Origin of the sequence: Streptomyces sp. NPDC087428 (assembly GCF_044744085.1) — a bacterium.
GTDB lineage: Bacteria > Actinomycetota > Actinomycetes > Streptomycetales > Streptomycetaceae > Streptomyces.
In genome coordinates, this window is record NZ_JBIUXR010000015.1 from 1 (window position 1) to 230,686 (window position 230,686).

Annotated in this window: 192 protein-coding genes, 5 tRNA genes, 3 pseudogenes and 1 riboswitch (1 of these 201 cut by a window edge); of the genes and pseudogenes, 64 read left to right on the forward strand and 136 right to left on the reverse strand. The window is 71.2% G+C overall.

Annotated elements, in window-relative coordinates; genetic code table 11:
* Positions 1-263 precede the first annotated feature (263 nt).
* The 3 genes from ACIO3R_RS29190 to thyX form a co-directional block, all read right to left on the reverse strand.
* Entirely contained in the window at positions 264-1,949 is a 1,686-nt protein-coding gene (locus ACIO3R_RS29190) for a ribonuclease J (protein WP_363025246.1), read from the reverse strand.
* Between the two features lie 131 nt (positions 1,950-2,080).
* Positions 2,081-2,980 carry a 4-hydroxy-tetrahydrodipicolinate synthase gene (gene dapA, locus ACIO3R_RS29195; RefSeq protein WP_385353450.1) on the reverse strand — a complete coding sequence of 300 codons (900 nt, stop codon included), beginning with the start codon at positions 2,978-2,980 and terminating at the stop codon, positions 2,081-2,083.
* A 152-nt stretch (positions 2,981-3,132) separates the two neighbouring features.
* Positions 3,133-3,870: an FAD-dependent thymidylate synthase gene (thyX, locus tag ACIO3R_RS29200; protein ID WP_363077864.1), complete on the reverse strand. Its 738-nt coding sequence runs from the start codon at positions 3,868-3,870 to the stop codon at positions 3,133-3,135.
* Between the two features lie 186 nt (positions 3,871-4,056).
* On the opposite strand from thyX, the gene ACIO3R_RS29205 reads away from it, so the two are divergent.
* On the forward strand, positions 4,057-4,296 hold the full coding sequence (locus tag ACIO3R_RS29205; RefSeq protein WP_402109996.1) for a hypothetical protein: 240 nt from the start codon (positions 4,057-4,059) through the stop codon (positions 4,294-4,296).
* Between the two features lie 94 nt (positions 4,297-4,390).
* Positions 4,391-4,942: a hypothetical protein gene (locus ACIO3R_RS29210; protein WP_402109999.1), complete on the forward strand. Its 552-nt coding sequence runs from the start codon at positions 4,391-4,393 to the stop codon at positions 4,940-4,942.
* 131 nt (positions 4,943-5,073) lie between these two features.
* Here the strand turns inward: ACIO3R_RS29210 and ACIO3R_RS29215 are convergent, their stop codons facing one another.
* The 6 genes from ACIO3R_RS29215 to eccD all read right to left on the reverse strand — a co-directional run bounded on the left by ACIO3R_RS29215 (position 5,074) and on the right by eccD (position 12,156).
* Complete coding sequence (locus ACIO3R_RS29215; protein WP_385033430.1) at positions 5,074-5,541, reverse strand: hypothetical protein; 468 nt, start codon at positions 5,539-5,541, stop codon at positions 5,074-5,076.
* 14 nt (positions 5,542-5,555) lie between these two features.
* On the reverse strand, positions 5,556-6,308 hold the full coding sequence (gene dapB, locus ACIO3R_RS29220; RefSeq protein WP_385033433.1) for a 4-hydroxy-tetrahydrodipicolinate reductase: 753 nt from the start codon (positions 6,306-6,308) through the stop codon (positions 5,556-5,558).
* Between the two features lie 37 nt (positions 6,309-6,345).
* Positions 6,346-7,725 (reverse strand): pitrilysin family protein, encoded by a 1,380-nt coding sequence (locus tag ACIO3R_RS29225; protein WP_363025233.1) that lies wholly within the window; start codon positions 7,723-7,725, stop codon positions 6,346-6,348.
* Positions 7,722-9,938, reverse strand: a complete 2,217-nt coding sequence (locus ACIO3R_RS29230) for a polyribonucleotide nucleotidyltransferase (protein WP_363025263.1) — start codon at positions 9,936-9,938, stop codon at positions 7,722-7,724. Before ACIO3R_RS29230 ends, ACIO3R_RS29225 begins: the two co-directional genes overlap by 4 nt.
* Before the next feature lie 269 nt (positions 9,939-10,207).
* Positions 10,208-10,498: a 30S ribosomal protein S15 gene (gene rpsO, locus ACIO3R_RS29235; RefSeq protein ID WP_018551846.1), complete on the reverse strand. Its 291-nt coding sequence runs from the start codon at positions 10,496-10,498 to the stop codon at positions 10,208-10,210.
* A gap of 176 nt (positions 10,499-10,674) precedes the next feature.
* Positions 10,675-12,156 carry a type VII secretion integral membrane protein EccD gene (eccD, locus tag ACIO3R_RS29240; protein WP_402110003.1) on the reverse strand — a complete coding sequence of 494 codons (1,482 nt, stop codon included), beginning with the start codon at positions 12,154-12,156 and terminating at the stop codon, positions 10,675-10,677.
* A gap of 189 nt (positions 12,157-12,345) precedes the next feature.
* Here eccD and eccCa point away from each other — a divergent pair, with 189 nt between their 5' ends.
* Positions 12,346-16,299 carry a type VII secretion protein EccCa gene (gene eccCa, locus ACIO3R_RS29245; RefSeq protein ID WP_402110005.1) on the forward strand — a complete coding sequence of 1,318 codons (3,954 nt, stop codon included), beginning with the start codon at positions 12,346-12,348 and terminating at the stop codon, positions 16,297-16,299.
* Positions 16,300-16,424: 125 nt separating this feature from the next.
* Positions 16,425-16,658, forward strand: a complete 234-nt coding sequence (locus tag ACIO3R_RS29250; protein WP_123462661.1) for a DUF397 domain-containing protein — start codon at positions 16,425-16,427, stop codon at positions 16,656-16,658.
* 131 nt (positions 16,659-16,789) lie between these two features.
* On the opposite strand, the gene ACIO3R_RS29255 is transcribed toward ACIO3R_RS29250, so the two are convergent.
* The 4 genes from ACIO3R_RS29255 to eccB all read right to left on the reverse strand — a co-directional run bounded on the left by ACIO3R_RS29255 (position 16,790) and on the right by eccB (position 20,483).
* The gene (locus ACIO3R_RS29255) at positions 16,790-17,095 is read right to left on the reverse strand and encodes a WXG100 family type VII secretion target (RefSeq protein WP_385353434.1); all 306 of its coding nucleotides are present in this window, start codon (positions 17,093-17,095) and stop codon (positions 16,790-16,792) included.
* 47 nt (positions 17,096-17,142) lie between these two features.
* A complete protein-coding gene (locus ACIO3R_RS29260) occupies positions 17,143-17,493 on the reverse strand; it encodes a hypothetical protein (RefSeq protein ID WP_385033445.1) in 351 nt (116 codons plus the stop codon).
* Between the two features lie 171 nt (positions 17,494-17,664).
* Positions 17,665-18,891, reverse strand: a complete 1,227-nt coding sequence (gene mycP, locus ACIO3R_RS29265) for a type VII secretion-associated serine protease mycosin (RefSeq protein WP_402110010.1) — start codon at positions 18,889-18,891, stop codon at positions 17,665-17,667.
* Positions 18,892-18,932: 41 nt separating this feature from the next.
* A complete protein-coding gene (gene eccB / locus ACIO3R_RS29270; protein ID WP_402110013.1) occupies positions 18,933-20,483 on the reverse strand; it encodes a type VII secretion protein EccB in 1,551 nt (516 codons plus the stop codon).
* Positions 20,484-20,700: 217 nt separating this feature from the next.
* Between eccB and eccE the strand changes: the two genes are divergently transcribed.
* From eccE to ACIO3R_RS29310, 8 genes are all read left to right on the forward strand, one after another.
* A complete protein-coding gene (gene eccE / locus ACIO3R_RS29275) occupies positions 20,701-22,008 on the forward strand; it encodes a type VII secretion protein EccE (protein ID WP_402110016.1) in 1,308 nt (435 codons plus the stop codon).
* A complete protein-coding gene (locus tag ACIO3R_RS29280; protein WP_402110019.1) occupies positions 22,008-22,730 on the forward strand; it encodes a hypothetical protein in 723 nt (240 codons plus the stop codon). The genes eccE and ACIO3R_RS29280 overlap by 1 nt, the downstream gene beginning before the upstream one ends.
* Before the next feature lie 317 nt (positions 22,731-23,047).
* Positions 23,048-26,143 (forward strand): SCO5717 family growth-regulating ATPase, encoded by a 3,096-nt coding sequence (locus ACIO3R_RS29285; RefSeq protein ID WP_402110021.1) that lies wholly within the window; start codon positions 23,048-23,050, stop codon positions 26,141-26,143.
* A gap of 197 nt (positions 26,144-26,340) precedes the next feature.
* A complete protein-coding gene (locus ACIO3R_RS29290) occupies positions 26,341-28,224 on the forward strand; it encodes an ABC transporter substrate-binding protein (protein ID WP_402110023.1) in 1,884 nt (627 codons plus the stop codon).
* A 120-nt stretch (positions 28,225-28,344) separates the two neighbouring features.
* The gene (locus ACIO3R_RS29295; protein WP_385353420.1) at positions 28,345-29,427 is read left to right on the forward strand and encodes an ABC transporter permease; all 1,083 of its coding nucleotides are present in this window, start codon (positions 28,345-28,347) and stop codon (positions 29,425-29,427) included.
* Positions 29,424-30,392 carry an ABC transporter permease gene (locus ACIO3R_RS29300; RefSeq protein WP_402110025.1) on the forward strand — a complete coding sequence of 323 codons (969 nt, stop codon included), beginning with the start codon at positions 29,424-29,426 and terminating at the stop codon, positions 30,390-30,392. The genes ACIO3R_RS29295 and ACIO3R_RS29300 overlap by 4 nt, the downstream gene beginning before the upstream one ends.
* Positions 30,389-31,417: an ABC transporter ATP-binding protein gene (locus ACIO3R_RS29305; protein ID WP_402110027.1), complete on the forward strand. Its 1,029-nt coding sequence runs from the start codon at positions 30,389-30,391 to the stop codon at positions 31,415-31,417. The genes ACIO3R_RS29300 and ACIO3R_RS29305 overlap by 4 nt, the downstream gene beginning before the upstream one ends.
* Positions 31,414-32,409 (forward strand): ABC transporter ATP-binding protein, encoded by a 996-nt coding sequence (locus ACIO3R_RS29310; protein WP_385353416.1) that lies wholly within the window; start codon positions 31,414-31,416, stop codon positions 32,407-32,409. Before ACIO3R_RS29305 ends, ACIO3R_RS29310 begins: the two co-directional genes overlap by 4 nt.
* 51 nt (positions 32,410-32,460) lie before the next feature.
* Here ACIO3R_RS29310 and ACIO3R_RS29315 read toward each other — a convergent pair whose 3' ends face one another.
* From ACIO3R_RS29315 to rimP, 10 genes are all read right to left on the reverse strand, one after another.
* Positions 32,461-33,570, reverse strand: a complete 1,110-nt coding sequence (locus ACIO3R_RS29315) for an XdhC family protein (RefSeq protein ID WP_385033474.1) — start codon at positions 33,568-33,570, stop codon at positions 32,461-32,463.
* A gap of 144 nt (positions 33,571-33,714) precedes the next feature.
* Entirely contained in the window at positions 33,715-34,668 is a 954-nt protein-coding gene (locus ACIO3R_RS29320) for a bifunctional riboflavin kinase/FAD synthetase (protein ID WP_385033477.1), read from the reverse strand.
* Positions 34,669-34,711: 43 nt separating this feature from the next.
* Positions 34,712-38,500: a trypsin-like peptidase domain-containing protein gene (locus tag ACIO3R_RS29325; protein ID WP_402110029.1), complete on the reverse strand. Its 3,789-nt coding sequence runs from the start codon at positions 38,498-38,500 to the stop codon at positions 34,712-34,714.
* A gap of 265 nt (positions 38,501-38,765) precedes the next feature.
* Positions 38,766-39,662, reverse strand: a complete 897-nt coding sequence (gene truB / locus ACIO3R_RS29330; protein ID WP_402110031.1) for a tRNA pseudouridine(55) synthase TruB — start codon at positions 39,660-39,662, stop codon at positions 38,766-38,768.
* Positions 39,659-40,111: a 30S ribosome-binding factor RbfA gene (gene rbfA, locus ACIO3R_RS29335; protein ID WP_363025204.1), complete on the reverse strand. Its 453-nt coding sequence runs from the start codon at positions 40,109-40,111 to the stop codon at positions 39,659-39,661. Before rbfA ends, truB begins: the two co-directional genes overlap by 4 nt.
* Positions 40,112-40,131: 20 nt before the next feature.
* Complete coding sequence (locus tag ACIO3R_RS29340; protein ID WP_073739168.1) at positions 40,132-40,428, reverse strand: DUF503 domain-containing protein; 297 nt, start codon at positions 40,426-40,428, stop codon at positions 40,132-40,134.
* A 137-nt stretch (positions 40,429-40,565) separates the two neighbouring features.
* A complete protein-coding gene (infB, locus tag ACIO3R_RS29345) occupies positions 40,566-43,724 on the reverse strand; it encodes a translation initiation factor IF-2 (protein ID WP_385040704.1) in 3,159 nt (1,052 codons plus the stop codon).
* Between the two features lie 154 nt (positions 43,725-43,878).
* Entirely contained in the window at positions 43,879-44,157 is a 279-nt protein-coding gene (locus tag ACIO3R_RS29350) for a YlxR family protein (RefSeq protein ID WP_072489326.1), read from the reverse strand.
* A gap of 160 nt (positions 44,158-44,317) precedes the next feature.
* Positions 44,318-45,358: a transcription termination factor NusA gene (nusA, locus tag ACIO3R_RS29355; RefSeq protein WP_123462619.1), complete on the reverse strand. Its 1,041-nt coding sequence runs from the start codon at positions 45,356-45,358 to the stop codon at positions 44,318-44,320.
* Positions 45,359-45,360: 2 nt separating this feature from the next.
* A complete protein-coding gene (gene rimP / locus ACIO3R_RS29360) occupies positions 45,361-45,858 on the reverse strand; it encodes a ribosome maturation factor RimP (RefSeq protein ID WP_385040700.1) in 498 nt (165 codons plus the stop codon).
* Positions 45,859-46,035: 177 nt separating this feature from the next.
* On the opposite strand from rimP, the gene ACIO3R_RS29365 reads away from it, so the two are divergent.
* Genes ACIO3R_RS29365 through ACIO3R_RS29375 form a run of 3 tightly spaced genes read left to right on the forward strand, consistent with a single transcriptional unit; the run spans position 46,036 to position 48,049 of the window.
* Positions 46,036-46,578: a hypothetical protein gene (locus tag ACIO3R_RS29365; protein WP_402110033.1), complete on the forward strand. Its 543-nt coding sequence runs from the start codon at positions 46,036-46,038 to the stop codon at positions 46,576-46,578.
* Entirely contained in the window at positions 46,575-47,087 is a 513-nt protein-coding gene (locus tag ACIO3R_RS29370; protein ID WP_385040694.1) for a ferritin-like domain-containing protein, read from the forward strand. The genes ACIO3R_RS29365 and ACIO3R_RS29370 overlap by 4 nt, the downstream gene beginning before the upstream one ends.
* A gap of 29 nt (positions 47,088-47,116) precedes the next feature.
* Entirely contained in the window at positions 47,117-48,049 is a 933-nt protein-coding gene (locus ACIO3R_RS29375) for an aminoglycoside phosphotransferase family protein (RefSeq protein ID WP_385040691.1), read from the forward strand.
* Positions 48,050-48,120: 71 nt separating this feature from the next.
* Here ACIO3R_RS29375 and ACIO3R_RS29380 read toward each other — a convergent pair whose 3' ends face one another.
* The 13 genes from ACIO3R_RS29380 to ACIO3R_RS29440 form a co-directional block, all read right to left on the reverse strand.
* The gene (locus tag ACIO3R_RS29380) at positions 48,121-49,821 is read right to left on the reverse strand and encodes a proline--tRNA ligase (RefSeq protein ID WP_385037383.1); all 1,701 of its coding nucleotides are present in this window, start codon (positions 49,819-49,821) and stop codon (positions 48,121-48,123) included.
* A 73-nt stretch (positions 49,822-49,894) separates the two neighbouring features.
* The gene (locus ACIO3R_RS29385) at positions 49,895-50,470 is read right to left on the reverse strand and encodes a GNAT family N-acetyltransferase (RefSeq protein WP_385037386.1); all 576 of its coding nucleotides are present in this window, start codon (positions 50,468-50,470) and stop codon (positions 49,895-49,897) included.
* A gap of 74 nt (positions 50,471-50,544) precedes the next feature.
* The gene (locus ACIO3R_RS29390; RefSeq protein WP_385037421.1) at positions 50,545-51,387 is read right to left on the reverse strand and encodes a GNAT family N-acetyltransferase; all 843 of its coding nucleotides are present in this window, start codon (positions 51,385-51,387) and stop codon (positions 50,545-50,547) included.
* 190 nt (positions 51,388-51,577) lie between these two features.
* The gene (gene ispG, locus ACIO3R_RS29395) at positions 51,578-52,732 is read right to left on the reverse strand and encodes a flavodoxin-dependent (E)-4-hydroxy-3-methylbut-2-enyl-diphosphate synthase (protein WP_363070228.1); all 1,155 of its coding nucleotides are present in this window, start codon (positions 52,730-52,732) and stop codon (positions 51,578-51,580) included.
* A 184-nt stretch (positions 52,733-52,916) separates the two neighbouring features.
* Positions 52,917-54,227, reverse strand: a complete 1,311-nt coding sequence (locus tag ACIO3R_RS29400) for a M50 family metallopeptidase (protein ID WP_402110036.1) — start codon at positions 54,225-54,227, stop codon at positions 52,917-52,919.
* Positions 54,224-55,477, reverse strand: coding sequence for a 1-deoxy-D-xylulose-5-phosphate reductoisomerase (gene dxr / locus ACIO3R_RS29405; protein WP_385353394.1), 1,254 nt, complete (start codon positions 55,475-55,477; stop codon positions 54,224-54,226). Before dxr ends, ACIO3R_RS29400 begins: the two co-directional genes overlap by 4 nt.
* Before the next feature lie 84 nt (positions 55,478-55,561).
* Complete coding sequence (locus ACIO3R_RS29410) at positions 55,562-56,329, reverse strand: hypothetical protein (protein ID WP_385037395.1); 768 nt, start codon at positions 56,327-56,329, stop codon at positions 55,562-55,564.
* 105 nt (positions 56,330-56,434) lie between these two features.
* On the reverse strand, positions 56,435-56,929 hold the full coding sequence (locus tag ACIO3R_RS29415; protein WP_385037398.1) for a nucleotidyltransferase domain-containing protein: 495 nt from the start codon (positions 56,927-56,929) through the stop codon (positions 56,435-56,437).
* A gap of 10 nt (positions 56,930-56,939) precedes the next feature.
* On the reverse strand, positions 56,940-58,235 hold the full coding sequence (gene aroA, locus ACIO3R_RS29420; RefSeq protein WP_402110038.1) for a 3-phosphoshikimate 1-carboxyvinyltransferase: 1,296 nt from the start codon (positions 58,233-58,235) through the stop codon (positions 56,940-56,942).
* A gap of 85 nt (positions 58,236-58,320) precedes the next feature.
* Entirely contained in the window at positions 58,321-60,282 is a 1,962-nt protein-coding gene (locus ACIO3R_RS29425; protein WP_402110040.1) for an acyl-CoA dehydrogenase family protein, read from the reverse strand.
* Positions 60,283-60,484: 202 nt separating this feature from the next.
* A complete protein-coding gene (locus ACIO3R_RS29430; RefSeq protein WP_385037407.1) occupies positions 60,485-61,930 on the reverse strand; it encodes an aldehyde dehydrogenase family protein in 1,446 nt (481 codons plus the stop codon).
* Between the two features lie 148 nt (positions 61,931-62,078).
* Positions 62,079-63,641, reverse strand: coding sequence for a PucR family transcriptional regulator (locus ACIO3R_RS29435; protein WP_385037410.1), 1,563 nt, complete (start codon positions 63,639-63,641; stop codon positions 62,079-62,081).
* Between the two features lie 132 nt (positions 63,642-63,773).
* Positions 63,774-66,224 (reverse strand): ATP/GTP-binding protein, encoded by a 2,451-nt coding sequence (locus ACIO3R_RS29440; protein WP_385037413.1) that lies wholly within the window; start codon positions 66,222-66,224, stop codon positions 63,774-63,776.
* Between the two features lie 245 nt (positions 66,225-66,469).
* On the opposite strand from ACIO3R_RS29440, the gene gabT reads away from it, so the two are divergent.
* Positions 66,470-67,810, forward strand: a complete 1,341-nt coding sequence (gene gabT, locus ACIO3R_RS29445) for a 4-aminobutyrate--2-oxoglutarate transaminase (RefSeq protein WP_385037416.1) — start codon at positions 66,470-66,472, stop codon at positions 67,808-67,810.
* A gap of 149 nt (positions 67,811-67,959) precedes the next feature.
* A complete protein-coding gene (locus ACIO3R_RS29450; protein ID WP_402110043.1) occupies positions 67,960-68,775 on the forward strand; it encodes a phosphatase PAP2 family protein in 816 nt (271 codons plus the stop codon).
* On the opposite strand, the gene ACIO3R_RS29455 is transcribed toward ACIO3R_RS29450, so the two are convergent.
* From ACIO3R_RS29455 to ACIO3R_RS29490, 8 genes are all read right to left on the reverse strand, one after another.
* Positions 68,726-70,555 carry a chitinase gene (locus ACIO3R_RS29455; RefSeq protein ID WP_402110045.1) on the reverse strand — a complete coding sequence of 610 codons (1,830 nt, stop codon included), beginning with the start codon at positions 70,553-70,555 and terminating at the stop codon, positions 68,726-68,728. The two genes, ACIO3R_RS29450 and ACIO3R_RS29455, sit on opposite strands and share 50 nt — an antisense overlap.
* An 84-nt stretch (positions 70,556-70,639) precedes the next feature.
* Entirely contained in the window at positions 70,640-71,098 is a 459-nt protein-coding gene (locus ACIO3R_RS29460; RefSeq protein WP_385038038.1) for a hypothetical protein, read from the reverse strand.
* A 157-nt stretch (positions 71,099-71,255) separates the two neighbouring features.
* Complete coding sequence (locus tag ACIO3R_RS29465; protein WP_385038035.1) at positions 71,256-72,671, reverse strand: NAD(P)/FAD-dependent oxidoreductase; 1,416 nt, start codon at positions 72,669-72,671, stop codon at positions 71,256-71,258.
* 22 nt (positions 72,672-72,693) lie between these two features.
* On the reverse strand, positions 72,694-73,497 hold the full coding sequence (locus ACIO3R_RS29470) for an ABC transporter permease (protein ID WP_363025160.1): 804 nt from the start codon (positions 73,495-73,497) through the stop codon (positions 72,694-72,696).
* Positions 73,497-74,423 carry an ABC transporter permease gene (locus tag ACIO3R_RS29475; protein WP_402110048.1) on the reverse strand — a complete coding sequence of 309 codons (927 nt, stop codon included), beginning with the start codon at positions 74,421-74,423 and terminating at the stop codon, positions 73,497-73,499. Before ACIO3R_RS29475 ends, ACIO3R_RS29470 begins: the two co-directional genes overlap by 1 nt.
* Positions 74,420-75,568, reverse strand: coding sequence for an ABC transporter ATP-binding protein (locus ACIO3R_RS29480; protein WP_385038031.1), 1,149 nt, complete (start codon positions 75,566-75,568; stop codon positions 74,420-74,422). Before ACIO3R_RS29480 ends, ACIO3R_RS29475 begins: the two co-directional genes overlap by 4 nt.
* A 53-nt stretch (positions 75,569-75,621) precedes the next feature.
* Positions 75,622-76,872 (reverse strand): PotD/PotF family extracellular solute-binding protein, encoded by a 1,251-nt coding sequence (locus ACIO3R_RS29485; protein WP_385038028.1) that lies wholly within the window; start codon positions 76,870-76,872, stop codon positions 75,622-75,624.
* A 43-nt stretch (positions 76,873-76,915) separates the two neighbouring features.
* Positions 76,916-78,430 (reverse strand): gamma-aminobutyraldehyde dehydrogenase, encoded by a 1,515-nt coding sequence (locus ACIO3R_RS29490; protein ID WP_402110050.1) that lies wholly within the window; start codon positions 78,428-78,430, stop codon positions 76,916-76,918.
* Between the two features lie 206 nt (positions 78,431-78,636).
* Between ACIO3R_RS29490 and ACIO3R_RS29495 the strand changes: the two genes are divergently transcribed.
* Complete coding sequence (locus ACIO3R_RS29495) at positions 78,637-79,209, forward strand: NADAR family protein (RefSeq protein ID WP_402110052.1); 573 nt, start codon at positions 78,637-78,639, stop codon at positions 79,207-79,209.
* A gap of 122 nt (positions 79,210-79,331) precedes the next feature.
* Here the strand turns inward: ACIO3R_RS29495 and ACIO3R_RS29500 are convergent, their stop codons facing one another.
* Positions 79,332-80,180: a DUF4190 domain-containing protein gene (locus tag ACIO3R_RS29500; protein ID WP_402110053.1), complete on the reverse strand. Its 849-nt coding sequence runs from the start codon at positions 80,178-80,180 to the stop codon at positions 79,332-79,334.
* A 124-nt stretch (positions 80,181-80,304) separates the two neighbouring features.
* Between ACIO3R_RS29500 and ACIO3R_RS29505 the strand changes: the two genes are divergently transcribed.
* The 6 genes from ACIO3R_RS29505 (at position 80,305) to ACIO3R_RS29530 (ending at position 86,135) form a co-directional block, all read left to right on the forward strand.
* Positions 80,305-81,339: an adenosine deaminase gene (locus ACIO3R_RS29505; RefSeq protein ID WP_402110055.1), complete on the forward strand. Its 1,035-nt coding sequence runs from the start codon at positions 80,305-80,307 to the stop codon at positions 81,337-81,339.
* Between the two features lie 24 nt (positions 81,340-81,363).
* Positions 81,364-82,068 carry a glycerophosphodiester phosphodiesterase gene (locus tag ACIO3R_RS29510; RefSeq protein WP_385040101.1) on the forward strand — a complete coding sequence of 235 codons (705 nt, stop codon included), beginning with the start codon at positions 81,364-81,366 and terminating at the stop codon, positions 82,066-82,068.
* A 64-nt stretch (positions 82,069-82,132) separates the two neighbouring features.
* Positions 82,133-82,939, forward strand: a complete 807-nt coding sequence (locus tag ACIO3R_RS29515) for an SAM-dependent methyltransferase (protein ID WP_385040104.1) — start codon at positions 82,133-82,135, stop codon at positions 82,937-82,939.
* A gap of 103 nt (positions 82,940-83,042) precedes the next feature.
* Positions 83,043-84,137, forward strand: a complete 1,095-nt coding sequence (locus ACIO3R_RS29520) for a sensor histidine kinase (RefSeq protein ID WP_385040116.1) — start codon at positions 83,043-83,045, stop codon at positions 84,135-84,137.
* Positions 84,134-84,826: a response regulator gene (locus ACIO3R_RS29525; RefSeq protein ID WP_385040107.1), complete on the forward strand. Its 693-nt coding sequence runs from the start codon at positions 84,134-84,136 to the stop codon at positions 84,824-84,826. Before ACIO3R_RS29520 ends, ACIO3R_RS29525 begins: the two co-directional genes overlap by 4 nt.
* A 109-nt stretch (positions 84,827-84,935) precedes the next feature.
* Positions 84,936-86,135, forward strand: a complete 1,200-nt coding sequence (locus tag ACIO3R_RS29530) for a serine hydrolase domain-containing protein (protein WP_402110056.1) — start codon at positions 84,936-84,938, stop codon at positions 86,133-86,135.
* Between the two features lie 77 nt (positions 86,136-86,212).
* Here ACIO3R_RS29530 and ACIO3R_RS29535 read toward each other — a convergent pair whose 3' ends face one another.
* From ACIO3R_RS29535 to ACIO3R_RS29550, 4 genes are all read right to left on the reverse strand, one after another.
* Positions 86,213-88,135, reverse strand: a complete 1,923-nt coding sequence (locus tag ACIO3R_RS29535; RefSeq protein ID WP_402110057.1) for a glycosyl hydrolase family 28-related protein — start codon at positions 88,133-88,135, stop codon at positions 86,213-86,215.
* Positions 88,136-88,201: 66 nt separating this feature from the next.
* The gene (locus tag ACIO3R_RS29540) at positions 88,202-89,965 is read right to left on the reverse strand and encodes a glycosyl hydrolase family 28-related protein (protein ID WP_402110059.1); all 1,764 of its coding nucleotides are present in this window, start codon (positions 89,963-89,965) and stop codon (positions 88,202-88,204) included.
* A gap of 292 nt (positions 89,966-90,257) precedes the next feature.
* Complete coding sequence (locus ACIO3R_RS29545; RefSeq protein WP_385040122.1) at positions 90,258-91,421, reverse strand: spermidine/putrescine ABC transporter substrate-binding protein; 1,164 nt, start codon at positions 91,419-91,421, stop codon at positions 90,258-90,260.
* 184 nt (positions 91,422-91,605) lie between these two features.
* Positions 91,606-93,045 (reverse strand): gamma-aminobutyraldehyde dehydrogenase, encoded by a 1,440-nt coding sequence (locus ACIO3R_RS29550; protein WP_401294760.1) that lies wholly within the window; start codon positions 93,043-93,045, stop codon positions 91,606-91,608.
* A gap of 163 nt (positions 93,046-93,208) precedes the next feature.
* Between ACIO3R_RS29550 and ACIO3R_RS29555 the strand changes: the two genes are divergently transcribed.
* The 5 genes and pseudogenes from ACIO3R_RS29555 (at position 93,209) to ACIO3R_RS29575 (ending at position 98,422) form a co-directional block, all read left to right on the forward strand.
* Positions 93,209-93,715, forward strand: a complete 507-nt coding sequence (locus ACIO3R_RS29555; protein WP_385038507.1) for an Lrp/AsnC family transcriptional regulator — start codon at positions 93,209-93,211, stop codon at positions 93,713-93,715.
* Positions 93,700-95,079: an aspartate aminotransferase family protein gene (locus tag ACIO3R_RS29560; RefSeq protein ID WP_385038504.1), complete on the forward strand. Its 1,380-nt coding sequence runs from the start codon at positions 93,700-93,702 to the stop codon at positions 95,077-95,079. The genes ACIO3R_RS29555 and ACIO3R_RS29560 overlap by 16 nt, the downstream gene beginning before the upstream one ends.
* A 256-nt stretch (positions 95,080-95,335) precedes the next feature.
* Positions 95,336-96,073 carry an ABC transporter ATP-binding protein gene (locus ACIO3R_RS29565; RefSeq protein ID WP_402110062.1) on the forward strand — a complete coding sequence of 246 codons (738 nt, stop codon included), beginning with the start codon at positions 95,336-95,338 and terminating at the stop codon, positions 96,071-96,073.
* A complete protein-coding gene (locus tag ACIO3R_RS29570; RefSeq protein ID WP_402110063.1) occupies positions 96,055-97,239 on the forward strand; it encodes a hypothetical protein in 1,185 nt (394 codons plus the stop codon). The genes ACIO3R_RS29565 and ACIO3R_RS29570 overlap by 19 nt, the downstream gene beginning before the upstream one ends.
* Positions 97,240-97,302: 63 nt before the next feature.
* Positions 97,303-98,422 (forward strand): annotated as a pseudogene (locus tag ACIO3R_RS29575) (LOG family protein).
* Positions 98,423-98,516: 94 nt separating this feature from the next.
* Here ACIO3R_RS29575 and ACIO3R_RS29580 read toward each other — a convergent pair.
* Positions 98,517-99,731, reverse strand: coding sequence for a glycosyltransferase 87 family protein (locus ACIO3R_RS29580; RefSeq protein ID WP_402110064.1), 1,215 nt, complete (start codon positions 99,729-99,731; stop codon positions 98,517-98,519).
* Positions 99,732-99,874: 143 nt separating this feature from the next.
* Here ACIO3R_RS29580 and ACIO3R_RS29585 point away from each other — a divergent pair, with 143 nt between their 5' ends.
* Together ACIO3R_RS29585 and ACIO3R_RS29590 are read left to right on the forward strand one after the other, a co-directional pair.
* Positions 99,875-101,095: a sensor histidine kinase gene (locus tag ACIO3R_RS29585; RefSeq protein WP_402110065.1), complete on the forward strand. Its 1,221-nt coding sequence runs from the start codon at positions 99,875-99,877 to the stop codon at positions 101,093-101,095.
* Complete coding sequence (locus tag ACIO3R_RS29590) at positions 101,089-101,805, forward strand: response regulator (protein ID WP_402110066.1); 717 nt, start codon at positions 101,089-101,091, stop codon at positions 101,803-101,805. The genes ACIO3R_RS29585 and ACIO3R_RS29590 overlap by 7 nt, the downstream gene beginning before the upstream one ends.
* Before the next feature lie 13 nt (positions 101,806-101,818).
* Here the strand turns inward: ACIO3R_RS29590 and ACIO3R_RS29595 are convergent, their stop codons facing one another.
* From ACIO3R_RS29595 to ACIO3R_RS29615, 5 genes are all read right to left on the reverse strand, one after another.
* Positions 101,819-102,844 (reverse strand): ABC transporter ATP-binding protein, encoded by a 1,026-nt coding sequence (locus ACIO3R_RS29595; RefSeq protein ID WP_402110067.1) that lies wholly within the window; start codon positions 102,842-102,844, stop codon positions 101,819-101,821.
* A 2-nt stretch (positions 102,845-102,846) separates the two neighbouring features.
* Positions 102,847-104,460, reverse strand: coding sequence for an ABC transporter permease (locus tag ACIO3R_RS29600; RefSeq protein WP_402110156.1), 1,614 nt, complete (start codon positions 104,458-104,460; stop codon positions 102,847-102,849).
* A gap of 86 nt (positions 104,461-104,546) precedes the next feature.
* Positions 104,547-105,650: a thiamine ABC transporter substrate binding subunit gene (locus ACIO3R_RS29605; RefSeq protein ID WP_402110068.1), complete on the reverse strand. Its 1,104-nt coding sequence runs from the start codon at positions 105,648-105,650 to the stop codon at positions 104,547-104,549.
* An 82-nt stretch (positions 105,651-105,732) separates the two neighbouring features.
* A riboswitch (TPP riboswitch) is annotated at positions 105,733-105,849 on the reverse strand.
* Between the two features lie 41 nt (positions 105,850-105,890).
* Positions 105,891-106,997, reverse strand: a complete 1,107-nt coding sequence (gene rlmN, locus ACIO3R_RS29610) for a 23S rRNA (adenine(2503)-C(2))-methyltransferase RlmN (RefSeq protein ID WP_385038484.1) — start codon at positions 106,995-106,997, stop codon at positions 105,891-105,893.
* A gap of 72 nt (positions 106,998-107,069) precedes the next feature.
* Positions 107,070-107,351 carry a hypothetical protein gene (locus ACIO3R_RS29615; protein ID WP_402110069.1) on the reverse strand — a complete coding sequence of 94 codons (282 nt, stop codon included), beginning with the start codon at positions 107,349-107,351 and terminating at the stop codon, positions 107,070-107,072.
* Between the two features lie 429 nt (positions 107,352-107,780).
* Between ACIO3R_RS29615 and ACIO3R_RS29620 the strand changes: the two genes are divergently transcribed.
* A complete protein-coding gene (locus ACIO3R_RS29620) occupies positions 107,781-108,308 on the forward strand; it encodes a hypothetical protein (protein ID WP_402110071.1) in 528 nt (175 codons plus the stop codon).
* Positions 108,309-108,379: 71 nt separating this feature from the next.
* On the opposite strand, the gene ACIO3R_RS29625 is transcribed toward ACIO3R_RS29620, so the two are convergent.
* From ACIO3R_RS29625 to rpsB, 5 genes are all read right to left on the reverse strand, one after another.
* Positions 108,380-109,465, reverse strand: coding sequence for a phosphatidate cytidylyltransferase (locus ACIO3R_RS29625; RefSeq protein ID WP_385036147.1), 1,086 nt, complete (start codon positions 109,463-109,465; stop codon positions 108,380-108,382).
* A complete protein-coding gene (gene frr, locus ACIO3R_RS29630) occupies positions 109,465-110,022 on the reverse strand; it encodes a ribosome recycling factor (RefSeq protein WP_362966856.1) in 558 nt (185 codons plus the stop codon). Before frr ends, ACIO3R_RS29625 begins: the two co-directional genes overlap by 1 nt.
* Positions 110,023-110,190: 168 nt before the next feature.
* On the reverse strand, positions 110,191-110,967 hold the full coding sequence (gene pyrH / locus ACIO3R_RS29635) for a UMP kinase (RefSeq protein WP_385036148.1): 777 nt from the start codon (positions 110,965-110,967) through the stop codon (positions 110,191-110,193).
* Between the two features lie 158 nt (positions 110,968-111,125).
* Positions 111,126-111,962, reverse strand: a complete 837-nt coding sequence (gene tsf, locus ACIO3R_RS29640; RefSeq protein ID WP_363025112.1) for a translation elongation factor Ts — start codon at positions 111,960-111,962, stop codon at positions 111,126-111,128.
* A gap of 99 nt (positions 111,963-112,061) precedes the next feature.
* On the reverse strand, positions 112,062-113,012 hold the full coding sequence (rpsB, locus tag ACIO3R_RS29645; RefSeq protein ID WP_073739114.1) for a 30S ribosomal protein S2: 951 nt from the start codon (positions 113,010-113,012) through the stop codon (positions 112,062-112,064).
* A 399-nt stretch (positions 113,013-113,411) separates the two neighbouring features.
* On the opposite strand from rpsB, the pseudogene ACIO3R_RS29650 reads away from it, so the two are divergent.
* Positions 113,412-113,942 (forward strand): annotated as a pseudogene (locus tag ACIO3R_RS29650) (murein hydrolase activator EnvC family protein); the annotation flags it as partial.
* Between the two features lie 98 nt (positions 113,943-114,040).
* On the opposite strand, the gene ACIO3R_RS29655 reads toward ACIO3R_RS29650, so the two are convergent.
* The 18 genes from ACIO3R_RS29655 to ACIO3R_RS29740 form a co-directional block, all read right to left on the reverse strand.
* Positions 114,041-114,616 carry a helix-turn-helix domain-containing protein gene (locus ACIO3R_RS29655; protein ID WP_363025253.1) on the reverse strand — a complete coding sequence of 192 codons (576 nt, stop codon included), beginning with the start codon at positions 114,614-114,616 and terminating at the stop codon, positions 114,041-114,043.
* Positions 114,617-114,758: 142 nt separating this feature from the next.
* Positions 114,759-115,595 (reverse strand): RNA polymerase sigma factor WhiG, encoded by an 837-nt coding sequence (whiG, locus tag ACIO3R_RS29660; protein WP_123461958.1) that lies wholly within the window; start codon positions 115,593-115,595, stop codon positions 114,759-114,761.
* Positions 115,596-115,879: 284 nt separating this feature from the next.
* Positions 115,880-117,175: a DNA-processing protein DprA gene (gene dprA, locus ACIO3R_RS29665; protein WP_402110072.1), complete on the reverse strand. Its 1,296-nt coding sequence runs from the start codon at positions 117,173-117,175 to the stop codon at positions 115,880-115,882.
* On the reverse strand, positions 117,172-118,797 hold the full coding sequence (locus tag ACIO3R_RS29670) for a YifB family Mg chelatase-like AAA ATPase (RefSeq protein ID WP_385036149.1): 1,626 nt from the start codon (positions 118,795-118,797) through the stop codon (positions 117,172-117,174). The genes dprA and ACIO3R_RS29670 overlap by 4 nt, the downstream gene beginning before the upstream one ends.
* The gene (locus ACIO3R_RS29675; RefSeq protein WP_385036150.1) at positions 118,797-119,156 is read right to left on the reverse strand and encodes a YraN family protein; all 360 of its coding nucleotides are present in this window, start codon (positions 119,154-119,156) and stop codon (positions 118,797-118,799) included. Before ACIO3R_RS29675 ends, ACIO3R_RS29670 begins: the two co-directional genes overlap by 1 nt.
* 84 nt (positions 119,157-119,240) lie before the next feature.
* Positions 119,241-119,549 (reverse strand): DUF2469 domain-containing protein, encoded by a 309-nt coding sequence (locus ACIO3R_RS29680; protein ID WP_003965949.1) that lies wholly within the window; start codon positions 119,547-119,549, stop codon positions 119,241-119,243.
* A 63-nt stretch (positions 119,550-119,612) separates the two neighbouring features.
* The gene (locus tag ACIO3R_RS29685) at positions 119,613-120,101 is read right to left on the reverse strand and encodes an NUDIX hydrolase (RefSeq protein WP_402110074.1); all 489 of its coding nucleotides are present in this window, start codon (positions 120,099-120,101) and stop codon (positions 119,613-119,615) included.
* Positions 120,091-120,831: a signal peptidase I gene (lepB, locus tag ACIO3R_RS29690; RefSeq protein WP_402110076.1), complete on the reverse strand. Its 741-nt coding sequence runs from the start codon at positions 120,829-120,831 to the stop codon at positions 120,091-120,093. Before lepB (ACIO3R_RS29690) ends, ACIO3R_RS29685 begins: the two co-directional genes overlap by 11 nt.
* A 49-nt stretch (positions 120,832-120,880) precedes the next feature.
* Entirely contained in the window at positions 120,881-121,795 is a 915-nt protein-coding gene (lepB, locus tag ACIO3R_RS29695) for a signal peptidase I (RefSeq protein ID WP_385348351.1), read from the reverse strand.
* 200 nt (positions 121,796-121,995) lie between these two features.
* Positions 121,996-122,895: a signal peptidase I gene (gene lepB, locus ACIO3R_RS29700; protein ID WP_402110158.1), complete on the reverse strand. Its 900-nt coding sequence runs from the start codon at positions 122,893-122,895 to the stop codon at positions 121,996-121,998.
* A complete protein-coding gene (lepB, locus tag ACIO3R_RS29705) occupies positions 122,792-123,868 on the reverse strand; it encodes a signal peptidase I (RefSeq protein WP_385036154.1) in 1,077 nt (358 codons plus the stop codon). The genes lepB (ACIO3R_RS29700) and lepB (ACIO3R_RS29705) overlap by 104 nt, the downstream gene beginning before the upstream one ends.
* Positions 123,861-124,631: a signal peptidase I gene (lepB, locus tag ACIO3R_RS29710; protein WP_385036155.1), complete on the reverse strand. Its 771-nt coding sequence runs from the start codon at positions 124,629-124,631 to the stop codon at positions 123,861-123,863. The genes lepB (ACIO3R_RS29705) and lepB (ACIO3R_RS29710) overlap by 8 nt, the downstream gene beginning before the upstream one ends.
* Positions 124,632-124,676: 45 nt before the next feature.
* The gene (rplS, locus tag ACIO3R_RS29715; RefSeq protein ID WP_363025086.1) at positions 124,677-125,027 is read right to left on the reverse strand and encodes a 50S ribosomal protein L19; all 351 of its coding nucleotides are present in this window, start codon (positions 125,025-125,027) and stop codon (positions 124,677-124,679) included.
* A gap of 127 nt (positions 125,028-125,154) precedes the next feature.
* The gene (trmD, locus tag ACIO3R_RS29720) at positions 125,155-125,976 is read right to left on the reverse strand and encodes a tRNA (guanosine(37)-N1)-methyltransferase TrmD (protein ID WP_385036156.1); all 822 of its coding nucleotides are present in this window, start codon (positions 125,974-125,976) and stop codon (positions 125,155-125,157) included.
* The gene (gene rimM / locus ACIO3R_RS29725; protein WP_402110078.1) at positions 125,976-126,650 is read right to left on the reverse strand and encodes a ribosome maturation factor RimM; all 675 of its coding nucleotides are present in this window, start codon (positions 126,648-126,650) and stop codon (positions 125,976-125,978) included. Before rimM ends, trmD begins: the two co-directional genes overlap by 1 nt.
* Before the next feature lie 79 nt (positions 126,651-126,729).
* A complete protein-coding gene (locus ACIO3R_RS29730; RefSeq protein ID WP_024492228.1) occupies positions 126,730-126,969 on the reverse strand; it encodes an RNA-binding protein in 240 nt (79 codons plus the stop codon).
* A 2-nt stretch (positions 126,970-126,971) separates the two neighbouring features.
* Positions 126,972-127,415 (reverse strand): 30S ribosomal protein S16, encoded by a 444-nt coding sequence (gene rpsP, locus ACIO3R_RS29735; RefSeq protein ID WP_363025080.1) that lies wholly within the window; start codon positions 127,413-127,415, stop codon positions 126,972-126,974.
* A 156-nt stretch (positions 127,416-127,571) separates the two neighbouring features.
* A complete protein-coding gene (locus tag ACIO3R_RS29740) occupies positions 127,572-128,165 on the reverse strand; it encodes a hypothetical protein (RefSeq protein WP_148021155.1) in 594 nt (197 codons plus the stop codon).
* 525 nt (positions 128,166-128,690) lie between these two features.
* Here ACIO3R_RS29740 and ACIO3R_RS29745 point away from each other — a divergent pair.
* The gene (locus tag ACIO3R_RS29745) at positions 128,691-129,539 is read left to right on the forward strand and encodes a methyltransferase domain-containing protein (protein WP_402110080.1); all 849 of its coding nucleotides are present in this window, start codon (positions 128,691-128,693) and stop codon (positions 129,537-129,539) included.
* A 59-nt stretch (positions 129,540-129,598) separates the two neighbouring features.
* Here ACIO3R_RS29745 and ftsH read toward each other — a convergent pair whose 3' ends face one another.
* The 6 genes from ftsH to ACIO3R_RS29775 form a co-directional block, all read right to left on the reverse strand.
* Positions 129,599-131,521: an ATP-dependent zinc metalloprotease FtsH gene (gene ftsH, locus ACIO3R_RS29750; protein ID WP_385036159.1), complete on the reverse strand. Its 1,923-nt coding sequence runs from the start codon at positions 131,519-131,521 to the stop codon at positions 129,599-129,601.
* A 172-nt stretch (positions 131,522-131,693) separates the two neighbouring features.
* The gene (gene ffh, locus ACIO3R_RS29755) at positions 131,694-133,244 is read right to left on the reverse strand and encodes a signal recognition particle protein (RefSeq protein ID WP_385036160.1); all 1,551 of its coding nucleotides are present in this window, start codon (positions 133,242-133,244) and stop codon (positions 131,694-131,696) included.
* 132 nt (positions 133,245-133,376) lie between these two features.
* On the reverse strand, positions 133,377-135,830 hold the full coding sequence (locus ACIO3R_RS29760) for a [protein-PII] uridylyltransferase (protein ID WP_402110083.1): 2,454 nt from the start codon (positions 135,828-135,830) through the stop codon (positions 133,377-133,379).
* A 31-nt stretch (positions 135,831-135,861) separates the two neighbouring features.
* Entirely contained in the window at positions 135,862-136,200 is a 339-nt protein-coding gene (locus ACIO3R_RS29765; protein ID WP_069170469.1) for a P-II family nitrogen regulator, read from the reverse strand.
* Complete coding sequence (locus tag ACIO3R_RS29770) at positions 136,197-137,549, reverse strand: ammonium transporter (RefSeq protein ID WP_385038905.1); 1,353 nt, start codon at positions 137,547-137,549, stop codon at positions 136,197-136,199. The genes ACIO3R_RS29765 and ACIO3R_RS29770 overlap by 4 nt, the downstream gene beginning before the upstream one ends.
* Positions 137,550-137,906: 357 nt before the next feature.
* The gene (locus ACIO3R_RS29775; protein WP_385038908.1) at positions 137,907-139,385 is read right to left on the reverse strand and encodes a hypothetical protein; all 1,479 of its coding nucleotides are present in this window, start codon (positions 139,383-139,385) and stop codon (positions 137,907-137,909) included.
* A gap of 427 nt (positions 139,386-139,812) precedes the next feature.
* On the opposite strand from ACIO3R_RS29775, the gene ACIO3R_RS29780 reads away from it, so the two are divergent.
* Positions 139,813-140,472, forward strand: coding sequence for a bifunctional DNA primase/polymerase (locus tag ACIO3R_RS29780; RefSeq protein ID WP_385038911.1), 660 nt, complete (start codon positions 139,813-139,815; stop codon positions 140,470-140,472).
* Positions 140,473-140,583: 111 nt separating this feature from the next.
* On the opposite strand, the gene ftsY is transcribed toward ACIO3R_RS29780, so the two are convergent.
* Positions 140,584-141,780, reverse strand: coding sequence for a signal recognition particle-docking protein FtsY (gene ftsY, locus ACIO3R_RS29785; RefSeq protein WP_385038914.1), 1,197 nt, complete (start codon positions 141,778-141,780; stop codon positions 140,584-140,586).
* Between the two features lie 267 nt (positions 141,781-142,047).
* Here ftsY and ACIO3R_RS29790 point away from each other — a divergent pair, with 267 nt between their 5' ends.
* Complete coding sequence (locus ACIO3R_RS29790; protein WP_385348320.1) at positions 142,048-143,013, forward strand: LLM class flavin-dependent oxidoreductase; 966 nt, start codon at positions 142,048-142,050, stop codon at positions 143,011-143,013.
* A 38-nt stretch (positions 143,014-143,051) separates the two neighbouring features.
* Here the strand turns inward: ACIO3R_RS29790 and ACIO3R_RS29795 are convergent, their stop codons facing one another.
* The 4 genes from ACIO3R_RS29795 to ACIO3R_RS29810 form a co-directional block, all read right to left on the reverse strand.
* Entirely contained in the window at positions 143,052-144,470 is a 1,419-nt protein-coding gene (locus ACIO3R_RS29795) for a sugar porter family MFS transporter (RefSeq protein WP_385038920.1), read from the reverse strand.
* A 217-nt stretch (positions 144,471-144,687) separates the two neighbouring features.
* A complete protein-coding gene (locus ACIO3R_RS29800; RefSeq protein WP_402110087.1) occupies positions 144,688-148,413 on the reverse strand; it encodes an AAA family ATPase in 3,726 nt (1,241 codons plus the stop codon).
* Positions 148,414-148,772: 359 nt separating this feature from the next.
* A complete protein-coding gene (locus ACIO3R_RS29805) occupies positions 148,773-148,985 on the reverse strand; it encodes a hypothetical protein (RefSeq protein ID WP_385038925.1) in 213 nt (70 codons plus the stop codon).
* A gap of 438 nt (positions 148,986-149,423) precedes the next feature.
* Positions 149,424-149,705: an acylphosphatase gene (locus tag ACIO3R_RS29810; protein ID WP_189545860.1), complete on the reverse strand. Its 282-nt coding sequence runs from the start codon at positions 149,703-149,705 to the stop codon at positions 149,424-149,426.
* A 145-nt stretch (positions 149,706-149,850) separates the two neighbouring features.
* On the opposite strand from ACIO3R_RS29810, the gene ACIO3R_RS29815 reads away from it, so the two are divergent.
* Together ACIO3R_RS29815 and ACIO3R_RS29820 are read left to right on the forward strand one after the other, a co-directional pair.
* Positions 149,851-150,798, forward strand: a complete 948-nt coding sequence (locus ACIO3R_RS29815) for a CAP domain-containing protein (RefSeq protein WP_402110089.1) — start codon at positions 149,851-149,853, stop codon at positions 150,796-150,798.
* Between the two features lie 109 nt (positions 150,799-150,907).
* Positions 150,908-151,318 carry a winged helix-turn-helix transcriptional regulator gene (locus ACIO3R_RS29820; protein WP_402110091.1) on the forward strand — a complete coding sequence of 137 codons (411 nt, stop codon included), beginning with the start codon at positions 150,908-150,910 and terminating at the stop codon, positions 151,316-151,318.
* 107 nt (positions 151,319-151,425) lie between these two features.
* Here ACIO3R_RS29820 and mutM read toward each other — a convergent pair whose 3' ends face one another.
* From mutM to recG, 8 genes are all read right to left on the reverse strand, one after another.
* On the reverse strand, positions 151,426-152,286 hold the full coding sequence (mutM, locus tag ACIO3R_RS29825; protein WP_385034550.1) for a bifunctional DNA-formamidopyrimidine glycosylase/DNA-(apurinic or apyrimidinic site) lyase: 861 nt from the start codon (positions 152,284-152,286) through the stop codon (positions 151,426-151,428).
* A 101-nt stretch (positions 152,287-152,387) separates the two neighbouring features.
* Positions 152,388-153,215 carry a ribonuclease III gene (gene rnc, locus ACIO3R_RS29830; protein ID WP_363025051.1) on the reverse strand — a complete coding sequence of 276 codons (828 nt, stop codon included), beginning with the start codon at positions 153,213-153,215 and terminating at the stop codon, positions 152,388-152,390.
* 19 nt (positions 153,216-153,234) lie between these two features.
* A complete protein-coding gene (rpmF, locus tag ACIO3R_RS29835; RefSeq protein ID WP_003965982.1) occupies positions 153,235-153,408 on the reverse strand; it encodes a 50S ribosomal protein L32 in 174 nt (57 codons plus the stop codon).
* 2 nt (positions 153,409-153,410) lie between these two features.
* Positions 153,411-154,019: a YceD family protein gene (locus ACIO3R_RS29840; protein ID WP_385034594.1), complete on the reverse strand. Its 609-nt coding sequence runs from the start codon at positions 154,017-154,019 to the stop codon at positions 153,411-153,413.
* A gap of 224 nt (positions 154,020-154,243) precedes the next feature.
* Positions 154,244-155,329 carry a cell division initiation protein gene (locus tag ACIO3R_RS29845; protein WP_385034553.1) on the reverse strand — a complete coding sequence of 362 codons (1,086 nt, stop codon included), beginning with the start codon at positions 155,327-155,329 and terminating at the stop codon, positions 154,244-154,246.
* Between the two features lie 98 nt (positions 155,330-155,427).
* On the reverse strand, positions 155,428-155,907 hold the full coding sequence (gene coaD / locus ACIO3R_RS29850) for a pantetheine-phosphate adenylyltransferase (protein ID WP_385034596.1): 480 nt from the start codon (positions 155,905-155,907) through the stop codon (positions 155,428-155,430).
* Positions 155,908-155,933: 26 nt separating this feature from the next.
* Complete coding sequence (gene rsmD, locus ACIO3R_RS29855; RefSeq protein ID WP_385034555.1) at positions 155,934-156,518, reverse strand: 16S rRNA (guanine(966)-N(2))-methyltransferase RsmD; 585 nt, start codon at positions 156,516-156,518, stop codon at positions 155,934-155,936.
* A 110-nt stretch (positions 156,519-156,628) separates the two neighbouring features.
* Positions 156,629-158,854: an ATP-dependent DNA helicase RecG gene (gene recG, locus ACIO3R_RS29860; protein ID WP_385348305.1), complete on the reverse strand. Its 2,226-nt coding sequence runs from the start codon at positions 158,852-158,854 to the stop codon at positions 156,629-156,631.
* A 230-nt stretch (positions 158,855-159,084) separates the two neighbouring features.
* On the opposite strand from recG, the gene ACIO3R_RS29865 reads away from it, so the two are divergent.
* A complete protein-coding gene (locus ACIO3R_RS29865; protein WP_385034559.1) occupies positions 159,085-160,962 on the forward strand; it encodes an HSP90 family protein in 1,878 nt (625 codons plus the stop codon).
* Positions 160,959-163,904 carry a tetratricopeptide repeat protein gene (locus ACIO3R_RS29870; RefSeq protein WP_402110095.1) on the forward strand — a complete coding sequence of 982 codons (2,946 nt, stop codon included), beginning with the start codon at positions 160,959-160,961 and terminating at the stop codon, positions 163,902-163,904. The genes ACIO3R_RS29865 and ACIO3R_RS29870 overlap by 4 nt, the downstream gene beginning before the upstream one ends.
* Positions 163,905-163,955: 51 nt before the next feature.
* Here ACIO3R_RS29870 and ACIO3R_RS29875 read toward each other — a convergent pair whose 3' ends face one another.
* Positions 163,956-165,596 (reverse strand): DAK2 domain-containing protein, encoded by a 1,641-nt coding sequence (locus tag ACIO3R_RS29875; RefSeq protein ID WP_402110161.1) that lies wholly within the window; start codon positions 165,594-165,596, stop codon positions 163,956-163,958.
* A 258-nt stretch (positions 165,597-165,854) separates the two neighbouring features.
* Here ACIO3R_RS29875 and rpmB point away from each other — a divergent pair, with 258 nt between their 5' ends.
* Positions 165,855-166,040: a 50S ribosomal protein L28 gene (rpmB, locus tag ACIO3R_RS29880; protein WP_003965989.1), complete on the forward strand. Its 186-nt coding sequence runs from the start codon at positions 165,855-165,857 to the stop codon at positions 166,038-166,040.
* 84 nt (positions 166,041-166,124) lie between these two features.
* Here rpmB and thiD read toward each other — a convergent pair whose 3' ends face one another.
* Both thiD and ACIO3R_RS29890 read right to left on the reverse strand, forming a co-directional pair.
* Complete coding sequence (gene thiD, locus ACIO3R_RS29885; RefSeq protein WP_385034563.1) at positions 166,125-166,934, reverse strand: bifunctional hydroxymethylpyrimidine kinase/phosphomethylpyrimidine kinase; 810 nt, start codon at positions 166,932-166,934, stop codon at positions 166,125-166,127.
* Positions 166,935-166,944: 10 nt separating this feature from the next.
* Positions 166,945-167,916 carry a thiamine-phosphate kinase gene (locus ACIO3R_RS29890; RefSeq protein WP_123461888.1) on the reverse strand — a complete coding sequence of 324 codons (972 nt, stop codon included), beginning with the start codon at positions 167,914-167,916 and terminating at the stop codon, positions 166,945-166,947.
* A gap of 320 nt (positions 167,917-168,236) precedes the next feature.
* Between ACIO3R_RS29890 and ACIO3R_RS29895 the strand changes: the two genes are divergently transcribed.
* On the forward strand, positions 168,237-168,470 hold the full coding sequence (locus tag ACIO3R_RS29895) for an Lrp/AsnC family transcriptional regulator (protein ID WP_385034566.1): 234 nt from the start codon (positions 168,237-168,239) through the stop codon (positions 168,468-168,470).
* A 20-nt stretch (positions 168,471-168,490) separates the two neighbouring features.
* The gene (locus ACIO3R_RS29900; RefSeq protein WP_385034568.1) at positions 168,491-168,976 is read left to right on the forward strand and encodes a DUF3515 domain-containing protein; all 486 of its coding nucleotides are present in this window, start codon (positions 168,491-168,493) and stop codon (positions 168,974-168,976) included.
* Between the two features lie 47 nt (positions 168,977-169,023).
* Here the strand turns inward: ACIO3R_RS29900 and ACIO3R_RS29905 are convergent, their stop codons facing one another.
* The 3 genes from ACIO3R_RS29905 to ACIO3R_RS29915 all read right to left on the reverse strand — a co-directional run bounded on the left by ACIO3R_RS29905 (position 169,024) and on the right by ACIO3R_RS29915 (position 172,036).
* Positions 169,024-170,181: a D-alanine--D-alanine ligase family protein gene (locus tag ACIO3R_RS29905; RefSeq protein WP_385034570.1), complete on the reverse strand. Its 1,158-nt coding sequence runs from the start codon at positions 170,179-170,181 to the stop codon at positions 169,024-169,026.
* Between the two features lie 95 nt (positions 170,182-170,276).
* On the reverse strand, positions 170,277-171,287 hold the full coding sequence (locus ACIO3R_RS29910) for an NAD(P)H-dependent glycerol-3-phosphate dehydrogenase (protein ID WP_385034571.1): 1,011 nt from the start codon (positions 171,285-171,287) through the stop codon (positions 170,277-170,279).
* A complete protein-coding gene (locus ACIO3R_RS29915) occupies positions 171,284-172,036 on the reverse strand; it encodes a lysophospholipid acyltransferase family protein (protein WP_385034573.1) in 753 nt (250 codons plus the stop codon). Before ACIO3R_RS29915 ends, ACIO3R_RS29910 begins: the two co-directional genes overlap by 4 nt.
* Positions 172,037-172,195: 159 nt before the next feature.
* On the opposite strand from ACIO3R_RS29915, the gene cofC reads away from it, so the two are divergent.
* Both cofC and ACIO3R_RS29925 read left to right on the forward strand, forming a co-directional pair.
* A complete protein-coding gene (cofC, locus tag ACIO3R_RS29920) occupies positions 172,196-172,879 on the forward strand; it encodes a 2-phospho-L-lactate guanylyltransferase (RefSeq protein WP_385034575.1) in 684 nt (227 codons plus the stop codon).
* A gap of 10 nt (positions 172,880-172,889) precedes the next feature.
* Entirely contained in the window at positions 172,890-173,093 is a 204-nt protein-coding gene (locus tag ACIO3R_RS29925; RefSeq protein WP_362963580.1) for a hypothetical protein, read from the forward strand.
* 117 nt (positions 173,094-173,210) lie between these two features.
* Here the strand turns inward: ACIO3R_RS29925 and ACIO3R_RS29930 are convergent, their stop codons facing one another.
* From ACIO3R_RS29930 to leuC, 4 genes are all read right to left on the reverse strand, one after another.
* Positions 173,211-173,885 (reverse strand): HU family DNA-binding protein, encoded by a 675-nt coding sequence (locus ACIO3R_RS29930; RefSeq protein WP_385034577.1) that lies wholly within the window; start codon positions 173,883-173,885, stop codon positions 173,211-173,213.
* Positions 173,886-174,028: 143 nt separating this feature from the next.
* The gene (locus ACIO3R_RS29935) at positions 174,029-174,256 is read right to left on the reverse strand and encodes a hypothetical protein (protein WP_123461880.1); all 228 of its coding nucleotides are present in this window, start codon (positions 174,254-174,256) and stop codon (positions 174,029-174,031) included.
* A 104-nt stretch (positions 174,257-174,360) separates the two neighbouring features.
* Entirely contained in the window at positions 174,361-174,954 is a 594-nt protein-coding gene (gene leuD, locus ACIO3R_RS29940) for a 3-isopropylmalate dehydratase small subunit (protein WP_385034580.1), read from the reverse strand.
* 5 nt (positions 174,955-174,959) lie between these two features.
* Positions 174,960-176,423, reverse strand: coding sequence for a 3-isopropylmalate dehydratase large subunit (gene leuC / locus ACIO3R_RS29945; RefSeq protein WP_385034582.1), 1,464 nt, complete (start codon positions 176,421-176,423; stop codon positions 174,960-174,962).
* A 174-nt stretch (positions 176,424-176,597) separates the two neighbouring features.
* On the opposite strand from leuC, the gene ndgR reads away from it, so the two are divergent.
* Complete coding sequence (ndgR, locus tag ACIO3R_RS29950; RefSeq protein ID WP_024490257.1) at positions 176,598-177,314, forward strand: IclR family transcriptional regulator NdgR; 717 nt, start codon at positions 176,598-176,600, stop codon at positions 177,312-177,314.
* Between the two features lie 204 nt (positions 177,315-177,518).
* On the opposite strand, the gene ACIO3R_RS29955 is transcribed toward ndgR, so the two are convergent.
* The 10 genes from ACIO3R_RS29955 to ACIO3R_RS30000 form a co-directional block, all read right to left on the reverse strand.
* Positions 177,519-177,591 (reverse strand) — tRNA-Glu (locus tag ACIO3R_RS29955).
* 27 nt (positions 177,592-177,618) lie between these two features.
* A tRNA-Gln gene (locus ACIO3R_RS29960) sits at positions 177,619-177,690 on the reverse strand.
* 12 nt (positions 177,691-177,702) lie between these two features.
* A tRNA-Glu gene (locus tag ACIO3R_RS29965) sits at positions 177,703-177,775 on the reverse strand.
* A 60-nt stretch (positions 177,776-177,835) separates the two neighbouring features.
* Positions 177,836-177,908 (reverse strand) — tRNA-Glu (locus ACIO3R_RS29970).
* A gap of 33 nt (positions 177,909-177,941) precedes the next feature.
* A tRNA-Gln gene (locus ACIO3R_RS29975) sits at positions 177,942-178,013 on the reverse strand.
* 85 nt (positions 178,014-178,098) lie between these two features.
* Positions 178,099-178,818 carry an HAD family hydrolase gene (locus ACIO3R_RS29980; RefSeq protein ID WP_402110100.1) on the reverse strand — a complete coding sequence of 240 codons (720 nt, stop codon included), beginning with the start codon at positions 178,816-178,818 and terminating at the stop codon, positions 178,099-178,101.
* Positions 178,819-178,961: 143 nt separating this feature from the next.
* The gene (mgtE, locus tag ACIO3R_RS29985; RefSeq protein WP_385034586.1) at positions 178,962-180,329 is read right to left on the reverse strand and encodes a magnesium transporter; all 1,368 of its coding nucleotides are present in this window, start codon (positions 180,327-180,329) and stop codon (positions 178,962-178,964) included.
* 266 nt (positions 180,330-180,595) lie between these two features.
* Complete coding sequence (gene gltX, locus ACIO3R_RS29990) at positions 180,596-182,068, reverse strand: glutamate--tRNA ligase (RefSeq protein WP_402110102.1); 1,473 nt, start codon at positions 182,066-182,068, stop codon at positions 180,596-180,598.
* The gene (locus tag ACIO3R_RS29995; protein ID WP_123461875.1) at positions 182,061-182,837 is read right to left on the reverse strand and encodes a fumarylacetoacetate hydrolase family protein; all 777 of its coding nucleotides are present in this window, start codon (positions 182,835-182,837) and stop codon (positions 182,061-182,063) included. Before ACIO3R_RS29995 ends, gltX begins: the two co-directional genes overlap by 8 nt.
* Before the next feature lie 82 nt (positions 182,838-182,919).
* The gene (locus ACIO3R_RS30000) at positions 182,920-183,111 is read right to left on the reverse strand and encodes a hypothetical protein (protein WP_385034590.1); all 192 of its coding nucleotides are present in this window, start codon (positions 183,109-183,111) and stop codon (positions 182,920-182,922) included.
* Between the two features lie 586 nt (positions 183,112-183,697).
* Here ACIO3R_RS30000 and ACIO3R_RS30005 point away from each other — a divergent pair.
* The 8 genes from ACIO3R_RS30005 (at position 183,698) to ACIO3R_RS30040 (ending at position 194,376) form a co-directional block, all read left to right on the forward strand.
* Entirely contained in the window at positions 183,698-187,513 is a 3,816-nt protein-coding gene (locus ACIO3R_RS30005) for a nitrate- and nitrite sensing domain-containing protein (protein WP_402110104.1), read from the forward strand.
* Positions 187,514-187,522: 9 nt separating this feature from the next.
* Entirely contained in the window at positions 187,523-187,936 is a 414-nt protein-coding gene (locus tag ACIO3R_RS30010; protein WP_024495006.1) for a roadblock/LC7 domain-containing protein, read from the forward strand.
* A 133-nt stretch (positions 187,937-188,069) separates the two neighbouring features.
* Positions 188,070-188,477 carry a DUF742 domain-containing protein gene (locus ACIO3R_RS30015; protein WP_073738726.1) on the forward strand — a complete coding sequence of 136 codons (408 nt, stop codon included), beginning with the start codon at positions 188,070-188,072 and terminating at the stop codon, positions 188,475-188,477.
* The gene (locus ACIO3R_RS30020; protein WP_073738725.1) at positions 188,458-189,039 is read left to right on the forward strand and encodes an ATP/GTP-binding protein; all 582 of its coding nucleotides are present in this window, start codon (positions 188,458-188,460) and stop codon (positions 189,037-189,039) included. Before ACIO3R_RS30015 ends, ACIO3R_RS30020 begins: the two co-directional genes overlap by 20 nt.
* A gap of 347 nt (positions 189,040-189,386) precedes the next feature.
* Positions 189,387-192,611, forward strand: a complete 3,225-nt coding sequence (locus tag ACIO3R_RS30025) for a nitrate- and nitrite sensing domain-containing protein (RefSeq protein WP_402110106.1) — start codon at positions 189,387-189,389, stop codon at positions 192,609-192,611.
* A gap of 10 nt (positions 192,612-192,621) precedes the next feature.
* The gene (locus ACIO3R_RS30030) at positions 192,622-193,035 is read left to right on the forward strand and encodes a roadblock/LC7 domain-containing protein (protein WP_037779127.1); all 414 of its coding nucleotides are present in this window, start codon (positions 192,622-192,624) and stop codon (positions 193,033-193,035) included.
* 89 nt (positions 193,036-193,124) lie between these two features.
* Positions 193,125-193,814: a DUF742 domain-containing protein gene (locus tag ACIO3R_RS30035; RefSeq protein WP_385030340.1), complete on the forward strand. Its 690-nt coding sequence runs from the start codon at positions 193,125-193,127 to the stop codon at positions 193,812-193,814.
* On the forward strand, positions 193,795-194,376 hold the full coding sequence (locus ACIO3R_RS30040) for an ATP/GTP-binding protein (RefSeq protein ID WP_123461870.1): 582 nt from the start codon (positions 193,795-193,797) through the stop codon (positions 194,374-194,376). The genes ACIO3R_RS30035 and ACIO3R_RS30040 overlap by 20 nt, the downstream gene beginning before the upstream one ends.
* Before the next feature lie 117 nt (positions 194,377-194,493).
* On the opposite strand, the gene ACIO3R_RS30045 is transcribed toward ACIO3R_RS30040, so the two are convergent.
* From ACIO3R_RS30045 to ACIO3R_RS30060, 4 genes are all read right to left on the reverse strand, one after another.
* A complete protein-coding gene (locus ACIO3R_RS30045) occupies positions 194,494-196,875 on the reverse strand; it encodes an Ig domain-containing protein (protein WP_402110108.1) in 2,382 nt (793 codons plus the stop codon).
* A 131-nt stretch (positions 196,876-197,006) separates the two neighbouring features.
* Positions 197,007-197,834 (reverse strand): carbohydrate ABC transporter permease, encoded by an 828-nt coding sequence (locus ACIO3R_RS30050; RefSeq protein ID WP_385030333.1) that lies wholly within the window; start codon positions 197,832-197,834, stop codon positions 197,007-197,009.
* Positions 197,831-198,640, reverse strand: coding sequence for a carbohydrate ABC transporter permease (locus ACIO3R_RS30055; RefSeq protein ID WP_402110163.1), 810 nt, complete (start codon positions 198,638-198,640; stop codon positions 197,831-197,833). The genes ACIO3R_RS30050 and ACIO3R_RS30055 overlap by 4 nt, the downstream gene beginning before the upstream one ends.
* Positions 198,641-198,825: 185 nt before the next feature.
* Positions 198,826-200,109 (reverse strand): ABC transporter substrate-binding protein, encoded by a 1,284-nt coding sequence (locus ACIO3R_RS30060; RefSeq protein WP_402110110.1) that lies wholly within the window; start codon positions 200,107-200,109, stop codon positions 198,826-198,828.
* 115 nt (positions 200,110-200,224) lie between these two features.
* On the opposite strand from ACIO3R_RS30060, the gene ACIO3R_RS30065 reads away from it, so the two are divergent.
* On the forward strand, positions 200,225-201,445 hold the full coding sequence (locus ACIO3R_RS30065; RefSeq protein WP_385030327.1) for an ROK family protein: 1,221 nt from the start codon (positions 200,225-200,227) through the stop codon (positions 201,443-201,445).
* 35 nt (positions 201,446-201,480) lie between these two features.
* Positions 201,481-203,634 (forward strand): alpha-galactosidase, encoded by a 2,154-nt coding sequence (locus ACIO3R_RS30070; protein ID WP_402110111.1) that lies wholly within the window; start codon positions 201,481-201,483, stop codon positions 203,632-203,634.
* A 93-nt stretch (positions 203,635-203,727) separates the two neighbouring features.
* Here ACIO3R_RS30070 and ACIO3R_RS30075 read toward each other — a convergent pair whose 3' ends face one another.
* The 9 genes and pseudogenes from ACIO3R_RS30075 to ACIO3R_RS30115 all read right to left on the reverse strand — a co-directional run bounded on the left by ACIO3R_RS30075 (position 203,728) and on the right by ACIO3R_RS30115 (position 219,624).
* Positions 203,728-203,931, reverse strand: coding sequence for an acyl-CoA carboxylase subunit epsilon (locus ACIO3R_RS30075; protein WP_362965348.1), 204 nt, complete (start codon positions 203,929-203,931; stop codon positions 203,728-203,730).
* 65 nt (positions 203,932-203,996) lie between these two features.
* Entirely contained in the window at positions 203,997-205,580 is a 1,584-nt protein-coding gene (locus ACIO3R_RS30080; RefSeq protein ID WP_362965350.1) for an acyl-CoA carboxylase subunit beta, read from the reverse strand.
* Between the two features lie 153 nt (positions 205,581-205,733).
* Positions 205,734-206,981 (reverse strand): carbohydrate ABC transporter substrate-binding protein, encoded by a 1,248-nt coding sequence (locus ACIO3R_RS30085; protein WP_402110113.1) that lies wholly within the window; start codon positions 206,979-206,981, stop codon positions 205,734-205,736.
* Entirely contained in the window at positions 206,978-207,994 is a 1,017-nt protein-coding gene (locus ACIO3R_RS30090) for a hypothetical protein (protein ID WP_385030321.1), read from the reverse strand. Before ACIO3R_RS30090 ends, ACIO3R_RS30085 begins: the two co-directional genes overlap by 4 nt.
* A complete protein-coding gene (locus tag ACIO3R_RS30095) occupies positions 207,994-209,424 on the reverse strand; it encodes a hypothetical protein (RefSeq protein ID WP_402110115.1) in 1,431 nt (476 codons plus the stop codon). Before ACIO3R_RS30095 ends, ACIO3R_RS30090 begins: the two co-directional genes overlap by 1 nt.
* 41 nt (positions 209,425-209,465) lie before the next feature.
* Positions 209,466-211,763, reverse strand: a complete 2,298-nt coding sequence (locus ACIO3R_RS30100) for a tetratricopeptide repeat protein (protein ID WP_402110117.1) — start codon at positions 211,761-211,763, stop codon at positions 209,466-209,468.
* Positions 211,760-213,151, reverse strand: a complete 1,392-nt coding sequence (locus tag ACIO3R_RS30105) for a trypsin-like peptidase domain-containing protein (RefSeq protein WP_402110165.1) — start codon at positions 213,149-213,151, stop codon at positions 211,760-211,762. The genes ACIO3R_RS30100 and ACIO3R_RS30105 overlap by 4 nt, the downstream gene beginning before the upstream one ends.
* Positions 213,152-213,238: 87 nt before the next feature.
* Positions 213,239-215,565, reverse strand: a pseudogene (locus tag ACIO3R_RS30110) (polysaccharide lyase 8 family protein).
* A 189-nt stretch (positions 215,566-215,754) separates the two neighbouring features.
* Positions 215,755-219,624: an endo-alpha-N-acetylgalactosaminidase family protein gene (locus ACIO3R_RS30115; RefSeq protein WP_402110119.1), complete on the reverse strand. Its 3,870-nt coding sequence runs from the start codon at positions 219,622-219,624 to the stop codon at positions 215,755-215,757.
* Between the two features lie 407 nt (positions 219,625-220,031).
* Here ACIO3R_RS30115 and ACIO3R_RS30120 point away from each other — a divergent pair, with 407 nt between their 5' ends.
* Positions 220,032-221,261 (forward strand): glycoside hydrolase family 64 protein, encoded by a 1,230-nt coding sequence (locus ACIO3R_RS30120; protein WP_385030309.1) that lies wholly within the window; start codon positions 220,032-220,034, stop codon positions 221,259-221,261.
* Positions 221,262-221,367: 106 nt separating this feature from the next.
* Here the strand turns inward: ACIO3R_RS30120 and ACIO3R_RS30125 are convergent, their stop codons facing one another.
* Positions 221,368-221,781 (reverse strand): hypothetical protein, encoded by a 414-nt coding sequence (locus ACIO3R_RS30125; protein WP_402110120.1) that lies wholly within the window; start codon positions 221,779-221,781, stop codon positions 221,368-221,370.
* A gap of 262 nt (positions 221,782-222,043) precedes the next feature.
* On the opposite strand from ACIO3R_RS30125, the gene ACIO3R_RS30130 reads away from it, so the two are divergent.
* Positions 222,044-222,691, forward strand: a complete 648-nt coding sequence (locus tag ACIO3R_RS30130; protein WP_385030303.1) for a peptidoglycan-binding protein — start codon at positions 222,044-222,046, stop codon at positions 222,689-222,691.
* Positions 222,692-222,776: 85 nt separating this feature from the next.
* On the opposite strand, the gene ACIO3R_RS30135 is transcribed toward ACIO3R_RS30130, so the two are convergent.
* Positions 222,777-223,298 carry a hypothetical protein gene (locus ACIO3R_RS30135; RefSeq protein WP_363030139.1) on the reverse strand — a complete coding sequence of 174 codons (522 nt, stop codon included), beginning with the start codon at positions 223,296-223,298 and terminating at the stop codon, positions 222,777-222,779.
* 225 nt (positions 223,299-223,523) lie between these two features.
* Between ACIO3R_RS30135 and ACIO3R_RS30140 the strand changes: the two genes are divergently transcribed.
* The 5 genes from ACIO3R_RS30140 to ACIO3R_RS30160 all read left to right on the forward strand — a co-directional run bounded on the left by ACIO3R_RS30140 (position 223,524) and on the right by ACIO3R_RS30160 (position 226,828).
* Positions 223,524-224,144: a YceI family protein gene (locus tag ACIO3R_RS30140; RefSeq protein WP_385030300.1), complete on the forward strand. Its 621-nt coding sequence runs from the start codon at positions 223,524-223,526 to the stop codon at positions 224,142-224,144.
* Positions 224,145-224,295: 151 nt separating this feature from the next.
* Entirely contained in the window at positions 224,296-224,541 is a 246-nt protein-coding gene (locus ACIO3R_RS30145; RefSeq protein WP_250967425.1) for a helix-turn-helix transcriptional regulator, read from the forward strand.
* On the forward strand, positions 224,538-225,080 hold the full coding sequence (locus tag ACIO3R_RS30150) for a hypothetical protein (protein ID WP_402110123.1): 543 nt from the start codon (positions 224,538-224,540) through the stop codon (positions 225,078-225,080). Before ACIO3R_RS30145 ends, ACIO3R_RS30150 begins: the two co-directional genes overlap by 4 nt.
* A gap of 699 nt (positions 225,081-225,779) precedes the next feature.
* The gene (locus ACIO3R_RS30155) at positions 225,780-226,451 is read left to right on the forward strand and encodes a hypothetical protein (protein ID WP_385039466.1); all 672 of its coding nucleotides are present in this window, start codon (positions 225,780-225,782) and stop codon (positions 226,449-226,451) included.
* On the forward strand, positions 226,448-226,828 hold the full coding sequence (locus tag ACIO3R_RS30160; RefSeq protein WP_385039463.1) for a GntR family transcriptional regulator: 381 nt from the start codon (positions 226,448-226,450) through the stop codon (positions 226,826-226,828). Before ACIO3R_RS30155 ends, ACIO3R_RS30160 begins: the two co-directional genes overlap by 4 nt.
* A 305-nt stretch (positions 226,829-227,133) precedes the next feature.
* Here the strand turns inward: ACIO3R_RS30160 and ACIO3R_RS30165 are convergent, their stop codons facing one another.
* From ACIO3R_RS30165 to ACIO3R_RS30180, 4 genes are all read right to left on the reverse strand, one after another.
* Positions 227,134-227,493 (reverse strand): hypothetical protein, encoded by a 360-nt coding sequence (locus tag ACIO3R_RS30165; protein ID WP_385039460.1) that lies wholly within the window; start codon positions 227,491-227,493, stop codon positions 227,134-227,136.
* A gap of 86 nt (positions 227,494-227,579) precedes the next feature.
* A complete protein-coding gene (locus ACIO3R_RS30170) occupies positions 227,580-228,143 on the reverse strand; it encodes a DinB family protein (protein WP_402110125.1) in 564 nt (187 codons plus the stop codon).
* 156 nt (positions 228,144-228,299) lie between these two features.
* Positions 228,300-228,929, reverse strand: coding sequence for an SAM-dependent methyltransferase (locus ACIO3R_RS30175; RefSeq protein ID WP_402110127.1), 630 nt, complete (start codon positions 228,927-228,929; stop codon positions 228,300-228,302).
* A complete protein-coding gene (locus ACIO3R_RS30180) occupies positions 228,926-229,963 on the reverse strand; it encodes an NAD(P)/FAD-dependent oxidoreductase (RefSeq protein WP_402110166.1) in 1,038 nt (345 codons plus the stop codon). Before ACIO3R_RS30180 ends, ACIO3R_RS30175 begins: the two co-directional genes overlap by 4 nt.
* A gap of 238 nt (positions 229,964-230,201) precedes the next feature.
* Here ACIO3R_RS30180 and ACIO3R_RS30185 point away from each other — a divergent pair, with 238 nt between their 5' ends.
* Positions 230,202-230,686, forward strand: partial view of an FAD-dependent oxidoreductase gene (locus ACIO3R_RS30185; RefSeq protein WP_402110129.1) — the beginning only. The gene runs 640 nt beyond the window's last position; the window shows 485 of its 1,125 coding nt (coding positions 1-485); it begins with the start codon at positions 230,202-230,204; the stop codon falls past the right edge of the window.

The window sequence follows — 230,686 nt, forward strand, 5'->3', positions numbered from 1 at the left end:
TTCCAGCGGTTCCAACCTTACCAGACTCAATTTCGTTCCGTTTCCGGTTCGAATTTGATTTCCGGTGGCCGTTGAAGTGGCCTTGCCTTTCGGCTAATCCGACTTTATCAGAACTTCTGAGTCGGATTTCTCCTCCCCTGCGGGAGGCTCGCTGCGCACGAGTGCGCGCGGTGCTTCCCGGTGAGGCGGAGACGTAAACGTACTGGAGCGGGGCTCCCCGATGCAAATCGGGGGCCCCGCTCCGGAGTTCGCGCCTGTCGGGGTCAGACCTCGACGACGACGGGAAGGATCATCGGGCGCCGGCGGTAGGTGTCGGAGACCCACTTGCCCACCGTGCGGCGGACCAGCTGCTGGAGCTGGTGGGGCTCCATCACGCCGTCCTGGGCCGACTTGTTGAGTGCGTCCTGCACCTTCGGTACGACCGCGCTGAATGCCGAGTCGTCGATACCGGAGCCACGGGCCTGGATGTGGGGGCCGCCCACGATCTTGCCGGAGGAGCTGTCGACCACGATGAAGACGGAGATGATCCCCTCGTCACCGAGGATGCGGCGGTCCTTGAGGGAGGTCTCGGTGACGTCGCCGACCGAGAGGCCGTCCACGTACACATAGCCCGCCTGGACCTTGCCGACGATCTTGGCCTTGCCGTCGATCAGGTCGACGACCACGCCGTCCTCGGCGATGACGATGTGGTCCTTCGGCACGCCGGTGAGGGCGCCCAGTTCGGCGTTGGCCCTGAGGTGGCGCCATTCGCCGTGGACCGGCATCAGGTTCTTCGGCTTGCAGATGTTGTAGAAGTACAGCAGCTCGCCGGCCGAGGCGTGGCCCGAGACGTGGACCTTGGCGTTGCCCTTGTGGATGACGTTGGCACCCCAGCGGGTCAGGCCGTTGATCACGCGGTAGACCGCGTTCTCGTTGCCGGGGATCAGCGACGACGCCAGGATGACCGTGTCGCCCTGGACGATACGGATCTGGTGGTCGCGGTTGGCCATCCGGGACAGGGCTGCCATCGGCTCGCCCTGCGAACCCGTGCAGACCAGCACGACCTCGTCGTCCGGCAGGTCGTCGAGGGTCTTGACGTCGACGACCAGACCCGCGGGAACCTTCAGATAACCCAGGTCACGGGCGATGCCCATGTTCCGGACCATCGACCGGCCGACGAAGGCGACCCTGCGGCCGTACTCGTGGGCCGCGTCGAGGATCTGCTGGATGCGGTGCACGTGGCTGGCGAAGCTCGCCACGATGATCCGCTTCTGGGCATTGGCGAAGACCGTGCGCAGGACGTTCGAGATGTCCCGCTCGGGCGGTACGAAGCCGGGCACCTCCGCGTTGGTCGAGTCGGAGAGCAGCAGGTCGATGCCCTCCTCGCTCAGCCGCGCGAAGGCGTGCAGGTCCGTGAGGCGGCCGTCCAGCGGAAGCTGGTCCATCTTGAAGTCGCCGGTGGCGACGGCCATGCCCGCGGGAGTGCGGATGGCGACCGCGAGGGCGTCCGGGATGGAGTGGTTGACCGCGATGAACTCGCAGTCGAAGACGCCGATGCGCTCGCGCTGGCCCTCCGTGACCTCAAGGGTGTACGGACGGATGCGGTGCTCCTGGAGCTTCGCCTCGATGAGCGCGAGGGTCAGCTTGGAGCCGATCAGCGGGATGTCCGGCTTCAGACGCAGCAGATACGGGACACCACCGATGTGGTCCTCGTGTCCGTGCGTGAGGACGATGCCCTCGATGTCGTCGAGACGGTCCCGGATCGTCGTGAAGTCCGGAAGGATCAGGTCGATTCCGGGCTGCTCCTCCTCGGGGAAGAGGACGCCGCAGTCGACGATGAGCAGGCGGCCGCCGTACTCGAAGACCGTCATGTTGCGGCCGATTTCACCGAGGCCGCCGAGCGGGGTGACCCGCAGGCCGCCCTTCGGGAGCTTCGGCGGGGTGCCGAGTTCAGGATGCGGATGACTCAAAAGACTCTCCTTACCACACGCGCCACGTACCGCTTGGGCACGTGGCGCGCATGTCATTCGTGCACTTGCTGTTGTCTTGGGTGTTGCCCTCTTGCGAGTGTTCTTCGCGTATTCAGTTGTGAAGTCTGTGCTTAAAGCTGTACCCCGCCGGCGGCGAGATCGATCTTGAGCTGCGCCGTTTCGTGTGCGGAGAGTTCCACCAGGGGGAGCCGCAGCGGGCCCGCGGGGAGGCCCTGGAGGGTCAGCGCGGCCTTGGTGGTGATGACGCCCTGGGTGCGGAACATGCCGGTGAAGACGGGGAGGAGCTTCTGGTGGATCTCCGTGGCCTTCTGGACGTCGCCGCCGAGGAAGGCCTCCAGGAGGGCCCGCAGGTCGGGGGTGACGACATGGCCCACGACGGAGACCAGGCCGACCGCGCCGACCGAGAGCAGCGGGAGGTTCAGCATGTCGTCGCCCGAGTACCAGGCGAGGCCCGACTGGGCGATGGCCCAGCTGGCGCGGCCGAGGTCACCCTTGGCGTCCTTGTTGGCCACGATGCGCGGGTGCTCCGCGAGCCGCACGAGCGTCTCTGTGTCGATCGGCACACCGCTGCGGCCCGGAATGTCGTACAGCATCACCGGCAGACCGGTGGTGTCCGCGATCGCCGTGAAGTGCCGCAGCAGGCCCTCCTGCGGCGGCTTGTTGTAGTAGGGCGTCACCGCGAGGAGACCGTGGGCGCCGCTTCGCTCGGCCGTGCGGGCGAGCTCGACGCTGTGGCGGGTGTCGTTCGTCCCGATGCCGGCGACGACGTGCGCCCGGTCTCCCACTGCTTCCAGGACAGCCCTTACGAGCTGGTCTTTCTCCACGTCGCTGGTGGTCGGGGACTCGCCGGTGGTGCCGTTGATGATCAGGCCGTCGTTGCCTGCGTCCACCAGATGGGTGGCGAGCCGCTGGGCGCCGTCGAGGTCGAGAGCGCCGTCCGCCGTGAAGGGCGTGACCATAGCGGTGAGGACCCGCCCGAAGGGGGTCTGCGGAGTGGAGATCGGAGCCATGGGTAACACGCTACTCGTTGCTCGACGCCGGGTGTTCCCTCGGGGGGACAAGCAATAGGAGCCCGGCACTGCCTGCTCGGGGGTTCAAGCAGTGCCGGGTCCGTTTGATCAGCCTAGATGAACTTCACGAAACGCCGCAATACGGACACCGCCTATGGGGCTACTCGTCCATTTTTGTTGAAGGCTGCATGGGTGAGCGGCATGAGCCCCGCCCAGTGCGCCTCCATCTGCTCCCCGACCATCTCGATCTCGCGCTGCGGGAAGGACGGAACCTTCGCCAGCTCGTGCTGGGTGCGCAGGCCGAGGAAGTGCATCAGCGAGCGGGCGTTGCACGTGGCGTACATCGAGGAGAACAGGCCGACCGGGAGGACCGCGCGGGCCACCTCACGGGCCACGCCCGCGGCGAGCATCTCCTGGTAGGCGTCGTACGCCTGGCGGTACGAGTCCTCCATGACGCGGCCGGTGAGCTCCTGCTGCGCCTCGGTGCCCTCGACGAACTCGTACTTGCCGGGACGGCCCTGCTGGACGAGCTTGCGGGACTCCCCCGGTACGTAGAAGACCGGTTCCAGCTCCCTGTAGCGGCCCGATTCCTCGTTGTACGACCAGCCGACGCGGTGCCGCATGAACTCGCGGAAGACGAAGATCGGGGCGCTGATGAAGAAGGTCATCGAGTTGTGCTCGAACGGGCTTCCGTGCCGGTCCCGCATCAAGTAGTTGATGAGCCCCTTGGAGCGCTCAGGATCCTTGGTGACCTCCTCCAGGGACTGCTCACCGGCCGTGGAGACACGGGCGGCGAAGAGCACATCGGAGTCGCCGGCGGCATGTTTCACCAGGTCAACGGTGACATCGCTGCGGAAGCTGGGCTTTGCGGGCTCGGGGGTCTCGGTCACCGGCGGGGTCCTTCCAATGGCGTCGCTCGGGCGGCGCCCACTCTACGGGCCGCCACTGACAACGCGGTCGGCACCGGCCTTTCGAGGATTCTTTCGACCAATTCGGCGATTCGGGGCACCGATCGGGCTCGCCGCGCGTCTGACTCAATAGCACCACCCGAAACAGAGTTCAAGGAGAGTTACCTCATGTTCCGCCGGCGTGAAGCCGTCCCGTTCTCGTTCGTGGCCGAGGCCGACCGATTCCGCAGCAACGTCACACCGCCTCCCCGCGAGCGCACCACCCTCTCCCAACTGGCGGCCCGCAGCCTCGTCGGGTTCGCCGTGATCGCCGGCCTCGCCGGATCACTGCTGCTCGGCCTTCCCGCCCTGGCCTCCGATCAGTCGCCTTCGCACAGCCAGCAGAGCGAGGCGGCACCGGGGCACTGACTCGTACGGGCCCCCTGGGGTGGTACGGGCGGCCACCCCCTCGGTAGCCTCACCGGGCACAGCAATCGAGCGTGCTTGTGAGTGAGGATCAGTCGTGCCCCTGCCCTTCCTGACGGCCGACCGCGCGTTTGACGCGAGCGCTGAGGATGTCGCGCTGCCGTTCGACGACCACGACAGCTGGCGGCGGCCCTACCGCCCCGGACCGTGGCGGGTCGCGGCCGCGGCCACCCTGCTGCTGCTCGCCTCGTTCGTCCTGTTCGCGGGGATGATCATCGCGTTCGCCGGGGCCCTGCCCGGAGCGGGCGCGTGTCTCGCGCTCGCCCTCGCGGTGATCATCTGCGCCCTGCGGATGCTGAGGATCGGCGCCTGGGTGAGCCGGCACGGCGTGCGCCGCGTCGGGTTCTTCCGGACGACGACCGTGCCGTGGAACCGCGCCAGCGCGGTGCGTACGGTGCAGCAGCCGGTGAGGTGGCTCGGGTTCCCCCGGACGGTTCAGGGTCAGGCCCTGATCGTCGTCCGCAGGGGTGGCGACGCGGTGCCGCCGCTGCTCACGGACTCCAACGCGGACTTCCTGACGCGGGGCGAGGCGTTCGACCGGGCCGCCGACACGATTGAGGCATGGGGGGACGAGTACCGGCAGCAGTAGGGCCTCGGTGCCCTGCCGCCCGGCGACCGGGGGTGTCCCCTCAGTCGCCGGGCGGCTTTTCTGTGTCCTCGATCGCCGGACGGCTCGATATGGTCCTCAGCCGTCGGACGGGCTTCAGTGCCCGCTGGGCCTCAGGTGCTCGTGCCGCTTGAGGCGCCCGCAGGGCGGCTGTGCAGGGCGATGGCCCGTTGCATGGACTTGCGGGCCCGCGGGGTGTCCCTGGCGTCCTGGTAGGCGACAGCCAGCCGGAACCAGCAGCGCCAGTCGTCCGGCGTGTCCTCCGTCTCCGCCTGCCGGCGGACGAACGCCGCGTCGGCGGAGTCGCGGTCGATACGGCCGCTCGGGGTCCGGGCCAGGTCGTCGACCGGCAGACCGCCCTCGGCGTCGAGTTCGGCGGCCAGGGCGTTGGCCCGCCGGACGAACTGGGTGTTCTTCCAGAGGAACCAGATGCCGATCAGCGGCAGGATCAGCACCGCGACCCCGAAGGTCACCGTCAGCAGCGTGCCGTGCCGGATGAGCAGGACGCCACGGCTGCCGGCCAGGACGAAGTAGAAGACCAGGACGGCAGCGGTGACGGTGTACGTGATCTTTGCGCGCATGGCGGTGGGCTCAGTCAGTTCAGGTCGAGGAAGTTTTCCAGGCCGAACGTGAGGCCCGGAGCGGTCGGCACGCGGCGTGCGCCGAGCAGGATGCCCGGCATGAAGCTGCTGTGGTGCAGCGAGTCGTGCCGGAGGGTGAGGGTCTCGCCCTCGCTCCCGAGCAGCACCTCCTGGTGGGCCAGCAGACCGCGGAGCCGGACCGAGTGGACCGGGATCCCGTCGACGTCCGCACCACGGGCCCCGTCCAGGGCCGTCGTGGTGGCGTCCGGCTGGGGTGCGCTGCCCGCCTCGCGGCGGGCAGCGGCGATGAGCTGGGCGGTGCGGGCCGCGGTGCCGGAGGGCGCGTCGGCCTTGTTCGGGTGGTGGAGCTCGATGACCTCGACCGACTCGAAGTAGCGTGCGGCCTGCTGGGCGAACCTCATGGTGAGGACCGCGCCGATGGAGAAGTTCGGTGCGATGAGCACACCGGTCTCCGGCGAGCCGGAGAGCCAGGTGTTCAGCTGCGCGAGCCGTTCGTCGGTCCAGCCGGTGGTGCCCACCACCGCGTGGATGCCGTGCCGGACGGAGAAGTCGAGGTTCTCCATCACCGACGCCGGGGTGGTGAGCTCGACGACGACCTGGGTGCCGGTGTCCACGAGGGTCTCCAGCTTGTCGCCGCGGCCGAGTGCGGCCACCAGCTCCAGGTCGTCGGCGGCCTCGACGGCTCGTACCGCCTCGGAGCCGATACGGCCCCCGGCACCGAGAACGGCTACGCGCAGCTTGCTCATGCTTACTTCTTTCGGGTCAGGAGTGGGACGACAGGCCTCAGGCGACCGACTCGTGCAGCCGGTCCGCCTGTTTGTCCTTGAGCGGGCCGATGACCGAGAGTGAGGGGCGGTGTCCGAGGACCTCGCCCGCCACCGACCGGACGTCGTCCGGGGTGACCTGCGCGATGCGGGCCAGCATGTCGTCGACCGACATCTGCTCGCCCCAGCACAGTTCGCTCTTGCCGATGCGGTTCATCAGCGCGCCGGTGTCCTCCAGCCCGAGGACCGTGGACCCGGCGAGCTGGCCGATGGCGCGGCTGATCTCCTCGTCGTCCAGTCCGTCCGACGCGACACGGTCGAGCTCGTCGCGGCAGATCTTCAGGACGTCGTGGACCTGGCTGGGCCGGCAGCCCGCGTACACACCGAAGAGTCCGCAGTCCGCGAAGCCCGAGGTGTACGAGTAGACGCTGTAGGCGAGGCCGCGCTTCTCCCGTACCTCCTGGAAGAGGCGGGAGCTCATTCCGCCGCCGAGGGCGGTGTTGAGGACGCCGAGCGCCCAGCGGCGCTCGTCCGTGCGGGCCAGTCCCGGCATACCGAGGACGACGTGGGCCTGCTCGGTCTTGCGGTTCAGGAGCTCGACCCGGCCCGCGGTGCGCAGCGTGCGGGAGCCCGCGCGGGGCGCCACCGGGGTGGCGTCGGTGCGGGAGAGCGCTCCGGCCCGCTCGAAGGCCTTGCGGACCTGGCGTACGACCGTGGCGTGGTCGACGTTGCCGGCGGCGGCGACGACGAGGTGCGTGGGGTCGTAGTGCTTCTTGTAGAAGCGGGCGATCTGGCCGCGGCTCAGCGCGTTGACCGTGTCGACCGTGCCGAGGACCGGGCGGCCCAGGGGGGTGTCGCCGAGCATGGTGTGCGCGAACAGGTCGTGCACGCAGTCGCCCGGGTCGTCCTCCGTCATCGCGATCTCCTCAAGGATGACGCCGCGTTCGGCGTCGACGTCCTCGGGGGCGATCAGCGAGCCGGTCAGCATGTCGCAGACGACATCGATGGCCAGCGGCAGGTCCGTGTCGAGGACCCGCGCGTAGTAGCAGGTGTACTCCTTCGCCGTGAAGGCGTTCATCTCTCCGCCGACCGCGTCGATGGCGGAGGAGATGTCCAGGGCGCTGCGCTTGTCGGTGCCCTTGAAGAGGAGGTGTTCGAGGTAGTGCGTCGCGCCGTTCAGGGCCGGGGTCTCGTCGCGTGATCCGACGTTGGCCCAGATCCCGAAGGTGGCGGAGCGTACGGAGGGCAGGGTCTCGGTGACGATGCGCAGGCCGCCGGGGAGGACCGTGCGGCGGACCGTGCCGATGCCGTTGCTGCCCTTGAGAAGCGTTTGGGTACGGGCGACGGCCCGCGCCTCCGAGGAGGTGCGGGCCGTCGTCACGGAACTACGGGACGTCACTTGGCGGCGTCGTCCTTCTTCTCGTCAGCCTCTTCACCCTCGACGACCGGGATCAGCGAGAGCTTGCCGCGGGAGTCGATCTCGGCGATCTCGACCTGGACCTTGGCACCGACGCCGAGCACGTCCTCGACGTTCTCCACGCGCTTGCCACCGGCGAGCTTGCGGATCTGCGAGATGTGCAGCAGGCCGTCCTTGCCGGGCATCAGGGAGACGAACGCACCGAAGGTGGTGGTCTTGACGACCGTACCCAGGTAGCGCTCACCGACCTCCGGCATGGTCGGGTTGGCGATCGCGTTGATCGTGGCGCGCGCGGCCTCGGCCTGCGAGCCCTGCTGGGCACCGATGTAGATGGTGCCGTCGTCCTCGATCGTGATGTCGGCGCCGGTGTCCTCCTGGATCTGGTTGATCATCTTGCCCTTCGGGCCGATGACCTCACCGATCTTGTCCACCGGGATCTTGACGGTGATGATCCGCGGGGCGTTGGGGGACATCTCGTCCGGGACGTCGATGGCCTCGTTCATCACATCGAGGATGTGGAGGCGGGCGTCACGGGCCTGCTTCAGCGCGGCGGCCAGGACCGAGGCGGGGATGCCGTCGAGCTTGGTGTCGAGCTGGAGCGCGGTCACGAACTGCTTCGTGCCGGCGACCTTGAAGTCCATGTCGCCGAACGCGTCCTCCGCACCGAGGATGTCGGTGAGGGCGACGTAGTGGGTCTTGCCGTCGATCTCCTGCGAGATCAGGCCCATGGCGATACCGGCGACGGCGGCCTTGAGGGGCACACCGGCGTTCAGCAGCGACATGGTGGAGGCGCAGACCGAGCCCATGGACGTCGAGCCGTTGGAGCCCAGCGCCTCGGAGACCTGGCGGATCGCGTAGGGGAAGTCCTCGCGCGACGGCAGCACCGGCACGATGGCGCGCTCGGCGAGCGCACCGTGGCCGATCTCGCGGCGCTTGGGCGAGCCCACGCGGCCGGTCTCACCGACGGAGTACGGCGGGAAGTTGTAGTTGTGCATGTAGCGCTTGCGGGTCACCGGGGAGAGGGTGTCCAGCTGCTGCTCCATGCGGAGCATGTTGAGGGTGGTGACACCCAGGATCTGGGTCTCGCCACGCTCGAAGAGCGCCGAGCCGTGCACGCGCGGGATGGCCTCGACCTCGGCGGCGAGCGTACGGATGTCCGTGACGCCGCGGCCGTCGATGCGGACCTTGTCCTTGATGACGCGCTCGCGGACCAGCTTCTTGGTCAGCGCGCGGTAGGCGCCGGAGATCTCCTTCTCGCGGCCCTCGAAGGCCGGGAGGAGCTTCTCGCCCGCGATCTCCTTGATGCGGTCGAGCTCCGCCTCGCGCTCCTGCTTGCCGGCGATGGTGAGCGCCTTGGCGAGCTCGGTGCTGACGGCCTTGCTGAGCGCCTCCAGGACGTCGTCCTGGTAGTCGAGGAAGACCGGGAACTCGCCGGTGGGCTTGGCGGCCTTGGCGGCGAGGTCCGACTGGGCCTTGCAGAGCGCCTTGATGAAGGGCTTCGCGGCCTCGAGACCGGCGGCGACGACCTCTTCGGTCGGGGCCTCGGCACCGTCCTGGACGAGCTGGATGGTCTTCTCGGTGGCCTCGGCCTCGACCATCATGATCGCGACGTCGCCGTCCTCCAGGACGCGACCGGCGACGACCATGTCGAAGACGGCGTCCTCGAGCTCGGTGTGCGTCGGGAAGGCGACCCACTGGCCCTTGATCAGGGCGACGCGGGTGGCGCCGATGGGGCCGGAGAAGGGCAGGCCCGCCAGGATCGTGGAAGCGGAGGCGGCGTTGATCGCGACCACGTCGTACAGGTGGTCGGGGTTGAGCGCCATGATCGTCTCGACGATCTGGATCTCGTTGCGCAGGCCCTTCTTGAAGGAGGGGCGCAGCGGGCGGTCGATCAGGCGGCAGGTGAGGATCGCGTCCTCGGAGGGGCGGCCCTCCCGGCGGAAGAACGAGCCGGGGATCTTGCCTGCGGCGTACTGCCGCTCCTCGACGTCCACCGTGAGGGGGAAGAAGTCGAGCTGGTCCTTGGGCCGCTTGGAAGCGGTGGTGGCCGACAGCACCATGGTGTCGTCGTCCAGGTACGCGACGGCGGAGCCGGCGGCCTGCTTGGCCAGGCGGCCCGTCTCGAAGCGGATGGTGCGGGTGCCGAAGGTTCCGTTGTCAATAACGGCCTCGGCGTAGTGGGTCTCGTTCTCCACTAGTGTTTTCTCCATACTCGTCGTCTTTCGTCCTGTCGCCCGTGTGGCGGAGGACGGTGCGGAGAGGCGCACCGTGTGTGCGGGGCCGGTCTTCGATCGAAGCTCCCGGGCGTTGTCCCGGGGGCCACTACCGAGGACCGGCGGCGGCCGTGGGCGCCTCTCCTCGTCTGGTGTTGTACGTCCAGGTTACTGAGCTTGACCCCAGTCCCGCACGTACGGCAAAGGGAGCGGCCCCCTTGAGGTGGGCACCGCTCCCTTTCACAGCGTCTTTACTTGGCGCCGCCGGCCGCGCCACGGCGGATGCCGAGGCGGTCGACGAGCGCACGGAAGCGCTGGATGTCCTTCTTGGCCAGGTACTGCAGAAGGCGGCGACGCTGGCCGACCAGGATCAGCAGACCACGACGGGAGTGGTGGTCGTGCTTGTGCGTCTTGAGGTGCTCGGTCAGGTCCGAGATGCGGCGGGAGAGCATGGCCACCTGAACCTCGGGGGAACCGGTGTCGCCCTCCTTCTGCGCGAACTCGGTCATGATCTGCTTCTTCGTAGCGGCGTCGAGCGGCACGCGGTACTCCTCTAGGTGTTCGATGCGCCCACGAGTGCCCCTGGTCTTGATCTCAGGGGAGCTTGAGTGACTCGGGAGCGAAGGTCCGATGAGCGCAGCTCCCAGAACGAACCGGGAACGCGTACACAAACGGCCACAGCCAGACTACCAGCCGTTCTGAGCGCCTCCGACGGGCCTCACCCGGTGAGGGCCCGGGCCCTGGCGAAGACGTCGAGGACCGCCAGGCAGAGCGGGACGAGGGAGAGCAGGAGCGCGCTCTCGGCCAGGTCCAGGAGCCGGCCCCAGAACGGGGAGAGGCCCTTGCGCGGTACGACCAGGGCGACGGCGGTGAGCAGGGCGGCGCCGGCGGCGACGGCGGCGGAGAGCCCCATCGTACGGAGGTCGAGGGAGCCGCGGTCGCCGTACCGGGTCAGCTCGTCCAGCAGATCGGCGGGCGGGTTCAGCGCGAGGCCGAGGACCGGCAGGGCGACCGCGCCGGTGCCCGCCGCCAGCAGGCAGACGATCTGCGAGGTGTAGCGGAAGAGCCGGGCGCGCAGCAGCAGCGCGAGTCCCGCCGCCAGGGCGAGCAGCCGGCCCCAGGTGCCGTCGGAGAACCCGAGTACGGCGGCGGCCGCGACGACGACGGCCGCGCATCCGCCGACGAGGCCGAGCAGCAGCTCGTGGCCGCGGCGGGCCCGGTCCGCGATGCCGTCCGCGTCGACGGGCGGGCCCGGGGTGACCGGCCCGGCGTCCGGGAGGCCGGAGTGGTCCCCGTAGCCGCCCGGGGCGGAGCGCGGCGCGGCGTATCCGATGGGCAGCCGGGCGAAGCGGGCGGAGAGGCCGGGCAGGAAGGCGACGAGTCCGAGGCCGACCGGGGCGCAGACGGCGGCGGTCCGGGTGGCGGAGGTCTCGGTGAGTATCGCGACGAAGGCGGCCAGGGTGCCGGCGGTGGCGAGGAGGGTCGTCGCGACGAACGGGGCGTCGCCGCTCGGGATCAGGGCGACCAGGACGACGGAGGCGATCAGTACGGCGACGCAGCCGAGCAGGAACTGCAGTCTGCCGGGGCCCTGGCCGGTGTCCGGTCCGATGACGCCGGAGCCGGCGAGGAGGACGAGGGGCAGTGCGCCGAGGCCGGCCGCTACTGCGGCGGCGCGGTCCGCGTAGACCCGGGCGCGTACGCTCGCGAAGGCGGTGAGGAGTACTCCCGCGGCGCCGGCGACGACGGCGGGCAGTCCGTGCGTGTCGTGGTGGACCGGGTCGGCGGACCAGAGGACGAAGCCGAGCAGGACGAACAGCGTGACGGCGCCTGCCAGGCCGGCGCCGCGCAGCAGGTCGTCGCTCCAGAGGTGGCGGTCGCGGCTGACGGCCGAGGCGACGGCGTCGGAGACGTCGTCGAACACGGCGGGCGGCAGGGAGTGGGCGAAGGGGCGCAGCAGCAGGAGTTCGCCGTCGAGGACGTGCTGGGCGGCGAGGGTCAGGGCGCCGTCGAGGACCGTGCCGTCACGGCGTACGAGGTGGTGTCCGGTGGGGGTACCGGCCGCCTGGGGCCGGCCGGTGAGGCGGAGGATCTCCGGGTAGATGTCGGCGACGGCGATGTCGTGGGGCAGCGCGACGTCGATCCGGCTGTCGGGCGCCACGACAGTGACACGGCAGAAGCCGGTCGCCGCAGTCGTACTCACGTGTCTGGTCCCCCCCGTTTCGCGGTTGCGCACCGTGCGCGCGCCACCCTACCGGGAGGGGGGAAAGGGCCCTCGGCACGTAGGATCACCGTCGCGCGGAGGCCAGTCCGCGAGCTGAGGCAGCCACGGGGGCGCCGGTGCGGATCCACCCGGCCCCTCGCCCGTCCGCACTGAGGGATTGATGTTCCGGTGAGCCAGATCGTCGTGAAGCGACCGCCGCGGTCCCTGCCGCCGGAAGTCCCCACGGACGAGTTGATGTTGACGGCCCCTCCCGAACTGCCGCGCGGGCGGCAGGAGGGTGTGTGGATGCAGCTCCTGCCGGTGCTGGGCATGGGCTCCTGCGTGGTCTTCTTCTTCTCGCCGCAGGCTCCCCCGTTCATGCGGGTGATGGGTGTGCTGATGCTGGTGGCGACCGTCGGGCTCGCCGTCGCGCAGCTGGTGCGTCACCGCCGGGGTTCGCAGGGGCAGTTGGCGGATGTCCGGCGTGACTACCTCAAGTACCTGGCGAGGACGCGGCTCGTGGTGCGTGAGACCGCGCGGGCCCAGCGGGACGCGCGGTTGTATCTGCAGCCCGCTCCCGAGCAGCTGTGGTCGGTGGTCGCGGAGGGCGGCCGGGTGTGGGAACGGCGGATCGGCGACGAGGACTTCGGCGAGGTGCGGTTCGGGCTCGGGAGGCAGCGGCTGGCGACGCCGCTGTCGGCGCCGGACACCGTTCCGGCGGATGAGCTGGAGCCGCTGTGCGCGGACGCGATGCGGCGGTTCCTGGCGGTGCACGGCTCGTTGGACGGGCTGCCGATGGCCGTCTCGCTGCGGGAGCACTGCCGTGTGACGGTCTCCGGTCTGCCGGAGTCGGCGCAGTCCGTGGCACGGGCGGTGGTGGCCCAGCTGGTGACGCTGCACTCCCCCGAGGACCTGGTGGTCGCGGTGGTGGCGGGAACCGGTGCGGTGGCGCGCTGGGAGTGGACGAAGTGGCTGCCGCACGTGCAGGTGCCCGGTCAGGTCGACGGGGCCGGTTCGAAGCGGCTGTTCGGGACCGGCCCGGGCGAGGTCGAGCTGTTGCTGGCGCCCCGGCTGGAGGGACGGGCGCGGTTCGGCCGGGAGGCCCGGCCGCTGCTGGACCGGCCGCATGTGGTGGTGGTCCTGGACGGTGTCGCGGTGCCGCCGGACTCGCTGTTCGCCGCGGCCGGGGGTCTTCAGGGCGTGACGGTCGTCGAGGTGGTGCCGGGCGGGCTGCCCGGCAGGCCGCGCGAGGGTCTGTCCGTGGTGGCGCGGCCCGGTCTGCTGCGGCTGGGGTCCGGTGCGGGGCCCGCGTCCGAGGGCGTGCCGGACGGCATCTCGCTGCCGGCGGCCGAGGCGCTGGCCCGGCAGCTGGCGCCGCTCAGGATGGGCGGGGGCGACGCCGAGGAACCGCTGCTGGACGAACTGGACTTCACCGATCTGCTGGAGCTGGGCGACGCGGGTTCGGTCGACGCGGCGCGCGGCCGGTGGCCGCGGCCTGCCTCCGAGCGGCTGCGGGTGCCGATCGGGGTCGGCGAGGACGGTCTGCCGGTGATGCTGGACCTCAAGGAGTCGGCGCAGGACGGCATGGGGCCGCACGGGCTCTGTGTCGGCGCGACGGGTTCCGGGAAGTCGGAGCTGTTGCGGACGCTGGTGCTGGGGCTCGCGGTCACGCACCCCTCGGAGACGCTGAACTTCGTGCTCGCGGACTTCAAGGGCGGTGCGACGTTCGCCGGTATGTCGCGGCTGCCGCACGTGGCCGCGGTCATCACCAATCTGGCCGACGACCTGACGCTGGTCGACCGGATGGGCGACGCGATCCGCGGTGAGCTGCGGCGGCGTCAGGAGCTGCTGCGCTCGGCGGGCAACTACCCGGGCGTCCACGCGTACGAGCGGGCGCGGGCGGCGGGTGCGGAGCTGGAGCCGCTGGCCTCGCTGGTCCTGGTCATCGACGAGTTCTCCGAACTGCTCACGGCGAAGCCGGACTTCATCGACATGTTCGTCCAGATCGGCCGGATCGGCCGTTCGCTGGGGGTGCATCTGCTGCTGGCCTCGCAGCGGCTGGAGGAGGGAAGGCTGCGGGGCCTGGAGACGTACCTCTCGTACCGGATCGGGCTGCGGACGTTCTCCGCAGAGGAGTCGCGCACGGCGCTGGGTGTGCCGGACGCCTACCACCTGCCGTCCGTGCCCGGCTCCGGCTGCCTCAGGACGGGTACGGACGGGGTGACGCGGTTCAAGGCGGCGTACGTGTCGGGGGCGTACCGCCCCGGTGGTCCCGCTCTGCCCCCGGGTCCGCTTCCGGCCGAGCGGCGGGCCGCGGTGTTCAGCGCGCTGCCGGTGCCGGCGGAGTACGCGGCGCCTGACCCGGCGCCCGCGCCGGCTGCCGCCGGGGACCCCGCGCTCGCGGAGACCGTCCTCGATGTGATCGTGCGGCGGCTGGAGGGGCAGGGGCCGCCCGCCCACCAGGTGTGGCTGCCGCCGCTGGACCGGGCGCCGACGCTGGACGAGCTGCTGCCGGGGCTCGCGGCGGGCGGAGGGCGCGGGTTCACCCCTGCGGAGTACGGCCGGTCCGGCACGCTGAGCGTCCCTCTCGGTCTCGTCGACAAGCCGTTCGAGCAGCGGCGCGAGGTGCTGCGCCTGGACTTCTCCGGCGCCGCCGGGCACCTGATGGTGGTCGGCGGTCCGCGGTCCGGCAAGTCGACGCTGCTGCGTACGCTGATCGCGTCGTTCGCGCTCACCCACACCCCGGACGAAGTGCAGTTCTACGGAATCGACTTCGGTGGCGGCGGCCTCGCCCCACTGGCGGATCTGCCGCATGTCGGGGGGATGGCCGCGCGGCTGGACCCGGAGCGGGTACGGCGTACGGTCGCCGAGGTGGCGGGGGTGCTGGCCGGGCGCGAGGAGTTCTTCCGCGCCCACTCGATCGACTCCGTCGCCACCTACCGGCGCAGGCGCGCACTCGGTGAGCTGCCCGGCGAGGCCTGGGGCGACGTCTTCCTGGTCATCGACGGCTGGAGCGGGCTGCGGACCGAGCACGAGGGGCTGGAGCAGGTCGTCACCGACATCGCGGCGCGCGGTCTCGGCTACGGCGTCCATGTCGTTCTCTCGGCCGCCCGTTACATGGAGGTACGGGCCGCGCTCAAGGACCAGATCCTCGGGCGGCTCGAACTGCGGCTCGGCGATGTCATGGACTCCGAGTTCGACCGCGGGGTCGCCGCCCGGGTTCCGGCCGGGGTGCCCGGCCGTGGCCAGGTGGCGGAGAAGCTCCACTTCATGGGTGCGCTGCCGCGGGTCGACTCCGTGTCCGGCGCGGCGGATCTGGCCGACGGCACGGCCGCGTTGACCGCGGCGGTGCGGGCCGGCTGGACGGGTGCGCCGGCCCCGGCCGTACGGCTGCTGCCGCGCAGGCTGCCCGCGGAGCAGTTGCCGAAGGGGTTCGAGTTCCCGGACCGGGGCATCGCGATCGGTATCGGCGAGACGGATCTGGAGCCGGTGTTCGTCGACTTCGACACCGACCCCTTCTTCCTGGTCTTCGGCGAGAGCGAGTCGGGCAAGTCCAACCTGCTGCGCCTGATCGCGAAGCAGATCGCGGAGCGCTACTCCCCCGACGAGGCCAGGTTCGTCGTCGGTGACTACCGGCGGTCGCTGCTGGGCGCGCTGCCGGAGAGCCATCTGCTGGAGTACGCGCCGACGGCGAGCGAGCTGCGGACGCACATGGAGGCGCTGGCCGGTGTGTTCGCGCGCAGGCAGCCCCCGGCGGACGTCACTCCGCAGCAGTTGCGCGACCGCAGCTGGTGGACCGGTCCGCGGATCTTCGTCCTCGTCGACGACTACGACCTGGTGGCGACGGGCGCGGGCAGTCCGCTGGCCCCGCTGGCGGAGTACCTGCCCTTCGCCCGGGACACCGGGGTGCGCTTCGTCATCGCACGCGGTTCGGCGGGGGCCTCGCGCTCCATGTACGAGACGTTCATGCAGCGGATCAAGGAGCTGGGCGCACAGGGAGTCGTGCTGTCCGGCGATCCGGCCGAGGGCGACCTGATCGGGGCGGTACGAGGACGTCCGATGCCGCCGGGACGCGGGTACCTCGCCACCCGGCGCCGGGGGAACCCGCTGGTGCAGACCGGACGGCTGCCGGAGCGGGGCTGACGCGGTGCGGTGCTTGAGAGCACAGAACCGTGCCGCGCGCTGCGGAATGACGGACCGGATCCCTCGTCGGCACGGGCCCTGTACCGTGCCGTGCAGAGCCACCGTACGGAGAGGAACCCTTGACGATGGGCACGCAGGCGGAGAAGGACGAGCTGTACGCACTCGACATCTCGGGGGTGGAATGGCTGAGTGCGCCCGGTACCGAGGAGGCCGAGGAGCGCGTCGAGATCGCGCATCTGCCGGGCGGGGCAGTGGCGATGAGGTCCTCGCTGGATCCGGAGACCGTGCTGCGGTACACCGAGGCCGAGTGGCGCGCCTTCGTACTGGGCGCCCGGGACGGCGAGTTCGACCTCACATAGCGGAGCAGAGCGGCGGGACGGCCGGGCAGCGGTGACCCGGCTCGCCGTCTCCGTCGCCGTACGCGCAATGGGCACGTTCGGGTGAACGTGCCCATTGCCGTGTGTGCCTGGGGTGTCCGCGCGATCGGTGGTCAGTACGCCTCGGTGAACAGCCGGGAGGACTTGAGGTCCGTGGACCGGTAGTGGTCCTTGCCGGACTCGACGATCCTGGCCACCTGCTCCAGGCGCCTCCTCATGTCGTCCGCCCTGCCCCGGTACTTGTTCTGGAGCGTCACGTACGCGCTGTGCGCCTCACCGTCCCAGGTGTCGGTGACGACCTTGAGCGCGGTGTCCATCTCTTCGAGGTCGTGGCAGATGTTCCGCGACACCGCGCGGATGCGGTTGGCCATCTCCTGGACGCTCTCGTACCTGACCTTGGTGTGCGGGTCGTGGCCCATCCGACTTCTCCTGCGTGCTCGCTGTGGCTGGTGTGGGGTGGCGCGGTTCAGAGGCCGTTCAGCCCCGAGGCGGTGGCCGCAGCGGCCGGTTCCCGCACCGAGCCGAAGGCCGCGCGGACCTCCTCGTCGTTGGCGTTGCTGAGGTTCTTGGTGGTGGCCACGGCGTGGTGGAGCACGGTGAGGAGGCGGCGGATCCCGTCGTGGTCCTCGTTGATCACGAGCTGCGCGGAGGTGAACCCCGAGGCGCCGGCGCCGGTCCATCCCGCACCGGCCGTGGCGAGGATGTCGGCCAGTTCCCTGGACTGCCTGGACACCGCCTCGGCCGTGTTGATGATCTTGTTCTTGGCCTGGACGATCGGATCGTCGGCAAGTCCGAAACCGCCCGCGGGGCTGGTCATCCGGAGGTCCTGTCTCTCGGTTCGCAGACCTGTCCGCCGAGCGCGGCCAGGTGGCCGGTACGTGAAGCCCCGCACCGGCCCGGCCATTTCACCATCTCTGCCCGACTGCGGCTTTTGCGCGCCGGGCCGTCTTGACGTGCGTTGACGCACCCTTGTGCGCCCTGCCGTTCCTTACCGGGCGCGCGGGCCCCGCCGCCGCCGGACGTCGCGGAGAACCGTCGCGGTGCCGGCCACCACCGCGACGAGTACGGCCGCGGTCGCCAGCGCGTAGGCCGCGTACCGCTTGCTCCGCTCCTGCGGGGTCTCCGACATCGACAGGTGCGCGGGTTCGGGGGCCTGGGCCCTGGCGGGCGGCGGGTCCGGGTGGGGCGCGTCCTGCGGGGCGTCGTCGCCGGACAGGGCGCGCACCGGGTCGACGACGCCCCAGCCGACGAAGTCGTCGTGCCCGTTGACGGGGCGCTCGGCGGTCTGCTCGATCCGGGCGACGATCTGCCCCGCCGTCCAGGACGGGTACTTGGCGCGCATCAGGGCGGCGACCCCGGTGACGTAGGGCGCGGAGAAGCTGGTGCCGTTGTCGGTGCACTGGCCGTTGCCGGGGACGGTGGAGACGATGTCGACGCCGGGTGCGGCGACCCCGACGAACTCCCCCGCCTGGGAGAAGGGGGCGCGTTCGTTGTTGCGGTCGGACGCGGCGACCGCGAGGACGCCGTCGAAGGCGGCGGGGTAGGTGCGCCTGGGCCGGCCGTCCATGCCGTCGTTGCCCGCGGAGGCGACCACCACGATGTCCCTGCGGACCGCCCTGGCCACGGCCCGGCCCAGCACGGAGTCCTCGGTCAGCGGCCGGGTGGTGTCCTGGGAGATGTTGATGACCCCGGCCCCCTTCGCGATCGCGTGGTCGATCGCGGCGGCCATCGTGGTGTCCTTTCCGCTGTTCCGCTCGTCGTTCTGGCGGATCGGGATGATGGTGGCCTCGGGGGCCAGGCCGACGAATCCGGTGCCGCTGCGGGGGCGGGCGGCGATGATGCCGGCCACCTTGGTGCCGTGGCCGACCTGGTCGACGGTGCCGTCAGTGCCGCCACCGTGCAGGAGATCGACGCCCGCGGAGGCGTCCACGGCCGAGGTGAGCTGCGGGTTGGTGTCGTCCACCCCGGTGTCGATGACGGCGACGCGCACGCCCTTGCCCCTGGTGTCCTGCCACAGCTCGTCCAGGAGTACGCGCTGGAGCGGCCAGGGGCGGCCCTCGAACTGCTTCTTCATCGGGAAGGTGCACACACCGCCGCCGTCTATGCGCAGGTCGCCGGCGCCCTGGGCGGCGTACGCGGCCGGCGGCCCCGCGAGTGCGGCCCCGGCGGCTGCCAGGGCGGCGGTCAGCAGAACGTACTTCCGGTACGGCGTCATCTTCTCCCCGTGCCTGTTTCGTTGCCGCTCGCCCAGGCCGGTCAGGAACCCTGGGGCCGGCGGGCGCTGTTGGTGTCGAGCCGGGGGCCCCTGGACAGGAAGTCCGACCACTCGATCGGGACGAGGGCGGGTGTCACCTTCCCGTATCCGAGCCGGATCTGCGCCTCGCCGGGTTCGGGGCGGCCGTCCGGCCTGTTCGCCGCGTCGCCGGTGCCGACGCCGGAGCGCTCGGTGTCGCTGTCGCCGTTCGCCTGAACCGCGTACCGCAGTCCGGTGTCGGTCACCAGGAAGAGTGATCCGTCCGGGCTGGTCTGCCGGCCCCGGACCTGGGTGTAGAGGAGTCCGCTGCCCGGAGTGACGTACGTGCTCGTGCCGCCGGACCCGACGGACGCGGGGTACGAGGTGCCCGCCCAGGTGCTCAGCGTCGTCGTGCCGCTGCCGTCCGTCTCGCGCAGCACATTGCAGACGGTGTCGCGGCCGGAGCTTCCGGCACCGGTGGTGTTGACCCGGTCGGCCCGGTGCGCCGGCCAGTGAGCGGCCTGGCCGGTGAAGGGGGCGGGGGCGGGCACGAAGTCCTGGAGGCCGACGGCGCGGGCCTCGCCGTCCAGGTCGAGGGCGGCAGTCTGCGGGGAGTTGATGAGCAGCCAGGCGGTGAACTCGGAGACCGGCCGGACCTCCCCGCCGAGGACGACGTAGTACGCGGTGCCCTCCCCGTTCCTGGTCCGCAGCACCGTGCCGATCCGGTTCTCCCGCACGGAGAGCCTTCCTTCGACGTGCGCCGGGGCGCCGGCGTTTCCGGGGATCCGGGGGAAGACGATCGGGCTGCCGTCGTGCAGGGTGGCCAGCCAGTCGTCGGTGACGGGCTGCGGCCGGGCGCTGCCGACGAGGGCACTGGTCAGATGGCCGAGGTCGGCGGCGGTCTCGTCGATGCGGTACTTGGTGCCGCGGGCGTCGACGAGGTAGCGGGTCCGGTCCTGGCCCCTGACGTAGAGCGTCTGGCCGCCGGTGAGCCTGTTCGCGCCCTCCACCAGCCCGTTGTCCCGTCCGGCGAGGACGAAGGCGGCCTTCTGCACGGTGTTGCCCTTGCCGCCCGGCTGCACGCACACGGCCCAGCGCTTCGCGGTCCCCGCGTCCTCGGCCTCCGGCAGCCGGTCGGGGGCGTACGGAATGCCGAGGACCGGTCCGCGCGGGGGCTTTCCCGCGTCGAGGACGTCGTCGGCGACCTGGACGACGCCGTAACTCCGCGGGGTGAGCAGCAGCCTGGCCGACGCGAGGTTCAGTACGGGGTGCAGGAGGGTCTTCCCGGCCTTGCCGCGGCCGGTGGTGAGCACCACGTAGCGGGTGGTCGACTTCTTGCCGACGATCACGTTGGTGCCGGGCCGGTCCCAGTCCGTGGGGGCGGTCGGCCTGAACATGCCGACGGCGCCGAAGCCCGCGAGGATCAGTGCCCCGGCGACCGTGCTCGGCAGGACGGCGCGCAGCGGGTGCGGGGCGCCCTCGTCGGAGCCGTTCGGTGAGGGCCGGAGGAAGGCCGCCACCGTGCGCCTCTTCGCGAATGTGTACGCGTTGAGCTCGTCCCGCCGCGATCCCATGAGTCCGTCCGTCCCCCGCGCTCTCCCCGCGCGGCTCCGTGAGCGCCCGCGCCCCCAAGCCCCGCACCGGGCCTCCGACCCGCCTGACCGGCCCCTACTATGCCTGCCGCCGGTGGGGGGCCGCGGGCCGGGTAGGCTGATCCAGCCGCCGGAACGGTCGGCGGAAGAGGCGTGGCACGGGTCGAGTTGGGCCCGGACGGACGGGGGGAATGCCGCGATGACGGCTTCCGCGACGCGGACACCACGGGCCGGGAACGCCCCGCCCCCCGAGGCCCCCGGGCCCGGCGGTTCCGCCGGTGCTCCCGTCCGTCGCGGACCGGCCGGCGCACGGCCGGGCGGACGAGCCGGACAGTTCGGACCGTTCCGATTGCAACAGCTCGTGCTGGTCGAGATCGCCGCAGCGCTGCTGCTGTGCGCCTGGGTCGCCGGTCCCCTGCTGCTGGCCCCCGCCGTCGTGGTGGCCGCGGCGCTGGTGCTGCTGGCCGTCGTGCGCAGGCGCCGCCGTTCGCTTCCCGAGTGGCTGCGTACCGTTCTCGCGCTGCGCGCCCGTACCCGCAGGGCCGCGTCGACCGCGGTGCCCCCGGGCACCGGGCCGGGGATCGCGCCGGCGGTCGAGTGCGAACCGGCGCTGCGCACCTGCTCGTTCAGCGACCGCGACCGGCGGCCGGTCGGCATGATCGGCGACGGTACGTATCTGACAGCCGTACTCCGGATCGAGCCGGACGACACCGCGCTGCGCCCCGACCGGTCCGCGCGGCCACTGCCGCTGCTGCTCGTCAAGGACGCGCTCGACGTCGACGGCATCCGGCTGGAGTCGGCGCAGGTCGTGCAGCACACCCAGCCGGCTCCCGCCCCGCGGCTGCCGGAACAGTCGGTCGCGGCACGCAACTACGCGCCTCTCCAGGCACTGACCGGGTCCCCGGCGGTCCGCATCACCTGGATCGCGCTGAAGCTGGACCCGGAGCTCTGCCCGGAGGCCGTACGGGCGAGGGGCGGCGGGCTCACCGGTGCGCAGAAGTGCCTGGTGCGCACGGTCGACCAGCTGTCCAGCAGACTGGCGGGGGCGGGGTTCGGCGCGACGGTGCTGACGGAGCAGGAACTCCACTCGGCGATCGCCACCTCCGCGTGCGCCGGGGCGCGGGCCAACCGGCCCGCAACGCCCGTCCGCCGCACCCTGGAGACCTCGCGCACCTGGCGCTGCGACGACCGGCAGCACACCACGTACTGGGTGCGCCGCTGGCCGCGGTTCGGCGCGGGCGGTGCGCCGATGCCGCAGCTCGTCGCGCTGCTCACCTCGGTCCCGGCGCTGGCCACGACCTTCAGCCTCACGCTGGGACGCGGCGACCGCCAGGAGGTCCCGATCGCCGGGCACATCCGGATCACCGGCCGCGACGAGGAGGAACTGCGCTCCGCCCGAAATGAGTTGGAGCGCACCGCACGCGGGGTGAAGGCGTCACTGGTGCGGCTCGACCGCGAACAGGTGCCCGGTGTCCTCGCCACACTTCCGCTCGGGGGTACCCGCTGATGTCCGTGATCGCACGCCGCCGCGGCCGGCTCGGCTTCGGGCCGGCCGGTCCGCGCCGGGTCCGGCACACCGTCCGCCTCGACCAACTGGCGTCACTGGCACTGCCGGTCGGCGACGACGGCGTGGTGATCGGTGTGGACGGTGAGGGGCGCCCCGCCGTGATCGGCATCAACCGGCCCACCGCGTACGACATCACGCTGATCGGCGGGGTGTGGACGGCGCAGGTGCTCGCGCTGCGGGCGGCGGCGACCGGCGCCCGGATCGTGGTCGAGACCGGGCGGGCCCAGGCCTGGACGAAGCTGGCGCAGGCCGCGGGCGGCGCTCCGCCGTGCATCTCGCTGCACGAGGTGGGGCGGGTGCCCGCGCAGGGCGCCTCGGCCGGCTCGCCGGTCGTCCTGATACGGGACTGTGGCATGAAACCACCGCGGGGGCGGGTGGTGTCCGGTCCGTGGCAGTCGACGGTGACGCTGCTGCCGTATCTGAGCCCGGTGGCGCCCGGGTTGATGGAGAAGTCGTCACTGGTCGGCGTTCAGCGGGTGTCCCCCGACGAGGCCGAGCGGATCGGGCACCTCATGCGTCTGCCGCCCGGCGAGACCCGCACCCTGTCCACCCTCAAGGACGGGGTCACCCTCTGGTGCGCGCGCCGGGACCGGCGGTTCGTGAGCACCGAGGCGACCGATGCCGAATCGGGACTGCTGGGCAGCGCACGCCGGGTGGACTGAGGACGCGGCGAGACGTGTGTGAAATGTTCAGGTTTCCCCGCGCAGATGCGCATGTTTGACCGCTTTCCGCTTCACTCCCCGCCGTACTCAGTCCACTTGGGGGCAGTACGTGACGTACAGGACGTCGGCCGCGGTGCCGTACGGCCTGCCGTACCCGGCCCTGTGGCGATTAGGGTGGGTCCGGACGCGGCAGAAGAACCTGCGGGCAGGCAATGCGCGTCCCAGGGGGAGAGCAGGGCGGTTCGCACCAGGTCCTGTCCGGACGGTCGCCCCCACCCACCACGGCACAAGGGTGCTCGACCACACCAGGAGGCAAAGTGAACGGCGATCGGGACGAAATGCGCGGGAGCTGGGACAAGCCCGTAGACGAGTCGACCGACGCGGAGCCCGCCGAGATGACGGGTGAGTTCACCATCGACTACACCCCGCCCGCCTGGTACACACAGAACACGCCGGGCGACTCCTCGGGCGGCGCCGGAACACACCTGGCCCCGCCCCCGCCGCCCAACGGCGCACCGGTGTCCGCACCCGGCCTGCCGGCCGGCGGCGGTTTCGAGCCCAGCTGGACCCCGGCCCCGCCCGCCCCGGCGCCCGGTCCCCCGGCGCCGCAGGTCCCACCGGCCGCCGCCGGGTCCTCCTACCCCGCGCCGGAAGCGGCGGACGCGCGTGGCGCCGCCGATCCCTTCGGGAGCGGTGATGTGGAGAGCGGCGCGACCATGCGGTTCTCGTCCGCCGCGCTGAAGCGGGAGATCGCCGAGCGCGAGTCGGCCGCGGAGCGCGAGGCCGGGAGCGGAGACGGCAGCGGGAGCGGTGGGGCCGCCGACGCCGCATCGGCGGCCGATGCCCGTGCCCATACGGCCGACGCGGACGCGGCTGACGCCGGCACGGGCGCTGACGCCGGGCAGGACCTGACCACCGGGGAGAGCGGCGGGAGCGACTCGGTGCCGTCCCACTCGACTCCGTTCGATTCGGTGGCGTCGGACTCGGTACCGTCCGATTCCGGACCCAGCGACTCGGTCCCGTCCGACTCGGTCCCGTCCGACTCGGTCCCGTCCGATTCGGTCCCGTCCGATTCGGTCCGGTCCGACTCGGTCCCGTCCGACTCTGTTCCGTCTGATTCGGTTCCGTCGTCCGACGCCGCGTCGGCGGAGTCCGACGAGGTCGCCGACGACGCCGCGGCCGAGGCGACGGACAGCGCCGACTCCGGCAGCACCCCGCAGGCCGACGAGCCCGCCGACTCCGTGCCCTCGGACGCCATCGCGGACGCGGCACCCCCGGCACCGTCCGCCGCCGCACCGCAGGAAGCCGCACCCGCACCCTGGACTCCGGCGCCGCCGCAGGGCGGACTGCCGCCGCTGCCGCCCTCCTTCCAGCCCGCCGCCCCCCAGCCGGCCGCGCCCCAGCCGGCGTCGCAGTGGCCGGGACCGCCCCCGGCGAACCGGACACCGGGCGGTGGCTACGGGTTCCCGCAGACCCCGGCGGCCCCGTCGGCCCCGGCGCCCCAGGCCCCGCAGCCTCCCGCGTTCCCGCAGCAGCCCCAGCCGCCCGCACCCGCGCCGCAGGCGGGATACGGCTTCCCCCCGCAGGCCCCGGCGCCCCAGCAGGCCCTGCCCGGGGCCCCGCTCCCTGCGCAGAACCCGCAGCAACCCGCGCCTCATGCCCCGCAGCCACCTCAGGCACCACACGCTCCTCAGCCACCGCAGCAGCCTCAGGCACCGCACGCACCTCAGCAGCCCCAGGCACCGCAGTGGCCCGCGCAGCAGCCGGGCGCGGCGCTGCCTCCGCCCGGAGCTCAGCCGCAGCCGCAGGGTGGTTACGGCTTCCCGCAGGGCGACCTGCCGTCGGCCGGGAGCGCCCCGAACCTGCCCGCGCAGATCGCCCCGCACCAACCGCAACCGCAGCCGCAGCCGCAGCCGCCGCACCAGCAGCAGTACCAGCCCCAGCCGCCGCAGCAGCAACTCCCGCCGCAGGCGCCGCCCGTGGACCCGCGCGCCGGAGCCGCCTGGCCCAACCCCGTCGCACACGACCAGCGCGAGCGTGCGGTGCAGGGCGCCCCGCTGGGATACACGGCCGCCGTCGAGCTCTCGTCCGACCGGCTGGTCCGGGGCAAGCAGAAGGCGAAGAGCAGCCGCGGGCCGTCCGCCGCCTCCCGCTTCAGGCTCGGCGGCAAGAAGGACGAGATCGAGCGTCAGCGCAAGCTCGAACTGATCCGCACCCCGGTCCTCTCGTGCTACCGGATCGCGGTGATCAGCCTGAAGGGCGGCGTGGGCAAGACCACGACGACCACCGCGCTCGGCTCCACCCTGGCCACCGAACGGCAGGACAAGATCCTCGCCATCGACGCCAACCCGGACGCCGGCACGCTGGGCCGCCGGGTCCGCCGGGAGACCGGGGCGACCATCCGCGATCTGGTCCACGCGATCCCGCACCTCAACTCGTACATGGACATCCGGCGGTTCACCTCGCAGGCACCCTCCGGTCTGGAGATCATCGCCAACGACGTGGACCCGGCCGTCTCGACCGCGTTCAACGACGAGGACTACCGGCGCGCGATCGAGGTGCTGGGCAAGCAGTACCCGATCATCCTCACCGACTCCGGGACCGGTCTCCTCTACAGCGCGATGCGCGGTGTGCTGGACCTCGCCGACCAGCTGATCATCATCTCCACGCCTTCGGTCGACGGTGCGTCGAGCGCCTCCACCACGCTGGACTGGCTGTCGGCGCACGGCTATGCCGATCTGGTGCAGCGGTCCCTCACCGTGATCTCCGGGGTCCGCGAGACCGGAAAGATGATCAAGGTCGACGACATCGTGCAGCACTTCGAGACGCGCTGCCGCGGCGTGGTCGTCGTACCGTTCGACGAGCACCTGTCGGCCGGCGCCGAGGTCGACCTCGACATGATGCGGCCGAAGACGCGGGACGCGTACTTCCACCTCTCGGCCCTCGTCGCGGAGGACTTCGCACGCGCCCAGCAGCAGCAGGGGCTGTGGACGGCGGACGGCAGCAGCCAGCCGCCGCAGTACGCCCCGCCCATGCCCGGACAGCAGCAGATGCCCGGCAGCCAGATCCCGGCACAGCAGCCCTACGCGCCCCAACAGCCCTACGCACCTCAGCAGCCGGGCCAGCCGTACCCGCCCCAGCAGCCGTACGGGGGGCAGCAGCAGCCTTATCCCCCGCAGCCGGGCCCCGGCGCCGGGCAGGGCTGGCAGCAGTCGCCGCCCTCGCAGGCCCGGTCGGCCGCGGACCCGGCCGGTCCGCCGCAGCAACAGCAACAGCAACAGCAACAGCAGCCGCAGTACGGCGGACAGCCTGGTCAGCCGGGGCAGCCCGCCCATCCTGAACTGCAGGGACCCGTCCCGCCGGCGGGGTGGCAGCAGCAGCCTCCGCAGCCGCCGCCAGCGCCTCAGCAGTAAGGCGTCAGAGGTCTGAACCAATGAGGGTCCGCATCGCCTCCGCGATGCGGACCCTCTGCGCATTCCCGCAGCCCACACGCCGTTTCGATGACCGTTGACGCGACTCGACCACCGCTGATAAACCTTCGCTTCACCAGCTGGCGATCCACAGATCAACCCGCCTTCTCCGTGCGAGTCCTGACGCGAGGTCCCTGACCATGGTCGAAATAGTTCCACCACCCGCCGCCCAGCCACGCTCACGTCTGCGTATCCTCCTGGCGTCCGGAGCCGCTGCCCTCGGGCTCGCGGCCGCGTCCGTCGTCCCGGGGGTACCCCTCGGAGCCGCCGCGCCCCAGCAGGCGCAGGCCGCCGACAGCGGCAAGTCGACCCTGACCGTCGCCGTCGCCCAGAGCGTCGACTCGCTGAGCCCGTTCCTCGCCCAGAAGCTGATGAGCACCAGCCTCTCCCGGCTCATGTACGACTTCCTGACGAACTACGACGCCAAGGACAACCACGCGATCCCGGGGCTCGCCACCAAGTGGGAGCCGTCCCCGGACAAGCTGACGTGGACGTACACCATCCGGGACGACTCCAAGTGGTCCGACGGTCAGCAGGCCACCGCAGAGGACGCGGCCTGGACGTTCAACAAGATCATGACCGACGACGGCGCGGCCCAGGCCAACGGCAGCTTCGTCACCAACTTCAAGAAGGTGACGGCTCCCAGCCCCACGAAGCTGGTCATCGAGCTGAAGGAGCCGCAGGCCACCATGGCCGCGCTCGATGTCCCGATCGTCCCCAAGCACGTCTGGGACAAGGTCGGGGACTTCTCGAAGTTCAACAACGACACGAAGTTCCCGGTCGTGGGCAACGGGCCCTTCATCCTGACCGACTACAAGGTCGACCAGTATGCGAAGCTCAAGGCCAACAAGGACTTCTGGCGCGGTTCGCCCAAGTTCGAAGAGGTGGTCTTCAAGACCTACAAGGACCAGGACGCCGCGGTCGCCGCGCTCCGCAAGGGTGAGGTCTCCTTCGTCGCCGGCTCGCCCGCGCTGACCCCCGCCCAGGCCGCCTCGCTCAAGGGCGAGAAGAACGTCAAGGTCAACGAGGGTCCGGGCCGCCGGTTCTTCGCGCTGGCGACCAACCCCGGCGCGCAGACCAAGGACGGCAAGAAGTTCGGCAACGGCAACAAGGCCCTGCTCGACCTGAAGGTCCGCCAGGCGCTCTTCCTCTCCATCGACCGCGAGACGCTCATCGACAAGGTCTTCCAGGGCCATGCCGTCAACGGCGCGGGCTACATCCCGCCGCGCTTCCCCGCGTACAAGTGGGAGCCGTCCCCGAGCCAGAGCCTGAGCTACGACCCGGCGAAGGCCGCCAAGCTCCTGGACCAGGCGGGTTACCGGCTCAAGGGTGACCAGCGCGTCGGCAAGGACGGCAAGGACGGCAAGCCTCTCGACCTGCGCATCCTCTGCCACGCCACGGACCCGAACGACAAGGCGATCGGCAAGTACCTCAAGGAGTGGTGGGGCAAGCTCGGCATCGGCCTCAAGGTCGACTGCCTCGACGACGTCTCCGTGCCCTGGTACGCCGGTGAGTACGACCTCGCCTTCGACGGCTGGTCCGTCAACCCCGACCCGGACTTCGTCCTCGGCATCCACACCTGCGCCGCCCTGCCGGCCAAGGCCAAGGAGAGCGCGTCCACGGACAACTTCATCTGCGACAAGACGTACGACGAGCTCTACAAGAAGCAGCTCGCCGAGTACGACCCGGCCAAGCGGGCGGACATCGTCAAGCAGATGCAGTCCTGGCTCTACGACTCCGGGTACATGAACGTCATCGCGTACCCGAACGCGGTCGAGGCCTACCGCACCGACCAGATCAAGTCGATCACGACCATGCCCGAGGCGGCCGGCAACATCTACGGCCAGGACGGGTACTGGAGCTGGTGGTCGGCCGTACCGGCGGGCAGCGCCTCCTCGGACAGTGACAGCGGTTCCGGTTCCACCGGGATCGTCATCGGCATCGTGGTGGTCGTCGTAGTCCTCGCGGGTGGCGGATTCCTCCTCATGAGGCGCCGTCGCACCACCGCGGACGACCGCGAGTAGTTCCATGGACCGCGGGCGTTTTTCCGCGGACGGGATGAGAGAGAGCGGCGGCGGGGCCCCGAGCAGTCCGGCCCCGCCGGCCGGTCCCTCTAAGCGCAGCACGAGTAACGAGAGTTCCCCATGACAGCTGACAGCACTCCGGCGCTCGTGAAACAGGCGGATGCGGATACGGACGGCCCGGCTCCGGCCGGTCCGACGGCCGCCCGCGGCCCACGGGCGCGCAACACCAAGGCCTACCTCAGGTACGTGGCCGCCAAGATCGCCGGCGCGGTCGTCTCACTGTTCGCCGTGCTGGTCACCAGCTTCTTCCTCTTCCGGCTCATCCCCAGCGACCCGGTGAAGCAGATGACGGGCGGCCGCCGCGTCTCGGCCGAGCAGCTCCAGTCGCTGCGTCATCAGTTCGGCCTCGACCAGCCGATGTGGCAGCAGTTCACCACCTACGTGGGCGACGCGCTCACCGGCGACTTCGGCACCTCGTTCCAGTTCCACGCCCCGGTGATGGACAAGATCGTCGAGGCGCTTCCGGCGACGCTGCTGCTCACCGGCACGGCGTACGTCCTCTACAGCGCGCTCGGCATCTGGCTGGGCACCCGTACCGCCTGGCGCAACGGCTCCACGAGCGACCGGTTCAACACCGCGCTCGCGCTCACGCTCTACTCGGTGCCGTCGTTCTGGCTCGGGCTGCTCCTGATCATCGTCTTCTCGGTGGGCGTCGGACCGATTCCCGGCATGTTCCCGACCGGCGGTCTGGAGTCGGGCAACGAGACCGGCTTCGCGTACGTCCTCGACGTCGCGCACCACATGGTGCTCCCGGTGATCACGCTGGTCGCGGTCGGCTACGCGCAGACGCTCCTGGTGATGCGCTCCTCGCTGCTCGACGAGATGGGCAGCGACTACCTGACGACGGCCCGTGCGAAGGGGCTGCGCGACGACGCGGTGCGCCGCAAGCACGCCGTGCCCAACGCGATGCTGCCGACGTTCACGCTGATGTTCGTCAACCTGGGGCATGTGGTCGCCGGACAGATCCTGGTCGAGACCGTGTTCTCCTGGCCCGGTCTGGGCGGCCTCTTCTACCAGGGGCTCAGCGTCCCCGACCTGCCACTCGTCCAAGGGCTGTTCTTCGTCTTCGCCACCGCGGTGATCCTGGCGAACACCCTCGCCGATCTGCTGTATCCGCTGCTCGATCCCCGGGTGGGCCGATGACGACCGAATCCATGCCGGCCTCCACCCCGGAGGCCGAGAAGCCCACGCCGGAGGGACCCGGGACCGCGGCGGCCAAGAGCCCGCGCGCACTGGCACGGGCCCGCAAGCGCCGGTCCATGGCCCGCTTCTGGCGCGAGTACCGCAAGCACCCTGGCGGCCTGTGGGGGCTGGCCGGGCTGATCCTGATCGGGCTGATCGCCCTGTTCGCGCCGGTCCTGGTCGGCGCCGACTCGCAGAGCGTCACCTCCGCCCCGGGCGGTGCGCTGGAGACTCCGAGCGGTGCGTTCCCGCTCGGCACCGACCAGTTCGGACGCAGCGTGCTCGCGCTGCTGGTGTGGGGCGCGCGCGTCTCGCTCACGGTGGGGCTGCTCGCCGCCTTCCTGTGCGTCGCCATCGGTACGGTCGTCGGCATCCTCGCGGGCCACTTCCGCGGCTGGTACTCGACGGTCCTGATGCGGGTCACCGACTGGTTCCTGGTGATGCCGACCCTGGTCCTGGCCATCGCGCTGGCCACCGTGATGGACCGCTCCCTGTGGACGGTCATCATCGCGATCGGCGTCACCACCTGGCCGACGACGGCCCGCCTGGTGCGCGCGCAGACGCTCGCCGTGGAGTCCCGCCCCTACATCGAGCGGGCCCGTGCGCTGGGCGGCGGTCACGGGCACATCATGACCCGGCACGTCCTGCCGAACGTGATGCCGCTGGTGCTCGCCCAGACCACGCTGGTGATCTCCAGCGCGATCCTGACCGAAGCCACCCTGGCCTTCCTCGGCCTCGGCGACCCGACCATCACCTCCTGGGGCGGCATGCTCCAGGACGCCCGCGAGGCCGGCGCCGTGAGCTCGGGCGACTGGTGGTACCTGGCGCCGCCCGGTATCGCCATCGCCCTGGTGGCGCTGGCGTTCACGCTGTGCGGCCGCGCCATCGAGTCCGTCCTCAATCCCAAGCTGGGGGTGGCCCGTTGAACACGACCGACGTCCACAAGACGCCGCTGCTCCAGGTACGCGATCTGACGGTGACGTACGCCGGCGGGGCCCAGGCGGTCCGCGGGGTGAACCTGGAGGTCGACGCGGGCCAGAAGCTCGGCATCGCCGGGGAGTCCGGCTGCGGGAAGTCGACGCTGGCGCTCGCGCTGCTGCGTCTGCTGCCGGCCGGCACGAAGGTCTCCGGCGAGATCCTGCTGAACGGTGAGGACGTCCTCACCATGAAGTGGGGCCAGGTCCGGGCGGTGCGCTGGGCCGGTGCCTCGATCGTCTTCCAGGGCGCGATGCACTCGCTCAACGCGGTGCACCGCATCGGGGACCAGATCGCCGAGCCGATCGTGCTGCACGGCGGGACGTCCCAGGCCGCCGCGCGCAAGCGGGCCGGCGAGCTGCTGGAACAGGTGGGACTGCCCGCCGCCCGTGCGGACGCCTATCCGCACGAGCTCTCCGGCGGACAGCGCCAGCGCGTGATGATCGCGATGGCGCTCGCCTGCGATCCGGGGCTGATCATCGCCGACGAGCCGACGACGGCCCTCGATGTGATGATCCAGGCCCAGATCCTGCGTCTGATCGAGCAGTTGGTCTCCGAGCAGGGCCTCGGGCTGATCATGATCAGCCACGACCTGGCGGTGCTCTCGGACACCTGCGACCGGCTCGCGGTGATGTACGCGGGACGGGTCGTCGAACAGGGCCCCGCGTCCGAGGTCTACGAGAACGCGACCCACCCGTACAGCAAGGCCCTGTCGGGCGCCTTCCCGCGCATCGGGGACCCGGCGTCCCGGTTCGCCCCGCGCGGGCTGCCGGGCGATCCGCCCGACCCGTCGGCGCTGCCGGCCGGCTGCACGTTCCACCCGCGCTGCCCGGTGGCCCTGGACTCCTGCACCACGCGGGACCAGGAGCTGCGGGACTCCGGGCCCGGACGGCAGGCCGCCTGTGTGCTGGTGGGCCCGGAAGGGGCGACCGCCCCGGCCCTGCCGGGCGCCGAGGAAGCAAGGAGCACCACATGACCACCACCACGGATCTGCTCAGCGCGCAGGCGCTCCAGGTCACCTTTCCCGGCCGGCACGGCGCAGACCCGGCGCGGGCCGTCGACGGGGTCGACCTCGACATCAGGCCGGGCGAGATCGTCGCCCTGGTCGGCGAGTCCGGGTGCGGCAAGACGACGCTGGCCCGTTCGCTGCTGGGCCTGGTCCCGCCGACCTCCGGCCGGATCACCTTCGGCGGCAAGCCGCTCGACTACGGCAACCGTGCGCTGAAGGCGTACCGCAAGCGGGTCCAGCTGGTGCTCCAGGACCCCAGCGGCTCGCTGAACCCGCGCCACACGGTGTACGACGCGGTGGCGGAGGGCCTGCGGATCCACCGGTACGGCGGCGACGAACGGGAGGCGGTGACCGGCGCCCTGTCCCGGGCGGGGCTGCGGCCCCCGGAGCGGTTCTTCCTGCGCTACCCGCACGAGCTGTCGGGCGGCCAGCGCCAGCGCGTCGTGATCGCGGGCGCCCTGGTGCTGGAGCCGGAACTCATCGTGGCCGACGAGCCGGTGGCCTCGCTGGACGCCTCGGTGCGCGGCGAGATCCTGGCACTGCTGCTGCGGCTGCGGGACGAACTGGGCCTGTCCGCGCTGGTCGTCACGCACGATCTCGGTCTGGCGTGGAACATCGCGGACCGGGTGGCGGTGATGTACCTCGGCCGGATCGTGGAGACCGGTGACGTCGAGCAGATCCTCACGGCTCCGCGGCACCCGTACACCCAGGCACTGCTGTCGGTGCTGCCGGAGGCGGAGGGTGATCCGGTGGTACTGACCGGTGAGCCGCCGGACCCGTCGAAGGTGCCGTCCGGCTGCCGCTTCCATGTGCGCTGCCAGGTTCTGGCCTCCGGCGAGGCGGAGCGGGCGGGCGTCGCGGACGCGTGCCGCACGAAGGATCTGCCGGTGCTGGCGGGGGGCGGCGAGACGCAGGTGGCGTGCCACTGGGCCAACGCCGCGGCGGAGACGCCGGCCTAGTCGTTCGCCGGGCGGTGGGGGTGGGACCGGAGCCCCGGTCTCACCCCACCGCTACTCCCGCTGCTGGTGGTGGATCGCGCCCGTCAGTTCGCCGAGCGGCCGCCCCGTGCCGCCCCAGCGGTGCTGGATGATCTCCGCGGCGATCGAGACCGCCGTCTCCTCCGGGGTACGGGCGCCGAGGTCGAGGCCCACGGGCGAGGCGAGCCGGACCAGGTCCGACTCGGCCACTCCCTCCTCGCGCAGCCGGGCGATCCGGTCGAGATGGGTACGCCGGCTCCCCATCACACCGATGTACGCGGCCGGTGTGCGCAACGCGGCGACCAGCAGCGGGACGTCGAACTTCGGATCGTGCGTCAGGACGCAGAGGACCGTGCGCCCGTCGATCTCCGTGTCCGACAGATAGGTGTGCGGCCAGGCGCAGACGACCTCGTCGGCGGTGGGAAACCGCTCACGGGTCGCGAAGGCCGGGCGGGCGTCGCAGACGGTGACCCGGTACCCGAGGAACGAACCGATGCGGGCGGTCGCGGCGGCGTGGTCGATGGCGCCGAAGACCAGCATCCGGGGCGGTGGCGCGTACGTCTGGACGAAGACGGACACGTCCTGCATCCGGCGCTGCCCGCGTGTCCCGTACCACTGACGGCCGGTCGCCCCCTGGGCGAGCAGGCCCAGGGCGTCATCGGTGACGGCCGCGTCGAGCCCCTCGTTGCCGAGCGAGCCCTGTGCGCCGCCGGCCCGGACCACCAGCCGGGCACCGGCCGCCGCGGCGCCCGGCAGGACGGTGGCCACGGCGACGGGTTCGCCGCCCGCGATCGAGTCCGTGACGCCCCTGAGCCATGCGCGGTCGGCGGCCGCGGCGAACGGCACGACCAGGACGTCGATCGTCCCGCCGCAGGTCAGCCCGACACCGAACGCGTCGTCGTCGCTGATCCCGTACGACTGGAGCTGCGGGCTGCCGGAGGCGAGCACCTCGCCGGCCAGCTCGTACACCGCACCCTCGACGCAGCCGCCGGACACGCTGCCCGCCACCGCTCCGTCGGCGGTCACCGCCATCACCGCGCCGGGGTCCCGCGGCGCGCTGCCCCGGACGGAGACGACCGTCGCCAGGGCGAAGGGGGTGCCGGCCCCGTCCCAGGCACGCAGCTCGGGGAGCAGTTCACGCACGGTACGGACCTCCTCGGCCCGGCACACCCGGCCAGGTGCGCCCCACCCTAGGCGAGCCGCCGGGCCGGACCCCCGAGCGCTGCCGCTGGTCCGCGCGGTCCCGCCGCATGGACGCAGGGGGCCCCGACCCGCCGAACGGGCGGGTCAGTCCCCGTCGTACGCGGAGATCAGCTCGCTGCAGCGCTTCACATCGGCGGCCATCGCCACGAGGAGCTCGTCGATCGAGTCGAACTTCAGCATCCCCCGTACGTAGGCGAGGAAGTCCACGGAGACGTGCAGCCCGTACAGATCGAGGCCGACCCGGTCGATCGCGTACGCCTCCACCGTGCGCTCGGTGGCGTCGAACTGCGGGTTCGTGCCGACCGAGATGGCGGCGGGCATCGCCTCGCCGTTCACGTTCAGCCAGCCCGCGTACACCCCGTCTGCGGGGATCGCGGTGTGCGGCAGGGTCTCGACGTTCGCGGTGGGGAAGCCGAGCTCGCGTCCGCGCTGCGCACCGCGGACGACGATGCCCTCGACGCGGTGCGGGCGGCCCAGGATCTCGGCGGCGCCGGTCAGGTCGCCCTCGGCGACCAGGCGCCGGGTGAGGGTGGAGGAGAACGGCTCGCCGCCGCCCGCCTCGCCGCGCACCCGCAGATCGATGACCTCGACCCGGTAGTCGTACGTGCCGCCGAACTCGGTGAGCAGCCGCACGTTCCCCGCGGCCTTGTGGCCGAAGCGGAAGTTGGGGCCCTCGATGACCAGCTGCGCATGGAGCTTGTCGACGAGCACCTTCACGATGAAGTCGGCCGGGGAGAGCTTCGAGAACTCGGTGGTGAACGGCAGGATCAGGAGCGCGTCCACGCCGAGGCCGGCCATCAGCTCGGCGCGGCGGTGGTGCGGGGCGAGCAGCGGCGGATGGCTGCCGGGCCGGACGACCTCGCTGGGGTGCGGGTCGAAGGTCACGACGACCGACGGAACGCCCAGCTCGCGGGCCCGCTCGACGGCCCGGCCGATGATCAGCTGGTGTCCGCGGTGCACCCCGTCGTAGGACCCGATGGTGACGACGCTGCGTCCCCAGTCCTGGGGGATGTCCTCCAAGCCACGCCAGCGCTGCACTCTGACCGCTCCTCGCCCGAACCTGTGTACGTGGGTTTGTCTCTTACGCAGGTCTAAGACTGCCATGCTCACGCCCTGCGGCCTGCATCGGCATGGGGATCGGGGTAGCTGGGACACCCCCGAGAGCCTCTACGGTGCGCCGGGCGCCGGGGCCGATGACCGCTGCCCACTCCTGGGGGGCGTCCGTCAGCCAGTCGGTGACCAGGGCGGCGAATCCGGGCACGTCACGGGCCAGTTCGACCAGTCGGCGGTCGAACTGGCCGGCCCCTTCCGGGGTGCGGACGAGCAGCGTCCCGGTGCGGTGGACCAGGGCCCTGGTGCGGGCGCTGCCGCGCCCGGCGCTGCCGGCCGCCGCGGCCCGCAGCAGCGCGTCGAGCACGATCGGGTCCCGGTGGGCGCCGCTCTGCTCGAAGTCCAGCAGCACTTCCAGCAGCTCGTCCCTGAGCGGCTGGGAGGCCGGGCTGCCGGGGGAGGCCAGCACCCCGGCGAGCGCGCCGCGGACCGGCGCGGTCGCGGGCCGGTCCCGGAGCAGCCCGGTCAGCAGGGGGAGCAGCAGGGCGCGGGCGGCGGGCCCGTGCTCCAGCCTGCGGTCGAGGTAGGCCGCGGCGTGCACCGTGTCCTCTGGGTGGCTGTCGACGTACGCCCGTACGAGCCCGGCGGCGTGCAGGGCGAGCGCGGGGGCGTCGATCCCGGCGAGGGCGCGCAGCACATCGCCCGCGCTGTCCCCGGACCGCACGAGCCGGTCGCGGTACGCGGTCAGCACCGGCTCGGGGTGTGTGGGCAGCGCGACGGCGAGCGCGGCCGGGGACAGCCGGGGGCCGCCCGCGGCGAAGACGCGGAGGGCCTGCGGCAGGTAGCGGTCCCTGGTCCCCGGATCGGCGATGAGCCGGGTGAGCGCCGGGCCGTGCAGATCGGTGTCTCCGGGGCGGGCCAGCAGGGCGAGGGCGGAGCGGCGGAGCAGTTCGCGGTCGGCGTCGCGGGTGAGGTTCGGTGCGACGACCGCTCCGTACGAGGCGGCCGCGATCCGCCGGGCCCGGCGGTCGTCGTCGCGGGACCACCGCTCGACGGCCCGGCACAGCGCGGAGGGTTCGTCCTCGGCCAGCGCGGCGAGCAGTTCCCCGGCGCGGGGGTGGTCGGTCGAGACGAGCGCGTCGGTCAGATCGTCCACGGCGAGATCGCGGCGGGCGTACAGGAGTGCCTGCGCGGCCGCCGCGACGGTCGGGCGCATCGCCACTCCCTCTTCGGCGGCGAGCGGCTGCTCGTCGGTGAACCAGGCGCACAGGAGCGGCTGGAGGGTACGTGGGTGGGCGGCGAGCCGCCGCGCCACGGCGTCCAGGAAGCGCCCGCCGTCGGTGTCGCCCTCGCGCGGGGGTCCGTCGGCGGGGACGAGCCGGCGGAACAGGTCCATCCGGTCCGCCTCCGGCAGCCGCAGCCGCCGCCAGAACCACGGGCCGAACTCGGCGTACACCCCCTGCGCACCGGACCCGCCCGCCTCGGCCGAGCTGCGGACGACGCGCCCGGTGAGCAGCCGGAGCACTCCGAGATGCGGTCGGGCGTCGGGCACCCGCAGCAGTGTCCCGGCGAGCAGATGCGCGGCCCACCAGCGGGCGTCGGGGGGCGGGCAGTCACTGCCGGTGGAGAGCGGCCCCGCGGAGGCGGGGCCGGGGTCCGTGCCCGAATCGGTGCCCGAGGCCGTGCGCGGACCGGCGGCGGCGCGCGCATCGGTGCCGGAGGCCGTACGCGGGCCGGCGGCGGCCGCCCGCTCCGTCGGCAGCCGGTCCAGCGCCTCGATCAGGTCGGCCAGCCGGTGGGCCAGCGCGGCGGGGCCCTGGCGGCGGCCCAGGAGCAGCAGCGCCTGGATCACGGGGCCGATCCGATGGCGCGGCACCGGGAGGGTCCGCGGCTCCGCGTCCTCGGCTCCCCCGACGCCGGCGGGAACGGGAGCGGGCGTGCTGTCGGGCCCGTCGGCGCCGGCCGGGCGGCGGGGGTGCGGAACCCGGCCGCCGCTCTCCCCCGTGGCGGCGCCCGGGGCGTGCCAGCGGTGCACCAGGGCCCGCAGTGCGGCGTCCACGTCCAGATGCGCGCCCTGGATCCAGTCACCCAGCTCCTCGTGGGCGAAGCGGTAGCCCGCTCCCGCCGGGACGAGCAGCCCCTCGGTGAGCACGGCGGACGCCCAGCCGGTGCGCCACGGGAAGACGTGCTCGAACGCGGACCGGTCCAGCTCCCCCTGGCCCGGCCCCAGACAGCGCCGGGCCGCCTCGTGGACCTGCCCCGCCACCTGCGCCGCCAGCCGCCGTACCACCGTGCCCCTCGGTGCCGGGCGGCGCTCGGCGGCGATCCGGACCGCGATGCGCAGGCACATCAGGTCCAGGTGCGCGCCGAACACCTCCTCCGTACCGGGCCGCCCAGGCGTGTCCGGGGGCAGGGCCGCGCGTACCTCCGCCAGCAGCCGCAGGGTGAGCGGGTGGCGGTCGTGGCCGGCGGCGAGCGCGTCGGGCGGGAGCGCGTACCGCTGCCGGGCCAGCTCGGTCTGGCCCACGGTGAGGTCGTCGATGCGCAGGGCGGACGGCAGCCGCCTGGCGGGCGTGGCCGGGCGGTGCAGCGCCCCGGGCGGACAGAGCGCGCCGGCGGTCTCCCAGTGCTCGGGGCGGCAGGCGACGACAAGCCGCGCCCCGCTCGAACGCAGCCAGCCGACCGTGCCCGCGCTCCACCGGGCCAGCCGGTGCGCCAGGACGGGCGGCATCTCCTCCGGACCGTCCAGCAGGACGAGGAGGGGGCTGCCGGAGTCCGCTGCCAGCCGGGCCACCCGCTCCGGGGTGGCGGCTCCCATGTCGCCGAGGGCTCCGGCGGCGGTGACGATGCGTCCGGCCTGCCGGAGCGTGCGGGCGATCGCGTCGGCCACGGAGGTGTCGTCGGCCAGCAGATCGGCGCCGCGCAGCCACAGGGTGAGCGCGGGCACCGGGCCGCGGGCCCGGCGGGCGGCGAGCGCGGCGAGTTCGGTGGTGCGGCCCGTGCCCGGCTCTCCGACGAGGCCCAGCACCACCGCGGTCTCCCCGGTGGCCGCCGCCGGACCGGCAGCGGCGAACGCGCTGAACTCCGCGGTGGCTTCGGGCCGTTCCACCGGGTCGGGGCAGGCGCCCGGCCCGCCCGCAGAGCCGACGGACATGGCGGTCAGCTGGAGGGCACCGGCGAGGTTCAGGTCCCGGCCGTAGCCGGGGACGCTCATGGCGTTGCGCAGCAGCAGGGCGCCCAGCGGTCCCCCGTCGCCCGCCCCGGCCAGCGGCACCGCGCATCCGGCGGCGGCGTGCCCGGCGCGCAGGGCGGTGCCGAGAACCGCGATGACCGCGCCGGTGTCCGGGTCCAGGACCGGCCCGCCCACCGCGGCGCCGCCGAGCAGGAGCGCATCGCGGCCGTCCGTGCCGAGGGCGAGTTCCAGCGCCCGGCCGATCCGGTGGGTGGCGCCGCCCGCGGTGTACGTCACCAGGGCCGGGCCCAGGACGCGGGCCTCGCGCCAGCCGTGCGCCGCGATCGTCACATACGTACCGGCCTCGATCCGCTCGCGTTCCGCGATCGGCAGCGGCTGCGCGCCCAGCGCGTCCGGTCCGCCGGTGGGCACGAGCGCGAGGTCCAGCTCGGGCAGGGCGGTGATGTCATCGGCCTCGACGCGGCAACTGCGTCCGTCCGCGCCGTGCAGGACGAGGTGTGTCACCCCGTCGACCGCTTCGTGGCTGGTCACGACCGTGCCCCGGTCGTCGGCGACGAATCCGGTCCCCCTCGGCCGGCCGGCCGGATCGCACAGTCGTACCAGCGTCGCCCGGTCCCCGCATCCCATGATCCGACGTTAGGTCGGCCGTGATCGACACGGAGCGATCAGAACGAAAGCGCCCCCGTTCGCACCCCTGATTCACTCCGAGCGCCTGCCCGTTGGGGTGAATCAGGAGCGTTCGCCGGACAGAAGCAAATGCAGGAAACAACGCGTCGTGGAGCGGGCGACAAACCCTGCCCGCTCCACGACGCGATGCCATGCCATGCCATGCCACGTCAAGCGATGTGAACGTCCGAGGCGCTCAGCCGAAGACGGCGAGGCTGAGAGGCGCTCAGCCGAAGACGGCGAGGCTCTTGGCCTTGCCCTTCTGCTCCTCGACGAGGACCAGGAACCGTCCGTCGGGTCCGAAGACCGCGACCGGCCCCGGCGGGTACGCGGGCATGTCCAGCCGCATCCCGTTGAGCAGCAGCTTGGCCCGCTTCTCGTCGACGTCCCAGCGCGGGAAGGCCGAGGCGGCGGCCTCGGCCACCGGCATCACGACCAGCTCTTCCTGGTGCTGGTCCAGCGTCCTCGCCCCGTCGAGGCCGTACGGGCCGACCCGGGTGCGCCGCAGCGCGGTGAGGTGCCCGCCCACGCCGAGTCCGGCGCCGAGGTCGCGGGCGATGGCCCGGATGTACGTACCGGAGGAGCAGACCACCGAGACGACCAGGTCGACCACTGGGGTGCCGTCCTCGGCGACGGCCTCGCGGACGTCGTAGACGTTGAAGGACGAGATGGTCACCGGCCGGGCCGGGATCTCGAACTCCTCGCCGCCGCGCACCCGCGCGTAGGACCGCTTGCCGTCGATCTTGATGGCGCTGACCTTGGACGGCACCTGCATGATGGCGCCGGTCAGTTCGGCGACCCCCGCGTCGATGCCCTCGCGCGTCACTCCGGAGGCGTCGGTGGACGAGATGATCTCGCCTTCGGCGTCGTCCGTGACGGTGTCCTGGCCGAGCCGGATCGTGCCGAGGTACTCCTTCTCGGTGAGCGCGAGATGGCCGAGGAGCTTGGTGGCCCGCTCCACGCCGAGCACGAGAACGCCCGTGGCCATCGGGTCCAGCGTGCCGGCATGGCCGACGCGGCGGGTCCTGGCGATGCCGCGCATCTTGGCGACGACGTCGTGCGAAGTGAAGCCGGACGGCTTGTCGACGATGACAAGGCCGTCCGGCGTTTTGTTCTGCGTCATGCGGAAGGGGAGTCCTCGTCGGTCTCGTCCTCCGGCTTGCGGTACGGGTCGGCGTCGCCGGCGTACGTGGCGCCCGAGGACGCCTCCCGCACCTTGGCGTCCGAGGCCCGTGCCCGGTCGAGGAGGGTCTCGATCGCCTTGGCGTTCTCGGGCAGCGCGTCCGCCATGAAGGCGAGCGTGGGGGTGAACTTCGTCCCCGCCGCCGCACCGACCGCCGAGCGCAGGATGCCCTTGGCGCTCTCCAGGCCGGCTGCCGCGCTCGCCCGGTCCTCGTCGTCGCCGTAGACCGTGTAGAAGACCGTGGCCTCCCGCAGGTCGCCGGTGACGCGGGTGTCCGTGATGGTCACGTGCGTACCCAGGCGCGGGTCCTTGATTCCGCGCTGCAGTTTCTCGGCGACCACCTCCTGGATGAGGTCCGCCAGCTTCTTAGCCCGCGCGTTGTCGGCCACTGGTCCGTCTCCGTTCCTACTCAATCGTCTTCGTCGCTGTGCAGCCGCCGCCGTACGGACAGCAGCTCCACTTCCGGCCGGCCGGCGATCAGCCGCTCGCACCGGTCCAGCACGTCCGTGAGGTGCCCGGTGTCCCCGGAGACCACGGCGAGGCCGATCTCGGCCCTGCGATGGAGGTCCTGACCGCCCGTCTCCGCCACGCTCACCGCGTACTTGCGCTGGAGCTCGGCGACGATCGGACGGACCACGGAACGCTTCTCCTTCAGCGACCGTACGTCGCCGAGAAGCAGATCGAAGGACAGTGTCCCCACATACATGTGTGTCCGGATGTCCCGCCGGTTCGGGTTCGTGCCCTGCCGATGATTGGCAGGGACACAAGAACCGTACACGGAACGGCCGGGGCCGATCGACGGAAATACGACCCGTCGACCGGCCCCGACTGTTGAGGTACGGGTCAGCCTCGCGGCTTCTCGCGCATCTCGTACGTCGCGATGACGTCGTCGATCTTGATGTCGTTGAAGTTTCCGAGGTTGATACCGCCCTCGAAGCCTTCGCGGATCTCGGTGACGTCGTCCTTGAAGCGGCGCAGACCGGAGATGTTGAGGTTCTCCGCGATGACCTTGCCGTCGCGGAGCAGGCGCGCCTTGGTGTTGCGCTTGACCTCGCCGGACCTGACCAGCACACCGGCGATGTTGCCCAGCTTGGACGAGCGGAAGATCTCGCGGATCTCCGCCGTACCGAGCTCGACCTCTTCGTACTCCGGCTTGAGCATGCCCTTGAGGGCCGCTTCGATCTCTTCGATCGCCTGGTAGATGACCGAGTAGTACCGGACGTCCACACCTTCGCGGTCGGCCATCTGCGCGGCACGCCCTGCGGCGCGCACGTTGAAGCCGATCACGATGGCGTCGGAGCCGGTCGCCAGGTTGATGTCCGACTCGGTGACCGCACCCACACCGCGGTGCAGGACCCGGATGTCGACCTCTTCACCGACGTCGAGCTGGAGCAGCGAGGACTCGAGAGCCTCCACCGAACCGGACGCGTCGCCCTTGATGATGAGGTTGAGCTCCTGGACCAGACCGGCCTTGAGCGCCTCGTCCAGGTTCTCCAGGGAGAACCGGACACCCTTGCGGGCGAAGTTGGCGTTGCGCTCACGAGCGGCACGCTTCTCGGCGATCTGACGGGCCGTACGGTCCTCGTCGACCACCAGGAAGTTGTCGCCGGCACCCGGGACGTTGGTGAGACCCAGCACTAGGACGGGGGTCGAGGGACCCGCTTCCTCGACGTTCTCGCCCTTGTCGTCGAGCATCGCCCGGACTCGGCCGTACGCGTCGCCGACGACCACCGTGTCGCCGATGCGCAGCGTGCCGCGCTGGACGAGGACGGTCGAGACGGCACCGCGACCGCGGTCGAGGTGGGACTCGATCGCAATACCCTGTGCGTCCTGGTCCGGGTTGGCCCGCAGGTCGAGCGAGGCGTCGGCGGTGAGGACGACGGCCTCCAGAAGAGCCTCGATGTTGAGGCCCTGCTTGGCGGAGATGTCGACGAACATCGTGTCGCCGCCGTACTCCTCCGCCACCAGACCGAACTCGGTGAGCTGACCGCGCACCTTGACCGGGTCGGCACCCTCGACGTCGATCTTGTTGACCGCGACCACGATCGGCACGTCGGCCGCCTTGGCGTGGTTCAGCGCCTCGATCGTCTGGGGCATCACACCGTCGTTCGCCGCCACCACGAGGATCGCGATGTCGGTGGACTTCGCACCACGTGCACGCATGGCGGTGAACGCCTCGTGACCCGGGGTGTCGATGAAGGTGATCCTGCGGTCCTCGCCATTGACCTCGGCGCCGACCTGGTACGCACCGATGTGCTGCGTGATACCGCCGGCCTCGCCCGCAACGACGTTCGTCTTGCGGATCGCGTCCAGCAGCCGGGTCTTACCGTGGTCGACGTGACCCATGACGGTCACGACCGGCGGACGGGAGACCAGGGCCTCTTCGCCGCCCTCGTCCTCGCCGAACTCGATGTCGAAGGACTCGAGCAGCTCGCGGTCCTCCTCCTCGGGGCTGACGATCTCCAGGACGAAGTTCATCTCGTCCGCGAGCATCTTCAGCGTCTCGTCCGGGACGGACTGCGTGGCAGTGACCATCTCGCCGAGGTTCATCATCACGCCGACGAGCGACGCCGGGTTCGCGTTGATCTTCTCCGCGAAGTCCGTGAGCGAGGCACCGCGAGACAGCCGGACAGCCTGCCCGTTGCCGCGGGGCAGCATGACGCCGCCCACCGACGGGGCCTGCATCGACTCGTACTCCTGGCGCCTCTGCCGCTTCGACTTGCGGCCACGACGCGCGGGACCGCCGGGGCGGCCGAAGGCACCCTGTGTGCCACCACGGGCACCGGGACCACCGGGACGGCCACCGAAGCCGGGACGACCGCCGAAGCCGCCGCCACCACCCGGACGGCCGGGAGCGCCACCGCCGCCACCGGGACGGCCGGCGAAACCGCCGCCACCGCCACCGGGACCGGCCGGACGGCCTGCGAAGCCGCCGCCACCGGGACGGCCTGCGCCGCCACCGCCGCCGGGACGACCGCCGCCGCCACCACCGGGACCACGGCCACCGCCGGGGCCACCACCGGGACGCGGGCCGGCAGCGGGACGCTGCGGCATCATGCCCGGGTTGGGACGGTTACCGCCGGCGCCGGGGGCGCCGCCGGGACGAGGAGCCTGCGGGCGCGGCATGCCGCCCGGAGACGGACGTGCGCCGCCCTGACCCTGACCCTGCGGGCGCGGGGCGCCGCCGGGGCCGCCCTGCGGACGCGGGGCGCCGGGGCGCTCCGAGCCGCCACCGGGGCGCGGGGCGCCACCGGGACGGGGCGACTGCGGACGGGCCATGCCCGTCGAGCCACCGGAGGTGAACGGGTTGTTGCCCGGACGGGGACCCGCCGGACGTGCGCCGGGACGCGGGGCGCCCTGGCCCGCGGGACGCGCCGGACGGTCGCCGCCACGGGCGCCGTCGCGCTCGCCGCCACGGCCGCCGTCGCGCTGGCCGCCCTCGCGGCCACCGTCACGCTGACCGCCGGCCGGAGCCGGACGGGCGGGGCTGGCGGCGGGACGCGGTCCCGGGGTGGCGCCCGCGGGACGCGGGGCCTGCTGCTGCGGTGCGGCCGGCTGTGCCGGGGCCGGAGCCGAGAACTCGGCTGCGGGCACCGGTGTCACCGGGGCGGGCTTCGCGGGTGCGGGCTTGGGGCCCGGACGCGGGCCCGCGGACGGCGCGGAGGCCGCAGCGGGGGTGCTGCTCTCCGGAGCCTCGGCAGCGGCCGGCTTGGCAGCCGGTACGCCGGGCTTCGGGGCGGCGGGACGTGCCGCAGCGGCCGGGGAGGGCGCTGCGGGCTTCACGGGGGCGGCCTTGCGGGGCGCGCCAGGCTTTGCAGCGGACTTGCCGGCGGCGTTGCCACCGGGACCCTGCAGTGCGTCAGTCAACTTGCGTACAACCGGCGCCTCGATCGTCGAGGACGCCGAACGTACGAATTCACCGAGTTCTTGGAGCTTGGCCATGACGACCTTGCTCTCAACCCCGAACTCCTTGGCGAGTTCGTATACCCGGACCTTAGCCACTTCGCTCCTTTTAGGTCCGGGTTACCGCCGGACCGTCGCTACTTCATGGGCGTACTCATCGCGTACTCATCGAGTGCTCATCGCAATCTCGACCTACTTCCAACTCGCGAGGTACCTGACCGCACGGGGACCCGTGCCGTTCAATTTCCTGTTCCTACGGTGTCACCCGTTCGACGAACCGCTGTACCGCTGCGGGATCGAACGGCCCCTTGGCCTTGAAGGCCCGGGGGAATGCCCGGCGGCGAACCGCCAGGTCGAGACAGACAGATGCGGGGTGTACGTACGCACCCCGGCCGGGCAGCGTACCGCGAGGGTCGGGGACGCATGCGTCCCCATCCGCCACGATGCGCAGCAGCTCGCTCTTGGCCGCTCGCTCCCGGCATCCCACACAGGTTCGCTCAGGGCAAGCGCGGGCGTGCGTCCGGCCAGACACGTTTAAGTCTACCTCCCCGTATCGACCTCACCTGTTTGGGGCAACGATCGAACGGATGTTGTCGTGATCTCAGCGGCGTGCCGACGAGATCTATTCCTTGTGACCCGGTCCGGGACGGGCCGCGGCGCGCTGTCGAACCCGCGCCCGGACCGTCTCCGGATCAGCTCCGCTCCGCACGCTCCCGGGCCCGCTCGGCCCGCTCGCGGTCGGCCACGTCGCGCTCGGCGTCGGTCTCGGTGTCCGGGCGGATGTCGATGCGCCAGCCGGTCAGACGGGCGGCGAGACGGGCGTTCTGCCCCTCCTTGCCGATCGCCAGCGACAGCTGGTAGTCCGGCACGGTGACCCGGGCGGAGCGCGCGCCGAGGTCCACGACCTCGACCTCGCTGACCCGGGCGGGCGACAGCGCGTTGGCGACCATCTCGGCCGGGTCGTCCGACCAGTCCACGATGTCGATCTTCTCGCCGAGCAGCTCGGCCATGACATTGCGCACACGGCCGCCCATCGGGCCGATGCAGGCGCCCTTGGCGTTGAGACCGGAGCGGGTGGAGCGGACCGCGATCTTGGTGCGGTGACCGGCCTCGCGGGCGATCGCGCAGATCTCGACGGAACCGTCGGCGATCTCCGGGACCTCCAGCGCGAAGAGCTTCTTCACCAGGTTGGGGTGGGTCCGCGACAGCGTCACCGACGGACCACGGACGCCCTTGGCCACCCGTACGACGTAGGTGCGCAGCCGCAGGCCGTGGGTGTACTCCTCGCCGGGAACCTGCTCCTGCACCGGCAGGATGGCCTCCAGCTTGCCGATGTCGACCAGGACGTTCTTCGGGTCCTTGCCCTGCTGGACGACGCCGGTGACGACATCGCCCTCGTGGCCCGCGTACTCGCCGAACGTCCGGTCGTCCTCGGCGTCGCGCAGCCGCTGGAGGATGACCTGCTTGGCGGTGGTCGCGGCGATCCGGCCGAAGCCCGACGGGGTGTCGTCGAACTCCTTGGGCTCCTGGCCCTCCTCCAGATCGGCCGGGTCCTCCTTGGCCCACACCGTCACATGGCCGCGCTCGTCCAGCTCCACGCGTGCCCGGCGGTGGCTGCCGTCCGTGCGGTGGTACGCGATGAGGAGGGCCGACTCGATCGCCTCGACGAGTACGTCGAACGGAATCTCCTTGTCCTGCGCCAAGCCCTTCAGAAGCTTCACATCGATGTCCACGGCTACGCCTCCTCTTCCTTCTTGTCCTTGCGGTTGAATTCCAGCTCCACGCGCGCCTTGGCGATCTCGTCGAAGGCGATCCGGCGGGACGTGGGCTTGCGGCCCTTGACGCCCGGCACCTCGAGATCGAGGCCCTCGTCGTCGACCCCGAGGATGCGGGCCACCAGCTCGCCGCCCTCGCGCAGCTGGAGCCTGGCCAGCCGGCCCGTGGCACGTACGTAGTGGCGGTGTTCCGTCAGCGGGCGGTCGGCGCCGGGAGAGCTGACCTCCAGGACGTACTCGTCCTCGCCCATCACATCGGTCTCGTCGAGCTGAGCGGAGATCGCCCGGCTCAGTTCCGCGCAGGTGTCGAGCTCCACGCCCTCTTCGGAGTCCACGATGATCCGCAGCACCCGGCGGCGGCCGGCCCGGGACACTTCGATCTCTTCCAGATCCAGCTGCTCGGCGCTGACGAGCGGTTCTACCAGCCCGCGCAGCCTCTCGCTCTGGGTGGTGCTCATCCGGGTGACTCCTCGGCCGCGTGTGCTGTTGTGGGGATCGTCGCGTGTCTGGTCAAAGGGTATCCGGTCCGGAGGGGTGTTGCCGTCCGCCGGCCCCGCGAGCGCGGGTACGCTCGCCTGCGGTGATCACTTCCGGACACATCCGGTCAAGACAGGTCCAGGCCCGAAGGAGAACACGTGCGGCGCACGGGGACGACGCGCAGGGGCGCGCTCACCGCGACGGGAGCGATCGCCATGGGGGCGGTACTGGCCGGCTGCGGAAGCGACGGCGACGACGAGGTCAGCGGCCTGAAGGGCTCCGGGCACGCCGACGCCCGCACCGCGTCCGACCGCTCGTCGGCGGTGCGGTCGGAGACGTCACTGCGGAAGAAGGCCGTCGGCGTGACGGCGTCCCTGCTCGGGCAGTACGAGAACGTGCTCGCCACCCACCCGGCGACCGCGGCCGGGCTCACCCCGCTGCGCGACGCCGTCCGCGCCCATGCCAAGGCCCTCGCCCCGACCGGGGCGGCCTCGCTCGAATTCGTCCGGACGCGGCCCGCCGACGGCCCCCGGCAGGCCGTCAAGGCACTGGCGGCCGCCGAGCGCCGTGCCGCGGCCTCGCACACGGCGGCCCTGCTGGACGCGCCCCCGGAACTGGCCAGGCTGCTCGCCTCGGTCGCGGCGGCCGCCTCGGCGCACTCCTACCTGCTGACCGAACTGGCCAAGGAGACGAAGGCGTGAGCGACGAGGACGTGCGCGACGGGGCCCTGAAGGCCGCACAGGCGGCGCTGGCCGCCGAACACGCCGCGGTGTACGGGTACGGGGTGGCGGGCGGCCGGGTCGCCGCAGGCCGCCGGGCCGAGGCCACCGCCGCGCACCACGCCCACCGGGCCCGCCGCGACGCGCTGGTGCGGACGGTGCGCGGGCTGGGCGGTGAGCCGGTGGCGTCGGACCCCGCGTACGCTCTGCCGTTCGCGGTGCCGGGACCGGCCGCGGCGGTACGGCTCGCCGCCGTGCTGGAGGACCGGGTCGCGGACGTCTACTCCGACCTCGTACGGGCCGCGGAGGGCCCGCTGCGGCGGGAGGCCGCGGACGCGCTGCGGGAGGCCGCGGTGCGCGCGGTGCGCTGGCGGGGCAGCGGCGTACCCTTTCCCGGGCTCGCCGAGCGGGCCGCCGACGGCTCCCGCGAGGACGGCGCCGGCGCGAGGATCGGTTCCGACGCGAAGGGCCGGACCGGCACGACGCACTGAAGCAGACTCTGAAAGGGAACACGGCACGTATGGGTTTTGAACCGCCGCAGCGTCTGGTGCGAGCGCTCGGCGAGTCGTACGGGGATACGGCCGCCGGGGAATGGCTCGCGGGGCTGCCGACACTGACCGGGCAAGCGCTGGCCGGGGCCGGACAGGAACTGTCCGTGGACCGGGTCGCGGCCCCGGGCGGGCGCAGCAGCCTGGTCCTCCTGGTGCGAGGCGGCGACGGCGCCCCCGCGGCGCTGAAGATCTCTCCGTCCGGGGCGGCGCCCGAGCTCGAACGGGCGGCGCTGGCGCACTGGAACGGCTGGGGCGCGGTCCAGCTGATCGCGCCGGGTGAGGACATGCTCCCCGGGCACCCCGCCGCCGGCGCCCTGCTGCTGGAGCGGCTGCACCCCGAGGTGTCGCTGCGTTCGCTGCCGGAGGCGAAGGCCCTGCTGGAGGCGGCGGGCACGGTACGGCGGCTGTGGGTCGAGCCGCCCGCCGGACACGCCTTCGAGACGGTCGCCGAACGGACCGCGCGTCGGACCGGGCCCATGCGGGCCGCAGCCGAAGCCGATCCGGACCTCGAACCCCTGGTCTCCGCGGCCCTGGCAGCGCGCGAGGAACTGGTCGCCCACTCCCCCGAGACTCTGCTGCTGCACGGCAACTTCCGGCAGAGCAAGGTGCTCTCGGGTGAGCGCTCGCCCTGGCTGACGGTCGGGCCGGAGCCGCTGGTCGGCGAGCGGGCCTACGACCTGGCGCGGCTGGTGCGGGACCGGGTCGAGGATCTGATCGCCTCGTCGGGCGGCGCGATGACGGCCCGGCGCAGGATCAAGAGGCTCGCGGACGCGCTGGAGGTGGACCGTGAGCGGCTGCACGGCTGGACGCTGTTCCGCGCGGTGGAGTCCGGTACCCGGGCGCTGGCCGCCGGCCGCGGCCAGGAGGGCGAAGTGACGCTGGAGTTCGCGGGCTGGCTGTAGCTCCCGGACACGCGGACGCGGGAGGGCGCCGCACGGATGTCCGTGCGGCGCCCTCCCGTGTGACGGAGCGGTCAGCCCTGCTGGGTGAGGCGGGCGATCGCCTCTTCGACGGTGAGCTCCTCGCGCTCGCCGGTGCGGCGGTCCTTCAGCTCCAGGACGCCCTCGGCGGAGCGGCGGCCCGCGACCAGGATCTGCGGGACGCCGATGAGCTCGGAGTCGGTGAACTTGACGCCGGGCGAGACGCCCGCGCGGTCGTCGACCAGGACGCGCAGCCCGGCCGCGCCCAGCTTCTCGGAGACGTCGAGGGCCAGCTCGGTCTGGAGCGCCTTGCCCGCGGCGACCACGTGCACATCGGCCGGGGCGATCTCGCGAGGCCAGCACAGGCCCTTGTCGTCGGCGGTCTGCTCGGCGAGGGCGGCCACCGCGCGGGAGACGCCGATGCCGTACGAGCCCATCGTGACGCGGACGGGCTTGCCCTGCTGGCCGAGGACGTCGAGGGAGAAGATGTCGGCGTACTTGCGGCCGAGCTGGAAGATGTGGCCGATCTCGATGGCACGGTCCACCTGGAGGCCGGTGCCGCAGTTGGGGCAGGGGTCGCCCGCCTCGACGACGACGACGTCGAGGTAGTCGTCGACCTCGAAGTCACGGCCCGCGACGACGTTCTTCGCGTGCGTGCCCTCCTTGTTGGCGCCCGTGATCCAGGCGGTGCCCGACGCGATGCGCGGGTCGGCGATGTAGCGGACCTTCTCCAGTCCCTGCGGGCCGACGTAGCCGCGTACCAGGTCGGGGCGGCCCACGAAGTCCTCGGCGGTGACGAGCTCGACGACGGCGGGGGCGAGGTGCTCCCCCAGCTTGCCGAGGTCGACCTCGCGGTCGCCGGGCACGCCCACGGCGACGATCTCGCCGTCGACCTTGACCAGGAGGTTCTTCAGGGTGGCGGAGGCCGGGACACCGAGGTGGGCGGCGAGGGTCTCGATGGTCGGGGTGTCGGGGGTGTCCAGCTCCTCGACGGGGCCGGTGCCCGAGGCGTCGCCGGGGCTGGACTTGTAGGTCACGGCCTCGGTGTTCGCCGCGTAGTCGCAGCCGGGACAGTCGACGAACGTGTCCTCGCCGGCCGGGGCGGGGGCGAGGAACTCCTCGGACGCCGAGCCGCCCATCGCGCCGGAGACGGCGGAGACGATGCGGTGGTCGAGGCCGAGCCGCTCGAAGATCCGGATGTAGGCGGCGCGGTGCAGCTGGTACGCCTCCGCGAGACCCTCGTCGGTGGTGTCGAAGGAGTACGAGTCCTTCATCTGGAACTCGCGGCCGCGCAGCACTCCGGCGCGGGGGCGGGCCTCGTCGCGGTACTTGGTCTGGATCTGGTAGAGGATCACGGGCAGGTCCTTGTAGGACGAGCACATGTCCTTGACGACCTGGGTGAAGATCTCCTCGTGGGTGGGGCCCAGGAGGTAGTCGGCGCCCTTGCGGTCCTTGAGCCGGAACAGCAGGTCGCCGTACTCCTCGTACCGGCCGCTCGCCTCGTACGCCTCCTTGGGAAGCAGCGCGGGGAGCAGGACCTCCTGGCCGCCGATGGCGTCCATCTCCTCGCGGACGACGCGGCTGACGTTGTCCAGGACCTTCTTGCCGAGGGGCAGCCAGGACCAGATCCCGGCGGCGGTGCGACGTACGTATCCGGCCCGGACGAGCAGCTTGTGGTTGAGCGTCTCGGCGTCCGCCGGGTCGTCGCGCAGTGTCTTGATCATCAATCGGGACATGCGCTGGACCTGGGCCATGGTGAACTCCTGCTCGGAAGGGTGATGTGCAGGAGGTTAGCCGGGCGGCACGGGCGGGCGGAAATCGATTGGGTCAGTCACGCGCCCGGCGGAGCAGCGGAAGCGGTGCTCCCATGACCGCGTACGGCTTGGGAGCGCTGGGGAAGAGCACCTGCCGGGCCAGGTCCTGATAGCCGAGTGAGCGGTACAGGCCGCGTGCCGGGCTCTCCGTGTCGATCGCGGAGAGGATGGAGCGCGGCTGGTCGACGGCGTCGGTGACGGTGGTGATCAGGGCGCGGCCGATCCCGCGGTTCTGGAACTCCGGGTGGACGTGCAGTTCGGTGATCACGAAGGAGTCGTCGAGCCAGCGGGTGGCTTCGGTGGCCCGCAGATAGGGCTCGACGACGGTGGACCACCAGTGACCGCGTTCGTTCGGCATGCCGTAGACGAAGCCGACGAGCCGGTCGGCCGGGGTCAGGGCGCCCAGCGCGCGGGCGTGGGGGTGGTCGAGGTGTCTGAGGACGATGTGGCGGCGCACTTCGATCTCGTCGGGGCCGAGGCCGAAGGCGACGGCCTGCACGGCGAGCGCCTCGTCCACGCGTGCGGCGAGATCGATCGGTCCGATCCGGACGCTGGAACTGTGGGGGGCGCCCCCGGAAGCTGCTGCCATGGACAGACCCTACTGTCCGTGGCGGGGTGCGGGGTACGGGTCGGCGCGGGACGGGGGCGGCGCGGGCGGCCGGGTCAGAACAGCACGCTCATGAACGCGCCGACCTCGCGGAAGCCGATCCGGCTGTAGGACCTGCGCGCGGGGGTGTTGTAGTCGTTGACGTAGAGGCTGACGATCGGTGCGACCTCGGTCAGCGCGTGGCGCAGGACGGCCGCCATGCCGGTCTCGGAGTAGCCGCGGCCGCGGAATTCCGGGGCGACCCAGACTCCCTGGATCTGGCAGGCCTGGGAGGTGGTGGCGCCGATCTCGGCCTTGAAGACGACCTTGCCGTCCTGGATCCGGGCGAAGGAGCGGCCGGCGGCGATGAGTTCGGCGACGCGGGCCTGGTAGAGGAGTCCCCCGTCGCCCGCGAGCGGGGAGATGCCGACCTCCTCGGTGAACATGGCCACGCAGGCCGGCATCAGGATGTCCATCTCGTCCTTGCGGACGCGGCGGACCTGCGGATCGGGTGCCACGTCCGCGGCGGGGCTCTCGGCGACCATGAGCGGCTGGTTGGCCCGGACCTCGCGGGCGGGGCCCCAGCCCGGTTCGAGGAGCCGCCACAGCTGTGCGGTCCGCTCGGCGGGGCCGACGATCGAGGAGCAGCGCCGGCCGGCCCTGCGGGCCCGGTCGGCGAAGGCCCTGACGGCTTCGGGGGTGGCGCAGATGGGGACGAGGTTGGCGCCCGAGTAGCAGAGGGAGCGCAGCCGCCCGTCGGCGTACCAGCCCCACATCTCGCCGCCGAGACGCCATGGGTCGAGGCCCGCGATCTGGACCCGGGAGGTCACGAAGGCGTTGGCTACGGGTTCGCTCTCCAGCACCGCGAGTGCGGCGCCGAGGTCGCTGGGTTCGAGGACCCGGGTGGTGGTCTGCGTCAACACGAGGGGGCCTCACCATGCGGTCTGCTGATTTCCGCACTGTACCGAAAGAGGCCGTTGGGCGCCGCTCGTGGCCGTGAACAGCCTCCGCGGAACGCGGTGAGCTCGCTCACGGACAGCGCCCCGCGGAGCTGGCTGCTCCGGCGGGGCGCTGTCACGGGTGTCGTGGGCGGGGCTTCCGCGTCACTTCCTAGCTGATGGAGACCTCGGGCTCGCCGGAGGCGATGCCGTCCTTCTCCATCTGCTCGGCGATCTTCAGGGCTTCCTCGATGAGGGTCTCGACGATCTTCGACTCGGGCACGGTCTTGATGATCTCGCCCTTGACGAAGATCTGGCCCTTGCCGTTGCCGGACGCGACGCCGAGGTCGGCCTCGCGGGCCTCGCCGGGGCCGTTGACGACACAGCCCATCACGGCGACGCGCAGCGGCACCTCCATGCCCTCCAGGCCGGCGCTGACCTGGTCCGCGAGCTTGTAGACGTCCACCTGGGCGCGGCCGCACGAGGGGCAGGACACGATCTCCAGGCGGCGCTGCTTGAGGTTCAGCGACTCCAGGATCTGGAGCCCGACCTTGACCTCCTCGGCCGGCGGCGCGGACAGCGAGACGCGGATCGTGTCGCCGATGCCCTCGCTGAGCAGGGCGCCGAAGGCGACGGCCGACTTGATGGTCCCCTGGAACGCCGGTCCGGCCTCGGTCACACCGAGGTGGAGCGGGTAGTCGCTCTGCGCGGCGAGCTGCCGGTAGGCGTTCACCATCACGACCGGGTCGTTGTGCTTGACCGAGATCTTGATGTCCCGGAAGCCGTGCTCCTCGAAGAGCGACGCCTCCCACAGCGCCGACTCCACCAGCGCCTCGGGCGTCGCCTTGCCGTACTTCTTCAGCAGTCGCGCGTCCAGCGAACCGGCGTTCACACCGATCCGGATCGGGGTCCCGGCGTCATTGGCGGCCCGCGCGATCTCCTTCACCTTGTCGTCGAACTGCTTGATGTTGCCCGGGTTCACCCGCACCGCCGCACAGCCCGCGTCGATCGCCGCGAACACGTACTTCGGCTGGAAGTGGATATCCGCGATCACCGGGATCTGCGACTTCCGCGCAATCGTCGCGAGCGCGTCCGCGTCGTCCTGCGTCGGGCACGCCACCCGCACGATCTGGCACCCCGACGCCGTCAGCTCCGCGATCTGCTGCAGAGTCGCACCGATGTCCGACGTACGCGTCGTCGTCATCGACTGCACCGAGACCGGCGCGTCCCCGCCGACCGCCACCGACCCGACCTGGATCTTGCGGCTGACCCGCCGTACGGCGAGCTGGGTCGGAACGGTAGGCATTCCGAGAGAAATCGCAGTCATGCGCTGAGCATCCCCAAGGTGTGGATCAACGTCCCGAGATCGGCGGGCTCCGACCTTCGAGGTTACGGCACCGAGGACAACGTGAGGCACACGACGTCCGGCGTCCGCACAAAATGTGGGCCACCGGACGCGTCGTGCGCATCCGCGGTCGCTCGGGTCACAGCGGGTGTCTCCGTCTCACCGGTCAGGTGATCTTGACCGGATTCACGACGTCGGCCACCAGCACGAGCAGGGTGAAGCAGATGAACACTCCGGCCACCACATAGGCGACGGGCATCAGCTTGGCGACGTCGAAGGGGCCGGGGTCGGGGCGCTTGAAGAGGCGCGCCGCGTTCCGGCGGCCGGCCTCCCACAGCGCTCCCGCGATGTGCCCGCCGTCCAGCGGCAGCAGCGGCAGCATGTTGAAGAGGAACAGCGAGAGGTTGAAGCCGGCCAGCAGGAACAGCATCATCGCGATCTGGTTCTGCGCCGGAACGTCCAGCGTCATCACCTCGCCGCCGATCCTGGCCGCACCGACGACGCCCACCGGGGAGTCGGCCGCACGCTCGCCGTCCGAGAAGGCCGCGTTCCAGAGGTCGGGGATCTTGGACGGCAGGGCGATGATCGAGTCGACGCCGTTCTCGATCATGTCGCCCATGCGGACGACCGAGTCACCGAAGGAGAGCGGGATGATCTTCGTCTGCGCCGCGAATCCGAGGTAGCCGGCGGAGACGAACTTGCCGGGGATCACCTCGCCCTTGGAGTCCTTCTTCGCCACCGCGTTCTTCTTGAGCACGGCGTGCAGGGTCTGTTCCTGGCCGTCGCGCTGGACCGTGATGGTGGCGGGGCCGATCGTGTCGCGGATCCGGTCGGAGAGCGTGGACCACTCGTCGATCTTCTGGCCGTTGAAGGCGACGATCTTGTCGCCCTCCCGGAGTCCGGCCGCCTGGGCGGGCGAGACCGGGTCGGACTTCTCGCAGGTCTCCCGCTTCTCGCTCTGGGAGATCACGCACTTCTGGACGCCGGCGACCTCGGTCGTCTGGGTCTGGAACCCGAAGGTCATGGCCACGCCGAGGAAGATCGCGACGGCCAGGATCAGGTTCATGAACGGTCCGGCGAACATGACGATCACGCGCTTCCACGGCTTGCGCGTGTAGAAGAGCCGCTTCTCGTCGCCCGGCTCCAGCTCCTCGAAGGCGGCCGATCTGGCGTCCTCGATCATGCCGCGCCACGGCGAGGTGGAGCGCGCCTCCAGCCGCCCGTCCGGGCCGGGCGGGAACATCCCGATCATGCGGATGTAGCCGCCGGCCGGGATGGCCTTGATCCCGTACTCCGTGTCGCCCTTCTTGCGCGACCAGACCGTCGGGCCGAAGCCGACCATGTACTGGGGGACGCGGATGCCGAAGAGCTTCGCCGTCGAGAGGTGTCCCAGCTCGTGCCAGGCGATGGAGAACAGCAGGCCGATGGCGAAGACAGCGATGCCCAGAACGGTCAACAGGACCGACGTCATACTCATGCGCGCGCCTCCGCTGCGGCCTTGGCCGAGAGTTCACGGGCCCGGGTCCGCGCCCAGGCCTCCGCTTCAAGGACGTCCGCGACGGTCAGTGAAGTTCCCGTCGGCGGCGTCCCGTGTTCGGCCACCACCGCCGTGACGGTGTCCATGATGCCGTTGAACGCCAGCCGTCCGGCCAGGAAGGCGTCCACGCACTCCTCGTTGGCCGCGTTGAACACCGCCGGCGCGGTACCGCCCAGCGTGCCCACGTGCCGGGCGAGTCCGACGGACGGGAACGCCTCGGTGTCCAGCGGGAAGAACTCCCAGGCCGAGGCCTTCGACCAGTCGAACGCGGGGGCGGCGTCGGGGACGCGCTGCGGCCAGCCGAGGCCGATGGCGATCGGTCCGCTCATGTCGGGCGGGGTGGCCTGGGCGAGCGTCGAGCCGTCGGTGAACTCCACCATGGAGTGGACGTAGGACTGGGGGTGGACCACGACCTCGATGCGGTCGAAGGGGATGTCGTAGAGGAGGTGCGCCTCGATGACCTCAAGACCCTTGTTGACCAGGGTCGCCGAGTTGATCGTGATGACCGGGCCCATGGCCCAGGTCGGGTGCGCGAGTGCCTGTTCCCTCGTGACGTCCGCGAGCTCGCTCCTGGTGCGTCCGCGGAACGGGCCGCCGGACGCGGTGACGACGAGCTTGCGCACATCGCTGCGCTTGCCGGCCGCCAGCGCCTGGAAGAGGGCGGCGTGCTCGGAGTCGACCGGGATGATCTGACCCGGCGCGGCCAGCGCCTTGACCAGCGGACCGCCGACGATCAGCGACTCCTTGTTGGCGAGTGCCAGGGTGCGGCCCGCCTTGAGCGCGGCCAGCGTGGGCGCGAGGCCGATCGAACCGGTGATCCCGTTGAGCACGGTGTGGCAGTCGGCGGCGGCGAGCTCCGTGGCCGCGTTCGGCCCGGCGAGGATCTCGGGGAGCTGTTCCCCGGGTCCGTACTCGTGCCGCAGCGCCTCGCGCAGGGCGGGCACCGCTTCGGGAGCGGCGACCGCCACCGTGCGCACCCGCAGTCGGCGTGCCTGTTCGGCGAGGAGGGCGATCCTGCCGCCCGCCGCGGAGAGCGCGGTGACACGGAAACGGTCGGGATTACGCAGCACCAGGTCGATGGCCTGGGTGCCGATGGACCCGGTGGAGCCGAGGATGACGAGATCCCGGCGGCCTTCCACGGCGTCGAAGACGAGGTGCGGGTCTGCTAGGGGGGCAGGGCTGTCGCTCATGGCCCCCATTGTTGCCGCATCCGCTGTGTGCGTGGACAGGGTGTCCCCCGCGCCGGGTCGTGGCTGCTCGCTCATCTCGGCCCCTCAGCCCTTGGCCGCACGGAACTTCGCCCACTGGGCTGCCATGATCTCGGGCGGGACGCCGCCGATGTCCTTGGTGGAGGTGATCTCCGCGCGGAAGGCGAGGGTGGTGGAGCCGGAGCGGACGACGGTGAGGTACTCGTACAGCTTCTCCTTCCCCTTCACGTCGAGGATGGTGAAGCGGTACGCCTTCGACTCGTCGGCCTCGGAGGCGAAGGCGGGGGCCTTGGCGGGCTCGGCCTTCAGGTACTTCGCGCGGGCGACGGCCCGCTGCTCGGTGAAGCCCCCGGCGCAGTCCCGGCCGGCCTTGCCGAGTGCCTTCATGACGGTGGCCGCCCCGCCCTTGGCGTAGGCGCGCAGGGTGACATCGACGGTGACGCCGAGCATCTCCTCCGGGACGTCGGCCTTGCGCTGCACCTGGGCGGTGGGGTCGGGGTCGCTGACCTCGGCGGCGAGGCTGACGAGCGGCTGGCATCCGGCCGGGTCCGCGGTGTAGGCGTCGCTGAGGGGGCTGCCGAGCGCGTACTCGGACGCGGTGTACGTCCCGACGCTCTCGCCGTCGGTGAAGGAGGCGGCCTTCAGCCGGGCCTCGTCGAGCGGCCGCGTTCCGGAGGGCTCGGCCGGGGCCTCGGCGCCCTTGTCCGCTCCGGTGGAGCCGCCCTTGCCGTCGTCGTCGCTGCCGCAGGCGGACGCGCCCAGGACCATCGCGGCCGCGATCCCGACGGCGGCCACCCGGTGCCGCCGTCCCCGCAGATTCCTCGCCCCGTGCATGCCTGTCCCCTGTTCGCTGGATTCCGGTTGCCGGTCGCGCTCCCGGCCGACGCTCGATTGTGCTGCATGACGCGGGTCGGGGACACCGGCGGGCCGGATCGCCCCTCAGAAATGCGTGGCCACGCCGAACTTCCCGCGGAGCCGGGCCATGTCCCGCAGATCGGCGGGGCGGGGGTCGTAGTCCCGGTGGAACTCGACCTGTTGCGCCACCGAGAGGCAGCGCACCGGCGTCCCGCCGATGGTGCCGGTGACGAAGCACTCCGCCGGGTAGCGAAACGGCTCCTGCGGGTCGAACGACGACTGGGTCGCCGACCCGTCGGGGGCGAACTCCAGGGGGTGCAGGTCGATTTCGGAGCCGGACGGGTGACTGAGGACGAACCGTACGGGCCGCCAGTCGACCGTGCGCGCGTAGCCGGCCGCCCCCAGGGCGGCGACGAGGGCGGGTTCCTGTTCCCGGCGGTGCAGCAGGTCGAGGTCCTGGTGGGGGCGGGTCTCCTCGCCGAGAAGCGCGTCGATCCCCCAGCCACCGGCGATCACCACGTCCGTACCGGCCTCGCGCAGCAGGGAGAGCACGGAGAGCACATCGGGGGCGGACATCATGCCGCGGAGACTATCCCTCCGTCGCGGGCACCGGCACGGGATTTCCCGGACCGGGCTCCTGCCGGGCCAGGAGCCCGGCGAACCCGGCGAAGGCCTCGTGGAACCGGGGGAAGGTCTTGCGTACGCAGCCGGGGTCGTCGTAGGTGAGGCCGGGGGTCCGCAGGCCGGCGACGGCGAACGACATGACGACGCGGTGATCGCCGTGGGTGGCGATCTCCGCGGCCCGCGGGGTGCCCGGCCGGATCTCGATCCAGTCCGGGCCCGTCGCGACCGTGATGCCCATCCGCCGCAGGTTCCCGGCGCACGCCTCCAGCCGGTCGCACTCCTTCACGCGCGTGTTGCCGACGTCCTCGATGCGCACCGGCCCCGAGGCGTGGGGGGCGATCGCCGCCAGCGTCGGCATGGTGTCGGAGATGTCGCGCATGTTGACGGTGAGGCCGCGGAGCGTCCCGGTGGAGCGGACCGTGGTGGATCCGGCGGTCGTGCGCACCTCGGCGCCCATCCTGCGCAGTACGTCGACGAACGCCAGATCGCCCTGGAGGGCGTCCCGGCCGAGTCCGGGGACGGTGACCTCCCGGCCGGTGAGGGCCGCCGCGGCGAAGAAGTAACTCGCGGTGGAGGCGTCCGGCTCGACGGCGTACGTGGTGGCCCGGTAGCCGCCGGGCGGCACCGTGAAGACGTTGCCGCCGGGGCCGCCGCGGGTGACCTCGACGCCGAAGCTCCGCATCATCGCGAGGGTGATCTCGATGTAGGGCGCCGACACCAGTTCCGTGACGGTGATCCGGAGCCCCTCGGCCGTCAGCGGTCCGAGCATCAGCAGCGCGGTGAGGTACTGGCTGGACTGCCCGGCGTCCAGGGTCAGTTCGCCGCCCTTGATGCCCGCGGCGGTGATCCGCAGCGGGTGGTGGCCCTCGGCCGCCTCGTGGTGGAGGTCGACGCCGAGGGTCCGCAGCGCCTCGGTGAGCGGGGCGAGGGGGCGGCGGCGCATCTGCGCGGAGGCGTCGAAGCGGTAGGTGCCGCGCGCCCCGGCCGCGGCGAGCGTCGGCAGGAAGCGGGCCGTGGTCGCGCCGTCGCGGCAGTAGATGTCGGCCTCGGTGGCGGCGGGCCCGGACGGGCGGCCAATGATCCGCCAGCGGTCCGCCTCCCGCACCACCTCGTAGCCGAGACCGGTGAGCCCTTCGGCGAAGCCTTCGGTGTCGTCGGAGCTCAGTGGACGTACGAGCGTGCTGGTGCCGTTCGCGGCGGCGGCCAGGAAGAGGGCGCGCGCGGTGACGGACTTGGAACCGGGGACGTGGATGACGGTCACGGGTCCCCATCCTGCCGTGCCGCACGCGTGGCGGCGGGGCGCGTCCAGCGAGTGGACGCGCCCCGCCGGGTCCGGCGTCAGGCGCTCAGCGGATGGGCCGGTGCACGTTGTCCCGGGCGGAGGGGCCGGGGGTGGCGTCCGCGATCCAGGGGCCTTCGCCGCTCGGGTCGACGATGCCCTCCTCCAGCCAGGTGTACGTGCCCGACAGGACGCCGTCCACCACGCGCCGGTCCAGGTCGTCGGTGTTGGACCACAGCCGGGTGAAGAGTTCCTCGACCCGGACGCGGGACTGGTGGCAGAAGGCGTCGGCGAGCTGGTACGCCTCGCGGCCGTGGTCGCCGCCGGTGCGCAGGAGTTCGGCCCGGACGCAGGCGGCGCTCATCGCGAAGAGTTCCGCGCCGATGTCGACGATCCGGCCGAGGAAGCCCTGCTTGGTCTCCATCCGGCCCTGCCATCGCGACATGGCGTAGAAGGTGGAGCGCGCCAGCTTGCGGGAGGAGCGCTCGACGTAGCGCAGGTGGCCGGACAGGTCGGCATGGCCCGCGGGGTGGAACTCCCCGTAGGTGCCAGGAAGCTGTCCGGGTCCGGCGACGAGCCTGGGCAGCCACCGGGCGTAGAAACCGGCGGCGTTGGCGCCCGCCCTGGCCTTGGCGGAGAGCGGCTTGTCGGGGTCGATGATGTCCCCGGCGACCTTCAGGTGGGCATCGACGGCCTCGCGGGCGATCAGCAGGTGCATGATCTCCGTCGAGCCCTCGAAGATCCGGTTGATGCGCATGTCCCGGAGCATCTGCTCGGCGGGGACGGCCCGTTCACCGCGGGCGGCGAGGGACTCCGCCGTCTCGAAGCCGCGGCCGCCGCGGATCTGGACGAGTTCGTCGGCCATCAGGCAGCCCATCTCGGAGCCCAGCAGCTTGGCGAGCGCGGCCTCGATCCGGATGTCGTTGCGGTTCTCGTCGGCCATCTGGGAGGCGAGGTCGACGACCGCTTCGAGGGCGAAGGTGGTCGCGGCGATGAAGGAGATCTTCGAGCCGACGGCCTCGTGCCGGGCGACCGGCCTGCCCCACTGCTCGCGGACCGCCGACCACTCGCGGGCGATCTTCAGACACCATTTGCCGGAACCGACGCACATGGCGGGCAGCGAGAGCCGCCCGGTGTTGAGGGTGGTGAGCGCGATCTTGAGCCCGGCGCCCTCCGGTCCGATGCGGTTCGCGGCGGGGACCCTGACGCGGTGGAAGCGGGTGACACCGTTCTCCAGGCCGCGCAGCCCCATGAAGGCGTTGCGGTTCTCCACGGTGATGCCGGGGGCGTCGGCCTCGACCACGAAGGCCGTGATGCCGCCCTTGTGGCCCTCCGACTTCGGGACCCTGGCCATGACGACGAGCAGATCGGCGACGACCCCGTTGGTCGTCCACAGCTTCACCCCGTCCAGGACGTAGTCGGAGCCGTCCGGAACGGCGGAGGTGGCCAGGCGTGCCGGGTCCGAGCCGACGTCCGGTTCGGTGAGCAGGAACGCCGAGATGTCGGTACGGGCCAGCCGGGGCAGGAAGGTGTCCTTCTGCTCCTGGCTGCCGAAGATCTTCAGCGGCTGAGGCACACCGATGGACTGGTGGGCGGAGAGCAGGGCGCCGATCGCCGGGCTGGCGGAACCGACCAGGGCGAGGGCCTTGTTGTAGTACACCTGGGTCAGGCCCAGACCGCCGTACTTCACGTCGATCTTCATGCCCAGCGCGCCGAGTTCCTTGAGGCCGTTGACCGCCTCGTCGGGGATCCTGGCCTCGCGCTCGATCAGGGCCCCGTCGATCCGGGTCTCGCAGAACTCGCGCAGCCGGGCGAGGAACTCCTCGCCGCGCCGGACGTCCTCGCCGGCCGGCAGCGGATGCGGGTGGATCAGGTCCAGGCGGAAGCGGCCCAGGAAGAGTTCCTTGGCGAAACTGGGTTTGTGCCAGTCCCGCTCACGCGCGTCCTCGGCCACCTGGCGCGCTTCGCGCTCGGAGACCTTGGGCGTGTGCTCTGGTGCGGACGGCCGTTGTGCGGATGGTGCGGACATGAGGAGCTCACCTCGCCGCTTCGTCGGGGGACTTCTACTTGTCCGTATGTACCCGATTCCTTCCGGTGCCACCATCCTCGGGACGCCGATCGGGTCGGCCGCCACTCCAGTGACCGGCCCGGCTCGCGGAATACGGAAACGGCCGGAGCCCCCGCACAGTGGGCTCCGGCCGCTCGGCTGCGGCCCCTGCGGGCCGCAGGTGCTACAGGGCGAGGCCGGTGAGGACCAGGACCCGCTCGTAGGTGTAGTCGTCCATCGCGTACCGGACGCCCTCCCGGCCGGTGCCTGACTGCTTGGTGCCGCCGTACGGCATCTGGTCCGCGCGGTACGAGGGGACGTCGCCGATGATCACGCCGCCGACCTCCAGCGCGCGGTGGGCGCGGAACGCGGTCTGCAGGTCGTGGGTGAACACGCCTGCCTGGAGGCCGTACTTGGAGGAGTTGACGGAGGCGAACGCCTCGGCCTCGCCGTCCACCTTCTGCACCGAGAGCACCGGTCCGAAGACCTCCTCGCAGGAGAGGCTGACGCCGTCGGGGAGGTCGGTGAGGACGGTGGGGGCGTAGGTCGCCCCGTCGCGCTTGCCGCCGGTGAGCAGCGTGCCGCCGGCCTGTACGGCCTCGTCGACCCAGGACTCCACGCGCTTGGCGGCGTCCTCGTTGACCAGCGGGCCGACGTCGGTGGCGGCGTCGGACGGGTCGCCGGTGACCTGGGCCTCGACGGCCGCGACGATCTTCGGGAGCAGCCGGTCGTAGACGGCGGCGTCCGCGATGACGCGCTGCACGGAGATGCAGGACTGGCCGCCCTGGTAGTTGGAGAAGGTCGCGATGCGGGTCGCGGCCCAGTCCAGGTCGGCCTCGGAGGCGTAGTCGCCGAGGACGACCGCGGCGCCGTTGCCGCCGAGCTCCAGGGTGCAGTGCTTGCGCGGCACCGAGTCCATGATCGAGTAGCCGACCTGGGCGGAGCCGGTGAACGAGATCACGGGCAGCCGCTCGTCCTGGACGAGGGCGGGCATCCGCTCGTTGGGGACCGTCAGCACGGACCAGGAGCCGGCCGGCAGGTCGGTCTCGGCCAGCAGCTCGCCCAGGATCAGCGACGAGATCGGCGTGGCCGGGGCGGGCTTCAGGATGATCGGGGCGCCGACGGCGATGGCCGGGGCGACCTTGTGGGCGCTGAGGTTCAGCGGGAAGTTGAACGGGGCGATGCCCAGGACGGTGCCGCGCGGGAAGCGCCGGGTCAGGCCGAGGCGGCCGGTGCCGCCGGGGTCGGTGTCGAGGCGCTGGGCGTCACCGCCGTTGAAGCGGCGGGCCTCCTCGGAGGCGAACCGGAACACCGAGACGGCGCGGCCGACCTCGCCGCGCGCCCACTTGACGGGCTTGCCGTTCTCGGCGGAGATCAGCTGGGCGATCTCCTCGGTGCGCTCGGTCAGGCGCCTGGCGACGTGGTCGAGCGCGGCGGCGCGGACGTGGGCCGGGGTCGCGGCGAACTCGTCGCGCACGGCGTGGGCGGCGGCGACCGCCTCCTCGACCTGGGCCTCTGTCGGCACGCCGACGGTGCCGACGAGCCGGCCGTCCCAGGGGTTGGTGACGTCGAAGCTTTCCTCGCCGGTGGCCTCGCGGCCGGCCAGCCAGAAGGCGTGGGTGGAGGTCATGGAGGTTCCGGCCCTTCGATGTCGTGGGGTGTTCCGCCCCCACCGTAGGGCCGTGCCGCCCGCCTGGCGTTTGTCCGGGGTGGAGCAGAGGCGCTCCGGGGTGCTCCGGTTTGTCGCAGGTGGGTTCGCAGGTGGGTCCCTGTCTCTCCTACGCGGCCGGGGGGCTGGTCACCTTGAGGGCGAGCCAGAGTTCCATCCGGCTGTCCGGATCGTCCAGCGAGCGGCCGAGGATCTCCTCCACCCTCCGCATCCGGTAGCGCAGGGTGTGCCGGTGCACTCCCAGGTCGGCGGCGGCGGCGTCCCACTGGCCGTGGTGGGAGAGCCAGGCCCGCAGGGAGGCGACCAGGTCGCCGCGGCCCTTGGCGTCGTGTTCGTACAGGGCGCGGAGCATGGCGTCCGCGAAGGCGCGCACCGCGTCGTCGGCGAGCAGCGGGAGCACGGAGCCGGTCGCCAGCTCCTCGTGCTCGACCAGTGCCCTGCCCCGGCGGCGGGCCACCGACAGGGCCTGTTCGGCCTGCTTGTACGCGGCCGAGACGGCGATCGGCCCCGCGGGGGCGGAGAGGCCGACGACCACTTCGGTGTCCTGCGCCGGTTCGTGCGCGGGCCGTTTCTCCTGGGCCTCCGCGTAGGCCGTGCAGGCGGCGACGGCGGTGCCCCCGTCGGCGGCCAGGACGACGAGGCGTTCGCCCTCGGGCACCATGAGCACGGTCTCGCCGGACCGGGAGGCAGCGGTCTCCATCGCCTCGGCCAGGTGTGCCGTGGTCGAGGGGTCGGAGGCCTCGGCGATGAGCAGCCGGAAGGGCGCGTCGAGCAGTCCGCCGTAGAGGTCACCGGCGACGGCGCGGGCGTGGTCGGGCTGGCCGGCGAGGAGCATGCGCAGCACCGCGGCACCGAGCCGCTGCTCGGCGCCCTGGAGCGAGCGGGAGCGGGCGGTGGTGAGGGTGAGGAGGGCGACCGCCGAGTGGACCGCGTACCGTTCCGCGGTGCCGAGCGCCGCCCCGGTGCCGACGGCGAGCGCGCCGCGGGCGCGGCGGCCGGTGCCCAGGGACTGGAGCTCGACCCGGTCGTCGGTGTCGCCGACGACCACGCTGGCGGGGGCCGGGCGGTCCCGCAGGCGTTCCACGTCGGGGGTGAGCCGGGCGGCCCGGCGGGCGGCCCAGTCGGGGGCGGCGGCCACGACGGCCCCGGAGGCGTCGTACAGGGCGGCCCAGCCGTCGACGTGCGCGGCGAGCCGGATGAGGAGTTCGGCGGGTCCGTCCCCCACGAGCGCCGCCCTGGTGAGTTCGCGCTGCGCCTCGAAGCCGGCGGTGACGGCCCGGTACTGGTCGGCGGCGATCTCCGAGGAGACCGCCTTGGCGATGGCGATGAACGGGGTGCGGCGGGGCACTTCGAGGAGCGGCAGACCCGCCTCCTCCGCGGCGTCGATCAGTGCCCTCGGTACGTGGTCGTAGTTCACGCCGACGGCGAAGCCCACCCCGACGACTCCGGACCCGGCCAGCCGTCGCACGTACCGCTGCATGCCTTCCGGGCTCTCGGCGTCGAGATTGGTCGCGGTGAGCAGCAGCAGCTCACCGCCCTCCATGTAGCGGACGGGGTCGGCCAGCTCACTGGCGTGCGCCCACCGCACGGGCGTGTCGAGCCGGTCGGCCCCCGCACGGACCGTGAGCTTGAGCGCCGAGTGCTGGACGAGCGAGGCGAGCGTGGGGGGCATGGGACGGGCGACCTTTGGGAGGGGGCGTCGATTGTGCCGTCCCGTATGAACGGCTGCCATCGATTCTGCCAGGGCGGCAGGGTTCCCGTAACCGCTCGCAACCCTCCCGTACCCCTGCTCCCACGTAGCCCGTCAGCCTCCCAGCTGTACCAGGAGCGGGGGTGCGTGCTCGCCGTCGACGGTGGTCAGGGAGAGGACCGCGTGACCGGCCGGCAGTTCGTAGGCCAGCTGTGACGCCGACCAGCGTTCCCGTTCCACTTGCCGCACGGTGACCGCGTCGGTGGTGACGGCGTTGCCTGTGGCCAGCTTCCGCAGTGTGTGCAGAGCGCGGGTGACCGGCTGGTCCGCGAAGACGGTGTGCTTGGCCACTTCCCGGACCGTGACCCATTCCTTGCCCCAGGCTTCCGAGAACCGTTTTCCGTCCCAGGTGGTGACGCCGGAGAAGATCATCCCGCATCCCATGGCACCGAGCAGTGCGGAATGCAGCCCTTCGGGGACGTCGTCCACGGTTCGCAGTGCCAGCACGGCACCGGCATTGACGGACCTGAGATGCCGCAGACCCCTGACGGTTCCGGGAGTGATCGTGCCGGTCGCGTCGTCGAGCACCAGACAGGCGAAGCGCGAGCGCTCCGTTCGCGCTGCGGCGATCGAGTTGAACTGCGCGAGAATCAGACGGGTCAGGATCCTCGACGCACCGGCGTGCACGCGTTCCGGAAGATCGATCCGGACCCTGACCGGGTGCTGTTCGAGAGAGCGGAGAGTGAAGGGCCGGGCGTCGGCACCGGTGGCGAAGAACCCCGCGAAAGCGGGCCGGTCGAGCAGGCCGATCCGCTCGGCGAGGACCGTGGCCGGGTCTCCGCCACTGCCCGTGTGACGCACTCGGGCATCCAGCTCACGCAACATGGCGTGGTGGCCGCCCTCCTCCAGAGCCTGTCGCAGCTCGGTGAGGACCAGCTCGCTCCCCGCGAGGAGTTCACGGAGCTCCGGGACGGACGGGAAATGGCCATGGACGGTGCGATAGGGACCGAGCAACTGGCCGAGCGCGAGAGCCGCGCGCCGGCTGTCCAGGTCCGGAACGTCTCCGACCAGCCCTTCCGCGAGAGTGGCCGCGGCCTCGTCGGGATCGGTCGTACTGCCGTAGAGATCGAAATCGTGCAGGGACGAGGGGTCACCGACCTTCACGACGACGTCGAACGCCTCGTCCGGACCGAGTGAGGCCCCCGCCGCGCCCACGGCGAGCACGGCGGCCTTGCCGGCGAGCGCCTGGAGCGCCAGCGTCTCGACGACCGGCCGCACCAGCCGGGCGGTCTTGCCCGCGCCGGACGGCCCGACCGCCAGCAGGGACGTTCCCAGGACGGCGGGTTCCAGAGCGACACCCGTGCCTCGGCGCGCGTGGGAATTGCGCTCGTTGTCGGCACAGACACCGATACGGACCTGATCGGTCAGCAGGTCGTGACGGGCCGACCGCAGTGGCAGGTCCCGGCTCCCCGAAGGGTGCAGGAAGGCATCCGGCCCTTTGCGTACGGTCTCTGCCGCAAAGGCGGCGAGGCGATCAGGGCTGGATCGCGCCCGTTTCCACGCCTGGCCCAGCCGCGCGCAGTCGACGTCGTTCATGCGATCGGCCTGGACTGCTCCGGTAAGGACGTCCGCCGCTTCGGGGAGTCCCGCGGCACGCAGTTCGGGCCAGCGCGCCGAGTCCTCGAAGGCGGGCGTGGCCGGGAGTCGCGCCTGTGCGCCCGCACGGCGTTGCCGGACTCCCTTGACAGCTGCGTGCCACCGGCCGATACGGGCGAAGGGCCACACCACCGCGGCGGCGACCACGGCGTAGGCACCGTAGGCGACCAGAGTCACGGTGAACGCGCTGCCGTCGGCACGCAGAAGACTTCTCGGAATCGCCAGGAAGACGATCTCCAAGAGGGGCACGCTGCCGTTCCAGACGACCCACAGGGCAATGAACGCGCCCAGCCCCGTTGCCATCAGTCTCACGCGCGCGAAGTTCGCCCCCGCGTAGTGACGGACGAACCCCGTCCAGTTTCCGAGCTTCGCCGCCCATAGCGTGAGCAGCAGAGTCACGGCTTGGAAGTAGAGGGCCTGCCAGGCGTAGGCGATGTCCGGAGCGGCGCCCGGCCGGAGTTCGTTGCCATACGTCCACCAGTCCCGCGGCGTGAGGAATCGGAACGGAAGACCCAGGTAGGGAATGCTGTAGCCCGAGCTGTATGCCACGAGGAGGAGAGCGAGCGCCAGGGTGAGCAAGCGCCCCAGCAGAGACGGCCGAGGAGGCTTCTCGGCGGGCCGCGGCACGTATGCGTACCGCCAGACCCCGGGGCCGGCAGCAGGGCGGGGGGTGTCCAGCCACCGGGCGATCGGTGTTCCCCCTCGGGGCGCACCGACAAGGTTCGGCGGCCCGCTGGGCGGCGGCACCGTCGGGGGGAACGCGGGCGGGGCGAGGGGCGGTGGGCCGGGCGGAACGGCGGGCGGGGGGCCCGCCGGGTGCGGCACGGAGCTCCAGGGCCCGCCGGGGCGGCCGTCGGGCGGCTGCGCACCCCGCGTGCCCCGGGCGTCGTACGTGCCTTCGTTGTCCATGAACCATTGCCCCCTGACCAGCCAGGTCCGACCGCTGCACGGCCAATCTAGTGCGCGGACACGGGGAGTTCAGCAACGCGCCCGGATAGTGACGGGGAACGGGCCGCTCCCGTCCCCGTACCGCCTTCTGTCCGCCACGGACAAGGACACGCCCCCCACCACTCCCGTTCGGAGCATGCCCGCGCCCCGCCCCCGCCCCTAGCCTGCAGAAACAGAAGCGTCCGAAACACCCCCAGGAGCCCCGCATGACCGCTATTCCGCAGGAGCGCCGCCTCGTCACCGCCATTCCCGGCCCGAAGTCGGTGGAGCTGCAGGCCCGCCGTCTCGCGACGGTCGCCGCCGGTGTGGGCTCCACGCTGCCGGTGTTCATCGCCCGCGCCGGTGGCGGGGTCATCGAGGACGTGGACGGCAACCGGCTGATCGACTTCGGCTCCGGTATCGCCGTGACGTCGGTCGGCGCCTCCGCCGAGGCCGTGGTGCGGCGCGCGTCGGCGCAGCTGGCCGACTTCACCCACACCTGTTTCATGGTCACTCCGTACGAGGGGTACGTGGAGGTCTGCGAGCAGCTTGCGGAGCTGACGCCGGGCGACCACGCGAAGAAGTCCGCGCTGTTCAACTCGGGCGCGGAGGCCGTCGAGAACGCGGTGAAGATCGCCCGTGCGTACACCAAGCGCAGCGCCGTCGTCGTCTTCGACCACGGCTACCACGGCCGGACCAACCTCACCATGGGCATGACGGCGAAGAACATGCCGTACAAGCAGGGCTTCGGCCCGTTCGCGCCCGAGGTCTACCGGGTGCCGGTGGCGTACGGCTACCGCTGGCCGACCGGTGCCGAGAACGCCGGCGCGGAGGCGTCCGCCCAGGCCATCGACCAGATCACCAAGCAGATCGGTGCGGAGAACGTCGCCGCGATCATCATCGAGCCGGTGCTCGGTGAGGGCGGGTTCATCGAGCCGGCCAAGGGCTTCCTCCCGGCGATCGCGCGGTTCGCCCAGGACAACGGCATCGTCTTCGTCGCCGACGAGATCCAGTCCGGCTTCTGCCGCACCGGCCAGTGGTTCGCCTGCGAGGACGAGGGCATCGTCCCCGACCTGATCACCACCGCCAAGGGCATCGCGGGCGGCCTCCCGCTCTCCGCGGTCACCGGCCGCGCCGAGATCATGGACGCCGCGCACGCCGGCGGCCTCGGTGGTACGTACGGCGGGAACCCGGTCGCCTGCGCCGGGGCCCTCGGCGCCATCGAGACGATGCGCGAGCTGGACCTGAACGGGAGGGCCAAGCGCATCGAGGAGGTCATGAAGGGCCGGCTCGCCGAGATGCGGGCGAAGCTGCCGAACGGCGACCTCATCGGTGACATCCGCGGCCGCGGCGCAATGATCGCGATCGAGCTGGTGAAGTCCGGTACCAAGGACCCGAACCCGGAGGCGGCCGCGCAGCTCGCCAGGGCCTGCCACGCCGAGGGTGTGCTGGTGCTCACCTGCGGCACGTACGGCAACGTCCTGCGCTTCCTGCCGCCGCTGGTGATCGGCGAGGACCTGCTGGGCGAGGGTCTCGACGTCATCGAGCAGGCGTTCGCCACCCTCTGAGGCCGGCGGGTCCCGGAGGCGGCGCGCGGCGTTTCCTCCGGGGATGCCCGGCGCCCCGGTGAGGGCCTGTGAAGAAGGTGTGCGGGGGCGATGGCGGGATACCGTTCCCGCTGTCGGTCCCCCCATCGCCTGACGTACGGTTTCCGCAGATGAGAGAAACACCCCGCCCGCAGGGGACTGCGGGCGATACCGGGTCGGAGCTCCCCCAGCGCCGTCCTGGTTGTGCCTTCGCGCACACCACTGGAGCCTCGGGCTCCGGAACTCCTCACCGATCGGATGGCCGCCCGCCCCACACCCCCCGGGGCGCGCGGCACACCGGTCCTGCCGTCCGGCCCGGAACAACCCCCCCTGTTCCGGGCCGGACGGCTCTTCTCGTTTCCGTGGTGTCGGGCCTGCTGGCCCTGTTCGCGCTCACGACCTGGCAGATCGCGGCCGACGGCCCGCTGCGCGGCCTCGACGAGCGCACCGGGCGGGCCCTGGTCGGTCACGGTCCGGCCCGGCTCACCGAGTTCCTCGCCGATCTCGGCAATGTCCAGGTCGCGCTGCCGGTGCTGGGCTGCGCGATCGTCTGGTCGCTGGTGCGCGGTGCGCGCCGTGAGCCGTTCACCGCGGCGCTCACCATGGCCGCGGTACCGCTGCTCGTCGTCCCGCTCAAGGACTGGATCGCCCGCCCGGGGCCGCTGACCGACGCCACCGGCTACTACCCTTCGGGCCACGCGGCGACCGCGGCGGTGGCGTACGGGGCGGCCGCGCTGCTGCTCTCCCCGTACGCGAGGCGCTCATGGATGATGCCCGCCGCCGCTGTCCTGCTGACAGCGGCGACGGGCATCGGTCTGGTGCTGCGCGGCTATCACTGGCCGCTGGACGTGCTGGGCAGCTGGTTCCTGTGCGGGCTGCTGCTCCTCCCGCTGGTGCTCAGCCGCCGAAGTAGGCGTCGAAGTTCTTCGAGAACTCCCAGTTGTTGAAGCGGTCCCAGTTGATCGACCAGGTCATCAGTCCGCGGAGTCCGGACCAGGTGCCGTGGGTGGCGTACGAGCCGCAGTCGGTCTTCTTCGTCAGGCAGTTCAGCGCCTTGGTGACCTCGGCGGGCGAGGTGTGGCCGTTGCCCGCCTGGGTGGAGGCCGGCAGGCCGATGGAGACCTGGTCGGGACGGAGACCGGGGAAGACCTTGGTCTGGTCGCCCGCCACCGGGAAGCCGGTCAGCAGCATGTCGGTCATCGCGATGTGGAAGTCGGCGCCGCCCATCGAGTGGTACTGGTTGTCCAGACCCATGATGGAGCCCGAGTTGTAGTCCTGGACGTGCAGCAGGGTGAGGTCGTCACGCAGGGCGTGGATCACCGGGAGGTAGGCGCCGGCGCGCGGGTCCTGGCCGCCCCACGGGCCCGAGCCGTAGTACTGGTAGCCGAGCTGCACGAAGAAGGTCTCGGGGGCCATGGTGAGGACGAACTTCTCGCCGTACTTGGCCTTGAGGGTCTTGACCGCGGAGATCAGGTTGACGACGACCGGCGTGGTGGGGCTGCGGAAGTCGGTGTCGCCGGTGTTCAGCGAGAGCGAGTGGCCCTCGAAGTCGATGTCCAGTCCGTCCAGACCGTACTCGTCGATGATCTTGCTGACCGAGGAGACGAAGGTGTCACGGGCGGCGGTGGTGGCGAGCTGCACCTGTCCGTTCTGGCCGCCGATGGAGATCAGCACCTTCTTGCCCGCGGCCTGCTTGGCCTTGATGGCCGCCTTGAACTCGGCCGCGGACTCGACGTTCGGGCACTCGGCGACCGGGCAGAGCGAGAAGCGGATGTCGCCGGAGGTGACGGAGGTGGGCTCGCCGAAGGCCAGGTCGATGACGTCCCAGGAGTCGGGCACGTCCGCCATCCGGGTGTAGCCGGAGCCGTTGGCGAAGCTGGAGTGCAGATAGCCGACGAGGGCGTGGGCCGGCAGGTCCGTGCTGCCGCCTCCCCCGCTGCCGGCGGTCTTGGTGGTGGCGGGCACCGCGGCGGACTTGGCGGACTCGCCCGCCGCGTTGGTGGCGGTGACCTGGAAGCTGTACGCGGTCGAGGCGGCGAGGCCCGTCACGGTCGCGGAGGTGCCGGTGGTGGAGAGGACCTTCGCGCCGCCCTGGTAGACGTTGTAGCCGGTGGCGCCCGTGGCGGCCGTCCAGGACAGCGGGACCGAGGACGCGGTGGCCGTGCCGGCCTTGAGGCCCGCCGGTACCGCCGGGAGTGCGACCGGATCGCCGCCGGGGCCGATGAGGGTGAGGTCGTCGGCGTAGTAGGCGGGGGTGCCGTACCAGCCGTGCGTGTAGACGCTGACCGAGGTGGTGGACGCGCCCGTCCTGAACGTGGTGGTGAGCTGCTTCCAGCTGCCGGCGGACTGCGTCCAGGTGGACACGTCGGTCGTGCCGGTGCCGTCCGCGCCCAGGTAGACGTAGCTGCCCTGCACCCAGGCGCTCAGCGTGTACGTGGAGTTGGGCTTGACCGTCACGGTCTGGGAGCACTTGGCGTTGTCGCTGCCGGCCGGGGTCGCCTTCAGCGCCGAGGTGCCGCCGTGCACGGGTGTGCTGACGACGGCTCCGCTGCCGCCCGTACAGCTCCAGCCGTCCAGGCCTGCCTCGAAGGTTCCGTTGCGCGCCAGATCGGCGTCGGCCGCGGCGGCGCTCGGCGCCGAGGCCGCCAGGCCGCCGGCGGCCAGCAGGGCGGCCGTGAAGGCGGCCAGAAGTCCGGTAATGCGAGCGGGGGGTCCCGTGCGTTCCACAACGGCCTCCGTGCAGGGGGGAATTGGGTGGCCACAACATGGTCCAGACCAATCCGGTTGTCAAGACCTCTGGCATCCGGCCACCTAATCGATGTCCCCCGCCGCAGCCGCTCCCGCGGCTTCGTGCATCGCGAGTTCCAGCAGCGTGGCGTCGGTGAGCGTGCCCGATCCGTCGGGCGGAATCAGCCAGCGCACCCCGCCGGCGGCCCGCCTCGGATACGGCACCACGATCCAGGTGCCCCGGCCCGCGCCCCTGATCCCCGTGCCGATCCAGCGGTCGGTGGTGCCCGGCGGCACGAAGAACCCGATGCGCGCGTCGCCGAAGTCGGCGAGGACCGGCCCCGGCCGGCCGATGAGCCGGGTGAGCACATCGAGCGTCGGCCGGCCCAGCTCCCCCGGCAGGATCAGCACGTCCCAGCGCTTACCGGCGGGAAGCAGCGCGATCCCCTGCGGATTGCGCTCCCACTCCCACCGGCAGGCGCCGGGATCCGGTGCCACCGACACGAGCCACTCGACCGCTGCCTTGACCTCCGAGCCAGTCATGGCCCGCCTCCGTTCCGTGTCGCACGGCAGGGTTCTGCCGGTGCGTTCACGGGAGAGAGCGGGGCGGGACCGATCCATTACGCGGGTTTGGCTACCAACCAGTAGTGAACTGGGTCACGTGGGCCCGGCCGAGCGGCGCCGCAGGTCACAGGCGGGTTCAGCTGTCGAAGCCGAGCCCCATCCGGTCCATCGTCCGCAGCCACAGATTGCGGTGGCCGCCGTTGTCGTCGGCCCTGGCCAGGGAGCGCTTCGTCAGCTCGATCCCGGCCCAGGCCAGCGGCTCCGGCGGAAACGGCATCGGCTTGCTGCGCACCATCTCCAGCGCGGTCCGCTCCGTCCGCTCGCCGGCGAGGAGGTCGAGCATCACATCGGCGCCGAACCGGGTGGCCCCGACGCCGAGTCCGGTGTATCCGGCGGCATAGGCGACCCGGCCCTGATGGGCCGTACCGAAGAACGCGGAGAACCGGGAACAGGTGTCGATGGCGCCGCCCCAGGCATGCGTGAAACGCACTCCCGCCAATTGCGGGAAGCATGCGAAGAACTGCCCGGCGAGCTTCAGGAACGTTTCCGGCCGCTGGTCGAGATCGGCGCTGAGCCGGCCCCCGAACGGATAGATCGCGTCGTATCCGCCCCACAGGATCCGGTTGTCCGCGGAGAGCCGGAAGTAATGGAACTGGTTGGCGCTGTCCCCCAGGCCCTGCCGGTTCCGCCAGCCGATGGCGGCGAGCTGTTCGGCGGTCAGCGGCTCCGTCATCAGTGCGTAGTCGTAGACCGGGACGGTGTACGGGCGCACCCGCTTCACAAGTGACGGGAAGATGTTCGTGCCGAGGGCGACGCGGCGGGCGAGGACCTTTCCGTACGGGGTGCGGACCGCCATTCCGGTTCCGGTTCTGGCCAGCTCCAGGCCACGGGTGTGCTCGTAGATCCGCACCCCCAGGTCGAGACAGGCCTGCTTGAGGCCCCAGGCCAGCTTGGCGGGGTGCAGCATCGCGACCCCGCGGCGGTCCCAGAGGCCACCCAGGAATGTCGGTGAGTCGACATGGGCGCGCAGTGCCTCGCGGTCGAGGAACTCGACGCCGCCGAAGCCGCGTCGCTCCAGCTCCTGGTGCCATTCCCGCAGCTCTTCGAGCTGGTGGGGCTGGGTGGCGACATCGATTTCACCGGTGCGCTCGAACTCGCAGTCGATGCCGTAGCGGGCGACCGCCTCCTCGATGGCGTCGAGGTTGCGCGCGCCCAGCTCCTCCAGCTTCCCGATCTCCTCGGGCCAGCGCTCCAGCCCGTTGGGCAGGCCGTGGGTGAGGGAGGCGGCGCAGAATCCGCCGTTGCGGCCCGAGGCGGCCCAGCCCGTCTCGTGCCCCTCGATCAGTACGACATCGCGTTCCGGTTCGCGCTCCTTGGCGAGCAGCGCGGTCCACAGTCCGCTGTAGCCGGCGCCGATGACGAGGAGATCGCAGTGCTCGTCGCCGATGAGCGCGGGGAGCGCTTGCGGCCTGCCGGGGTCGTCCAGCCAGAACGAGACGGGCTTCGCGTCGGCGAGTGACTGGGCGGCGGTGCTCATGGCAACTGGGGCCATGTTTTCCAACTCCTTCGGACTTTCAGGGTCGTGCGCTGTTCTTGCGCCGGTTCGCGATGAGCTGGCCGGCGAGAACCACCAGTACCGCAATGATGAACATTGCCGTGCCGATGACGTTGATCTGCACGGGCGTGCCGCGCTGTGCCGAGCCCCAGACGAACATGGGGAAGGTCACGGTGGAGCCCGCGTTGAAATTGGTGATGATGAAATCGTCGAAGGAGAGCGCGAATGCGAGCAGCGCTCCCGCGGCGATTCCGGGGGCGGCGATCGGCAGGGTGACCCGTACGAAGGTCTGCACGGGTCCGGCGTACAGATCGCGCGCCGCCTCCTCCAGCCGGGGGTCCATCGACATGACGCGCGCCTTGACCGCCGTCGTGACGAAACTGAGGCAGAACATGATGTGCGCGATGAGGATCGTCCAGAAGCCCAGCTGCGCGCCCATGTTGAGGAACAGCGTGAGCAGCGACGCGGCCATGACGACCTCGGGCATCGCCATCGGCAGGAAGATCAGCGAGTTGATCGCGCCGCGCGCCCGGAAGCGGTAGCGGACCAGGGCGAACGCGATCATCGTGCCGAGCACGGTCGCGCCGACCGTGGCCCAGACGGCGATCTGGAGGGAGAGCGAGAGCGAGCCGCACATGTCGGCCACTCCGCAGGGGTCCTTCCAGGCGTCCAGCGAGAAGCGCTGCCAGGAGTAGTTGAACCTCCCGTTGGGCTTGTTGAAGGAGAACACCATCACGACGATGTTCGGCAGGATCATGTAGGCGAGGGTCAGCAGACCCGCGATGACGATGAGGTGGCGTCGCAGCCAGCGCAGTACGGGCATCAGACCAGGTCCTCCGTCCCGGAGCGGCGGATGTAGAGGGTGACCGCGATCAGGACGACCGCCATGAGGATGAACGAGAGCGCGGCCGCCGTCGGATAGTCGAGGACGCGCAGGAACTGGGTCTGGATGACGCTGCCGACCATCTTGGTGTCGGTGGAGCCCAGCAGTTCCGCGTTGACGTAGTCGCCGCTGGCCGGGATGAAGGTCAGCAGGGTGCCGGAGACCACGCCCGGCATGGAGAGCGGGAACGTCACCTTGCGGAAGGTGGTGGCGGGGGTGGCGTACAGGTCCCCGGCGGCCTCGTGCAGCCGGCCGTCGATCCGTTCCAGCGAGGTGTAGAGCGGCAGGATCATGAACGGCAGGAAGTTGTACGTGAGACCGCAGACCACGGCCATCGGTGTGGCCAGCACCCGGTTGGACTCGGTCCAGCCGAGCCAGCTGGTGACGTCCAGGACGTGCAGGGTGTTCAGTACGTCGACGACCGCGCTGCCGTCCGCGAGGATCGTCTTCCAGGCGAGCGTGCGGATCAGGAAGCTGGTGAAGAACGGGGCGATGACCAGCACCAGCACCAGGTTGCGCCAGCGTCCGGCCTTGAACGCGATGAGGTAGGCGAGCGGGTAGCCGAGCAGCAGGCAGAGGATCGTGGCGGTGCCCGCGTAGAGCAGGGACCGGATGAACTGCGGGTAGTAGTCGGTCAGCGCGTCCCAGTACGTCTGGAAGTGCCAGGTGACCTCGAAGCCCTTCTCCAGGGATCCGGTCTGTACGGAGGTCGACGCCTGGTAGATCAGCGGCAGCGCGAAGAAGACGACGAGCCACAGGATGCCGGGGAGCAGCAGCCAGTAGGGGACGAGGCGCTTGCGGGTGGAGGGCTTGCGCACCTTCGGCTCCTCGACGGGAGCGGGTGGCGCCTCCTGGGTGACGCTCACGCCGCGTCCTCCACCGTCTCCACACCGGCGTCGATGTCCTGGGTGGCGTCCAGGCCGAAGGTGTGTGCCGGGTTCCAGTGCAGGACGACCTCGGCGCCGGCGGTGAGGCCCGCGCGCCGCTCGACGTTCTGCTCGTACACGTGGAGGGCCTTGCCGGCCGGGCTCTCCACCACGTACTGCGTGGAGACGCCGATGAAGCTGGAGTCGACGATCCGTCCGGTGACCCGGTTGCGGCCCTCCGCTATCTCGTCCGCGTCGTCGCGGTGCGTGAGGGAGATCTTCTCGGGGCGGATGCCGAGGAGCAGCTTGCCGCCCTGCGTGGTCGGCTCCGGACAGCGGGCGGCGGGCAGCCGGAGCTTCCCGCCGCCGGCTGACACGACGGTGTCGGTGCCGGTGGAGAGGACTTCGCCCTCGATGAGGTTCGAGGTGCCGAGGAAGTTGGCGACGAACGTCGTCCTCGGGTTCTCGTAGAGATCGGCGGGGTCGCCGAGCTGCTCGACCCGGCCGGCGTTCATCACCGCGACGGTGTCGGCCATGGTCATGGCCTCCTCCTGGTCGTGGGTGACATGGACGAACGTGATGCCGACCTCGGTCTGGATGCGCTTGAGTTCGAGCTGCATCTGGCGGCGCAGCTTGAGGTCGAGGGCGCCGAGCGGCTCGTCGAGGAGGAGCACCTGCGGGTGGTTGATCAGGGCGCGGGCGACGGCGACGCGCTGTTGCTGGCCGCCGGAGAGCTGGTGGGGTTTGCGCCGGGCGAAGTCGCCGAGCTCGACGAGCTCCAGCATGTCGTCGACCTGCTTCTTGACCGACTTGATGCCGCGCCGGCGCAGTCCGAAGGCGACGTTCTCCGTGATGTCGAGGTGCGGGAAGAGCGCGTAGCTCTGGAAGACCGTGTTGACGGGCCGCTTGTACGGGGGGAGGCCGGTGATGTCGCGGCCGCCGAGCGAGACGGTGCCGGTGGTGGCCTCCTCCAGGCCCGCGATCATCCGCAGGGTGGTGGTCTTGCCGCAGCCGGACGCGCCGAGCAGCGCGAAGAAGGAGCCCTGCGGGACGGTCAGATCGAGCGGTTGGACGGCGGCGAAGGAGCCGTACGTCTTGCTGATCCCGGTGAGGCGGACATCGCCGCCTGTCTGCTGCTGTGTCATGGATCGCAGTCCCAGTGGTGTCAGGGGAGATCGGGGGGAGGGAGGGCGTGGCGTCAGGCGCCGATGAGCTTGGCGAACTTCTCCTCGTACGCCGTCTCTTCCTCGGCGCTCAGGGACCGGAAGGCGTGCGAGGCGGACGCCATCTTCTTGTCCGGCAGGATCAGCGGGTTGTCGGCCATCGAACGGTCGATCCTCGCGAGTTCCTCGCGGACCCCGTCGACCGGGCAGACGAAGTTGATGTACGCGGCGAGTTCGGCGGCGACCGGTGGCCGGTAGTAGTGGTCGATGAGCTTCTCGGCGTTGGTCTTGTGCCGCGCCTTCACCGGAACCAGCATGTTGTCGCTGGATATGACGTAGCCCGCGGCGGGTATCGCGTACTTGACGTCCGGGTTCCCGGCCTGGAGCTGGATGATGTCGCCGGCCCAGGCGACGCAGGCGGCGATGTCGCCCTTGTCGAGATCCGCGGTGTAGTCGTTGCCGGTGAAGCGGCGGATCTGGTTCCTGTCGACGCCCTTCTGGAGGCGGCCGATCGCTGCGTCGTAGTCGGCGTCGGTGAAGGTGCCGGGGTCCTTGCCCATGTCGAGCAGGGTCATGCCGATGGAGTCGCGCATCTCCGAGAGGAAGCTGACCCGGCCCTTGAGCTGGGGGTCGTCGAGCAGCTGGCTGACGGAGTCGATCCGGCGGCCGCCGGTCGCCTTGGAGTTGTAGGCGATGACGGTGGGGATCCCGGCCCAGGGGTAGGAGTAGGCGCGGCCGGGGTCCCAGTCCGGGGAGCGGAACTGGGCCGAGAGGTTGGCGTAGGCGTGCGGCAGGTTCGACGGGTCGAGCTTCTGCGCCCAGCCGAGGCGGACGATGCGGGCGGCCAGCCAGTCCGTGACGCAGATGATGTCGCGGCCGGTGTCCTGCCCGGCCGCGAGCTGCGGCTTGATCTTGCCGAAGAACTCGACGTTGTCGTTGATGTCCTCGGTGTACTTGACCTTGATGCCGGTCCGCTCGGTGAACTGCTCCAGGGTGGGCCGGTGCTTGCCGTCGTCGGTGACGTCCATGTACTCGGTCCAGTTGGAGAAGTTGACCTGCTTCTCCTTGGCCGAGTGGTCGTCGGAGGCCGCCGCGGCGTCCCCCTCCCGCTTCGCGGGAGGGATTCCGCACGCGCTCAGCGCGCCCAGCCCGCCGAGGGTGAGCGCGCCGGTACCGGAGGCGCGCAGCAGCGATCGGCGGGTGAGTGCTCCCCTGCCGCTGGTCAGAGTGCGACGCATCGCGGCCAGTTGGGCCGCGGAGAGACGCTCGGGCTCGTACTGCTCCATGCGCGTTGCCCTTTCGGGTGGGTGTGCGGCCGGACCGGCCGGGTTATCGGTCCCCGAAGATCGTGCGGTGCCAGTCCTTGCGGGCGACCGCGGTGTTGTCGTACATGACGTGCTTGACCTGCGTGTACTCCTCGAAGGAGTACGACGACATGTCCTTGCCGAAGCCGCTGGCCTTGTACCCGCCGTGCGGCATCTCACTGATGATCGGAATGTGGTCGTTCACCCAGACGCAGCCCGCCTTGATCTCGCGGGTGGCGCGGTTGGCCCGGTACAGGTCGCGGGTCCAGGCGGAGGCGGCGAGCCCGTAGGGGGTGTCGTTGGCCAGCGCGATGCCTTCGTCGTCGGTGTCGAAGGGCAGCACGACCAGGACCGGGCCGAAGATCTCGGACTGGACGATCTCGCTGTCCTGGGCCGCTCCGGCGATCAGCGTCGGCCGGTAGTAGGCGCCGTCGGCCAGTTCGCCGCCGGGGGCCTCGCCGCCGGTGACGACGGTGGCGTAGGCGCGGGCGCGCTCGACGAATCCGGCGACCCGGTCGCGCTGGGCGTGGCTGATCAGCGGGCCGAGGTCGGTCTCCGGGGCGAAGGGGTCGCCGACCCGGACGGTCGCCATCAGCTCGGCGACGCCCTGCACGAAGGCGTCGTACAGCGGGCGCTGGACGTAGGCGCGGGTGGCCGCCGTGCAGTCCTGGCCGGTGTTGATGAGGGAGCCGGCGACCGCTCCGTTGACCGCGGCCTCCAGGTCGGCGTCGTCGAAGACCAGGAAGGGGGCCTTGCCGCCGAGTTCGAGGTGGAGGCGCTTGACGGTCGAGGTGGCGATCTCCGCGACCCGCTTGCCGACGGCGGTGGATCCGGTGAAGGAGGTCATCACGACGTCGGGGTGGCCGACGAGGTGTTCACCGGCGTCCTTGCCGGCGCCGGTGACGATGTTGATCACGCCGTCCGGGATGCCGGCCTCGGTGGCCGCCTGCGCGAACATCAACGAGGTCAGCGGGGTGATCTCGGCGGGCTTGAGCACGATGGTGTTGCCCGCGGCGATGGCCGGGAGGACCTTCCAGGCGGCCATCTGGAGCGGGTAGTTCCAGGGGGCGATGGAGCCGATGACGCCGATCGCCTCACGCCGTACGTACGAGGTGTGGTCGCCGTCGTACTCGGCGGCGGACTTGCCCTCCAGATGGCGGGCGGCGCCCGCGAAGAACGAGGTGTTGTCGACGGTTCCGGGCACGTCGAACTCGGTGGAGAGCTTGACCGGCTTGCCGCACTGGAGGGACTCGGCGTACGCGAAGTCGTCCGCCTGCCCGGCGAGGACGGCGGCGAAGCGGTGCATGGCCTCTGACCGTTCGGCCGGGGTGGCTCCCGACCAGCCGGGGAAGGCGGCACGGGCGGCGGCGACCGCCGCGTCGACATCGGCGGTGCCCGCCAGCTCGTACGTGTAGACGGTCTTGCCCGTGGCCGGGTTCACCACGTCGTGGCTGCGTCCCGATGTGCCGGGTCGCAGTCTTCCTCCGATGTACTGCGCGCCGTCCGCGAAGCGGTCCTGTACCTGGAAGCTGTTGCCCATCACGCTCTCCTCCGCCGCTGTCCCCGGAGTGCGGGGCGGCGTAGCTTCTGCTCGATTTGAGTGCCGATCCTGACAGAGGGGACCGAGCCCAACAAGTGATTCCGTTGTTGCCTTTTGGTTACGCAACGGAATCTGTCGACCATGTGTCGCGTCAGTGCGGAATTCCCCGTACGTAGTGTCAGTGGCGGATGCCAGACTCCCGTGTCATGGAACACATCGATGACCTCGTGGCGCGGACCGGCCGGGGCGAGAGGGTGAAGTTTCTGAGGTTCTGGGGGCACCGGCCGCGCCCCGAGGGAACGATCGGGGCGAGCTGCCTCAGTCAGTGGTGGCTGTCGCCGTTCACGGTCGACGGGGTGACGTACGCGTCGGCCGAGCACTGGATGATGGCCGGCAAGGCGCGGCTGTTCGGTGACGCGGAGGCGGAGACCACGGCGGTGGCGGCGAAGAGCCCGGCCGAGGCGAAGAAGGCGGGCCGGCTGGTCCGCGGTTTCGACGAGGCCCTCTGGGAGCGCGAGCGGTACGGGCTCGTGGTGGCGGGCAGCCGCCACAAGTTCGGCCAGGACCCGGCGCTGCGGCAGTTCCTGCTGGGCACGGGCGACCGGGTACTGGTCGAGGCGAGCCCGATGGACCGGATCTGGGGCATCGGGCTGGCGGCGGACGATCCGCGTGCGGAGGACCCGGCGGCCTGGCGGGGGCTGAATCTGCTCGGGTTCGCGCTGATGGACGCGCGGACCGGGCTGCGTGCCGCGGCTGGGGCGGAGGCCCCGGCCATATGAGACGGCCCGTGGGGCGGTGGGTCGAATTCCCACCGCCCCACGGGCCACGCGCGACAGCGCGAAGGGGGGTCACCGGGAACGTCCGGTGACCGCGGCGGCACCGTCACACCGCCGGCCGGCCTTTACCGCGGCACACCGACGGCCGGGGAATCGACGACCAGCGACGCCGACATCGGCTCGTAACCGGAGTCACTCTCCTCTTCGAAGTGGTCACCGGTGGCGGCCCAGATGACCACCCCCAGGAACACGGCGCTGACGACGATGCCGACCGAGCCGAGGATGATGCCCGCGAGGGCCACGCCGCCGTTGTCCGCCTCGCCCCGGCTGACCCGGCCCCGGCCTATCAGACCGAAGATCAGCGCGAGCACGCCGAGGATCACGCCGAGGCCGTACATGCAGAAGACGGCCACCGCGATGATCCCGAGCACCATGGAGGCGATCCCGAGCCCGTTCGCGGGCTGGGGCCCGCCCCAGACGGTCTGGCCGTAGCCGGGGTATCCCGGGTAGCCGCCGCCGTACTGCGGGGCCTGCGGGGCCGGGTAGCCGTACTGACCGGCGGGCTGCTGGGGCGCCGGGTAGCCGTACTGGCCGGCGGGCGGCGGGGGCGCCGGGTAGCCGTACTGACCGGCGGGCGGCGGGGCCTGCTGACCCGGACCGTTCGGGCCGACCGGCGGTGGCGGTACGGCCCCCGGGCCGTACCAGCCGCCGGGGCCGGACGGCTGCCCCGCCTCCGGTGGGACGCCGAATCCGGCCCCGGGTGCGGGGCCGTTCCCGGCACCCGGCTCCCCGCCCGCGTCAGGCCCGGGGCCCGGTGCGGTGGGCGGCATCGAGGTGACGGTCCGCTGGTCGTGGACGGCCGGCGGGCCGGCGTCCTCGGGCTCCTTCTTGTCCAGCGGCACCCTGTTGTCCGGCGGAGCCCACGGATCGCGCGGCACGGCCCCGTCCGCGGGCTGCTCTGTGTTGTCTGACATGGGCCTCCCCCATCGTGATGCCCGTCATGCTACGGCCAGCCCCCGTCCTACGATGACTTCCGTCCCCCGCCCGGTTCCCCCATGGGGCCGGGCCCCGCACCACCCCCTGCCCCCGGAGGATCCGATGACCGATCTGCACCCCTTCATCGCGGGGCTGCCCAAGGCCGAACTCCATGTTCACCACGTCGGTTCGGCCTCGCCCCGCATCGTCGCCGAGCTGGCCGCGCACCACCCCGACTCCAAGGTCCCCACCGCCCCCGAGGCGCTGGCCGACTACTTCTCCTTCACGGACTTCGGCCACTTCATCGACGTCTACCTCTCGGTCGTGGACCTGGTCCGCACCCCGGAGGACGTCCGGCTGCTGACCTTCGAGGTCGCCCGCGACATGGCGCGGCAGAACATCCGTTACGCGGAACTGACCGTCACCCCCTTCTCCTCGACCCGCCGAGGCATTCCGGAGCAGGGCTTCATGGAGGCCATAGAGGATGCCCGCAAGGCGGCGGAGGCCGAGCTCGGGGTGGTGCTGCGCTGGTGCTTCGACATCCCCGGAGAGGCCGGACTCGAAGCCGCCGAGGAGACCACCCGGCTCGCCCTGGACCTGCGGCCGGAGGGGCTCGTCTCGTTCGGCCTCGGCGGCCCCGAGATCGGGGTGGACCGCCCGCAGTTCAAGCCCTACTTCGACCGAGCCATCGCCGCGGGCCTGCACTCCGTACCGCACGCCGGCGAGACCACCGGACCGCAGACGGTCTGGGACGCGCTGACCACGCTGCGCGCCGAACGCATCGGCCACGGCACCAGCTCCGTCCGCGACCCGGAGCTGCTGGCGCACCTCGCCGAGCACCGCATCGCGCTGGAGGTCTGCCCCACGTCGAACATCGCGACCCGCGCGGTGGCGGACATCGAGCAGCACCCGGTCCGGGAGATGGTGGAGGCCGGTGTGCTGGTCACGATCAACAGCGACGACCCGCCCATGTTCGGCACCGACCTCAACAACGAGTACGGGGTGGCGGCCCGCCTCCTCGGCCTCGACGAACGGGGGCTCGCCGCGCTCGCGAAGAACGCCGTCGAGGCGTCCTTCCTCGACCCGGCCGGCAAGCGCACGCTGAGCGGCGAGATCGACACGTACACGACGAGCTGGCTGGAGGGCACCGGCCGGTGACCCTCCGGTGGTGACAATGGCCCCATGGCCACCCCTGTCACCGCTGTCGCCCATCGCGGCGATCCGTACCGTGTCCGCGAGAACACCCTCCCCTCGATCCGCTCCGCCCTCCAACGGGGGGCGGACGCGGTCGAGATCGATGTCCGGGTCACCCGCGACGGCGTGCCTGTCCTGCTGCACGACGCCACTCTGGCGCGGCTGTGGGGCCATGACCTGCGGCTGGACCGGCTCACCCGGCAGGAGCTGACCGAGCTGACGGCAGGGGGCGTGCCGACCCTGCGCGAGGCGCTGCTCGCCGTCGGGGCGCACCGCGTCATGGTCGATGTGCCGGGCTCCACGGAGGACTCGGTGCGGAAGATCGTCGGGACGGTCCGGGAGTGCGGGGCCGGTGAGCGGGCCTACTACTGCGCGGGCCCGGAGGCGATGCTGCGGGTACGGGCCGCCGATCCGTCCGCCGAGATCGCGATGACCTGGACGACCCTCGCACCGCCGCGGGCGGCCCTGCTGGCGGCGGTGCGGCCGCGCTGGCTGAACTACCGGTTCGGCCTGGTGAGCCGGGAGCTGGCGGACCGCAACCACCGGGACGGGCTGCTGGTCTCCGCCTGGACGGCGGACACCGGGCGCACCATGCGACGGCTGCTCCGCCACGGGGTGGACTCCATCACCACCAACCGGATCGATGTGCTGCACACCCTGATCACCGGCTCCGCGGGAGACGCCGCCCCTTGATCGGTCCGGCATCATGGACGCACCTCATCGTCCCGATGCCAGGCCAGGCGCCAGAGGAGCAGACGTGTCCGATCCCCGCAGCAACTCCTTATCCGCCCGGGTCCGTTCCGACATCGCCCACAACGCCCGGGTCTGGAACTACTGGCTCGGCGGGAGGGACCACTTCCCGGTGGACCGGGCGGTCGGCGACCGGGTCAGCGGCATGTACCCGAGCATCGGCGAAGTGGCGCGGGCCGACCGGGCGTTCCTGGGCCGGGCGGTGCGGTATCTGGCCGGTGACGCGGGCATCGGCCAGTTCCTGGACATCGGTACCGGTCTGCCGACCGCGGAGAACACCCATGAGGTCGCGCAGCACACCGCGCCCGACGCCCGTGTCGTGTACGTCGACAACGACCCGATCGTGCTGGCGCACGCCCGCTCGCTGCTCACCAGCTCGCCGGAGGGTGCGACCGAGTACATCGACGCGGACGCCCGCCACCCCGAGGAGATCCTGCGGGCGGCCCGGCCGACGCTCGACCTGGAGCAGCCGGTCGCGGTCATGCTCCTGGGCATCCTCAACTTCGTCCTGGACACGGACGAGGCGCTGCGCATCGTGCGGCGGCTGATGGAGGCGGTGCCGTCGGGCAGCTATCTGGTCCTCACCCATCCCACGCTGGAGCTGGGCGGCGAGGGCAACGAGGCGGCGATGCGGTTCTGGAACGAGAACGCCACGCCCCCGATCACCGCCCGCAGCCGCTTCGAGTTCGCCGCGTTCCTGAGCGGGATGGACCTGGTCGAGCCGGGGATCGTCTCATGCGCGCACTGGCGGCCCGCGCCCGGCACCCGGGCCACCGGGGTGGCCCAGTTCGGCGCGGTGGCGCGGAAGCGCTGAGGGCGCCCCGGTGCACATACGGGACGTCACGGCGAGGGTCCTCGCGGCCGGGCCGCGCACCGTCGACCTGCTCATCGCCCTGCTGGTGCAGGCCGCCGTCACCATGCCGTTCGTCGTGCCACGCGCCCCGGAGCTGCCGGCCGCGACATGGACGTCGTACGGGCTGACGACCCTGCTGGTGCTGCCGCTGGTGGCCCGCCGCCACGCCCCCGTCGCGGTGCTCATCGCGGTGCTCGCGGCCGGCGCCCTGTACAAGTTCGCCGTCGACGGGCCGGGCCAGCCGCTCCCGTACACCGGACTGGTGGCCTTCTACACCGTGGCCGAGCTGTCCTCGCCGCCGAAACGGAGCGCCATCGCGCTGATCACGGCGGTTGCGGTGCTGGCCTCGACCGGGCTGGACAGCACCGACATGCGGGAGCTGCTCTTCTCGCTGTTCGTGTTCGCCGCGGCCTACGCCTTCGGCCGGCTCGCCGTGACCCGGAAGGCGTATCTGCGGGCGGTGGAGGACCGGGCCCGCCAGCTGGAGCTGACGCACCGCATCGAGGCCGAGCAGGCCGCGGCCCGCGAACGGGCCAGGATCGCCCGGGAGATGCACGACATCCTGTCCCACGCGGTCAGCCTGATGATCGTCCAGGCGGAAGCGGGACCGGTGGCGGTGCGTACGGCACCGGACCGGGCGGAGGCCGCGTTCGACGCGATCTCGGAGACGGGCCGCGACGCCATGGTGCAGCTGCGACGCATGCTCGGCGTGCTGCGCGAGAACGACGAGCCCGCCGGCGCACCGCGCGAACCGCAGCCGGCGCTGGCCGGGCTGCTGGGGCTCGTCGAGCGGGTGCGCGGCAGCGGCCTCGCGGTGTCGTACGAGGTGACGGGCGATCCGCGGGCGCCGGGGCCGGCCGTCGAGACGACCGTCTACCGGATGGTGCAGGAGGCCCTGACCAACGTGGTCAGGCACGCGGACGCCGAGACCGTCCGGATCCGGCTGGACCACGGCCCCGGGGAGCTGACCCTGACGGTCACCGACGACGGGCGCGGCCCCGGGGCCGGCACCGGTCTGGGGCTGATCGGCATTCGGGAACGCGCCGCCGCGCACGGAGGCACGGCGCGCACCGGTCCGGCGCCGGGCGAGCGGGGGTTCGAGGTGAGGGTGACGATTCCGAGGACGGCACCGGACAGAACAGCAGGGGTGGGGCATTGACGATCCGTGTGGTGGTGGCGGACGACCAGGAGCTGGTACGCAGCGGCTTCGCGATGATCCTGGACGCGCAGCCGGACATAGAGGTGGTGGCGGAGGCGGGCGACGGTGCGGAGGCGGTGGAGGCGGTACGGCGGCTGGCGCCGGAGGTGGCGCTGCTCGACATCCGGATGCCCGGCACGGACGGCATCGAGGCGTGCCGCGCGATCAGTGCGCGGACCGGCTGCCGGACGGTCATGCTGACGACCTTCGACTCCGACGAGTACGTCTTCGAGGCGCTGCGCGCGGGGGCGAGCGGCTTCCTGCTGAAGGACGTCCGCCGCGACGACCTGGTGCACGCGGTACGGGTGGTGGCGGCCGGGGAGTCACTGCTCGCACCGTCGGTGGCGCGTCGGCTGATCGCCGAGTACACCTCGCGCCCGGCCGCCCCGGCGGTCATGCCGTCGGCGCGCCTGGACGTGCTGACCGGCCGTGAGCGCGAGACGCTGCTGCTTCTGGCCCGCGGTCTGTCGAACGCGGAGATCGCGGCCGCGCTGGTGGTGAGCGAGCACACGGTGAAGACCCATGTCGGCAATGTGCTGTCCAAGCTGGGGCTGCGCGACCGGATCCAGGCCGTGATCTGTGCGTACGAGTGCGGTGTCGTCACTCCCTCGCCGGAGGGAGGGACGGTCCCGGCTCCCCCGCGCGGGTGAGGAATTCCGGTGCCGAGGACCGCCCGGCCGGGTGATCCGTCCGGGCGCCCGGATCAACAGGATTGATTCCGAAGGCAGTTACGGATACCGCACCCCGGAGGCACCGGCCATGAACACCCGCACCACACGTATCGTCCTCGCCACGGCGCTGGCCCTCGGCATCGCCGGGGCAACCGCCGCGCCCGCCTCCGCCGGGGACCGCGTCCCGGCGGGCGCGCACCCCGCCCCGGGCCCGTCCACCGGTCGGGCACCGGACGCCGAGGCGCTGCGGGCCGCGATCAGCGGGCTCCCGGCGGACGACGCGACGGCCGCGCTGGTCCGGGTCGGCGGCACCGACGGCGCCTGGCGGGGCAGCGCCGGCGTCCACGATCTGACCTCCGGCCGCCCTGCCGACCCGGACGGGCGCTTCCGGGTCGGCTCGGTCACCAAGGTCTTCACGGCTGCCGTGGTGCTGCAACTGGCCGGCGAGGGGAAACTCGACCTCGACCGGCCGGCCCGGCCCTACCTGCCGGACCTGATCCCGGCGGCGTACGGGCAGGTCACCGTGCGGCAGTTGCTGAACCACACGAGCGGCATCCCGTCCCCGGACCCGGGCAACGGCGACACCCTGGAGGAGTGGTACGCGCACCGCTTCGACCCGCACGATCCGGTGGACGACGTGCGCGACGCGACCGCGCTCGAACCGGACTTCGCACCCGGCACGCAGCAGCACTACGCCAACATCGGCTACACCGTGGCAGGGCTGCTGATCGAGCGGGTCACCGGTGACACGTACGCCTCGCAGGTCTCGCGCCGCATCCTGAAGCCCCTGCGGCTGGGCGACACGTACTTCCCCGGCACCGATCCGGCGATCCGCGGCCCGCACAACCACGGCTACCAGGTCTTCGGGCCGTCCGGCGAGCTGCGTGACGTCACGGTGTGGGGGGCGAGCGACGCGTGGGCCGCGGGGGAGCTGATCTCGACCACCGCCGACCTGGAACGCTTCACCGAGGCGCTGTTCGGCGGCCGGCTGGTGCGGGGACCGCTGCTCCGGGAGATGTTCACGCTGCCGGACGCGTCGGTGCGCGAGTACGGCACGGGCAAGCCCGCCGCGTACAGCGCGGGCCTGTCGGTGATCAGGCTGGGCGGCCGCGAGGTGTGGGGCAAGACGGGCGGCCGCTGGGGCTACAACACGGCCATCGCCGCCACCCCCGGCCTGTCCAGGACGCTCGTCTACAGCGTCAACGCGACGGACGCGAAGGGTGCGGACATGAACGCCACGGCGATGAACATCATGGTGGCGGCGTTCGGGGCACCGGACACGGAGTGAGCGGGGCGCACGCGACGCCACCGGGCCGCCCGGATCCGTGTCCTGGATCCGGGCGGCCCGGCGAAGCGGCAGGGTGTCTACCGTCCCTGCCCGCTCCCCCGCACCTCGGCGGCGGACCGCGCCGCACCCCCGTCGATCACGAACTGCGATCCGGGTTCGACCAGGACGTCCCCGTCGCGCGAGCCGCTGATCGTCACACCGGTCAGCGTCGCGCTGCCTCGTGCGCCGCCCATGGCGAGGATGCCGGAGCCGTTGGGTGACCCGGAGATCGTCACATCGCTGATCCTGGCGTCCGGGATGGCGCCTCCGCCGGTCTTGAACTGGATACCGTCGTAGGTCGAGTCCTGGATGTCGGTGTCACGGATGGTGACGCCGGGGATGTCGGAGCCCTGTGCGAACAGGGTGATCGCCCCGAACTCCTGGTCCTCGTTCCAGAACGCGCCGCCGGTGCGGTAGAGCCCGTTGTTCGCGATCAGGGTCTCCCCGGAGAAGGGCACCGGGTCGTGGTCGGTGGCCAGCATGATGCCGGGGTAGTTCATGGTGTCGTACACCAAGTTGTTCTCGATCTTGTTGCCGTAGCCGCCGTACACCGCGATGCCGTTGGCCCGCCAGGGCAGCTGCACGGTGTTGTTGACGAAGGCGTTGTCGTGGCCGACGTCCGTCGAGGGGTCCTTGACGTACTTGCTCGCCCACACCGCCAGCGCGTCGTCCCCGGTGTTGCGGAAGGACGAGTCGGTGACGGAGGAGTTGTGGGTGCCGTTGGTGAAGTTGATGCCGTCGGCGTAGGTGTTGCGGATGCGCATCCCGCTGAATTCGAGTCCGTCACCCGGCCCCCACAGCTCCGGGATGTTGCTGTAGTCGCGGCCGACCCAGGTGGCGACGTTGGCGTGCTCGATCCACACGTTGGTGATCTTGGTGTTCTTGCCGAAGCGTCCGTTGAGACCGACGCCGCCCTCGGCATTGCCGTCGCCGCCCCGGATGGTGCCGGAGCCGAAGATCGCGATGTCCGAGATCTTGGTGTTGTCGTCGATGTCGAAGCCGAAGTTGCCCTCGTGCGGGTGGTTGATGCCGCCCGCGTCCTGCGGCGGAGTCAGGGTGTACAGCTGCGAGTGCCACATGCCGGCACCGCGGATCGTGACGTCGCGGATACCGACCTGGTTGTACTGGCCCCGGTTCAGCGGATCGTCGGTCAGGATCTTCTGCTCCTGCCGCCACTGCCCGGCCGGGATCCACACACAGTCGATCTCACCGTTCTGGTTGGCAGTGACGGCCTTCTGGATCGCGTCCGTGTCGTCTATCCCGTCGTCGGGGACCGCGCCGTACTCGGTGATCGAGGTGCACTCGGCGGGCTTGGGCGTGGGCGGTGCCACCTGCTCCAGGTCGACCAGGTCGACGACGTAGTACGCGGCGTCGTCACCGGCGTCGCGCTGGAGCCGGAAGGTGGTGCCCGCGGGGTAGGTCTTGTCGAGCAGGGCGTGCGACTCGTCGAACAGACGGCGCGCGTCACCGCCGGGGGTGTTCGTCAGGCCTTCCGGCTCGTCCGTGCTGCCGTAGAGCCAGCTGTGCTTGGACGACAGGTCCAGCTTCTGCACGAACGTGCCGTCGGCATAGAGGCTCAGCGTCTTCTGCTGGCCGCCTCCGCCCGGCGCGTCGGGGATCGAGTTGCGGACGACGACGGAATTGGTGCTGCCGGTCGAAGTGAACTCCACGTGCTGGCCGGTGGAGTCGAGGCGTACCGACTTGCGCCCCGAGGACTCGGTGGCGAAGTTGGTGTGCCCGAAGGTGCGGGTGGCGTCCGTCTCCAGCAGGGTGCCGTCGTAGGTGCCGTCCTCCGCCTCGTACTCGTCGTACGGGGCCGAGGCGCCCCGGGCGGCCGCGGCGGCGGACGTCTCGGGTGCCACCGGCGCCGCCTCTGCGGCGGTCGGCAGCAGCCAGGCGGCGGTCAGTGCGGCGCCGAGCGTGACGGCGATACTCCGCCGGCTCCAGTCTCTTCTGGTCACAGCGTGCGTTCCTCTCGATGTGGGGGGATTGCCGAGATCGTTCGCAGGAGTTGCCACTGGTCGCCGCTACTCGCCGCCGCCCGGCTGGGGCCAGGCGGAGCAGTCGTCCCAGGTGGTGTCCCAGCCGGAGTTGCCGCCGCCGTCGGTGAGCGTGAAGGTGCCGGAGCCCTCGGGGTAGGAGCAGTTGTAGACGCCGGCCGCACCGACCTCAGTGGCCGTGACGCCCGACATCTTCACGGCACCGGGCGTCTCGGCCTGGACGACGACGGTGCCGACCCCGTCGACGGCGGACCCGTCGACGGTGACGTTCTTGACGGCCTGGCCGGTGCCGCCGCCCGAGACGAACTCGTAGGCGCTGTAGGGGCTGTCCTTGATGGTGGTGTCGGTGATGTTCACGTTCGCCTCGATGGCGCTGTCGTACGCGTCCACGCGCAGCGCGCCCATCGGGTGTCCCCAGTTGGGGTTGACGGCCCCGGTGCGTACGAGGGTGTTCCCGGAGACCGTGATGGTGCCGCCGAGGGGGAAGAACGGGTCGGCGAACTTCTGGTTGGAGATGGCGATACCGCTGCCGAGGGCGTTGGTGTCGCTGATCAGGTTGTCCTTGACGGTGATGTCGCTGCCGCCGTAGATGGCGATGCCGTTCGCCAGGTTGGGCTGGGAGATGGTGTTGTTCGCGAAGGTGGAGCCGGTGTCGGCGGCGTTCAGCGACCACATCGCGAGCGAGTCGTCACCCTGGTTGCGCAGGAAGTTGTTGCGCACCTGCACGCCGTGGGCCGTGCCGTTGAGGTTCAGGCCGTCCGCGGTGGTGTCCAGGATCCGGTTGTTCTCGACGACCAGGTTGTCGTTGTTGCCGGTCAGCCAGAGGCCGACCTTGAGGTGCTGCAACCACATGCCGCTGACCCGGGAGTCCGGGCCGAGCGATCCGTTGACGAAGTTGTCCGGATTGCTGTCGACCCGCTCGGTGACCTCGCCGATGACCGCGAAGTCCTTGAGGGCGACCTTGCCGGCCGAGCTGCTCTGGTTGATGAACCGTGAGGCGTGCACGACCGAGTGCCAGCTGCCGGCGCCCTGGATCGTCACGTTCTCGACGCCGCTGAGCTCGGAGTCCAGCTTGAAGTCGCCCGCCGGGATCCACACGGTGCCGCCGACGGCCCTGGCCTCGGTGATCGCGTCGCGGAAGGCCTGCGTGGAGTCCTGCTGTCCGGTGGCGTCGGCGCCCTTGTCGACGACGGAGACCGCGCCCGACGGCTCGGCGGCGGGCGCGTCGACCTGCTCGAAGTCGGCGACGTCGACGGTGACCTCGGTGGAGGCGGCCTCCAGCTTCACCTTGTCGCCGGCCTGCGCGTCGCGGCCGAGGAGGAGGCGGGCGTTGTCGAAGAGGTGATGGCTCCTGGCGCCGGCGATCCAGGGGGTGTCGACGTAGCTGTACTTGGAGGTGACGGCCAGGGACGCGTCGAGCTTGGTGCCGTTGACGTAGACGGCGAGTGAACCGCTCTGCCCGTCTGGGACGCTGTAGGCGACGTTCACGGCGTTGGCCGCCCTGTCCAGGGTGAACTCCACGCTCTGCCCGCCGGTCAGGCGCACCGCCTGCCGGCCGGAGGCCTCGGAGGCAAGGGTGCCCTGGGTGTAGTCGGGGCCGATCTTCTGACCGGTGGTGGAGGCGGACTCCGCCTCTGCGGAGCTGAAGGGGAGGGTGGCGCCTGCCGCGGCCGCACTGGGCGGCGGCGCCTGCTGGGCGGAGGCCTGACCGGTGACGCCGATGACCGTGCCCACGAGGGCGACCGCGACGGCGAGAACGTACGAATGACGCGTGGGGGATGACATGCGCATGACACTCCAATGCTTGTGGGGCTGCGCTTCCCGGTGGGGGAGATGGGGGGAGAGGGAAGCGCCTGACACTCAAGCATCACGAACACATGAACACAAGATGTCGCTCAGATATTGAAAATAATTGACAGCATGGCGAAACAACCAACTGGAGCGGAGACGCAGGCTGAGGCAGGTCGCCGGAAAGAACCGCGCCGCCCCACAACGAAACGGCACCACGCGCATTCCGCGTGGTGCCGCTGAACCTCAACTGTGCCCGGACAAGGCCCTCGTCACAGACGCCCCGGGCAGGGCCTCACAGGCCGACGATGGAGTTCCATTTCTTGGCGAACCCGGTGCGCTCCTCGGACGTGATGTCGCGGGCGATGGCGAGCCGTTTGCGCATGGCGTCGTCGGGGAAGATCAGCGGGTCCTCGGCGAGTGCGGCGGTCTCCTCGTCCTTGGAGGAGGCCAGTACGTCGCGGGCGGCCGGGACCGGGCAGACGTAGTTGACCCAGGTCGCCAGTTCGGCGGCGACCTCGGGCTCGTAGTAGTAGTCGACGAGCCTCTCGGCGTTGCGCTTGTGGTGGGCGAGGTTGGGGATCATGAGTGATTCCGCCCAGAGCTCGGCCCCCTCCTCCGGCACCACGAACTCGATCTCCGGGTTGTCCGCCTGGAGCTGGATGACATCGCCGGAGTAGGCCTGGCAGGCGAGCACATCGCCGGTGGAGAGGTCCTTGATGTAGTCGTTGCCGGTGAAGCGGCGGATGTGCTTCGTCTTCACCAGCTTCTCCACCTGGTCGCAGATGTCGTAGAAGTCGTCGCGCTTCCAGCGGGTGATGTCGACGCCGTTGCCCTGCATCAGCAGGGCGAAGGACTCGTCGAGCCCGGAGAGCAGCGTCACCTTGCCGCGCAGGTCGGGCGCCCACAGGTCGCTCAGGTGCCGGATCTCGCGGCCGAGCCTCTTGCGGTTGTACGCGATGCCGGTGATCCCGGACTGCCAGGGCACGCTGTGGGTACGGCCCTTGTCGAAGGCGGGCGAGCGCAGCTGCGGATCGAGGTACTTCGTCACATTGGGCTGCTTGGCCCGGTCCATCTCCTGGACCCAGCCGAGCCGGACGAACCGGGCGGCCATCCAGTCGCTGATGACGATGAGGTCGCGCCCGGTCTGCTGGTGGTTCATCAGCGCGGGGCTGATCTTCCCGAAGAACTCGTCGTTGTCGTTGATCTCCTCGGTGTACGTGACGGAGATCCCGGTGCGTTTGCTGAAGGCGTCCAGGGTGGGCCGCTTCGACTGGTTCGTGTCATCGGTGTCGATGTAGAGCGGCCAGTTGGCGAAGTGCAGGGTGTGGTCGCCCGCGGAGGAGTCGCGTCCGGCACGGTCGCCGGGCTTCACGTAGGCGGCGGGCACTCCGCAGCCGGCCAGCGTGGCTCCGGCCGCCCCCGCCCCGAGGGCGCGGAGCAGGGACCGGCGGGACATGGGGTTCTTCGGGATTGCTCGCACCTGCGCAGGATGCCGGTCGGCGGGTGCCGCGGGCAATGGACCAACCGTCCAGCGGTGGCCGCCCCCCGCGCACACCCTGTCGATGCCGGGCGGGTCCGGGAGCACGGACGCGGCCCCGGGCGGGAGCCCGGGGCCGCGTCCGTACGGTTCGCCGCGGCGGTCAGCCGTCGAGCGAGGTCATGACGTGCTTGATCCGGGTGTAGTCCTCGAAGCCGTAGGCGGAGAGGTCCTTGCCGTAGCCGGACTTCTTGAATCCGCCGTGCGGCATCTCGGCGACGAGCGGAATGTGGGTGTTGATCCACACACAGCCGAAGTCGAGGTTCTTGGACATCCGCATGGCGCGGCCGTGGTCCTTGGTCCACACCGAGGAGGCCAGGGCGTACTCGACGCCGTTCGCCCACTCCAGCGCCTGCGCCTCGTCGCGGAAGGACTGAACGGTGATGACCGGGCCGAAGACCTCGTGCTGGATGATCTCGTCGTCCTGCTTGAGGCCGGAGACGACGGTGGGAGCGTAGAAGTAGCCCTTCTCGCCGACCCGGTGGCCGCCCGCCTCGACCTTGGCGTGGGCGGGGAGCCGCTCGATGAAGCCGCTGACCTGTGCGAGCTGGTTGGCGTTGTTGAGGGGGCCGTAGAGCACGTCCTCGTCGTCCGGCAGGCCGGTCTTCGTGTCGGCCGCCGCCTTGGCCAGCGCGGTGACGAACTCGTCGTGGATGGACTCGTGGACCAGGACGCGGGTCGCGGCCGTGCAGTCCTGCCCGGCGTTGAAGTAGCCGGCGACCGAGATGTCCTCGACGGCCTTGGCGATGTCGGTGTCCTCGAACACGACGACCGGCGCCTTGCCGCCGAGCTCCAGGTGGACCCGCTTGACGTCCTTGGCGGCGGACTCGGCGACCTGCATGCCGGCCCGTACCGAACCGGTGATGGAGGCCATCGCGGGGGTCTTGTGCTCCACCATCGCGCGGCCGGTGTCCCGGTCTCCGCAGATGACGTTGAAGACGCCCTTGGGCACGATCTGCCCGATGATCTCGGCGATCAGCACGGTGGACGCCGGGGTGGTGTCGGAGGGCTTGATGACGACGGTGTTGCCCGCGGCGAGCGCCGGGGCGAACTTCCAGACGGCCATCATCATCGGGTAGTTCCACGGCGCGACCTGGGCGCAGACACCGACCGGCTCGCGGCGGACGATGGAGGTGAGCCCCTCCATGTACTCGCCGGCCGAACGCCCCTCCAGCAGCCGGGCGGCACCCGCGAAGAAGCGGATCTGGTCGACCATCGGCGGGAGTTCCTCGGTGCGGGTGAGCCCGACCGGCTTGCCGGTGTTCTCCGACTCGGCCGCGATGAGGTCCTCGGCGCGCTCCTCGAAGGCGTCCGCGATCTTCAGCAGGGCGCGCTGGCGTTCGGCGGGGGTGGCGTCGCGCCAGGCGGGGAAGGCCGCGGCGGCGGCGTCCATGGCGGCATCGACGTCGGCGGCGCCGGAGAGCGGCGAGGTCGCGTAGACCTCTTCCGTCACCGGGTTGACCACGTCGATGGTCCGCCCGTCGGCGGCGTCACGGAACTCTCCGTTGATGTAGTTGCGCAGACGGCGCACCTCGGTGGTCACAGCCGGCCCTCCTGCTCTGAAGTCCAATGGGTGAGACGCCCAGCGTAGTCGCTCGGGTAACGCTTTCGACATACCCAACCGCCGTGAACTTCGGATTCAGTGTGATTCAAGCCCTTCAACAACGAATTTCATCGATTGAGGGTTGCGAGACAGACGAGTCCCGGTGCACAGTGGCTCCGTGGCCAGTCGTAGCGCAGACTCCAGGACCGGGAACGGATCGTCCTCAACGGTCGATGCCGTGTCCCTCGCGATCATCGAGCAGCTCCAGGAGGACGGACGTCGTCCGTACGCCGCGATCGGCAAGGCCGTCGGCCTCTCGGAGGCGGCCGTGCGCCAGCGCGTCCAGAAGCTGCTCGACCAGGGCGTGATGCAGATCGTCGCCGTCACCGACCCGCTCACCGTGGGGTTCAGACGCCAGGCGATGGTCGGGATCAACGTCGAGGGCGACCTCGATCCCGTCGCGGAGGCCCTGTCGGCCATGACCGAGTGCGAGTACGTGGTGATGACCGCGGGCTCCTTCGACCTGATGGTGGAGATCGTCTGCGAGGACGACGACCACCTGCTGGAGACGATCAGCAAACGCATCCGGGCCATTCCCGGTGTGCGCTCCACCGAGAGCTTCGTCTACCTCAAGCTCAAGAAGCAGACCTACATGTGGGGAACCCGATAGCCGTGAGCAAGGACCTCAGCCAGACTGCGTACGACCACCTGTGGATGCACTTCACCCGCATGTCGGACTACGAGAACGCGCCCGTTCCCACCATCGTGCGTGGCGAGGGCACCTACATCTTCGACGACCAGGGCAAGCGCTACCTCGACGGCCTGTCCGGCCTGTTCGTGGTGAACGCCGGCCACGGCCGTCACGAGCTCGCCGAGGCCGCGTACAAGCAGGCGCAGGAGCTGGCCTTCTTCCCGGTGTGGTCCTACGCCCACCCGAAGGCCGTCCAACTGGCCGAGCGCCTCGCCGACTACGCCCCGGGTGACCTCAACAAGGTCTTCTTCACCACCGGTGGCGGCGAGGCCGTCGAGACCGCGTGGAAGCTGGCGAAGCAGTACTTCAAGCTCACGGGCAAGCCGACCAAGTACAAGGTCATCTCGCGTGCGGTCGCCTACCACGGCACCCCGCAGGGCGCCCTGTCCATCACCGGTCTGCCGGCCCTCAAGGCCCCCTTCGAGCCGCTGGTCCCCGGCGCGCACAAGGTGCCGAACACCAACATCTACCGCGCCCCGCTCTTCGGCGACGACCCGGTGGCCTTCGGGCGCTGGGCCGCCGACCAGATCGAGCAGGAGATCCTCTTCGAGGGCGCGGACACCGTCGCCGCCGTCTTCCTGGAGCCCGTGCAGAACGCGGGCGGCTGTTTCCCGCCCCCGCCCGGCTACTTCCAGCGCGTCCGGGAGATCTGCGACAAGTACGACGTGCTGCTCGTCTCCGACGAGGTCATCTGCGCCTTCGGCCGGCTCGGCACGATGTTCGCCTGCGACAAGTTCGGCTACGTGCCGGACATGATCACCTGCGCCAAGGGCATGACCTCGGGCTACTCGCCGATCGGTGCCTGCATCATCTCGGACAGGCTCGCCGAGCCGTTCTACGAGGGCGACAACACCTTCCTGCACGGCTACACCTTCGGCGGCCACCCGGTCTCCGCGGCGGTCGGCCTCGCCAACCTCGACATCTTCGAGAGGGAAGGCCTCAACCAGCACGTCCTCGACAACGAGAACGCGTTCTTCACCACGCTGCAGAAGCTGCACGACCTGCCGATCGTCGGCGACGTCCGCGGCAACGGCTTCTTCTACGGCATCGAGCTGGTGAAGGACAAGGTCACCAAGGAGACGTTCACCGACGAGGAGACCGAGCGCGTCCTGTACGGCTTCCTCTCCAAGGCGCTGTACGACAACGGCCTGTACTGCCGGGCCGACGACCGCGGCGACCCGGTCGTCCAGCTCGCCCCGCCGCTGATCTCCGACCAGTCCACGTTCGACGAGATCGAGTCCATCCTGCGGTCCGTCCTGACGGAGGCCTGGACGAAGCTCTGACCGATAGCTCGATCGGCTGATCGACCGAGCTCGGTTTGACCACCGCTTGACCGTCCCCCCGGCGGTCCCCCAGCGGTCATTTCATACGGTTCACACGGCCCGGATGCGCCCAATCGAGTGGGAAGAGGCGCACCCGGGCCGCGTGCTGTGCGCACACCGCGGTCCGAATCCTTACGGTGCCGAGTGACCGATCGGCCCCCTCTTCGTTCCCCCGTACGGGGGAACGGGATATCTGATCTGAACCGAGGTGTACGCCATGGTGGCCCCGCCGGACAACGACGTGATCTGGGCGCGCTCCCTGCACCACTCCCACAACGGCTCACCCGCGCTCGGCGGGGTGTCCCTGGGGATCCGCGACGGCGAGATCCTCGCCGTGACCGGCCCGCGCGGCAGTGGCAAGACCACGCTGCTGCACTGCCTGTCCGGCCAACTGGTGCCCTCCCAGGGGGAGGTGTGGTTCAACAGCGTTCCCGTCCACACCATGGGACCCCGGCTGCGCGAACGGCTGCGCCGCGACAAGTTCGGCTGGATCGCCCCCGAGCCCCAGCTCGTCCCGGAGCTGACCACCTGGGAGAACACCGCCCTCCCGCTGCTGCTGCGCGGCGTCTCGCACCGGGAGGCCAAGAAGTCCGCCATGGAGTGGCTGGAGCGCCTCGACATCGGCATGTGCGCCAGGAAGCGGCCGCACACCCTCCAGCAGAGCCAGCGGCAGCGGATCGCGGTGGCCCGCGCGCTGGCCACCGCCCCCGCGGTGATCTTCGCCGACGAGCCGACCGCGACCCTCCACCGCACCGACCGCACCCATGTGCTGCGCACCCTGACGAGCGCGGCCCGCTCGCACGGCATCACGGTGGTCCTCGCCACGCACGACGCGGAGATCGCCGCCCTCGCCGACCGTGCGGTGCCGCTGCTGGACGGACGCCGGGTCGCCACGGTCGCCCTGCCGGCCGCAACCGACACGGAGGGCCGCGCGGCGTGCTCGCTCTCCGTCTAGCCCGCGGCTCCCATCCACTGGTCCTGATGCGGCGGCTGCTGGTCGCGGCCGCCTCCGCCGGGGTCGGCTTCCTCCTGCTGTGCACCCTCGGCTACGCCTCCGGGCACCCGGCGCACTCCACCGGTTCCGTGCTGCGGCTGCTGTGGTGCTTCGTACCGCTGGCCGCCACCGTGCAGTTCGCGGTCGCGGTCGCCCGGACCGACCCGAGCACCCGCCCGCGCGCCGGGCTCTCCGCCGTCGGCCTCGGGCCGGTCCGGCTCAGTGTGCTGGCCGCCGTCTCCACCGCGGTCTCGTGCACCCTCGGCTCCATGGTGGCGCTGCTCTTCTTCCTCCATCTGCGCGGCGATCTGTCGGGCCTGCCGTTCGACGGTGCGGCGGCCAGGCTGCTGGGCGCCGAGGCGTCGCTGCCGCTGGCCGCAGTCCTGGTCCTGCTGACCCTGGTGCCCGCTGCGGCCGCCACGGCGAGCGCGCTGGCGCTGCGCACCAGGCCGGTGCGGGCGGCGGGCGTGCAGGACGGTTCGCAGGACCTGCTGCCCGAGGAGCAGGCCCCCGCCCCGGCCGCCCCGCCGGCCGGGCTGCCGTGGGGCGTGGCCCTGACGGCAGCCGGGCTCGCGGTCGAGGCGTACGCGAGCCGCGGTTCCGCGGGCAGCCCGTTCCCGCTCCCCGGGAAGCTCGACTCCACTCCGGCCTGGGTCCTGGTGGGGTGGACGCTGACGGCGATCGGCCTCGCCACGGCCGGCCCCGGGCTGACCCATCTCGCCGGACGGCTGCTCCAGGCGGTGCGACCCGGAGCCGTACGCCTGCTGGCGGGACGGGTGCTGATGGACGAGTCACGCCGGATCGGCCGGCCACTGGGCGTCGTCTGCGCGGTGCTCTCGGCCGTCATCGCCGCGTTCGCGCTGTACGGGACGGGCCCCCGGCCCTTCGGACCGCTCACCGCGCTCGGCGCCGTACTCGTCATCGGCTGCACGACGGCGACGCTGCTGACCTCGGCGCTGGAGGCGAAGCAGGCCCGCGCGGAAACGGCGCGGGCACTACTGCGGCTCGGCGCCCCGGCCTCGGCGCTGCGGGCCGCGACGGCGCTGCGCGCGGCCGCACTGCTCCTCGTCTTCGCCCCACTGACCTGGGCGATCGCCGAGCTGGCCGCTCTGCCGCTGACCCCCTGAGCGGCTGAGCGGCCGGCCGGCCGCCATCGGGGCGCCCGCCCGACCGGTCCGTAGCATGAGGCCGTGGAGAACCCGGACGAGAGCATTCCCGCACCCGGCGGCGAGATCGAGTCGCTCGCCGAATTCGACGAGGCGGTCGCCGCCGGCTCGCTGGCCGGGCGCCGCGTCCAGTCCGTCGATCTGACGGACCGCACCGCCGCCCTGCTCGCCGCCGACACGTCGGGCGCCGTCTTCCTCGGCTGCCCGATGGGGCCCGACGCTGCGACGAAGGTGCGGGCCGACGGGGCGTTCGTCTTCCCGCCGGTGCCGGGCCTGCCCTTCGATCCCTACCGTGGACTGCTCTACTCCCCCGACGCGCTCTACGACGGGCTGACGAAGGGCGGTTACGAGGCCACGCCCGACGCCCGCGCCCACCACTGGTTCCAGGAGACGCGGTCCAACGGTGACGCGTTCGCGTCGATGCTCCGCGCGCTCCACGACGACGCGGTCTCCGACGCGCTGGACGAGCTCCTGGCCGGGGCCGGGGTGGTCGGTGTGATGGGCGGCCACGCGACGGCCCGCGGCAGCGCCGCCTACGCGGCCTCGGCCCGCCTCGGCCGGACCCTGGCCCGCGACGGACTGACGGTGGCCACCGGGGGCGGCCCGGGGGCGATGGAGGCGGCGAACCTCGGCGCCGCACCCCGACGCGATGCTGGACAGGGCCTGCGAACTCCTGTCCACGGTCCCCTCGTTCACCCCCTCGGTCTCCGACTGGGCGCTGACGGCGTTCGCCGTGCGGGAGCGGTGGCCGGACGGCGGCGGCTCGGTGTCGATCCCGACCTGGTTCTACGGCCACGAGCCGCCGAACCCGTTCGCCGACCACATCGCCAAGTACTTCGCCAACGCCCTGCGTGAGGACGGGCTGCTGGCCCGCTCGACCGCGGGCGTGATCTTCCTCCCCGGCGCGGCCGGCACCGTCCAGGAGATCTTCGACAGCGCCACCCCGAACTACTACGGATCACGTGGCCAACCGGTCCCGATGGTGCTGGTCGGCCGTGACCACTGGACCCGGGAACTGCCCGCGTGGCCCCTGCTCCGGGCGCTCGCCGCGGACCGGCCGATGGAGTCCCGTATCGCGCTCGTCGACACGGCGGAGGAAGCACCCGCGGCGCTCGCCCGGCTGTCGGCTCACCGCCCCGCCTGAGATCCGGGGGCATCCGCCGGCAGCCCCGCCAGCAGTCCGGCGGCCCGTCGCGCGACCTGCGGGGCGGGCAGCAGCATCCGGGCCCGGTCGCGGATCACCGGGTACGGCAGCGCGGCGGCGCCGGGCTCGGACGAGGCGTGGACGACGGCTGCGTCACGGCCCAGACAGCGAGGACCAGCGGATACACGAGGTAGCCGAAACGGGTGGCGGGCATGAGGACGACGGCGAGACTCAGCCCGAGTGCCAGCCGCAGCGCGGCGGCGGGCGCCGTTGCCGGTGGCCGGACGAGCAGCGAACCGGCCAGCGCCAGGGCGCAGCACAGAAGCAGGACGAGGGCGACGGTCCGGCCTCCGGGCAGCCCGGCGGCGAGCAGATGTCCGGGGAAGGGGGTCGCGGCCGGTGACACGGCGCCGGTCAGCCCCAGCGGGTAGCGGACGACATGGGTGACGAAGGCCGACGGATCGCGCAGTGCGGCCGGGAGCACGAGTACGGCGGTGGTGAGCCCCGCCGCGAGGGCGCAGCGCCACGGTGCCCCGCGCCCGGCGGCGCCGTCCCGGCGCATCGACATCAGCAGCACGACGACCACCGGGAGCGCGGGCCAGGCCGTCCACTTGAGGGCCGCGGCCAGGCCGGTCACCAGTCCGGCGGCGACCGGCCTGTCCCGTCCGGCCAGCGAGAGGCCCAGACACGTCAGCCCGGCCACCGGAAGGTCGACGCCGCCCACCGCCAGCGGCAGGGCGACGAGGGGAAGGGCGGCCAGCGCGAGCAGCGGCGGGCGGCGGGCGGCCAGCGCGAGCGCCCCGAGGAAGGCGGCTCCGGTCCAGAGCCGGGGATCGGTCAACGGGCCTTCCCCGAACAGGGCGTGCGGCATCCCGAAGACAGCCATCGCGGGAAGGTACGGATCGAAGTCCGCCACCGTCGCGGGATCGGGGGCGTACGGCGAGCCGGTCGCGAGCAGCGAATGCGCCGAGTGCGCGACGACCTGGACCTCCAGTTGCGCCCGGCCCATGAACACGAGGAGCGGCAGCGGCAGTCCCACGGCGCCGACGGCCGCGACGGCCGACGCCGCACGGCGGTTCCCGCGCAGGGCCGGCCACACCGCACCGGCGTATCCGGCGGCGGCCGACGCGCCCCAGATCCGGTGCGGAGCGAGTCCGGAGCACAGCGCGAGAAGCAGGGCGGCCACCGCGCAGCCGGCCCACGCGCACGCACCGGGCAGGTCTCCCCGGCCGAACCATTCCGCGCCGGCGCCGCGTCGCACCGTCGCCCCGGTTGCCGCGGCCGCCGCGGGATCTGCTGTTCCGTCCATGAATCCGAGGCTAGGAACGTGGCTCTCACGGCACGTCACACCGGAATCCGGTGTTCGCCCTCAACCCGTGGCATGAGACGCGGCCGGGAATTCCACCCCTGCTCCGATGTGCCGGAGGTCCCCGGTGCCGAACAATCCTGGGTATGAGCAGCACGATCACCCCCCGCGCCCGGGTCCAGCGGGCGCGCCTGCGAGCGCGCCGGTGGGCCTCGGCCCCCGCGTACCCCTGGCTGACGGGAGGTGCGCTGACCCTGTTCGCAGCCGGGGAGCTGATAGCCGTACCGGGCTCGGCGATCACCACGTTCGGGGTGCTGGTCTGCACGGCTTCCCTGATGTGGCGGGGTGTGCGGCCGGCCGTCTGCCTCCTCACGGTCGGCGCGGCCCTGCTCAGCTTCGGAACGGACGGCAACATGGCCTACGCGACGGTGGCCGGGACCCTGATCGGCAGTTACACGCTGGGCCGCCATCGCGTGCAGCACCCGGCCCTGCTCGTCGTCGGCGGTGCGCTGGCCTCGCTCACGGTCAACGTCGTCCACATCGACCGCTGGGCACGCGACGGATCGCCGGCGCTGCCCACGCTCCAGGGGAGTGACCGGCTGAGTCTCGGGCTGTACGCCGAGACGCTGGCCCTGACGGTGGTGATCCTGGGGGCGGTGAGCATGGGGGACGCGGTGCGCGCACGGGAGGAGACGCGGCAGGAGCGGGCGGCCGCCCAGTCCAGGCTGCTGGTGCTGGAGCGCCGGCAGGCGGCGGAGGCGGAGCGGGCCGCCATCGCCAGGGAGTTGCACGACATGATCGCGCACTCCGTCTCCATGATCGCCGTGCAGGCGGAAGGGGCGACCTACACCACCCCGGGGCTGTCCCCGCAGGCCAGGGACGCCTTCCAGCAGATCGCGGGCACGGCACGCGCGTCGATGACCGAGCTGCGGCGGATGCTCGGCGTGCTGCGCACCGACCGGGCGGCGGGGACGGCGACGGCGCCGCAGCCGACGCTGGCCGGGCTGAACGACCTGGTGGAGCAGCACCGGGCGGTGGGCGGCACGGCGGAGCTGCGGATCAGTGGCGAGCGGCCGGAGTTGCCCCCGTCCTGGGAGCTGTCGGCGTTCCGCATCGTGCAGGAGGCCCTGACGAATGTGCGCCGCCACGCGCCGGGGGCGCGGGCGGTGGTGGACATCGTCTACGGGACCGGTGTGCTGGCGGTCCGGGTCGGTGACGACGGACCGGGGCCGCGTGGCGCGCCGGCCGGGGGCGCCGGCCACGGGCTGGTGGGGATGAACGAACGGGCGGCGCTGCTCGGTGGCAGCCTCACCGCGGGCCGGGGCCCGGCGGGCGGCTTTCTCGTCGAGGCGGAGCTCCCGTGGTGATCCGGGTGGTGGTGGCCGACGACCAGGCCGTCGTACGGACCGCCTTCGCCGGGCTGCTCGGCACCCAGCCGGACATCGAGGTGGTCGGGGAGGCGGAGGACGGGGCGGCGGCGGTCCGGATCGCCGCCGAACACCGCCCCGACGTGGCCCTGCTGGACATCAGGATGCCGGGGCTGAACGGCATCGAGGCGGCTCGCGAGATCATCGCCGCCTCGGGCGGTGCGACCAGGGCGCTGATGCTGACGACGTTCGGGCTCGACGAGTACGTGTACGACGCGCTGACCGCGGGGGCCAGCGGCTTCCTGCTGAAGGACGCGACGTTTCCCGAACTGCTGCACGCGGTACGGGTGGTGGCCGACGGACGGGCGCTGCTCTCGCCGGACATCACCGGGCGGCTGATCGCGGAGTTCACCAGACAGCGGGTCGCCGCTCCGCCCGCGCGCTCCGTCGAGGGCCTGACCACCCGGGAGGTGGAGGTGCTCGTGCTGATCGCCCGGGGTCTGTCGAACGGGGACATCGCCGACCGGCTCACCATCACCGCGCACACGGTCAAGACCCATATCAACCGGCTGTTCGCGAAGATGGAGCTGCGGGACCGCGCACAGGCGGTGATCCTCGCCTACGAACTGGGCCTGGTCGTGGCCGGCTCCGGCGCGGGCGGCTCCGGCGCGGACGGGATACGGGCGGCGGGGCCGGACGCGGGCCGGTGACCCGTGCGGCCGGTCACCGCACGGCGGGCAGTACGACGCTCTCCGACGCGTCGAAGGTGACGCCGACCCGCGCGCCCTCCTCCGGTGTGGCGCGCAGTGCGCACTCGGCGTCCAGGGCCGGGCCGTGTTCGGGCACCAGTGTCACGGCGACGTGGTTGCCGCGGAAGGTGCGGGCGCCGACGGTGCAGCGCAGACCGTCCTCCGGGGCGCCGATCAGGACTCCGGCCGGACGCACCAGCAGATCACAGGCCCCCTGCGGCGATCCCGCGGGCACCGGCACCTTGCCCCAGTCCGTGTCGGCGGCCTCGCCGGTGACCGTCGCCTCCACCACGTTGTCGAAGCCGAGGAAGCGGGCGACGAAGGCCGATGCGGGACGCTGCCAGACCTCCAGGGGGGTGCCCACCTGGGCGATGCGGCCGTCGCGCATCACGACGACGCGGTCGGCCAGCGCGAAGGCCTCGCCCTGGTCGTGGGTGACCGCGAGCACAGTCGTACCCAACCGGCCGAACAGCGTGCGCAGTTCGACGACGAGGCGTTCGCGCAGGCTGCGGTCCAGCTGGCCGAGGGGTTCGTCCAGCATCAGCAGTTTGGGCCGGGGGGCGAGCGCCCGTGCGAGGGCGACGCGCTGCTGCTCGCCGCCGGAGAGCGCGGCGACGGCCCGCCGCTCGGCGCCGGGCAGCCCCACCAGTTCGAGGAGTTCGACGACCTTGCGGTCCTGCTCGCTCCGGCTCACGCCGTGCATCCGCAGTCCGAAGGCGACGTTGGCACCGACGTCGCGGTGCGGGAAGAGCTGGTGGTCCTGGAACATCAGGCCGAGCCCGCGCCGGTGCACCGGCACCCCGGCCTGGTCCGCTCCGTCGAGCAGTACCCGCCCGCCGTCCGGATGCCGGAGTCCGGCGACCACCCGCAGCAGGGTCGACTTCCCGCTTCCGCTCGGCCCCAGCACGCAGACGATCTCGTGCTCGGCGACCTCCAGGTCCACCGCGTCCAGCGCCGCCCGGTCACCGAAGCGCACGGTGGCCGATTCGAGTGTCAGCATCCCTAGAACTCCCCGGATCGATCGGTGCGGATACGTTCGAGCAGCAGCAGCGACACCGCGCACACGAGCATCAGAATGGTGCTGAGGGCCATCGCCTGGCCGTAGTTGAGATCCCCGGACCGCCCCAGCAGCCGTGCCACGGCGACCGGGAGCGTCGGGTTGTCGGGCCGTGCGATGAACACCGTGGCGCCGAACTCGCCGAGCGACACGGCGAACGCGAAGCCCGCCGCGACCAGCAGTGCCCGGCGCACCAGCGGCAGATCCACCTCGCGCCAGGCCCGCAGCGGCGAGGCGCCGAGCACCGCGGCCGCCTCGCGCAGCCGCCCGTCCACCGCCCGCAGGACCGGCAGCATGGTCCGTACGACGAACGGCACCCCGACCAGGGCCTGGGCGAGTGGCACCAGGATCCAGGAGGTCCGCAGATCGAGCGGCGGCTTGTCCAGGGTGATCAGGAACCCGAAGCCGACGGTGACGGCGGAGACCCCGAGGGGCAGCATCAGCAGGGCGTCGAAACCCCTGACCAGCCGGCCCCCCCGCCTGGTCAGAGCCGCTGCGGCCAGGCCCCCGACGATCAGCGCGATGACGGTCGCGACCAGCGCGTACCGCAGCGAGTTCCCGATCGCCTCCAGCGGCGCGACCAGGAACGTACCGCTGTTCGCATCCGCCGATGCCAGCGCGCGGTAGTAGTCGAGGCCGTGGCCGCCGGACACGTCGAGCGAGCGCTCCACCAGTACGCCGAGCGGCAGCAGGATCAGGACCAGCACGGTCAGCAGGACGCCTCCGAGCAGCGCCCACTGACCCGCGCCGCTCGGCCTGCGGGCAGTCTGCGCCGGGTCGACGAGCTTCAGCGCGGTCTCCCTGCGCCGTACGGTCCAGGCGTGCAGGGCGAGGATGGCGCCGACCGCGGCGAACTGCACGAGCGTCAGCACGGCGGCGGTGGGCAGCGCGAGCAGCTGTGCGGTCTGGCGGTAGATCTCCACCTCCAGCGTGGAGAATCCGGGGCCGCCGAGGATCTGGACGACGCCGAAGGAGGTGAAGGTGAAGAGGAAGACCATCAGCGCCGCGGCGGCCACGGCGGGGGCGAGCGCCGGAAGGGTGACACGCCGCCAGGCGGCGAACCGTCCGGCGCCGAGGACGCGGGCGGCCTCCTCCTGGCGCGGGTCGAGCTGCGACCACAGTCCGCCGACGGTGCGCACGACGACCGCGTAGTTGAAGAAGACATGGGCCAGCAGGATCGCCCACACCGTGGTGTCGAGCCGTACGCCCCACAGTCCGTCGAGGAAGCCGCCGCGCCCCAGCAACGCGAGGAACGCGGTGCCCACGACGACGGTCGGCAGGACGAACGGCACCGTGACGATCGCCCGCAGCAGTTGCTTGCCCGGGAAGTCGAACCGGGCGAACACATAGGCGCCCGGCAGTGCGATCAGCAGGGTCAGCGCGGTCGAGGCGAGCGCCTGCCAGAGGGTGAACCAGAGGACGTCCAGGATGTCCGGCCGGCTCAGCACCTCTCCGAACCGGCCGAACTGCCAGACGCCGTCGGCCTTGAGCCCCCGCCCGACGATCGCCGCGACGGGGTAGGCGAAGAACACCGCGAAGAAGGCGACGGGCACGGCCATCAGACCGAGCCGCACCGCGCTCCCGCGCCGTGACCGGGTACGTGCGGCCTTCCCGCGCGCGCCCGGTCCGCGTACGGGAGTCCTCGCTACTTCACTACGAGCGAGGACCATGACTGGACCCACTGCTCACGGTTCTTGGCGATGGTGTCCGGGGCGACGGTCGCCGGCTTGTCCGCGGTGGCCCCGAACTCCGTGAAGAGTTCCGGCAGCTTCGCGCCCTTGTTGACCGGGCTGACGAACATGTTGAGCGGCATGTCCTCCTGGAACTTCTTTCCGATCAGGAAGTCCAGCAGGGCCTTGCCGCCCGCCTCGTTCTTCGCGCCGTCGAGCAGACCGGCGAACTCGATCTGCCGGAAGCACGTCCCGGTGGCGACCCCGGTCGGGGCCGACTTGGGCTGCGGGTCCGCGTACAGCACCTCGACGGGCGGGCTGGAGGCGTAACTGACGACGAGCGGCCGGTCGGCCTTGGCCTTCCTGCCACCCGCGGAGCCGGAGAACTCCTCGTTGTACGCCTGCTCCCAGCCGTCGACGACCTTGACGCCGTTGTTCTTCAGCTTCTTCCAGTAGTCCTGGTAGCCGTCCTCGCCGTAGGCCGCGACGGTGCCGAGGAGGAAGCCGAGACCGGGCGAGGACGTCGCGGCGTTCTCGGTGACGAGGAGGTTCTTGTACGCGGGCTTCGCCAGGTCGTCGAAGGACTTCGGCGGCGCGAGCTTCTTGTCGGCGAAGTACTTCTTGTCGTAGTTGACGCAGATGTCGCCGGTGTCGACCGGGGTGACCCGGTGCTTTCCGGCATCCAGCTGGACGTCGGACGCGACCTGGTCGAGGCCCTTGGCCGCGTACGGCGTGAAGAGGCCGTTGTCGAGGGCGCGCGACAGCAGGGTGTTGTCGACGCCGAAGAACACGTCACCGCGCGGCGATCCCTTGGTCAGGATCTCCTGGTTGAGGGCGGCGCCCGCGTCCCCGCTCTTCAGCACCTTGACCGTGTAACCGGTCTCCCGGGTGAACTCCTTCAGCACGTCCTTGGACGCGTTGAAGGAGTCGTGGCTGACGAGGGTGACGGTCTTGGAGCCGGTGCCCTTGGTGCCGGCGGAGCCGGACGACGAGTCGTCGGAGCTGCCGCAGCCGGCGAGCGCGGTCGCGCCGATCGCGGCGGCGACGGCCGACACCGCGATCTTCTTGGTGGTGCTCATGTGATTCCTCCTGGGGGTGACCAGGAAGAGACGCGGCCCTGCCCGCACCGGATCGGAACCGGAAGCGGGCAGGGCGCAACAGCTTGAGTAAGGTCCGAACTTCCTACCCGGAATGACCCGGGCGAGGTTCAGAGGGTCTGCGGCCAACCTGTCCTTGGTGCCGCACTCTCAGCGCTGTGGCGCTCCCCTGTCGGAATATGAAGTTGAATTCACGCCCAGGCTACACGGCCGGTTTCGGCCTCAGCGCTCGGATGCCGCCAGCTGCCCGCAGGCGCCGTCGATCTCCTGGCCCCGGGTGTCCCGGACGGTCACCGGCACCCCGTGGGCGGCGATGGCCTCGACGAACGCCTTCTCGTCCTCGGGCCGCGAGGCGGTCCACTTCGAGCCGGGCGTCGGGTTCAGCGGGATCAGGTTGACGTGCACCCGCTTGCCCTTGAGGAGCCGGCCCAGCCGGTCCCCCCGCCAGGCCTGGTCGTTGATGTCACGGATCAGCGCGTACTCGATGGAGATACGGCGTCCGGACTTCTCCGCGTACTCCCAGGCCGCGTCCAGCACCTCGCGCACCTTCCAGCGGGTGTTCACCGGTACGAGGGTGTCGCGCAGCTCGTCGTCCGGGGCGTGCAGCGAGACGGCGAGACGGCACTTGAAGCCCTCGTCGGCGAAGCGCAGCATCGCCGGCACCAGGCCGACGGTCGAGACGGTGATCCCGCGCTGCGACAGCCCCAGCCCGTCGGGCTCGGGGTCGGTGAGCCGGCGGATGGCCCCGACCACCCGCTTGTAGTTGGCGAGCGGCTCGCCCATGCCCATGAAGACGATGTTGGAGAGCCGCGCCGGCCCCCCCGGGACCTCGCCGTCGCGCAGGGCGCGCATGCCGTCCACGATCTGGTGGACGATCTCCGCCGTGGAGAGGTTGCGGTCGAGACCGGCCTGCCCGGTGGCGCAGAACGGGCAGTTCATCCCGCATCCCGCCTGTGAGGAGATGCACATCGTGACGCGCTCGGGGTAGCGCATCAGGACGGACTCGACCAGCGTCCCGTCGTGCAGCTTCCACAGCGTCTTGCGGGTGGTGTCGTCGTCGCAGCTGATGTGCCGGACCACGGACATCAGGTCCGGGAAGAGCGCCTCGGCGAGCTTCTCGCGCGACGCGGCCGGAATGTTGTTCCACTCCGACGGGTCGTGCGCGTACCGCGCGAAGTAGTGCTGCGAGAGCTGCTGGGCGCGGAAGGGCTTCTCGCCGGTCGCGGCGACGGCTTCCTTGCGCTCGGCGGGCGTGAGGTCGGCGAGGTGCCGCGGCGGCCTCTTGGCTCCGCGGGGCGCGACGAAAGTGAGTTCTCCGGGCTTAGGCATGGTTCATCCAGTGTCGCAGACACGCCGGGGTGCGATCGGTCATCGTGCTGCCCGGCCCGCTGAGGGTAGGGGTCACTCCGCGACGAGGGCCCGGATCGCCCGGTCCGGCCAGTGGCCGACGGCTCCGCGCGAGGAGGCGATGCAGGCCGCCACGGTGTCCACGTCCCAAGCACCCGCATCGAGCAGGCCGGCGGCGAGGAGGAGCACGTACGCCCTGGAGGGAGGCACCGGGGTCACTTCGTCGGCCCGCCGGGGGGCCGTGAACGTGGGGACGGGCAGTCCGTCCAGCTGTCCGGCGCACACCAGCGTCTCGTACCGCCCGCTCCCCAGCCGCGCGACGCCTGACCTGAGCACCGGACCGAGATCAAGATCTTCGCCGGGGCTCCTGTACATCTCCTCAGCGGCGAAGTCCGCGAACTGTGACGCCGAGACGAGATGAGCGCGGGCGAAGACCCGCTCCTCCTGTTACGGGTCGCAGAAGGCCCGCCCCGGCGCCGGCCGCCCTCGATGCAGGAGGCGAGCCGGCCGAGACGGGTGTTCGAGCCGCACGAGGTGTACCAAACACGCTGTGGCGCGGACGCCTCCACAGCTCCGGGCTCGATCGAACGCGCGCCGGCCATGATGCCCCTTCCCTGCGGCTCCGCTTCCGTTCCTCCAGCGTCCCGGACACCTGGCAGTGGCCCCGCCCCACACCGGTGGGGGCGGCGCAGCACCCCTGAGCCGGGCCGGACGGGGTACCCGGAGTGACAGGACAGCCCACCGACCCAGCAGGAGGTATCAGTTGTGCACACCGTGAAGCACTGGTTCAGCCGCAGCCTGGCCGCACACGCCCTGGTGCTCTTCGTGCTGGGGCTGGGCCTCGAAGCCGTGTTCCGCCGGGACGATCATCCGGCGTTATGGGCGGTCCGGAGTCTCGTCTACACCGCGGTGGTCATCGGGGTCGTGGCGTACCAACGCCGCAGGACCAGCCGTGCGACCGGCGCGCGGCCCGACACGCTCATCGACCTCGGCCGCAGGATCCGGCACCGCGAGGTGCCGGAGGATCCCGAGGAGCGGGCGGTCATGCGCCGGCTGGTCGAGGACCAGCTCGGGAAGATGGAGCGGGGCAGCCGGTGGCTGCCCTACTGGCTGGGCTTCATGGGCCTGACCGCGGTGGGCATGCTGGTCCTCGGGGTCACCACCGGCTCACCGGCCCTGCCCCTGGTCTTCGGCGTGGGCGTGATCGTGTTCAGCTGCTGGCTCGTGTGGATACGCAAGCGGGCGATCGAGCGGTATCAGCACATGCGCTCGGCCCTGCGGGAACGCGGCTGACCTCACCGGACACGAGTGGGGCCCACCGTCCATGGACGGTGGGCCCCACTCGTGGTGACGCGTACGGACGCTCAGCCGGAGCCGACGAACAGGACCATCAGCAGCCAGACCACCGGGGCGGTCGGCAACAGGGAGTCCAGCCGGTCCATGATGCCGCCGTGGCCGGGCAGCAGCGTGCCCATGTCCTTGATCCCGAGGTCCCGCTTGATCATGGACTCGCCCAGGTCACCGAGGGTGGCGCTGGCGGCGACCGCGAGGCCGAGCAGCAGGCCCTGCCACCAGGCGCCGTCGTCGATCAGGAACTCCATGCACAGCGCACCGGCAACCATCGCGAAGGCCACGGCTCCGAAGAGGCCCTCGCGGGTCTTCCCGGGGCTGATCCGCGGTGCGAGCTTGTGCTTGCCGAACCGCCAGCCGACGGCGTACGCGCCGGTATCGCTGACCACGGTCAGCAGCAGGAAGGTCAGCACCCGCTGCGGCCCGTCGGCCGCGGTCAGGAGCATGGCGACGAAGGTGGCCAGGAACGGTACGTAGAACGCGGCGAAAACGCCGGCCGTGACGTCCTTGAGGTAGCCCTCCGGCGGTTGGGTCATCCGCCAGACGAGTACCGCGAGAGCGGTCAGCGCCATGGCGGCCCAGGCGCCCTCGGCGCCTCGCGCGTAACCGGCAACGACCATCGCCGCGCCACCGACCGCGAGGGGAACGAGCGGCGCCTTGATGCCCTTGCGCTCCTCCAGCCGGGAGGTGAGCTCCCAGAGGCCCACGACGACGGCGACCGCGATCACACCGACGAAGACGGCCTTGACGATGAAGAGCGAGGCGACGACGACGGCACCCAGCCCGACGCCGACCCCTATGGCGGCTCCGAGATCACGGCCCGCACGTTTCTTCTGCGGGGGTGGCGGCGCGGTGGACATGGGCTCCTGCGGCTTCTCGTCGCGGAACAAGGGGCCGCCGCTCAGGCGTGCGGCCCCCTGGTCCCGGTCATCACGGTCGTCAGCGTCTCTACCTGCGTCGGGAACGTCCGGCACGATGGGCATGGGCCGAGTCTGCTGGGCGTTATGCACATCGTATGCAGGACCCGCCGGAGCGGCCCGCATCTCGGGAGCGGCCCCGTGGCCGACGCCCTGCGGGGCGCCCCAGGAAGAGTCGTTCATCAGACTTCGAGCAGCTCGGCTTCCTTGTGCTTCAGCAGCTCGTCCACCTGCGCGACGTACTTCGCGGTGGTGTCGTCGAGCTCCTTCTCGGCGCGACGTACCTCGTCCTCGCCGGACTCCTTGTCCTTGACCAGCTTGTCGAGGATCTCCTTGGCCTTGCGGCGGACCGCGCGGATCGAGATCTTGGAGTCCTCGGCCTTGGTCTTCGCGACCTTGATGTAGTCGCGACGGCGCTCTTCGGTGAGGTCGGGGAAGTTCACCCGGATGATATTGCCGTCGTTGCTCGGGTTGACCCCGAGGTCGGAGTCGCGGATGGCCTGCTCGATGTTGCGCAGCGCCGTCTTGTCGAACGGCGTCACGACGGCCATGCGGGGCTCGGGCACCGAGAACGAGGCCAGCTGGTTGATCGGGGTCAGCGCGCCGTAGTAGTCGGCGACGATCTTGTTGAACATCGCCGGGTGCGCACGGCCGGTGCGGATCGCGGCGAAGTCCTCTTTCGCGACCACGACGGCCTTCTCCATCTTCTCCTCGGCCTCGAGGAGGGTTTCTTCGATCACCACGTGCTCCTGCGTGTCTTGAGTGGGCCCGGCGTGCTCGGGCCCGGCGGGTCCTGCGTCGCGTCCTCACCTGCACGGTGTCCGACCGGCAGGCCGTTGTCCATCCTTCGGGCCCCTACCGCGGGCCCCGGGAACTCACCGGGTCGCCCCGGTTCGGTCCCCCGGTTCTCAGGCCCGGGTGCTCTGGTCGCTCACGAGCGAACCGATCTTCTCACCCTTGACGGCGCGGGCGATATTGCCCGCCGTCGTCAGCTCGAAGACGAGGATCGGCAGCTGGTTGTCACGGCAGAGCGTGATGGCGGTGGCGTCGGCGACCTTGAGGTCGCGGGCGAGCACCTCGCTGTACTCCAGCGCGTCGAACTTCACCGCTCCGGGGTTGGTCTTCGGGTCGGAGTCGTAGACCCCGTCCACACCGTTCTTGCCCATCAGCAGCGCCTCGGCGTCGATCTCCAGGGCGCGCTGGGCCGCGGTGGTGTCGGTGGAGAAGTACGGCATGCCCATACCGGCGCCGAAGATGACGACGCGGCCCTTCTCCAGGTGCCGTACGGCGCGCAGCGGGATGTACGGTTCCGCGACCTGGCCCATGGTGATGGCGGTCTGGACGCGGGAGTCGATGCCCTCCTTCTCCAGGAAGTCCTGGAGCGCGAGGCAGTTCATGACGGTGCCGAGCATGCCCATGTAGTCGGACCGGGCCCGGTCCATGCCGCGCTGCTGGAGCTCGGCGCCGCGGAAGAAGTTGCCGCCGCCGATGACGATCGCGATTTCCGCGCCGTCCCGGACGACCGCCGCGATCTCGCGTGCGATGGCGTGTACGACGTCGGGGTCGACACCGAGACCCCCGCCACCGGCGAACGCCTCTCCGGACAGCTTCAGCATGAAGCGTCCGGCCACCTTGCCGTCGTCGCGCCTGTGGTCACCTGTTGCGGCGTCCGCGCCCTTGTTCATGGAGATTCTCCTCGTGCACATACGAAGAAGGCCATTGCCGGTGGGTCCGATGTCCCTCAGCGGCAATGGCCTCCTCGTCAGATCTGCGGTCGTACGGCGGTGTGCGGCCGTCGACTGCACCAGACCCTATCGGGGTCCACCGTTTTTCGCGGACGGACTCAGATGCCGACCTTGATGCGCGAGAAGCGCTTCAGGCTGACACCGGCCTCGTCCAGGACCTTCTGGACGGACTTCTTGTTGTCCAGCGCATACGGCTGGCCGAGGAGGGTGGCCTCCTTGAAGAAGCCGTTGACGCGACCCTCGACGATCTTCGGGAGCGCGGCCTCGGGCTTGCCCTCGGCGCGCGTGGTCTCCTCGGCGACACGACGCTCGGTCTCGACGATCTCGGCCGGGACGTCCTCGCGGGAGAGGTACTTCGGCGCGAAGGCGGCGATGTGCTGGGCAAGGCCCTTCGCCAGGTCGGCGTCGGCCTTGTCGAGCTCGACCAGGACACCGATCTGCGGCGGCAGGTCGGGCATGGTGCGGTGCATGTACACGGAGACGTAGGCGCCGGTGAACTGCTCGAAGCGGTCCAGGACGATCTTCTCACCGAGGTTGGCGTTGGCCTCGTCGACGTACGCCTGAACCGTCTTGCCGGCCTCGATCTCGGAGGAGAGCAGCGCGGCCAGGTCGGCCGGCGAGGTGGCGGCGACGTGCGCGGCCAGCGCGTTGGCGACGGCCTGGAACTTCTCGCCCTTGGCGACGAAGTCCGTCTCGCACTTCAGCTCGAGCAGGACACCGGAGGTGTTGTCCTCGGAGATGAGGGAGACGACGGCGCCGTTCTCGGCAGAACGGCCCTCGCGCTTGGCGACGCCCTTCTGGCCCTTGATACGAAGGGCCTCGACGGCACCATCGACGCTGCCATCGGCCTCGTCGAGCGCCTTCTTGCAGTCCATCATGCCGGCGCCGGTGAGCTCACGGAGCTTCTTGACGTCAGCGGCGGTGTAGTTCGCCATGAGTCTGTATTTCTCTCTCGAAGTCTGAAAGATCTACGGGTGAACGGCGGGGGCGGTGCTTGTCGCACCGGCCCCCGCCGTCGTCAGCCGTGACGGGTGTCAGGCCTGCTCGCCGTCCGCGGCCGGAGCCTCGGCGGCGGGGGCCTCGACGGCCGGCGTCTCGGTGGCGGGAGCCTCGGCGGCGACCTCGGCCTCAGCCTCGGCCGGCGTCTCGGCGGCGTCCGCGACCTTCTCGGTCTCGGCGGAGGTCTGGACCTCGGCGTCGGCCTTCTTGTCGCCCTCGAGCAGGTCGCGCTCCCACTCGGCGAGCGGCTCACCGGCGGCCTTCTCGCCCGGCTTCGAGTCGCCGGTCGCAGCGCCGGAGCGGGCGATGAGGCCCTCGGCGACGGCGTCGGCGATCACGCGGGTGAGCAGGGTGACGGAGCGGATCGCGTCGTCGTTGCCCGGAATCTTGTAGTCGACCTCGTCGGGGTCGCAGTTGGTGTCCAGGATCGCGACGACCGGGATGTGGAGCTTGCGCGCCTCACCGACGGCGATGTGCTCCTTCTTGGTGTCGACGATCCAGACGGCGCTCGGCACCTTCTGCATCTCGCGGATACCACCGAGGGTCTTCTCCAGCTTGGCCTTCTCGCGGGAGAGAACCAGGAGCTCCTTCTTGGTGAGGCCGGAGGCGGCCACGTCCTCGAAGTCGATGAGCTCAAGCTCCTTCAGACGCTGAAGGCGCTTGTAGACGGTGGAGAAGTTGGTGAGCATGCCACCGAGCCAACGCTGGTTGACGTACGGCATGCCGACGCGCGTCGCCTGCTCGGCGATGGCCTCCTGGGCCTGCTTCTTCGTACCCACGAACATGATGGAGCCGCCGTGGGCGACGGTCTCCTTGACGAACTCGTAGGCGCGGTCGATGTACGACAGCGACTGGAGCAGGTCGATGATGTAAATGCCGTTGCGCTCCGTGAAGATGAAACGCTTCATCTTCGGGTTCCAACGACGGGTCTGGTGACCGAAGTGGACGCCGCTTTCCAGCAGCTCCCGCATCGTGACGACGGCCATGGCCGTACTCCTTGAGGTGCTCGGTTATCGCGACCGCAGGATTGCTGTCGCGCCTGACGCCCCGACGCGCCGTGCCACGAGGGACCGAGGAGCGCGGCCACCTCCGTTGAGAGGGAGATGGCGGGGCGTGCGAAGTCGACCCGGTGACCCGGATCGCCACAAGAAGTGTACGGGACCCGTCGAGTGCCGGGTGACGGCGCTGTCCACAACCGGCCGGTACTCCACAGATCCGGTCCATGATCCCCGCGAACCGGCCCGGCGGGGGACGGTTGTGCCATGCGAAACACATCTGACCGGGACGGATGCCGTGCCCGGCACCGGGGCCGCGGCGCACCGGGCGGCGGTCCGGGGCGTCTGGTGCGGGCGGCATCGGCGGCGGCCGCCGCGGCGCTTCTCGCGATGGGGTGCTGCGGAGTCGCCGCGCCGGCCGCGGGACAGCCGCCCGCACCGGTGACGGCGCCGGTCCCGGTGGAACCGCCGGACCGCGATGGCGTCTGGCCGCTGGCGGGGCGGCCGATGGTCGTACGGGGGTGGGAGCCGCCCGCCACGGAGTACGGGCGGGGGCACCGCGGGGTGGACCTCGGCGCCGGACCGGGAACAGCGGTGCTCGCGGCCGCCTCCGGCCGGGTCTCGTTCGCGGGTGGCGTCGCCGGACGAGGGGTGCTGGCGATCGAGCTCGCGGGGACGGGCGATCCACCGCTGCGGACCACGTACGAGCCGGTGCGCCCTTTGGTCACCAAGGGGGACGAGGTCACCGCGGGACAGGTGGTGGCGGTCATGGGGACGGGGCCGTCCCACTGCGCTTCGGGCTGTCTGCACTGGGGCCTGCGCCGCGCGGCGGCGTATCTGGACCCGCTGTCTCTGCTGCCGCCCTCACTACTGCGGCGCGGACCCTCCCGGCTGCTGCCGGTGACCGGCGTTCCCGGACCCGGACCCGCACCGACGTCCGGCGGGGACCCGGCGGCGGCGCAGGAGAGCGGGCGGGCCTTCCCCGCGCTGCTCAGGGGCGCCGTGTGGGCGCGCCGGTGTCAGCCCTGGCCGCCGGGGGCGCCCCGGACACCGCAGAGGATCATGGCGACCGCGGTGTCCGCGATCACGCCCGGCTCCTCCGCCACGCTGAGTTCGATACGTCGCACCGCGGCGTCCACGGAGCCCTGCAACAGCATGGCCGCCAGCCGGGGCTGCTCGTGGCCGAGGTCGCCGAGCGCCTCGACGATCATGGCGATCAGCCCGCCGTGGGCGGCACGGATCTTCTCCCGGGCGCCCGCGTCCAGTTCGCTCGCGGAGATCGCGACGACGGCCCGGTGGCGCCGGTCCCCCACCAGATCGAGCTGCCGTCGCACATACGCCTCGATCTTCTCCTCCGGCGTCTGCGCCCGCTCCATCGCGTTCTCCACCTCGGCCGCCCAGACGGGGAAGTCGACGGTGCAGAGTTCTTCCACGACGGCCGCGCGGGACCGGAAGTACTCGTAGACGGAGGACCGGGCGAGGCCCGTGCGTTCGGCGAGGGCGGGGAAGGTCAATGCCTCCGTGCCTCCCTCGGACAGCAGGGAACGCGCTGCGTCCAGGAGGGCGCCGCGCTGCATGGTCCGGTGCTCGGCCACAGAGGCCGCTCGAATCCTGGGCACGCGTCCACTCTACGGCGACCGGTGCCCGGGAGGGGGCGGGTGCCCCCGATCAGTGGCCGGAGCAGACCCGGCCGGGCGTGCCCGGAGGTGTTCTCCGGTGGTGTTCCCGGTGGTGTTGTCAGCGCCCGGCGTCGGCCAGTTTCGCGCGCAGCTGCAGCACCGACTTGGTGTGGATCTGGCTGACCCGGCTCTCGGTGACCCCGAGGACGTTGCCGATCTCGGCAAGGGTGAGTCCCTCGTAGTAGTAGAGCGTGACGACCGTCTTCTCCCGGTCCGGGAGGGTGTTGATCGCTCGGGCGAGCAGCCTCCTGAGCTCACGGCCCTCGGCCACTTCCACCGGATTGTCGGCGGCGGTGTCCTCAAGCGTGTCCATCAGGCTCAGCCGGTCGCCGCCCTCGCCGCCCACATGGAGCAGCTCCTCCAGCGCGACCACATTGGCCAGTGACAACTGGCTGAAAACCGCGTGGAGTTCCTCCAGCGCGATCTCCATCTCCGCCGCGACCTCCGCCTCCGACGGGGTACGCCGCAGCCGCGCCTCCAGCGTCGCGTAGGCGCGTTCCACCGCCCGCGCCTTCTGGCGCACGGAGCGGGGGATCCAGTCCAGCGCCCGGAGTTCGTCGATCATCGCGCCCCGGATGCGGGTGATCGCGTATGTCTCGAACTTGATCGCACGCTCGATGTCGAACTTCTCGATCGCGTCGATCAGCCCGAAGACCCCCGAGGAGACGAAGTCCGCCTGCTCGACGTTGGACGGCAGGCCCACGCTCACCCGGCCGGCGACGTACTTCACCAGGGGCGAGTAGTGCAGGATCAGCTGCTCCCGCAGCCGCTCGTCGCCCGTGGTCTTGTACGAACGCCACAACTCGTCGAGCGAGGAGGGGGCGGGAGGGCGCACAGTGCCACGCGCAGCCGGTGGTACTGCCGCTCGGTCAGACCCGGAGGTGTGCTGGGGCATGTGGTGCCTTGAGCCGTTCTGCTGTGAATTACTGGGGAATTTGCGTCTGGAGCGGGATCCTTGTGAGCGTAGCGTGACTGAAGTGTCGCGGTGCGCGCAGGATATGGGATCGGCGCTGTGCACTTCCGGGAGAGCGGACACGACACCGGACTCGGCGACGGACATCACCGCGGACGAGGACATGGCCGGCCTCCGGGGCCGACGCGTCGCGCGCCGGCCCCGGAGGCGTTGCCGAACGATCCGCCGAGGTCATCGGCATCACCTTTTCACCCGAATGCCCCAGGTCAAGTACCGCCTCGCCGCGCGTCGTCATTGCAAATAGACCGTCGCGTCAACTGCCATCCATCGCCATGACGTTCGACGAACCCCAGTGAGTGCAGTTCGTACAGCTTGGCGAGCGCCTCGTCGGCACCCGTTCCCGCGGTGCGGGCCACCTCGCGTGCGTCGGCGGCGCCGCGGGCCGGCAGCGCGTCGAGAACCCGGGTGCAGCCGGCGTCCAGAAGGTCCCGCGGAAGCACCGGACCGTGCCGGGGCGGGGCGAGCTCCCCCATGTCACCCACCAGTTCGGCGACTTCCGCCGCGTCCGTCACCAGCACTCCCTCTCCTCGCAGGAGTTCATGGACGCCTGCCGACAGACCGCTGGTGGCAGGTCCCGGAACGCCCATGGTGAAGCGACCGAGCCGCTGGGCGCAGCGCGCCGTGACCAGTGAACCGCTGCGGTACTCCGCCTCGACCACGACGGTTCCCCGCGTCAACGCGGCGATCACCCTGTTCCGGAGGATGAACCGGCTGCGGGTGGGATGTTCGGCCGGCGGCAGCTCACCGATGAGGAGCCCCTGTTCGGCCACGCGTCCGATCAGTTCGGCATGTCCGCGGGGGTACACGACGTCCACCCCGCAGGCCAGCACCGCCGCCGTCGCCCCACCGGCGGCGAGGGCCCCCCGGTGAGCGGCCCCGTCGACCCCGAAGGCCGCGCCCGAGACGACCACCCACCCCAGCTCCGCGAGTCCGGCGCCGAGTGTCGTCGCCATGTGCGCCCCGTACGGGGTGCAGGCGCGGGCACCGACCACCGCGACGGAACGCAGCGCCCAGAGCCGCAGATCGGGCCTCCCCCGCACCCAGAGCCCGGTCGGCCTGGTGTCGCCCAGGTCGTCGAGCTGGCTCGGCCACTCGCGGTCGCCCGGACAGACGAAGCGCCCGCCGACCGCCGCCACCGCCTCCAGGTCGCGCCCGGGGTCGGCCACCTCCGCCCGCAGTCGATAGCCGGCCAGGCGCTTCGCCGTCATGCCGCTCAGCTGCTCGGCCGATCCGTCCCGGGCCGTGATCCGCCGCAGCAGTTCCCCGGCGCCGCACTCCCGCAGCCAGCGGCCGCCCCGTTCGTCCCCCGGCTCCATGACCCGGGTCAGGGCGGCCCGCGCCAGCCGCTCCCCGTCGCCCACCCCGCCGGCGGCCCGCTTCTGCCGCTCGCCCTCGCCCACCCCGCCGTACGCCCCTACCTGCCGCTCCCGGTCACCCGTTCCCGGCACCCTCGGGAGCCCCTCGGGCGGCGAGCCGCACCCCCCGGCCCCCTGCCCCGTCATGCCGCGCCCGCCGTCATCGGGGCCCCTCGCGGAATCCCGGTGCGCAGCTCCAGCGCCACCGCGATGTCCGAGGCGTCCGGTCGGCCGGCGCCCCGCAGATCCGCGACGGTCCACGCCACCCGCAGGACCCGGTCCAGGCCCCGCGCGGTGAGCAGGCCCCGCTCCATGTCCCGCTCGGCCGCCATCAGCGCCCCCGGCGCCGCGACCAGCCGGGTCCTCAGCTCATGTCCGGGGACCTCGCTGTTGGTGGTCCAGGGGGTGCCGGCCAGCCGCTCCGCCGCCCGCCCCCGCGCCTCCCGCACCCGGGCGGCGACCGTCGCGGTCGACTCGCCCCGGCCGCCCTGCCCCATCAGGTCCGCGCGCTTGACGGGGTCGACGGCCACCCGCAGATCCACCCGGTCGAGCAACGGACCGGAGAGCCGGGCCTGGTAGCGCCGGACCGACGCGGGAGGGCATTCGCACCCGGCACCGCTCAGGGTGTGCCGCCCGCACGGGCACGGGTTGGCGGCCAGCACCATCAGGAAGCGGGCGGGCAGCCGCACCACCCCGGCGCTGCGGGCCACCACCACGTGCCCCGACTCCAGCGGCTGGCGCAGCGCGTCCAGGGCCCGTACGGAGAATTCCGGCGCCTCGTCCAGGAAGAGGATGCCGCGATGGGCCAGCGACACCGCGCCGGGCCTCGGCAGCCCGTTGCCCCCGCCTACCAGCGACTGCATGGTCGCCGAGTGGTGCGGTGCGCAGTACGGGGCCCGGGAGACCAGGGGTTCGCCCGGCGGCAGGATGCCCGCCACCGAGTGGACCGCGGTCACCTCAAGGGATTCCTGCCTGGTCAGGGGCGGCAGGATCGCGGGCAGCCGTTCGGCGAGCATCGTCTTGCCGGCGCCCGGCGGTCCGGACAGCAGGAGGTGGTGGCCACCGGCCGCCGCGACCTCCAGGGCCTTGCGCGGCCGCTCCTGGCCCGCGACGTCCGCCAGGTCCGGCCGGTGTCCCTCGCCCTGTGCCGAGCCCCTGGCGATGCCGGTGCCCATACCGGCGCCGGGCACCATGAGACCGGCCAGCATGGTGTCGGGACGCCCCTGGTCGTGGGGCTCCTGCTCCTCGGGCACCGGTTCGTCGCAGAGCACGGCGATCAGCTGCCGCAGGCTCCGTACGCCGAGCACGGAGACCCCGGGTACCAGGGCCGCCTCGCCCGCCGTCTGTTCGGGGACGACCACCTGCCGGTACCCGGCCTCCGCGGCGGCCAGCACGGCGGGCAGTACCCCGCGCACCGGCCGCACCCGGCCGTCGAGCCCCAGCTCCCCGATCATCACGACGTCGGCGATCGAAGCGGGGTCGATCCGCTCGGCCGCGCCGAGCACCGCACACGCCACGGCGAGATCGAAACCCGAACCGCCCTTGGGGACCGAGGCCGGGGAAAGACCCACCGTGAGCTTCTTCTGCGGCCACTCCGCGCCGGAATTGACCACCGCCGCCCTGACCCGGTCGCGGCTCTCCACCAGGCTCTTGTCCGGCAGCCCCACCAGGGTGAAGGCCGCCACACCCGCCTCCAGGTCCGCCTGGACCTCCACCACCACGCCCTCGACGCCGACCAGGGCCACCGAGCAGGCACGCGCGAACCCCATCAGGCCACCCCCCGCGCATGCTCGGCCAGCGGCGCGCCACGCCTGGGCAGCACCACGCCGACGAGGTCGATCCGCACCCCGCCGGGCGGCGGGCCGCCGTGCCGGTCCAGCCAGAGTTCGGCCAGCCGGCGCAGGCGGTCCGCCTTGGCCGGTGTGACGGCGGCCATCGGGTGCTCGAAGGCACCCGCCCTGCGCGTCTTCACCTCACAGATGACGAGCGCGTCGCCGTCCAGCGCGACAATGTCGATCTCGCCGGTGCGACAGCGCCAGTTGCGCTCCAGTACGGCCATGCCGGCATCGATCAGCAGCCGCGCCGCCAGATCCTCGCCGTACCGCCCGAGTGCCCCCCGTGCGTTCATATCGGCACCACCTCCGGCACCGACTCTGACGCGTCCGCCCGAAGCTAGTGGATCTTGGTGGACAAGCCGGCGGATGTGGACAACTCAGCCACCCGGAAGTTCGAGATCGCTCTTGTTGAGCTCCTCGATGTTGACGTCCTTGAACGTCAGCACCCGGACCTGCTTGACGAACCGTGCGGGCCGGTACATGTCCCAGACCCAGGCATCCGCCATGGACACCTCGAAAAACACCTCACCCTGGACCGAGTGCACCTGCATCTCGTAGTCGTTGGTGAGGTAGAAGCGCCGTTCGGTCTCGATCACATATTTGAACAGACCGACGACATCGCGGTACTCCCGGTAGAGCTTCAGCTCCATCTCGGTCTCGTACTTCTCGAGGTCCTCGGCGCTCATTGACATGTTCCCCTTCAGCCGTGCGTTCCCCCATTGTGCGCCAGGCCCCGGCGCCCCGGACGCTCAGGCGATTTCGGGAGCCAGAACCAACGGCGAACGCGGGGGACCCTCGTCGAGCAGCGTGCGCAGCAGCCCGGCGAGTCTGGTCGGGTACACCGTCTCACGCGTCGCCGACAGTTCGGCGGAGGTCCACCACCTCAGACCCGCGACACTGCGCCGTTCCAGCCCGGTCTGCCCGCTGGTGTCCGTCAGGGTCCGCGTAGTACGGGCGAGGAAGTACCACTCGTCCTGTCTCCAGCGCCGGCCGTCGAAGGGGAAGGAGCACAGCCGCTTCCAGAGGACCGGGCCCAGCTCGACGTCCCGGATCCCGGTCTCCTCGGCCAGTTCGCGCAGCGCGGCCTGCTCGCGGGTCTCGTCACCCTCCAGCCCTCCGCCGGGGGTGAACCACCAGGTGCTCGCCGGGTTCTCCGGTTCGAACCCGTGCATCAGCAGGATGCGGTCGTCCGGATCGAGGAGTACCAGGCGGGAGACCTTGCGCTGCTCAGCGGACACCGGCGGGCGCCTTCCTCTGCTTGTTCCGCTTCGACCGGGCGGCGACCGGACCGTACACGGCACCGGCCAGGATCAGCACCACGCCGCCGATCACGGCCCCGAGCTGAAGCTCGAGCGGTCCGGCCGACGACACCCCGCCCGGCAGCGCGGCGAAGGCCTGCGGCCGTCCGATCATGCTGCCCAGCGGCCAGGCGACGGCGTCCACCCGGGCCGTCACGGCGCTGCGGGGCACCGAGCCCTGTCCGCCGTCCTCCAGATGGACCCGGGAGTCCAGCGAGACCCGGCGGTCGTCGCCCAGAAGAAAGAGCTGGCCCTTGGGCACCTCGGCCGTGAAGTCGTTCGCCGAGGCGGGGTCCGCCGACTGCAGATACGGTTCCTCAACGGGTATGCCGTTGACCGTGAGCCGGCCGTCCTTCTCGCAGCAGGCGACCTTGTCGCCGCCGATCCCGACGACCCGCTTCACCATCGGCATTTCGCCCCACGCCGGATCGGTGAACACCACCACATCGCCGCGGCGCACCTCGCTGCCGTCCACCCGTTGTGCGAGCACCCGGTCGCCCGCGTTCACCGTCGGGGTCATCGACTCGGTCGGCACCGTGTACGGCCGGTACTCCACGGCTGCCCAGGCGAACCCGCCGAGGAAGAGCACACAGCCGACGGCCACCGCCAGCCCCGACAGCATGCTGCCGAGCCGGCCGCGGCCGTCATCCGTACGTCCTGTTCCACTCATCCCAGCGTCCCCCATCGGAGATCGACAATCGCTGATCCGAGTCGGCACCCTACCCGGCGGTACGTCCGCGGGTCAGCCTCCGCCTGCGCCGGATCACGAGCGGCAGGGCACCGGCGATACCGAGCGCGCCGGGCGCCATCGCCGCCGAGGCGCTCATGCCCGGCTGGTCGAAGGTGTCCGGGACCGGCAGGGTCGCCCAGCGATTGAGCGGCCAGGCCACCACCACGGCCCGGCCCACCACGTCGTCGACCGGAACGAAGCCCTTGTTCACGTCACTGGTGTGATAGCGCGAGTCCGAGGAATCCTGCCGGTGGTCGCCCATCACCCAGATCTTGCCGTCGGGCACCTTGAACGGACCGAAGGGCATGTCGTCGCACGCCGTGCCACCGGGGAAGATGTACGGCTCGTCGAGCGCCTTCCCGTTGACCTCCACGGGACCGCCCTTCTTGCAGGACACGGTGTCACCGCCGACCGCGATCGTCCGCTTGATCAGGTCCTTCTCCTGCGACGACGGCATCAGCCCGATGAAGCTGAGGAACGTCTGCACCGCGTTCGGCTCAGGCGTCGGCTCCCCGTCCAGCCAGCCGCTCGGGTCGTGGAAGACGACGACCTCGCCGCGCTCCGGCTCCGAGCCGAACCACGGCGTCAGCTTGTCGACCAGCACCCGGTCACCCCGCTGAAGGGTGTTCTGCATCGAATCCGACGGAATGGAGAACGCCTGCACCAGAAACGTCTTGATCAGCAGCGCCAGAACCAGCGCGATACCGATGAGGAGGGGCAGCTCCTTCCAGAGAGGACGGGGCTTCTTGTTCCGCTTTCCGCCCCGGTCCGAGGTGGGCGCGCTCTCCGGCCCGTCCGGATGCCCTGTCCCTCCCACCGGGTCGAAGGCGGAGTCGGCGGGCTGCGAGAGCCTCTCCGTGGACTGTCCGTGTCCAGCTCGTGCTTCGCCTGCCACGTCGCTCACATTCATTCCTCACTCTGCGCCATCGCCTGCCCACCGGGCCTGCCGAACACAAACCCGCCCCCCGTACAACGAGCGGGGGTTCCCCTGGGCTACCGCCCTCTCCGGGCCGGTGGAGACGGAGAGAGCGGCAGGCCTCCGACGGAGGCGCACCCGGCGGGCCCCGATGGAGGACGGGACACCGGGCGGGCGACTCCGTACGTCTATCCCTGCCGCGCCTGCACGGCCCTGCTCCTCCTGCGCCGGAGCACGAGGGGCACGGCACCCGCGAAGCCGAGCGCACCGGGCGCCATCGCGGCCGCGGCGTTCAGACCCGGCTGGTCGAAGGTCTTCGGGATGGGCAGGGTCGCCCAGCGGTTGATGGGCCACGCGACCACGATGGCCCGGCCCACCACCTCGTCCGTGGAAACGGTGCCGCCGCCCGGCAGCTCCTGGTGGTAGCGGGAGTCGAGGGAGTTCTGACGGTGGTCGCCCATCACCCAGATACGGCCCTTGGGGACCTTGATCGGGCCGAACGGCTCGTCGTTGCAGGCGGTGTTCCCCTTGAAGATGAAGGACTTGTCGTCCAGCGCCCTGCCGTTGACCTTGACCGGGCCGTTCGTCTTGCACTCCACCGTGTCACCGCCGATCGCGATGACCCGCTTGATCAGGTCCTTCTCCTCGGCCGACGGCATCAGCCCGATGAAGCTCAGGAACTTCTGCACCGCGTTCGGGTTGGCTGCCGGGGTGTTCTCCAGCCAGCCGCCCGGGTCGTGGAAGACGACGACCTCGCCGCGCTCCGGCTCCGAGCCGAACCACGGCGTCAGCTTGTCGACCAGCACCCGGTCACCCCGCTGAAGGGTGTTCTGCATCGAATCCGACGGAATGGAGAACGCCTGCACCAGAAACGTCTTGATCAGCAGCGCCAGAACCAGCGCGATACCGATGAGGAGGGGCAGCTCCTTCCAGAAGGAACGGGGCTTCTTCCGGGCCGTACTGCCACCGCTCGGGGAGTCGCCGTCACTCTCCGTCCGGTCCGCCGTCGTCCCGGCCGACTCGGCGTTCTCCGGAGTGTCCGGCCGGTCCTCGGGTCCGTCGTGTCCGGATCGTGCGCCCACCGCCAAATCCCCCACATCTGCTCCTTATTCCGTGCCACCGCCTGCGCCCTAGCCGGTGCAGGCCAACCACTCCCATAACGAGCGGGAGTTCCGCAGGGGTCGGGAGCCGGATCATTCCGTTGGGATCCTCGGACACACTATTCGACGGTCCGGGGCCCGCCGCCGTCCCGGCGCGCGCGTCCGGGACCGAGGAGAACACCGAACGCTGCTCCAGCTTCCCCCAGTGCCCGAAGGGCCAGGCGATCACCACGGCCCGTCCCACTACGGCATCCTCGGAAACCGTGCCGTCGGCCGTCTTGTCCAGATGGAAACGTGAATCGGCGGAATTGGAGCGATGGTCGCCCATCACGAAGATTCGTCCGGCTGGAACCTTTACCTCGAATTTGATCGTGGAAGGGGGATTGCCGGGAAAGAGATAGGGCTCGTCGACGGCCCGGCCGTTGACCATGAGCCGGCCGCCCTTGTCGCAGCACTTCACCGTGTCACCACCGACGGCGACCACCCGCTTGATCAGATCCTGTTCGTCGTCGGACGGCAGCAGGCCGATAAAGGTCAGCACCTGCTTCACCTGCTTGATGACGACAGGTGACTCCTCGGTCGTCACCGGGTTCGGCGGCGGCCAGTCGGAGGGGTTCTTGAACACGACCACGTCCCCGCGCTGCGGCCGGGACCCGAACCACGGCGTCAGCTTGTCCACGAGGACCCGGTCGCCGATCCGGATGGTCTGCTCCATGGATCCGGACGGGATCACGAAGGCCTGCACCAGGAACGTCTTGAGGACCAGCGCGATCACCAGCGCGACGGTGATGAGGAGAGGTATCTCCTTCACAGCCGATCTGCGCCGCTTGCGCTTCACCTTGCGGGCCAGTCTGCGCCGCTCCGCCCGGGTGGGCAGCGAGCGGGCGGTCCTCGGGCCGCCGCCGGTGGACGCCGGTACCCCGGGATCAGCGGCGTCGGGCGCCCGCCCGTGGTTACCCATGCGTCGCGCCCGGCACGGGCACTGCACCGAAGGCCGCGGTCCCCGGGAGGGAGCCCAGCCGCCCCAGCGGCCAGCCGATCCAGTCGACCCTGCCGATCACCCGGTCGACGGGCACCATGCCGCCCCCCGGTTCGCCCAGGTGGTCACGGGAGTCCCGGGAACGGCTGCGGTGATCGCCCATCATCCAGAGCGTGCCGTCCGGCACGACGATGTCGAACGGGGCCCGGGACGGCGCGTCACCCGCGAACAGGTAGTCCTCGTCCAGTGGCCGGCCGTTCACCTCGGTCCTCCCCCGCTTGTCGCAGCAGACCACCCGATCGCCCCCCACACCCACCACCCGCTTCACGAAGTCGGTCTCGGCGGGCTCCGCGAGCCCCAGGGAAGCCGCCGCGCCGTGCAGCAGTCCGGTGACGGGGTTCTGCTGCGGCGCCTCCTGCACGAAGGAGCCGGTGCCGTCGAAGACCACCACGTCCCCGCGCCGCGGTTCGGAGCCGAAACGGTACGCCAGCTTGTTGACCAGCACCCGGTCCCCGACCCGCAGCGTGGACTCCATCGAGCTGCTGGGGATCAGGAAGGGCTGCACCACGAAGGCACTGAAGAGCAGGACGAAGACCGAGCAGACAGCACCGAGCGCGAGGGTGTGCCGCCAGGACATCGAGGCGGCGAAACGGTGCGGGATACGCGAAAAGCGCGACCTCTCCTCCGGCCCCGTGGAGGCTGCGGAGGAGCGGTCGCGCTCCGTGGTTCTTGCTTCCGTGTCCATCGGGGCCAGAGCTTATCCGGCCGTGCTGTGGACCTGGGAGTCAGATCAGCGGTCGCGCTTCTCCTTGATCTTCGCGGCCTTGCCGCGCAGCTCACGGAGGAAGTACAGCTTGGCGCGACGGACGTCACCGCGGCTGACGAGCTCGATCTTCTCGAAGATCGGGCTGTGCACCGGGAAGGTGCGCTCGACGCCGACGCTGAAGGAGACCTTGCGGACCGTGAAGGTCTCGCCGACGCCCGCGCCCTGACGGCGGATGACGATGCCCTTGAACTGCTGGATACGGGAGCGGTTGCCCTCGATCACGCGCACGTGAACGTTGACGGTGTCACCGGGGCGGAACGCCGGGACGTCGGTGCGCAGCGAGGCGGCATTGACGCCATCGAGCAGGGAAGCCATGTTGTCTGCTTTCTTCGCCCATGCCACAGGTCATCGGCGGGAGAGTGATGAGTTCGGGGTGCTGATCGCGTCGGGCGGGCGTCTTTCCCCCTGTGGCAGGGGCGCGCGTCGGACGTACAGCAGCGGCCTATTCTTCCACGGCGTCGGGCCTACGCCAAAATCGGCCGCCGGGCTCGGGTGACCAGCCCAGGATCGAGAGCATCTCGCGGTCCTTCTTGTCGAAGGCCGCCGCCTCGCAGCGCTCGATCAGATCGGGCCTGTTGAGCGCGGTACGGCGGAAGGCCTCGTCCCGGCGCCAGCGCGCGATCCGGCCGTGGTGGCCGCTCAGCAGCACGTCCGGGATTCCCCGGCCGCGCCACTCGGGCGGCTTGGTGTAGACGGGCCCCTCCAGCAGATCGGCCATCGCGCCGGGGGCGAAGGAGTCGTCCCGGTGCGATTCGGCGTTGCCGAGCACGCCGGGCAGCAGCCGGGCCACCGCCTCCGTGATCACCAGCACCGCGGCTTCCCCGCCCGCCAGGACGTAGTCGCCGATGGACACCTCGACGACCGGCATCCGGGTGGCGTACTCCTCGGTCACCCGCCGGTCGATGCCCTCGTAGCGGGCCGGGGCGAAGATCAGCCAGGGCCGCTCGGAGAGCTCGACGGCGAGTTCCTGGGTGAACGGCCGGCCGCTCGGTGTCGGCACCACGAGCACCGGGGAGTGGGCACCGGTCTCGTAGCCGTCGGCCAGCGTCTCGTCCAGGGCGTCGCCCCACGGCTCGGTCTTCATGACCATGCCGGGACCGCCACCGTAGGGGGTGTCGTCGACCGTGTTGTGGCGGTCGTACGTCCACTCCCGCAGATCGCGCACGTGCACGTCGAGGCGTCCGCGGGCGCGGGCCTTGCCGACGAGCGAGACGTTCAGCGGTTCGAGGTACTCGGGGAAGATCGTGACGACGTCGAGGCGCATCAGTCGTCGTCCCCGGGCTCAACAGGACCGGGCTCAACAGGACCGGGCTCGACAGGCCCTGGCTCGACAGGCCCTGGCTCGACAGGCCCCTCCGCACGGGGCCCGGCGGCCTCCGCACCGGCGGCCGCGGACTCCTCGTCGCGCGAGGACACCACCACGGCCTCGCTCTCGTCGATCAGGCCCGGCGGCGGAGTGATCACCGCGCGCTGCTCCTCCAGGTCGATCTCGGCGACGATCTCCTCGACGAACGGGATCATCACCTCGGTGCCGTCGGGACGCTCCACGATGAAGAGATCCTGCGACGGCAGGTGCGTGATCTCGGTGATCCGGCCGATCTCGGTGCCGTCGGCGAGAACCACGTCCAGGTCCATCAGCTGATGGTCGTAGAACTCCTCGGGGTCCTCCGGGAGTTCCTCCGGGTCGACGTCGGCGATCAGCAGCGTATTGCGCAGTGCCTCGGCGCCCGTACGGTCCCGTACGCCCTCGAAACGCAACAGCAGCCGGCCACTGTGCACCCGGCCGGTCTCGATCGTCAGCGGTCCTGTCGAGGCCGGCTCCGTGGCCAGTACCGCACCGGGTCCGAGCCGGATCTCCGGCTCGTCCGTGCGCACCTCGACGGTGACCTCGCCCTTGATGCCGTGGGCGCGACCGATCCGCGCGACTACCAACTGCACCTTGTGTCTCTCCTGTCGTACGACGACGGGCCGGGGCGGGCCCTTGGCCCTCCCCGGCCCGTGCCGGTGTTCAACTCTGTCAGCGAACCTGATCCACATCGACGAGGTCGACGCGAATACCACGGCCGCCGATGGCGCCGACGACGGTACGCAACGCGCGTGCGGTGCGGCCGTTGCGACCGATCACCTTGCCGAGGTCATCGGGATGGACCCGGACCTCGAGCACACGGCCGCGACGCAGGGTGCGCGAGGCGACCTGCACGTCCTCGGGGTTGTCGACGATGCCTTTCACGAGGTGCTCGAGAGCCTCCTCGAGCATGCTCAGGCCTCGGTCGACTCGGCGGGCGCGGCTGCGTCAGCAGCCTCGTCCGCCTTCTTGTCGGCCTTCTTCGCCTTCTGCGTGATGGCCTCGCCCTTGGACTCCTCGGCGGTGTCCTTGGTCAGGGCCTCGAACAGGGCGCGCTTGTCGGGCTTGGGCTCCGGCTGCAGAAGCGGCGCGGGGGCCGGGAGGCCCTTGTGGGCCTGCCAGTCACCGGTGAGCTTCAGGATCGCGAGAACCGGCTCGGTCGGCTGGGCGCCGACGGACAGCCAGTACTGCGCGCGCTCTGCGTTGACCTCGATGCGCGAGGGGTTCTGCACCGGGTGGTACAGGCCGATCTCCTCGATGGCCCGGCCATCACGGCGGGTACGGGAGTCGGCGACGACGATGCGGTAGTGAGGCGAACGGATCTTGCCCAGACGCTTCAGCTTGATCTTGACTGCCACGGAAGTGGTGTCTCCTGGTCTATGACGTGGTTGGGCACAACAAGATGCCACGTGGGGTTGCGGTACTCGAGTGCCCGATGGACGCGTCAGCCGGAGGAGAGAGGGGTCCTATGCGGCTGTCGAGTACAGCTAGCCATTGTGCCACACCACATCGGCTCACCCCACCGCGACCACTGCCTCCGGGATCCGGAACGGCTTTCCGCAGCCGCCGCAGACGATCGGGGCCTGCGCGAGGACCGAGGGGACGACGCGCACGTTGCGACCGCAGTCGCAGACGGCCTTGACCCGCACACCCCCTCCGGAGGAGCCGTGCCGGGCGGCCGGGCCGCGGAAGGAGCGCTTGGTGTCGGCGGCGGTGGCCACGGTGTGCGCCTTGAGGGCGCGCTGCAGCCGTTCCGTCGTCGGGCGGTACCGGCGCTTGGCCTCGGGGTTGAGCGTGACCAGTGAGAAGCCACTGCTGGGATGGGGCTCCTCGGCATGGTCGAGGCCCAGCTCCTCGGCGATCGCGAGGAATCGACGGTTGTGGTACCGGCCGGCGCGCGAGGTGTCTCGGACACCTCGGGCGGCGGCGATGCCATGGACTGCCTCATGGAGCAGCCGTTCGAAGGAGAGCTCGGCGCCACAGGCGGACGAGGACTCTCCGATCAGGGACTCGGGCGCGGCAAGATCGGGCAGCTCGGGGTGGTACCGCTGAATGTCGGCCCACGCCTGTGCCAGCTCTGCGGCAAGTACAGGTGGTGTCGTGCTCACGTCGTGACAACGAGCGCGAGGGCCCCGGTGTTCCGATTCCGGGCCATCCCAAATAATTTGCACGTACCAGTCAGTTGCCCTTGATGCGTCCTGACGAGGGCGGGTGCCCTGATCTGCGGAGAAGTCGCACAGCTCACACCAAGGTGGTACGTAGCGACGTGCACGCCCGAGCGCGCAGACCGCGCGTACGCCCCCTGGAACCCGCACCACCCGGGCGCCCGGAACATCAACGGGCGCGCCCCACGGGAACCGACAGTACCGGGGGCACCGCCCGCCCCGTCCGCCCCCTCCCCGAACGCCACCGGCCCGGCCCCGAGTCCTCGACGTGCCCGGTCCCGCGTGCCGGGTGAGACTGGACCGGCGAACGGCACCAAAGGCAACCATGACCCGTAGACCCCTGGACGCGGCGGCGGATGCGCAGTTCTCTGGCATACGGGGGAAGCGCGGCCGCAGGCACGGGGGAACCGTCCACTCGGACATGACCGACCGGCAACACCGGCATCTCGGCGGATTGGGGCGCATTCCATGACACCAACGCTCGTCCGGCACCATGCGTACACGGAGTCGTCCGCCTCGGTGGACACCGGTTCCCGGGCCCGTGACTGGGCCGAGATCCAGGAGCGGATGCTCGCGCCGCTCTACGAGGCGGTGTACCGGCGGCTGGAAGTGGGGGCCGCCACCCGGATGCTCTCGCTCGGCTGCGGCTCCGGGCTCGCGCTGCTGATCGCGGCCGGCCGCGGAGCGCGCGTCACCGGCGTCGACGCCGACGCCGAACGGCTCGCGCTCGCCCGGACCCGGCTGCTGCCGGACCCCGACGGCGACGCCGGGGCCACCGGGCCGCGGCTCCTGGACGGTGTTCCGGCCGCGGCGAGCGGCCACGAGCCGTACGACCTGATCACCGCGTTCACGCCGATCGGCTGCACGGCCGACGACGCGGAGGAGCTGGTGGGCGCGCTCGGTTCGGCGGTGCCACTGGCGCACCGGGGCAGCACGGTCGTCCTGACCGGCTGGGGCCCGCCCGAGCGGTGCGCCACGGCGGCGGTGCTGCGGGTGGCGGCCCGGCTCGCGGAGGGGACACGTTCCGCAGGGGCGGGCGGCTGGCTGGGCGCGCAGCGGGACGATCTGGAGGACGTGGCGTTCCGGGCCGGGCTGAAGCCCGACGGCTCCGGGCGGGTGGCGTGCCCGTTCGGCTACGCGGACATGGACAGCGCGGTCCGGGGCCTGCTGTCGACACGGCTCTTCGACGCGGCGGTACGGGCGACGGACCGGTCCCAGGTGGAGAAGGAGGTGGCGGAGGCCCTGCACCCGCACTCGCGCCGGGACGGCACCGTCTGGATGCCCAACGTCTTCCGCTACCTCGTCTGCACGACTTAGGGCCGGTATCGGCCGGCCCCGTCCGCGGTACGTGCGGGCGGTCCGGCCGCCGGGTCCCGTTACGGCTTGGCCAGCCGGGTGATCCCCGCGGCCCGGTACGCGGCCGCCTCGTCCAGCGTCTCGTTCTCCAGCAGCGCGCCGGCCAGGGAGTCCAGCCGGTCACGGTTGTTGCCCAGCAGCCGGCACGCCTCCTCGTAGCACTCGTCGACGATGCGCCGCATCTCACCGTCCACCGCGTCCAGCGTCGCGGGCGCGGCCGAGAGGCCGTACGCCTGCTGGGCATCGGCCGGGATCGCCGTCAGCCGGCCGACCTTGTGGCTCATGCCCCAGCGGCCCACCATGCCGCGGGCCAGTCCGGTGACCTGCTCCAGATCGCTCTCCGCGCCCGTGGTGACGACGCCGAACACCACCTGCTCGGCCGCCATCCCGCCGAGCGCGCCGATGATCCGGCCGCGCAGGTACTCCTCGGTGTACGCGTACTTGTCGGCGTCCGGCGTCGAGAGCGTGACCCCGAGCGCCCGGCCGCGCGGCACGATGGTGACCTTGCGGACCGGGTCGGCACCCGGATGGAGCATGCCCAGCAGCGCGTGTCCGCTCTCGTGGTACGCGGTCCTGCGGCGTTCCTCGTCCGACATGACGAGCGAGCGTTCCGCACCGAGCTGGACCTTCTCCAGGGCGTCCGAGAGATCCGCCGCGTCGACCTCCGACTGCTGCCGTTTGACGGCGAGCAGCGCGGCCTCGTTGGCGAGGTTGGCCAGATCGGCGCCGGTCATCCCGGGGGTCGCACGGGCCACCTGGCCCAGGTCCACGTCGTCGGCCAGCGGGATCCGGCGGGTGTGGATCTCCAGGATCGCCTCCCGGCCGTTCCTGTCCGGCGGGCTGACCTGGACGATCCGGTCGAAGCGGCCGGGCCGGGTGAGCGCCGGGTCCAGGACGTCGGCGCGGTTGGTGGCGGCGAGCACGACCACGCCCTCCGAACCGGAGAAGCCGTCCATCTCGGTGAGGATCTGGTTGAGCGTCTGCTCGCGCTCGTCGTGCCCGCCCATGCCGGAACCGCCGCCGCGGACCCGCCCGATGGTGTCGATCTCGTCGATGAAGACGATGGCGGGGGCGACCTTGCGCGCCTCGGCGAAGAGCTCCCTGACCCGGCCGGCGCCGACGCCGACGATCATCTCGATGAACTCGGAGGCCGAGGCCGAGAAGAACGGCACCCCCGCCTCCCCCGCGACGGCCCGTGCCAGCAGCGTCTTGCCGGTGCCGGGAGGACCGGCGAGCAGGACGCCCCCGGGCATCCTGGCGCCCATCTTCCGGTAGGCGTCCGGGTTCTTCAGGAAGTCCACGACGTCGTTGAGCTCGCCTTCGACATCGTCGATGCCGGCCACGTCCTGGAAGGTGGTGCGCCTGCCCCCCTCCAGCTCGACCGGCTTGGGCGGGGCCTTGCGGCCGAAGCCGCCCATCCCGCCGCCCATCCCGCCGCGCGACATCCGCCGGGCGATGAACACCCAGAGCAGGACGAGCAGCAGCATCGGCGCCAGCGAGATCAGCAGGTTGGCCAGGAAGCTGCGCTCCTTGACGACGGGTTCGGCCGTGACCGTGACGTCGTCCTTGACCAGCTCGCCCCAGAGGTTGTCGTCGGCGAAGGCGGGCCGCTGGGTGACGAACTTGGTGTACTTGTCGTCCTTCTTGCCCGGGACCTTCGCCTCCTTCTTGAGCTGCCCCTCGATGGCATCGCCCTTGGCGTAGATCTTGGAGACGTTGCCCGCGGTGACCTGCTTGCTGAACTCCGTGTACGCGATCGTCCGCTCCTCCTCGCCGTTGAAGAAGGAGAGCAGCAGGTTGGCGATCAGATAGACGGCCAGCGCCATCAGCAGCAGTCCGCCCCAGCCCCCCGGCATCTTCCGGCGCGGCGGCGGGGGCGGGGGCGCGCCCTCGGAGCGCCAGGGCTGGTCGGTGCGGTCGCGGGGAGGTACCGGACTGGTCACGCGCGCTCCTCTGCCGACAGCCGTTGAGCCGACATTAAGGGAGAAACCCGGAGGAAGCCCTCGGAGCGGCGCCCCGCTGGGCCCACTGGGGGGAACCCCGCTCCCCCGCACACGCCGGAGGGGGCGCCCGCCGTGAAGCGGGCGCCCCCTCCGGGACGTGACACGGGCTTGCTCAGCCCATGAACTTCTTGAACTCGTCCGGCAGCTCGAAGTTCTTGTCCTCCTGGCCGGCCGGCAGACCGAGCGCGCCGCCCTGCGCCGCCTGCTCGCGACGGGCGGCCTCGGCCTGCTCCTCGGCCTTGCGCTTCATCGGGTTACCGCTCTTGCGCTTGCCCTTGGCCTGCTTGACCTGCTTCTTCTGCCGGCCGGGGCCGCCGCCCATGCCCGGCATCCCGGGCATCCCCGGCATGCCGCCGCCCTGGGCCATCTTCGACATCATCTTGCGTGCGTCGAAGAACCGCTCGACCAGGCCCTTCACCGCACTGACCTCGACACCGGCGCCCTTGGCGATACGGGCCCGGCGCGAGCCGTTGATGACCGTCGGCTCGGCGCGCTCCTTCGGAGTCATCGACTTGATGATCGCGGCCATGCGGTCGACTTCGCGCTCGTCGATGTTGCTGATCTGGTCCTTGATCTGCCCCATGCCCGGCAGCATCCCGAGCAGCTTGGAGATGGAGCCCATCTTCCTGACCTGCTCCATCTGGGACAGGAAGTCGTCGAACGTGAAGTCCTTGCCCTTGCTGGACGCCAGCTTGGAGGCCATTTTGGCGGCCTCTTCCTGGCTGAAGGTCTTCTCCGCATGCTCGATCAGGGTGAGCAGGTCACCCATGTCGAGAATGCGCGAGGCCATCCGGTCCGGGTGGAAGGCGTCGAAGTCCTCGAGCTTCTCGCCGTTCGACGCGAAGATGATCTGCTTGCCCGTGACGTGGGCGATCGACAGGGCCGCACCACCGCGGGCGTCACCGTCGAGCTTGGAGAGCACCACACCGTCGAAGCCGACGCCGTCACGGAAGGCCTCGGCGGTGTTGACCGCGTCCTGGCCGATCATCGCGTCGACGACGAAGAGGATCTCGTCGGGGCTGACGGCGTCGCGGATGTCCGCGGCCTGCTGCATCAGCTCCTGGTCGATACCGAGGCGGCCGGCGGTGTCGACGACGACCACGTCGTACTGCTTGGACCTGGCGTACTCGATCGAGTCCTTGGCGACCTGGACCGGGTCACCGACGCCGTTGCCCGGCTCGGGGGCGTACACCGCGACACCGGCCCGGTCGGCGACGACGCTCAGCTGGTTGACGGCGTTGGGGCGCTGGAGGTCACAGGCGACGAGCAGCGGGGAGTGGCCCTGGCCCTTGAGCCAGAGGCCGAGCTTTCCGGCGAGGGTCGTCTTACCGGCGCCCTGGAGACCCGCGAGCATGATCACGGTGGGCGCGGTCTTGGCGAACCGCAGCCGCCGGGTCTCGCCACCGAGGATGGAGACGAGCTCCTCGTTGACGATCTTGATCATCTGCTGGGCCGGGTTCAGCGCCTGGGAGACCTCGACGCCGCGCGCCCGCTCCTTGACATTGGCGATGAAGGACCGGACGACGGGCAGGGCGACATCGGCCTCAAGCAGGGCGATACGGATCTCGCGAGCCGTGGCGTCGATGTCCGCCTCGGACAAGCGGCCCTTGCCCCTGAGGTTCTTGAAAGTCGCGGCAAGGCGGTCGGAGAGAGTATCGAACACGGCGCTCGTCGGTCCTCAGGGTCGGGGGCGGGGTCGGGTCAGTCGTACCCCAGCGTATCCGGACGCCGGGGAACGCATAGCCCTCGCCCGGTTCTCGTGACGTGCGAGGGCGACTTCACGGGGTGACGGGGCTCAGCCGAGCGCCTTCTCGACCTCCTGGGCCAGTTCCGCGGCGCGGGCGGCGGGCAGCGGCCGGCCGTCGGAATCCGTGACGTAGAAGGCGTCCACCGCGTTGGCGCCCAGCGTCGAGACATGCGCGCTGCGGACCCGTACCGCGCTCTGCTCCAGCGCCCGGCCGATCCGGTGCAGGAGCCCCGGGGCGTCCTGGGCGCGCACCTCGATCACCGTGGCCAGCCGCGAGCCGGCCGGCGCGACGGTCACCCTCGGCGGCGGGGCCTTCACCCCGCGGCGGCGCGGGTAGGCCGCCTCGCGCTCGGCCAGCCGGGACCGGATGTCCAGCGATCCGTCCAGGGCGCGGACGAGATCGGCGCGCAGCCGGGCGGCCTGGGGCAGCGCCCCGTACTCGGCGGCGACCCGCCAGCTGAGCAGCAGTACGTCGGCGGAGTCGCCCAGTTCGGTGGGGAGCTCGACGGCCCGCAGGTCCGCGGCGCGGACGGTGAGGCGGTGCAGGGCGAGGACCCCGGCGGCGGCGGGCAGGACCCCGGGCCGGTCCGGGAGCGCGATGAGGAGTTCGACGCCGACGGGTTCTGGGGCGCCGTCCTCGTGCGGGGTCTCGGTCTGGGCGTGCAGGGCGAGGACCGGCTCGCCGGTGCGCAGGGCCTCGATGGCCAGGCGTTCCTGTTCGGCGCCGGGGGCGGCGGGCTCGGGCTCCTCGGGTTCCTCGCCGGCGAGGACCGCCGCGACGCGTTTGACCAGATCGGTGACGAGGGAGGCGCGCCAGGTGGACCAGGCGGCGGGCCCGGTCGCGAGCGCGTCGGCCTCGGTGAGCGCGTGCAGGAGCTCCAGCGTGGAGGCGGTGCCGACGGCGGTGGCGACGGAGCGGACGGTCGCCGGGTCGTCGAGGTCGCGGCGGGTGGCGGTCTCGATGAGCAGCAGATGGTGGCGTACGAGGGTGGCGATGACGCCCACGTCGTGCGGGTCGAAGCCGATCCGGGCGGCCATGTCCCGGGCGATGACCTCACCGGCGACGGAGTGGTCGCCGGGCCAGCCCTTGCCGATGTCGTGGAGCAGCGCGGCGACGAGCAGCAGGTCGGGGCGGCCGACGCGGCGGGTGAGGGAGGAGGCGCGGACGGCCGCTTCGACGAGGTGGCGGTCGACGGTCCAGGTGTGGACGGGGTTGCGCTGGGGCCGGCAGTGGACCCGTTGCCAGTCGGGCAGGAGGCGGGTGATCAGCCCTTCCGCTTCGAGGGCCTCCCAGACGGGGACGGTCGCCTCGCCCGCGCCGAGCAGGGTGACGAGCTCCTCCCTGGCCTCGGCGGGCCACGGCACGGGCAGCGGCTTGGCGGCGGTGGCGAGGTGCCGTACGACGTGGCGGGAGAGCGGCAGCTCGGACTGGGCGGCCGCGGCGGCGGCGCGCAGGACGAGCACCGGGTCGCGCTCCGGGCGGGCGGTGCGGGCGAGGACGACCTCGCCGTCGGCCTCGACGACGCCGTCGGCGAGCGGGCTGCGGTCGACGGCCGGTGCCCTGCCGCCGCCCAGCATGGCACGCAGCCGCGGGCGGACCGAGCGGGCGCGCAAAACCCGGTTGACCTCGCGCCAGGTGACGTCGGTGGCGTACGAGACGGTGCGGGCGGCCTCGTACACCTGGCGCAGCAGCACATCGGCGTCGAGGAGTCCGAGGGCGGCGGCGACCTGGTCCTGTTCCTGGAGGGCGAGGCGGTCGGTGGCGCGGCCGGTCGTGAGGTGCAGAGCGTCGCGGGCGTCCAGCAGGACGCGGCGGGCCTCGGCGAGGCCCTCGCGGGGTGCGTCGGCGACCCAGGAGGCGGCGACGGCGCGCAGGGCGGTGGCGTCGCGCAGTCCGCCGCGGGCCTCCTTGAGGTCGGGTTCCAGGAGGAACTGGAGCTCGCCCTGGCGTTCGGCCCGTTCGCGGCAGAGTTCGTCGAGCGCGGGCAGCCGCTTGGGGGCCTGGTTGCGCCAGTCGGCGAGGATCGCGGTGCGCAGCGAGGCGACGAGGCCGAGGTCCCCGGCGACGGGCCGGGCGTCGAGGAGGCCGAGCTGGACCTTGAGGTCCTCGCCCGCCGTCCTGCGGGCTTCGGCGGGGGTGCGCACGGAGTGGTCGAGGGCCAGGCCGAGGTCCCAGACCGGGTACCAGATGCGGTCGGCGAGGGTGGCGACGGCTCCGGCGTCGGCGCTGCCGTCGTGCAGGAGCAGCAGGTCGAGATCGCTGCGCGGGGAGAGTTCGCCGCGGCCGTAGCCGCCGACGGCGACGAGGGCGGCGCCGCGGACACCGGCGTGTTCGGCCGCGGAGGCGAAGAGGGCGGTCAGCCAGTCATCGGTGAGCGAGGCGAGGGCCGCACGGCGCGGCGGCCCGGACCGCGCCTCCTCCTGGAGGAGGCGCAGCCGGGCCGCCGCATAGCCGCTGGGTCCCGAGTCCTCTGCTTCGGTGGTCACTTCGGTGCTCGTCACCCAGTTGCCTTTCCGTGTGCGGAACCGTCGGTCAGAGTGCGTCCGGGCCGCGTTCGCCGGTACGGACCCGGACCGCGGTCTCGACCGGGACGCTCCAGACCTTGCCGTCACCGATCTTGCCGGTCCGGGCGGCCTTGACGACGACATCGATGAGCTGTTCGGCGTCCTCGTCCTCGACGAGGACCTCGATGCGGATCTTCGGGACGAGGTCGACGGTGTACTCGGCGCCCCGGTAGACCTCGGTGTGGCCGCGCTGACGCCCGTAGCCGCTGGCTTCCGTGACCGTGAGGCCCTGGACGCCGAAGGCCTGGAGGGCCTCCTTGATCTCGTCAAGCCGGTGGGGCTTCACGACTGCGGTGATGAGCTTCATGCGTCCACCTTCTTGTTCGTCGGGGCCGCCGTGGTGCCGGGGGCGGGAGGCGTGGGGCGGGAGGACAGACCGCCGCCGGCGCCGCTGAAGTCGTACGCGGTCTCGGCGTGCTCGACCTGGTCGATGCCGGAGACCTCGTCGTCCTCCTCGACCCGCATCCCGATCGTCCTGTCGAGGACGAGGGCGAGGACCGCGGAGACGACCAGAGAGTACGCGAGGACGGCGAAGACGCCGACGGCCTGCTTGCCGAGCTGTTCGAGTCCGCCGCCGTAGAAGAGGCCCTTGGCGTCGGACTGGACTCCGCCGGTGGCGAAGAGGCCGACGAGCAGGGAGCCGACGATGCCGCCGACGAGGTGGACGCCGACGACGTCCAGGGAGTCGTCGTAGCCGAACTTGTACTTGAGGCCGACGGCCATGGCACACAGGACACCGGCGATGGCACCGACCGCGATGGCGCCGAGCGGGCTGACGGCGCCGCCGGACGGGGTGATGGCGACGAGGCCCGCGACGGCGCCGGAGGCGGCGCCGAGGGTGGTGAAGGAGCCATGGCGGAGCTTCTCGTAGCCGAGCCAGGCGAGCATCGCGGCGGCGGTGGCGACCTGCGTGTTGACGAACATGACCGCGCCGACGCCGTCGTCGTTGCCGAGCCACGATCCGGCGTTGAAGCCGAACCAGCCGAACCAGAGCAGTCCGGCGCCGAGCATGACGAGCGGCAGGCTGTGCGGCCGCATCGGGTCCTTCTTGAAACCGACCCGCTTGCCGATGACGAGGATCACGCCGAGGGCCGCGGCACCGGCGTTGATGTGGACGGCGGTACCGCCGGCGAAGTCGATGACACCGAGCTCGTACAGCCAGCCGCCCGCGCCCCAGACCCAGTGCGCGACCGGGAAGTAGACGACGGTGACCCAGAGGGTGATGAACAGCGCCCAGGAGGTGAATTTGACCCGGTCGGCGAGGGCACCGCTTATCAGGGCCGGGGTGAGGACCGCGAACATCAGCTGGAAGACGGCGAAGACGTACACCGGAATGGTGTAGCCGTCCCAGAGCTGGGTGACGCCGATCCCGCTGAGGCCGGCGAAGTCGGAGCTCCAGCCGATGAAGGACCCGATGTCGGTGCCGAAGGCGAGGCTGAATCCGTACAGCACCCACAGGATCGTCACGATCCCGAGGCTGATGAAACTCATCATCAGCATGTTGAGGGTGCTCTTGACGCGGACCATGCCTCCGTAGAAGAAGGCCAGGGCCGGAGTCATGACCATCACGAGGGCCGAGCAGATGAGCATGAATCCGGTATTGGCGGCAGACAGTGTCGGGGCGTCTGCTGCGAACGTCGTGATGCCTGGGGGCATCGGCGTCTCCTCGTCGTCGGTGCGGCCGCGTGCGGGCGATGGGGGCACAACCACGTGCGGGACCACTGGGGAAAAGGTGCGGGCCGGTTATGCGCCATGAGATTCGCCCAGCGCCGTTTCCGCCGATGCCGCACGGTGTTTCGCCGCAGTGACGAAGGGGGGCGACGTGTTACGTCCCCATGAACCGCCCGTGCCGCATCCGCGCTCGGGCCTACTCTGCGGCCGTGGCCGCATACGACGCTCCGGTACGGGCACGACCACACGAACCGGCCACGGCGACCACCCACTGACCTGGCAATCGGGGGAGCCGAAGTCGGTCTGTGCGGGGTGGTCGTCGTGGCCGGGGCAGGGGTGCCGTCAGACCGCTTCCGCGGACTCGGGCAGTTGTTCGGTGAGGAGATCGGTGAGCCGGGCGACCTCGGGAATGTCCCCGAAGTCCCTGGCCGCGGTGTCGACCGTCTTGCGCAGCCGGGTGTTGACGCGCTCGGAGCGGACCTTCTTGGCGACGCGCAGGGCCTTCTCGGCCAGCACGGTGGACTCCTCCGGCTCGCGCTTGAGGAGGTGGACCGTGGCGAGACCGATCAGGTTGAGGGCGTACGACCGCTGGTGCTCGTCGTCCTCGCCGAAGAGCTGGACCGCCTTGCGCATGACGGGTTCGGCGAGCGAGGCGTACGTGGGGCTGCGGCCGGCCACATAGGCCAGGTCGCGGTAGGAGTGGGAGTTCTCGCCGCTGAGCTCGGCGTCGGAGAAGAACCGGATCCAGTCGGGTTCGGGCTCGCCGTCGATGCCCGCGTCGAGGAAGGTGTCCTCGGCCATCCGGACGGCTCGCTTGCACTTGCTGGGCTGGCCCATGTTCGCGTAGGCGCGGGCCTCCATCGCATACAGCATGGCCTGGGTCCGCGCGGTGGCGCAGTCGCGGCTGCCGTACTGCGCGAGGTGGATCAGTTCGAGGGCGTCGTCGGGGCGGCCGAGGTGGATCATCTGGCGGCTCATGCTGGAGAGCACGTACGAGCCGAGCGGCTTGTCGCCTGCCTCCTTGGCGGCGTGCAGGGCGAGGACGAAGTACTTCTGGGCGGTGGGCTGGAGGCCCACGTCGTAGCTCATCCAGCCCGCGAGCTCGGCGAGTTCGGCGGCGCAGCGGAACAGTCGTTTGGCGGTGGCGGCCGGCTGCGGCTCCTGGAGCAGGTCGGTGACCTCGTGGAGCTGGCCGACGACGGCCTTGCGGCGCAGTCCGCCGCCGCACTGCGCGTCCCACTGGCGGAACATCGCGGTGGTCGATTCCAGCAGGTCGAGCTCGGGACCGGAGAGCCGGGACGGGCGGCGGGCGGCGGCCTCCGGGTCCGGCTCGGCGGCGGACACGGCGGTGGCGACCGGGACCAGCCAGCGCTGCATGGGTTCGATGAGGGCGGGGCCGGCGGCGAGGGCGAGGGAGCTGCCGAGGAAGCCCCGGCGGGCGAGCATCAGATCGCTGCGGGAGAACTCGCTGAGCAGGGCGACGGTCTGCGGTCCGGCCCAGGGCAGATCGACGCCGGCCACCGACGGGGCCTGGTGCGCGGCGCGTAACCCCAGGTCCTCGACGGCGACGACGGTACCGAAGCGTTCCGAGAACAGCTCGGACAGGATGCGCGGGATCGGTTCGCGCGGCTGCTCGCCGTCGAGCCAGCGCCGTACCCGGGAGGTGTCGGTGCTGATGTGGTGGGCGCCCAACTGGCGTGCCCTGCGGTTCACCTGCCGGGCCAGCTCGCCCTTCGACCAGCCGCTGCGCACGAACCATGATCCCAATTGCTCGTTCGGGCGCTTACCGGCATTCGAATCGCCTGCGCCGCTGCCACTCACTGGAACGCCCCCATCCCGCCGAATACCGTCCGCCGCGAACCACTATCAGAATGCCGTGAACCGATGCTGTCCGTACGGAGGTTGCACACCGTCGAACAGAAAATCGGGATGCCTCCGGCATACCCATGGGAGCACATACTTCCATGGTTCGTGTACCGACGGTAATCCTACGATCACCCCCTCAGGGAGGGTGATTGCGGAAACGCCACCATTCGCCACCCCTTCGGATGAACGCCACTACGGCCGGGCGCGATTGACTCGGCAGAGAGCGATCACCGGTGGGCGCAAAGGCGCATTCAGGGGCGTGCCGACCGACTCGGACACCTCGTTGCGCGCCCCGTGTCCAGTCGAATCGACAGGGACGGCGGAGTGTCACGATTCAGCTCCGATCCGTAACCACCGGCGAGTCGGACCCGTTGGAGGGGGCATGGGCTTCACGATCGGCGGCATCCGCGAACTGCGATCCGGCTCACGGCGCCGCGGCCGTGCGGCCGAGGGCACCGCGGTGGCCGAGTACACGGGGCTGTGGGGCTGGGCCGTCACACCGGGTGCGCGGACCGTGGACGGGGACTGCTCCTGCGGGGAGACGGACTGCCCCTCCCCCGGCGCGCATCCGCTGGACTTCGCGCGGGAGGTTCCCGCCGGGGCGACGCTCGAAACGGCGGCGCGCGCCTGGGCCGAGGTGCCGGGCGCCTCGATGCTGCTGCCGGTGGGCCGCAGCTTCGATGTCCTCGATGTCGCCGAGCGGTCCGGGCGCCGCGCGCTGGTACGGATGGAGCGGATGGGGCTGCCGCTGGGCCCGGTGGCGGTGACGCCGGCCGGCCGGGCGCAGTTCCTCGTGGCGCCGGGCGCCGCCGCCGGACTCCCCCAGCTGCTGTACCGGATGGGCTGGGACGACGCGCGGCTGGATCTGCGGGCCCTGGGCCTCGGCTCCCACATCACCGCACCGCCGTCGGACCAGGGCGGCCTCGGCCCCGTCCGCTGGCTCCGGCCACCGGCCCCGGACAACGCGGCGGCGCCCCCGGAAGCACGGCTGCTGCTGGGCACACTGGCGTACATCTGCCACCGGTGGGCACTCTGCGGCTGAGCCGCCCGGGCGCTCAGCGGTCCGGCACGCGGTCCGGCACGCGCTTCGTCGTCGCAGCGAAGAGCCCGGCCGCATGGGTCATGCGGCCGGGCTTCTTTCCACCGGCGGGTGTCAGTCCCCGATCAGGGCGTCCACGAACGCCTCCGGGTCGAACGGGGCCAGGTCGTCCGGCCCCTCTCCGAGCCCGATCAGCTTCACCGGTACGCCCAGCTCGCGCTGGACGGCGATGACGATGCCGCCCTTCGCGGTGCCGTCGAGCTTGGTGAGGACGATGCCGGTGATGTCGACGACCTCGGCGAAGACCCGGGCCTGCACCAGGCCGTTCTGCCCGGTGGTGGCGTCCAGGACGAGCAGGATCTCGTCGAGCGGTCCGTGCTTCTCGACCACCCGCTTGACCTTGCCGAGCTCGTCCATCAGGCCGGTCTTGGTGTGCAGCCGGCCCGCCGTGTCGATCAGTACGACGTCGGCGCCCTCGGCGATGCCTTCCTTCACCGCGTCGAAGGCGATCGACGCGGGGTCACCGCCCTCGGGTCCGCGCACGGTGCGGGCACCGACGCGCTCGCCCCAGGTCTGGAGCTGATCGGCGGCGGCGGCCCGGAAGGTGTCGGCCGCGCCGAGCACGACGCTGCGGCCGTCGGCCACGAGCACCCGGGCGAGCTTTCCGGTGGTGGTGGTCTTGCCGGTGCCGTTGACACCGACGACCATTACGACGCCCGGGGTGTCGACGCCGCTCTCCGTCCTGACCGCACGGTCGAAGTCCGTGCCGAGCAGGGTGAGGAGCTCCTCGCGCAGGAGCGAGCGCAGCCCCTCCGGGGTACGTGTACCGAGGACCCGGACGCGCTCCCGGAGCCGTTCCACCAGCTCCTGGGTGGGGGCGACGCCGACGTCGGCGGTGAGGAGCGTGTCCTCGATCTCCTCCCAGGTGTCCTCGTCGAGGTTGTCCCGGGACAGGAGCGTGAGCAGCCCCTTGCCGAGGGAGTTCTGCGAGCGGGCGAGGCGGGCCCGCAGCCGTACGAGACGGCCGGCCGTGGGCTCGGGAACGTCGAGCGCGGGGGCCGCGACGGCCTCCGGGGCCTGCTCGTCGGCGGTCTCGGCGGGCGGGAGCCCGACCTCCTCGATGGTGCGGCGCGATTCGTCGCGCGGCGTCTCGGCCTCCTCGCCGACATGGGGCTCGGCGGGAGGAGTGATGGTCGGCGTGCTCGACGGTGCCGGGGGCAGCTGCTTCTTCTTGCGGCTGCTGACCACGAGCCCGCTGATCACGCCGACCGCGACCAGGGCGATGACTACAGCAAGGATGACGAATTCCATAACCCACCCAGTATCGGTCACGAAAGGCGGGGAGTCGCAGAAGGCGCGGACCCGTGACCGTGCGCGTACGGGCCGCGCGATCCGTGCGACGCCTCCGCCGGCGGGAATCGCCCCCCGAAGCGCTCGACCCGTCGGAGTCGCACCCTGGGGGTTCCGGGCCGCCCCGGGCCTTGACGGCCGGCCGCGACGCGGCACACCCCTACACATCTGACGCTACGTCAGTTACTGTCCGGCCTCGTCCGCCCGCCCGGCGAAGGGGACAGTGTCATGGCCTTCACAGTCGTCCGGTTCAACCTCGTCGATCCAGACGCCACGCCCGCCTCGCTCTCGGCCCGCTACCGCGCGGCCCTGGACATGGCCGCGTACGCCGACGAGCACGGCATCGACACCGTGCAGACCGAGGAGCACCACGGGGCCGCCAACTCCTGGCTGCCCTCCCCCTTCGTCCTCGCCGGTGCCGTCTTCGGTGCCACCGGCCGGATCGCGGTCACGGTCTCCGCGGTCATCGGGCCGCTGCACGACCCGCTGCGGCTGGCGGAGGACATCGCGGTGCTCGACCTGCTGAGCGCGGGCCGGCTGGTCACGGTCGCGGGGATCGGCTACCGGCCGGAAGAGTACGAGCGCGCGGGCGTCGAATGGGGCAGGCGCGGCCGGATCCAGGACGAGCTGCTGGAGACGCTGCTGCTGGCGTGGACCGGGGAACCGTTCGAGTTCCGCGGCCGCACGGTCACGGTCACCCCGCGTCCGTTCACCCGGCCGCACCCGCTGCTGCTGGTGGGCGGCAGCTCGCGGGCGGCTGCGCGGCGGGCGGCGCGGCTGGGGCTGCCGCTGTTCCCGAGCGCGCATCTGCCCGAGCTGGAGGCGTACTACCACGAGCAGCGCGCGGAGCACGGCACGGAGGGCTTCTGCATGATGCCGGCGGCCGAGACGCCGTTGCTGCACGTGTCAGAGGACCCGGACCGGACCTGGGCCGAGTACGGGGAGCACTTCCTGCACGAGGCACGTACGTACGCGTCCTGGCAGTCCAAGGACATCCGCTCGGCCGTCCGCTCGGCGGCGACGACGGTGGCGGAGCTGCGCGACGAGGGCGTCTACCGGATCATCACCCCGCAGGCGTGCGCGGAACTGGGCGAGGAGCTGGACAGCCTGGTGCTGCATCCGCTGTGCGGCGGGATGCCGGTCGAGGAGGGGTGGCGCAGCCTGCGGCTGTTCTGCGAGGCGACCCGCTCCTGAAGGCCGTACAGCCTTCAGGAGCGGAGACGCGCCTGGGATCAGCCCATCTCCTCCAGTGCCTTGCCCTTGGTCTCCTTGACGAACTTGAGGACGAAGGGGATCGAGAGCGTGGCGAAGCAGGCGTAGATGATGTAGGTGCCCGACAGGTTCCAGTCGGCGAGGCTCGGGAAGCTCGCGGTGATCGCCCAGTTGGCGATCCACTGGGCGGACGCGGCGACGCCGAGCGCGGCGGCGCGGATCCGGTTCGGGAACATCTCGCCGAGGAAGACCCAGACGATGACACCCCAGGACAGGGCGAAGAAGAGCACGAAGACATGGGCCGCGACGAGCGCGACCACGCCCTGGGTGTTGGGGAGTTTGCCGTCGACCAGGCTGGCTGAGAAGGCCCATGCCTCGAAGGCGAGGGCGACGGCCATACCGCAGGAGCCGACGAGGGCCAGCGGGCGGCGGCCCACCCGGTCCACCAGGATCATCGCGATCACGGTACCGATGATGTTGATGATCGAGGTGGTGAACGAGTAGAAGAACGAGTCGGTCGGGTCGATGCCGACGGACTGCCACAGTGTCGCCGAGTAGTAGAACGCCACGTTGATGCCGACGAGCTGCTGGAAGACCGAGAGTCCGATACCGACCCAGACGATGGGCAGGAAGCCGAAGCGGCTGCCCAGCAGGTCCTTGAAGGTCGACTTGTGCTCGCGGTGCATCGCGGTCTCGATCTCGGTCACCCGGGCGTCGAGGTCGACACCGTTGCCCTCGACCTCCGACAGGATCTGACGGGCCCGGTCCTTCTTGCCGACCGAGATCAGGAACCGGGGCGACTCGGGGATCGCGAAGGACAGCAGTCCGTACAGGACGGCGGGCACGACCATCACGCCGAGCATCCACTGCCAGGCCTCGAGGCCGCCGATCTTGCCACGCTGGTCGCCGTCGGCGATCTGCAGGATGCCGTAGTTGACCAGCTGGGAGATGGCGATGCCGATGACGATCGCCGCCTGCTGGAAGGAGCCGAGACGGCCGCGGTAGGCGGGCGGCGAGACCTCGGCGATGTACGCCGGGCCGATCACCGAGGCCATGCCGATGGCGAAGCCACCGATGATGCGCCAGATCGCCAGGTCCCAGAGGGCGAAGGGGAGCGCGGAACCGACGGCGCTGATGGTGAAGAGGACCGAGGCGATCTGCATGCAGCGGATGCGGCCGATGCGGTCGGCGATCCGGCCCGCGGTGGCGGCGCCGATCGCACAGCCGATCAGGGCGATGGCGATGACCTGCGCGAGCGTGCCGGAGCCGATGTCGTACCGGCTGCGGATCGCCTCCACGGCCCCGTTGATCACGGAGCTGTCGTAACCGAAGAGGAAGCCGCCCATCGCAGCGGCTGCCGTGATGAAGATGACATGGCCGAGGTGGTCCGGGTGGGCCGCTCTGGCTCCGGACTCCGGTCCCTGCGATGTGCTGGTCACATGAACTCCTGGTACCTGGCCGCGGGCGCAGGGTGGGGGGCGAGCTGTTCCCAGTGGCGCATACGTTCACCACTGCCACCACTTGAAGACTCAAGGGATGACAGTGGTGCCGTGTCTTCATTTTTTCAAGCCGGAATCGCACTTCTCGCGGGCATTCATGCCAGGAGCGCCGAGCAGGCATGTTGAAGTTCTGAAGGTTTGGCTGGGCGGGAACGGCTCAGCGCAGCCGTTGGCTGATGACCTTGGAGACTCCGTCGCCCTGCATCGAGACGCCGTAGAGCGCGTCGGCGACCTCCATCGTCCGCTTCTGGTGCGTGATCACGATGAGCTGGGAACTCTCCTGGAGTTCCACCATGATCCGGATCAGCCGTTGCAGGTTGGTGTCGTCGAGCGCCGCCTCGACCTCGTCCATCACATAGAACGGACTCGGCCTGGCCTTGAAGATCGAGACCAGCAACGCCACTGCTGTCAGCGACCGTTCGCCGCCCGACAGCAGGGACAGCCGCTTCACCTTCTTGCCCGGCGGACGGGCCTCGACGTCCACGCCGGTCGTGAGCATGTTGTCCGGGTCGGTCAGGACGAGCCGCCCCTCACCGCCGGGGAAGAGACGCGAGAAGACGCCCTCGAACTCGCGGGCGGTGTCCCGGTAGGCCTCGGTGAAGACCTGTTCGACGCGCTCGTCGACCTCCTTGATGACCTGCATCAGATCGGCCCGGGTCTTCTTCAGGTCCTCAAGCTGCTCGGAGAGGAACTTGTGCCGCTCCTCCAGCGCGGAGAACTCCTCAAGGGCGAGCGGATTCACCTTCCCGAGTTGCTGGTACGCCCGTTCGGCCGACTTCAGCCGCTTCTCCTGCTCAGCCCTGACGAACGGCTTCGGCTGGTTGCGCGGATGCTCCGGATCCTCCGGCAGCTCCTCGCCCTCCGCCGCCGGGGACGGCGGCACGAGCTGGTCGGGCCCGTACTCGGCGGCCAGACCGGCCGGCTCCACGCCCAGCTCCTCCAGCGCCTTCGCCTCCAGCTGCTCTATCCGCAGCCGCTTCTCGGCGCCGAGCACCTCTCCCCGGTGGACCGAGTCCGTCAGCTTGTCGAGCTCGCCCTTGAGCTCGCGGCCCCGCAGGCGCTCGGCCGCCAGCTCCTGTTCCCGCTCCGCCTTCGAGGCCTCCGCGGCGACCCGTTCCCGCTCCGCCCGTACGACGGACACCTCGACGTGGGCCAGCAGCTGACGGGCGCCGGACGCCACGGCGGAGGCCACCGCGGCCTCGTGGCGCAGCCGGGCCCTGCGCTGCTCGACGCGGGCCCTGGCCTCCCGTTCGGCGCGGGCGCCCCGGTCGAGGGAGTCGGCGCGGCCGGCCAGCGCCTTGACGCGTTCCTCGTGGGTACGGACCTGGAGGCGGGCCTCCATCTCGGTCTGGCGGGCGTTGGCACCGTCGGCGGCCAGCCGGTCGCGCACGGCGGTGTCCGGTTCCTCGTCCGCGCCGTCCTCCGAGGCCTCCTCTGCGACGAGCAGCCGCTCGGCGAGCTCCTCCGCGTCCTGGGTCGCGCGCTCCAGCGCCTCCTGGGCGCGGGCCGCGGAGGCTGCCATCCGGTCCGCCTCACCGGCGGCGCCCCGCGCCTGGCCGGCCAGCCGCCCGAGCTGCTGGGCCACCCCGGACCTCTCCCGCTCCGCGGCCCGGCGCCGCTCCCCCAGCTCCTCGACGAGCGCCGCGACGGTGCCGCGCCGCTGCGCCGCGAGCCGCTGCGCCTCGGCCAGCTCCGCGCACCGCACCGCCAGTTCGGCCAGCTCGGCGGCCGCCTCGTCCACGGACGCCTGGACTTCGAGGAGACTGGGCGCCCCGGCGGAACCACCGTGCGCGAAGTGCGCCGAGAGCACGTCGCCCTCGCCGGTCACCGCCGTCAGATCCGGGCGGGCGGCCACCAGGTCCTCGGCGTCCTCCAGCGTTGCGACGACCACCATGTCCCGTACCAGTCTGCGCACCGCGGCCATCAGTTCGACGGGTCCGCTGACGAGATCGGCGACGGCGGGGGTCCCCCGGCCGTCGACAGCCACGGCCACCGGCCGCCCGACCACCGCCGCCCCGGTCCCGGCGGGCTCCTGGTCCAGCGGCAGGGCCGAGCCCTCCTGCGCGGGGACATGGGCGACGCCGCCCCGGGACGCGGTGTCCGCCTCCGTGCCCTGACCGGGTACGTGCCCCACGGCATCGGACACCCCGGGGAGGGCGCCCGGTCCGCCCCCGAGCAGCAGCGCGGCCCGTCCCGCGTCCAGTTTCCGCAGCAGCCGGATCGCCTCCGCCGCGGTGGCCGGGTCCGTCACCGCCACCGCGTCCGCCACCGCGCCGAGCGCGGCGGCCACCGCGACCTCGTGTCCAGGGGCCACCGTGAGCAGCTCCGCGGCCGGCCCGAGCAGACCGGTCAGCCGGTCCCTTGCACCGAGCAGCACCCCGGTGCCGTCCTTGCGGCGCAGCCCGAGTGCCAGTGCGTCGTGGCGGGCGGCGACCGCGGCGCGCTCGCGCTCTGCGGCGGTGGCGGCCTCCCGGGCGGCGGAGAGCGCGGCCTCCGCCTCCTTCAGCTCGCTCCTGGCGGCCTCGTGCCGCTCTCCGAGCTCGGCGTCGCCGGCGTCCAGGCCGTCGACCTCGGCCTTGAGCTCCTCGTACTCCTCCTGCGCGGCGACCGCCCGCTCCTGCGCCTCGTCGCGCGACGCGGCCAGCCGGTCGATCTCCGACTGCGCCGAACCGGCACGGCTGCGGGCCGCGTTGACCTGGCCGCTCAGCCGGGCGAGCCCTTCACGCCGGTCCGCGAGGGCGCGCGCCGCGTCCTTCAGCCTGCGTTCCTCGGCCGCCAACTCCCTTTCCAGGTCCGACCGGTGGGACGCGGTGTCCTCCAGGGCGTGTTCGGCCGCTTCCAGCGCCGCGGTCAGCTCCGCCTCCTGTTCGCGGATCCGGGCGGCCTCGCGCTCCATGTCCTCCGGGTCGCGGCCGCGCCGCTCCTCCTCCGGCGGGGCGGTGGCGCTCTTCACCCGGGCGTCGGCCAGCGAGATCGTGCCGCGTACCCGTTCGGCCAGCTGCGACAGCTCGTACCAGGTCTGCTGGGCGCGCTGGAGCCGCGGCGTCAGCCGCCGCACCTCGCCCTCCAGTTCCGCCTCGCGCCCCAGCGCCGCCTTGAGCTCCGCCTCTGCCGCCTCCCGGCGCTGCTTCAGCGCCGCCTCGTCGGCGATCTCACCGCGCAGCGCGGTGTGCAGCCGGACCAGGTCGTCGGCGAGCAGCCGTAGCCGGGCGTCGCGCAGATCGGCCTGGATGACGGCGGCCCGGCGCGCGACCGCGGCCTGCCGGCCGAGCGGCTTCAGCTGGCGGCGCAGCTCGTCGGTGAGGTCCTGGACCCTGGCCAGGTTCGCCCCCATCGCGTCCAGCTTCCGCAGCGCCTTCTCCTTGCGCTTGCGGTGCTTCAGTACGCCGGCGGCCTCCTCGATGAACGCGCGGCGCCCCATCGGGTCGGCGTGGAGTACGGAGTCCAGCTGGCCCTGGCCGACGATGACATGCATCTCCCGGCCGATGCCGGAGTCCGAGAGGAGTTCCTGGATGTCCAGCAGCCGGCAGGTGTCGCCGTTGATCTGGTATTCACTGCCGCCATTGCGGAACATGATCCGAGTGATCGTCACTTCGGCGTACTCGATGGGAAGTGCGCCGTCGGAATTGTCGATGGTCAGCGACACCTCCGCCCTCCCGAGCGGAGGCCGCCCGGTGGTACCGGCGAAGATCACGTCCTCCATCTTGCCGCCGCGCAGGGATTTGGCACCCTGCTCCCCCATGACCCAGGAGAGCGCGTCCACGACATTGGACTTGCCCGATCCATTGGGGCCGACCACACAGGTGATCCCGGGTTCGAACCGCAGGGTCGTGGCGGAGGCGAACGATTTGAAACCACGCAGGGTCAGGGACTTGAGGTGCACGCCGCCGGACTCTACCTTTCGCTCTCGGTTTCGCTGATGAAAGTGCAGGGCACATCAGACGGTAAGGGAAGGGGTGTACGTCCGGGGCGGGACGGGCGCGGTTCGGAGGGGAAAAGAAAGAAGGGACGCCGAAGCGTCCCCTACAAATCTTGTGCATTACTGTCTCGCACATTGCCGTGCCGACGGATGCGACGCCCCCGTGGAGGCGCGCACGCCGGATCAATGACAGACAGACGAAGACGCAGATCACCCGCAATCGATGATCAAGCGCAATCGATCTTCAATGATCCGGTGGCGATCCGACGATGATGATTCCGTGCGGCTGACGCGTGCAGCCCGACCGGCCCTGGGGCCATCGGTCAGGTCAGCGCCGGCTCCGCCTGAGGTACGTCGATGTCGATGCTGTCGAGCAACGACTCGTGGTGCTGAGCGGCGGCGTTGAGCGCGTCGTTCTCGTCCTGAATCCGTACGATCTCGGATTCAAGATCCTGGACGCGCTGCTGAAGCCGTCGCATCTCGGCGAGGAGTCGCGGGTCGGAACCGCCGACGTAACCGAGAAGCGCCTTTGCCATGAGGATGGTCCTCCACACTGAGTGACCGACCGATGCGGTGTGGGTCGTGAGGGAATCGCACCCGCGGTGCTCGGCAGTGCTCTGTGTTCACTGCTGTTCTGCTGCCAAACAGCACTGCCGAACAGCTAAGGTGCGCGGGGTTTTCAGCGTCTCACCAAAAAGTTTGACGGTCAACACGATCACACGCTGTAGAGACGGGCGTCCCGGGGGCGCGCGGCTTGGCGATCATGCGGCGCGACTCTCCTGCGGGGCCCTCAGCGGCACGGAGATCATCCTTCTCGCCGCAGCCTCGCACGGCAACCGAATCTTGGCAACCACCGGATCATTCCGCAGGTCATTTCATGTGTACGCGCAATGGCGCCCCTCGCCGTCACCCCACGCCGCGCCTCGAACACAGCCCGAACACGAGGCTTCTCCAGCCCTTGTCCGGGTACCGGATCAGCGGATCGCGAACCCCTCGTATCCGCCCCTCGGGGTGTCCCAGATCTCAGTGACTCCGTCAACGCGGCCGGGTGTGTCGTCCGAGCGCAGCCAATCCAGCAGACGGTGGCAATTCTCACGCCGCCCCTCGGCGACCACCTGCACCCGGCCGTCGTCGAGATTGAGGGCGAAACCGGTGAGGCCACCGATCTCCAAAGCGTTTGCCCTGGTGAACCAGCGGAACCCTACTTGCTGTACTCGGCCGCGTACCCAGGCGGTGAGTCGTACCTCTTCGTTCATGCCCGAACGCTAACCGGCCGATTGCTTCCGGAGCACTTCTCGCCGAAAGGCCATGGCGTACAGTCCCCTCGCAAAAGCTTCACTCGATCGGGTGAGCCATGGTGGCGTCGAAAACGGCGTCCAGGTCGTCAGAAGGGCACAGCAGATGGGACGCCATCGACGCTCCGCCGCAGCTCCCGCCGCTGAAGAGACCGCGGACCGGGACACGGGACCAAGCCGGGGAACCCGCCGCGGGAAGCGGTCCGGGATGCCGGTGCGTACGGGACTGCTCGGCATCTCCGCGGCCATGGCCGTCGGGGCCGTCGCCGTGGCCTCCGGTCTGCTGCCCGGCGGCGACAACTACCTCGGCGGCGGTTCGGCCGCCGACCAGGTGCGCTCCGAGGGCGCCCCGGACCTCCTGACGCAGGGCGGCTCCACGACCCCGCCGGCCGACCGCGGAACCGCGTCCGACACGGCCAGTCGCGGCACCGGCCGCACCGACGGGCCCACGAAGTCGAGCCCCTCCGCCGACGGCAAGCCGTCCTCCTCCTCTTCCACGACGTCCGGACCGACAAAGGAAGCGGAGAAGAAGGAGCCGTCCAAGAAGGCCTCCGCCTCCCAGGCTCCGGCGGCCAGGGCCACGAAGAGTGCTGTCGCAGCGGCGAGCTCGGCGCCGGCGGCACCCGCCCCCTCGGCCTCCGCTCCGGCTCCCCGCCGGACCACGGCGCCGCCCGCCGACACCTCGGCCCAGGCGGCCGTGCTCTCCCTGGTCAACCAGGAGCGCGCCAAGGTCGGCTGCAGCCCGGTCACCGCGAGCAGCTCGCTGGCCTCGCTCGCCCAGAACTTCAGCGACGACATGGCCGCCCGTGGTTTCTTCGACCACACCGACCCCGACGGCAACACCCCCTGGGACCGTGCCGCGAAGGCGGGCGTGGACGGACTCGGCGGCGAGAACATCGCCCGCGGCCAGGCCAATGCGCAGGCCGTGATGGACGCCTGGATGAACAGCGAAGGCCACCGCGCGAACATTCTCAACTGCGACTACAAGACGCTGGGCGTGGGTGTCCACTTCGGCTCCGGCGGCCCCTGGTGGACCCAGGACTTCGGCTTCTGAGCCCTGCCCGCCCCGCACCACCCTCCTCTCCGACCTCGTACGCCCCACCCGCTCACCCACGGATTGCGCAACCCCGGGGAGGGCGCTGTGCGGGCGTACGCTGGTTTCCATGGACGAGAACGGCGGCAGTGGGACGGACGACTGTCCGGGCGACGCGTGGCTCTTCGACGTGTTCTCCAAGCGGTGCCCCTCGCGCGGCACCCTGGAACATGTCACCGGCCGCTGGGGAAGCCTGACCCTCGGCGCCCTGTACGAGGGCGCTCTCCGGTTCAACGCGCTGCGCCGCCGGGTCGACGGGGTGAGCGAGAAGATGCTCTCCCAGACGCTGCACGCGCTGGAACGTGACGGGCTGGTGCACCGCGAGGCGCAGCCGGTCAACCCGCCCCGCGTCGACTACGAGCTGACCCCGCTGGGGCGGCAGGTCGCCGAGCAGCTGCTCGGGCTGATCCACCTCGTCGAGGGCCGGATGACCGAGGTCATGGCGGCTCGTGAACGCTACGACGAGGCCCGGAAAGGCTAGGGCCTGCACTGGGTTGTCCCGCCGAAGAAGGAGCGGGGCTGGGCACGCACCGCTCGCAGCGTTGCGTGCCCAGCCCCGTGACGCCGCGGGACAACCCCGTACAAGTCCTAGTCGGCGTCGCGCGGCGGGCGCTGGCAGCGCGGGCAGAAGTAGCTGGACCGGTTCATCCAGGCGCGGCGCCGCATCGGCGTACCGCAGCGGTGGCAGGGCTCGTCCTCACGCCCGTACGCGTCGAGTGACCGGTCGAAGTAGCCCGACTCACCGTTCACATTGACGTAGAGGCTGTCGAAACTGGTGCCGCCCTGCTCCAGCGCCGCGTTCATCACATCCCGGACGTGGCCGAGCAGCTCGGCCGACTTGGGGCGGGTCAGGGTCGCGGTCGGCCGGTCGTAGTGCAGCTTGGCCCGCCACAGCGCCTCGTCCGCGTAGATGTTGCCGACACCGCTGATCAGCGACTGGTCGAGCAGGGCGCGCTTGACCGTGGTGCGGCGCAGTCGCAGCGCGGTGAAGAACGCGGCGTCGTCGAACTCCGGGTCCAGCGGATCGCGGGCGATGTGCGCGATGGTGTCGGGCACTCCGTCGGGGGTGTTGTCGTGGAGCGAGAGGCCGCCGAAGGTGCGCTGGTCGACGAAGCGCAGTTCGGTGCCGACGGAGTCGTCGAACCGGACCCTGACCCGCAGGTGCTTCTCGTCGGCGGCGTCCTGCGGCTGCACGAGCAGCTGACCGCTCATGCCGAGGTGGCCGAGGAGCGAGCCGGCCGTGTCGTCCAGCGGCACCCAGAGGTATTTGCCGCGGCGCATCGCCGGCCCGAAACGGGCTCCGGCGAGCCGGGCCGCGAAGTCCACGCCCCCCGCGAGATGGCGGCGGACCGCCCGCGGGTGCAGGACCTCGACCTCGCCGACCGTGCGCCCGGTCACCCAGCGCTGGAGACCGCGTCGTACGACTTCGACCTCGGGCAGCTCGGGCACGGTGTCGCTCCTGTGTATGTATCGGGACCTGGATCGGAATCTGGTTCTGGTTCTGGGCAGGGAAAACCCCCCGGTGCACAGGGCACCGAGGGGTTCTCCGGTCAGGCCGGAGCGACGTCCGTGGACGGCGGCGGGTCGGCAGGGGTGTCGGCGGCCCCTCCGTCGGCGGTGGCCTCCTTGGCCACAGCCTCCCGCGCCTCCGCGGCGGCACTGATCTCGCGCCAGGCGGATTCTGCCGCCTGTTGCTCCGCTTCCTTCTTGCTACGGCCGGTGCCGGTGCCGTACGAGACACCACCGACGCGAGCAGCAGCAGTAAAGGTCTTCTCGTGGTCCGGGCCGGTCTCCGTGACGAGGTACTCGGGGACTCCGAGGCTCTCGCTCGCGGTGAGCTCCTGGAGACTGGTCTTCCAGTCCAGGCCGGCGCCGAGGTTGGAGGACCTGTCGATCAGCGGGTCGAAGAGCCGGTGGACCAGCTCCGAGGCCGCGCCGAGGCCCTGATCGAGATAGACCGCACCGAGCACCGCTTCCAGGGTGTCGGCGAGGATGGACGCCTTGTCCCGGCCACCCGTGCCCTCTTCACCGCGGCCGAGCCGGATGAAGGAGCCGAGTTCGAGGCCGCGGCCCACTTCCGCAAGCGCACGCGAGTTGACTACCGCGGCCCGCAATTTGGCCAGCTGGCCTTCAGGCAGGTCGGGGTGAGTGCGGTACAGCGTGTCCGTGACCACCAGGCCGAGCACCGAATCCCCGAGGAATTCGAGCCGCTCGTTGGTGGGCAGACCGCCGTTCTCGTACGCGTACGAACGATGGGTCAGCGCACGCACCAGAAGGGCGGACTCGAGGTGGTACCCGAGCCGCCCTTCCAGAAGCGTGTGGGACGAGGCTGTGTTGACGTTGTCTGCCTGCTTCTTGGCTTGGGACAACTCAGACATCGGGCCTCTCACCAGCCGCTCAGACCTCGAGGACCTGGCGCTTGTTGTACGTGCCGCAGCTGGGGCACGCGATGTGCTGCAGCTTCGGCTCCTGGCAACGCTCGCACGAAACCAGGGTGGGGACCGCAGCCTTCCACTGCGACCGGCGGTGGCGCGTGTTGCTGCGCGACATCTTCCGCTTCGGAACAGCCACGGCTACTTCTCCTGCTTCTCGTCGACGCCAGGTTCGGCGCCGCCCATGTTGTCCTTCTCGCCGTCCTGAACGGTCTCGGCGAGTCCTTGCAACGCTGCCCAACGGATGTCGAGGGCTTCGTGGTGGTGACCGGGGTTCTCGTCCAGCCTGACTCCGCATTCGGAGCACAGACCGGCGCAGGTCTCCCGGCACACCGGCTGCATCGGCAGTGCGAGCACCACCGCATCACGCAGCACTGACTCGAGGTCGAACAAGCCGTCCTCAAGGAAGAACCTGTCCTCGTCGTCCTCGGCGTCGTCGACCGGGTCCGCCGTCTTGCTGCGGTTCCGGTCATCGGCGTCAGGGTACGAGAACATCTCCTGGAAGTCCGCCTCGACCTCAAGGCTCAGCGGCTCCAGACACCTTACGCACTCCCCCTCGGCCGATGCACGGGCGGTGCCTGTGACGAGCACACCTTCCATGACCGATTCGAGGCGGACGTCCAGCTCCACGGGTGCGCCTTCCGGCACACCGATGACTCCGTCGATACCGAAGTCCTTGGGGGCGTCCACCGAGCGGGTCAGCCGCTTCATGGCACCAGGACGCCGACCCAGCTCGTGCGTATCGAACACGAGAGGGTTTCGGTGGTCGAGATGGCCGTTCAGGGCTTTTCCTGCTTTCGAATCATGCGCATCACGCGTGGTGGGGAGGGGCCGACCGGCTCCGGAGTCGAAGCGGGCAGCCTGGATCGCGGACATACGCGCGACCGAAGAGCCAGGATACTTGACGCGCCGCCCAGCTCCCAATCCGGTCCTGATCCGTCCCCTGAGCGGCGCCCCGGCCGGCTCCCCGCCGGTCAGTGCTCCTGCTCGTACCTGCGGAGCTGGTCCAGGTCGATCATGCTGGTGTCGAACAGGCTGGTCTCGTCCAGGGCGCCCTCACCGTGCTGCTGGAGGGGCTGCTGGGTCTGGACGGGCTGCTGCTGCCAGGCGTCGTAACCCTGGGCGGGCAGCTGGCCCTGGTTCTGGTCGTAGCCCTGCTGCTGGTAGCCCGCGTAGGGGTCCGGCTGCTGCTGGTAGCCGTACACGTCCTGCTGCGGCTGGTCCTGGTACGCGTACGTCTGCGCGTACTGCGGCTCGGCCTGCGCGGGGAAGTGCGGATCGGCCTGCGGAGGCAGCTGCTGGGGCACCTGCTGCGGCTCCGGGGTGGCCGTCTCGGCCAGTCCCGCCCAGTGGTCCTCGTCGCTGGTGTGGCCCTGGCTGCCCGCGGCGTCCTGGGCGGCCATGTGCGCGCCGAGGTCGTCGGTGGCGACCCGGCCGTGCAGCTTCTGCCGGCCCCGGCCCACCGCCTCCAGGGTCTTGGCGAGCACCGCTTCGAAGGCGCCGAGCTTGGTGTCCACGTAGTCGTCGGCCCGGCGCTGGAGCGTGGCCGGGTCGGCGCTGCGCTCCGGGGCCTCGGCGAAGTCGGGGTCCTCGTAGCCCTGCTCGTCGAAGCCCTGGCCGCGGCCGAGGAGCTTCTCGCGGCCCCGGTCGACGGAGCCAATGGTCTTGGTGAGGACGACCTCGAAGTTGGCGAGCTTGCTGTCGACGTACTCGTCGGCCTCGCCGCGGATCTCCTCGGCGTCCTTGCGGGCCTCACCGAGGATCCGGTCGGCCTCGGTCTGGGACCGCCGGGCGATCTCGGTGCCGGAGATCAGGGAGCCCCGCTCGGCGTGGGCGGACTCGATGATCCGCCCGGCCTCCTGACGGGCCTGCTCGACGAGCTGCTCCCGGTCACCGATGAGCTCCTGCGCGTGCGCGAGGGAGCCGGGCAGGGCCTGGCGCACCTCTTCGAGCATCGCGAGCAGTTCGGCGCGGTTGACCACGCAGGACGCCGACATGGGCATCGACCGGGCGTTCCCGACCGCTTCGACGATCTCGTCGAGCTTCTTCTGCACGTCCACCGTGTGCTCGCCACTCTCTACTGCCGATTGGAGACGGACGGCACGACTGTACGGCCAGTCGGCGCCCGCCCGACACCTGGTGACGGTCTGTCAGCGCCTCAGCTCTGGGCGAGGCGCTCCGTCAGGGCCTCCTGGACCAGCGGCGGCAGCAGGTGCGAGACGTCGCCGCCCCAGGTCGCCACCTCCTTGACCAGGGAGGACGACAGGAAACTGTAGGTCGGATTGGTCGGCACGAAGAGCGTTTCTACACCCGAGAGCCCGTTGTTCATCTGGGCCATCTGGAGTTCGTAGTCGAAGTCGCTGACGGCCCGCAGGCCCTTCACGATCGCCGGGATGTCGCGCTGCTTGCAGAAGTCGACCAGCAGCCCGTGGAAGGCCTCGACCTGGACGTTGCCGAAGTCCGCGGTGACCTGGCGGATCATGTCGATCCGCTCGTCGATCGTGAACAGACCCTTCTTGGACTGGTTGATCATCACCGCGACATGTACGACGTCGTACAGCTTCGAGGCGCGGCCGATGATGTCGAGATGTCCATTGGTGATGGGGTCGAACGACCCCGGGCAGACGGCGCGGCGCAACTTGATTCCCTCGCTCTCCGGTCCGGTCATCGTGCGTCTTCGCACGTAGCGGCGGCGCGACCGTACCAAAGCGTTCCCTCGCCGTAGCGACGGGCCCGCAATGGCTCGAATCCCTTGGGCCAGCTGAATTCTCCGCCTCTGGTGCTGCGCTCCACGGTGACGAGCGCATCGGCCGAGAGCCACCCCTGGGCACGGAGTGTGAGCAGGATCTCGCAAAGATCGTCGTCGGTGACGGCGTACGGCGGGTCCAGGAACACCACGTCGTACGGCTCCGCGGGCGCCGGCCCTGTCACGATCTGTTCCGCTTTGCCTGCCCGGACCTCGGCGCCGGGCAGGCCCAGGGTGCGGACGTTGTCCCGGACGGTGCGGACGGCCTTGGCGTCGGCCTCGACGAGCAGGGCGTGGACCGCGCCCCGGGAGAGCGCTTCGAGGCCGACGGCTCCCGAGCCCGCGTACAGATCGGCGATCCGGATGCCGTCGAGGGTGCCGAGGAGCGCCTGCCAGGTGGAGAACAGGCCCTCGCGCGCGCGGTCGGAGGTGGGGCGGGTGCCGGTACCGGGCGGGACGGCCAGGCGGCGTCCGCCGGCCGAGCCGGCGATCACGCGGGTCATGGGTGTCTGATCCTCGGGTCGGGGCGGCGCGCAGGGTGCTGCGGGCGCCGTGCCACCCACGATATGGCGTCGCGGGTACTGGGGCGCCCGCAGTACCCGCGCCCCGGGCCTCACCCCTTGTCGAGGTACTCCTCGCGCTCCTTGTCGAGCAGCGCGTCCAGTACGAGGCGCAGCTCGGGCAGGTGCTCCAGGCCGGGGTCGGCGGCGACGACCGTGACGGCCTCCTCGCGGGCGGCGGCGATGACCTCCTCGTCGTCGATGACGCTGAGGACCCGCAGCGAGGAGCGGACCCCGGACTGGGCCTGGCCGAGGACGTCGCCCTCGCGGCGCTCCTCCAGGTCGATGCGGGACAGCTCGAATCCGTCGAGGGTGGAGGCGACGGCGGAGAGCCGGGCGCGGGAGGGGCTCGCCTCGTGGGCCTCGCTGACCAGCAGGCAGAGTCCGGGGGCCGAGCCCCGGCCGACCCGGCCGCGCAGCTGGTGCAGCTGGGAGACGCCGAACCGGTCGGCGTCCATGATCACCATCGCGGTGGCGTTGGGGACGTTGACCCCGACCTCGATGACCGTGGTGGCGACCAGGACGTCGGCCTGGCCGGCGGCGAAGCGGCGCATCACGTCGTCCTTGTCGTCGGGGTGCATCCTGCCGTGCAGCACCTCGATACGCAGACCGCTCAGGGGCCCCTTGGCGAGCTGTTCCGCGATGTCCAGGACGGCGAGCGGCGGGCGCTTGTCCGCCTCCTCCGCGGCGTCCTTCCCGCCCTTCTTCTTGGCCGCCTGGTCCTCGTCGTCACCGATCCGGGGGCAGACCACGTACGCCTGGTGCCCGTTCTCGACCTCCTCGCGGACCCGGTCCCAGGCGCGGCTGAGGAAGTGCGGTTTGTCCTTGGCGGGGACGACGTGGCTGGCGATCGGTGAACGGCCGGCCGGCAGCTGGTCCAGGACGGAGGTCTCCAGGTCACCGAAGACGGTCATGGCGACCGTGCGGGGGATGGGGGTGGCCGTCATGACGAGCAGGTGCGGCGACCTCCTTTCCCCCTGGGAGTGCGCCTTGGACCGAAGGGCGTCGCGCTGCTCGACGCCGAAGCGGTGCTGCTCGTCGACGACGACGAGGCCCAGCTCGTGGAACTTCACCTTGTCCTCGATCAGCGCATGGGTGCCGATCACGATCCCGGCCTCGCCGGTGACCAGGTCGAGCAGCGCCTGGCGACGGGCGGCCATGCCCATGGAGCCGGTGAGCAGGACCACCTTCGTGCCGCGCTCGGAGCCTCCCAGCATGCCGCCCTCGGCGAGCTCCCCCATCATCTCGGTGATGGACCGGTGGTGCTGCTGGGCGAGCACCTCGGTGGGCGCGAGCATCGCGGCCTGCCCGCCGGCGTCGACGGTGGTGAGCATGGCGCGCAGCGCGACCATGGTCTTCCCGCTGCCGACCTCGCCCTGGAGCAGCCGGTGCATCGGGTGCTCGGCCGCCAGATCGTCGAAGATCTCCTGGGTGACCTTGAGCTGGCCGTCGGTGAGGGTGAAGGGCAGTTTGGCGTCGAAGGCGTCGAGCAGCCCGCCGGGGACGGGGCGGCGGGCGACGGCGGGCAGCTGGGTGTCCGCGTATCTGCGGCGGGCCAGCGCGACCTGGAGGACGAAGGCCTCGTCCCACTTGAGCCGGTCCCTGGCCGCCGCGACATCGGCCTTGGTCTGCGGCCGGTGGATCTTCAGCAGCGCCTCGGGCAGCGCGGTGAACCCCCGGCCCTCGCGCAGCGCGGGCGGCAGCGGGTCGACGGCCTCCTGGGCGCTCGGCAGCACGGCGTCGACCGCCTTGGCGATCCGCCAGGAGTCGAGCTGCTTGCAGGCCGGGTAGATCGGCAGGAGCTTGCCGGCGAAGGCGTCCACGGCCTCGGTCGCACCGGCCTCGTCGGTGGACTCCGCGTCGAGCAGTTGGTACGTGGGGTGGGCGAGCTGCATCTTCCGGTTGAAGACGGAGACCTTGCCGGCGAACATGGCGCGCCGGCCCGGCAGCAGCTCCTTGTGCGGCTTGTGGACGCCGTGGCCGAAGAAGACCAGCTGGAGCCGGCCGTGGCCGTCGGTGAGGGTGACTTCGAGGCGCTTGCCCCGGCCGTTGTTGAACGCCATGACGCGGGCGTCGGCGACCTGGGCGACGACCGTCACATGCTCGTCCAGCGGGAGGTCGGTCAGCGCGGTGAGCCGGCCGCGCTCCTCGTACCGCCGCGGGTAGTGGTGCAGCAGATCGCCGACCGTGTGCAGGCCGAGGTGCTCGGCCATCACCTTCGCGGTGGCGCCACCGAGCAGCTTCTTGAGGGGTTCGTCGAACGCAGACACGCGATCCATTGCACACCACGCCACTGACAGTTGTGCGCCGGGCACCACCGGGCGGCGGCGATTCCTGGTCGTGCTCGCCGCACCGGGCCGTGATAAGTCCTGGTCAGAATCGTGCCCGCGACCCTAGGATCGGCTCCCACGCTTCTCGCTCGCGATCGCCTGCCAAGGGATCGCCCGACCCGCGCTGTCGCAAGTGCCTCGTCCGGTGAGGCACGGGTCCCCCCACCTGCGCTGCGACGATGACATCTGAGACCTCAGCGAATTCCGCTTCCCCCGAGTCCGCCGCCCAGTCGCCGCACACCTTCCAGGTGGATCTGCGCGGGCTGGTCGACCTCCTCTCCCATCACCTCTACTCCTCTCCCCGCGTCTATCTGCGTGAGCTGCTGCAGAACGCGGTGGACGCCATCACCGCCCGCCGCGCCGAGCAGCCGGAGGCGCCCGCGCGGGTGCGGCTGTACGCCGAGGACGGCCGGCTGCGGGTCGAGGACAGCGGCATCGGCCTGACCGAGAACGATGTGCACAGCCTGCTCGCGACGATCGGCCGCAGTTCCAAACGGGACGGCGCGGAGGGGCTCGCCTCCGCGCGGGCGGAGTTCCTCGGCCAGTTCGGCATCGGGCTGCTGGCCTGCTTCGTCGTCGCCGCCGAGATCCGGGTGGTGAGCCGCTCCGCGCGCACGCCCGACGCCCCGCCGGTGGAGTGGCGCGCCCGTGACGACGGTTCGTACACCGTGCGGACGCTCCCGGACAGCGCCCGGCCGGAGCCCGGCACCACCGTGCATCTGACCGCCCGCCCCGGCAGCGCGGAGTGGCTGACCGAGGAGCGGGTGCTCGCGCTCGCCCGCGATTTCGGCTCACTGCTCCCGTACGACGTGCGGGTCGGGGACACGGCCGTCACGGATCTGCCGGCGCCCTGGGACCGCGCGTACCCAAGTCCCGCGGGGCGGCGGGTGGCGCTCGCCCGCCACTGCCACGAGCAGTTCGGTTTCTCGCCGCTCGACACGATCGACCTCGATCTGCCGCTCGCCGGGATCCGCGGGGTCGCCCATGTGCTGCCGTCGGCGGTCAGTCCGGCGCAGCGCGCGGGCCACCGGGTGCATCTGAAGGGGATGCTGCTGACGGACCGGGCGGACGAACTGCTGCCCGAATGGGCGTTCTTCGTGCGGTGCGTCATCGACACGGACAGTCTGCGGCCCACCGCCTCGCGGGAGGCGCTGTACGCGGACGAGACCCTGGCCGCGGTACGGGACGCGCTCGGCGAGCGGATCAGGGACTGGCTGACCGGCCTCGCCGCGGGTGATCCGGAGCGGCTGGCCCAGTTCCTCTCGGTGCACCACCTGGGGGTGAAGTCGCTCGCCCGGCACGACAACGCCATGCTGCGCACGATGCTGCCGTGGCTGCCGTTCGAGACGACAGACGGCCGGCTCTCGCTGGAGGAGTTCGCCCGGCGTCATCCGGTGGTGCACTTCACCCGGACCGTGGAGGAGTTCCGGCAGGTCGCGCCGATCGCCTCCGCGCAGGGGATCGGGGTGGTCAACGGCGGCTACACGTACGACACCGAGTTGGTCGAGCGGCTGCCCGCGGCACGGCCCGGGACGGTGGTCGCGGAGCTGGACGCCGATACGGTCACCGCGCACCTGGACTCCGTGGACCCCCGGGAGGAGCTGGCGCTCGGCCCGTTCCTCGCGGCGGCCCGCGCCGGGCTGGACCCGCTGGGGTGCGATGTGGTGCTGCGCGCCTTCCACCCGCTGACCGTGCCCGCGCTGCATCTGGACGACCGGTCCGCCCGCCACGAGCAAGCCCGTGCCGAGGCAGAGGAGCAGGCGGACGACCTGTGGGCGGGCATTCTGGGCTCCCTGCGCGGGAGTGCGCCGCGGGCCAGGCTCGTACTGAACCATCTCAATCCGCTGATCCGCCGGATCAGTTCGCTGGACTCCCCGGAGCTGGCGGTGACCGCGACGGAGGCCCTGTACGGGCAGGCGCTGCTGATGGCGCAGCGGCCGCTGCGGCCGGCCGACTCGGCGCTGCTGAACCGGGCGTTCCTCGGCCTGCTGGAGTGGGCCACGCATCCCGCCGCACCGGGGCACTCCCCCGCGAACCCCCAGGAGGACGGCCGATGAGCGCCGATGCCACGAAGGTGCGACAGGCCCTGCGGGACAACCAGGAGGAGCCGGAGGGGCCCGCGCGCAACGCACGTGCGGAGCGGCTGCTGGCCGAGGCCGAGCAGTGCGGGGACGCGGCGCTGCTGGTCGAGGCGCTCGTCCACCAACTGCAGGTCTACAACTACAGCTCCGAGAAGGACAAGATGTTCGTCCCGTTCGCGCGGCTGCTGCGCGTGTGGGACGAACGGCCGGGTGATTTCGACCCGGCCATGACCCACCATCTGTTCTGGATGTTCAAGTGGGTCTCCAGCTCCATGATCGACCAGCCGCACATCCCGCTCGCCTCCATCGAGAAGTGGCAGGGCGAGATGGCGCACCGCTACCGGCTGGCGGGCCACTCCGAACGGGCGGTGCGGCAGGGCGAGCTGGAGATCGCGCGGCATCTGGGCGATGTGGAGCGGGCCGCGCGGGCGTACACCGCCTGGCAGGCGGCGGACCGGGACCGGATGGCCAACTGCCACGCCTGTGAACTCCACGAACAGGGTGGCTGGCAGGTACAGCGCGGCCAGGACGAGGAGGCGCTGAACAGCTGGGCGCCGGTGCTGGACGGGGAGCACGTCTGCGCGCACGAACCTCATGCGGTGCTGGCCGCCTCGCTCCTCCCGCTGCTGCGGGCGGGGCGTCCGGAGCAGGCGCGCGCGCACCATCTGCGCGGGTACCGGATGGTCCGGCCGATGGAGAGCATGCGGTACTCCGCCGCGCTGCACATCGAGTTCTGTGCCCTGACGGGCAACGAGGCACGGGGGCTGGAGATCCTCGCGGAGCGGCCGGCGTACTTCACCGACAGCGGGAACCCCGCCAGCCTGATGGACTTCATGGCCGTCACCGCCGTGCTGATGGACCGGCTGACCGCGCTGGGGCACGGCGGGCAGTCCGTGCCGGGCCCGGCGGGGACGGACTGGACCGCCGCGTCGCTGGCCGTCCACGCCCGCAGCCGTGCCCTGGCGCTCTCGGCCCGCTTCGACGAGCGCAACGGCAACACGTACGTGGGTGAGCTGGTGCGGGAGCGGCTGGCGCGCCGGCCGCTGCTGGACCGGCTGCCGCTCGGGGTGCGCGCCGTGCGGCTCGCGGCGCCGGTGGTGCCGGCCGCCGTGCCGTCCGGCGCTCCGGAGCCGGAGCGGGACCTGGCCGCCCTGCTGGCCGAGGCGCACCGGCTGTCCGAGGCCCAGCACCCGGACGCCGGGGACGCCTGGCGGGCCGTCGCCGAGCGGGCCGGGGCCGCGGACGTGCTGACCGCCCACGACCGGGCGAACGTGGCGGACCACCGCGCGATGGATCCTTCGCTGCCGCCCGCGGAGGCCGCGGAGGCGTTCCGGGCGGCCGCCTCGCTGTACGAGGAGGCGGGCGACCGGGGCGAGGCCGTCGCGGCGAGCGCCAGGCGCGCCTTTCTCCGCTCGATGGCGGACGGTGACGCGGACGCCGACGCGGCGGCGGAGATCGCTCCGCTCGTGGAACGGGCCCTCGCCCTGTACGCGGCGGGCGCGGCCACCGGGCGGCAGACGAGCGGTGTGCTGGTGTGCCGGGCCCGGATCGTCCAGCAGCGGATGTTCCGGGCGGCGGACGAGGCGTCCACGGACGCGGCGGTCGCCGCCCTCGAAGAGGCGGCCCGCGAGGTGCTCGCGTTCGCCGAACCCCTGCGTGCGCGGGAGAAGGTGGCCACCCGGATCTCCGAGGCGCTGGGCTTCCTCGCGGACGTCGCGGCGTACCGCGGCGACGGTCCGGAGGCGGCGGAGCTGTACGCGCGAGCGGCCGCCGCGGTCAACGAGGCGGAACTGCCCTGGTACGCCGTCGAGTACGAGGCCAGGGCGGCGCGGATCGCCGCGCAGCTCGACGACCACGCGACGGCGGAGGGGGCCGCCCGCGCGGCGCTGGAGCACGGCGGCACGTCGCTGTCCGGGCCGGGGCGGGCCCGGCTGCATCTGCTGCTCGCCGAAGTGCTCGGCGCCACGGGACGGTTCGCCGAGGCGGTGGAGCACGCGCTCGACGCGGCCCACTGGGCGGACGAGTCGGACGAGAGCGCCACGCTGGGCGTGCACGCCCGGCACCAGCTCGGTGGCCTGCTGCTCCGGCTGGAGCGGGCGGCAGAGGCGGCGGCCGTACTGGAGGCGGTGCTGCCCGACATCACGTCCGAGGACCACGGGGAGGGCATGGTCGTCCAGACGCTGTGGTGGCTGGGTGACGGGCTGTCGACGCTCGGTGAACCACGGGCCGCGGCGGAGCACTGGCTGCGGGCGGCGGACATCGCGCGCGGCTGGCCCGAGCAGCGCGATCACGCGGTGCTCGCCAACCTCGCGGCTCAGGCGCTGTACCGGGCCGAGCTGAACCCGGAGGCGGAGCGGGCGTACGAGCGGGCCGGGGAGCTGTGGCGGGCCCTGGGCGACGTTCCCTCGCTGGTGCGGACGCTGCGGGTGCGGGCCTGGATCGCACTCCGTGACGGGCAGCCCGGCCTCGGCGCGGCGCGGGCGTTCATGGCCGCGGCGGAGCGGGAGTGCGAGGCGGCGGGTCCGGAGTTGCTGGCCGAGCTCGCGGACACCTTCCGCCAGACCGCCGAGATGATCGCCGACGCGTGCGAGGGCGAGCCGGGCGAGGAGGCGGACGATCCGGCGCGCAGGGCGTACGAGGAGGCGCTGGGGTACGTCGAGCGGGCGTCGGCGGCCTTCGCCGGGGCCGGCCCCGGCCACCTCGCCGCACGGACGGCCGCCTGGCTGATGGCCGCCTGGCTGGAAGCGGACCTGGGCCGCGCGGACGCGGCGCTGTCCCGGGCGGCGGAGGTCGTCGCGGCCTACGCGGAGGTGCCGGAGGGCGCGGACGAAACGGCGGACGCGCGACGGGGAGAGGCGGCGTCGGTGCGGGCGTACGTGGCTCAGGGGGCCGGGGGTCCGGGCCCGTCGGGCGGCTGAGGACACCCTCGGACGGGCGGGGCCGCACGGGCCTCGCCCGTCAGCGGTCCCCTACTCCACGCCGATGAGCAGCGGGGCGCACTGACGGCCGCCGCGGTAGACCACCGTGTCCACCGCCAGGTAGCCCTCCCGGACGTGTTCCTCCAGGGTGTCCGCCAGTGCGTCCGGGACGTCCTCGCCCAGGACCAGGGTGACCAGTTCGCCGCCGGCCGCCAGCATCCGGTCCAGCACGCCGCGAGCCGTCTCCGGGACGTTCTCGCCGATGACGGCCACGTCTCCGTCGATCAGGCCCAGGATGTCGCCGGCCTGGCAGATCCCCGCCATGGTCCAGGACTGCCGCTCGGCGACGGCCAGTTCGGCGTACCGGGTGGCGCCGGCCGCCGCGGTCATCGCGACCACGTCCTCGTCGAAGCTGCGGTCCGGTTCGTGGACGGCCAGGGCCGCGATGCCCTGGACCGCGGCCCTGGTCGGGATGAGGGCGACCCGGATGCCCTCGGCGCGGGCCTGCTCGGCCGCCGCCGCGGCCGTGTGGCGCAGGTCCCCGTCGTTGGGCAGGAGCACCACCTCGCGGGCGTGGGCGCGGCGGATCGCGTCGACCAGTTCGCCGCTGGCGGGCGGTTCCCCGGGGCGGGCGAGCACCGTCGTCGCCCCGGCCTCCGCGCACAGGCCGCCGAGCCCGTCGCCCGGGACGACCACGACGACCGCGCGCTGGGCGGGTTCGGGGCGGGCGTGCACCCGGTCCGCGGCGAAGTGGGTGATCCGGATGCGGTGGGGCCGCCCGGCCTCGACCCCGGCCTCCACGGCCGCACCCGCGTCGTCGACGTGCACGTGGACGTTCCAGAGTCCGTCGCCCCCCACCACCACGAGGGAGTCGCCCAGGGCGTCGAGACGGGCCCGCAGCCGCTCCACGGGCCCGTCCCCGGCCTCCAGCAGGTAGATGACCTCGAAGGCGGGTCCGCCCTGGGGATCGTCCGCGGCGGAGCAGTCCCCGGCGGCGGACGGGGCGGGAGCGGCCGGCGGCTCGTACAGCCGCTCCGGCGCCCGTCCGGAGACCGCCTCGACGAGCGCCCCCAGGACCGCCACCAGGCCCCGTCCGCCGGCGTCCACGACGCCTGCCCTGCCGAGTACGGCGAGTTGTCCGGGGGTCGCCTCCAGGGCCGTGCGTGCGCCCTCGTACGCCGCCTGTGCCACCACGCCCGCACCGGCGCCGCCCGGCGCGCGCCCCGCGGCTTCGGCCGCCGCGGCGGCCACTGTCAGGACCGTGCCCTCGACGGGGTGGGCGACGGCCTCGCGCGCCGATGCCGCGGCCCGGGTCAGTGCGAGGCGCAGCCGGTCCGCGCCGGGCCGCTCGCCGGCCTCATCGGCCAGCACCCCGGCCATGCCGCGCAGCAGCTGCGCCAGGATCGTGCCGGAGTTGCCGCGGGCGCCGATCAGCGCTCCGTGCGCCATGGCCCGTACGGCGTCGGCGGTGGAGGGTACCGAGGTGCCGGTCTCGTGGGCGGCGAACACCGCCTCGACGGCCGCCGCCGCGGATTCCGCGGTCAGGTAGAGGTTGGTGCCGGTGTCCCCGTCGGCGACGGGGTACACGTTGATCGCGTCGATCGCCTCGCGCTCCCGGCCGAGTGCGTCCAGCGCCAGTGAGCACCAGGTACGCACCGCGACGGCGTCCAGGTCGTCGGCGGTCTGCGGCACCTGATGGTCCTCCTCGGAACGGGGCCTGGGGGCGGCGGGCTGCACCGCAGGGTAGCCCCGGCCGGCGGGCCGGGCGGGGTCAGGGGCCGGGCGGGCAGCTGTGGAACCCATGGTAGTTTCGTATCTCCGACGCAGGCGTTGTATGCTGCTTCGGTTGCCCGACGAGAGTCGGGACATTCCCCCGGTACCGCCACTTCAGTCAATGAATCCGGCGTGCCGGAATTCACTGTAAGTGCATCTGAAGTTTTGGAGTGACCCGTGGCTGCCAACTGCGACGTTTGCGGCAAGGGGCCGAGCTTCGGCAACAGCATTTCGCACTCGCACCGCCGTACGTCCCGTCGCTGGAATCCCAACATCCAGCGCGTGCGTGCCGTGGTCGGGCGGACGCCGAAGCGGCTCAACGTCTGCACCTCGTGCATCAAGGCCGGCAAGGTCGCGCGCTGACGTTCCCGTCGTAGCGCAGCCTTACCGGTTGCCCAAAAAGCCGGTCCACCTCGGTGGACCGGCTTTTTGCTGTGCTCGGGCTCCTCAGCGGGCGTTCCGCAGCCGCCACCCGTGGTCGACCGGGCCGATCCCGGCGCCCAGCGCGAAGCCCGCCGCGATGGCCCCGGTGACATAGGACTTCGCGGCCCGTACCGCCGTGGGCACGTCCTGGCCCCGGGCCAGCCCGCAGGCGATCGCGGAGGCGAGGGTGCAGCCCGTGCCGTGCGTGTGGCGGTTGTCGTGGCGGGGGGCGCGCAGCCAGTGCTCCTGCGAGCCGTCCGTCAGCAGGTCGACGGGGTCGCCGGGCAGGTGCCCGCCCTTGATGACCACCCAGCGGGGCCCGTGGCCGAGCAGTTGTGCCGCGGCACGCCGCATCCCGGCCTCGTCGGTGACCGTCATGCCCGTGAGCTGCGCCACTTCGTCCAGGTTCGGGGTCACCACGGTCGCGACGGGCAGCAGCTTCGTGCGCACCGAGTCGAGTGCCTCGGCGGCGAGCAGCGGATCGCCGTGCTTGGAGACGCCCACCGGGTCGACGACGGCCGGGGCGTCCGTCGCGGCGATGAGTGCGGCGACGGTCTCGACGAGGGCGGCGGAGGAGAGCATGCCGGTCTTGACGGCGTTCACGCCGATGTCGTCCACCACGCTGCGGTACTGGGCGCGCACGGCCTCCGCGGGCAGTTCCCAGGCGCCCTGCACACCCAGCGAGTTCTGGGCGGTGACGGCGGTCAGGACGCTCATGCCGTGCACACCGAGCGCCAGCATCGTCTTCAGGTCGGCCTGGATGCCGGCACCGCCGCCGGAGTCGGATCCGGCGACGGTGAGCACACGGGGAGGTACGGCGGAGGCTATGGGCATACGCCGCAATCTACTGGGCGTCCTCGATGTCCCCGAAGTGGTCCCAGCCGCTCTTGCTGGTCCAGGGCGCCCCGTCGACCGTCACCTGGGGCAGCGCCGAGGGGTTGAGTACCTCGCCGATCACCTTCCAGCGGGCCGGCAGCTTCACGTCCGGTGGGAACGTCGCGACGATCGCGTGGTCCTCTCCCCCGGTGAGCACCCACTGGAGGGGGTCCACGCCGACGGCCTGCCCGATGTCGGACATCTGGGACGGGATGTCGATGCGTCCGGAGCGCAGGTCGATCCGGACCTTGCTCGCCTCGGCGATGTGCCCGAGGTCGGCGACGAGTCCGTCGCTGACGTCGGTCATCGCGGTGGCGCCGAGTCCGGCGGCCGCGGGACCGGCGTGGTACGGCGGTTCGGGCCGCCGGTGCGCCTCGACGAAGGCGCGGGGCGAGCGGAAGCCCCGGGAGAGCACGGCGTATCCGGCGGCGGACCAGCCGAGCCAGCCGGTGACGGCGACGACGTCGCCGGGCTGGGCGCCCGCCCTGGTGACGGGTTCGTGGTTGCGCAGATCGCCGAGCGCGGTGATCGCGACGGTGATGGTGTCGCCGCGCACCACATCGCCGCCGACCACGGCCGCCCCGGCGACCTGGCACTCGTCGCGGATGCCGTCCATGAGCTCCCCGGCCCAGGTCACCGGGAGTTCGGCGGGGACGACAAGACCGAGGAGCAGCGCGGTGGGCACGGCTCCCATGGCGGCGATGTCGGCGAGGTTCTGTGCGGCGGCCTTGCGGCCCACGTCGTACGCCGTCGACCAGTCACGCCGGAAGTGCCGCCCCTCCAGCAGGATGTCGGTACTGGCCACGACCCTGCGGTCGGGAGCGGTCACGACCGCGGCGTCGTCGCCGGGGCCGAGCCGTACCGCCGGAGTGGTGGTGAGCCGGGACGTCAGCTCTCTGATGAGCCCGAACTCCCCCAACTCGCCCACGGTTCCCTTCACCGAGTCTCACCCCTCATCTGTCGCGCCGGACGGGCGTCCGGCCTGTTTCGTCGGCCTGCCGGCGCCCGGACCGTGAACCGGCCCCGGGGGGCGGTCCGTCCTGGTGGTCACGGGCATGCGCGTCCCCCGTCCGCACCGCTGGACTTGCGGTCGCGGGCCGTCACTGCTGTCGGTACTGTCAAGAGATACGTCAACTTGTGTGTTCTGTACGCCACGCTGTGGACGTCATCCGGCCCGCAGGTCTCCCCGCGGCCCGCGGCAACGCGATACCGTGGCGTCCCTTTCCCCCACATGATCCTCGTGGCCGCCCTGGAGGTTCCGTGGTACAGGCGTACATCCTTATTCAGACCGAGGTGGGCAAGGCGACGACAGTCGCCGCGACCATCGCGAAGATCCCGGGAGTGATCCAGGCAGAGGACGTCACCGGCCCCTACGATGTGATCGTGCGCGCTCAGGCCGACACGGTCGACGAACTCGGGCGCATGGTCGTTGCCAAGGTCCAGCAAGTGGACGGCATCACCAGAACTCTGACCTGCCCGGTCGTGCACCTGTAACCCCCGTCTAGGCTGGGCCGGTGACGTCTTCCCGCCGCCGGCTCTCCCGCCCCGTGTTCCTCGGTCCGTCCGCTGCCCTGGTGCTCATGGCCGCGGCGGGCTGCTCCTCCAGCGACGCTTCGGCATCGGTCACGGTTCCCACCCCGTCGTCGGAAGCCGCAGCCTACTGCCGTGCGTTGCACAAGGAGCTGCCGCGTACCGTCGCCGGTGAGGAGCGCGCTGATCCCGGTTCCGGCTCGGACCTGACCGCCGGGTGGGGGGACGGGGAGATCGTACTGCGCTGCGGTGTCCCGCGCCCCGCGAAGATGGACGACGCCCAGTCGAAGGCGGTGGACGCGAGCGGCGTCAACTGGATGCTGGAGCAGCAGGAGGACGGCCGGCCGCGTTTCACGACGACGTTGCGCAGGGCGTACGTCGAGGTGACGTTGTCGGCGGCGTACGCGCATGACGCGAGTCCGCTGGCGGCCTTCGCCCCGGCGGTCAGGAAGACCGTTCCCAGCCTGTAGGGCGTGTGCTCCGGTGCGGAGCACACGCCCGAGGCCGTCGGTACGGGTCAGCGCAGTCCGGTCGGCCGGTTCAGCGCCGCCTGGATGAGCCGGTCCACCAGCTGCGGGTAGTCGACGCCGCTCTCCCGCCACATGCGCGGGTACATGGAGATCGGGGTGAAGCCCGGCAGGGTGTTGATCTCGTTGATGACGAAGCCGCCGTCCTCGGTGAGGAAGAAGTCGGCACGCACCAGGCCCTCGCAGGACACCGACTCGTAGGCCTCGACGGCGAGCCGCTGGACCTCCGCGGTCTGGTCCTCGGTGAGCGGGGCCGGCACGATGCCGGGCGCCGCGTCGATGTACTTGGCCTCGAAGTCGTAGAAGTCGTGCGAGGTGACCGGCGGGATCTCGGCCGGCACGCTGGCGCGCGGCCCGTCCTCGAACTCCAGCACCCCGCACTCGATCTCGCGGCCCCGCAGCAGCGACTCGACGAGGAACTTGGGGTCGTGGCGGCGGGCCTCCTCGATCGCCTCGTCGAGGCCGGAGAGGTCGTCGACCTTGGTGATGCCGATCGACGAGCCGGCCCGTGCGGGCTTCACGAAGAGCGGCCAGCCGTGGTCGCCGGCGAACTCCACGATGCGCTTGCGCGCGGCCTGGGGGTCCTGGTCCCACTCGCGGGGGCGGACGACGACGTACGGCCCGACGGGCAGCCCGAAGGAGGTGAAGACGCGCTTCATGTACTCCTTGTCCTGGCCGACCGCGGAGGCGAGGACTCCGGCGCCGACGTACGGCACTCCGGAGAGCTCCAGGAGGCCCTGGAGCGTGCCGTCCTCACCGTAGGGGCCGTGCAGAACGGGGAAGACGACGTCGACCTCGCCGAGCGCCTTGGGGACCGAGCCGGGTTCGCTGTAGACCACTTCACGGCTGCCGGGATCGACGGAGAGCACCACGCCGCCCTCGTCGGACTCGGCCAGCTGGGTCACGTCCGGCATCTTCCGGTCCGTGATGGCCATGCGTTCGGGTTCGTCGGCGGTGAGCGCCCAGCGGCCGTCCGTCGTGATGCCGATCGGCAGGACGTCGTACTTCGTCCGGTCGATGGCGTTCAGGACGGCACCGGCCGTGACCACCGAAATGCCGTGTTCGGAGCTGCGGCCGCCGAACACGACGGCCACACGCGGCTTGCGGAGCTGCTGCTCCGTGCTCTGGGGGAGGTTCTCGCTGCTCATATCGCGATGAGCGTACCTGCTGGTACGGGTCGCGTCAGCGCCGCCGGTGCCGTCCGGCGGGTCAACCCGGCCGCAGTCGGCCCGTGCCCGGGTCCTCAGTGCCGCTCGGCCTTGGCGCTGCGCGACATCAGTTCCTTGAGCGCGACCATCGGGGGCTTGCCCTCGTGGACGATGCCGACGACCGTTTCCGTGAGGGGCATCTCCACCCCGTGCCGGCGGGCCAGATCGAGCACCGATTCGCAGGACTTGACGCCCTCCGCGGTCTGCTTGGTGACGGCGATGGTCTCCTGGAGGGTCATGCCTCGGCCGAGGTTGGTGCCGAAGGTGTGGTTGCGCGAGAGGGGCGAGGAGCAGGTCGCCACCAGGTCCCCGAGTCCGGCGAGGCCGGAGAAGGTCAGCGGATCGGCGCCCATGGCGTGGCCGAGCCGAGTGGTCTCGGCGAGGCCGCGGGTGATGAGCGAGCCCTTGGCGTTGTCGCCGAGCCCCATGCCGTCGGCGATGCCGACGGCCAGCCCGATGACGTTCTTGACGGCGCCGCCGAGCTCGCAGCCGACCACGTCGGTGTTGGTGTACGGGCGGAAGTACGGGGTGTGGCAGGCGGCCTGGAGGCGGCGCGCCACCGACTCGTCCTGGCAGGCGACGACGGCCGCGGCGGGCCGGCGTTCGGCGATCTCCTTGGCGAGGTTGGGCCCGGTGACGACGGCGATGCGGTCGGCGCTGACACCGGTGACGTCCGCGATGACCTCGCTCATCCGCTTCGCGGTGCCGAGTTCGACGCCCTTCATCATGGAGACCAGCACCGTCTTCGACTCCAGGTGCGGGGTCCAGTCGGCGAGGTTGGCGCGCAGCGTCTGGGAGGGCACGACGAGCACGGCGAAGTCGGCGTCGCGCAGCGCCTCGGCGGCGTCCGTGGTGGCCCGGACCGAGGCGGGGAGCTCGATGCCGGGCAGGTAGTCCGGGTTGGTACGGGTCGTGTTGATGGCCTCGGCGACCTCGGCACGGCGGCCCCACAGGGTGACCTCGCAGCCGGCGTCCGCGAGGACCATGCCGAAGGCCGTACCCCATGAGCCGGTTCCGAAGACGGCTGCTTTTACGGGGTGCGTCACTTGGGTCCCTCTCCTTCGGACTTGCGCCGCAGTTCCGCGCGGGCCTTGCGGTGGTCGTAGAGCTCGGTGGGGGCCTGCTGTCCGCGTACGTCCGCCAGCTGCTCGGTGATCGCGAGCATGATGACCTCGGTCGCCTCGCGCAGCACCTCGGGCGTCGGCTCCATGTCGTAGAACCGGGAGAGGTCGACGGGCGGACCCGCCTGGACCTGGAGGGTCTTGCGGGGGAAGAGCCGCAGCTTCTTGTCCGTGGCGTAGGGCGGCATCGCCAGGTTGGCGCCCCACTGGGCGACGGGGATGACCGGGGCCCTGGTCATCAACGCGACGCGGGCGGCGCCGGTCTTGCCGCCCATCGGCCACATCTCGGGGTCGCGGGTCAAGGTGCCCTCCGGGTAGAAGGCGACGCATTCACCGCGCTCGATGGCGTCGACGGCGGCCCTGAAGGCGTCCAGCGCGTTGGTGGTCTCGCGGTACACGGGAATCTGGCCGGTGCCGCGCAGCATCATTCCGACAAAGGGGGTCTTGAAGAGCCCCGCCTTGGCGAGGAGCCGCGGCACCCGGCCGGTGTTGTACTGGAAGTGCCCGTACGAAAGAGGGTCCAGATACGAGTTGTGATTGACCGCAGTTATAAATCCGCCGTCGGCCGGAATGTGTTCCATCCCCCGCCAGTCGCGCTTGAACAGAACCACCAGCGGCGGTTTTGCGATGACCGCTGCCAAGCGGTACCAGAAGCCGATTCTGCGGCGGGACACCCGGACACCTTTCTCTATGGACCTGACTGTGGAGCTGTGCTGCCTGACTACCGACGGTCAAGTCTCGCCCCAGGCCCCTGCTCTGTCGAGAACACCGTACGCCTCACCTTCGGGACCGATCCTCCGGGTTGTCGCACCGGCAGGCGAGAATAGGCGGCCATGCGCATCGAGGGGGAGACCGCCACGAACACCGACCCGACCGGCCGCTGGTCCCTGGTCGTCCCGTTGAAACCCCTGGCGCGGGCCAAGAGCAGGCTGGTGCCCTCGTCCGGCGCCCTGTTGCGGCCCCGGCTGGCCCTGGCCTTCGCCCAGGACACCGTGTACGCCGCGCTGGCCTGCCGGGCCGTCGCCGATGTGGTGGTAGTCACGGACGACGCGACGGCCGGCGCCGCGCTGGCGGCCCTCGGCGCCCGCATCGTGGCCGACTCTCCCGCCGCCGGGCTCAACGCGGCCCTCGCGCACGGTGAGCGTGCGGTGCGGGCGGCCCGGCCCGGAGCGGCCGTCGCCGCGCTCAACGCGGATCTGCCCGCACTGCGCCACACAGAATTGGCGCGGGTGCTCGATTCCTCAGCCGCTTTTTCCCGGGCTTTTGTGACCGATGCGGCGGGAATCGGAACAACATTTCTGGCCGCTGGGCCAGGAGTGGAATTGCGCCCGGCTTTCGGCGGTCCGTCCCGGGCCCGGCATCTCGCGTCGGGCGCCGCGGAAATCACACTCTCCGGCATCGATTCGGTCCGCCAGGACGTGGACACCGGCGACGATCTGCGGGCGGCGCTCGCCCTGGGCGTGGGCCCCTACACGGCGGGGCGCTGGGCCGCGGGGGTCCCCGCGATGGACCGATAGGCTGCCGTTCATGCAGGCGACCTCGTACACGTACGACCCCGAGACCCGCACCGGCAGCGTGCTGCTCGACGACGGCACCCCGGTGGATTTCGACGCCCCGGCCTTCGACGCCGGCGGCCTGCGGCTGCTGCGTCCGGGCCAGCGGGTGCGGATCGAGGGCAGCGGCGAGGGCGCCGGACTGCGGATCACCCTGGTGACGCTCCAGACCTTCTGAGCCCCGTGGCGGCGCCGGCCCGCCGAGCCCTGTCGCCCTGCCCCGAACAGCCCGCGGGCCGGGCCCCCCGAGGGGAGCCCGGCCCGGCGCGTGTGAGGAGCCCTTTACTGCTCGGTCTCACTTCTTCCGTGCAGTGGCCTTCTTGGCCGTGGTCTTGCGCGCCGTGGTCTTCTTCGCGGGCGCCTTCTTCGCCGTGGTCTTCTTGGCGGGCGCGGTCTTGCTGGCGACCGCCTTCTTCGCGGTCGTCGCCTTCTTCGCCGCTGCGGGGGCCGCCTTCTTCGCGGCCGCCGTGGTCTTCTTCGTCGCCGCGGACGTCTTCTTCGCGGTGGTCTTCTTGGCGGTGGCCGTGGTCTTCTTCGCCGCTGCCACGGTCTTCTTGGCGGTGGCCTTCTTCGCCACGGCCTTCTTCGCGGTCGCCTTCTTCGCGGCCGCCTTGGCCGTCGTACGGGTGGAAGATCCGCCCGAGAGGCTGCCCTTGGGTGCCTTCTTCACGGCCACATCGTTCTTGGGGAGCTTCTTCGAGCCGCTCACCAGGTCCTTGAAGCCCTGTCCCGCACGGAAACGGGGCACGGACGTCTTCTTGACCCGTACGCGCTCACCCGTCTGCGGGTTGCGGGCGTAGCGGGCCGGGCGGTCGACCTTCTCGAACGAGCCGAAGCCGGTGACCGAGACCCGGTCACCTGCGACCACTGCACGAACGATCGCGTCGAGTACCGCATCGACGGCGTCCGCGGCCTGCTGACGGCCGCCGACCTTGTCGGCAATCGCTTCTACGAGCTGCGCCTTGTTCACGTCTTCCCCTTCGGAGACATAGCCAGAACGAAAGTGTTCAAGCTTTTTCGCACGTTAGGCAGATATATACCGCAAATCAAACACGAAACGGGCTAATCACCCTAGTGCCGCAACGAAGTCGACCGCTGCGCAGTTCCGCAGAGTCAGTCACCTTCGGGGAATCGGCCCTCATCGAGGTCCTTCATCAACCGGTCCAGACGCCTTGCTGCATCTGGGAGATCGTGCTTCGCCGCGGCCGTGACGACCAGCAGCTTCCGGGACAGCGCCATCCGTACGCCCTCCGGGACTTGCAGTGCACGCACTCGTGAGTGCGCTTCCTTCAATTGGTCGGCGACTTGGCCGTAAAGCTTGAGTTGGCTGTCGCGTTCCATGCACCGATTGTGCCATCTGGGGCGAGTTGTCGCCCGACGGGGTCTCAACAAGCGACTGCGCCCCCTACCAGAAGGCAGGGGGCGCAGTACTGAGAAAGCGCTGCTCAGGCGTTAATGGTACGTGGCTTGTGGGCCGGCCTGGTCGCCTCGTAGGCCGCGATGTCCGGTTCGTTCTGCAGGGTGAGGCTGATGTCGTCCAGCCCGTTCAGCAGCCGCCAGCGGGCGTTCTCGTCGAGTTCGAAGGCGGCGGTGATGCCCTCGGCGCGGACCTCCCGGGCCTCCAGGTCGACCGTGATCTCGGCCTTCGGGTCGGCCTCCGTCAGCTCCCACAGGGTGTCGACGACCTGCTGGTCCAGGACCACGGTCAACAGCCCGTTCTTCAGCGAGTTGCCGCGGAAGATGTCGGCGAACCGGGAGGAGATGACGGTCCTGAAGCCGAAGTTCTGCAGGGCCCAGACGGCGTGCTCGCGGGACGAGCCGGTGCCGAAGTCGGGGCCGGCCACCAGGACCGAGGCACCCTTGCGCTCCGGGCGGTTGAGGACGAAGCTCTCGTCCTTGCGCCAGGCCTCGAAGAGCCCGTCCTCGAAGCCGTCCCGGGTGACCTTCTTCAGCCAGTGGGCGGGAATGATCTGGTCGGTGTCGACGTTGCTGCGGCGCAGCGGGACGGCCCGGCCGGTGTGTGCGGTGAAAGCTTCCATGGTTCTCAGACTCCGGCGGGCGTGCGGTCGTCGGACAGATCGGCAGGCGAGGCCAGATGGCCCAGCACGGCGGTGGCGGCGGCGACCTGCGGGGAGACCAGGTGCGTCCGGCCGCCCTTGCCCTGCCGGCCCTCGAAGTTGCGGTTCGAGGTGGAGGCGGAGCGCTCGCCGGGGGCCAGCTGGTCGGGGTTCATACCGAGACACATCGAGCAACCCGCGTGCCGCCATTCGGCTCCGGCGGTCTTGAAGACCTTGTCCAGGCCCTCCTCGACGGCTTGCAGGGCGACCCGCACGGAGCCAGGGACGACCAGCATCCGCACCCCGTCGGCGACTTTGCGGCCGTCCAGGATCGCGGCCGCGTTGCGCAGGTCCTCGATCCGGCCGTTGGTGCAGGAACCTACGAAGACGGTGTCCACATTGATCTCGCGCAGCGGCTGCCCGGCGGTCAACCCCATGTACTCCAGGGCCTTTTCCGCGGCGTTGCGCTCCGAGGCGTCCTCGTACGAAGCGGGGTCGGGGACGTTGGCCGACAGCGGCGCGCCCTGGCCGGGGTTGGTGCCCCAGGTGACGAACGGCGCCAGTTCGGCGGCCTCGATGACCACCTCGGCGTCGAAGACCGCGTCGTCATCGGTGCGCAGCGTCTTCCAGTACGCCACGGCGGCGTCCCAGTCCTCGCCCTGCGGGGCGTGGTCGCGGCCCCGCAGGTAGTCGAAGGTGGTCAGGTCGGGGGCGATCATGCCTGCCCGCGCTCCGGCCTCGATCGACATGTTGCAGATGGTCATCCGGGCTTCCATCGAGAGCTTCTCGATGGCGGAGCCGCGGTATTCGAGGATGTAGCCCTGGCCGCCGCCGGTGCCGATCCGCGCGATGATCGCGAGGATCAGGTCCTTGGCGGTGACGCTGTCGGGCAGTTCGCCCTCGACGGTGATCGCCATCGTCTTCGGGCGGGCCAGCGGCAGCGTCTGGGTGGCCAGTACGTGCTCGACCTGGCTGGTGCCGATGCCGAACGCCAGCGCCCCGAAGGCGCCGTGCGTGGAGGTGTGGGAGTCGCCGCACACGACCGTGGTGCCGGGCTGGGTCAGGCCCAGCTGCGGGCCGACCACGTGCACGACGCCCTGCTCGACGTCGCCCAGGGGGTGCAGCCGGACGCCGAAGTCCGCGCAGTTCTTGCGCAGGGTCTCCAGCTGTGCGCGGGAGACCGGGTCGGCGATCGGCTTGTCGATGTCGAGGGTCGGGGTGTTGTGGTCCTCGGTGGCGATGGTGAGGTCGAGGCGCCGCACCGGGCGCCCGGCCTGCCGGAGACCGTCGAAGGCCTGCGGGCTGGTCACCTCGTGCAGCAGGTGCAGATCGATGAAGAGGAGGTCGGGCTCACCTTCGGCGCGCCAGTGGGGGCTCCCCTGGTCGAGCGAAGTCGAGACCTTGGGGATGACATGGTCGTCCCAAACCTTCTCCGCGAGTGTCCTACCCATCGCTTTCCCTCCGGCCGGCGTCGTCGCCGGCCCAACTAGAGATTCGGTGCGCCCCCGTCCGAACCCCCGTGCGGGGCGGTGGCTACGGGCCGTTGTGGGGCCGCCCGTACAGGTTCGCAACTTCCCTGGAAAATTGAACTTGCGTTTCACAGAGTGAGACGCGAGTATCGTCGTATGGACAACTCTAGCGGCGTCGGCGTTCTCGACAAGGCAGCTCTGGTACTGAGCGCCCTGGAGTCCGGTCCGGCCACCCTCGCCGGGCTGGTCGCGGCGACCGGGCTCGCACGACCCACGGCCCACCGGCTGGCCGTGGCACTGGAACACCACCGCATGGTGGCGAGGGACATGCAGGGCCGCTTCATTCTCGGCCCCCGGCTGTCGGAGCTCGCGGCGGCGGCGGGCGAGGACCGGCTGCTCGCCACGGCGGGACCGGTGCTCACCCATCTCCGCGACATCACCGGCGAGAGCGCTCAGCTCTACCGCCGGCAGGGCGACATGCGGATCTGCGTGGCGGCGGCGGAGCGGCTGTCCGGTCTGCGGGACACCGTGCCGGTCGGCTCCACGCTCACCATGAAGGCGGGGTCGTCCGCCCAGATCCTGATGGCCTGGGAGGAGCCAGAGCGCCTGCACCGCGGCCTCCAGGGCGCCCGCTTCACCGCGACGGCCCTCTCGGGCGTACGGCGCCGGGGCTGGGCCCAGTCGATCGGCGAGCGGGAACCGGGCGTCGCCTCGGTCTCCGCCCCGGTGCGCGGCCCCTCGAACCGGGTGGTCGCGGCGGTCTCGGTCTCCGGGCCGATCGAGCGGCTGACCCGCCACCCGGGCCGGATGCACGCCCAGGCCATCATCGACTCGGCCGCCCGGCTGAGCGAGGCCCTGCGCCGCACCGGCTGACACGACGCCCTCACCCTTCCGGAACCGGCCGCCCCAGCGCCGTGGCGGCCTTCTCAACACCCGTGACCCACACCGGAGTCGACCGGACCCCCACGCCGGTCGGAGCGGGACCACCACGGCAGGCCGTCCGGGCCCCAACATCCTTGCGGGCACAAGCAGAAGGCCCCCCACCGAGGTGAAGGGCCGCTGTCTGATGCTCTGTTGTACCCCCGACCGGATTCGAACCGGCGCTACTGCCGTGAGAGGGCAGCGTGCTAGGCCGCTACACAACGGGGGCTTGGATACTGCGACTTGCTGTCTTGCGCTGGGCTACCAGGACTCGAACCTAGAATGACGGTACCAGAAACCGTAGTGTTGCCAATTACACCATAGCCCATGGTGTTACAAGTACCCCCGACCGGATTCGAACCGGCGCTACTGCCGTGAGAGGGCAGCGTGCTAGGCCGCTACACAACGGGGGCCCTAGCGATCCTGCATCGAGAGCGTGGGTGCGACCCAGATGTTCTCGCGGGAAGGATCTGTACCCCCGACCGGATTCGAACCGGCGCTACTGCCGTGAGAGGGCAGCGTGCTAGGCCGCTACACAACGGGGGCTTGTTCTTACTACGTGCTACTTGCTGTCTTGCGCTGGGCTACCAGGACTCGAACCTAGAATGACGGTACCAGAAACCGTAGTGTTGCCAATTACACCATAGCCCAATGAAACGCAACCCTTGGGGGTTGTATTTCTTACTGCGCTTCCCGCTCGGATTTTTTGTCCCGCTCGGGTGACGCAGGAAGAACATTACCTGAAGGTGTCCGGCGCTCCAAAACGGGTATCGCCCACCAGCAGGCCGGGAAGCTGGTCCAGGGCCGTGATCCGGACGAGTTCGGGACGTCCGCCCCGGCCGGTCCGGTCCAGCCAGATCCCCCTCAGCCCGGCGGCCGTCGCTCCGGCGGCGTCGATGTCGGGTTCGTCCCCGACGTAGACGACGTCGCGCGGATCGAGCGCCATGGCCTCGCAGGCAGCGTGGAAGGCCCCGGCGGCGGGCTTGGAGATGCCCAGCTCAACGGCGCAGACCACTACCTCGAAGCGGTCCCGCACCCCGAGTGTCCGCAATTTGCGGTCCTGGTTGTGAATGCTGGAGTTCGACAGGACCGCGTGCCTGAAACTGCCTGCCAGCCGGTCCAGCACGGGCACGGTGTCCGGGAACAGCGACCAGGCGGCCTCGTAGTGGGCCGCGTGCCGGGCGAACCACTCGTCGGCCTCGGCGTCGCTCAGTACCCGTCCCAGAAAGGCGTGTACGCGCTCGCGCCGCTGTCCCTGGAAGTCGAGCTCCCCGGCGGCGAAGCGTGCCCACTGCACGTCCGTGACGGCTTTCCATACGTCGAGGGCGTGTTCGACGGAGTCGCACCCCTCCGGCAGGCCCTCGCGCCCCAGATGCTCGCGCATGCCGGCTCGGTCGGCTCCCGAGTAGTCGAAAATCGTGTCGTCGATGTCCCAGAGAACCGCTCGAATCGGCATGCCCACCAGCGTATGTGCCCGGGTGGCGAGCAGGTCGTCGATCCGCTCAAGTGGGAACGGGCCGTCCGGCCCGCCCGTCGCGGCGGGGCGCGTACCGGCGTCCGCGTGCCGTCCTCGGTGTCCGGCTCCCGTCGTGGGTGTGGTCAAACGCCCAGGACGGCTTTCGCCGTCAGGAAGTAGATGACCAGGCCGGTGGCGTCGACGAGGGTGGTGACCATGGGGGCGGAGACGACCGCCGGGTCGATCCGCAGCCGCTTGGCCAGCAGCGGCATGGCGCCGCCGATCGTTGCCGCCCACCCGCAGATGATGACCAGGGTGATGCCGACCACCAGGGCGATCTTCGCGCTGACGAACACGGTGCCCACCACCAGGCCGAGCAGGGCCAGCAGCGAGCCCAGGACCAGGCCCACCCGGCACTCGCGCCAGATCACCTTCATCAGGTCCGAGCTGCGGACCTCGCCGACCGCGAGAGCGCGTACGCAGGCGGTGGCGGCCTGGGCGCCGGCGTTGCCACCCGCGCCGATGAGCATGGGGATGAACAGGGCGAGGGCGGCGACCTGCTCCAGGGTGGCCTCGAACGCCTGGGTCACGCCGACCGTGAGAGTCGCCGCGACCAGCAACAGACTCAGCCACAGCGCCCGGTAGCGGGCGAGCTGCCACACGGAGGCGGCCATGTAGTGACCGGCCCACGGGGCGGCACCGGCCTGCCGGGCGACGTCCTCGGTGTCGGCGGCCTCGATGACCTCCACGGCGTCGTCGATGGTGAACAGTCCGACGAGCCGGTCCTCGCTGTCGACGACGGGCAGGTTCAGGTCGTTGGTCTCGCGCATCAGACGGGCCGCGGACTCGGCGGAGTCCGTGGCGTACGCGGAGGCCGGTTCGGTCACGACCAGTCTGGAGATCATCGTGTCCGGCGCGTCGAGCACCAGCTCGCGCAGTTCCACGAGGCCGGTCAGCCGCCGCCCGGAGTCCACCACGGGCAACGTGTACACCGTCTCCACGTCCGCGCCCTTCGCCCTTACGGTCCGTAGCGCCTGCTCGACGGTCAGGTCCTGCGGCAGCGCGATCACCTGGGGCGTCATGTACCGGCCGACGGAGCCCTCCGGGTAGCCGAGCAGGGCGGAGGTCATCCTGCGTTCGTTGGGGCTCAGCCCGCCCAGCACCCGCTTGACGACCTTCGCGGGGGCTTCTCCCAGCATCCTGGCCCGGTCGTCCGGATCCATGCCCTCGATGAGATCCAGGAAGGAGCGGTCCCGCAGCCCTTCCAGGATCGGCTGCTGGTCGACCGGCTCCAGTTCCTCGAAGACCTCCAGCGCCCGGTCCTTGGACAGCAGGCGGAACGCCAGCCCGGCGTCGACCGCGTCCATACGCGCCAGCTCATCGGCGATCACATGCGGCGGATTCCTCTCCAGCCACTCCTGGGCGGCACCCAGCCGCTGGTCCTTCACGAGGTCCCGCAACGGCTCGGCCGACTCCGCGCTCGGCTCTTGGGGCAGGTTCGAGTGCGGCATGGCAGGTCCTTAGGCACAGCGGTGGATCAGAACATCGACACGAACCGCACCAGCGCCAGCCGATATCCCGCTCGGGATGGCTGCGCTACGCGGCGTACGGACTTGGAGGCTCGCCGCTCATCGCAGCACCACCCCCCGCTTCCCGTAACCCTTGCCGGTACACCGCGCCACCCTGACAGACGCGATCGCACGGTATCGCGCGTGTCGTGAACGGCGGAGGCCGGGGCTCCCGCGTGGAGCCCCGGCCTCCCGCGTACGTACGACCGCTACGCGGCCAGCTTCGCCAGTGCCGCGTCGACCCGGGTCAGGGTCTTCTCGCGGCCCAGGATCTCCAGGGACTCGAAGAGGGGCAGGCCGATCGTGCGGCCGGTGACGGCGACGCGGACCGGGGCCTGGGCCTTGCCGAGCTTCAGGCCGTGCTCCTCACCGGCGGCGAGGATGGCGTTCTTCAGGGCGTCCGCGTTCCACTCGGCGTCGGCCAGCTTGGCGCGGGCCGTCGCGAGCAGGGCGTCGGAGCCCTCCTTCATCGCCTTGGCCCAGGACGCCTCGTCGGTCACGGGCTCGTCGAGGAAGAGGAAGTCGACGTTGGCCGTGATCTCCGAGAGGACCGTGACACGGGTCTGGGCGTGCGGGGCGATCGCCGCGAACAGGTCCGCGTCGAAGGCCTCCGGGGCCCAGGGGGCGAACGGGGCGCGCAGCCACGGGCCGCAGGCCTCGGTGAAGGTCTTCACGTCGAGCCGGCGCACGTGCTCGGCGTTGACGTGCTCGCACTTCTTGAGGTCGAAGCGGGCCGGGTTGGCGTTGACGTCCTCGATGTCGAACGCGGCGACCATCTCGTCCATGTCGAAGATGTCGCGGTCCTCGGCGATCGACCAGCCGAGCAGCGAGAGGTAGTTGAGCAGCCCCTCGGGCAGGAAGCCGCGCTCGCGGTAGAGGTTGAGCGAGGCCTGCGGGTCGCGCTTGGAGAGCTTCTTGTTGCCCTCGCCCATGACGTACGGCAGGTGGCCGAACGCGGGGGTCTGCTTGGCGACGCCCAGCTCGATGAGCGCCCGGTACAGGGCGATCTGGCGCGGGGTGGAGGAGAGCAGGTCCTCGCCGCGCAGGACGTGGGTGATGTCCATCAGCGCGTCGTCGACCGGGTTGACCAGTGTGTAGAGCGGGGCGCCGTTGGCGCGGACGATGCCGTAGTCCGGCACGTTCTCCGGCTGGACGGTGATGTCGCCGCGGACCAGGTCGGTGAAGGTGATCGCCTCGTCGGGCATCCGGAAGCGGACGATGGACGTGCGCCCCTCGGCCTCGTACGCGGCCTTCTGCTCGGCGCTCAGGTCGCGGCAGTGGCCGTCGTAGCCGGACGGCTTGCCGGCGGCGCGGGCGGCGTCGCGGCGGGCGTCGAGCTCCTCGGTCGTGCAGTAGCAGGGGTACGCGTGGCCGGCGGCGAGGAGCTTCTCGGCGACGTCCCGGTAGATGTCCATGCGCTGCGACTGGCGGTACGGGGCGTGCGGGCCGCCGACCTCGGGGCCCTCGTCCCAGTCGAGACCGAGCCAGCGCATCGAGTCGAGGAGCTGCTCGTACGACTCCTCGGAGTCGCGCGCCGCGTCGGTGTCCTCGATGCGGAAGACCAGGGTGCCCTGGTGGTGCCGGGCGAAGGCCCAGTTGAAGAGAGCCGTCCTGACCAGGCCCACATGGGGGTTGCCGGTCGGGGAGGGACAGAAACGTACACGGACCGGTCCGTTAACCACGCTTGATCACCTTGTTGGTGAGAGTGCCGATGCCTTCGATGGTGACGGCGACCTCGTCGCCGACGTGCAGGGGTCCGACCCCCGCGGGGGTGCCGGTGAGGATCACGTCGCCCGGGAGCAGTGTCATGGCTTCCGTGATGTGGACGACCAGGTCCTCGATGGAGCGGATCATCTCGCTCGTCCGGCCCAGCTGGCGTTGCTCGCCGTTGACCGTGGCCTGGATGGTGAGGTCGCCGGGGTCGAGGTCGGTCTCCACCCAGGGGCCGAGCGGGCAGGAGGTGTCGAAGCCCTTGGCCCTGGCCCACTGCTTCTCGCGCTTCTGGGCGTCACGCGCGGTGACGTCGTTGGCGCAGGTGTAGCCGAAGATGACGTCCTTGACCCGCTCGCGCGGCACTTCGCGGCACATCCGGCCGATGACCACGGCCAGCTCGGCCTCGTGGTGCAGGTCGTCGGAGAACGAGGGGTACTCGATGGCGTCGCCGGAGCCGATCACCGAGGTGGTGGGCTTGAAGAAGGCGACGGGGACGTCGGGGACCTCGTTGCCGAGTTCCGCGGCGTGCTCCGCGTAGTTGCGGCCGATGGCCACGACCTTGTTGGGGAGCACGGGCGGCAGCAGCCGGACCTTGTTCAGCGGGACCTTGGTCCCGGAGAGCTCGAACTCGGCGTACGGGATGCCCTTGATGATGTCGAGGACGAGACCATCGGGCCCGTCGCCCTCGACAGCGCCGAAGGCGACATTGCCGTCGATGGAGAACCTGGCGATGCGCACGGGAAGCTGTGGCCCCTCACTTGCTGGCTGACTGAAGACTGACGCTCCAGGCTAGCGCGGGTGAGGGGGGACACCGCGCGCATCACTCCGCGGCGGCGGTGGTGGCCCCGGGAGCGACCATGAGGATCGTGCGGCGGGGGTTGGCCGTCTGCGTCGGCAGGTCGAGGGCGTGCTCCGGCCGCTCCGGCGTCCGCAGCGCCTCGGCGTCCTCGAGGTGCGCCAGCGTCGTGCGCCGGGGGTTGGCAATGTTGCGGAACATCATCGTCGTCTTCATCTGCCGTTCGGACCCTGTCGGTAGGGGCGCCGCCCGGAGGGGCGCCGGTTGTCGGTTCTGCCATCCCTGTAAAGCGTCAGGCTAAACATCCGATTCCCTCCGGGAGCCCGGAAGAGACGACGATCATCATGTGAGTTTGCTCACCAGGGCCCCGACAATTACCCCGATTACGGGCGGCCGACCCGACCGGAAGAACCGGACATTGCACCACTGAATGAACCATTCCGCTCCTGATCATGTCGTCTGGGACACCCGTCACCCTCACCTGATTCACCCGCAATAGTCCGTTATGACAGTGAACCGGCTCCACGGCTTGTTACGCCGTCATCACAACGTGTCACGCAGGTCACAGCCAGGTACCTGGCCCTTGTTGGAGATCCTGCACTGTGCTGGAATTCCACGCACCGCCGCAGGTTTCAGGCCGGCGCGCAGGGGGCGCAACGCAGCGCCGAGCCGAGTGGCGGCGGGAAGGGGAAGAACGCCGGTCACTCAAGACCACCATGGGGCGGTACAACGCCCCACGACGCCGACACCGTTCCATCCGTCCATGACGGGGGGAACGCCTGGTCCAGAGGTTGCGACGCTAGTGCAGGGACGTTTCAAGAGGGATGGCAGCGCAGCGGCTGAACAGGAGCCGCGCGGCGGGACCGACCGCGGCTCCTCGCCCCAGCACGCCCAGAACCCCGGACCGGCCGCGGCCGGTGACAGCAGCGACCGCGCCAAGCGCTCCGGCGCCGCGGCGAACGGCGGCTCCGATCCGATCACGTCCCTCAAGCCACAGGGCCCGGTCAACACCGGATCGCGAATGGCTCTGCGTAACTGGCGCATCAGTACGCGCCTGGTCTCCCTGCTCGCCCTCCCGGTGGTCGCCGCGACCAGCCTGGGTGCCCTCCGCATCAACGACTCCATGAACGACATCCAGCAGCTGGAGCACATGCAGCTGCTGACCAAGATGACCAAGCAGGCGACGTCGCTGGCCCAGGCGCTCCAGGAGGAGCGCGACCGGTCGGCGGGCCCGCTGTCCAACGGAGTGCCTGCCACCGACTTCAAGGTCACCGAGCCGCGGAAGAAGGCCGACCGCGCGAAGAAGGCGTTCCTCACCGCGACGAACGACATCGGTGACACCGAGGGCGACGAGGCCCTGGAGAGCATCCACTCCAGCGTCCAGCAGATCGCCTCGCAGCTGGGCGGCATCCGCGACATCCGCAAGCAGGCGTTCGCCAAGGGCACCCCGAGCCTGCAGACCGTCGACGCGTACAGCCAGCTGATCACCTCGCTGCTGAGCCTCTCGCAGGACATGGCGCAGGCGACCAGCAGCCCCGAGATGATCAAGCGGACCCGTGCCCTGGCGGCCTTCTCCTCCGCCAAGGAGTACGCCTCGGTCCAGCGCGCGATCATCGCCGCGGCGCTGCCGGGCGGCAACGACAAGCAGCCGAGCCTCGATTCGAACGACCGCCAGTTCGGTCTGGCGGCGCTGCGCAAGGAAGACCTGGCGCGTCGCTCGTTCGGGTCGATCTACACGACCACCGGCAACAGCGCGGACGAGCTGACCGCGACGCTCGACGAGGGCAACCCCGAGATCAAGGCCGCCGACACCTACGCCAAGAAGGTGCTCGACAGCCCGACCAGCATGGCCGGGACGGCCCGGCGTTCGTACCTCGACTGGTACGACCAGGACTCCAACAAGATCCAGGCCATGAAGCAGATCGAGGAGACGCTCCTCAGCGACATGGAGGGCAAGGCGCGCGAACTGCGCGACGAGTCCCAGCGCGAAGCGATCATCAGCGGTGCGCTCATCCTGCTGGTGCTCGGCGTGTCGCTGGTCGGCGCGTTCGTCGTCGCCCGGTCCATGATCCGCTCACTGCGCCGGCTCCAGGACACCGCGACGCGCGTCGCCCAGGACCGGCTGCCGGAGCTCGTCAAGCAGCTCTCCGAGGCCGACCCGCAGGACGTCGACACCTCGGTCGAGTCGGTCGGCGTGCACTCCCGCGACGAGATCGGCAAGGTCGCCGCGGCCTTCGACGACGTGCACCGCGAGGCCGTCCGGCTCGCCGCGGAGCAGGCCCTCCTCCGGGGCAACGTCAACGCGATGTTCACCAACCTCTCGCGCCGTTCGCAGGGCCTCATCCAGCGTCAGCTCTCGCTCATCTCCGAGCTGGAGTCGCGCGAGGCCGACCCGGACCAGTTGTCCTCGCTCTTCAAGCTCGACCACCTCGCGACCCGTATGCGCCGTAACGGCGAGAACCTCCTCGTCCTCGCGGGCGAGGAGCCGGGCCGCCGGTGGACCCGTCCGGTGCCGCTGGTCGACGTGCTCCGTGCCGCCGCCTCCGAGGTGGAGCAGTACGAGCGCATCGAACTGGCCGCGGTGCCCGCCACCGAGGTCGCGGGACGCGTCGTCAACGACCTCGTGCACCTCCTCGCCGAGCTGCTGGAGAACGCCACGTCGTTCTCCTCGCCGCAGACGAAGGTCAGGGTCACCGGTCACGCGCTGCCCGACGGCCGGGTGCTCGTCGAGATCCACGACACGGGTATCGGGCTCTCCCCCGAGGACCTCGCGGCGATCAACGAGCGGCTCGCCTCGCCGCCCACCGTGGATGTCTCGGTCTCCCGCCGCATGGGCCTGTTCGTGGTCGGCCGGCTGTCCCTGCGCCACGGCATCCGTATCCAGCTGCGGCCCTCCGACTCCGGTGGTACGACCGCGCTGGTCATGCTCCCCGTCGATGTCGCGCACGGCGGCAAGATGCCGGTTCCGAAGCAGGCCCAGGGCCAGCCGCCCGCTCCCGGCGGACTGTTCGCCGGCGGTGCGCCGTCCGGTGGACTGCTCGCCGGCGGTGCGCCGTCCGGTGGACTGCTCGCGGGCGGCAACGCTCCGCGCCCCGGTCTCGACAGCTCTCCGTCGGCCCCCGGCGGCCGGCTCCCGGCCGGCCCGGGTGCCAACCGCGGCCAGGTCGGCGCGGGTTCCGGTCCGCGGGCCGCGCTGCCCGCCCGGGACACCTCCGGCCGGCCGCAGAACCAGCCGGGGCAGCCGGGGCAGCCCGGCCGGCCCGGTCAGAACAGCCAGCCCGGCCAGCAGAACTCCGGCTTCCAGAGCGCCGGCCTGTCCAACACCGGTCCGCAGGGCCGGCCGCCGCAGGACGGCCCGCGCCAGGGGCCGCCGCGCCAGGGCGGCGGACTCTCCGGCGCCTTCGGCGGCGGTGCCCGGCTGGGCGCCCGCGGCCAGGGCGACGGCGCCGGACGTACCGACGCGGGCCAGCCCGGCGGGCTGTTCGCCCAGCGGCGGCCGGAGCAGAACAGCCAGGGCGCGGGCAACGGCCCCGGCCGGCAGAACCCGGCGGACCAGGGCGGCTTCCAGCAGCCCGGCGGTCCGGGCGAGAACGGCCGCCAGCTGCCCCCCGTCGGCGGTCCGCGTGCGGAACTGCCCGGTGGCAGCCCCGCTCCGGGCCCGTCGGGCCAGGGGTACCCCGGTCCGCAGCGCCCGCAGACCACCAGCTGGGGCTCTGAGGAGCAGTCCGCACCCCAGCAGCGCTCCCCGCTCGACGCCCCCCGCGGTCACGAGGAGCCCGAGTCCACCGGCCAGTTCCAGCGCCCGTCGAACCCGCCGCTCAGCCCGCGTCCGCCGATGGACGACCGGCAGGGCCCCGGCTCCACCTCGGAGTTCGCCCGCCCGGACTTCTCGGCGCCCGCTCCGGGTGCGCAGCAGTACGGGGCAGGCGCGCCGCAGACACCGGACCCGGCGAGCACGGCGCAGTTCGCCCGCCCCGACTTCGGCCGTCCGCAGGACCAGGGGCAGGGCCGGCCCGCGCCGGTCCGGCGTGACCGCGGCGACGAGGACTTCGGTGCTCCGCGGCCGCCCGTCGCGCCGCAGCCGCAGCAGGAGCCGCAGTACCGGCAGCCCGAGGCGCTTCCGCCGGCCGCCGGGCCCGGCGACGGCCGTACGCCGCTGTACGACACGCTGGAGACCAACTGGTTCCACGGTCCGCAGCAGAACGGCCAGCAGCCGCCCGCCGCGCCGCAGGCACCGGACTTCCCCCAGCAGTCCGCCGACGAGCGCCCCGCTCCGCCCGCACCGCAGCGCGATACGGGTGACACCAACGGCGTCACGAGCTCCTGGCGCGCCTCGCCGAACGACGAACTCGTCCGGCAGGCGGAGCGGGTGAAGAAGCCCGCAGCAGGCGGAATCACCACTTCCGGTCTGCCCCGCCGGGTGCCGCGTGCCAATCTGGTACCGGGCACCGCCCAGCAGCAGAACCATCAGTCCGGTCCCCAGGTGTCGCGTGCGCCCGATGATGTGCGCGGGCGGCTCACCAATCTCCGCCGGGGTATCCAGCAGGGGCGTCAGGCCAACAACGGCCAGTCGACCGGCAGTTTCCCACTCGGCCCCACTCACCAGCAGGAGCGTTAGTTGAGCCCGATGAGTCAGGCCGCGCAGAATCTGAACTGGTTGATCACCAACTTCGTGGACAACACCCCCGGGGTGTCGCACACGGTGGTGGTCTCCGCAGACGGCCTGCTGCTGGCGATGTCCGAAGGTTTCCCGCGCGACCGCGCCGACCAGCTGGCGGCTGTCGCCTCCGGTCTGACCTCGCTGACCGCGGGTGCCTCCCGGATCTTCGAAGGCGGCGCCGTCAGCCAGACCGTGGTGGAGATGGAACGCGGGTTCCTCTTCCTGATGTCCGTCTCCGACGGTTCCTCACTTGCCGTACTGGCCCATCCGGACGCCGATATCGGTCTGGTCGGGTACGAAATGGCTCTGCTGGTGGACCGGGCGGGCACTGTCCTCACCCCGGACCTCCGTGCCGAGCTCCAGGGCAGCCTGCTCCACTAGGCGGCCATGAATCGGTGACACAGACGATTACCCCAGGTACCGCAATCAACCCTCGCCCGTCCGGCCGCTTAGAGCCCCCCACCGGCCCCTTCAGACGGCACGCCGACACCCTGCTGTCACGCCCGGAGGATTCATGACCCCGCCACCCGCCTCACCCGATCCGTACGGCGCGCTGAACCACGCGTCGTACGAAGGTGAAGGCGACCAGCCGCTGGTTCGTCCGTACGCCATGACCGGCGGACGGACCCGACCGCGCTACCAACTAGCGATAGAGGCGCTGGTCAGCACCACGGCCGACCCCGCGCACCTGGGAACGCTGCTCCCCGAGCACCAGCGGATCTGCCACCTGTGCCGTGAGGTCAAGTCGGTGGCCGAGGTGTCGGCCCTGCTGTCGATGCCGCTCGGCGTGGCCCGGATCCTCGTGGCGGACCTGGCGGAAGCCGGCATGGTGGCCATCCACCAGCCGGGCAACGGAGAGGCCGGCGGCGCGCCGGATGTGACACTGCTCGAAAGGGTACTCAGTGGACTTCGCAAGCTCTAGTGGCGGTGCGGCCCGTGCCACCACCTCGGCGAAGATCGTGGTGGCGGGCGGGTTCGGCGTGGGCAAGACCACGTTTGTCGGTGCCGTTTCGGAGATCAATCCGCTGCGCACCGAAGCCGTGATGACGTCCGCGTCCGCGGGCATCGACGACCTCACACACACCGGAGGCAAGACCACCACGACGGTGGCCATGGACTTCGGACGCATCACCCTGGACCAGGACCTGATCCTGTACCTCTTCGGTACCCCGGGACAGGACCGCTTCTGGTTCATGTGGGACGACCTCGTACGCGGCGCCATCGGCGCCGTCGTGCTGGTGGACACCCGCCGACTCGCCGACTGCTTCCCCGCCGTCGACTACTTCGAGAACAGCGGACTCCCCTTCGTCATCGCCCTCAACGGCTTCGACGGACACCAGCCCTACACCCCCGACGAGGTGCGCGAAGCGCTCCAGATCGGACCCGACACCCCGATCATCACGACCGACGCGCGGCACCGCGGTGATGCCAAGAGCGGTCTGATCACCCTGGTGGAGCACGCCTTGATGGCGCGGCTCAAGTAGGCACAAGTCGGTATTGCCGTACGGCAGTTAAAGTAGTCAAACGGGGGTGGACTGTGTCGTTAGACACGATCCACCCCCGTGTTCATAACGTTTCGAAAGAGAATTGCCTCACGGCCGATACCCGATGCGTACGAGCGGTACCGCTGTGCTCACATGAGCCCCGCCTTTTGGCGGGGCTCGTTCTTTATGCCCGTTTTATCTGAGGCCTGTACCACTCGGAATGGCCTATTCCGACTGTTTGGAACGCGACCGTTCCCCGTGCTGCAATTCGACGAACTCCCGAGTAGTACGGCCCTGAACAAAACACGGCACAGCGTAGGTGCCGACGCCGAGAGGTTGTTGGTCGAGTGAGGCGTAACAACGAGGGCTCCACGGCGCAGCCGGAGCGGGGCAACTTCACCCCGCCGCGCGCCGCGGCGTCGTCCGCCGACGTGTCCGGAGGGATGCCTGCCGGTGGCAGCACCAGCCGGATGTCCCCGCGCAACTGGCGGGTGCCGACCCGGCTGAACGCGATCCTCCTCATCCCCGTGCTGGTCGGCCTGGTCATGGGCGGCTTCCAGGTGAAGGGGTCGATCGACACCTGGCAGGAGGCCAGGGACGCCGAGCGGACCGCGCTGATCGTGCGCGCGGCCTCCGAGTACGGCCAGGCGCTGCTGAACGAGCGCGACCTCTCCGCCCAGCCCCTGCTGTCCAACAAGCGCGACGCGGCGGTCGTCACCCAGGTACGGGCCACCACCGACGCGGCCGCGGAGAAGTTCGACACGGCCGTGAAGGACATGCCGGCCAAGCAGGGCCTGGAGCGGCGCCTCAAGCTGTTCAGGCTGGAGGAGCCCACCCTCCCCGACCTGCGCAAGGCCGCCTACGCCGAGGCCATGGACCCGGTGAAGACGGAAGAGGGCTACGTCCAGGTGCAGCACTCCCTCATGGAGTTCTGCAACGAGCTCGGGCTCGGCACCGGAAACATCACCAGTTACGGCCGCACCGTCTACGCAATCGAGCTGGCCAAGGCTGCAGAATCGCTTCAGCGCTCCATCGGAATGCATCTGCTGGTGCGGCCCAGCCAGGTGGGCGGCAAGTTCAACGACCAGGTCAAGGCCTTCGGCTCGTACAACTACCTGGAGCAGATCGCCCTCGGTGAATTCGTCTCCGGCGGTACGGAGTCGGACGCGGCCCGGCTGAAGAAGGTCATGGCCGACAAGGCCGCGGAGGGCGCGGCCAAGGTCAAGAGCGCCAAGGAGCAGGCCGACGCGGCGGGGACGCCGTTCGTGACGCCGCCCACCGTCGACGGCTCGGTCTACGACGGGATGGCCCAGCAGCTCGCGCTCGGCAAGAGCCCCGCCCAGCTCAAGGCGAAGGGGATCACCCCCGAGACCTGGATGGCCGCGGCCACCGCGAAGTTCGACGGATACACCGCGGTCGAGGAAGAGCTCGTCGACAAGGCCGTGACCGAGGCGGCGGACATCTCGTCCGGCGCCAGGACCGACGCCGTCGTCAACGCGGCGATCGTGCTCGTCGCCCTGCTGGCCGCCTTCGTCCTGGCCGGCCTCATGGCCCGCCAGATGAGCCGCTCCATGCTCCGGCTGCGCAACGCCGCCTTCGGCATCGCCGAGCAGCGGCTGCCCTCGCTGGTCGACCAGCTGTCCCGGGCCGATCCGGGCCGGGTGGACACCCGCGTCCAGCCGATCCCGATCAACAGCCAGGACGAGATCGGCGAGGTCGCGCGCGCCTTCGACCAGGTGCACCGCGAGGCGGTGCGGCTGGCGGCCGAGCAGGCCATGCTGCGGGGCAACGTCAACGCGATCTTCACCAACCTGTCACGCCGCAACCAGTCGCTCATCGAGGGCCAGCTGACCCTCATCACCGACCTGGAGAACAACGAGGCCGACCCCGACCAGCTGGAGAGCCTCTTCCGGCTGGACCACCTCGCGACCCGGATGCGCCGCAACGGCGAGAACCTGCTGGTCCTCGCCGGTGAGGAGCCCGGCCGCCGCTGGAACCAGCCGGTGCCGCTGGTGGACGTGCTCAGGGCCGCCTCCTCCGAGGTGGAGTCCTATGAGCGCATCGAGCTCTCCGGCGTGCCGGAGACGGACATCCACGGCCAGTCCGTGACCGACCTCGTGCACCTGCTCGCCGAGCTGCTGGAGAACGCCACGACGTTCTCCTCGCCGCAGACCAAGGTGCGGGTCACCGCGACCCGGCTGCCCGACAGCCGCGTGATGATCGAGATCCACGACAAGGGCATCGGCCTCACCGCCGAGGACTTCGCCGACATCAACCACAAGCTGGCCAACCCGCCGACGGTGGACGCCGCGGTCTCCCAGCGCATGGGCCTGTTCGTGGTCGGCCGGCTCGCCGACCGGCACGGCATCCGGGTCCAGCTGCGCCCCTCGGGCGAGCAGGCCGGAACCACGTCGCTGGTCATGCTGCCGGACGCGATCACCCACGGTGGCGGCGGCGAAGGCGCCCCCGCGCAGGACGACTTCACGGTCTCCTCGATCATTCCGCAGCAGCAGCCCTTCGACGCGACGCTGCCGCCGACGCAGCCCCCGATGCGTACGGCGGCGGAGCTCGGCTTCGACGACTCGCGCTACGGGGAGGCGTCGGAGGAGTCCGCGCAGCTCGACCCGGTGGGCCGCTCGCTGACGCGGGGGGAACAGCGCGCGGCGCTGGAGCCCCGGACCGGCGACGAGAACCCGCCCTACCCGCGGCAGGAGTCGCAGGAGCAGTACGCGCAGGCCCCGTTCGGCGAGGCCCCCTACGCCGCGGACCCGTACACCGCTGCCCCGTACGCCCAGCAGCCGCAGCAGGACGGGCAGCAGGAGCCGCAGTACGGACAGGCCGCGTACGAGGGCGGCTACGACCCGTTCCGCGGTGACACCGGCTACGTCCAACAGCCCGACCAGCACGGGCAGAACGGCTATCCGGAGTCGGCGTACGCGGCCCCGGAGACCCCTCAGCAGGACTACGAAGGGCAGTACAACGCCCAGCCCCAGCAGGAGGAGTGGCCTGCTCAGGGCGCCTACCAGGGCGGGTACGAACCGCTGACGCAGGCCGAACCGGAATCTGTCGGGAGCACCCCCGCCGCATCGCAGGAGCGCGTAGGCTTCGAGCGTTCGGGCCCCGTCCCGAACTCCGGCCACGAGATCACCGAGGCCGGTCTGCCGCGCCGGGGCGGTCAGCAGCACTGGCAGCCCACCGGACGCGGGAAGGACCGGCCCGCCGCCGCGCAGGAGCAGCCGCCGCAGCAGGAACCGCCGCAGCAGCCGTCGCCCGCGCAGCAGGAGAGCGCGGACGGGACGGAGGACTGGCGTTCGGCGAACGACGAGCGCTGGGAGCGGGCCGAGAAGCTCCGGGACCCGAAGGCGGGCGGGGTCACCCCGTCCGGTCTTCCCCGGCGCGTGCCCAAGGCCAATCTGATCGAGGGTACGGCCGAGCAGACCCAGCAGGGCGGCCCCCAGGTCTCCCGCGCCCCGGAGGACGTGCGCGGCAGGTTGAGCAACCTGCGGCGGGGCGTCCTGCGGGGACGCAACGCGGGTTCGGACAGCAGTAATACCTACAACCAGGAGCGTTAGTGTGAGCCCGATGAGCCAGGCGGCGCAGAATCTGAACTGGTTGATCACCAACTTCGTGGACAACACCCCCGGGGTGTCGCACACGGTGGTGGTCTCCGCGGACGGCCTGCTGCTGGCGATGTCCGAGGGATTTCCGCGCGACCGCGCCGACCAGCTGGCGGCTGTCGCCTCCGGTCTGACCTCGCTGACCGCGGGTGCCTCCCGGATCTTCGAGGGCGGCGCCGTGAATCAGACAGTTGTGGAGATGGAGCGAGGATTCCTCTTCATCATGTCCGTCTCCGACGGATCTTCCTTGGCCGTTCTTGCACACCCGGATGCCGATATCGGTCTGGTTGGGTACGAAATGGCACTTCTGGTCGATCGCGCCGGTGGTGTCCTCACTCCGGACCTCCGCGCCGAACTACAGGGAAGTCTTCTTAACTAGTAGACAGACAGTGCGTTTCACGTCACCGCGCCATAAGGTGCGGTGGCGCGGACCCACTGGGACCGGGACCGGCAGGCGGAGGAGGAATCGTGGGTACACCCCCAGGCGGACACCAGTTCAACGGTGGTCAGCAGGTACCGGGTGAGCACAGGGGCGACGGCTTCGACTCCCCCTCCTCGTCCGGCAGACAGGACGGGCAGCAGCCGTTCCGGCCGTTCCGGCAGGCAAGGCGCGCTCAGGGCTCGGACGACTGGCCGCAGCAGGACACGCGGGGCTCGGACGACTGGCCGCAGAACACGCAGGGTTCGCAGTGGCCTCAGCAGCCGCAGCAGCCCCAGCGGCCGCAGCGCCCCCACCGGTACGACTCCCCGCAGCCGCCGCCCCGTATCCAGCCGGTGGAGCCCCGGTGGGCCCCCGAGCCGGATGCTCCCGCGGCGCACAATCCGCTGGTCCGGCCGTACGCCATGACAGGTGGACGGACCCGACCGCGCTACCAACTCGCCATTGAGGCGTTGGTCAGTACTACGGCTGATCCGTCCCGGCTGCAAGGGCAGTTGCCCGAGCACCAGCGGATCTGCCGGCTGTGCATCGAGATCAAGTCAGTGGCCGAGATTTCGGCCCTGCTCTCGATCCCTCTCGGCGTTGCCCGGATCCTCGTAGCCGACCTGGCAGAGGCCGGACTCGTCGCTATCCACCAGCCCGGCGGCGAAGAGTCCGCCGGCGGCCAGCCAGATGTGACACTGCTCGAAAGGGTGCTCAGTGGACTTCGCAAGCTCTAGCGGCGGAGCGGCCCGCTCCACTACCTCGGCGAAGATCGTGGTGGCAGGGGGCTTCGGCGTGGGTAAGACCACGTTTGTCGGTGCCGTTTCGGAGATCAATCCGCTGCGCACCGAAGCCGTGATGACGTCCGCATCCGCGGGCATCGACGACCTCACACACACCGGGGACAAGACCACCACGACGGTGGCCATGGACTTCGGACGCATCACCCTGGACCAGGACCTGATCCTGTACCTCTTCGGTACCCCGGGACAGGACCGCTTCTGGTTCATGTGGGACGACCTCGTACGCGGCGCCATCGGCGCCGTCGTGCTGGTGGACACCCGCCGACTCGCCGACTGCTTCCCCGCCGTCGACTACTTCGAGAACAGCGGACTCCCCTTCGTCATCGCCCTCAACGGCTTCGACGGACACCAGCCCTACACCCCCGACGAGGTGCGCGAAGCGCTCCAGATCGGACCCGACACGCCCATTCTGGTCACGGACGCGCGGCATCGGGCAGATGCGAAGAGCGCGTTGATCACTTTGGTGGAGCACGCGTTGATGGCGCGCCTGCGGTAGGGGCGCCCCCGATGTACGTGAGGCCCCGCACTCCTCCGGGAGCGCGGGGCCTTTCGTGTGGTGCGCCGGGCGTTCGGCCGTGCTACCTCCTCGATCTCCCGATGGCCCCCTGCCGGATCAGTGCCTGCCGACCGCGATCACGTAGTCGCGCCGAGCCGTCGGCCCGCCGGAGCCCTGGTACGCCGAGACCGTGAACCGTGCCGTTCCCGCCCTGGCCGGTGTCCCCACGATGCCGCCGGTGTCCGCGTTGAGCACGAGGCCCGCGGGCAAGGACCCCGAGGTCACCGCGTATCGCGTGGTCGCCGGCGTGTTGGTCTTCACGGTCGCCTCGTACAGGGCGCCCCGGGCCGCCGCGGGCAGCGGTCCGGCGTCGAGCTCCGGGGTCGGGGCGACGACCGCCTCGGGAGCGCCGACCGGCTTGCCGTCGGCGTCCAGCTCCTGAAGGGACCAGCTCTTGCCCGGCTCGACCACGCTCAGGTGCCAGTTCGTCGTCAGGTCACGGAACCGCGCCCGCTGCTTCTCGGTGAACGCGCCCAGGTTGCGTGCCGTCTCCCACTGCTGAATGGCGTCGAGCAGCCGTGCGGTGTTCTCGCCGCCCGATTCGAGGCGGGAGACCGAACTCTGGTAACCCGTCCCGGCGTTCAGGCCGGCGCCGCGGGCCAGCTTCCACTCCGTGGTGAGCACGCTGTCCGTGCCGTTGAGGCTGATCCAGCCGAGCATGCCGGGGAGGTAGTTCGCCTGGAGGTACTTGTTGTTGGCGAGCACCTGCTCCATCGAGGTGCTGCCGACCTCGCCCCAGCTGGCCCGGGTCAGCGCGTCCCAGGTGTTCGAGGTCATCCGGCTGGTCTCGGAGATGAATCCGTCCTTGGCATCGACGCGCCGGAACGTCTTGTTCACGAGGTGAGCCATGCCGTAGGCGCCCCAGCCGGACTCCGAAGCCGACTCCAGGCCGTCCCACGACATACCGGTGATGCCGGTGGTGTTCCAGGCGGTGGTCAGCCGGTCGCTGATCTCGTCGAGGACGGCATGACCGCCGATCGCGCCACCGTAGCTGTTGGCCATGACTCGGCCGGTGCGGTCGCCCTCGGGGTGGGAGACAGCGACCGATCCCCAGCGCGCGCGCTGCACACCGGTCACCTTCCACTCCTTCCCCACCTGCTCTGCCGTTCCGTAGCTGACGAACTCGTCCCCGACGCGCAGGAGGCTGTAGCTCGGTCCCGCGGCGAGCAGCGCGCCGTCGTCGAGGTACAGGGTGGTGTCGCCGGCCGTCAGCGGACGGGTGAGCGAGGCGGTGCCTCCCATCACGAGGCGGTTGTCGGCGGGCGGCTCGAGATAGGCGTCCCGCGGGAACCAGGCCCAGTCGTAGGGCTCGTCACCGGTGCTGACGAAGTCCGACAAGGTGTGCACGCCGAGCTGCACACCGTTCGCCCTGGCGATGTCCACGGCCGCCGCGGCCCCGGCGTCACTCCCGCCCAGGCTGGAGTCGAACTGGTAGTGGCCGCTCGACTTCCACGGGCCGTAGCTGCTGGTCAGCGAGTAGATCCGGTTCATGCCGGCCGCCTTGGCGAACCGGGCGGCCGCCGGAATGTTGCCGGTCTCCAGGTCGCCGAGCACCAGCCAGGACTGGCTGCTCGCCTGGGAGGCCTTCTGCCACTGTCCGTCCAGCTTCGGGTAGGGCAGCTTCTCGCCCTTCGCGATGTTGGACAGAACCGTCGGCGTCGCTTCGGGCGAGGCTCCGAAGAGTGCGATCTTGGAACCGGCGATCCCGGCGTCGCGGCCGGGCAGCGGTCCGACCGGGATCGGATAGCCGCGTACCTCGCGGTGGCGTTCCTTGGTGTAGTCGAAGGTGAAGGCGCGCAGTACGGAACCCCAGGGGGTCACGCCCGCCGCGCTCCACTCCTCCAGGGAACCCACGCTCACCTGGTCCGGATCGTGCTTGACCTCGCTCTCCCAGCCCATGCCCTGGTCCTCCTGCGGCCAGGCGCCTTCGGTACGGTCGGTCAGCGGCCGGAGCCCGATGGCGAAATCGTCGTCGCGGACCACGCCCACCGATGTGCCGACCGTCTTGGAGATCGACGTGGCCAGCGGGCCCCAGAGCAGGGTCTGCACATCGACGCCCTTCGGCACATCGACGTCGACCGCTTCGAACGTGGTGTAGCCACCGAGCCCGGTGACCAGCTTCACCTGGATCTTCCAGTGCGCCGCCTGGTTCCGGAACGTGAGCATCCGGCCCCCGGGTCCGGAACGGTGAACCGTGGTCGGCCGCTGCTGCTTGCCGTCGATGACCAGGCTGACCAGGGACGCCGCATGACCGGCCGCGAGGTGGTCGACCCCGGTCCTGACGTCCTCCAGGCCCACGACCGTCCCTGTTCTGTCGAGCTCCAGGTCCAGATAGCCGGCCCGGACCTCGATCGACGGAGTCCCTCCGCCGGGTCGTGCCTGCGCCGACTGTGCGCCGGCCGCGGGCAGGATGCCGGCGGTCAGCATCACCAGTGCCACGGAACCGGCCGTGCGCCGACGCCGCTCGGGCCGCCTGCGGGGGGACTGTGATCTGACTGCGCGTGCGGGGAACCGCATGATGTTGCTCCTGTCACTCTCGACGGAAACTGCTGCACCGGCCGCTGTGCCGGTCATCCCTTCGTGGCACCCCCGGTCAGGCCACGGACGAACTGCTTCTGGAAGGCGAGGTAGAAGGCCAGGACGGGCAGGGTGGCGAGCAGCATGAACGCGAACACCGCCCCGAAGTCCTGCTGGTAGGGGCCGATGGAGCGGAAGATCCCGACCGTCACGGTGTTCCCGGCCCCCGGGCCCAGGACGAGCAGGGGGGTGAGGAAGTCGTTCCAGACCCAGACCCCGAGGAAGATCAGCACGCTGGCCGACGCGGGCCGCAGCAGCGGGAAGACGATCTGCCAGAAGATCCGGAACCGGCCGGCTCCGTCGACCGCCGCGGCCTCTTCGAGTTCGCGCGGGATCGAGCGGATGAAGCCCATGAAGACGAACACGGCGAACGGCAGGTAGTACCCGACGTCGACCAGCACGGCGCCCGGCATCGTGTGCAGCAGGCCGACGGCGTCGAGGATCCGCGTGATCGGAAGCATGATCACCGCGGGCGGGATCATCAGGCCGGACAGCATGACGCCGAGGACGACGCGGCTCCACCAGCGGTCCGACCGCACGAGGTGGTACGCGGACATCGCGGCCAGCACGGTGGTGATGAGGATCGACGCCGCGGTCAGGATGACCGAGTTGACGAGGCCGTACCAGAACAGTCCGTCCGGCCGGCTCAACACATGTCCGAGGTTGTCGAGGGTCGGCGGAAGCGGGAGCGCCAGCGGCGATGACACGACCTCGGAGCTGGGTTTGAAGACGTTGACCAGCGCCACGTAGAGCGGCATGCAGAAGACGGCCGCCACGCCGGTGGCCAGGAGCGGCCGTATCCACGGCGTTCGGGAGTTCACAGGTTGACCTCTCGTCGTTGCAGGAGCTTGAGCGTCGTCACGCTCGCGGCCGAGACGACGACGAGCATGATCCCGGCCATCGCGGACGCCACTCCCGGGCGTTGCTCGGAGAAGGCGGTGCGGATCACCTCGAAGGCCACGGTGGCCGTGCCGTCGGTGCCGGGGCCGCCGTTGGTGAGCACGGCGATCTGGTCGTAGACCTTGAACGAGCTGATCATCAGCATCACGGTGTTGATCGTCAGCGAGGGTGCGAGCAGCGGCCAGGTGATCGCGCGGAACTGCTGCCAGGGGCCGGCGCCGTCGAGGCTCGCCGCCTCGTCGAGCTCGGCGGGGATTCCCGCGAGCCCGGCGAGGTAGACCACGACGGCGAAGCCGAGCAGCTGCCAGACCATGATCCCGGAGACGGAGTAGATCGCGTACGACGGATCCGTGAGCCAGCCCGGCGGGTGTTCGACCCCCAGCGAGACGAGCGCGCTGTTCAGCAGGCCGTCGTCCGCCAGGATCGAGCGTCCGATCACCGACACCACGACAGCGGAGAGGATCACCGGTGTGAAGTAGACGCTGCGGAGCAGGCTGTAGAGCCGGCCCTGCCGGCTCAGCAGCAGGGCGATCGCGAGACCGAGCAGGTTCGTCAGCAGCACCACGATCACCGTGATCACCACGGTGTTCCACAGGGAGTGCCGGAACTCCTCGTTCCTGAGGAGGAAACCGTAGTTCTCCAGGCCGATGAACGAGGTCTCCGGGCGGGTGGCGCGCTCATCGGTCAGCCCGGTGCAGAGGGTCCACAGAATGGGCGCCAGGACCATCGCGGAGAAGATCGCGAGGGTCGGCAGGACGAACACGGCACCGGCGCCCAGCGACGACCACGTCCAGGTGCGGCGCCGGTGCGGCCCACCCGCGCGCCCGGACGGGACCGGACCGGCCTGCGGCTTGAGGGGCCGCGGCGTTCCTTTGCCGGTGACGGTCCCCGTCCGGGCGGGCAAGGGGTGCCTCACTTCGCGAGCTCCTTGTACTTCGTGTTCAGCGTCGCGACGAACTCATGCACGTCGGCACGGCCGTTGAGGAGATCGTTCAGCGCCGCGTCGACCTTGGGTATGAAGCCCGACGGCAGGGCCGGGACACCGGCCTCGTTCCCGAAGCTCGGCGTCACGGTCCCGCCGGCCTGGGACTTCTCGTAGAGACCGAGGGTGGTGTTGTACAGCGCCGGCAGGCCGGCCGGCGGCTTGTAGCCCTTGAGCGCGACGAACAGGCCGTCGTACTTCGCCCCGCCGTCGGCGTTCAGCTTCGAGAACTCGACGGCCCACTTCTTGGCCTTCGCGACGTCAGGGGACTTGGCGCTCACCGACAGTCCACCGCCGGTGTACACGGGCATGACGAGCGAGCCGTCCTGCGTGGGCATGGGGAAGGCGCCGAACTCCTTCTGCCGCGCCTTGTCCGGGGACGCCGGGAACCACGAGCCCATCGGGTACATGGCGCCCTTGCCCTTGAGGAAGGCTTCCTGCGCCTGGGGGTAGGTGGCTGACAGGTTGTCGACGTTCTCCTTGCCCGCCAGTGCCCTCATCTTGGTCGCGGCGTTGACGAACAGCGGGTCGCTGAAGTCGGTCTTGCCCGCGGTCAGCCTGTCGAGCCACTTCGGGTCCTTGGCGTAGACCTCGTCGGCCACCAGCTGGGCGAAGGTCCATCGCGGTCCGAGGCCGTCCGGTGCACCCCCGCCGATGACGAACGGCTTGATGTCCGCCGCCTTGAGCTTGCCGACCGCGGCGAGCAGGTCGTCCCACTTCTTCGGAGGAGTGGTGATGCCCGCCTTCTCGAAGTCCGCCTTGCGGTAGTAGATCTGCCAGGTCTGCGAGTTGGTGGGCAGCTGGTAGATCTTGCCGTTGAAGCTGTTCGCGTCCGGGCTGGTCCAGTCCGCCAGTTCCTTCTTGCTGAACTGGGCCAGCCTGCCGCCCTCCGCCAGTCCGGCGGGGTCGATCGCGACCATGATGTCGGGCAGCGCCCCGGTCGAGTCGAGCTGGCGCGTGTACTCGTTGCGCTGCTCGGCACTCGGCGCGACGAGCTTCTTGATCTTCACCCCCGGCACCTTGGCGCTGGTCCTGGCGATGATGTCGTCCCAGTAGGAGGCGGTGAGGTTGGGGGTCTCGAAGGTGAGCAGGCTCAACGTCACGTCACCGCCCGAACCGTTTCCGCCTTCGCTCCCGCCGCCGACGGCACAGCCGGTCAGTGCGACCAGGCCCAATGCCGCTGTTGCAGCGACCCAGTTGGCTCGCTTGCTCATGAGGCCCTCCTCGCTGGTCGAACCCACCGGATGGGATGTCGCTCGGCCAGAATTTAGATAAGTAAGTTGCTTGTCAATATTGCTGTTGCGGCGTCAATTTAGATACCGTGCCGCCGTGAGTCAAGACATCGGTGAAACCCGGGACCGCGCAACTCCCTCAGGCCGTGCAGGCGATGCCCACCTCCTGCGCAGGCTCAATCTCTCCGCCACGGTGCGAGCCTTCCTCGACGCCGCGTCGCTGACGGTCAGTGATGTGCGGTCGGTCGTCGGGGTGTCCCGCCCCACCGCCGAGGACCTGGTGGCGACGCTGCTGGACGAGGGCTTCGTCCGCGAGGCGCTCGACCGTCCGAACGGGGAGCGGTCGGCCGGACGGCCGGCCCGGCGCTACGAGGTCGTGGCCGAGAACTTCGCCGTCGTCGGGGTCGACATCGGCGCCCACAAGGTGGCCGTGGTCGTCTGCGACCTGCGCGGAAACGTCCTGGCGGTGCGCAGACGCAGCGTCGACTCACGCATCGGACCGGGCGGGCGCATCGGGGCCGCGGCGCGCCTGGTCGAGGCCACGCTCCGGCAGACCGGGACGGACAGGGACCACATCCGCTCGGTGGCCTGCGGCATCACCGGTGTGGGGGCCAACGGCTCCGAGGTCATGGACATCCGTACCGTTCCCGCGGGCCAGGACCTGGACGTCTACTCACTGCCGGGTTTCGACAGGATCGACGTGGTGTCGGAGGTGTCGGAGCGCTTCAAACGCGACGTGCTGGTCTCCAACGACATCCACCTCGCGGCGGTGGCCGAGCAGTGGCAGGGCGGCGCCGGGGCGCGTGACCTGGTCTACATGCACGCCGGCCGCCGCCTCGGGGCCGCGATCGTCATCAACGGGCAGATCCACAACGGCCGGCACGGCCTGGCGGCGTCCGTCGGTTCCATGAAGATCCTGGGGTGGGCCGAAGCGATGACGCAGCTCGACCGCGAGAGCCGCAGGCTCGCCGGCTCGGCCGCCGAGGAATCCACCAGCGGCAACGTCCGCGCGCTCTTCGAAGCGGCCGCGAACGGCGACCGCGCCGCGGTACGCACCGTCGACCGCGTCGCCGAGGCCCTCGCCCTCGGCGCCTCCGTGCTGGTCCACGCCGTCGACCCCGATCTCGTCGTGCTCGGCGGCGGCCTGTCCCGCGCGGGGGACGTGCTCGGCGGTCCCTTCGGGCGGCACTTGGCCGCGACCTCCCTCAACAGCCCGGAGTTCCGTGTGTCGCTGCTCGGCGACGAGTCCGTCGCCCTCGGCGCCGCCCGGCTGGCCCTCGACGACCTCAAGGAACGCCTGCTCGCAGTGCAGGCCTGATCCACCCCTTTCTCACCGCACCAGGGAGTCACCGAATGATCGAGCCCGGACGCGTTGCCGTGCCCGCGCCCACCGCCCCCGTGTCCCTCTCCGGATCCGGCGGGACCGAGACCACGACGATGGTCCTGCTGCCGAGGGCGGACGGCCTGCCCGATATCGGGTGGGTGGGGCTCCCCCTGTCGGCGGCGGACGTCCGGTCCCTGACGCTCCCGGCCTCGGTCGAGACCACGGCCTGGAACTCCTGGCTGACCGGCTCACCGGTCAGCGTGCTCCCGGAGCACGCGCGCGGCTACCTCGGACGGCCCGCGCTCCTCGGCCACCGGGTCGGCCCCGAAGGACCGGGCAGCGACTGGTCCACCGCGTTCGGCCCCGGCTCGGTGCGGTGCGACGACGGCTCACTCGTGGTCCGGGCCACCGACGCGGCAGCGGGACTCGATCTGCGCTTCGAGGCCGAAGCCGTCCCGGGGGGAGGGCTCCGCCTGCGGCACGTACTGACCAACACCGGCGCCGGCCCCTACGTGGTCGACGCGCTCGACGTGGTCGTCCCCGCTCCGACCGGCGCCGGCGAGATCCTCGACTTCACCGGCCGCTGGGCCCGCGAGCGGCAGCCCCAGCGCCGTGCCCTCGCGGACGGGCAGTGGGTCCGGGAGCACCGCCGCGGCATGCGGGTTCTCGACGGCACGGGTCTCGTCGTGGTCGGTACCCCCGGCTTCGGATACGGCGAGGGCGAGGTGCTCGGCGTCCACCTCGCCTGGAGCGGCAACCACCGGTACGCGGTCGAGCAGCTCAGCTCCGGCACCGCCGTCGTCCGGGCCGGCGAGTTGCTGCACCCGGGCGAGCTGGTCCTCGCGGAGGGCGAGACGTACGCGACGCCCTGGGTGCACGTGACCGCGTCCGCACGCGGCCTCGACGGACTGGCGGACGCGACCCATCAGTACGTCCGTTCGCTCGCGGCCCATCCGTCGTCGCCCGCACCCGTCATGTTCAACCCGTGGGAAGCGGTCTACCTCGACCACGGCCTCTCCGTGCTGACCGCGCTGGTCGACGTCTCTGCCGAACTGGGTGCCGAGCGATTCGTGCTCGACGACGGGTGGTTCGCTGGCCGCACCTCCCTCGACGACGGCCTGGGTGACTGGACCCCGGACCCGGCGGTGTGGCCGCACGGGCTGGCGCCGCTGGTGGACCGGGTGCACGGGAAGGGGATGGAGTTCGGGCTCTGGTGGGAGCCGGAGGCCGTCAATCCGAACTCCGCGGTCCACCGCGACCATCCCGACTGGATTCTGCGGACGGGCGACCGGACGCCGGTGCTGGAACGCAACTGCTACCTGCTCGATCTCGGCCGGGAGGACGTGCGGAACCACCTGCTCGACTCCTTCGGCCGTCTGGCGGCGGCGCACCGGATCGACTTCGTCAAGTGGGACCACAACCGCGACCAGATCGACGGCGGTGACTCGCGCGGCTCCGGCCGGCCCGCGTCACGGCGGCAGACCCTCGCCTTCCGCGAGCTCCTCGACGAGCTGGCCCGCCGCCATCCGGGCATCTCGTGGGAGAGCTGTGCCTCCGGAGGCGGCAGGATCGACCTGGACGTGCTCGAACGGGTCCAGAGCGTCTGGACCTCCGACGTCACCGATCCGCTGTCCCGCCAGCCGATCCAGCACTGGAGCGCCCAACTCGCCCCCCTGGAGTACCTGGGCGCTCATGTCGCCGCGCCGGTCTCCCACCAGACCGGCCGGACCAGCAACCTGGACCTGCGCGCGGCCACGGCCTTCTTCGGCCAGTTCGGCGTCCAGTGGGACCTGACGAAGGTGCCGGCCGAGGAGCTGGACCGTCTCGCGTGCTGGATCGGTCTGTACAAGCGGCACCGCACGCTCCTGCACACGGGCCGGCTGACCCGCGTCGAACTGCCCGAAGGTCTGCTCGCCCATGGAGTGGTCGCCCGGGACCGCTCGGAGGCGCTCTTCTCCTACGCCCAGCTCGACGAGATCGTGCCCACACCACCGCGGCTCCGCGTCCCGGGCCTCGCCCCGGACCGGACCTACCACGCCTCGCTCGTCGCACCGGCGGACCCGGCGGTGAGCTGGGAGGTCACGGGCGTCCGGGCCACCGGCGCGGCGCTCGGAGCACTGGGACTGCCAGGTCCGGCGCGGGCGCCTCAGAGCGCGGCGCTGGTCCACCTGCGCGCCGTCTGATCCGGCCTCCGCCGCCGGTCCGGCCAGGCCCGGGACATGCTGTCGCCCACCGCCCCCGCTGTGTCCGGGGGTGGTGGGCGACGGTTTCCCGGCTCAGCCCTGCCAGCTGTGGGGGGCCCGGAAGCCGGGGGTGCGCTCCAGGCGGCGCCAGCCGGCGGTGTTACGGCCTCGGTGGGTGGGGGCGGCTGCGGGCTGGGCGGCGGCGCGGGCGAGCAGGACCGCGGTTATGGCGGCCAGCTCCTCGGGGTCGGCAAGACCCTTCTCGACGCGCAGCACGGACTCGGCGGCAGTGCTCATGAATGTCTCTCCGTCTTCTCGGCAGGTCTTCGCGGGGCCTTGCAGGGATACTGCGGGGCCGCGGACTACTGCGGCGGGTTGCCGTGCTTGCGGGATGGCAGGTCGGCGTGCTTGGACCGGAGCATGGCGAGCGAGGCGATCAGGACCTCGCGGGTCTCGGCGGGGTCGATGACGTCGTCGACCAGGCCGCGCTCCGCGGCGTAGTACGGATGCATGAGTTCGGCCTTGTACTCCTTGACCATGCGGGTCCGCATGGCCTCGGGGTCCTCGGCATCGGCGATCTGCCGACGGAAGATGACGTTGGCGGCGCCCTCGGCGCCCATCACCGCGATCTCGTTGGTGGGCCAGGCATAGGTGAGGTCGGCGCCGATGGACTGGCTGTCCATGACGATGTACGCACCGCCGTAGGCCTTGCGCAGGATCAGCGAGATCCTCGGCACCGTGGCGTTGCAGTAGGCGTAGAGCAGCTTCGCCCCGTGCCGGATGATTCCACCGTGCTCCTGATCCACACCGGGCAGGAAGCCGGGTACGTCCAAAAGAGTGACGATGGGGATGTTGAAGGCATCACACATCTGGACGAACCTGGCGGCCTTCTCGCTCGCCTCGATGTCCAGGACACCGGCCAGGGCCTGCGGCTGGTTCGCGACGATGCCGACGACCTGGCCGTCGAGGCGGGCCAGGGCGCAGATGATGTTGCGGGCCCAGCGCTCGTGGATCTCCAGGTAGTCGCCGTCGTCGACGAGCTCCTCGATGACCTTGTGCATGTCGTACGGGCGGTTGCCGTCTGCGGGCACCAGATCCAGCAGGACGTCGCCGCGCCGGTCGGCCGGGTCGTCACTCGCGACCGTGGGCGGGTTCTCACGGTTGTTCGAGGGCAGCATCCCGATCAGGTAGCGGACCTCGGCGATGCAGGTCTCCTCGTCGTCGTACGCGAAGTGCGCGACGCCCGAGGTCTCGGCGTGCACATCGGCGCCGCCGAGGCCGTTCTGGGTGATCTCCTCGCCGGTGACCGCCTTCACGACGTCCGGTCCGGTGATGAACATCTGCGAGGTCTCACGGACCATGAAGACGAAGTCCGTGAGGGCCGGGCTGTAGGCCGCGCCGCCCGCGCACGGGCCCAGCATCACGCTGATCTGCGGGATGACACCGGAGGCCCGGGTGTTGCGCTGGAAGATGCCGCCGTACCCGGCGAGCGCCGAGACGCCCTCCTGGATACGGGCGCCGGCGCCGTCGTTCAGGGAGACCAGCGGGGCACCGGCCGAGATGGCCATGTCCATGATCTTGTGGATCTTGGTGGCGTGGGCCTCGCCCAGCGCGCCGCCGAAGATCCGGAAGTCGTGCGCGTAGACGAAGACGGTGCGGCCCTCGACCGTGCCCCAGCCGGTGATGACACCGTCGGTGTACGGCTTCTTCGCCTCCAGGCCGAAGCCGGTCGCCCGGTGCCGGCGCAGCTGCTCGACCTCCCGGAACGAGTCCGGGTCCACGAGCAGCTCGATGCGCTCACGTGCCGTCAGCTTTCCCTTGGCGTGCTGCGCCTCGGTCGCCCGGTCACTCGGTCCGCGCCGGGCCTGCTCGCGCAGTGCCAGCAGTTCGGCCACACGGCCACGGGTGTCGCTCGGCTCGCCCGGGGTTTCGTCCACAACGGTCATGTACCGACCCTACGAAGCCCAACAAGAAAACCCTGCCGTCGACTCCGTACAGTCTCCTGCCCGGTTTCCTGGTGGAGCCTGACAGAAGCCGTGGGCCATGCAGGCGAAGTGCTAGCCCGCACCCCTCGCCGTTTGTGGGAACCCCACAGGGGATCACTGTGGTCTGCCGCACACCCCGGTCAGCCGGGGGGTGTCGGACGACTGGGCGTCCTGGACCTTCTGGATGCCTTCCAGCCGCTCCCGTACCGGTTGCTCCGGATGTGCGACGGTCAGCAGCACCGCCTCGTAGAACGCGTCCCGCACGGCGGCCGGCATGACGTCGGAGGCGTCCAGGCAGAGCGGCACCCGCTGATCGGTGAAGCGGCCGCTGATCCGCTTCTCGACCGCGCCCTCCTTGGCCGGGACCGCCGCGTTCGGTGAGAACACCCCGCCCTTGCGCCCCCAGTCCTCCTGGCCGTCCCTGGAGGCGAGCCGCCTGATCATGTCACGGGCCCGGCCGCTCCGGCCGAACAGCGCGGCGAAGTCGGCCGAGACCTCGTGGGCCTTCACCGTGTACGGGCCGCCGGGCAGCAGGCTCGCCGAGTCCACGAAGCCGGCCGGCTCCTCGCGGTCCCCGTAGAAGGCGCGGGCGAAGGAGCCCTGGTGCTCCAGGTCGCAGCCACCGCCGAAGAGCAGCCCGTGGCCGCCGACCGGACCGCGGTGGTCGTCCAACAGCGCGCTGCGGGCCGCGTCCCGGTCCTGGGCGAGCAGCCCGGCCCAGGCGGTCCAGGCGCCGGCCACGTGGTCGTCGGTCCACTTCAGGTCGCCGGTCGCCCAGCGCGCGTAGAGCACCGGGCCCGCGCGCTGGAGGATGAGGTCCTCGATCCAGTCGCTGCCGGGCCAGCCGGAGGAGCCGTCGTCGCCCATGCCGATGCACCAGGACTTCAGCGGCGCGGGATACCGGCCCGGGGCGGCGCCCTCCCCGTCCTCGCGGTACCAGACGATCGACTTGAGGTCGGCCTTGAGCGGTACCCACAGATCGTCGCCCACGCCCTGCGCGCGGGGCCGCCAGGGGCTCCCGTACTCCGTGGGGTCGTACAGCCCGCTCAACGGGAGCAGCCGGTCCTCGGCGGCGTACTCGACGAGCTCGCCGACGCCCGGCAGGATCGCGATGTCGGGCGGGTTGCCGGCCTGCACCTCGGCGAGCAGCACCTCGCGGGTGGCGGCGGTCCCCTGGTAGGTGTACGGGATACCGAAGCCGTCCAGCACCTCCTTGAAGTGCCGTTCCTGGTCGTCGGTCCAGGGGCCGAGGATCGTCACCTTCGGTTCCTCGTCGCTGCCGCCGGGGGCCGAGAGCCCGCAGCCGGAGGCGGTTAGGAGCACGGCGAGGACGAACAGCAGGGCGCGGGTTCGCCGGGTCATCCGGCCCTCCAGTAGTCGGCGTTGAGCCGTCGGCAGATACCGACGGCCGGCAGCAGGACGATCAGCGCGCCGGCGCCCAGGGCCCCGTAGTACGTCCAGCTCTGCCAGGGCTGGGCGGCCAGCCCGCCGCGCACGGCGGTGGAGCCGGCGGTGACGAACCGCTGGGACCCGGCCAGCTCCCGGCGGTCGTCCTGGTGGGCGCGCTGCTCGATCGCGACCAGCCGGCCGCGGGCGGTGTCCAGCCGTTCCTGGGTGACGGTGGTCGCCCAGAGCGGGACGACGGCCAGGGCGACGGCCGCCAGCAGCGACAGCAGCAGCCAGGGGTCGTGGCTGCGACCGCAGCGGACACGCAGCACCCACAGCGCGGAGAGCGCGGTCAGGGCCAGGACCAGCAGGCCCAGTTCGGCGACGGCCCAGCCGGTCTGCTGGAGCGTCCCCATGGAGCTGACCCTGCCGACCCGTTGCATCTGGTGCTTCTGCAGGACGTCCAGGCGCGGCACCACTCCGGTGCCCTCCCGTCTGAGGATGCGTTCGGCCTCGTCGAACTTCTCCCGCTGCATCAAGTCGTCGTCCACGTACTTGACCGCGCCGGGCGTCATGGAGCTGCTGTACGAGGTCAGCAGGCCGTTGACCGTTTTGAGCACGCCCCGGCCGCGTTCACCGTCGATCTGTACGTCGGAGAGCCGGGACAGGCCCTGGTCGGCGGCGGCCAGCTGGTTCTCGTACCGCGCCCCGGCGCCGATGACGTTGTCGATGCCGCTGCTGACGGAGTCCTGTGCCTCCTGATGGGCGCGGAGCAGTGCGAGCTGGGTGGCGGCGACTCCCTGGACGGCGGGTGCGCCGTGGGTGCGCATCTCGCCCGCGGAGTTCTGCACCTCGCGGTAGGAGGCGAGCAGGACGGTCATCGAGGCGAGCGCGGTCACCACCAGGACGGCCAGGTGCAGTTCGAGCAGGCGTCTGGTGCGCGAGCCGCTCCGTCCCCGGGGCCGCGGGGCGCGCGTCGGCCGGGGCATCACAGCCGCCTTCCGCAGGCGATGCAGTACTGGGCGCGGGGCCCGGCGAGGTGGCGGCAGTCCGGGCATCTCACGGGCTTCCCGGTGGCGTGTTCGGGCAGGTCCAGCAGATGGCCGGAGGCGATGTGCAGCCGGCCCCTGCGGACGGTGCCCCGGTCCACGGTCGGGCCGACCCGGACCAGGCCCCGGGAGCCGTCCAGGATCTCGGCGACCTCGCGGACCTTGTCCAGGACCCAGGCGGCGCCGATCTCGTTGGCCAGCCGGACCGCGAGGCCGAACTGCTGCTCGGCCTCGCCCCGGGTCAGCGGGTCCAGGGCGAGGTATCCGCGGTCGAGGGCGGTCCGCATCTGCGTGGCGACGTTCATCGCCTGGAGGGTGTCGCCCCCGCCGCCGGTGGCGCCCGCTCCCACCGCGACTCCCGGCGGCAGCCAGCGGACCAGGAGCGGCGCGGTGGCGTCGCCGATGGAGACGGTGGCCAGTTGCAGCAGTACACCCAGGGGGTCGGTGCTCGCGTCGGCGTGCAGGGTGAGGAGGTAGTCGCGGGTGCCCGGCTCCCACTGGTGGGTGGGGAAGTCGAACCGGCGCGGCTCGTCCGGCCTGTGCACGGCTTCGAGCGTCTGCCGGCGGGGCGCGGTCTCGGTCAGCGTCACCTCGCGCACCGCCGGGCGCACGGTCACCGAGACGGGCAGTTCGGGGCTGCGGACCCGGCGGAGCCGCTGCACGGCCTCGGTGACCGCGGGGCCGAAGCGGTCCGGCACGTCGACGGGGCTGCCGTGCAGCCGCTCGACGACGGCGAGCAGCGGGGCGGGGTCCCAGTGGCTGCCGACCGCGAGGACGTCCGCGGTGAACCTCCCGGCGCAGCGGGCCAGTTCGTGCTGAAGCGCACTGTCGGGCAGCTCGGGGTCGTCCGCCTCGTCGTGGCTGCTCCCGTCGGTGATCAGGAGGAGGTGGCGGACCGGCAGCGGGCGCTCGGCGAACAGGTCGCGGGCGGCGGCGAGCCAGACCGGGTATCCGGTGGGCGGCCGGCCGGCGGCGGCCGGGGCGATCCGGCCCGCGCTGAAGGCGGCCCGGCGTTTCTCCGCCGTGCCGGCCAGCGCCCACCGGCCGCGCAGCGGGTAGCAGCCGGTCGGTGCCCCGCTCGCGTCGGCGCCGCCCAGGACGGTGAAGGAGAGGCCGTCGGGCAGGGCGCGCAGGGCGGCGGCCAGCGCGGCGGCCGCGGCCTCCCGCCGCTCGGCGGCGACGTCCAGCGCGAGGACGACGGCGAGTTCCGGGGCGGGCACCTCGTCGCTCGGCCCCACCCCGACCGCCTTGACGCGCAGATGGGCATCGATGCGGGCGTCGTGATGCGGCTGCTGATCGCGCCGGACGTCGATGGACACCTTCAGGCCGACGGGCAGCCGGAGGGCGGGCGACGGGTCGGGAACTCCCAAGGGACTGCCTCCGGTGGAGGTCGTTGCGGGTCGGGCGGGTCTCAGAACCGGGTCTGCGGGCGGACGGCGTGCGAGAGGTCGATCAGCCACTCGTACTCGGCGGGCGCCTGCCGCTGCCGGGCCAGCCGGCGGTAGCACCGCTCCAGCTCCAGCCGGACGTCCCGCTCCCCGGGCACGGCCGGGGGCGGCAGGCCCGTCCGCAGCCATCCGCCGCGTGGCCGCGGCCCGCCGGCCGCCGCGAGTACCGCGTCGAGCTTCCACTCGTACAGCTCGGTCCGGAGCAGCCCGGCGGGTTCGTCGCCCGCGACCACCGGTGCGTGCGCACCCCGTGCCGGGGTGAGCAGGGCGAGGCAGGCGTCGATCTCCGCCGCACCGGGCAGCGGCCGGTCCCCCGTCGCGAGCCGGGCGGCCCGGATACGGAACGCGGCGATCCGCGCGACGGTGTGGTCGCGCGACTCGTCGGGCACCAGGTCGAGGACCTCGATCGCCGCGGCCCGGTCGCCGCGCGCCAGGGCGAGCCTGGCCAGCCCCAGCGCGGCGCCGACGTGCGAGGGGTTGCGGGCGTGCACGGCCCGGAAGAGTTCGTACGCCGAGGGCCCGGCGGCCGCCCGCCCGTCCGCGCCGAGCTGTTCCGCGCCGTACGCCAGCGCCAGCTTGGCCGCGTACTCGCCGGGCAGCGCCCGGTGGACGGCGGAGAACTGCTCCAGCGCCGCTTCGAGCATCGGCTCCCGGTCGTCCAGCACGTCGGCGCCGCGCAGCGCGACGAGCCCCCGGTGCCAGCTGAGCCGCCACTCCCGGACCGGCCCCGGGCCCGGTATGGCGGCGGCCGCCTCGACCTGCTCCCGGGCCGCCGCGAGTGCCTCGTCGCCCTCCTGGCCGAGCAGCAGCCGGGCGTTGTGCAGACAGATCTCCACCGACTGCTCGCCGTGGGCGGGCTGGGCCAGCGGCTGCCCGGGGTCGTAGCTGCTGACCCCGAACCGGGCGGCCTGCGGGTCGCCCGGATAGGGCCGCGGGACCGGCAGCCGGCGGGCGATCTCGGTCGGGGTGGGGAGCCCGGAGTCGAGGGCCGGCGACTCGGGCGTCTCGCGGCGGCGGCAGGCCGGGCGGCTCAGCCAGTGCGCGTAGTCGGGCACCGAACCCAGCCGGGCGCCCAGGAGTTCGGTGGAGGGGGTGAAGTAGGCGGAGGGTTCGGGCTGGTCGCGCTTGCCGCGCAGCGCCCGGATCTCGCGGAGCACACCGCGCAGTTGCCCCGCCATGTCGTCGGCGGAGCCGAACCGGCGCTCCGGGTCGTGCGCGGTGGCCCGCTCCACCACCAGCCGGAACGAGCTGGTGCCGAGTCCGGGCACGTCGTCGCCGACCGCCCAGCCGGCCAGTTCGGCGAGGGTCACGCCGACCGTGTGGAGGTCGTGCGCGACGGTCAGCGGTGCGCCGCCGTCCATCTCGGGGGCGGCGAACCAGGGCGTGATCACCGGGGGCGGGTCGGTGGCACCGGCCTTGCGGACGCCGCCGAGGTCGATGACCTTGATGCCGTCGCGGTGGTGGATGACGTTGGACGGCTTCATGTCGCCGTACAGGAAGTCCATGCCGTGCAGATGGGCGAGGGCCTCCAGGATCTGGCAGCCGTAGGTGATGACGTGCTCGATGTCGAGGACGAAGGTGCCCTGCCGGGTCGATTCGACGACGGCCGAGAGCGTCCGGTCGCCGACGTCCTCCATCACGATGTAGCCGCCGGAGACCGTGCCGTCGGCGCTGCGGGTGCTGACGAAGTCGCGGATCTGGACGATGCGTTCGTGCCGGATGGCGACGAGGCTCCGGCGTTCCTCGCCGGCCTGGGCGGCGCCGCGTTCCGCGTAGCGGTTGAGGAGTCCCTTGACCGCGACGAGGTCCTCCAGATGGGTGTCCTCCGCCAGGTAGACCCAGCCCTGGCCGCCGTGCGCTATGGGGCCGCGGATCCGGTACTGGTCCTGGAGCGGCGGCCCGTCCTTCGTCAGCTCGGGGCGGTAGGAGTACGGGGCGCCGCAGCAGGGGCAGTGGCCCTCGTCCGGCGGCGGGGCCGCGGTGTACGGCGGGACGAACGCCACCCCGCAGGCCTTGGCCGAGCACGTCATCACGATGCGCACCGGCCGCTCGGCGGCGGTGAGCCGGTCGGCCGGGCTGCCCGGTTCCAGCAGCGGGAGTTCGAGGAGTCCGGCGGGGCCGTGCTCCTCGGGGGCGGCGGGCAGCGGCGGGAGTCCGGGGGACGCCTCGTCGCGGCCGCAGGTGTCGCAGTAGCCGGTGGACAGGACGGCCCCGTCGCAGGGGGCTCCGGTGAAGCGGCGGTGCGGGCACGGAATCCTCATGGGCGACCTGCCGGATCCGGGCCGGTGCGCTGCCCCGGCAGGTCAGGACGCCCGGACCGGTGCGGCTCATCGAGGTCGCCGCGTAACTCGCGTAACAGCTGTTTCAGCGCGGACAGTTGTTCGCGCGGGTCCGCGAGTGAGCGCAGTGCGCGCAGCTGGCGGCGGCGGGTGGCCGCGTCGACGGCGGGACGGAGGACCATGGACGCCGAGTCGAGCAGGCCGCTCAGCCCGACCCGCTCCTGCTCGAAGCGCTCGGTCCTGCGCACCAGTTCCTCGGCCCGCTCGTCGAGAGCGGGCACCAGCAGGTCCCGTGCCACCTCGGCCAGTGCCGCTCCCCGGCCGCTGCGGAAGATGATCAGCAACCGGAAGCCGAGTGTCCGGACGCGGGCCAGCACAGGCACCAGCGCGCCCGGGTCCGGGTCCTCGTCCAGACCGATCACGGCGAGCACCGGGCCCGATCCGGCCGGGCGGCCGGCGACCGAGCGCTCCGGCTCCTCACCGCCCTCCAGCAGCCAGTCGCGGTACTCGTTGCGCTGGTGCCGGGGCGGCCGCAGCTGCGCCACCAGCGTCCCGACGAGTTCCTCCGGCCGGGTGCGGCCGCCCCGGTAGACCAGGTGGGCCCGGTGGAGCTGGTGCTCCAGGGTGCGGTCGCGGCCGCCGCTGTGCGGGACGACACCGAACCGCACCGCGGGCTGGTCGCCGTCCGCGAACCAGTCGCGCAGGCGCTGGGACAGCCCGCTGTCCCAGCCGTCGGGCCCACTCAGTTCGGCCACCAGCGGCACGAGTTCGGCGACGCGGTCGACCGGGATCATGTACGAGAACGCCAGGTCGTTCTCGGTGGGCAGCGCCAGTTCCAGATCACCGCGCCAGCTCACCACCAGGCCGACAACCCGCTCGGTGTGCGGCCCCTCGCCCCGTGTCTGCACGGCGGCGCCGCTGAACCCGGGGCGCACCACCTCGGCGTTGGTCCCGGCGTCGAGCTGCACCCACGCGCCGTGCAGTCCGCTGATCCGGCCGGTCAGCCACATGCCGTCGTCGAAGGCCTGGGAGTAGCCGCCGATCCACACCTCCCGGCCGCGCTCCATCCGCCGCCCCAGCGGCGCGGGCGCCGCCTGCGGCCGGGGGCTGTCCAGGGCGAGTACGGCGATGTCCTCCCGGGCGGCCCCGTCCAGGCCGGGCAGCCAGCCGTCCGGCGCGACCCGGGCGGCGACCGGCGGGATTCCGGGGTTCTCCGCGAACTCCACCCACATCCGGGCGTCCGGTTCACCGACGACGTGCGCGCAGGTCAGCAGCCGGTCCTGGGTGAGCAGCACGCCGGCTCCGCACACCGGGCCGTCCGCGCCACCGCGGCGCAACCGGAGGCGCCAGTCCGCTCTCAGCTCCCCCAACTCCCCCATACCGTCCGAGGGTACGCGGGTGGCGGCCATCCTTCCCGGACTCGGGGCAGACTCCACCCTCCGGGTCACCCCGAGGGACTACCGGAGGTCACATCCGAGCGTGGCCCCCGCCGTCCCCGGGTCCACGCCCAGCACCAGCCGCCGGCCGGTGGCGCGGACCTCGATGCCCGGGTCCGCCGGGACGGCCTCGCGCACCGGGCGGTCCCAGACGACCTCGAAGGGGCGGCCGCTGCGGTCGGGGCCGCTGATCCGGACCGTGGCCGTGCCCCGGCCCTCGCGTACGAGCACACTCGCCGGACCGGTCGACGAGAGCCGTCCGGCCGCGCCGGGCCGCCAGAAGTTGGCGGCGGTCAGCCCGAGCGAGCGCACGGCCACCGCCTGCACGGCCGCGGTGTTGGCGAGCACCGTCAGCCAGTGCCGGTCGGCGGCGCGGGCGGCGACGGTGCGCCGGGAGGCGCCGGGCATCAGCAGATAGAGGTAGCCTGCGTCGGCCGGGTCGGTGCCGTGGTCGAGCCAGAGGGTCTGCCAGTGGCGGGTGCGCGGCTCGGCGGAGCTGGTGGTGTTGATGTCGGACCAGGCGCCGGTCCTGGCCTCGCGCAGGGTGCGCAGCGCCGCGCCGCCGGGCAGCACCCAGCCGCCGTGCCCCGCCAGATGGGCCCAGCGGGGGCGGGAGCGGTCCTCTACGGTGAGGGTCTGCCCGCCCTCGTCCGGGCCCAGGTTGCGGTTGTCGACGACCGTCTCGACGGGGACCCCGTCGGTCGCGCTGATCCCGGCGCCGAGGCAGATGACCGTGTCCGCCGCGCAGAACCAGGACTTGCGGGCCTCCAGGGTGGAGCCGAGGCCCTTGACGTGCTGGCCGACCGCGGCGAACTCACCGTCGTGCGCGCCGCCGGCCCATCGCACGTCCGGCCGGGGTTCGCCCCACTCGCCGCCCGCCCGGTCCGCGAGCCGCTTGGTGGAGACGGTGGTGCCGGGCAGCCGGTACCAGTCGACGGTGGGCCAGAACCAGTCGGTGTACTGGCCGCCGCCGTCGGGGCCCTGCCACCAGTAGAGCATTCCGGCCCCGGTGTGCCAGCCGCGCGGGTTCTCGCCGTTGCCGCACTCGTAGGAGCTGATCCGCTCCGACGCCATGGAGAGGTTGGCGACCCATCCGGGACGCCGGTGCACGGCCCGGTCCATGGCCGCGAACAGGGTGTGGCCGACGGGTTCGGGCGCGGCGGGGACCGGGGCGGCGGCGGCCGCGTGCAGCCGGGAGAGGTCGGCGACACCGAACTGGGGGGCGGTGAGGACCGGACTGGTCGTGTCGCGTTCGATCCAGCCCTTGATCATGCCGTTCCACCGGTCCCGCTCGGCGTCGGAGGCACCGCCCGCCAGCAGGGCGACGGCCGCGATCAGTCCCTGGCCGTGGAAGTGGTCGCTGCGCATGACCTGGAGTTCGTCGCTCTTGAGGAGTCCGCGGCTGATGGCCCGGCCGTTGACGCTGTCCATCATGAGGCCGTCGTGGATGAGCGGCGCGTAGGCGTGTTCGACGCTGTCCAGGATGATCTGGCGGCCGGGGTCGGTGACCTCCCAGGTGGATCCGGCCAGCAGCGCGAAGAGCCGGCCAAGTCCGTCGAGCATGACCTGGCCGTACGTGCCGGAGAGGCGATCCAGGTGTGCTGGACGAACGAGCCGTCGGCGTAGAGGCCGTCGCCCTCGGTCACGTACGGGAAGACGGGCGAGAGGGCGTCGCGGGCGAGCGCGGTCCTGGCCGCGTCGCGGCCCAGGATGCCGCGCAGCGCGACGGAGCGGCACAGGTCGACCCGGTTGGCGCCGGTCGAGGTGCCGCTGTAGTCGGTGAGCATGGTGTCGGGGATGAAGTGGTCGACGGCGGCGCAGGCGGCCGACACCCGCTCCTCGCCGAGCTGCGGGCGCAGCACCGAGACGATGTCCATGAGCAGGCGCGGGCTGCCGATCTGCCATTCCCACCAGTTCCCGTACCTCTCCGTGGCGGGGTGGTAGACCGTCGCGGAGAGGTGGTCGAGTCCGCGGACGATGTCGGCGAGCAGCCCCGCGTCGCCGGTGTGGCCGGTGCCCTGCTGGGCGTACGCCTGGGTCATCGTCCAGAGCCGGGAGTAGCTCCAGGTGATGCCGGACGGCGGGTCGAAGGTGTGCCCGGCCCAGAGCGAGTCGGCGGCGGGGGCCATGGTCGAGCGGAATCCGGCGGCGAGTTCGCCGGTCCCGGCGAGCCGGGAGGCGTAGGGCTCGGTGGCGGGGTCGTAGCCGGTGCCGAGCGAGAGGTCGTTCCAGCGGAGCCGGAGCGTCTCGAACTCGTCCCCGGCCGCGCGGGCCTCGGGTGCGAGCGCCAGACCGAGTGCGGTGGCGCTGCCGGTGGCGAGGAAGGCGCGGCGGGACCAGGCGGGCAGAAGTGACACGGGAGTACCTCCGGGATCCAAGTGGTTCAGGCCGGGCGGTGGTTGGTCAAGGGCGCGTTCCGAAAGTAGCGCCGTTCGCCCGGCGGGCGGGACTCCCGGAACACGCCCCGGCGCGCGCCCGCGGCGAAGCGAAGAGGGCGGAGCCGCCGACGGCCCCGCCCTCTTCAGTCGTTCCGCCGATCAGGCGCCGCAGTGGAAGCGGGCGTTCCCCCAGTCGGCGTGGTCGTTGCCGTTGCCGTCGCCGCCGTCGCCGACGACCAGCTCGACGTACTTGGCGCCGGTCACGTCCGCCGTCAGCGACCAGGCGGTGTCGGCGGCCTTGACGACCGGCGACTTCACCTTCTCCGTGCCGTCCGCCGTCACGGAGAACTGCACGCTGCCGGCGCTCTTCTGCACGTCGTCCACGCCCACCTCCGCGGTGAACGAGGTGCACTTCCCGCCGAGGTAGTAGCGGACCTTCGCGGGTGCGTGGGTGCCGAGGCCCTTGGGGTAGACGGTGGCGCCGATGGTCAGCGGGGTGCCGTCACCGGTTCCGGTCTCCCCGTTGGAGAGGTCGCGCTCGACCGGTCCCCAGCCGTTCTCGGAGGCCGTCCAGTCCAGGTCACTGGCCCAGCTGTCCGTGGTGGGCGGCGGCGGCAGGGTCCGCACCGAGGTCTGCGCGCCGAGCGTGCGCCGGGCACCGCCCACGGTGTAGGAGGCCTCGGAACTCAGCGGGTAGGCCTGGTACTTGGCGTCCACCGGCGGGGTGACCCGCCAGCTTCCGGTGACCTTCGCACCGGCCGCGACCGAGTCGAAGGTGATGGCGCCCGCGGGCTCGGCCGTCCAGCCCTCGGGGACGGTCAGGTTCAGCGAGACGCCGGTGACCTCGGTGGCCTCGTAGTTGGTGAAGCCGGCCTTCACGGTGTTGGCGGTGCCCGGCTCCAGGGTCTCCGCGGCCGGCTGGACGGTGAGGGTGCCGCAGGCGGCCTGCTCACCGGCGGGGGCCTTGCCGAGGTCGGTCACGGTGAAGCCGTCGAGGGCGAAGTCGGCGCCCTCGGGTGCGTCGTCGCGCTTGCGCAGCCCGGTCCAGGTGTCGCCGCAGCCCGCCGTGACGGTCTCGGCGAAGTGGCCGGTGGTGTGCTGGGCGCCGATCGCGGTGGTCCGGGTGGTCACGGAGCCGGGCTTGCCGTCCGCGGTGATCCGGTCGTAGCCGTCGACCCACTCGTAGGCGCCGGCGTGGCTGGACTGGTAGTCGTACTCGACCCTGTAGCGGTGGCCGTCGGCCATCGGCACGGTCCAGGGGGCCGTCCGGTAGACGATTCCGGCGTTCTCCTCGTGGGCCTTGAGGGACTCCTTGCCGCCGAGGACGTCATCGATGAGCTTGCCGTTCCAGCCGGCCTGGGTGTAGGGGGCGTGCAGCTGGGAGATGCTGGTGCGGGGGTCGGTGGAGCCGCCCGCGTCGCCCTTGAGGAAGGGGCCCCAGCCCTGGTCGACGTCCTCGAAGTCCTCGTACACGACGGTGTTCTTCTTGGTCGCCGGGGCGTTGGCGACGACGCGTACGTCGTCGGCGCGGACGGTCGCCGCGCTGCCCTTGGCGGCTTCGACGCGCAGCGTGGTGCGCCCGCCCGCGGGGGCGGTGAAGTTCACCTTGGCCCGCTGGAAGTACGTGCCGTGCCAGTCCGACGCGGCGACCTGGTCCTTGGCGGTGGAGCGGTCCACGGTCACGGACTTCCCGCCGGCCGACAGGGTGGTGCGGCGGGTCTTGCCGGGCTGGACCTCGATGAGGGCGGAGGCGGTGTAGCGCGTGCCGGGCTTCAGTCCGTCGATGCGCTGCGAGAGCGCGGCCGTGCCGGTGCCGGACAGCTCGGCGCTGTTGCGGCCCTGGTCGTCGGTGTCGCGGACGGCGGTGCCGGTCTTCGACCAGGCGGTCAGCCCGTTGTCGTTGAAGCCGGGGTCGTCGACCGGGCTGCCCTCGCCCCACTTGGCACCGGCGGCCTTCGGCGCCTTGTCCGGGTAGAGCACGTACGGCTGCCCGGCCTCGGCCTTCAGCGTGATCTTCCCGCCCACGGGCCGGACCGTGCCGGTCTTGACCCGGCCGTTGTCGGTGAGCTCGTAGACGGTGTACGTGCCCTTGGAGGGCACCGCCCAGCTGCTCGTACCGCCGGACTTGCTGTAGTGGTAGAGCTTCTTGCCGCCGTCCCAGGGGAGCAGGTAGTCGGTGCCGCTGAGCACCTTGCGGCCGTGGTCGTAGAAGGTCCGCTTCCCGTCCTCGACCGTGCCGCTGACCCCGCCGGTGAAGGCGATGTCGTTGCCGTCCCAGCGGGTGATCTTCTGCTGCTGGAGGTACTTGGCGGGCAGGTTGCGCTGCCAGATGTTGTCGTAGAAGGCGTTCCAGTCGGTCTCGCCGGTCCAGCCCTCGAACTCGTCGATGGCGCTCTGGCCGAGGACCGGGTCGTTGTTCCAGACGTCCTTCTCGTCGTTGCGGATGAACCGGATGATCTGCGAGTTGAGGCCCTTGTTGGTGGCGCCGCCGTAGTCGAGGTCATTGGCCCAGTGCGACCAGAGCGAGCCGCGCTCGAACTTGTCGGCCCATTCGCTGGCGACGTTCCAGCCCTGTGTCTGGAGCGACTGGAGGGTCTTGTCGGCGATCCAGCCGTGCGTGTAGTAGACGTCGATGTACAGCATGCTGAGGTTGCTGTCGGTCTCGTTCCGCAGCTGCTGGAAGCGCTTGGCCAGGTCACCGCTGTTGATGTCGCGGCGCTGGTCGATGTAGTAGCTCTGGTTCAGCCAGTTCCAGCCGGGCTTGGACTTGTCGACGAGCTTCTCGTCGAAGGCCTTCGCCTCCGGGTAGGCCTCGGTGGCGTTGACGTGGACGCCGAAGGTGGCACCCCACTTCTTGCCGTCCTTCAACAGCTCGTTGAGGTCCTTCAGCCCGCCGGCGCGCTTGTTGTAGTTGCCGCCGTAGTCGGGGTGGGCGGAGTCGTGGCCCTCGGAGGCGTACCCCTTGAGCAGCGCCAGCTGCCCGAGGCCGTCGGTGGCCAGCGAGATCCGCTTGACGTCGTCGAGGGTGCGCAGGAAGGGGTGGGTGGCCTGGCTGGCGAAGTTGAACGGGATGTGGGTGATGACCCGGTCCGCGGTGTCCTCGCTGCCGGGCGCGACCACGCCGATGGAGCGGAAGGCGACGGCGCCGTCCTGCCAGTCGACGGTCTTGTCGCCGTTGACGTCGGGCGTGACGACGACCTTCGCCCAGGGCAGGTTGTCGCCGCTCTCGGGCTTGGGGGCGCCGTCGCCGCGGTAGGTCCACTGGCCGGACCAGACGCCGACCCGGGTGGAGCCGTCGTCGGTCTTGCGGGCCTGGTGCCAGAAGCGGGCGTCGTCGCCGCCGGTGGCGCCGGCGGGCTTGTCGTACGAGGAGTTGGACTCGACGGCGGCGGCCAGCGCTCCGGTGTTGAGGAACGCGTAGGTGGCGCCGATCGGTGCGGCGTCGGCCTTGGTGGCGTCGGTGACCTTCGCGAAGACGTCCGCGGTCTTCGTCGAGTCGGGGTCCAGCTGGGTGAAGGCGGTCGCGGCTCCGGTGTCCGTACCGGCGACGGAGACCAGGTCGTGGCCGGGGATGTCGATCGTGCCGACCCGGAACGCCGCGGTGTCGCGGACGGCGGTCACCTTGAAGGTGGTGGCGCGTCCGGAGACCGAGAGCGAGGCGTCGATCTCGACGCCGGGCAGATCGGCGAAGGTCAGCGTGTAGCGGGCGGCCGACTTGGTGATCCTGGGGGCGCCCTTGAGCTTCACGTCGTGCGCGGTGCCGTTGAGCGTGACGGCGGTGACCGGCCGGGTGCTGCCGGACAGCTGGTTCCCGGAGGCCCGGTCGGTGTACGTCAGGACACGCGGGAAGTCGTCCGCGACGGCGACGGCGAGCTGCGCGGACCCGATGACGGCGCCTGCCGGGACGGCCGATTCGGCCGCGGCGGGCGCGGGGGCGGCGGCTGAGGCGGGGAGGGCGGTCCCCACCAGAGCCAGGACGGCGGCTGAGGCGGCGGCAGCAGCGCCCGCCGTAGTGAATCTTGGCGACATGTGCTCTGAGTAGTCGCCATGTCCGGACACCGTCAACGACGTACGGCTCCGAGGGCCTCTCCAGTCCAACAACCGCTCTGCGTAAGTCCAAGTAGGTCCACGTGGGGAGCACGGGAAGCAGTACCGGGTCCGTGTTCGGATGTTGATCACGATGGCCGGATGCGGGGTGGGCAGACACGCCAAGTAGCGAGTCGGGGCGTCGAGTTGTGAAGACCTTCGGTTTTTGAGAGCGCTCTCAGTCACAAGTCTTGACGGTCGGCGCAGCCCTCGCGAGAGTGGTGCGCACCGCGGACGCGCTCGTTCCACCTCCCCGCACCTCCCGTACCGTCCCGCCGTCCGCGCCCCTCCTGTCCCCCACCGTTCTCCACCCCCCACATCCCCACCCCCCACGCCTCAGGAGTCCCCTCGTGATTTCGCGCAGACTGTTCCTGACGGGCGGCGCCGCCGCCTCCGCGACCGCACTCACCTACCCCCTGTGGGGAAGCGCGCTGAGCCCGCGCGCGTCGGCGGCCGCCGCGACCTGCGAACTGGCCCTGGAGAACAAATCCCTGTCCGGCAAGGTCAACGCCTACGTCACCGGCCACGAACAGGGCACCGACCGGTGGGTCCTGCTGCGGGCCGACGGCAGCGTCTACCACCCCGAGTCCCCCTCGGCGCCGCAGACCCCGCTGCCGGTCGACTGCGCCATCCCGCTGAACGCCGCGGGCGGCGCGCCCGTCGTGGTGACGCTGCCCCAGATGTACGGGGCCCGGGTCTACTTCGTGCACGACGACACCCTGGACTTCTATCTCAACCCGGGCCCCTCCCTGGTCGAGCCGGCCTTCGCCACCCCCACGGACTCGAACTACGGGCGCACCTGGTCGTTCTGCGAGTTCACCTTCAACCCGCAGCAGTTGTACGCGAACATCAGCTACGTCGACCTGGTGACCGCGCTGCCGATCGGTCTGACCCTGGAGGGCGACACCACGCACACCGTGGCCCCGCTCCCGAACGGCGCCGTGCAGAAGATCGCCGACGCCCTCACCGCCCAGGCCGCCGCGGACGGGCAGCCCTGGGACCAGCTGGTGAAGCGCGGCTCGGACGGCAACGTGCTGCGGGTCATCTCGCCGCAGAACCTGATGGCCTCGTCCGCCGGCGACCCGAACGGGATGCCGTTCGGGGACCTGTTCACCGCACAGGTCGACGAGGTCTGGGAGAAGTACCGCTCGACGGACCTGCGGATCGACAATCAGGGCGGACGCGGCGTCTTCACCGGGCGGGTCACCGGCGACACCCTGACCTTCAACGGCGGGCACACCTTCTCCAAGCCCACCTCGCAGGACATCTTCACCTGCAACGGCGGCCCGTTCGCCAACAACCCGGCGGACTCCGACGACAAGAAGGGCCTGCTGGCCCGGCTCGGGGCCGGCTTCAACCGCTCGATCATGCTCAGCCACCCGGACCAGCCGAACGGCACCACGGTGGCGGACTACTACAAGGGTGACGTGACCAACCACTGGTCGCGGATCGTGCACGCCAACAGCCCGATCGGCTACGCCTTCCCGTACGACGACGTACGCCCCGACGGTGAGCCGGACGTCTCGGGCGCCGCGAACGACGGCAACCCGCGGCGCTTCACCGTGAGCGTCGGTTCCTGACCTCCCCCGCGGAGACCGGCAGTGCCCCCGTCCGGGCGGGACGGGGGCACTGCCCTGTTCGGGCCCGGCCCCGCTCCTTCTTCTGCGGAACAACCCCGTACAGGCCCTAAGGGCGGGCGTCGAGGCGGTGCTGCAGCCCGCCGTCCGGGCCGAAGACGTCCATGAGGTAGCCCCGCCCCAGCGAGACCCCTTCCTCGCGCTCCAGATACCCCGTGATCGACTCCTTGAGGTCATCGAATATCTCGGCGTCCTCATCCGGATTGCGGGTCCGCACGATCAGCAGGGGGACGCCGTCCGGACCGGAGGTCCGCTGGATCCCGTACACGTCCTGCTCCCCGCCGGACCGGCGGTAGCGCTCGGCCAGCCGGGCCGCGGCAGCGGGCGCGACGGTGGAGGTGACCGTGGGGCCGGGCGCGGCGCCGGAGCGGCCCGGGTCCGGGGCACTGTCCGTGGTGCAGCCGGACAGGAGTGCGGCGCATCCGACGCAGACCAGTGCCGTCCAGCGGGTGAGTGGATTCATCAGTCCATTCTCACCGGCTCGCGAACACCCGTCTCGCAAACAGGCGTTCACATCAAGCACTTACGACAACGGACAACAAATGGGAATTGCTCCATTGGTCGAACCGGTGACGGCACACACCCACCGGCCTCGAATTCCGCTCCATTCCCCGTCACCGCCGGCTCCCTTACCTGGGAAGACAGCCCATTCATAGCAGGCAGTCAACTCCCGTGACGGACAAGGCCCTTGACGCCATATTCCGGTCCGCGACACCGTGCCTGTCATGCGACAGAAGAGAATGGTTCAGCTCATAGCCGCCGCCGCGGCCGCCGCCGGAATACTCCTTTCCGTTCCGGCGACCGCCCAGGCGGCACCCACCCCCCACGGTCTGCGTTCCTTCCAGGCGGCCCACGGCCTCCGGCCCACCGGCTCGGTCGACGCGGCGACCGCCAGGTCACTGCAGGCGGCTCCGGACAGCGAGCTGCGGACGGTCTTCACGGTCGCCGCCGACCTCGGCCCGGCCGAGCTCGCCAACGCCCGGACCGTCATCGGCGTCGGCAAGGGCGCGCAGATTCCCGACCAGGGGCAGGTCATCGCCCTGATGACGGCCATGCAGGAATCCAAGTTCGTCAACTACCTGACCCCGGTCGACCACGACTCGCTCGGCATCTTCCAGCAGCGGCCGAGCACCGGCTGGGGCACCCCGGAACAGATCACGGACGTCCCCACGTCGTCCAAGTCGTTCTACGGAGTCGCCCCGTTCGGCAGCAACCCCGGTCTGATCCAGATCTCCGACTGGCAGAACAGGCCGCCGGGCGAGGTGTGCCAGGCGGTGCAGGTGTCGGCCTTCCCCGACGCCTACGCGCAGTGGGAGCAGTTCGCCCGTGACCTGCTGGCCCAGGAGGGCCCCACCGTCGACCCGATCTACTGAGACAGCCGCCACCCGTAGTCGCTACCCCCACACACAGGCGCCCCCGCCCTTGGGCGGGGGCGCCGTCGTGCGCGGGGCCGGGGCGTCAGCAGCCGCCGCAGTTGTAGTAGGTCACGTCCCAGTGGCTGCCCTCGTCCGCGTAGACGTTGCCGGAGCCGGACTGGTACTGGGGTGCGCCGTCACCGCGCAGGCCGATGTAGCTGAAGACTCCGTGGATGTAGTTGGTGAGACAGGTGGTCTTGCCGAAGTCGAGCTTGTAGCCGTTCCAGTGCGAGTACGTGCCACTGGCGTGCCCGGTCTCGGTGCCGCCGGTGATGTTGAGCGCGCAGCCCGTGGCGCTCTTGAGGGTCTGGGCGCCCTGGGCGGTCGGCAGGTTGACCTGGTCGAAGGAGGTGCAGGTGGCGACGTTGCGGTTGGAGCAGCCGCCGGAGGACGACCAGGTGACGCCGGACGAACTGAATCTGGCGGTCGCCTGGCTGTGGGTGAGCTTGCTGACGGCGAAGGCGTCCGTCGCACCGGAGACGACGCCGACTCCGGGGGCGAAGAGGACTCCGAGGACGAGGGCGAGAGCGGTCAGGACGGGGCGCAGCGTCATACGGGACACCATGGGGACTCCTCCTGTGCATGACAATGTGGGGCAGGGAGATAGTGCCCGAGTTCTACGCGCGTCCGCCAGAGGGCGTGGAGTGACGGTCGCGTGAATGCGTGGTGCCGCGCACAACGGCCCGGAGCTTTGATGTTGAACTTTGAACTAGATGGGTCTACAGTGAATCTCGTTGAAGGTTAAACAACTACTTCGAGTCCCACTCGATCACGTCCCCGAGGAGGAGCCATGGCTCTGTTCAACCGCAAGAACAACGACACCCGGACCGCCACCACCACCGCCACCGTCGACCCGGCCCTGGCCGCCCTCACCGGCGACTACACGATCGACCCGTCCCACAGCAGCATCGGCTTCACCGTGCGCCACGCCATGGTCACCAACGTGCGCGGCTCCTTCGGCGAGCACGAGGGCAGCCTGAGGCTGGACGGCAGCAACCCGGCCGACTCCGCCGTGTCGATCGACGTCAAGATCGCCAGCGTGGACACCGGCATCGCGGACCGCGACGGCCACCTGGTCAGCGGTGACTTCTTCGACGCCGAGAAGTTCCCCCTCATGACGTTCCGCTCGACCTCCGCCGAGCAGCTCGGCGGCGACAAGTACCGCGTGACCGGCGACCTCACCATCAAGGACGTCACCCGCCCGCTCGCCATCGACCTGGAGTTCAACGGCTCCGCGACCGACGTGTACGGCAACGAGCGCGTCGGCTTCGAGGGCGGCACGGACATCCTGCGCTCCGACTGGGGCCTGACCTGGAACGCGGCACTGGAGACCGGTGGCGTGATGGTCAGCGACAAGGTGAAGCTGAACTTCGACATCTCCGCGATCAAGGCCGCCGCACCGCAGGCCTGACACCGGAGGAACACCCGGCCCGAGCGCGCCCGCCGCCCACCCCTTCCCGGGGGAGGACGGCGGGCGCTCGGCATTGCGGGCCCGCCGGCCCCACCACTCCGATCCACCCATCCCGTTGTGAACCTGCCCCCGAATGTAGTACTTCTTATACATGAGCGAGCAGGTTCACAACAGGTTGGCGATGGTGCGCGCGGAACGCAAGGTGTCGCGGCAGGCGCTGGCCGAAGCGGTCGGCGCCCACTACCAGACCATCGGGTACATCGAGCGCGGGCAGTACAACCCGAGCCTCGATCTTGCGCTGCGCGTCGCCGAGTTCTTCGATCTGCCGGTGGAGGCCCTGTTCTCCCTCCGGCCGTTCCGCCCGCTCACGGACGAGGTCTACGGGAGGAAGCAATGACCACCACGGGCGCAACCCGGCACACCCGCTACGACCGGCGCATGTTCGCCGTGATGAACAACCCCCGGGCGGGCGCGCTGCACGCGACGGCCGCGCGCCGCCGCACGGCCGTCGGCGCCCATGTGGTGCTCACGGCGGCAGGCGTGGCCGCGGGCACCGGCGCCTACGCGAGCGACCGGCCCTGGCCCGCCGTCGCCGTACTCGTCCTGCTCGTCCCCTGGTGCCTGGCGACCGGCGTGATCAACGGCGCCACCCGGGGGCTGCTCGAACTGCGCACGCACGTCCTGGACGAACGCCAGCGCGCGGAGCGGGACAGGGTACGGGCACGGGCGCACCGCCTGACCACGTATCTGCCGGCCTGCGCGGTCCTCGGTGCCGCCGCGGCCGACCGGAGCGGTCAGGTACGCGCCGGAGCCCTGCTCGTCCCCGTCCTGGCCGCGGTCCTCGTCACGCACTGGCTGATGCCGCTGTGGGTGGCCGGCCTCACGGCGCGGGACGAGCCGGCGGGGGAGGCTGAGCAGGGACCCGATTCGCTGTAGGACCTGTCACGGAGGGCCGTGGGGCGTGTTCCGGAAGCCCCGTCCGGCCGGGCAGCTCTTCCTGAAGGCCGATCGGCGACCGCACACGTGTGCCGGCTCCGACATCCTCCTCCCATCAGGCTGTGGGACGCGCAGAAGGCCACGCCCCTCAGGACGATCCCGGGCGCCGGCAGCACCATGGACATCGCCTTCAGCCCCGACGGCACGTACCTCGCCGGCGTCAGCGGCAGAGCGGTACAGCTCTGGAGCATCACCCGGTAGATCGCCGCTCGGCACACCCTCGTGGCCGGACCCGGGGACACACCGGGGTTCGAGTCCTGTCGGGTGACGTCGCCCGGTCCGGCGCCCGGTTCCTGCCAAGGCCGGTGCTACAGCTAGGGCCTGTATTGGCAGAACAGCGAGGGGCAGGACGGCGATCGGCAAGGATTCCATCTTGTATCAATGACTTGACACATTGAACATGGACCGGTCAGATTACGGCAAGCCATTGATACAAGTGATGGAGGTCTTGTGGTCCTGACCATCAATTTTCTCCTTGCAGCGCCGTTCGTCGTCGGGCTGCTGGTGCTCTTGCGTCCGCGGCGCCGAGGAGAGGCCCCTCCAGCCGGCGCACTTGGGGCCTACCACCTACATGCCTCACGGTGGCGGACAAGAGGCCTGGCGGCGGGCCTGGCCGCTGCCAGCTGCCTCATGTTCGAAATGAGTGCCCTGCTGGCAGGAACGGTCTTCGGCGTGTGCGTCCTCACCGGTGTCCTGATCGGTGAACTGCGGGCCCCCCGCCCCGAGGGGACAGTGCGCGCGGCCATGCTGACGCCGCGGCATGTGCGGGACTACCTTCCTCGCCGGTACAGCCTCTTGCTCGGCGCACTCGTCCTGGCCCTGACTGTGCTCCTCACGGTCGTCATCACCGTGACGCGCAGTACGGTCGGCCCGGACAGCTTCATCCACGCCGCCTGTCCGGGCGACGTGGATTTCGTGTTCTCGCAGCGGGAGATCCTGTCAGCGGTTCTGGGTGTGGTCGTCTGCGTCGTCGGCGGAGCAGGAGTGTGCCTCTTCGTCGTTCGGAGGATCGTGACCCGGCCCGCGTTGCCCGGCAGTCCCGTTCCGGACGCGGCGGACCATGCTCTGCGCGCCGCCTCTGCCGAAGCGGTGACCTTGGTCTGGGGGTGCCTGGTGGCGTCATCCCTGCTCGCATCCGCCGCGATCGCAAGCATCTACCTTGAGTCCTTGACCTCGGCTCCATGCAACAACCATGGGCTGGTGGCGCCCAGCATCCTCGTCTACCTAGTGGTTGCCGGTTCCGCGGCTGGGCTGATCTACCTGCTCGTCCATCTGACGCGCCTGCCCGGCCCCAGTGGTGCTCCCGCATGAAGGCGCTGAGCGTGCGCGTGGACACCGCCAGTCCTGTCCCGCCGTACGAACAGGTACGCATCCAAATCGCCGACCTCATTGTCGGCGGCCATCTCGTCGAGGACGACCGGCTTCCGACCGTGCGCCAACTGGCTGCGGACCTTGGACTGGCCACGGGCACTGCGGCCCGTGCTTACCGGGAGCTGGAATCAGCCGGCCTGGTGCGTAGTCGGCGTGGTGCAGGGACCCGCGTCGCTCCGGGCCACGCACCCGCCCCCGAGTCGGAGCTCGTCGAGGCAGCCCGGACATTCGTCACTACCGGCCGCCGACTTGGTGCGGACGATGCCCAACTGCTCGCCGCTGTCCGTGTCGCCCTCAGCGCATCCCCGGAGAAATGACGCAGCGGATTCACCCCGGGGCGGCCGCGTGGCACACAAGCGCCCTGGACGGGACAGCTTCCGCGTGAACCCTGTCGGAGTGGCTTCCGAAGCCATCACCAACGCCCCCGACGAAGGGGCTTGCTCACTCACCACACACTCGCGATCGGCGGGTGAGTACGGCAAAGAGCCGGACTCAGTGGGACTGAGTCCGGCTCTTTGTCTGTGGCAATCGACTGGGCAGAGGCGCGAGGGCTCATCACTGGCGCTTCCCGCTGGCTGACCCGGTCCGGTGCCCGGGTCCCGCTACGGCCGGGGCCGCGGCCTCAGCACTCGCGGAGGCCGGGTGCCGGGTCCTGGCCGGTCTTCACGGAGACGGCGGGGACGTTGCCCCACTGGCCGTTGTCGAGCTGGGTCCAGTACCAGATGTCGTTCTGGCCCTGGTGGGGGTCGCCGTGGCCCCAGCAGGCGAACCAGTTGAACCCGGTGGTGAGCGTGCCGCGCGTCGCCGAACGGTAGGAGCGGTCCGCGTACCCCTTCGCGCCGACGGCGTTGCCGCAGTACAGCCGGCCGTCGGAGCGGACACCGCACTCGGCGGCATGGGCGGTCGTGGCCGGCACGGAGAGTGCCAGCAGGGCGGTGGCGGCGAGGGTGCCCACCGCGGAGATCAGGCGTCGAGTATTCATGATCGGCCCAACGGCTCAGCCGGAGCGGTGGTCACGGCCACCGATCCGACCTTCGGGCACAGGGGGGCGCGGACCACTCCTCCGGGTCAGCCCATGCTCTTGGCGCCGTCCAGCGACTCGCGGATGATGTCGGCGTGCCCGGCGTGCTGAGCGGTCTCCGCGATGACGTGCATCAGTACCCGGCGGGCCGACCAGCGCACGCCGGGCTCGTTCCAGGGAGCCTTCGGCAGCGCGTGGTCGGCACCCAGGTCGGGCAGGGTGGCGAGCAGTTCGTCGGTCCGGCGGGCCACCTCGGCGTAGTCGGCCAGCACACCCGCCAGCGTCTCTCCCGGCAGCATCCGGAATCCGTCGGTCCGACGGGCGAAGTCGGCCTCGGTCATGGCGGTGAAGTCCGGCATCGCGACGGGCCCGTGCACGATGAAGTCCGCCCAGCTCCGTTCGGCCTCGGTGACGTGCTTGACGAGACCGCCCAGACACAGCTCGCTCGCGGTGGTCCGCTGCCCGGCCTGCTCGTCGGTGAGGTCACGGGTGGTGAAGCTCAGGAAGTGACGCTGCTTGGCCAGTGCCTCCAGCAGGTCGGCGCGCTCGCCGGTGAGGGCCGGGGTGGTGGCCGCCTCAGGAGTGTCCGCGTTGTTGACGTTCACGTTCATGATCTCTGCCTTCGGTCGTTCCTGTTCCGCCGGTCGAGGACCACGCTAGAAGCCGTATAGGTCAGCGCCTGACCTCAATGACGGTCCGCGGGCGCGTGCCGGCCGCCGCCATGACGGCCGGCACGCGCATCCTCGCCCCGCGCCCGCGGACCGCCGTCAGTGGCGGCGGACCTTCAGCGCGTTGTCGGTACGGGTGGTGGGGTTCCCGTCCGGGTCGTTCTGCACGCGCTCGTGCTCCTCGCTGAGCAGCACCTCCCACTCCCCCGCCGGGAGTTCGAGGGAGGCGAGCACCTCGTCGGTGGTGGGGAGCTCCATGTCCGCGTGGCTGTGCTCCCACGCGGGGAAGCCCGCGTGCCCGACGATCAGGAGCACTCCGCCGGGTGCGACGGCCGCGGCGGCGCGCCGCAGGATCTCCTCGCGCGGCAGGTCGCCCATCGAGTGCAGGAACGAGGCGGAGACGAGGTCGTACTCCCCCTCGGGGAAGGAGACGCCGAGGTCGTGGAACTGCCAGTCGATCCGGTCGGCGACCCCTGCCTCCGCGGCGTGTTCGGCGGCCCGGCCGAGAGCGACGCGCGAGATGTCGGTGGCGGTGACCTGCCAGCCCCACCGTGCGAGCCAGACCGCGTCGGCCCCTTCCCCGCACCCGAGGTCGAGGGCGCGCCCCGGTGTCAGGCCCTCCACTTCGCGGACGAGCGCGGTGTTGGGGTTCCCGCTCCAGATCCGGTTGCTCTCACGGTAGCGCCGGTCCCAGAGTTCCGCGTCGGTCGGCGTGCTGTCGGTTGTCATCGTGTCTCCTGCAGTCCGTGACGGCGGCTTCCGGGTGTCTGCTCGCAGACCTGGCGCTCGGCCTCCGCCGAGAAGGGGGCGCGGCGGGCCTCGACCGCGCGTCGGGTGTCGTCGCCCACCAGGTCGGCGTTGATGGAGGCGGCCGCCTTCAGCCCTGCCCCGGCGGCGCCGATGACCTGCTCCATCAGGTTGGCGACGTTACCGGCGACCCAGACACCGGGCACCTCGGTCGCACCGGACGGATCGGACGCGATGTACGTACCGACGGTGTGGCCGCCCATCTCCAGCGCGGTGGCGGACAGTCCGAGGCCGTCCAGGACCCCGGACCGCGCGGTGAACCGAGGCTGGACGACGACGGCCTCGCGCGGCACGACCCGCCCGCCGGCCAGCCGCACTCCGGTGAGCCGGTCCCCGCTGGACTCGATGCCGGTCACCTCCCCGTCCACCACGGCGATGCCGCGTGCGGCGAGCTGCTCGTACTCCTCGTCGCCGGGTTCGGGCGTGTTGTGCAGGAAGAGGGTGACGTCGTCGCTCCACTGGCGCCAGAGCAGGGCCTGGTGCACGGCCATCGGGCTCAGGGCCACGATGCCGACGGGCCGGTCCCGCACCTCCCAGCCGTGGCAGTAAGGGCAGTGCAGCACGCCGGAGCCCCAGTGCCCGGCCAGGCCGGGGATCGGCGGCAGCTCGTCGACGAGCCCGGTGGTGACGAGGAGACGGCGCGCGGTGACGGCGGTTCCGTCCGCCCGTACGACCCTGAACCCGGCCCCGCCCGGCAGCCGCTCGGCAGCCACGGCCTCACCCTCGACGATCTCCGCCCCGTACCCGGAGGCCTCTTCCCGGCCGATGGCCAGCAGCTCGGTGGGCGGGATGCCCTCGCGCCCCAGGTAGTTGTGCGCGTGGGACGCGGGTGCGTTGCGCGGGCTGCCCGCGTCGATCACCAGCACCGAACGCCGGGCCCTGGACAGCACCAGGGCCCCGCTCAGCCCGGCGGGCCCGCCACCGATCACCACTACGTCGTACGTCTGCGTCGTCATGTCGCTCATGCGAAACACCTCCATCTACGGAGATGGTGCGGGGCGCTCGCACTTCACGGCAAACTTCGTTGCCGAAGCGGCAAAGCCGCCTCGGCCGGGCGCTTCGGCGGAGCGGCGGTGTCGGCCGGCTGTCGGCGGTGTCGGTGCGGTGTCGGGGGCATGTCGGCGTGGGCCCGGAGGCTTGCCGCAGATCCTTCCGGGGCCCGCCCGGCAGGCATCCGACCGGCAAGGAGCCAGCATGACCGCTCACGTCACGATCATCGGCGCAGGACTCGGCGGCCTCACGCTCGCCCGCGTGCTGCACGTCCACGGCATCGCGGCCACCGTCTACGAGGCCGAGGCCTCACCGACGGCTCGTACGCAGGGCGGGATGCTCGACATCCACGACTACAACGGCCAACTGGCCGTGCGGGCCGCCGGTCTGATGGACGAGTTCCGCGGCATCATCCTGGAGGGCCGTCAGGCGATGCGGGCCCTGGACCGGGAGGGAAACGTCCTGCTCGACCAGCCCGACGACGGCACGGGCGGACGCCCGGAGGTGCAGCGCGGCGAGCTGCGGCGGATCCTGCTCGACGCGCTCCCGGACGGAACCGTCCGCTGGGGCCACAGGGTCAGCGGTGTCCGTGGCCTCGGCGGGGGCCGCCACGAGGTGACCTTCGCCGACGGCGGCACCGTCGTCACGGGCCTGCTGGTCGGCGCGGACGGCGCCTGGTCACGGGTCCG

Coding starts and splice junctions, on each gene's coding strand:
- dapA (WP_385353450.1), bottom strand. CDS start 2,980: ATGGCTCCGATCTCCACTCCGCAGACCCCCTTCGGGCGGGTCCTCACC.
- ACIO3R_RS29205 (WP_402109996.1), top strand. CDS start 4,057: ATGTTCCGCCGGCGTGAAGCCGTCCCGTTCTCGTTCGTGGCCGAGGCC.
- ACIO3R_RS29215 (WP_385033430.1), bottom strand. CDS start 5,541: ATGCGCGCAAAGATCACGTACACCGTCACCGCTGCCGTCCTGGTCTTC.
- dapB (WP_385033433.1), bottom strand. CDS start 6,308: ATGAGCAAGCTGCGCGTAGCCGTTCTCGGTGCCGGGGGCCGTATCGGC.
- ACIO3R_RS29250 (WP_123462661.1), top strand. CDS start 16,425: ATGGGCACGCAGGCGGAGAAGGACGAGCTGTACGCACTCGACATCTCG.
- ACIO3R_RS29255 (WP_385353434.1), bottom strand. CDS start 17,095: ATGGGCCACGACCCGCACACCAAGGTCAGGTACGAGAGCGTCCAGGAG.
- ACIO3R_RS29260 (WP_385033445.1), bottom strand. CDS start 17,493: ATGACCAGCCCCGCGGGCGGTTTCGGACTTGCCGACGATCCGATCGTC.
- mycP (WP_402110010.1), bottom strand. CDS start 18,891: ATGACGCCGTACCGGAAGTACGTTCTGCTGACCGCCGCCCTGGCAGCC.
- eccB (WP_402110013.1), bottom strand. CDS start 20,483: ATGGGATCGCGGCGGGACGAGCTCAACGCGTACACATTCGCGAAGAGG.
- eccE (WP_402110016.1), top strand. CDS start 20,701: ATGACGGCTTCCGCGACGCGGACACCACGGGCCGGGAACGCCCCGCCC.
- ACIO3R_RS29280 (WP_402110019.1), top strand. CDS start 22,008: ATGTCCGTGATCGCACGCCGCCGCGGCCGGCTCGGCTTCGGGCCGGCC.
- ACIO3R_RS29290 (WP_402110023.1), top strand. CDS start 26,341: ATGGTCGAAATAGTTCCACCACCCGCCGCCCAGCCACGCTCACGTCTG.
- ACIO3R_RS29295 (WP_385353420.1), top strand. CDS start 28,345: ATGACAGCTGACAGCACTCCGGCGCTCGTGAAACAGGCGGATGCGGAT.
- ACIO3R_RS29300 (WP_402110025.1), top strand. CDS start 29,424: ATGACGACCGAATCCATGCCGGCCTCCACCCCGGAGGCCGAGAAGCCC.
- ACIO3R_RS29310 (WP_385353416.1), top strand. CDS start 31,414: ATGACCACCACCACGGATCTGCTCAGCGCGCAGGCGCTCCAGGTCACC.
- ACIO3R_RS29325 (WP_402110029.1), bottom strand. CDS start 38,500: ATGGGATGCGGGGACCGGGCGACGCTGGTACGACTGTGCGATCCGGCC.
- truB (WP_402110031.1), bottom strand. CDS start 39,662: ATGACGCAGAACAAAACGCCGGACGGCCTTGTCATCGTCGACAAGCCG.
- ACIO3R_RS29340 (WP_073739168.1), bottom strand. CDS start 40,428: ATGTATGTGGGGACACTGTCCTTCGATCTGCTTCTCGGCGACGTACGG.
- rimP (WP_385040700.1), bottom strand. CDS start 45,858: ATGAGCACCACCCAGAGCGAGAGGCTGCGCGGGCTGGTAGAACCGCTC.
- ACIO3R_RS29375 (WP_385040691.1), top strand. CDS start 47,117: ATGGGTTTTGAACCGCCGCAGCGTCTGGTGCGAGCGCTCGGCGAGTCG.
- ACIO3R_RS29380 (WP_385037383.1), bottom strand. CDS start 49,821: ATGGCCCAGGTCCAGCGCATGTCCCGATTGATGATCAAGACACTGCGC.
- ACIO3R_RS29385 (WP_385037386.1), bottom strand. CDS start 50,470: ATGGCAGCAGCTTCCGGGGGCGCCCCCCACAGTTCCAGCGTCCGGATC.
- ispG (WP_363070228.1), bottom strand. CDS start 52,732: ATGACTGCGATTTCTCTCGGAATGCCTACCGTTCCGACCCAGCTCGCC.
- ACIO3R_RS29400 (WP_402110036.1), bottom strand. CDS start 54,227: ATGAGTATGACGTCGGTCCTGTTGACCGTTCTGGGCATCGCTGTCTTC.
- dxr (WP_385353394.1), bottom strand. CDS start 55,477: ATGAGCGACAGCCCTGCCCCCCTAGCAGACCCGCACCTCGTCTTCGAC.
- ACIO3R_RS29410 (WP_385037395.1), bottom strand. CDS start 56,329: ATGCACGGGGCGAGGAATCTGCGGGGACGGCGGCACCGGGTGGCCGCC.
- ACIO3R_RS29415 (WP_385037398.1), bottom strand. CDS start 56,929: ATGATGTCCGCCCCCGATGTGCTCTCCGTGCTCTCCCTGCTGCGCGAG.
- ACIO3R_RS29425 (WP_402110040.1), bottom strand. CDS start 60,282: ATGTCCGCACCATCCGCACAACGGCCGTCCGCACCAGAGCACACGCCC.
- ACIO3R_RS29430 (WP_385037407.1), bottom strand. CDS start 61,930: ATGACCTCCACCCACGCCTTCTGGCTGGCCGGCCGCGAGGCCACCGGC.
- ACIO3R_RS29435 (WP_385037410.1), bottom strand. CDS start 63,641: ATGCCCCCCACGCTCGCCTCGCTCGTCCAGCACTCGGCGCTCAAGCTC.
- ACIO3R_RS29440 (WP_385037413.1), bottom strand. CDS start 66,224: ATGGACAACGAAGGCACGTACGACGCCCGGGGCACGCGGGGTGCGCAG.
- gabT (WP_385037416.1), top strand. CDS start 66,470: ATGACCGCTATTCCGCAGGAGCGCCGCCTCGTCACCGCCATTCCCGGC.
- ACIO3R_RS29450 (WP_402110043.1), top strand. CDS start 67,960: ATGAGAGAAACACCCCGCCCGCAGGGGACTGCGGGCGATACCGGGTCG.
- ACIO3R_RS29460 (WP_385038038.1), bottom strand. CDS start 71,098: ATGACTGGCTCGGAGGTCAAGGCAGCGGTCGAGTGGCTCGTGTCGGTG.
- ACIO3R_RS29465 (WP_385038035.1), bottom strand. CDS start 72,671: ATGGCCCCAGTTGCCATGAGCACCGCCGCCCAGTCACTCGCCGACGCG.
- ACIO3R_RS29470 (WP_363025160.1), bottom strand. CDS start 73,497: ATGCCCGTACTGCGCTGGCTGCGACGCCACCTCATCGTCATCGCGGGT.
- ACIO3R_RS29480 (WP_385038031.1), bottom strand. CDS start 75,568: ATGACACAGCAGCAGACAGGCGGCGATGTCCGCCTCACCGGGATCAGC.
- ACIO3R_RS29485 (WP_385038028.1), bottom strand. CDS start 76,872: ATGGAGCAGTACGAGCCCGAGCGTCTCTCCGCGGCCCAACTGGCCGCG.
- ACIO3R_RS29490 (WP_402110050.1), bottom strand. CDS start 78,430: ATGGGCAACAGCTTCCAGGTACAGGACCGCTTCGCGGACGGCGCGCAG.
- ACIO3R_RS29495 (WP_402110052.1), top strand. CDS start 78,637: ATGGAACACATCGATGACCTCGTGGCGCGGACCGGCCGGGGCGAGAGG.
- ACIO3R_RS29500 (WP_402110053.1), bottom strand. CDS start 80,180: ATGTCAGACAACACAGAGCAGCCCGCGGACGGGGCCGTGCCGCGCGAT.
- ACIO3R_RS29505 (WP_402110055.1), top strand. CDS start 80,305: ATGACCGATCTGCACCCCTTCATCGCGGGGCTGCCCAAGGCCGAACTC.
- ACIO3R_RS29510 (WP_385040101.1), top strand. CDS start 81,364: ATGGCCACCCCTGTCACCGCTGTCGCCCATCGCGGCGATCCGTACCGT.
- ACIO3R_RS29520 (WP_385040116.1), top strand. CDS start 83,043: ATGCCGTTCGTCGTGCCACGCGCCCCGGAGCTGCCGGCCGCGACATGG.
- ACIO3R_RS29530 (WP_402110056.1), top strand. CDS start 84,936: ATGAACACCCGCACCACACGTATCGTCCTCGCCACGGCGCTGGCCCTC.
- ACIO3R_RS29540 (WP_402110059.1), bottom strand. CDS start 89,965: ATGCGCATGTCATCCCCCACGCGTCATTCGTACGTTCTCGCCGTCGCG.
- ACIO3R_RS29545 (WP_385040122.1), bottom strand. CDS start 91,421: ATGTCCCGCCGGTCCCTGCTCCGCGCCCTCGGGGCGGGGGCGGCCGGA.
- ACIO3R_RS29565 (WP_402110062.1), top strand. CDS start 95,336: ATGGTGGCCCCGCCGGACAACGACGTGATCTGGGCGCGCTCCCTGCAC.
- ACIO3R_RS29580 (WP_402110064.1), bottom strand. CDS start 99,731: ATGGACGGAACAGCAGATCCCGCGGCGGCCGCGGCAACCGGGGCGACG.
- ACIO3R_RS29585 (WP_402110065.1), top strand. CDS start 99,875: ATGAGCAGCACGATCACCCCCCGCGCCCGGGTCCAGCGGGCGCGCCTG.
- ACIO3R_RS29595 (WP_402110067.1), bottom strand. CDS start 102,844: ATGCTGACACTCGAATCGGCCACCGTGCGCTTCGGTGACCGGGCGGCG.
- ACIO3R_RS29600 (WP_402110156.1), bottom strand. CDS start 104,460: ATGGCCGTGCCCGTCGCCTTCTTCGCGGTGTTCTTCGCCTACCCCGTC.
- ACIO3R_RS29605 (WP_402110068.1), bottom strand. CDS start 105,650: ATGAGCACCACCAAGAAGATCGCGGTGTCGGCCGTCGCCGCCGCGATC.
- rlmN (WP_385038484.1), bottom strand. CDS start 106,997: ATGCCTAAGCCCGGAGAACTCACTTTCGTCGCGCCCCGCGGAGCCAAG.
- ACIO3R_RS29625 (WP_385036147.1), bottom strand. CDS start 109,465: ATGAACGACTCTTCCTGGGGCGCCCCGCAGGGCGTCGGCCACGGGGCC.
- pyrH (WP_385036148.1), bottom strand. CDS start 110,967: ATGAACAAGGGCGCGGACGCCGCAACAGGTGACCACAGGCGCGACGAC.
- tsf (WP_363025112.1), bottom strand. CDS start 111,962: ATGGCGAACTACACCGCCGCTGACGTCAAGAAGCTCCGTGAGCTCACC.
- rpsB (WP_073739114.1), bottom strand. CDS start 113,012: ATGGCCGTCGTCACGATGCGGGAGCTGCTGGAAAGCGGCGTCCACTTC.
- whiG (WP_123461958.1), bottom strand. CDS start 115,595: ATGCCCCAGCACACCTCCGGGTCTGACCGAGCGGCAGTACCACCGGCT.
- dprA (WP_402110072.1), bottom strand. CDS start 117,175: ATGACGGGGCAGGGGGCCGGGGGGTGCGGCTCGCCGCCCGAGGGGCTC.
- ACIO3R_RS29670 (WP_385036149.1), bottom strand. CDS start 118,797: ATGGGGTTCGCGCGTGCCTGCTCGGTGGCCCTGGTCGGCGTCGAGGGC.
- ACIO3R_RS29675 (WP_385036150.1), bottom strand. CDS start 119,156: ATGAACGCACGGGGGGCACTCGGGCGGTACGGCGAGGATCTGGCGGCG.
- ACIO3R_RS29680 (WP_003965949.1), bottom strand. CDS start 119,549: ATGAGCGCCGAGGACCTCGAGAAGTACGAGACCGAGATGGAGCTGAAG.
- lepB (WP_402110076.1), bottom strand. CDS start 120,831: ATGAGTGGAACAGGACGTACGGATGACGGCCGCGGCCGGCTCGGCAGC.
- lepB (WP_385036154.1), bottom strand. CDS start 123,868: ATGGGTAACCACGGGCGGGCGCCCGACGCCGCTGATCCCGGGGTACCG.
- lepB (WP_385036155.1), bottom strand. CDS start 124,631: ATGGACACGGAAGCAAGAACCACGGAGCGCGACCGCTCCTCCGCAGCC.
- rplS (WP_363025086.1), bottom strand. CDS start 125,027: ATGGCTTCCCTGCTCGATGGCGTCAATGCCGCCTCGCTGCGCACCGAC.
- trmD (WP_385036156.1), bottom strand. CDS start 125,976: ATGCGCCTCGACGTCGTCACGATCTTCCCCGAGTACCTCGAACCGCTG.
- ACIO3R_RS29730 (WP_024492228.1), bottom strand. CDS start 126,969: ATGCTCGAGGAGGCTCTCGAGCACCTCGTGAAAGGCATCGTCGACAAC.
- ACIO3R_RS29745 (WP_402110080.1), top strand. CDS start 128,691: ATGACACCAACGCTCGTCCGGCACCATGCGTACACGGAGTCGTCCGCC.
- ACIO3R_RS29765 (WP_069170469.1), bottom strand. CDS start 136,200: ATGAAGCTCATCACCGCAGTCGTGAAGCCCCACCGGCTTGACGAGATC.
- ACIO3R_RS29770 (WP_385038905.1), bottom strand. CDS start 137,549: ATGCCCCCAGGCATCACGACGTTCGCAGCAGACGCCCCGACACTGTCT.
- ACIO3R_RS29780 (WP_385038911.1), top strand. CDS start 139,813: ATGGGCTTCACGATCGGCGGCATCCGCGAACTGCGATCCGGCTCACGG.
- ftsY (WP_385038914.1), bottom strand. CDS start 141,780: ATGGAATTCGTCATCCTTGCTGTAGTCATCGCCCTGGTCGCGGTCGGC.
- ACIO3R_RS29790 (WP_385348320.1), top strand. CDS start 142,048: ATGGCCTTCACAGTCGTCCGGTTCAACCTCGTCGATCCAGACGCCACG.
- ACIO3R_RS29805 (WP_385038925.1), bottom strand. CDS start 148,985: ATGGCAAAGGCGCTTCTCGGTTACGTCGGCGGTTCCGACCCGCGACTC.
- ACIO3R_RS29810 (WP_189545860.1), bottom strand. CDS start 149,705: ATGAACGAAGAGGTACGACTCACCGCCTGGGTACGCGGCCGAGTACAG.
- ACIO3R_RS29815 (WP_402110089.1), top strand. CDS start 149,851: ATGGGACGCCATCGACGCTCCGCCGCAGCTCCCGCCGCTGAAGAGACC.
- ACIO3R_RS29820 (WP_402110091.1), top strand. CDS start 150,908: ATGGACGAGAACGGCGGCAGTGGGACGGACGACTGTCCGGGCGACGCG.
- rnc (WP_363025051.1), bottom strand. CDS start 153,215: ATGTCTGAGTTGTCCCAAGCCAAGAAGCAGGCAGACAACGTCAACACA.
- rsmD (WP_385034555.1), bottom strand. CDS start 156,518: ATGACCCGCGTGATCGCCGGCTCGGCCGGCGGACGCCGCCTGGCCGTC.
- recG (WP_385348305.1), bottom strand. CDS start 158,854: ATGGATCGCGTGTCTGCGTTCGACGAACCCCTCAAGAAGCTGCTCGGT.
- ACIO3R_RS29865 (WP_385034559.1), top strand. CDS start 159,085: ATGACATCTGAGACCTCAGCGAATTCCGCTTCCCCCGAGTCCGCCGCC.
- ACIO3R_RS29870 (WP_402110095.1), top strand. CDS start 160,959: ATGAGCGCCGATGCCACGAAGGTGCGACAGGCCCTGCGGGACAACCAG.
- thiD (WP_385034563.1), bottom strand. CDS start 166,934: ATGCCCATAGCCTCCGCCGTACCTCCCCGTGTGCTCACCGTCGCCGGA.
- ACIO3R_RS29905 (WP_385034570.1), bottom strand. CDS start 170,181: ATGAGCAGCGAGAACCTCCCCCAGAGCACGGAGCAGCAGCTCCGCAAG.
- cofC (WP_385034575.1), top strand. CDS start 172,196: ATGCGCATCGAGGGGGAGACCGCCACGAACACCGACCCGACCGGCCGC.
- ACIO3R_RS29925 (WP_362963580.1), top strand. CDS start 172,890: ATGCAGGCGACCTCGTACACGTACGACCCCGAGACCCGCACCGGCAGC.
- ACIO3R_RS29935 (WP_123461880.1), bottom strand. CDS start 174,256: ATGGAACGCGACAGCCAACTCAAGCTTTACGGCCAAGTCGCCGACCAA.
- leuD (WP_385034580.1), bottom strand. CDS start 174,954: ATGGAAGCTTTCACCGCACACACCGGCCGGGCCGTCCCGCTGCGCCGC.
- leuC (WP_385034582.1), bottom strand. CDS start 176,423: ATGGGTAGGACACTCGCGGAGAAGGTTTGGGACGACCATGTCATCCCC.
- ndgR (WP_024490257.1), top strand. CDS start 176,598: ATGGACAACTCTAGCGGCGTCGGCGTTCTCGACAAGGCAGCTCTGGTA.
- ACIO3R_RS29980 (WP_402110100.1), bottom strand. CDS start 178,818: ATGCCGATTCGAGCGGTTCTCTGGGACATCGACGACACGATTTTCGAC.
- mgtE (WP_385034586.1), bottom strand. CDS start 180,329: ATGCCGCACTCGAACCTGCCCCAAGAGCCGAGCGCGGAGTCGGCCGAG.
- ACIO3R_RS30000 (WP_385034590.1), bottom strand. CDS start 183,111: ATGAAGACGACGATGATGTTCCGCAACATTGCCAACCCCCGGCGCACG.
- ACIO3R_RS30010 (WP_024495006.1), top strand. CDS start 187,523: ATGAGTCAGGCCGCGCAGAATCTGAACTGGTTGATCACCAACTTCGTG.
- ACIO3R_RS30015 (WP_073738726.1), top strand. CDS start 188,070: ATGACCCCGCCACCCGCCTCACCCGATCCGTACGGCGCGCTGAACCAC.
- ACIO3R_RS30030 (WP_037779127.1), top strand. CDS start 192,622: ATGAGCCAGGCGGCGCAGAATCTGAACTGGTTGATCACCAACTTCGTG.
- ACIO3R_RS30055 (WP_402110163.1), bottom strand. CDS start 198,640: ATGGTCCTGGCGCCCATTCTGTGGACCCTCTGCACCGGGCTGACCGAT.
- ACIO3R_RS30060 (WP_402110110.1), bottom strand. CDS start 200,109: ATGAGCAAGCGAGCCAACTGGGTCGCTGCAACAGCGGCATTGGGCCTG.
- ACIO3R_RS30070 (WP_402110111.1), top strand. CDS start 201,481: ATGATCGAGCCCGGACGCGTTGCCGTGCCCGCGCCCACCGCCCCCGTG.
- ACIO3R_RS30075 (WP_362965348.1), bottom strand. CDS start 203,931: ATGAGCACTGCCGCCGAGTCCGTGCTGCGCGTCGAGAAGGGTCTTGCC.
- ACIO3R_RS30080 (WP_362965350.1), bottom strand. CDS start 205,580: ATGACCGTTGTGGACGAAACCCCGGGCGAGCCGAGCGACACCCGTGGC.
- ACIO3R_RS30085 (WP_402110113.1), bottom strand. CDS start 206,981: ATGACCCGGCGAACCCGCGCCCTGCTGTTCGTCCTCGCCGTGCTCCTA.
- ACIO3R_RS30090 (WP_385030321.1), bottom strand. CDS start 207,994: ATGCCCCGGCCGACGCGCGCCCCGCGGCCCCGGGGACGGAGCGGCTCG.
- ACIO3R_RS30100 (WP_402110117.1), bottom strand. CDS start 211,763: ATGAGGATTCCGTGCCCGCACCGCCGCTTCACCGGAGCCCCCTGCGAC.
- ACIO3R_RS30115 (WP_402110119.1), bottom strand. CDS start 219,624: ATGTCGCCAAGATTCACTACGGCGGGCGCTGCTGCCGCCGCCTCAGCC.
- ACIO3R_RS30125 (WP_402110120.1), bottom strand. CDS start 221,781: ATGAATCCACTCACCCGCTGGACGGCACTGGTCTGCGTCGGATGCGCC.
- ACIO3R_RS30130 (WP_385030303.1), top strand. CDS start 222,044: ATGCGACAGAAGAGAATGGTTCAGCTCATAGCCGCCGCCGCGGCCGCC.
- ACIO3R_RS30135 (WP_363030139.1), bottom strand. CDS start 223,298: ATGGTGTCCCGTATGACGCTGCGCCCCGTCCTGACCGCTCTCGCCCTC.
- ACIO3R_RS30140 (WP_385030300.1), top strand. CDS start 223,524: ATGGCTCTGTTCAACCGCAAGAACAACGACACCCGGACCGCCACCACC.
- ACIO3R_RS30145 (WP_250967425.1), top strand. CDS start 224,296: ATGAGCGAGCAGGTTCACAACAGGTTGGCGATGGTGCGCGCGGAACGC.
- ACIO3R_RS30150 (WP_402110123.1), top strand. CDS start 224,538: ATGACCACCACGGGCGCAACCCGGCACACCCGCTACGACCGGCGCATG.
- ACIO3R_RS30155 (WP_385039466.1), top strand. CDS start 225,780: ATGAGTGCCCTGCTGGCAGGAACGGTCTTCGGCGTGTGCGTCCTCACC.
- ACIO3R_RS30160 (WP_385039463.1), top strand. CDS start 226,448: ATGAAGGCGCTGAGCGTGCGCGTGGACACCGCCAGTCCTGTCCCGCCG.
- ACIO3R_RS30165 (WP_385039460.1), bottom strand. CDS start 227,493: ATGAATACTCGACGCCTGATCTCCGCGGTGGGCACCCTCGCCGCCACC.
- ACIO3R_RS30170 (WP_402110125.1), bottom strand. CDS start 228,143: ATGAACGTGAACGTCAACAACGCGGACACTCCTGAGGCGGCCACCACC.
- ACIO3R_RS30175 (WP_402110127.1), bottom strand. CDS start 228,929: ATGACAACCGACAGCACGCCGACCGACGCGGAACTCTGGGACCGGCGC.
- ACIO3R_RS30180 (WP_402110166.1), bottom strand. CDS start 229,963: ATGACGACGCAGACGTACGACGTAGTGGTGATCGGTGGCGGGCCCGCC.